Origin of the sequence: Pseudomonas sp. NKUCC02_KPG, assembly GCF_019345465.1 — a bacterium.
Classification (GTDB): Bacteria; Pseudomonadota; Gammaproteobacteria; order Pseudomonadales; family Pseudomonadaceae; genus Aquipseudomonas.
Map to the genome: position 1 here is coordinate 1 of NZ_JAHKRC010000011.1, position 211,811 is coordinate 211,811.

The 211,811-nt window shown below is 58.2% G+C and carries 170 protein-coding genes, 2 tRNA genes, 1 other RNA gene and 4 pseudogenes; 100 read left to right on the plus strand and 77 right to left on the minus strand.

The features are described 5' to 3' along the window. The first annotated feature begins 247 nt into the window (after positions 1-247). From recC to KO536_RS15585, 6 genes are all read left to right on the plus strand, one after another. Positions 248-3,697, plus strand: coding sequence for an exodeoxyribonuclease V subunit gamma (gene recC, locus KO536_RS15560; protein WP_219262355.1), 3,450 nt, complete (start codon positions 248-250; stop codon positions 3,695-3,697). Then, positions 3,697-7,386 carry an exodeoxyribonuclease V subunit beta gene (gene recB / locus KO536_RS15565; RefSeq protein WP_219262356.1) on the plus strand — a complete coding sequence of 1,230 codons (3,690 nt, stop codon included), beginning with the start codon at positions 3,697-3,699 and terminating at the stop codon, positions 7,384-7,386. Before recC ends, recB begins: the two co-directional genes overlap by 1 nt. Beyond that, positions 7,383-9,467 carry an exodeoxyribonuclease V subunit alpha gene (recD, locus tag KO536_RS15570; protein ID WP_219262357.1) on the plus strand — a complete coding sequence of 695 codons (2,085 nt, stop codon included), beginning with the start codon at positions 7,383-7,385 and terminating at the stop codon, positions 9,465-9,467. The genes recB and recD overlap by 4 nt, the downstream gene beginning before the upstream one ends. A gap of 121 nt (positions 9,468-9,588) precedes the next feature. Beyond that, the gene (locus KO536_RS15575) at positions 9,589-10,164 is read left to right on the plus strand and encodes a YfiR family protein (RefSeq protein ID WP_133078804.1); all 576 of its coding nucleotides are present in this window, start codon (positions 9,589-9,591) and stop codon (positions 10,162-10,164) included. Continuing rightward, positions 10,161-11,432 carry a diguanylate cyclase domain-containing protein gene (locus KO536_RS15580; RefSeq protein WP_133078805.1) on the plus strand — a complete coding sequence of 424 codons (1,272 nt, stop codon included), beginning with the start codon at positions 10,161-10,163 and terminating at the stop codon, positions 11,430-11,432. Before KO536_RS15575 ends, KO536_RS15580 begins: the two co-directional genes overlap by 4 nt. Positions 11,433-11,439: 7 nt before the next feature. Further along, positions 11,440-11,943 carry an OmpA family protein gene (locus KO536_RS15585; RefSeq protein ID WP_219262358.1) on the plus strand — a complete coding sequence of 168 codons (504 nt, stop codon included), beginning with the start codon at positions 11,440-11,442 and terminating at the stop codon, positions 11,941-11,943. 118 nt (positions 11,944-12,061) lie between these two features. Here KO536_RS15585 and KO536_RS15590 read toward each other — a convergent pair whose 3' ends face one another. After that, positions 12,062-13,009 (minus strand): LysR family transcriptional regulator, encoded by a 948-nt coding sequence (locus KO536_RS15590; RefSeq protein WP_219262359.1) that lies wholly within the window; start codon positions 13,007-13,009, stop codon positions 12,062-12,064. Positions 13,010-13,123: 114 nt separating this feature from the next. On the opposite strand from KO536_RS15590, the gene KO536_RS15595 reads away from it, so the two are divergent. Both KO536_RS15595 and mmsB read left to right on the plus strand, forming a co-directional pair. Next, the gene (locus tag KO536_RS15595) at positions 13,124-14,638 is read left to right on the plus strand and encodes a CoA-acylating methylmalonate-semialdehyde dehydrogenase (RefSeq protein ID WP_219262360.1); all 1,515 of its coding nucleotides are present in this window, start codon (positions 13,124-13,126) and stop codon (positions 14,636-14,638) included. An 11-nt stretch (positions 14,639-14,649) separates the two neighbouring features. Continuing rightward, positions 14,650-15,537 (plus strand): 3-hydroxyisobutyrate dehydrogenase, encoded by an 888-nt coding sequence (gene mmsB / locus KO536_RS15600; RefSeq protein ID WP_219262361.1) that lies wholly within the window; start codon positions 14,650-14,652, stop codon positions 15,535-15,537. 55 nt (positions 15,538-15,592) lie between these two features. On the opposite strand, the gene KO536_RS15605 is transcribed toward mmsB, so the two are convergent. From KO536_RS15605 to KO536_RS15615, 3 genes are all read right to left on the minus strand, one after another. Beyond that, on the minus strand, positions 15,593-15,937 hold the full coding sequence (locus KO536_RS15605; RefSeq protein WP_016783536.1) for a cupin domain-containing protein: 345 nt from the start codon (positions 15,935-15,937) through the stop codon (positions 15,593-15,595). 137 nt (positions 15,938-16,074) lie between these two features. Further along, positions 16,075-17,478, minus strand: coding sequence for an amino acid permease (locus KO536_RS15610; RefSeq protein ID WP_133078814.1), 1,404 nt, complete (start codon positions 17,476-17,478; stop codon positions 16,075-16,077). A gap of 138 nt (positions 17,479-17,616) precedes the next feature. Continuing rightward, complete coding sequence (locus tag KO536_RS15615) at positions 17,617-18,498, minus strand: LysR family transcriptional regulator (protein ID WP_133078815.1); 882 nt, start codon at positions 18,496-18,498, stop codon at positions 17,617-17,619. A gap of 107 nt (positions 18,499-18,605) precedes the next feature. On the opposite strand from KO536_RS15615, the gene KO536_RS15620 reads away from it, so the two are divergent. The 6 genes from KO536_RS15620 (at position 18,606) to KO536_RS15645 (ending at position 25,281) form a co-directional block, all read left to right on the plus strand. Then, entirely contained in the window at positions 18,606-19,370 is a 765-nt protein-coding gene (locus tag KO536_RS15620) for a sulfite exporter TauE/SafE family protein (RefSeq protein WP_219262362.1), read from the plus strand. Between the two features lie 143 nt (positions 19,371-19,513). Further along, complete coding sequence (locus KO536_RS15625; RefSeq protein WP_219262363.1) at positions 19,514-20,104, plus strand: NAD(P)H-dependent oxidoreductase; 591 nt, start codon at positions 19,514-19,516, stop codon at positions 20,102-20,104. A gap of 115 nt (positions 20,105-20,219) precedes the next feature. Continuing rightward, positions 20,220-21,140, plus strand: a complete 921-nt coding sequence (locus KO536_RS15630) for a LysR substrate-binding domain-containing protein (protein WP_219262364.1) — start codon at positions 20,220-20,222, stop codon at positions 21,138-21,140. Between the two features lie 330 nt (positions 21,141-21,470). Then, a complete protein-coding gene (locus tag KO536_RS15635) occupies positions 21,471-21,722 on the plus strand; it encodes a DUF3077 domain-containing protein (protein ID WP_133078819.1) in 252 nt (83 codons plus the stop codon). A gap of 246 nt (positions 21,723-21,968) precedes the next feature. Beyond that, positions 21,969-23,636, plus strand: coding sequence for a gamma-glutamyltransferase (gene ggt / locus KO536_RS15640; protein ID WP_219262365.1), 1,668 nt, complete (start codon positions 21,969-21,971; stop codon positions 23,634-23,636). A gap of 199 nt (positions 23,637-23,835) precedes the next feature. Next, on the plus strand, positions 23,836-25,281 hold the full coding sequence (locus KO536_RS15645) for a SulP family inorganic anion transporter (RefSeq protein WP_219262366.1): 1,446 nt from the start codon (positions 23,836-23,838) through the stop codon (positions 25,279-25,281). 133 nt (positions 25,282-25,414) lie between these two features. Here KO536_RS15645 and KO536_RS15650 read toward each other — a convergent pair whose 3' ends face one another. The 3 genes and pseudogenes from KO536_RS15650 to KO536_RS24565 form a co-directional block, all read right to left on the minus strand. After that, positions 25,415-25,858 (minus strand): hypothetical protein, encoded by a 444-nt coding sequence (locus KO536_RS15650; protein WP_219262367.1) that lies wholly within the window; start codon positions 25,856-25,858, stop codon positions 25,415-25,417. A gap of 249 nt (positions 25,859-26,107) precedes the next feature. After that, entirely contained in the window at positions 26,108-26,971 is an 864-nt protein-coding gene (locus KO536_RS24560) for a methyl-accepting chemotaxis protein (protein ID WP_374105713.1), read from the minus strand. A gap of 39 nt (positions 26,972-27,010) precedes the next feature. Then, a pseudogene (locus tag KO536_RS24565) lies at positions 27,011-28,057 on the minus strand (methyl-accepting chemotaxis protein); the annotation flags it as partial. Positions 28,058-28,399: 342 nt separating this feature from the next. Here KO536_RS24565 and KO536_RS15660 point away from each other — a divergent pair. Next, positions 28,400-29,122: a histidine phosphatase family protein gene (locus KO536_RS15660; RefSeq protein ID WP_219262369.1), complete on the plus strand. Its 723-nt coding sequence runs from the start codon at positions 28,400-28,402 to the stop codon at positions 29,120-29,122. Positions 29,123-29,173: 51 nt separating this feature from the next. On the opposite strand, the gene KO536_RS15665 is transcribed toward KO536_RS15660, so the two are convergent. From KO536_RS15665 to KO536_RS15675, 3 genes are all read right to left on the minus strand, one after another. Further along, entirely contained in the window at positions 29,174-29,680 is a 507-nt protein-coding gene (locus KO536_RS15665; protein ID WP_133078825.1) for a hypothetical protein, read from the minus strand. A gap of 92 nt (positions 29,681-29,772) precedes the next feature. Continuing rightward, positions 29,773-31,233 (minus strand): glycosyltransferase family 39 protein, encoded by a 1,461-nt coding sequence (locus KO536_RS15670; RefSeq protein WP_219262370.1) that lies wholly within the window; start codon positions 31,231-31,233, stop codon positions 29,773-29,775. Between the two features lie 198 nt (positions 31,234-31,431). Next, entirely contained in the window at positions 31,432-32,727 is a 1,296-nt protein-coding gene (locus KO536_RS15675) for a carbohydrate porin (RefSeq protein ID WP_219262371.1), read from the minus strand. Positions 32,728-32,904: 177 nt separating this feature from the next. Between KO536_RS15675 and KO536_RS15680 the strand changes: the two genes are divergently transcribed. The 12 genes from KO536_RS15680 to KO536_RS15735 all read left to right on the plus strand — a co-directional run bounded on the left by KO536_RS15680 (position 32,905) and on the right by KO536_RS15735 (position 43,270). Next, positions 32,905-33,918 (plus strand): ATP-grasp domain-containing protein, encoded by a 1,014-nt coding sequence (locus KO536_RS15680; RefSeq protein WP_219262372.1) that lies wholly within the window; start codon positions 32,905-32,907, stop codon positions 33,916-33,918. 94 nt (positions 33,919-34,012) lie between these two features. Then, positions 34,013-35,149 (plus strand): phosphoribosyltransferase domain-containing protein, encoded by a 1,137-nt coding sequence (locus tag KO536_RS15685; protein WP_219262373.1) that lies wholly within the window; start codon positions 34,013-34,015, stop codon positions 35,147-35,149. Next, positions 35,139-35,897 carry a trehalose phosphatase gene (locus KO536_RS15690; protein WP_219262374.1) on the plus strand — a complete coding sequence of 253 codons (759 nt, stop codon included), beginning with the start codon at positions 35,139-35,141 and terminating at the stop codon, positions 35,895-35,897. The genes KO536_RS15685 and KO536_RS15690 overlap by 11 nt, the downstream gene beginning before the upstream one ends. Further along, entirely contained in the window at positions 35,890-36,984 is a 1,095-nt protein-coding gene (locus KO536_RS15695) for a cysteine protease StiP family protein (RefSeq protein ID WP_219262375.1), read from the plus strand. The genes KO536_RS15690 and KO536_RS15695 overlap by 8 nt, the downstream gene beginning before the upstream one ends. Continuing rightward, positions 36,984-37,943, plus strand: coding sequence for an HpcH/HpaI aldolase/citrate lyase family protein (locus KO536_RS15700; protein ID WP_133078832.1), 960 nt, complete (start codon positions 36,984-36,986; stop codon positions 37,941-37,943). Before KO536_RS15695 ends, KO536_RS15700 begins: the two co-directional genes overlap by 1 nt. After that, positions 37,940-38,614 carry an HAD-IB family hydrolase gene (locus KO536_RS15705; protein WP_133078833.1) on the plus strand — a complete coding sequence of 225 codons (675 nt, stop codon included), beginning with the start codon at positions 37,940-37,942 and terminating at the stop codon, positions 38,612-38,614. The genes KO536_RS15700 and KO536_RS15705 overlap by 4 nt, the downstream gene beginning before the upstream one ends. Before the next feature lie 73 nt (positions 38,615-38,687). Next, positions 38,688-39,278: a TerD family protein gene (locus tag KO536_RS15710; protein WP_219262376.1), complete on the plus strand. Its 591-nt coding sequence runs from the start codon at positions 38,688-38,690 to the stop codon at positions 39,276-39,278. Then, on the plus strand, positions 39,275-40,480 hold the full coding sequence (locus KO536_RS15715) for a TerD family protein (RefSeq protein ID WP_133078835.1): 1,206 nt from the start codon (positions 39,275-39,277) through the stop codon (positions 40,478-40,480). Before KO536_RS15710 ends, KO536_RS15715 begins: the two co-directional genes overlap by 4 nt. Before the next feature lie 66 nt (positions 40,481-40,546). Next, positions 40,547-40,996 (plus strand): tellurite resistance TerB family protein, encoded by a 450-nt coding sequence (locus KO536_RS15720; protein ID WP_133078836.1) that lies wholly within the window; start codon positions 40,547-40,549, stop codon positions 40,994-40,996. Between the two features lie 7 nt (positions 40,997-41,003). Then, positions 41,004-42,050: a TerC/Alx family metal homeostasis membrane protein gene (locus KO536_RS15725; RefSeq protein WP_133078837.1), complete on the plus strand. Its 1,047-nt coding sequence runs from the start codon at positions 41,004-41,006 to the stop codon at positions 42,048-42,050. Between the two features lie 26 nt (positions 42,051-42,076). Then, complete coding sequence (locus KO536_RS15730) at positions 42,077-42,652, plus strand: TerD family protein (protein WP_133078838.1); 576 nt, start codon at positions 42,077-42,079, stop codon at positions 42,650-42,652. A gap of 39 nt (positions 42,653-42,691) precedes the next feature. Next, entirely contained in the window at positions 42,692-43,270 is a 579-nt protein-coding gene (locus tag KO536_RS15735; protein WP_133078839.1) for a TerD family protein, read from the plus strand. A gap of 82 nt (positions 43,271-43,352) precedes the next feature. On the opposite strand, the gene KO536_RS15740 is transcribed toward KO536_RS15735, so the two are convergent. Further along, on the minus strand, positions 43,353-46,322 hold the full coding sequence (locus KO536_RS15740) for an autotransporter domain-containing protein (protein ID WP_219262377.1): 2,970 nt from the start codon (positions 46,320-46,322) through the stop codon (positions 43,353-43,355). A gap of 183 nt (positions 46,323-46,505) precedes the next feature. On the opposite strand from KO536_RS15740, the gene KO536_RS15745 reads away from it, so the two are divergent. From KO536_RS15745 to garD, 5 genes are all read left to right on the plus strand, one after another. Then, entirely contained in the window at positions 46,506-51,218 is a 4,713-nt protein-coding gene (locus tag KO536_RS15745) for an AAA domain-containing protein (protein WP_219262378.1), read from the plus strand. A 204-nt stretch (positions 51,219-51,422) separates the two neighbouring features. Beyond that, positions 51,423-52,172 carry a FadR/GntR family transcriptional regulator gene (locus tag KO536_RS15750; protein ID WP_219262379.1) on the plus strand — a complete coding sequence of 250 codons (750 nt, stop codon included), beginning with the start codon at positions 51,423-51,425 and terminating at the stop codon, positions 52,170-52,172. Positions 52,173-52,575: 403 nt separating this feature from the next. Beyond that, positions 52,576-53,487, plus strand: a complete 912-nt coding sequence (gene kdgD, locus KO536_RS15755; RefSeq protein WP_133078843.1) for a 5-dehydro-4-deoxyglucarate dehydratase — start codon at positions 52,576-52,578, stop codon at positions 53,485-53,487. Between the two features lie 151 nt (positions 53,488-53,638). After that, positions 53,639-54,994 (plus strand): MFS transporter, encoded by a 1,356-nt coding sequence (locus KO536_RS15760; RefSeq protein WP_133078844.1) that lies wholly within the window; start codon positions 53,639-53,641, stop codon positions 54,992-54,994. An 11-nt stretch (positions 54,995-55,005) separates the two neighbouring features. Beyond that, positions 55,006-56,559 (plus strand): galactarate dehydratase, encoded by a 1,554-nt coding sequence (garD, locus tag KO536_RS15765; RefSeq protein WP_219262380.1) that lies wholly within the window; start codon positions 55,006-55,008, stop codon positions 56,557-56,559. 179 nt (positions 56,560-56,738) lie between these two features. Here garD and KO536_RS15770 read toward each other — a convergent pair whose 3' ends face one another. From KO536_RS15770 to KO536_RS15810, 9 genes and pseudogenes are all read right to left on the minus strand, one after another. After that, a complete protein-coding gene (locus tag KO536_RS15770) occupies positions 56,739-58,139 on the minus strand; it encodes a metallophosphoesterase family protein (protein ID WP_219262381.1) in 1,401 nt (466 codons plus the stop codon). 83 nt (positions 58,140-58,222) lie between these two features. Continuing rightward, a complete protein-coding gene (gene cobA, locus KO536_RS15775; RefSeq protein ID WP_257622963.1) occupies positions 58,223-59,026 on the minus strand; it encodes a uroporphyrinogen-III C-methyltransferase in 804 nt (267 codons plus the stop codon). A gap of 10 nt (positions 59,027-59,036) precedes the next feature. After that, a complete protein-coding gene (locus KO536_RS15780) occupies positions 59,037-61,754 on the minus strand; it encodes a nitrate reductase (RefSeq protein WP_219262382.1) in 2,718 nt (905 codons plus the stop codon). Positions 61,755-61,759: 5 nt separating this feature from the next. After that, a pseudogene (locus tag KO536_RS15785) lies at positions 61,760-62,983 on the minus strand (NAD(P)/FAD-dependent oxidoreductase); the annotation flags it as partial. 371 nt (positions 62,984-63,354) lie between these two features. Next, positions 63,355-65,025, minus strand: a complete 1,671-nt coding sequence (locus KO536_RS15790) for a bifunctional protein-serine/threonine kinase/phosphatase (protein ID WP_219262384.1) — start codon at positions 65,023-65,025, stop codon at positions 63,355-63,357. A 7-nt stretch (positions 65,026-65,032) separates the two neighbouring features. Further along, positions 65,033-66,244, minus strand: coding sequence for a NarK/NasA family nitrate transporter (locus KO536_RS15795; protein ID WP_219262385.1), 1,212 nt, complete (start codon positions 66,242-66,244; stop codon positions 65,033-65,035). 187 nt (positions 66,245-66,431) lie between these two features. Next, positions 66,432-67,007, minus strand: coding sequence for an ANTAR domain-containing response regulator (locus KO536_RS15800; RefSeq protein WP_019827366.1), 576 nt, complete (start codon positions 67,005-67,007; stop codon positions 66,432-66,434). A gap of 13 nt (positions 67,008-67,020) precedes the next feature. Further along, on the minus strand, positions 67,021-68,232 hold the full coding sequence (locus KO536_RS15805) for a CmpA/NrtA family ABC transporter substrate-binding protein (RefSeq protein ID WP_219262386.1): 1,212 nt from the start codon (positions 68,230-68,232) through the stop codon (positions 67,021-67,023). Between the two features lie 113 nt (positions 68,233-68,345). After that, positions 68,346-68,585, minus strand: a complete 240-nt coding sequence (locus KO536_RS15810) for a type II toxin-antitoxin system RelB/DinJ family antitoxin (RefSeq protein ID WP_219262387.1) — start codon at positions 68,583-68,585, stop codon at positions 68,346-68,348. Between the two features lie 376 nt (positions 68,586-68,961). Here KO536_RS15810 and KO536_RS15815 point away from each other — a divergent pair. The 11 genes and pseudogenes from KO536_RS15815 (at position 68,962) to KO536_RS15865 (ending at position 79,509) form a co-directional block, all read left to right on the plus strand. Then, positions 68,962-69,651 (plus strand): annotated as a pseudogene (locus tag KO536_RS15815) (NYN domain-containing protein). A gap of 202 nt (positions 69,652-69,853) precedes the next feature. Continuing rightward, a complete protein-coding gene (locus KO536_RS15820) occupies positions 69,854-70,765 on the plus strand; it encodes a TauD/TfdA family dioxygenase (protein ID WP_133078854.1) in 912 nt (303 codons plus the stop codon). A gap of 36 nt (positions 70,766-70,801) precedes the next feature. After that, entirely contained in the window at positions 70,802-71,896 is a 1,095-nt protein-coding gene (locus KO536_RS15825) for an ABC transporter substrate-binding protein (protein WP_133078855.1), read from the plus strand. A 148-nt stretch (positions 71,897-72,044) separates the two neighbouring features. Next, complete coding sequence (locus KO536_RS15830) at positions 72,045-72,947, plus strand: ABC transporter permease (RefSeq protein WP_219262388.1); 903 nt, start codon at positions 72,045-72,047, stop codon at positions 72,945-72,947. Further along, complete coding sequence (locus KO536_RS15835; RefSeq protein ID WP_219262389.1) at positions 72,944-73,738, plus strand: ABC transporter permease; 795 nt, start codon at positions 72,944-72,946, stop codon at positions 73,736-73,738. The genes KO536_RS15830 and KO536_RS15835 overlap by 4 nt, the downstream gene beginning before the upstream one ends. 25 nt (positions 73,739-73,763) lie before the next feature. Then, positions 73,764-74,528 carry an ABC transporter ATP-binding protein gene (locus KO536_RS15840; protein ID WP_095029759.1) on the plus strand — a complete coding sequence of 255 codons (765 nt, stop codon included), beginning with the start codon at positions 73,764-73,766 and terminating at the stop codon, positions 74,526-74,528. Positions 74,529-74,561: 33 nt separating this feature from the next. After that, on the plus strand, positions 74,562-75,893 hold the full coding sequence (locus tag KO536_RS15845; protein ID WP_219262390.1) for an LLM class flavin-dependent oxidoreductase: 1,332 nt from the start codon (positions 74,562-74,564) through the stop codon (positions 75,891-75,893). 125 nt (positions 75,894-76,018) lie between these two features. Continuing rightward, positions 76,019-77,053 (plus strand): ABC transporter substrate-binding protein, encoded by a 1,035-nt coding sequence (locus KO536_RS15850; protein ID WP_219262391.1) that lies wholly within the window; start codon positions 76,019-76,021, stop codon positions 77,051-77,053. Beyond that, positions 77,053-77,919: an ABC transporter ATP-binding protein gene (locus KO536_RS15855; protein ID WP_219262392.1), complete on the plus strand. Its 867-nt coding sequence runs from the start codon at positions 77,053-77,055 to the stop codon at positions 77,917-77,919. Before KO536_RS15850 ends, KO536_RS15855 begins: the two co-directional genes overlap by 1 nt. Before the next feature lie 2 nt (positions 77,920-77,921). Continuing rightward, positions 77,922-78,701: an ABC transporter permease gene (locus KO536_RS15860; RefSeq protein ID WP_048352525.1), complete on the plus strand. Its 780-nt coding sequence runs from the start codon at positions 77,922-77,924 to the stop codon at positions 78,699-78,701. Positions 78,702-78,717: 16 nt separating this feature from the next. Continuing rightward, entirely contained in the window at positions 78,718-79,509 is a 792-nt protein-coding gene (locus tag KO536_RS15865) for an ABC transporter substrate-binding protein (RefSeq protein ID WP_374105712.1), read from the plus strand. Positions 79,510-80,019: 510 nt separating this feature from the next. On the opposite strand, the gene KO536_RS15870 is transcribed toward KO536_RS15865, so the two are convergent. Genes KO536_RS15870 through KO536_RS15900 form a run of 7 tightly spaced genes read right to left on the minus strand, consistent with a single transcriptional unit; the run spans position 80,020 to position 88,238 of the window. Continuing rightward, positions 80,020-81,243 carry an acyl-CoA dehydrogenase family protein gene (locus tag KO536_RS15870; protein WP_219262393.1) on the minus strand — a complete coding sequence of 408 codons (1,224 nt, stop codon included), beginning with the start codon at positions 81,241-81,243 and terminating at the stop codon, positions 80,020-80,022. 16 nt (positions 81,244-81,259) lie between these two features. Beyond that, complete coding sequence (locus KO536_RS15875) at positions 81,260-82,966, minus strand: ABC transporter ATP-binding protein (RefSeq protein ID WP_219262394.1); 1,707 nt, start codon at positions 82,964-82,966, stop codon at positions 81,260-81,262. Then, entirely contained in the window at positions 82,963-83,841 is an 879-nt protein-coding gene (locus KO536_RS15880) for an ABC transporter permease (protein ID WP_219262395.1), read from the minus strand. Before KO536_RS15880 ends, KO536_RS15875 begins: the two co-directional genes overlap by 4 nt. Before the next feature lie 14 nt (positions 83,842-83,855). Continuing rightward, entirely contained in the window at positions 83,856-84,842 is a 987-nt protein-coding gene (locus KO536_RS15885) for an ABC transporter permease (RefSeq protein ID WP_219262396.1), read from the minus strand. Beyond that, positions 84,835-86,463 carry an ABC transporter substrate-binding protein gene (locus KO536_RS15890; RefSeq protein WP_219262397.1) on the minus strand — a complete coding sequence of 543 codons (1,629 nt, stop codon included), beginning with the start codon at positions 86,461-86,463 and terminating at the stop codon, positions 84,835-84,837. Before KO536_RS15890 ends, KO536_RS15885 begins: the two co-directional genes overlap by 8 nt. Positions 86,464-86,483: 20 nt before the next feature. Next, a complete protein-coding gene (locus tag KO536_RS15895; RefSeq protein ID WP_219262398.1) occupies positions 86,484-87,623 on the minus strand; it encodes an LLM class flavin-dependent oxidoreductase in 1,140 nt (379 codons plus the stop codon). Between the two features lie 36 nt (positions 87,624-87,659). Continuing rightward, on the minus strand, positions 87,660-88,238 hold the full coding sequence (locus KO536_RS15900; protein WP_219262399.1) for a helix-turn-helix domain-containing protein: 579 nt from the start codon (positions 88,236-88,238) through the stop codon (positions 87,660-87,662). A 281-nt stretch (positions 88,239-88,519) separates the two neighbouring features. Between KO536_RS15900 and KO536_RS15905 the strand changes: the two genes are divergently transcribed. Further along, positions 88,520-89,542: an aldo/keto reductase gene (locus KO536_RS15905; RefSeq protein ID WP_219262400.1), complete on the plus strand. Its 1,023-nt coding sequence runs from the start codon at positions 88,520-88,522 to the stop codon at positions 89,540-89,542. Between the two features lie 141 nt (positions 89,543-89,683). Here the strand turns inward: KO536_RS15905 and KO536_RS15910 are convergent, their stop codons facing one another. The 4 genes from KO536_RS15910 to KO536_RS15925 form a co-directional block, all read right to left on the minus strand. Then, positions 89,684-90,232: a cupin domain-containing protein gene (locus KO536_RS15910; protein ID WP_046810696.1), complete on the minus strand. Its 549-nt coding sequence runs from the start codon at positions 90,230-90,232 to the stop codon at positions 89,684-89,686. Positions 90,233-90,440: 208 nt separating this feature from the next. After that, complete coding sequence (locus KO536_RS15915) at positions 90,441-91,724, minus strand: FAD-binding oxidoreductase (RefSeq protein ID WP_219262401.1); 1,284 nt, start codon at positions 91,722-91,724, stop codon at positions 90,441-90,443. Positions 91,725-91,776: 52 nt separating this feature from the next. Then, positions 91,777-93,267, minus strand: coding sequence for an aldehyde dehydrogenase (locus KO536_RS15920; RefSeq protein ID WP_219262402.1), 1,491 nt, complete (start codon positions 93,265-93,267; stop codon positions 91,777-91,779). A gap of 181 nt (positions 93,268-93,448) precedes the next feature. After that, positions 93,449-94,825, minus strand: a complete 1,377-nt coding sequence (locus KO536_RS15925) for a glutamine synthetase family protein (protein ID WP_019827394.1) — start codon at positions 94,823-94,825, stop codon at positions 93,449-93,451. A 278-nt stretch (positions 94,826-95,103) separates the two neighbouring features. Here KO536_RS15925 and KO536_RS15930 point away from each other — a divergent pair, with 278 nt between their 5' ends. The 4 genes from KO536_RS15930 (at position 95,104) to KO536_RS15945 (ending at position 99,027) form a co-directional block, all read left to right on the plus strand. Further along, positions 95,104-95,865 carry a gamma-glutamyl-gamma-aminobutyrate hydrolase family protein gene (locus tag KO536_RS15930; protein WP_133078327.1) on the plus strand — a complete coding sequence of 254 codons (762 nt, stop codon included), beginning with the start codon at positions 95,104-95,106 and terminating at the stop codon, positions 95,863-95,865. Between the two features lie 215 nt (positions 95,866-96,080). Beyond that, entirely contained in the window at positions 96,081-97,223 is a 1,143-nt protein-coding gene (locus KO536_RS15935; protein ID WP_133078326.1) for an ABC transporter ATP-binding protein, read from the plus strand. Further along, the gene (locus KO536_RS15940; protein ID WP_133078325.1) at positions 97,220-98,140 is read left to right on the plus strand and encodes an ABC transporter permease subunit; all 921 of its coding nucleotides are present in this window, start codon (positions 97,220-97,222) and stop codon (positions 98,138-98,140) included. Before KO536_RS15935 ends, KO536_RS15940 begins: the two co-directional genes overlap by 4 nt. Continuing rightward, complete coding sequence (locus tag KO536_RS15945) at positions 98,137-99,027, plus strand: ABC transporter permease subunit (protein ID WP_219262403.1); 891 nt, start codon at positions 98,137-98,139, stop codon at positions 99,025-99,027. Before KO536_RS15940 ends, KO536_RS15945 begins: the two co-directional genes overlap by 4 nt. Positions 99,028-99,105: 78 nt before the next feature. Here the strand turns inward: KO536_RS15945 and KO536_RS15950 are convergent, their stop codons facing one another. After that, a complete protein-coding gene (locus KO536_RS15950; protein WP_219262404.1) occupies positions 99,106-99,888 on the minus strand; it encodes a helix-turn-helix domain-containing protein in 783 nt (260 codons plus the stop codon). Between the two features lie 119 nt (positions 99,889-100,007). Between KO536_RS15950 and KO536_RS15955 the strand changes: the two genes are divergently transcribed. After that, positions 100,008-100,943 carry an EamA family transporter gene (locus KO536_RS15955; protein WP_219262405.1) on the plus strand — a complete coding sequence of 312 codons (936 nt, stop codon included), beginning with the start codon at positions 100,008-100,010 and terminating at the stop codon, positions 100,941-100,943. Here KO536_RS15955 and KO536_RS15960 read toward each other — a convergent pair. Further along, the gene (locus tag KO536_RS15960; RefSeq protein ID WP_133078321.1) at positions 100,864-101,427 is read right to left on the minus strand and encodes an Rrf2 family transcriptional regulator; all 564 of its coding nucleotides are present in this window, start codon (positions 101,425-101,427) and stop codon (positions 100,864-100,866) included. The genes KO536_RS15955 and KO536_RS15960 overlap by 80 nt on opposite strands. Before the next feature lie 202 nt (positions 101,428-101,629). Between KO536_RS15960 and KO536_RS15965 the strand changes: the two genes are divergently transcribed. The 3 genes from KO536_RS15965 to KO536_RS15975 all read left to right on the plus strand — a co-directional run bounded on the left by KO536_RS15965 (position 101,630) and on the right by KO536_RS15975 (position 104,983). After that, on the plus strand, positions 101,630-102,832 hold the full coding sequence (locus tag KO536_RS15965) for an NAD(P)/FAD-dependent oxidoreductase (protein WP_219262406.1): 1,203 nt from the start codon (positions 101,630-101,632) through the stop codon (positions 102,830-102,832). A 522-nt stretch (positions 102,833-103,354) separates the two neighbouring features. Next, on the plus strand, positions 103,355-104,338 hold the full coding sequence (locus tag KO536_RS15970) for an ImmA/IrrE family metallo-endopeptidase (RefSeq protein ID WP_219262407.1): 984 nt from the start codon (positions 103,355-103,357) through the stop codon (positions 104,336-104,338). After that, positions 104,339-104,983, plus strand: coding sequence for a hypothetical protein (locus tag KO536_RS15975; protein ID WP_219262408.1), 645 nt, complete (start codon positions 104,339-104,341; stop codon positions 104,981-104,983). Positions 104,984-105,057: 74 nt separating this feature from the next. On the opposite strand, the gene KO536_RS15980 is transcribed toward KO536_RS15975, so the two are convergent. The 11 genes from KO536_RS15980 to KO536_RS24340 all read right to left on the minus strand — a co-directional run bounded on the left by KO536_RS15980 (position 105,058) and on the right by KO536_RS24340 (position 118,236). Continuing rightward, the gene (locus tag KO536_RS15980) at positions 105,058-105,318 is read right to left on the minus strand and encodes a hypothetical protein (protein ID WP_219262409.1); all 261 of its coding nucleotides are present in this window, start codon (positions 105,316-105,318) and stop codon (positions 105,058-105,060) included. Beyond that, the gene (locus KO536_RS15985; protein WP_219262410.1) at positions 105,315-106,295 is read right to left on the minus strand and encodes an integrase domain-containing protein; all 981 of its coding nucleotides are present in this window, start codon (positions 106,293-106,295) and stop codon (positions 105,315-105,317) included. Before KO536_RS15985 ends, KO536_RS15980 begins: the two co-directional genes overlap by 4 nt. Then, positions 106,282-106,434, minus strand: coding sequence for a hypothetical protein (locus KO536_RS15990; RefSeq protein ID WP_219262454.1), 153 nt, complete (start codon positions 106,432-106,434; stop codon positions 106,282-106,284). Before KO536_RS15990 ends, KO536_RS15985 begins: the two co-directional genes overlap by 14 nt. Positions 106,435-107,806: 1,372 nt before the next feature. After that, complete coding sequence (locus tag KO536_RS15995; RefSeq protein WP_219262411.1) at positions 107,807-108,655, minus strand: CmcI family methyltransferase; 849 nt, start codon at positions 108,653-108,655, stop codon at positions 107,807-107,809. Beyond that, on the minus strand, positions 108,652-109,407 hold the full coding sequence (locus tag KO536_RS16000; RefSeq protein ID WP_219262412.1) for a trans-aconitate 2-methyltransferase: 756 nt from the start codon (positions 109,405-109,407) through the stop codon (positions 108,652-108,654). Before KO536_RS16000 ends, KO536_RS15995 begins: the two co-directional genes overlap by 4 nt. A 3-nt stretch (positions 109,408-109,410) precedes the next feature. Further along, entirely contained in the window at positions 109,411-113,643 is a 4,233-nt protein-coding gene (locus tag KO536_RS16005) for an ATP-binding cassette domain-containing protein (RefSeq protein WP_219262413.1), read from the minus strand. Beyond that, on the minus strand, positions 113,631-114,509 hold the full coding sequence (locus KO536_RS16010; protein WP_219262414.1) for a TauD/TfdA family dioxygenase: 879 nt from the start codon (positions 114,507-114,509) through the stop codon (positions 113,631-113,633). Before KO536_RS16010 ends, KO536_RS16005 begins: the two co-directional genes overlap by 13 nt. After that, the gene (locus tag KO536_RS16015) at positions 114,506-115,204 is read right to left on the minus strand and encodes a class I SAM-dependent methyltransferase (RefSeq protein WP_219262415.1); all 699 of its coding nucleotides are present in this window, start codon (positions 115,202-115,204) and stop codon (positions 114,506-114,508) included. The genes KO536_RS16010 and KO536_RS16015 overlap by 4 nt, the downstream gene beginning before the upstream one ends. Continuing rightward, positions 115,205-115,690, minus strand: coding sequence for a hypothetical protein (locus tag KO536_RS16020; RefSeq protein WP_219262416.1), 486 nt, complete (start codon positions 115,688-115,690; stop codon positions 115,205-115,207). Between the two features lie 381 nt (positions 115,691-116,071). After that, entirely contained in the window at positions 116,072-117,328 is a 1,257-nt protein-coding gene (locus tag KO536_RS16025; RefSeq protein WP_219262417.1) for an integrase domain-containing protein, read from the minus strand. A gap of 521 nt (positions 117,329-117,849) precedes the next feature. After that, positions 117,850-118,236 (minus strand): hypothetical protein, encoded by a 387-nt coding sequence (locus KO536_RS24340; RefSeq protein WP_257622964.1) that lies wholly within the window; start codon positions 118,234-118,236, stop codon positions 117,850-117,852. Positions 118,237-118,519: 283 nt separating this feature from the next. On the opposite strand from KO536_RS24340, the gene KO536_RS16035 reads away from it, so the two are divergent. From KO536_RS16035 to KO536_RS16045, 3 genes are all read left to right on the plus strand, one after another. Next, positions 118,520-120,349 carry an SUMF1/EgtB/PvdO family nonheme iron enzyme gene (locus KO536_RS16035; protein WP_219262419.1) on the plus strand — a complete coding sequence of 610 codons (1,830 nt, stop codon included), beginning with the start codon at positions 118,520-118,522 and terminating at the stop codon, positions 120,347-120,349. A gap of 20 nt (positions 120,350-120,369) precedes the next feature. Beyond that, positions 120,370-121,308, plus strand: coding sequence for a viperin family antiviral radical SAM protein (locus tag KO536_RS16040; RefSeq protein ID WP_219262420.1), 939 nt, complete (start codon positions 120,370-120,372; stop codon positions 121,306-121,308). 443 nt (positions 121,309-121,751) lie between these two features. After that, positions 121,752-122,141, plus strand: coding sequence for a hypothetical protein (locus tag KO536_RS16045; protein WP_219262421.1), 390 nt, complete (start codon positions 121,752-121,754; stop codon positions 122,139-122,141). 245 nt (positions 122,142-122,386) lie between these two features. Here the strand turns inward: KO536_RS16045 and KO536_RS16050 are convergent, their stop codons facing one another. From KO536_RS16050 to KO536_RS16060, 3 genes are all read right to left on the minus strand, one after another. Next, the gene (locus KO536_RS16050) at positions 122,387-123,088 is read right to left on the minus strand and encodes a hypothetical protein (protein ID WP_219262422.1); all 702 of its coding nucleotides are present in this window, start codon (positions 123,086-123,088) and stop codon (positions 122,387-122,389) included. A 433-nt stretch (positions 123,089-123,521) separates the two neighbouring features. Next, positions 123,522-124,163, minus strand: a complete 642-nt coding sequence (locus tag KO536_RS16055) for a helix-turn-helix domain-containing protein (protein WP_219262423.1) — start codon at positions 124,161-124,163, stop codon at positions 123,522-123,524. 1 nt (position 124,164) lies between these two features. Further along, positions 124,165-124,821 carry a recombinase family protein gene (locus tag KO536_RS16060; protein ID WP_219262424.1) on the minus strand — a complete coding sequence of 219 codons (657 nt, stop codon included), beginning with the start codon at positions 124,819-124,821 and terminating at the stop codon, positions 124,165-124,167. A 405-nt stretch (positions 124,822-125,226) separates the two neighbouring features. On the opposite strand from KO536_RS16060, the gene KO536_RS16065 reads away from it, so the two are divergent. The 3 genes from KO536_RS16065 to KO536_RS16075 all read left to right on the plus strand — a co-directional run bounded on the left by KO536_RS16065 (position 125,227) and on the right by KO536_RS16075 (position 130,169). After that, entirely contained in the window at positions 125,227-126,141 is a 915-nt protein-coding gene (locus tag KO536_RS16065) for a hypothetical protein (RefSeq protein ID WP_257622965.1), read from the plus strand. A 376-nt stretch (positions 126,142-126,517) separates the two neighbouring features. Further along, a complete protein-coding gene (locus KO536_RS16070; protein WP_219262425.1) occupies positions 126,518-128,290 on the plus strand; it encodes an ATP-dependent endonuclease in 1,773 nt (590 codons plus the stop codon). After that, positions 128,283-130,169, plus strand: coding sequence for an ATP-dependent helicase (locus KO536_RS16075; protein ID WP_219262426.1), 1,887 nt, complete (start codon positions 128,283-128,285; stop codon positions 130,167-130,169). The genes KO536_RS16070 and KO536_RS16075 overlap by 8 nt, the downstream gene beginning before the upstream one ends. A 67-nt stretch (positions 130,170-130,236) precedes the next feature. Here the strand turns inward: KO536_RS16075 and KO536_RS16080 are convergent, their stop codons facing one another. From KO536_RS16080 to KO536_RS16115, 9 genes and pseudogenes are all read right to left on the minus strand, one after another. Then, positions 130,237-131,460 carry a site-specific integrase gene (locus tag KO536_RS16080; protein ID WP_257622966.1) on the minus strand — a complete coding sequence of 408 codons (1,224 nt, stop codon included), beginning with the start codon at positions 131,458-131,460 and terminating at the stop codon, positions 130,237-130,239. Between the two features lie 450 nt (positions 131,461-131,910). Next, a pseudogene (locus KO536_RS24460) lies at positions 131,911-132,045 on the minus strand (DUF6538 domain-containing protein); the annotation flags it as partial. Between the two features lie 113 nt (positions 132,046-132,158). Beyond that, positions 132,159-132,550, minus strand: a transfer-messenger RNA (tmRNA) gene (ssrA, locus tag KO536_RS16085). A gap of 71 nt (positions 132,551-132,621) precedes the next feature. Beyond that, positions 132,622-132,903 (minus strand): hypothetical protein, encoded by a 282-nt coding sequence (locus KO536_RS16090; protein ID WP_133078319.1) that lies wholly within the window; start codon positions 132,901-132,903, stop codon positions 132,622-132,624. A 256-nt stretch (positions 132,904-133,159) separates the two neighbouring features. After that, complete coding sequence (locus tag KO536_RS16095) at positions 133,160-135,967, minus strand: FAD-binding and (Fe-S)-binding domain-containing protein (RefSeq protein WP_219262428.1); 2,808 nt, start codon at positions 135,965-135,967, stop codon at positions 133,160-133,162. Continuing rightward, positions 135,964-136,635, minus strand: coding sequence for a lactate utilization protein (locus KO536_RS16100; RefSeq protein WP_219262429.1), 672 nt, complete (start codon positions 136,633-136,635; stop codon positions 135,964-135,966). The genes KO536_RS16095 and KO536_RS16100 overlap by 4 nt, the downstream gene beginning before the upstream one ends. Beyond that, positions 136,635-138,092, minus strand: coding sequence for a LutB/LldF family L-lactate oxidation iron-sulfur protein (locus tag KO536_RS16105; RefSeq protein ID WP_219262430.1), 1,458 nt, complete (start codon positions 138,090-138,092; stop codon positions 136,635-136,637). The genes KO536_RS16100 and KO536_RS16105 overlap by 1 nt, the downstream gene beginning before the upstream one ends. Further along, positions 138,089-138,913, minus strand: a complete 825-nt coding sequence (locus KO536_RS16110; protein WP_219262431.1) for a (Fe-S)-binding protein — start codon at positions 138,911-138,913, stop codon at positions 138,089-138,091. The genes KO536_RS16105 and KO536_RS16110 overlap by 4 nt, the downstream gene beginning before the upstream one ends. Before the next feature lie 113 nt (positions 138,914-139,026). Continuing rightward, positions 139,027-140,721 (minus strand): lactate permease LctP family transporter, encoded by a 1,695-nt coding sequence (locus KO536_RS16115; protein WP_219262432.1) that lies wholly within the window; start codon positions 140,719-140,721, stop codon positions 139,027-139,029. A 260-nt stretch (positions 140,722-140,981) separates the two neighbouring features. On the opposite strand from KO536_RS16115, the gene KO536_RS16120 reads away from it, so the two are divergent. After that, the gene (locus KO536_RS16120; protein ID WP_133078313.1) at positions 140,982-141,749 is read left to right on the plus strand and encodes a GntR family transcriptional regulator; all 768 of its coding nucleotides are present in this window, start codon (positions 140,982-140,984) and stop codon (positions 141,747-141,749) included. A gap of 121 nt (positions 141,750-141,870) precedes the next feature. Here the strand turns inward: KO536_RS16120 and smpB are convergent, their stop codons facing one another. Beyond that, the gene (gene smpB / locus KO536_RS16125; RefSeq protein ID WP_048362119.1) at positions 141,871-142,353 is read right to left on the minus strand and encodes an SsrA-binding protein SmpB; all 483 of its coding nucleotides are present in this window, start codon (positions 142,351-142,353) and stop codon (positions 141,871-141,873) included. Positions 142,354-142,470: 117 nt separating this feature from the next. On the opposite strand from smpB, the gene KO536_RS16130 reads away from it, so the two are divergent. From KO536_RS16130 to KO536_RS16140, 3 genes are read left to right on the plus strand one after another with little or no spacing between them, the layout of a single operon-like run. Beyond that, the gene (locus KO536_RS16130) at positions 142,471-143,874 is read left to right on the plus strand and encodes a sodium-dependent transporter (RefSeq protein WP_219262433.1); all 1,404 of its coding nucleotides are present in this window, start codon (positions 142,471-142,473) and stop codon (positions 143,872-143,874) included. A gap of 7 nt (positions 143,875-143,881) precedes the next feature. Next, positions 143,882-144,316: a type II toxin-antitoxin system RatA family toxin gene (locus KO536_RS16135; protein WP_019825884.1), complete on the plus strand. Its 435-nt coding sequence runs from the start codon at positions 143,882-143,884 to the stop codon at positions 144,314-144,316. Further along, positions 144,309-144,626 carry an RnfH family protein gene (locus KO536_RS16140; protein ID WP_219262434.1) on the plus strand — a complete coding sequence of 106 codons (318 nt, stop codon included), beginning with the start codon at positions 144,309-144,311 and terminating at the stop codon, positions 144,624-144,626. The genes KO536_RS16135 and KO536_RS16140 overlap by 8 nt, the downstream gene beginning before the upstream one ends. A gap of 72 nt (positions 144,627-144,698) precedes the next feature. Here KO536_RS16140 and KO536_RS16145 read toward each other — a convergent pair whose 3' ends face one another. Beyond that, on the minus strand, positions 144,699-145,226 hold the full coding sequence (locus KO536_RS16145) for an outer membrane protein assembly factor BamE (protein WP_048352541.1): 528 nt from the start codon (positions 145,224-145,226) through the stop codon (positions 144,699-144,701). Between the two features lie 98 nt (positions 145,227-145,324). Between KO536_RS16145 and fur the strand changes: the two genes are divergently transcribed. Then, a complete protein-coding gene (fur, locus tag KO536_RS16150) occupies positions 145,325-145,738 on the plus strand; it encodes a ferric iron uptake transcriptional regulator (RefSeq protein WP_019825889.1) in 414 nt (137 codons plus the stop codon). A 96-nt stretch (positions 145,739-145,834) separates the two neighbouring features. Here fur and recN read toward each other — a convergent pair whose 3' ends face one another. Beyond that, on the minus strand, positions 145,835-147,517 hold the full coding sequence (recN, locus tag KO536_RS16155; protein WP_219262435.1) for a DNA repair protein RecN: 1,683 nt from the start codon (positions 147,515-147,517) through the stop codon (positions 145,835-145,837). 252 nt (positions 147,518-147,769) lie between these two features. Between recN and grpE the strand changes: the two genes are divergently transcribed. From grpE to greA, 7 genes are all read left to right on the plus strand, one after another. Beyond that, complete coding sequence (gene grpE / locus KO536_RS16160; protein WP_133078309.1) at positions 147,770-148,336, plus strand: nucleotide exchange factor GrpE; 567 nt, start codon at positions 147,770-147,772, stop codon at positions 148,334-148,336. 100 nt (positions 148,337-148,436) lie between these two features. Next, positions 148,437-150,353 carry a molecular chaperone DnaK gene (gene dnaK / locus KO536_RS16165; RefSeq protein ID WP_019825894.1) on the plus strand — a complete coding sequence of 639 codons (1,917 nt, stop codon included), beginning with the start codon at positions 148,437-148,439 and terminating at the stop codon, positions 150,351-150,353. Between the two features lie 320 nt (positions 150,354-150,673). After that, positions 150,674-151,798 (plus strand): molecular chaperone DnaJ, encoded by a 1,125-nt coding sequence (gene dnaJ / locus KO536_RS16170; protein ID WP_019825896.1) that lies wholly within the window; start codon positions 150,674-150,676, stop codon positions 151,796-151,798. Positions 151,799-151,808: 10 nt separating this feature from the next. Beyond that, the gene (gene dapB / locus KO536_RS16175; RefSeq protein ID WP_219262436.1) at positions 151,809-152,615 is read left to right on the plus strand and encodes a 4-hydroxy-tetrahydrodipicolinate reductase; all 807 of its coding nucleotides are present in this window, start codon (positions 151,809-151,811) and stop codon (positions 152,613-152,615) included. Positions 152,616-152,874: 259 nt separating this feature from the next. After that, positions 152,875-154,011 carry a glutamine-hydrolyzing carbamoyl-phosphate synthase small subunit gene (carA, locus tag KO536_RS16180; protein WP_219262437.1) on the plus strand — a complete coding sequence of 379 codons (1,137 nt, stop codon included), beginning with the start codon at positions 152,875-152,877 and terminating at the stop codon, positions 154,009-154,011. A gap of 114 nt (positions 154,012-154,125) precedes the next feature. After that, complete coding sequence (carB, locus tag KO536_RS16185; protein ID WP_019825902.1) at positions 154,126-157,347, plus strand: carbamoyl-phosphate synthase large subunit; 3,222 nt, start codon at positions 154,126-154,128, stop codon at positions 157,345-157,347. Continuing rightward, a complete protein-coding gene (greA, locus tag KO536_RS16190) occupies positions 157,344-157,820 on the plus strand; it encodes a transcription elongation factor GreA (RefSeq protein ID WP_019825904.1) in 477 nt (158 codons plus the stop codon). Before carB ends, greA begins: the two co-directional genes overlap by 4 nt. A gap of 278 nt (positions 157,821-158,098) precedes the next feature. Here the strand turns inward: greA and yhbY are convergent, their stop codons facing one another. Beyond that, positions 158,099-158,407, minus strand: a complete 309-nt coding sequence (gene yhbY / locus KO536_RS16195; protein ID WP_019825905.1) for a ribosome assembly RNA-binding protein YhbY — start codon at positions 158,405-158,407, stop codon at positions 158,099-158,101. A 107-nt stretch (positions 158,408-158,514) separates the two neighbouring features. On the opposite strand from yhbY, the gene rlmE reads away from it, so the two are divergent. The 16 genes from rlmE to KO536_RS16275 all read left to right on the plus strand — a co-directional run bounded on the left by rlmE (position 158,515) and on the right by KO536_RS16275 (position 174,517). Then, on the plus strand, positions 158,515-159,165 hold the full coding sequence (gene rlmE / locus KO536_RS16200) for a 23S rRNA (uridine(2552)-2'-O)-methyltransferase RlmE (protein ID WP_019825907.1): 651 nt from the start codon (positions 158,515-158,517) through the stop codon (positions 159,163-159,165). A 191-nt stretch (positions 159,166-159,356) separates the two neighbouring features. Then, positions 159,357-161,264 carry an ATP-dependent zinc metalloprotease FtsH gene (ftsH, locus tag KO536_RS16205; RefSeq protein ID WP_133078305.1) on the plus strand — a complete coding sequence of 636 codons (1,908 nt, stop codon included), beginning with the start codon at positions 159,357-159,359 and terminating at the stop codon, positions 161,262-161,264. An 8-nt stretch (positions 161,265-161,272) separates the two neighbouring features. Continuing rightward, complete coding sequence (gene folP, locus KO536_RS16210; protein ID WP_219262438.1) at positions 161,273-162,124, plus strand: dihydropteroate synthase; 852 nt, start codon at positions 161,273-161,275, stop codon at positions 162,122-162,124. Positions 162,125-162,140: 16 nt separating this feature from the next. Beyond that, positions 162,141-163,478: a phosphoglucosamine mutase gene (glmM, locus tag KO536_RS16215; protein WP_219262439.1), complete on the plus strand. Its 1,338-nt coding sequence runs from the start codon at positions 162,141-162,143 to the stop codon at positions 163,476-163,478. 66 nt (positions 163,479-163,544) lie between these two features. Further along, positions 163,545-164,300, plus strand: a complete 756-nt coding sequence (tpiA, locus tag KO536_RS16220) for a triose-phosphate isomerase (RefSeq protein WP_133078302.1) — start codon at positions 163,545-163,547, stop codon at positions 164,298-164,300. Positions 164,301-164,302: 2 nt separating this feature from the next. Further along, entirely contained in the window at positions 164,303-164,686 is a 384-nt protein-coding gene (secG, locus tag KO536_RS16225; protein ID WP_219262440.1) for a preprotein translocase subunit SecG, read from the plus strand. Positions 164,687-164,714: 28 nt separating this feature from the next. Then, a tRNA-Leu gene (locus KO536_RS16230) sits at positions 164,715-164,800 on the plus strand. A gap of 96 nt (positions 164,801-164,896) precedes the next feature. Next, positions 164,897-164,973: transfer RNA gene (locus KO536_RS16235), tRNA-Met, on the plus strand. A gap of 141 nt (positions 164,974-165,114) precedes the next feature. Beyond that, positions 165,115-165,573 carry a ribosome maturation factor RimP gene (rimP, locus tag KO536_RS16240; RefSeq protein WP_019825918.1) on the plus strand — a complete coding sequence of 153 codons (459 nt, stop codon included), beginning with the start codon at positions 165,115-165,117 and terminating at the stop codon, positions 165,571-165,573. Positions 165,574-165,620: 47 nt separating this feature from the next. Then, a complete protein-coding gene (gene nusA / locus KO536_RS16245) occupies positions 165,621-167,102 on the plus strand; it encodes a transcription termination factor NusA (RefSeq protein ID WP_019825920.1) in 1,482 nt (493 codons plus the stop codon). A gap of 27 nt (positions 167,103-167,129) precedes the next feature. After that, positions 167,130-169,631: a translation initiation factor IF-2 gene (gene infB, locus KO536_RS16250; protein WP_133078301.1), complete on the plus strand. Its 2,502-nt coding sequence runs from the start codon at positions 167,130-167,132 to the stop codon at positions 169,629-169,631. Between the two features lie 158 nt (positions 169,632-169,789). Beyond that, positions 169,790-170,191, plus strand: coding sequence for a 30S ribosome-binding factor RbfA (rbfA, locus tag KO536_RS16255; protein WP_019825923.1), 402 nt, complete (start codon positions 169,790-169,792; stop codon positions 170,189-170,191). Positions 170,192-170,194: 3 nt separating this feature from the next. Beyond that, positions 170,195-171,112: a tRNA pseudouridine(55) synthase TruB gene (truB, locus tag KO536_RS16260; RefSeq protein WP_133078300.1), complete on the plus strand. Its 918-nt coding sequence runs from the start codon at positions 170,195-170,197 to the stop codon at positions 171,110-171,112. Positions 171,113-171,274: 162 nt separating this feature from the next. Next, positions 171,275-171,544, plus strand: coding sequence for a 30S ribosomal protein S15 (gene rpsO / locus KO536_RS16265; RefSeq protein WP_019825926.1), 270 nt, complete (start codon positions 171,275-171,277; stop codon positions 171,542-171,544). Positions 171,545-171,768: 224 nt separating this feature from the next. Further along, a complete protein-coding gene (pnp, locus tag KO536_RS16270) occupies positions 171,769-173,874 on the plus strand; it encodes a polyribonucleotide nucleotidyltransferase (RefSeq protein ID WP_133078299.1) in 2,106 nt (701 codons plus the stop codon). 289 nt (positions 173,875-174,163) lie between these two features. Then, positions 174,164-174,517, plus strand: coding sequence for a BON domain-containing protein (locus tag KO536_RS16275; protein WP_219262441.1), 354 nt, complete (start codon positions 174,164-174,166; stop codon positions 174,515-174,517). 277 nt (positions 174,518-174,794) lie between these two features. Here the strand turns inward: KO536_RS16275 and KO536_RS16280 are convergent, their stop codons facing one another. The 14 genes from KO536_RS16280 to dksA form a co-directional block, all read right to left on the minus strand. Beyond that, on the minus strand, positions 174,795-177,707 hold the full coding sequence (locus KO536_RS16280; protein WP_219262442.1) for a DUF748 domain-containing protein: 2,913 nt from the start codon (positions 177,705-177,707) through the stop codon (positions 174,795-174,797). An 87-nt stretch (positions 177,708-177,794) separates the two neighbouring features. Next, a complete protein-coding gene (locus tag KO536_RS16285) occupies positions 177,795-178,808 on the minus strand; it encodes a class I SAM-dependent rRNA methyltransferase (RefSeq protein ID WP_133078297.1) in 1,014 nt (337 codons plus the stop codon). Positions 178,809-178,970: 162 nt separating this feature from the next. Beyond that, entirely contained in the window at positions 178,971-180,152 is a 1,182-nt protein-coding gene (locus KO536_RS16290; RefSeq protein ID WP_219262443.1) for an acetyl-CoA C-acetyltransferase, read from the minus strand. A gap of 167 nt (positions 180,153-180,319) precedes the next feature. Further along, positions 180,320-181,201, minus strand: coding sequence for an oxygenase MpaB family protein (locus KO536_RS16295; RefSeq protein WP_219262444.1), 882 nt, complete (start codon positions 181,199-181,201; stop codon positions 180,320-180,322). 52 nt (positions 181,202-181,253) lie between these two features. Continuing rightward, positions 181,254-182,918, minus strand: coding sequence for a glucose-6-phosphate isomerase (gene pgi, locus KO536_RS16300; RefSeq protein WP_133078294.1), 1,665 nt, complete (start codon positions 182,916-182,918; stop codon positions 181,254-181,256). A gap of 262 nt (positions 182,919-183,180) precedes the next feature. Beyond that, positions 183,181-184,041 (minus strand): pantoate--beta-alanine ligase, encoded by an 861-nt coding sequence (gene panC, locus KO536_RS16305; protein WP_133078293.1) that lies wholly within the window; start codon positions 184,039-184,041, stop codon positions 183,181-183,183. After that, on the minus strand, positions 184,038-184,838 hold the full coding sequence (panB, locus tag KO536_RS16310; protein ID WP_133078292.1) for a 3-methyl-2-oxobutanoate hydroxymethyltransferase: 801 nt from the start codon (positions 184,836-184,838) through the stop codon (positions 184,038-184,040). Before panB ends, panC begins: the two co-directional genes overlap by 4 nt. A 222-nt stretch (positions 184,839-185,060) precedes the next feature. Continuing rightward, a complete protein-coding gene (gene folK, locus KO536_RS16315) occupies positions 185,061-185,543 on the minus strand; it encodes a 2-amino-4-hydroxy-6-hydroxymethyldihydropteridine diphosphokinase (protein ID WP_133078291.1) in 483 nt (160 codons plus the stop codon). A gap of 3 nt (positions 185,544-185,546) precedes the next feature. Next, positions 185,547-186,941, minus strand: a complete 1,395-nt coding sequence (locus tag KO536_RS16320; protein ID WP_133078290.1) for a polynucleotide adenylyltransferase PcnB — start codon at positions 186,939-186,941, stop codon at positions 185,547-185,549. Positions 186,942-187,675: 734 nt separating this feature from the next. Continuing rightward, positions 187,676-189,109 (minus strand): sigma-54 dependent transcriptional regulator, encoded by a 1,434-nt coding sequence (locus KO536_RS16325; RefSeq protein ID WP_133078288.1) that lies wholly within the window; start codon positions 189,107-189,109, stop codon positions 187,676-187,678. A 22-nt stretch (positions 189,110-189,131) separates the two neighbouring features. Further along, positions 189,132-192,086: a sensor histidine kinase gene (locus KO536_RS16330; RefSeq protein WP_219262445.1), complete on the minus strand. Its 2,955-nt coding sequence runs from the start codon at positions 192,084-192,086 to the stop codon at positions 189,132-189,134. Beyond that, a complete protein-coding gene (locus KO536_RS16335) occupies positions 192,070-192,246 on the minus strand; it encodes a hypothetical protein (protein WP_003176118.1) in 177 nt (58 codons plus the stop codon). Before KO536_RS16335 ends, KO536_RS16330 begins: the two co-directional genes overlap by 17 nt. A gap of 78 nt (positions 192,247-192,324) precedes the next feature. Further along, a complete protein-coding gene (gene gluQRS / locus KO536_RS16340) occupies positions 192,325-193,212 on the minus strand; it encodes a tRNA glutamyl-Q(34) synthetase GluQRS (protein WP_219262446.1) in 888 nt (295 codons plus the stop codon). 169 nt (positions 193,213-193,381) lie between these two features. Further along, on the minus strand, positions 193,382-193,822 hold the full coding sequence (dksA, locus tag KO536_RS16345; RefSeq protein WP_133078285.1) for an RNA polymerase-binding protein DksA: 441 nt from the start codon (positions 193,820-193,822) through the stop codon (positions 193,382-193,384). Positions 193,823-194,144: 322 nt separating this feature from the next. Here dksA and KO536_RS16350 point away from each other — a divergent pair, with 322 nt between their 5' ends. Further along, positions 194,145-195,317, plus strand: a complete 1,173-nt coding sequence (locus tag KO536_RS16350; RefSeq protein WP_133078284.1) for a pyridoxal phosphate-dependent aminotransferase — start codon at positions 194,145-194,147, stop codon at positions 195,315-195,317. Continuing rightward, the gene (gene sfsA / locus KO536_RS16355) at positions 195,317-196,024 is read left to right on the plus strand and encodes a DNA/RNA nuclease SfsA (RefSeq protein WP_133078283.1); all 708 of its coding nucleotides are present in this window, start codon (positions 195,317-195,319) and stop codon (positions 196,022-196,024) included. Before KO536_RS16350 ends, sfsA begins: the two co-directional genes overlap by 1 nt. On the opposite strand, the gene KO536_RS16360 is transcribed toward sfsA, so the two are convergent. After that, positions 196,007-196,345: a Rieske (2Fe-2S) protein gene (locus tag KO536_RS16360; protein WP_133078282.1), complete on the minus strand. Its 339-nt coding sequence runs from the start codon at positions 196,343-196,345 to the stop codon at positions 196,007-196,009. The genes sfsA and KO536_RS16360 overlap by 18 nt on opposite strands. Positions 196,346-196,522: 177 nt before the next feature. Between KO536_RS16360 and KO536_RS16365 the strand changes: the two genes are divergently transcribed. From KO536_RS16365 to KO536_RS16375, 3 genes are read left to right on the plus strand one after another with little or no spacing between them, the layout of a single operon-like run. Then, positions 196,523-197,398, plus strand: coding sequence for a hemin ABC transporter substrate-binding protein (locus KO536_RS16365; protein WP_133078281.1), 876 nt, complete (start codon positions 196,523-196,525; stop codon positions 197,396-197,398). Positions 197,399-197,448: 50 nt separating this feature from the next. Continuing rightward, positions 197,449-198,432 carry an iron ABC transporter permease gene (locus KO536_RS16370; RefSeq protein WP_219262452.1) on the plus strand — a complete coding sequence of 328 codons (984 nt, stop codon included), beginning with the start codon at positions 197,449-197,451 and terminating at the stop codon, positions 198,430-198,432. Next, entirely contained in the window at positions 198,432-199,199 is a 768-nt protein-coding gene (locus KO536_RS16375; RefSeq protein ID WP_133078279.1) for a heme ABC transporter ATP-binding protein, read from the plus strand. The genes KO536_RS16370 and KO536_RS16375 overlap by 1 nt, the downstream gene beginning before the upstream one ends. 234 nt (positions 199,200-199,433) lie before the next feature. Here KO536_RS16375 and KO536_RS16380 read toward each other — a convergent pair whose 3' ends face one another. Together KO536_RS16380 and KO536_RS16385 are read right to left on the minus strand one after the other, a co-directional pair. Beyond that, complete coding sequence (locus KO536_RS16380) at positions 199,434-199,706, minus strand: TfoX/Sxy family protein (RefSeq protein ID WP_133078278.1); 273 nt, start codon at positions 199,704-199,706, stop codon at positions 199,434-199,436. Between the two features lie 339 nt (positions 199,707-200,045). Further along, positions 200,046-201,602: an AAA family ATPase gene (locus KO536_RS16385; protein ID WP_219262447.1), complete on the minus strand. Its 1,557-nt coding sequence runs from the start codon at positions 201,600-201,602 to the stop codon at positions 200,046-200,048. A 116-nt stretch (positions 201,603-201,718) separates the two neighbouring features. Between KO536_RS16385 and mrcB the strand changes: the two genes are divergently transcribed. The 9 genes from mrcB to msrQ all read left to right on the plus strand — a co-directional run bounded on the left by mrcB (position 201,719) and on the right by msrQ (position 211,539). After that, positions 201,719-204,043, plus strand: coding sequence for a penicillin-binding protein 1B (gene mrcB, locus KO536_RS16390; RefSeq protein ID WP_219262448.1), 2,325 nt, complete (start codon positions 201,719-201,721; stop codon positions 204,041-204,043). A gap of 16 nt (positions 204,044-204,059) precedes the next feature. Then, positions 204,060-204,800 (plus strand): M48 family metallopeptidase, encoded by a 741-nt coding sequence (locus KO536_RS16395; protein ID WP_133078275.1) that lies wholly within the window; start codon positions 204,060-204,062, stop codon positions 204,798-204,800. A gap of 5 nt (positions 204,801-204,805) precedes the next feature. Further along, positions 204,806-205,135: a YqcC family protein gene (locus tag KO536_RS16400; RefSeq protein ID WP_219262453.1), complete on the plus strand. Its 330-nt coding sequence runs from the start codon at positions 204,806-204,808 to the stop codon at positions 205,133-205,135. Positions 205,136-205,544: 409 nt separating this feature from the next. After that, positions 205,545-207,269 (plus strand): acetolactate synthase 3 large subunit, encoded by a 1,725-nt coding sequence (locus KO536_RS16405; RefSeq protein ID WP_133078274.1) that lies wholly within the window; start codon positions 205,545-205,547, stop codon positions 207,267-207,269. Positions 207,270-207,271: 2 nt separating this feature from the next. After that, on the plus strand, positions 207,272-207,763 hold the full coding sequence (gene ilvN, locus KO536_RS16410; protein WP_016783407.1) for an acetolactate synthase small subunit: 492 nt from the start codon (positions 207,272-207,274) through the stop codon (positions 207,761-207,763). Positions 207,764-207,812: 49 nt separating this feature from the next. Next, complete coding sequence (gene ilvC / locus KO536_RS16415; protein ID WP_133078273.1) at positions 207,813-208,829, plus strand: ketol-acid reductoisomerase; 1,017 nt, start codon at positions 207,813-207,815, stop codon at positions 208,827-208,829. A gap of 143 nt (positions 208,830-208,972) precedes the next feature. Further along, positions 208,973-209,830, plus strand: coding sequence for a CDP-diacylglycerol--serine O-phosphatidyltransferase (gene pssA / locus KO536_RS16420; RefSeq protein WP_019825985.1), 858 nt, complete (start codon positions 208,973-208,975; stop codon positions 209,828-209,830). A gap of 63 nt (positions 209,831-209,893) precedes the next feature. Continuing rightward, complete coding sequence (msrP, locus tag KO536_RS16425; protein WP_219262449.1) at positions 209,894-210,907, plus strand: protein-methionine-sulfoxide reductase catalytic subunit MsrP; 1,014 nt, start codon at positions 209,894-209,896, stop codon at positions 210,905-210,907. After that, positions 210,907-211,539 (plus strand): protein-methionine-sulfoxide reductase heme-binding subunit MsrQ, encoded by a 633-nt coding sequence (gene msrQ, locus KO536_RS16430; protein WP_133078271.1) that lies wholly within the window; start codon positions 210,907-210,909, stop codon positions 211,537-211,539. The genes msrP and msrQ overlap by 1 nt, the downstream gene beginning before the upstream one ends. Positions 211,540-211,811: the final 272 nt, after the last annotated feature.

The following is a 211,811-nucleotide window of genomic DNA, read 5'->3' on the forward strand; positions in this document are numbered from 1 at the left end:
CGATGGTAGTGTGGGGTTTCCCCATGTGAGAGTAGGTCATCGTCAAGATTAAATTCCAAACCCCCTGTCTGCTAACGCAGACAGGGGGTTTGTTTTTGGGCCGAGAAAAGTTTCGGTAAGCACACTTCCAATAAATCGCTCGATACTGCCCAGCCCCACGCCCTGTCTTTGAGCTTGCGCTCCACCAATCTTGCCGAGCAATGTTAAGGTTCGCCTTTGGATTTTGCCTTCTCCTAAGGATGCCGTCATGCCGGTTGCTACGTCCCTCAATGCGGGTTTTATGGTGGTTCACGGTAACCGCCTTGATGAGTTACGTAGCCTGGTGGTCAGTTGGATGCGTCGCTACCCCCTGGCTCCTCTGGAAAACGAAATCGCGTTGGTGCAGAGCAACGGCATCGCCCAATGGCTGAAGCTGGCCCTGGCCGAAGACGCTCAGGACGATGACCTCGGCGGCTGCGGAATTGCGGCAGCGGTGGATGTGCAGTTGCCCGGCAGTTTTTTGTGGCAACTCTATCGACTTGTATTAGGCAGCGAAGAAATCCCCGCCAAGTCCCTGCTCGACAAAGGCCCGCTGACCTGGCGCCTGATGCGCCTGCTTCCTGCTCTCATTGATCAACCACACTTCGAGCCGCTGCAGCGCTTCCTGACTCACGACACCGATTTGCGAAAACGCTATCAATTGTCAGAGCGACTCGCTGACCTGTTCGACCAATATCAGGTCTATCGTGCCGACTGGCTCGAAGATTGGGCCGCTGGCCGTCATCAACTGCGCAACGCCCGAGGTGAAAGCCCGGCCCTGAGCCCGGCCAACTGCTGGCAAGCCGAGCTGTGGCGTGCGCTACTGCTCGATGTGGGCGAGGAAGGCATGTCCCAGAGCCGGGCCGGTGTTCACCAGCGCTTCATGGACAAGATCAGCAGCCTTGAGCAAGCGCCGTCCGGCTTGCCTGCCCGAGTCATCGTCTTCGGTATCTCATCATTGCCTGCCCAAGCGCTCGAAGCCCTGGCTGGGCTCGCTCGTTTCAGCCAGGTATTGCTGTGCGTGCATAACCCCTGCCGCCATCATTGGTCTGACATCGTTGCCGACAAGGATCTGCTACGCCATCAGTACAAACGCCAGGCCCGCAAAAGCGGAATGCCTACAGCACTTGATCTCGACACCTTGCATCAACATGCCCATCCACTACTGGCCGCCTGGGGTAAACAAGGTCGCGACTACATCAACCTGCTCGACAGCTACGACGATCCCAACAGCTACCGTGCGGCTTTTCGTGATGGCCGTATTGATCTGTTCAGCGAAGTAGAACCGCTTAACCTGCTCAACCAGTTGCAGGATGACATTCTTGAACTGCGCCCCCTGAACGAAACCCGCGAGTTGTGGCCCGCTATCGACCTGGAAGCGGATCATTCAATCCGTTTTCATATTGCCCACAGTGCTCAGCGAGAAGTCGAGATTCTCCACGACCAGCTACTTGCACGATTTAGCGAAAATCCTCAGTTGCAACCCCGTGATGTGATTGTGATGGTGCCGGATGTCGACAGCTACGCACCTCACATCCGCGCCGTATTCGGTCAGATTGAACGGGATGATCGCCGCTTTATTCCTTACACCTTGGCCGACCAGGGGCAGCGGGGCCGCGATCCGTTACTGATCGCCCTCGAGCATCTGCTCAAGTTGCCTGACAGCCGCTTCCCCGTCAGTGAAATCCTCGACTTGCTCGACGTCCCTTCGCTGCGCGCTCGCTTCAACGTCCAGGAACGCGACTTGCCAACCCTGCATCGCTGGATCGAAGGTGCGGGCATTCGCTGGGGGTTGAACGCCGAACAACGCGCGGGCCTGGGCTTGCCCCCGCAACTGGAGCAAAACAGTTGGCGCTTTGGCCTGCGTCGCATGCTGCTTGGCTATGCGGTGGGCAGTGGCGAAGCGTGCGATGGCATCGAGCCTTACGATGAAATTGGCGGCCTTGACGCCGTACTCATCGGCCCGCTTGTGGCCCTGCTCGATGCGCTTGAAATCGCCCATCAAGAACTCTCGAAACCGGCGCTGCCACAGCAATGGGGCGAGCGACTGCAAGCGCTGGTGCAGCTGTTTTTCCAGGCAGAAACCGAGCATGACGACTACCTGCTGGCCCAGCTTGAAGAGTTGCGCGAAACCTGGCTCGAAACCTGTGAGCTGGTTGGCTTGCAAGATGAGTTACCGCTGACCGTAGTACGCGAAGCCTGGCTCACCGGACTTGACCAAGGAAAACTGTCACAGCGCTTTCTTGCCGGTGCGGTCAATTTCTGCACCCTGATGCCGATGCGTGCGATCCCCTTCAAGCTGGTGTGTCTGCTGGGCATGAATGACGGCGACTACCCGCGGGCACAACCGCCGCTGGATTTCGATTTGATGGGCAGTGACTATCGCCCGGGAGACCGTTCCCGCCGTGAGGATGACCGCTATCTGCTACTCGAAGCGCTGCTTTCTGCCCGCGACCAGCTCTATATCAGCTGGGTAGGGCGCAGTATTCGCGACAACAGCGAGCGCCCCGCCTGTGTCCTGATTGGCCAACTGCGTGATCACCTTGCCAATGGCTGGCATCTGCAAGGGGGCGGTGACCTGCTCGAGGCCATGACTCAAGAGCATCCGCTGCAACCCTTCAGCACCCGTTACTTTCACGAGGGTAACCCCAACCTGTTCAGTTATGCCCGCGAATGGCAGCGATTACATGCGCCACAACCGCAACCGGTTCAGCCCGCTGCGTTAGGAGCACACGAGCAGGAAGAACCACTAAATCTGACGCAGTTACAGGATTTTTTGCGTAACCCTGTGCGTCACTTCTTTAGTCAGCGCTTGAAAGTATTCTTCGAAGCCGCCGAAGTGCCTTTGGCCGATGAAGAGCCGTTCGTGCTCGATGCACTGCAACGCTACACCTTGAGCGACAGTTTGCTTGAAGCGGCACTGGCACAGCCCGACCAGCTTGAAAACGCGTTGCACAACCGCGCCCTGCGTTTGCAAGGTAGCGGCCTGCTGCCCATGGCCGGGTTTGGCGAATGCCTGCAACAGGAGCTGATCGAACCATTACCGGATGTATTGCAACGCTATCAGCAACTGCTGGCCCTTTGGCCCACGCCGCTTGCCAGCGCGCTGCCCGTCAGTTTTGAGGACCAGGGGCTGATCCTGGAAGGCTGGCTCAGCAATCTGCATCAGCGCAGTGATAAAGGCCTACTGTCCATCACCACCATTCCTAACAGTATTGGCGCAATTAAAACCCGCAAATGGCACCGATTGACCCGGCCGTGGGTCAATCATCTGGCGGCGTGTGCCAGTGGCCTGGAGATGTCTACCGCTCTGGTGGCCAGCGATGACACTTTGCTGCTCGACCCTCTGGATGCCAAACAGGCCCGCGATATTCTGGGCAACCTGCTGGTGGCCTGGAAAGTCGGCATGAGTCATCCGCTGCCCATTGCCGTGAAAACCGCCTTTGCCTGGCTGGCACAAACTGACCCGGTAAAGGCCGATGCGGCCGCGCAGAAAGCCTACGAAGGTGATGGCCAAACCAGCGACGGCGAACGCCGCGAAAGCGCTGCTCTGGCCCGACAGTTTCCTGATTACGCTGCCCTGATGGCTGCTGAAGAATTCGAAGAGTGGTGCGATGCCCTCTATCGACCCCTTTTTGATGCGCCTTGGCGCTCATTGAACAGCGAGGCATCCCGCTAATGAGCGAGCAAACATTACCGCTGGCCTTGGCCTTCCCCCTACGTGGTAGCCAACTGATCGAGGCCAGCGCCGGTACCGGCAAAACCTTCACCATCTCGGCGCTCTACCTGCGGCTGATTCTGGGTCATGGCGGCGAAGAGTCTGGCTTTGGGCGTGAACTGTTACCGCCGCAGATTCTCGTCGTGACCTTCACCGACGCGGCCACCAAAGAGCTGCGCGATCGTATCCGCACCCGTCTGGCAGAAGCGGCCCGGTTCTTCCGTGGCGAGATCGAAGCCCCGGATGCCCTGGTCGAGCAACTGCGTGAACAGTTTGCTGGCGAGCAGTGGGCCGCTTGCGCGGGACGTCTCGACATCGCCGCCCAATGGATGGACGAGGCTGCTGTGTCGACCATCCACAGTTGGTGCCAGCGCATGTTGCGCGAGCATGCTTTCGACAGCGGCAGCCTGTTCACCCAGACCTTGGAAACCGACCACAGCGACTTGCTGGGAGAAGTGCTGCGCGATTACTGGCGGCTGTTTTGCTACCCCATGCAGGGTGATGCGCTGAGTTGGGTGCGCGCCAACTGGAGCGGCCCCGCCGCCTTGTTGCCGCGTGTGCGGGCACTGTTTGGCAGCTCACGCCAGCCAGCCAACCCGGAGCAAACGCCGGCGCAAATGATCGAAGCCTGTCTGCAAGAGCGCCGCCAGGCCTTGTCCGGGCTTAAAACGCCGTGGCTGCAGTGGGCACAAGAACTACGGGATATCTGCCTGCAAGCCGTGGCGAGCAAAGCCGTCGACGGTCGCAAAATGCAAGCCCGCTATTTCGAGCCCTGGTTTGAAAAGCTCAGCGCCTGGGCTGCTGACGAAGCTCAGGAGCAGCTCGACCTCGGGACTGGCTTCACGCGTCTGACCCCCGACGGCATGGCCGAAGCCTGGAAGGGCGCGCCCCCGCAGCATCCGGGGCTCGACGCCATGCAGGGCCTCAAAGCTGCGCTCGATGCCTTGCCAACGCCCGACGCCGCGGTTCTGCAACATGCGGCGAACTGGGTCAGCGTGCGCTTTGAAGAGGAAAAACGCCGTCGCGCCGAGATGGGCTTTGACGACATGCTGCTGCGCCTCGACGCGGCATTGCAGGCCGAAGGCGGCGAGCGCCTGGCCACCCTGATTCGCGAACAGTTCCCGGTGGCCCTGATCGACGAGTTTCAGGACACCGATCCCGTTCAGTACCGCATTTTCGAGACCATTTACCGGATCGAAGACAACAGCCCCGACACCGGACTGTTCCTGATTGGCGACCCCAAGCAGGCGATATATGCCTTTCGCGGGGCCGATATTTACACCTACTTGCGCGCACGTCACGCCACCAGTGGGCGTTTACATACGCTGGACACCAACTTCCGGTCCAGCCACGCGATGGTCAAGGCGGTCAACCATGTCTTTGAGCGGGCGGAGCAGCGTGACACCGGGCGAGGCGCATTTTTGTTCCGTGAAGGGGCTGAGAATCCTGTGCCCTTTGTGTCAGTCAAATCCCAAGGGCGTAAAGAAATCCTGCAGTTCGATGGTCAGCCTGTCAGTGCGCTGACGCTCTGGCAATTGGCCTCCGAGCAGCCCGTGTCGGGCGCCATCTATCGTCAGAACCTGGCCGCGGCCTGTGCCAGCCAGATTGTCGAATTGCTCAATGGCGGTCAGCAAGGTCGCTGTGGTTTCGCCAAAGACGGCGAATTCATGCGCGGCGTGTTGCCTGCTGACATCGCAATCCTGGTTCGTGACGGTAAGGAAGCTCAGGCGGTTCGGCGAGAATTGTCGAATCGTGGTGTACGCAGCGTTTACTTGTCGGATAAGGATTCAGTCTACGCGGCGCAGGAAGCACACGATGTACTGGCCTGGCTCAAGGCTTGCGCCGAACCGGACGTAGAACGTCCGCTGCGTGCTGCGCTGGCCTGTATCACCCTGGACCTGCCGCTGATTGAACTGGAACGCCTGAACCAGGACGAGTTGGCCTGGGAAAAGCGCGTGATGCAGTTCCGTGGTTATCGCGAAACCTGGCGCAAGCAAGGGGTGCTCGCCATGTTGCGCCGCTTGCTGCATGACTTCGAGTTGCCCCAGGCCCTGATTGCCCGTCCAGATGGCGAGCGTGTGCTGACCAACGTGCTGCACCTGTCCGAACTGCTGCAACAGGCGGCTGCTGAACTGGATGGCGAACAGGCGTTGATCCGCCATCTGGCCGAGCATCTGGCATTGTCCGGGCAGGCGGGTGAAGAGCAGATCCTGCGCCTTGAAAGTGACGAGCAACTGGTCAAAGTCGTGACCATCCACAAGTCCAAGGGGCTGGAATACCCATTGGTATTCTTGCCGTTCATCTGCTCAACAAAACCCGTGGATGGCAGCCGTTTACCGCTCCATTACCACGACGCCGCCGGCAATGCCCACGTGAGCTTGACCCCGACGCCAGAGCTGATCGCCCAAGCGGATGACGAGCGACTGGCCGAAGACTTGCGCCTGCTTTATGTGGCCCTGACCCGCGCCCAGCATGCTTGCTGGCTGGGCGTTGCCGACCTCAAGCGCGGCAACAGCAATCGGTCGATCCTGCACCTTTGTGCCTTGGGTTATTTGCTGGGCGGCGGAGCCGTGCTGGCCGAGTCGGTCGGGTTGCAGAGCTGGCTGGCAGATGCCCGGCAAGACTGTGCCGCGATTCAGTGCGAACCGGTACCGCCCGCTGGCGAGGCGCATTTTTATCCACCGCTTAACGAAGCCACCCTGCTTGAGCCGCTGATCCCGAGCCGCCGTGCTGCGGAAAACTGGTGGATCGCGTCCTACAGCGCATTGCGCATCGGTGACAGCCTCAGCCCTGCCGAGGCGCCCGAAAGCGCACTGGCGCAAAAGCTCTCTGATGACGAGCGACTCGATCCTGATGCGCCGCGTGAAGTGTTACTCAGTGGCGGTGATATACACCGCTTCCCACGTGGGCCAAATCCGGGGACTTTTCTCCACGGCCTGCTTGAGTGGGCAGGCAGCGAAGGTTTCAAGGCAACCCCTGAAGCGATCAGCGACGCCGTGGCACGGCGCTGCAACCGGCGTGGCTGGCAAGGCTGGATCGAGACCTTGAGCGACTGGCTGCAGCATCTGCAGGACGAACCGTTGCGTCTGAATAATGGCCAGCCAGCGGTCGTACTGAGTGAGCTGAGCCAGTACCAGATCGAAATGGAGTTCTGGTTTGCCAGCCACAAAGTCGATGTTGTGCAACTGGACACGCTGGTACGTCAGCACACCCACGGCGGCGCGCCGCGTGCGGGAGCCGAGCCGAGCCTGCTCAACGGCATGTTCAAGGGCTTCATCGACCTGACTTTCGAGCACCAGGGCCGTTATTACGTGGCGGACTACAAATCCAACTGGCTGGGAGCCGACGATTCGGCCTACACCGAGCAAGCGATGACCGCCTCGATTCTGGATCACCGCTATGACCTGCAATACGTCTTGTACTTGCTGGCCTTGCACCGTCAGCTCAAGGCGCGATTGCCCGACTATGACTACGACCAGCACATGGGGGGGGCGCTGTATCTGTTTTTGCGCGGCACCCGCTCTCAAGGGCAGGGCGTGTATTTCACCCGGCCCCCCAGAATCTTGATCGAAAGCCTGGACCTGATGTTCCAGGGCAAACCTTTACCGAAAACAGCTGAGCCGGCCTGGGAACAGGGAGTGTTGTTATGAGTCGTTCGTTTGCCGAACTGTTGCCCACGCCGTTGACGGCCGAAAGCCTTGCCCTGCTGCAACCCTTGGGCCGTGCCGACGATCTGCTGCTGTTGCTGGAACGCTGGGTCGAGCGAGGCTGGCTGCGTGCGCTGGACAAAGCGTTCGTCGCGTTCCTGCATGAGCGCGATCCGCAAGGCGATCCTTTGGTGTTGCTGGCGGCCGCGTTGACCAGTCATCAGTTGGGCCACGGTCATGTGTGTCTTGATTTGTTCGAGACCCTCAAGGAACCCGACTTTGCACTGTCCTTGCCACCCGAGGGCGATGTGCAAACCGGCGCCATGCTGCTGCCCTCGCAGTTGCTTGAGGCGCTGGAGGGCGACGCGTGGTGCAAGGCCCTGCAAGCCAGCCCGTTGGTTGAGCACGCGGGCCAGCCATCGGCGGATGCGGCCAGCCGGCCATTGGTGCTGAGTGAGCGCCGTCTGTATTTACGCCGCTACTGGGCATATGAGCGACGAATCGATAGCGCCTTGCGCCAACGTCTGTCGCAGGTTGAAGCAACGCCCGATGATTTGCCTGCACGGCTGAACGGCTTGTTCGGCAGCCCGGCACAGCATGCGCTGATTGACTGGCAAAAGCTGGCCTGCGCCCTGGCCACTCGCGGTGCATTCAGCATTGTTACCGGGGGGCCAGGCACCGGCAAAACCACCACCGTGGTGCGTCTGTTGGCCTTGCTTCAAGCCCCTGCCGTCGAAGCGGGGGCGCCCTTGCGCATTCGCCTGGCCGCACCGACCGGTAAAGCCGCCGCGCGCCTGACCGAGTCCATCAGCCTTCAAGTCAAATCCCTGGAAGTGGACGACAAGGTTCGGCAAAAAATCCCCAGTGACGTGACCACCGTTCACCGTCTGCTCGGCAGTCGCCCCGGCACGCGCCACTTCCGTCATCACGCGGGCAATCGCCTGCCACTGGACGTACTGGTGGTCGACGAAGCGTCCATGATCGACCTGGAAATGATGGCCAACTTGCTCGATGCATTGCCCGCCCATGCGCGGCTGGTGCTGTTGGGCGACAAGGACCAATTGGCGTCGGTTGAAGCCGGCGCGGTGCTGGGTGATTTGTGCCGTGATGCCGAAGCGGGTTGGTACACTCCGCAGACCCGTGCCTGGCTTGAGCAGGTCAGCGGCGAAAACCTGAGCGCCAGTGACTTGCAACAAGATCTGGAGGGTACGCATCCACTGGCCCAGCAAGTGGTCATGCTGCGTCACTCGCGCCGTTTTGGCGAAGGCAGCGGTATCGGCCAGCTGTCGCGCCTGGTCAACCAGCAACTGTCCCGCGAAGCACGGGCCCTGCTGGCGGCAGGCACCCACGCCGACCTCTTTGCATTGCCCCTCAAGGGCGAGCAGGATCGTGGTTTTGAGCGTCTGGCACTGGAAGGACGCGGCGCTGAGGCCAAAGGCTATCGGCATTACCTTGAGGTGTTGCGCGAGCAGCGCCCTACTGGCGAGACCGGTCTGGAAGCCCCTTGTTGGGCGGCATGGGCGGGTAACGTGCTGCAAGCGTTCGAGGCCTTTCAAGTTCTCTGCGCCGTGCGCAAGGGCCCCTGGGGTGTCGAAGGCCTGAATGAGCGCATCACCCGCGCCCTGTTTGCCCGCAAGCTGATCGACAGTGACCAGCATTGGTACGAAGGCCGCCCGGTCTTGATGACTCGCAACGATTACGGCCTGGGCCTGATGAACGGCGATATCGGTATCGCCCTCAGGCTCCCCGAGCGTGATGGGCTGACCCAGCGTCATGTGCTGCGTGTGGCATTCGCCCGTAACGACGGGCAGGGCGGTATTCGGTTTGTCCTGCCCAGTCGGCTCAATGACGTTGAAACGGTCTATGCCATGACCGTACACAAATCCCAAGGCTCGGAGTTCTCCCACACCGCGTTGGTGCTCCCCGAGGCGCTCAATCCGGTGTTGACCAAGGAGCTGATCTACACCGGCATCACCCGGGCTAAAAACTGGTTCAGCCTGGTCGAGCCGCGTACCGGCGTCTTTGAAGAGGCCGTGCAGCGCAAGGTAAAACGCCTGAGCGGGTTGATGCTGGGGCTGGGGTAAGCCTGCTTCCACAGGGAAATGGAGTTCCCAATTGCAACAAATGTGACCTGTATCACGGTCGTTTTGCCGGCTGTGCTATCGTTACGACATTACTCTTACAAAGATTACAGAGAAATCCTGCATGGACGTGGCTGTCTCATCGACAGAACAGTACTTTGGATGGCGGCTTCGGCTGCTTGCATTTTGCTTGTTACTGCTGAGCGTACCTTGCCTGGCTCAAGCTGAAGCGCCAATCAACCTGGCTGATCAGCGTGCCAAGGCTGTGACTCAAGTGGTCCTTGGCATCCTGAGCTATGCACGCTGGCCCTCCGAGCCGGCGCAATTGCAGCTATGCATCATCGGCCCCACCGAATACACCGATGACCTGCTCAAGGGCGCGACGCAATCCAGTGGCAGACCGGTGCAGGTGCACCGCGTGCTGGCCAGTGACCCGGGCATTGCGAGCGACTGTAACGCTGTCTATCTGGGCAAGCTCAGCGTTGAGGAGCGCAGTGGTCTATTCACCCGGCTGAATACCAAAGCCGTTCTGAGCATCAGCGAAGACAGTGATCAATGCACCGTTGGCAGCCTTTTTTGCTTGCACGTACGCGATAAGCAAGTGTCGTTTGAGGTCAATCTCGACTCCGTGGCCCGCAGCGGCGTACGTATTCATCCCAGTGTGTTGCAGCTGTCACGCCGCCGGGCGGCAGAGCCATGAGTGCGTTCAAGCCCCGTAAAAAACCTCTGCGCTTGCGCTCGGTCTTGCGCCGTGGCCACCTGGGCGTGGCCTTGGTGGCCGTCACACTGGCCAGCGCTTCCATGACCCTGCTGGGTGTGCTTGCGCTCAAGGTTTACGCCGATCACAACCTGCACCTGATTGCCCGCGCCATCAACTACACCTCGGAAGCCGCCGTGGTGTTTGATGACCGCGCGGCGGCAACCGAAGCGCTGGCCATGATTGCGTCCACTGAAGCGGTCGCCGAGGCTCGGATCTACACAGACGATGGCGAACTGCTTGCGCACTGGCAACGCCCTGAAAACGGCCTGCTGTCGAAGGTCGAAATGCTGTTGGCCGATGGCTTGCTTGAGCAACCGATCAGCGTGCCGATTTTGCATCAGGGCCAGGAAATCGGCTTGGTGACAGTCCGGGGGCATGGTGCCAATTTGCTGCGATTTTTACTGAGCGGGCTGTTGGGTGTGCTTGTGTGCACGGCGCTCAGTGCCTGGAGTGCGTTGTATCTGTCGCGTCGACTCCTGGATGGCATCACGGGTCCCCTGCAACAACTGGCAGAAGTGGCCCACGCCGCTCGCCGTGAGCGTGCGTTCGATCGGCGCGTGCCGCCTGCGCATATTGCTGAACTGGACAGCCTGGGCAACGACTTCAATGCACTGCTCGATGAACTTGAGTCATGGCAGAGCCATCTGCAGAACGAAAACCAGACTCTGGCGCATCAGGCCAGTCACGACTCGCTGACCAACCTGCCCAACCGCGCCTACTTTGAAACGCGACTGACGCGCACCCTGCGCTCGCTGAACAACGCCCGAGGGAAGGCCGCCGTGCTGTTCCTCGATAGCGATCATTTCAAAGACATCAACGATTCCTTTGGCCATGCCACAGGTGATGCGGTGTTGGTGGCTATCGCAACGCGCATTCGCGCCCAGTTGCGTGAAGGCGATGTTGTGGCGCGTCTGGGTGGCGACGAGTTTGCAATATTGCTGACCCCGCTGCACAAGATCGAAGACGCCCAGCGCATTGCGGACAAGGTGATCGCCAGCATGCTTGAGCCGATTAAAGTGCCGGGGCAAATCGGCATCGTGTCCTCACTCAGTATCGGCATCGCCGTCTATCCCGAGCATGGTGCAACCGCCGAGGATCTGCTCAGCGCAGCGGATGCGGCGATGTACCAGGCAAAGCGCCTCTCCCGAGGCGGGCAACACCTTGCGGAGCTGGAGTGCCCCGCAAACACCGTCATTACCAGGAGCTAACCCCCACATGCGTGTTTTGATCCATCGTTACCTGACATTTTTTAGCGTTGCCCTGTTGCTGACCACGCTGTCGCTGACCGGTTGCCAGACGGCTGCGCCAAAAGGGCTGACGCCTGCCCAAGTTGCCGTTCTGAAAGAGCAGGGCTTTGAGCTGACTGAAGAGGGCTGGGCATTTGGCTTGTCGGGCAAAGTGTTGTTTGGCAGCGACCTTGAAGTGCTCAACGGGCAAAGCCAGGAAATCGTGGAGCGCATCGGCACCGCCTTGCTCGGTGCAGACATCCAGCGCGTGCGGGTCGACGGCCACACTGACTCCTCAGGCAAGGAGTCCTACAACGAACAACTGTCCGTTCGCCGCGCCAACAGCGTGGTCAAGGCTCTGCTCAAGGTCGGCATGCGCCCCGAGAATATCCAGATCCGTGGGTTGGGCAGCCGCGAGCCGGTGGCGTCGAACAACACCCGCGCCGGGCGTACGGAAAACCGCCGCGTGTCGATTGTGGTGATTGCTGACTAGAGATTCGTACTGACCCCTCTTTGTGGAAGCGGGCTTGCTCGCGATAGCATCACCGCGATCATTCAGGCAGACCGCGGTGTCTGAATCGCGAGCAAGCCCGCTCCCACAGGGGGTGAGGTCAGTCCACAAATTTCATCCCGCGCGTCTCGCCCAGCAGCAGCGGCGCATTCAGTTCCGTCACTTCGCGGATGTAATCCCATAGCAAGGTGATGCGTTTCAACTTCCTCAGATCTTCACGGCAGTACATCCAGAACTGTCGCGTGAGGTTGACCTCGTCAGGCAGCACCGGCAGCAAACGCGGGTCCTGAGCCGCCAGAAAGCACGGCAGAATCGCCAGCGAACGGCCTTGCTGCGCGGCCACGAATTGCGCAATCACGCTGGTGCTGCGCAAGTTGGCGCTGGCGCCCGGCAGCACATTGGCCAGGTAAAGCAGCTCCGAGCTGAACGCCAGATCGTCCACGTAACTGATAAACGTATGCTCCGACAAATCAGTCATCCGGCGGATCGGCGGGTGCTGGTCCAGATACTCCTGGGTCGCATACAGCTGCAAGCGGTAGTCGCACAGCTTGCAGCACACATAGGGCCCGTGTTCCGGGCGCTCCAGCGCGATAACAATATCGGCCTCGCGCTTGGACAAGCTGATGAAGTGTGGCAACGGCAGGATATCCACCGAGATCGCCGGGTAGGTATCCACAAAATGGCTGAGCTGGGGAGTGATGAAAAAACTGCCAAAACCCTCAGTGCAACCCATGCGCACATGCCCCGACAGCGCCACGCCAGACCCTGATACCTGCTCGCAGGCCATGTGCAGCGTGCTTTCTATCGACTCGGCATACCCCAGCAACCGCTGGCCTTCGTTGGTCAGGGTAAAGCCATTGGTGCGCGACTTTTCAAACAGCAAAGTCCCCAGAGCAGCTTCCAGCGAGCTGATCCGCCGCGACACGGTGGTGTAGTCAACCGCCAGCCGTTTGGCTGCGCTGCTGGCTTTTCGAGTGCGGGCCACCTCAAGAAAAAACTTCAGGTCGTCCCAGTTCAGGGCGCTTAACGATGTGATGTTTTTTTGCATGTTAGACCGGCTTTTATGTGCGTTCTTATTAGAAGAACGCACACCTATACTCCAAAAACAGTCCTGCGACCAATCTGGACGCCCGTACTCACAAGAATAATTCCGGAGACTTCCATGAGCGTTTCTAACACCCCGTATCAAAACGCACGCTTGCTGATCGACGGCGAATGGGTCGAGTCGCAGACCACCGAGTGGCACGACATCGTCAACCCGGCTACCCAGCAAGTGCTGGCCAAAGTGCCGTTCGCTACCGCCGATGAAGTCAATGCTGCCATCGCCGCCGCTCAACGCGCCTTCCAGACCTGGAAGCTGACGCCTATCGGTGCGCGCATGCGCATCATGCTCAAGCTGCAAGCGTTGATCCGCGAACACTCCAAACGTATTGCCACTGTCCTGAGTGCTGAACAAGGCAAAACCATTGCCGACGCCGAGGGCGATATTTTCCGTGGTCTGGAAGTGGTCGAGCACGCGTGCTCCATCGGCACTTTGCAAATGGGTGAATTCGCCGAAAACGTTGCAGGCGGGGTAGACACCTACACCTTGCGTCAACCTATCGGCGTCTGCGCGGGCATTACACCCTTCAACTTCCCGGCCATGATTCCTCTGTGGATGTTCCCGATGGCCATCGCCTGCGGTAACACCTTCGTACTCAAGCCGTCCGAGCAAGATCCGCTGTCGACCCTGATGCTGGTCGAGCTGGCCATCGAAGCCGGTGTTCCGCCGGGCGTGCTCAACGTCGTACACGGCGGCAAGGAGGTCGTGGACGCGCTCTGCACCCACACCGATATCAAAGCGGTATCGTTTGTCGGTTCGACCGCCGTCGGCACCCATGTCTATGACCTGGCGGGCCGTCACGGCAAACGCGTGCAATCGATGATGGGCGCCAAAAACCACGCCGTGGTGCTGCCCGACGCCAATCGTCAACAAACCCTCAACGCACTGGTTGGTGCAGGCTTTGGCGCTGCCGGCCAGCGTTGCATGGCCACCTCGGTGGTGGTGCTGGTGGGCGCCGCCAAACAATGGCTGCCAGACCTCAAGGCGCTGGCGCAGCAGCTCAAGGTCAACGCAGGCAGTGAGGCGGGCACCGATGTAGGTCCGGTGATCTCCAAGCGTGCGAAAGAGCGCGTACTGGGGCTGATTGAAAGCGGGATCAAAGAAGGCGCGGTGCTGGAACTGGACGGGCGCAACGTCAAGGTTCCGGGTTTCGAACAAGGCAACTTTATCGGCCCGACCCTGTTTTCGGGCGTCACCACCGACATGCAAATCTACACCCAGGAAATCTTTGGTCCGGTGTTGGTGGTAATTGAAGTCGACACCCTCGATCAGGCCATCGCACTGGTCAATGCCAACCCGTTTGGCAATGGCACCGGGCTGTTCACCCAAAGCGGCGCTGCGGCACGCAAGTTCCAGACTGAAATCGATGTCGGTCAGGTCGGTATCAACATCCCGATTCCAGTGCCGGTTCCGTTCTTCAGCTTCACCGGCTCCCGTGGCTCGAAACTCGGTGATCTGGGGCCGTACGGCAAGCAGGTTGTGCAGTTCTATACTCAAACCAAGACCGTCACCAGTCGCTGGTTCGACGATGAAAGCGTGAATGATGGCGTTAACACCACCATCCATCTTCGTTGAGGGCACACACCATGAACATCGCATTTATTGGCCTGGGCAACATGGGCGCACCGATGGCGCGCAACTTGCTCAAGGCCGGGCACTCGTTGAACCTGTTTGACCTGAACAAAGACATCCTGGCCGAACTGGCGGCCCTTGGCGGTCATGTCAGCGCCTCGCCACGGGAAGCCGCCCAAGGCACCGGGCTGGTGATTACCATGCTCCCGGCGGCCGCCCATGTACGCAGCGTATGGCTGGGTGAAGACGGGGTGTTGGCCGGGATCGGTGCCGGGGTGCCCGCAGTGGATTGCAGCACCATCGACCCGCAAACCGCCCGTGAAGTGGCCGCCGCTGCGGCCAGACAGGGCGTGCAAATGGCCGATGCACCGGTATCCGGCGGCACGGGCGGCGCGCAGGCGGGGACCCTGACCTTTATGGTCGGCGCCTCACCAGCATTGTTCGACACCTTGCACCCGGTACTCGCTCAAATGGGTCGCAACATCGTCCATTGCGGGGATGTGGGCACCGGCCAGGTGGCTAAAATCTGCAACAACCTGCTGCTCGGGATTTCCATGGTCGGCGTCAGCGAAGCCATGGCACTGGGTGCCGCGCTGGGCATCGACAGCGAAGTGCTTGCGGGTGTTATCAACAGCTCCACCGGGCGCTGCTGGAGTTCGGAGGTGTACAACCCGTGGCCGGGCATCGTTGAAACGGCCCCGGCATCGCGGGGCTATACCGGCGGCTTTGGCGCCGAGCTGATGCTCAAGGACCTGGGGCTGGCCACCGAGGCTGCACGCCAGGCCCATCAACCTGTGGTGATGGGGGCTGTGGCGCAACAGTTGTATCAGGCCATGAGTCTGCGCGGTGAAGGCGGCAAAGACTTTTCGGCCATCATCAATAGCTATCGCAAGCCCGAATAGGGCTTTTCCGGGAATCCGCGTCGGGCGGATTCCCGGTTTTTTTGCATGATTTCAATCACGCAAAAACGAAGTACTTGCGCACGGTTTCCACCACCTCCCACGTGCCTTTCATACCCGGCTCCACCACAAAGATATCCCCGGCCCGCAGATGGATCGGTTCTTTGCCTTCCGGGGTGATGATGCAATAGCCCTCACGGAAATCGCAGTATTCCCACTTCACATATTCCACGTACCACTTGCCGGGCGTGCAGATCCACGTCCCCATGATCTTGCTGCCGTCTTCGCTGGTGTAAGCGTTGAGGTTGACGGTATGCGGGTCGCCCTCGAGTTTTTCCCATTTGCAGGCATCGAGCACGGGCAGGGGATGGGTGTCGCGAAGCACGGTGATTGGCGCAGACATAAGACCTCCGGTGATGGGTTATCGAACCTCACCCTAACCGTGGTGGCGCACTGACAGATGCCTGATTCCGACACCCAGATACGCAAAAGCCCCGGCACTGAGTGAGTGCGCGGGGCTTTTGTGTAACGGCTGAAGGCTTAGCGGGTGTTCGCCAGCGCCTGGCCCTTGCTCAGGCGTAAACGGTAGAACCCGTAAATGATCAGCAGCCATACCGGGATTGCATACACCGAAGCGCGAACGTCGGGGATCATCCAGATGACGGAGACGATCACCGCCATAAACACTAGGCACAGGATGTTGCTGAACGGGAACCAGAACGCCTTGAACGAAGGCGTCACGCCCTCAACGGCCATCGCCTTGCGGAACTTGATATGGGTGAGGCTGATCAGCGCCCAGTTGATCATCAACGAGGCAACCACCAGCGCAAACAGCAGCTCCAGCGCTTTATGCGGGGCCACATAGTTGACCACCACGCACAGCAACGTCACCAGCGCCGACACGCCCAGCGCGCGCAAGGGCACGCCATTTTTGGTCAGTTTCATCAGTGCCTTGGGCGCGTCACCCTGCTCGGCCAGGCCGAACAGCATGCGGCTGTTGCAGTACACACCACTGTTGTAGACCGACAGCGCGGCGGTCAGCACCACAAAGTTGAGGATCTGCGCGGCGGTGTCGCTGCCGATCAAGGCAAAAATCTGCACAAACGGGCTGCTGCCGTAGGCATCCCCTCCGGCGCCGAGCGTGACCAGCAACTGGTCCCACGGGTACAACGCCAGCAGCACGGTCAGTGCGCCCACGTAGAAAATCAGGATCCGGTACACCACCTGGTTGATGGCCTTGGGGATCACTTTTTTCGGCTCGCTGGCTTCAGCCGCCGTGATGCCCACCAACTCCAGGCCGCCAAAGGAAAACATGATAAAGGCCATCGCCATGAGCAAGCCCATGCCGCCATTGGGGAAGAACCCGCCGTGGCTCCACAGGTTGCTGATCGACGCCTGCGGGCCGCCGGTGCCGCTGAACAGCAGGTAGCAACCCAGTACGATCATGCCGACAATCGCCACCACCTTGATGATGGCGAACCAGAACTCCATTTCGCCGAACACTTTGACGTTCAGCGTATTGATCAGGTTGACCAGCACAAAGAACACCACGGCGCTGACCCAGGTCGGCACCTCGGGCCACCAGAACTGGATGTACTTGCCCACCGCCGTCAACTCGGCCATGCCGACCAGCACGTACAGGACCCAATAGTTCCAGCCCGACAGAAACCCCGCGTAGCCGCCCCAATACTTGTGGGCAAAGTGGCTGAAGGAGCCGGCAACCGGTTCTTCGACGATCATTTCGCCCAGCTGGCGCATGATCAGGAACGCAATGAAACCGGCGATCGCATAGCCAAGAATCATCGACGGTCCGGCCGACTTGAGCACGCCCGCCGAACCCAGAAACAGGCCCGTGCCAATCGCGCCGCCCAGGGCAATCAGCTGGATATGGCGATTTTTCAAACCGCGTTTGAGTGTGACCGGGGGGGAGTTAGCGTCAGCCATCGGGTGCCCTGTGAGTTGTTATTCTCAAAAACTTGATAAAAATACCCGCGGCCAAAGGTGCCTAGGGTGTCGCAAGCCCCGGATATTACTCTTGGTAAAAACGAAGGCATACAGGAGAGCACCAAACAGCGACTCTTCCTACAGGCTCAACGCCTCCAGCAATGCCACTGCATAGGCAGGCAACTGCTCAAACGAGCGTGCGCAGAGCAGCAGTTTGCGATCCGCCCACGGCTCGCAGAGGTTCACCACCTTGAAGGTGCGCGGCGCCTGCCAGCGCTCAATCGTCGCCTTGGGTACGACACCCAGCCCGGCACCGCGGGCGACCATGCGCAACACCCCGTCGAAACCTTCGGCGCGAATCCGCACCTGCATGCGAACGCCCACGTGCAGCGCCTGCTCTTCCAGGTACACCGCCAACGCGCTGCTGGCCGACAACCCTACATAGTCATGGCTCAGGGTGTCGCTGAAGGAGAGATCAGGCCTGTTGGCCAGTGGATGGCCGAGGGGTACCACCAGTACCAGCGGGTCATCGCGAAAGGGGCGGGTTTGCAGGTCGCGGGTGTCGACGGCATTGGAGATGACGCCAATATCGGCTGCGTCCTGGCGCAATGCATGGGTGATGCGCAGGCTGGTGAGTTCTTGCTGGTCGACGCTGATGGTGGGGTGCTGGCGCACGAAATCGGCGAGCAGCTCGGGCAGGTATTCGGTGAGGGCTGAGGTGTTGCACAGCAGGCGTATCCGACCCTTGAAGCCCAGGGCGTACTCAGCCAGGTCATGGTTCATGCGCTCGACGTGCTGCAGTAACAGCCGTGCATGGTGCGCGAGCGCTTGCCCGGCCGGGGTCGGGCTGACCCCACGGCGAGAGCGGTGTAAAAACGCCACGCCCAACGACGCCTCCATCGCCCTGATCCGCGCACTGGCCGCGGGCAGAGACAAATGACTGAGGCTGGCGCCCGCCGTAATGTTGCCCGCCTGCACCACATTCAAGTACAGGCGCAGATCAACCAGATCGAAGTGCATGAAAGGTCCTTGCCCGCCCAGGTGTGTGTTCAGCCTATTGTTGTGCAATAGGCAGGCTTCATCTATGGCGAATGTTCAACGCCGTCGCCGTGGTCCAGCATACACCCATGAAAACACTGATCGAGTTCTACCAACACCTCGGCCTGGCCTTGTCACTGCTGGTGATGATGACCTTTTTGCTGGCGGGCACCGTCAAGGGCGTCATCGGTCTTGGCTTGCCAACGGTGGCGATGGGCATGCTCGGGCTGGCTATTGCTCCAGCGCAGGCTGCTGCGCTGCTGATCATTCCCTCCATTGTCACCAACGCCTGGCAACTGGCTGCAGGCGGGCAGTTGCGCATGCTGATAAAACGCCTGTGGCCCATGCAGCTGGGCATCTTTATCGGCACCGGGGTTGGCATGCTCTGGCTAAGTATCGACGGCGGCACGTGGGTGGTGCGGGCGCTGGGGGCGGCCTTGCTGCTCTACGCCCTCAGCGGGCTGTGGCTGCCCACCCTGCGCGTCGCCCCGCAGCGCGAGCGCTGGCTGGGCCCGATATGCGGCGTGATCACCGGGGTGATTACATCGGCCACAGGCGTGTTTGTGATTCCCGCCGTGCCCTATCTGCAGGCGCTGGGCTTAAGCAAAAACCAATTGGTTCAGGCCTTGGGATTGTCCTTCAGCGTCTCCACATTGGCCCTTGCCGCCGGGCTTTACTGGCGCGGCAATCTGGGCAGCGGTGAGCTCAATGCCTCATTGCTGGCGCTGGTGCCCGCCATGCTCGGCATGTGGCTGGGGCAGTGGTTGCGCCAGCGCATCAGCGCCGCACTGTTCAAACGGGTGTTCTTTATAGGCATGGCGCTATTGGGTGCGCACTTGCTGGTCAACAATTGAGTATTCATTCGTGCATTAACAGCAAAGGTGATTTGACCCACCACGGGTTTTTCTTGAGCAAGCGCATCGATATTCTGCCGACATGATTTTTAACCCCCCTGTCGCTCAACAGCGCTGAGGGTTTACCCCCCTGGAGGCTGATGATGAAAAAAATACTCTTGCTTAACGGCGCCAAAAAATTTGCCCACTCCGATGGTCGCTACAACCTGACCATGCACGACACCGCGCTGGCGTTTTTTGACCGCCAGGGCTTTGAAGTCAAAGTGACCCACATCGACGAAGGCTACGACATCGCTGAAGAGGTTGAAAAATACCTGTGGGCTGACGTGATCATCTATCAAATGCCGGGCTGGTGGATGGGTGCGCCCTGGATCGTCAAGAAGTACATCGATGAAGTGTTTACTCAAGGCCACGGCAAGCTCTACGCCAGTGACGGTCGTACCCGTTCCGACGCTTCTCAGCGTTACGGCAGCGGCGGCCTGATTCACGGCAAAAAATACATGTTGTCCCTGACCTGGAACGCCCCGCAGCAAGCGTTCGATGATCCGGCGGACTTTTTCGAAGGCAAAGGTGTGGACGCGGTGTACTTCCCGTTCCATAAAGCCAATGAATTCCTGGGCATGACCGGCCTGCCGACCTTCTTGTGTGTCGACGTGATGAAGCGTCCGCAACCCGAAATCGACGCCGCGCGTTATGAACAGCACCTGAGCGAGGTGTTCGCTCTCAAGGCATAACGACGCCAGGGTGGGAGCGGGCTTGCTCGCGATGCAGGCGACGCGGTTGTTCAGACCAACCGCGGTGATACCATCGCGAGCAAGCCCGCTCCCACACGTAGATAAGGTCGCCCGCGTGAAAGCCAGATCTGATGAGCTGCAAATTTTTGTCTCGGTCATCGAGTGCGGCTCGATTTCTGCCGCTGCCGAGCAAGCCGGGCAAACGCCGTCCGCCGTCAGCCGCACGCTTTCAAGGCTGGAAGCCAAGCTCGGCACCACGCTGATCAACCGCACCACGCGGCGCATGGACCTGACCGAGGAGGGCAAGTTTTTCTTCGAGCGGGCCAAGCTGATCCTTGAACAGATGGACGAGCTGGAAGAGCGCCTCATCTCGCACCAGCGCACGCCCTCGGGACGGTTGCGCATCAATGCAGCCGCGCCTTTTGTGCTGCACGCCATCGTGCCGTTTATCCCCGAATTCCGTGCGCTGTACCCCGAAATCCAGCTCGAACTCAACAGCAACGACCTGATCATCGACTTGCTGGAGCAAAGCACCGACATCGCCATTCGTATCGGCACCCTGGCCGACTCCACCTTGCACGCCCGTTCCCTGGGGTGCAGCCCGCTGAACATCCTGGCCAGCCCCGACTACCTTGCCCGTTACGGCGTCCCTACCCGCGTGGCAGACCTGGCCAACCACACCCTGATCGGCTTTACCCAAAACGATGGCCTCAATCAGTGGCCGCTACGTTATGCACAGGGTGATCGCTGGCCCATCCAGCCGGCCATCAGCGCCTCGAGCGGCGAAACCGTGCGCCATCTGGCGCTGCAAGGGCAGGGCATTGCGTGCCTGTCGCACTTCATGACCCATGAAGACATTACCCACGGGCGCTTGCACGTCGTGCTGGGCGAGTTCAACAGCGGCTACCGCCAACCGATCAACGCCGTGTACTACCGCAACTCACAACTGGCGCTGCGCATTCAGTGCTTTCTGGACTTTATCCAGGCCAAGCTCGCCAGCTACGCGATCTGCGACAAGCCCACAGGGCTTGAGTGAAGTTCCTACACATAAAGCAACGTCTGCACCTACTGCGTCGCTTTATATTGAGGGACGATTCCTAGAGAATCCTGACCGTCTTGTGGCGTTGCACATGGGTGGATAGTCTCGCCGGGTCGCTGATTTCAGTGACCGGTTTTGACAGACCGCCCAAATATAATTTCAGCGCTTTACATGTTTCTCAATGTTATGGCGGCTGTGTGCGGGGCACGTTCAAGTGCGCCGAGTTTTTGGGATTTCCTCGGTCTGTCAACCCGCATGCAGCTGCCACCCTTACCGATTGACAGCGGGACAGAGGCAGCTTTTTTCAGACTGCATTGGAATCCCTCCATGAAAAAAATTGTTCCCGACCCTCCGCTGTTCACCTGCGCCCACCAGGGCACTTCGCTGTTTGCCATCAACCCCGGCGTACCTGTTCAGGAAGCGCTCAAACATGCCTCGTTGCTGCTCAAAGGCGCAGAACTGACCGCCGACGACATCCGCTCCCACCTCAGTGGTTTTGAGGCCGAGCAGTTGTGGTGCGTGATTCACGGCGTCGAACTGGCCCGTGGTCTGGTGGATGCACTGATCACCGAAACCTGACACCCCTGTAGTCGCTGACGAGGAACGAAGGCTGCGATCGGCGTGATGCGGTACTGCGACGCAGTGGTCGCAAAATCAGGCCCTGGTGTTTGCCAATGATTGCTGCGCAACCGTACGCAGCCTCGCTACGCTCCTCAGCGGCTACAGAGGTCACACAACCCGCAATTTTGTTTTTTGTTGTTTGAAAATGTTGCCCAAATCAGACAAGGTTTGGCCACAGTTGATAACAATAAAAGGAAGTACCGAATGCGCATTGTGTGGTTCAAAACCCTGGCCTTGACGGCCGCCATCGCTGCCAGTTCCTCGGCTTATGCCGTTACCCTGGAGGGCGGGGCTGTCGCTGCACCGGACCAGTACGGTGCCGAAGTGGCCGCGCAGATTCTCAAAAAAGGCGGCAATGCGGTCGACGCTGCCGTGGCAACCGCCTTCACCCTGGCCGTGACGTACCCCGAAGCCGGTAACATCGGCGGCGGCGGTTTCATGACGATGTACATCGATGGCAAACCCTATTTCCTCGACTATCGCGAGACGGCGCCCAAAGCCGCCACCCGCGACATGTACCTCAACGACAAAGGCGAGATCATCGAGAACCTGAGCCTGGTCGGTTCCCGTGCCGCTGGCGTGCCGGGTACGGTGATGGGCTTGTGGGAAGCGCACCAGCGCTTCGGTAAATTGCCGTGGGCCGAACTGCTGACTCCGGCCGTGGGTTACGCGAAAAACGGTTTCAAGGTGGCCGACCAGCAATACCAGTACCGCGAAGATGCGCTGGCGCTGTTCAAGGGCACCACCAACTTCGGTGATTACTTTGGCAGCATGAAGCCCGGCGAAACCTTCAAGCAGCCTGAGCTGGCCGAGACCCTGGAACGCATCGCCGATCAGGGCGCCAAAGAGTTCTATCATGGCAAGACCGCTGACCTGCTGGTCGCGCAAATGCAGAAGGACAAAGGCCTGATCACCAAGGAAGACCTGAACGAATACAAGGTCAACTGGCGTGAACCGATGCGCGTCGATTTCCGCGGCAACACCCTGTACACCGCGCCGCTGCCAAGCTCGGGCGGTATCGCGCTGGCCCAACTGATCGGCATCAAAGAAGACCGTGCAGCGGACTTCAAAGGCGTTGAGCTGAACTCTGCGCCGTATATCCACCTGCTGGCCGAGATCGAAAAACGCGTGTTTGCCGACCGTGCCGACTACCTCGGCGATCCGGCATTCGGCAAGATGCCGGTGGCTGAACTGACCGACCCGGCCTACATCGCCAAGCGTGCGAAAGAAGTCAATCCGAAGGCTATTTCCGAGACTGCCAAGGTCAAGCCGGGCCTTGAACCGCACCAGACCACGCACTTCTCCATCGTCGACAAGCAGGGTAATGCGGTCAGCAATACCTACACCCTGAACTGGGACTACGGCAGCGGCGTTGTGGTCAAAGGCGCGGGCTTTTTGCTGAACGACGAAATGGATGACTTCAGCTCCAAGCCGGGCGTGGCCAACGCCTTTGGTGTGGTGGGCGGCAATGCCAATGCCATCGAGCCGGGCAAGCGCATGTTGTCTTCCATGAGCCCAAGCCTGGTGACACGCGATGGAGAAGTCACGCTGGTACTCGGCACACCGGGTGGTTCGCGGATCTTCACCTCGATTTTCCAGGTGCTGAACAACATTTACGACTACGACTTGCCACTGGAGAAAGCCGTGGCTGCACAGCGCGTGCATCACCAGTTGCTGCCCAAAGACACGATTTACTTCGACGCCTATGCACCGCTCACCGGCAAGGTGGCTGACGAGCTCAAGGCAATGGGTTACACCCTGGAGGATCAGGGCTGGAACATGGGCGATATCCAGGCGATCCGGGTTAACGGCACCCAGCTTGAAACCGCTTCCGACCCGCGTGGTCGTGGTGTGGGCATGGTTGTGAAGTAAACCCGCAACGCACATACACGCATCACACTTGTGGGAGCGGGCTTGCTCGCGATGCAGACACCTCGGTCATTCAGGTTCACCGAGGTGTGGCCATCGCGAGCAAGCCCGCTCCCACAATTTCTTTTTAGCCCCTGCAATTTGTTACCATCCTTTACTTATTATCCCTTCCGTTTTTCCCGTCCCGACTTTTAGGTAAGCCATGAAACTCTCACGTCTGCGCGCTGATGTCCTGGCCGGGCTCACGACGTCCTTCGCCTTGTTGCCCGAGTGCATCGCGTTCGCGCTGGTTGCCCACCTCAACCCGCTGATGGGCTTGTATGGCGCGTTTATCATCTGCACCCTCACCGCGCTGTTTGGCGGGCGACCTGGCATGGTGTCCGGTGCGGCCGGGTCGATGGCGGTGGTGATCGTCGCGCTGGTGGTGCAACACGGCGTGCAGTATCTGTTGGCCACAGTGCTGTTGAGCGGGCTGATCATGCTGGCGTTCGGTTTGTTCAAGCTCGGCAAGCTGGTGCGCATGGTGCCCCATCCGGTGATGCTGGGCTTCGTCAACGGCCTGGCGATCGTGATTGCCCTGGCGCAACTGGATCACTTCAAGGACGGCGGCACCTGGCTCAGTGGCATGGCGCTGTACATGATGATCGGACTGGTGGCCGCGACCATGGCCATTGTCTATCTGCTGCCACGCCTGACCCGCGCCGCGCCGCCTGCCCTGGTGGCCATTCTGGGTGTGGGCCTGGCGGTCTATTTTCTGGGCTTGCCGACCCGCACCCTGGGCGATATGGCGCACATTGCTGGCGGTTTGCCGAGCTTCAGCCTGCCGCAGATTCCCTGGACGCTTGAGACCCTGATCATCATCGCGCCCTACGCAATCGTGATGGCGGTGGTGGGTTTGCTGGAAACCCTGCTGACCCTCAACCTGACCGACGAAATCACCGAGAGCCGTGGCTACCCGGACCGCGAGTGCGTGGCGTTGGGCGCGGCAAACATGGTGTCGGGTGCGTTTGGTGGCATGGGCGGTTGCGCCATGATCGGCCAAACCGTGGTCAACCTCAGCTCCGGCGGCCGTGGTCGGTTGTCGGGTGTGACTGCCGGACTGATGATTTTGCTGTTTGTGTTGTTCCTGTCGCCGTTTATCGAGCGTATCCCGTTGGCGGCGCTGGTGGGCGTGATGTTTGTGGTCTCGCAGCAGACCTTTGCCTGGGCCTCGTTGCGGGTGCTGAACAAGGTGCCGCTCAACGATGTGCTGGTGATCATCGCCGTGACGGTGATTACCGTGTTTACCGACCTGGCGGTGGCGGTGCTGTGCGGGGTGATTATCGCCGCGCTCAATTTTGCCTGGCAGCAGGCGCGTCAGCTGTACGCCGACGCGGATCTGCAAAGCGACGGCAGCAAGCTTTACCGTGTTCATGGCACGTTGTTTTTTGCCTCGACCACGGCCTTTCTCAAGCAGTTCGACCCGGCCAACGATCCGGCTCAGGTGACGCTGGATTGTCGCCACCTGAACTTCATGGATTACTCGGCCATCGCGGCACTGGACACCTTGCGCGAGCGCTATCGCAAGGCGGGCAAGCATCTGCGGGTGCTGCACCTGTCCGAGCGCAGCAAAAAACTGCTCAAGCGGGCGCGTGTGCAGCACGAATGAGCGAAATGCGTACGACACGTTGATGCGTACCGTGCGCTTGTGAAGTGGGTTTCTGGCAATGAAGGTTGCCGGTGTATATAAGCGCGTGTGTTTAATAGCCGTGAACCAAGTTCGCGGCTATTAAAAGGTTTTGTTAGCCAGGTAGTAAGATTTTTACGCTGGCAGTGCAAGTGGGTTTGCTGTTTTGTGATCGATCAAATTCAAACTTTACGTATTGAGTCACTGAACTAGGTGTCCACAGGTAGGTTCGCATTTTCATCGCGTGCTTCAGGTTATCTTGCCTGAGGTTTTTGCTGTAACTTCTCCACGGTGTTGGTTTATTAAAATAGCCGTCAACTTCATAAACGCTGAGCTTGGCGGCATGAGTGTTCTGAAGCCCTGCAGGCGCTTTGATTTGATAGGCGGTATTGGTGACGTAGACCAGCGGACCTTCCCTTTCTGCATTTATATAGGCGGTGCCGGTGAACCCGGCAGTCGAGCAGCTGGCTGTGTAGTCTTGAGCGAACGAAGAGGACACCGCAAACAACGTTGCAATGGCAAGAGTAACTTTAAGTGCGGATTTTTTTTGAATTGACATGAGTCTGGGGCCTGTTATTAGTTCGGCCCGAGACTTTAGGTGAGGCGTTCATTGTTCGACTATGCGCACGTTTACATTTGTCGGTAAGGTTTTTCTTAGTTGTTTATAGCCGTAAGTAGTGCGGCACTTTGTCGTGAACCTATGTCCGGGGACGATGAGTAACGTCTCCCGGCAAGTCACTGTTGATGGCGGGCGCCGTTCTTTAAAAGGGGCCGCTGAAGCGGCCCCTCCGGTGTCACGAGTGGGTCATTACACCTTGAAGTGGCTGACCATCTCTTGTAACTGATTGCCCAGACGCGCCAGTTCAACGCTGGACTTGGCCGTCTCATCGCTGGCCGCTGCGGTTTGCTCGGAGACGTCGCGCACGTTGACGATGCTGCGGCTGATTTCTTCGGCGACCGCGCTCTGCTGTTCGGCAGCAGCGGCAATCTGCTGGTTCATCGACTGGATATTCGACACCGTACGGGTGATGCCTTGCAGTGAGGTGCCCGCCTGACGGGTCAGGGTCACGCTGCTGTCGGTCAGGGTGCGGCTGTTGTGCATGACGGTGGCCACGTGCTGCGTGCCACTTTGCAGGGCCGCCACCAGGGTTTGAATTTCTTCGGTGGATTTTTGCGTGCGCTGGGCCAGGCCCCTTACTTCGTCGGCAACCACGGCAAAACCGCGACCCGCATCACCGGCGCGGGCAGCCTCGATGGCGGCGTTGAGGGCCAGCAGATTGGTCTGCTCGGCCACGGCCTTGATCACGTCCATCACGCTGCCGATCTTGTCGCTTTCCTGTTGCAGTACAGCCATGGCTTCGGTCGAGCGACCCACTTCCACGGCCAGGCGCTCGATCTGGTCAATCGCCTGATTGACCACAGTGTCACCTTCGCGAGCTTCGTTGTCGGCGGCTGCGGCCGCTTGGGAGGCTTGCTCGGCATTGCGCGCCACTTCTTGCACAGTGGCGGTCATTTCATGCATGGCGGTGGCCACCTGATCGGTCTCGATCTTCTGGCTGTTGACCCCGGCGCTGGTTTGTTCGGTCACGGCAGACAGCTCTTCGGCCGCGCTGGCGATCTGGCTGACGCCGTCGCGGATACCGCTGATCAACTCGCGCAGGGTGGTGCCCATGCGTGCAATGCCTTGTTGCAGTACGCCCAGCTCATCGCGGCGGGTCACGCGCAGGTTGTGGCTCAGATCGCCACCGGCAATGCGGTCTACCACGGCCAGGGTTTCACGCAGAGGCACAGTGATCTGGCGCGTGATGATCACGGCGGCCGTGATGCCAAACAGCAAGACCAGCAAGGTGGTGATCAATTGCATGCTGTTGGCCGTGGCGCTTTCGATGTCGCGACGTTCCAGCTGAATCTTGTACAGCTCATCGCTGAGGCCAAGGACGCTGGCGCCGTATTCGGTCATGTCTTTGCGCATGGCGATGATGGTGTTGTCGGTGCTGGCATACAGCTCCAGCGCTTGCTGGTACTGCTCCATGGTTTTGCCCAGGGTGCGCAGGGTGTCGCCGGCATTTTCGCCAAAGTGCGAGCTCAGGCGTTCCAGGCTTGCGATGGCGGTGTCCAGTTGCTGGCGTGCGGCCTTTTCGGTCGTGGGGTTGGGTGCAGCAATGTAGGCCCGAACCTGGTAACGCGAGAGCAGGAACTGCTCACGTACTTCGGACACGTTCTGGAACATGGCAAAACGGCTTTCATCGCCGACGGGTATTTGCAGGGCGCGCTTGATCAGGGTTGCGATGGCGTCCTGTGCCAGTACGGCATTGCGGTCCATGTTGGCCCGCGACACGGCGGACTCAACGTAAGCCTTGCGCATCGTGACCAGCGCACGCTCGTAGCGGCCGATGATCTCTTGTTGCTCTTTGAGCAGCTTGAGGTTTTCCGGGCTCAGGAAGGTGCTGATCAGCTCTTTTTGCTGGGCCGAGAACGCATCAATGCTGGCTTGTACATTCTGCGCGGCGGTTTCGTCGCCATCGGTGAGCATGTACTGCAAGCGTGCCACCCGCAGGTTGGTAAACGCCGTGTTGAGCCGCGTGATGTCGCTCATCCAGTTACTGCGATCAATCATCTTGTCGAGGCTGATCCAGTTACAGACGGCCATCACGCAGGTAAGGGCCAGTACCAGGCCAAAGCCCAGGGACAGTTTCAGGTTGACGCTGATATCGCTCAGCCATCTATTCATAAGGTTCTCCAGGAACGCTGCACGCATGATCTAAGTTCGCTGGAGGGAATTATTTTTTTTGACCCAGCCGAGTGTTGTGTTGGAGAGGTATCGGCTGCATTCGTCAGAGCTGAAACGTTTTGTTTTGCACCAGTTCACATAACCTCATATCCATTTGAAGCGTGTGCCTGATCTTCGCTTTTACGCTTTTTTTCACATTCGTTTCACCTGCCTCTGACCTCCATTTTTTTAACCTACTGTTCAGCTAATAGATGCCTGAATTGTGCAAGTCTATTTCTTACAGCAGGGCCGCGATGCGACCCGTTGTCATATTCGAGCGATAGGGTAGGCCGGTGTCTTTCACTGACTGCCGCAGAGGGTATAAGTACCGTGACGTTGAGCCTTGATCTGACCGGGATTAACCGTACGCTGCTACGCCGTGGCCTGGTCCGTTATAAAAATGCGCTGGTGGTGATCGTCGCGAGCGTGATGGCTATTGCGTTGACGCTGACGCTGCTGGCACCTGCGGCCCCGCCTGATCTGGCACAGCCTAGCCATGCCGATCATGTGGTGTTGCTGACCGATAGCTGGGCCAAGGGTGATGTGATTGCGGTGGTCCGTCATGGCGAGCGTTGCGACCGTTCCTCGGCGCAGTGCCTGGGCCCGGCAGACGGTGTGACGGTGCGCGGTGAAGCTGCGGTTCAGGCGCTTGGCGCAGACTTCAATCAGTTGGGGCTCAAGAACGCTGACATTTACAGCAGCCTGTTGACCCGTGCGCGGCAAACTGCCAGCGCCATGTTTGTGCACCCGGTTGAGGCACAGGACTGGCTGTTCAACTGCCGGGGCACCATGTTGCGTGATGCCCTCAAGCACAAAGTAGCGGGCCAGAACCTGATTCTGGTGAGCCACAGCGAATGCATGGACCAACTGCTTTTGGACATGCACCTGTCAACGAACACCACGTTTGGCTACGGCTCCACCTTGTTCATCCGGGCCAGTGACGCCCACGGTGAGCCGCAGATGCTGGGCTATATCGAGCCCAAGGACTGGGCGAGCATAGTACCGGTAATGACCGCTAGCAGCCGCCACGGGTTTGAAGCCTCGCAATTCTGACCCCCCTTCAAGCAACACGCAAAGCCCGGACATGTGCCGGGCTTTTTCATGTCACGCGCGGTTCAGCAGGCGGTTCCAGTTTTGCTCGTCGGGTAATGGCAGGTCGCTGAGTTCCCGTGCCACCACCTGTTCAATATCGCTGGCGCTGAGCACTTTTTCATCGAGCCACGGCCAGGTCGCATCCGCATCCCTGAAGTTGAGCTGACTGTTCAATTGCTGGCAGGCGAGGGCGAGCAGATGCATCAGCCACCACTGGCTTGTGATGTAGGGCTTTTGCTGCGCGGGGATGCGACCCAGCAGGGCTGCCACGTCGGGCAGGTTGGGGCTGGGGGACTCGCTGCTGTGCAGGTTCCAGACAATCGAGCCGTTGTTAGACACATCCTGATTGGCCAGTGCCGGGTCGGTACTGACTTCAATGCTGACCTTCACATGTTGCTGCTCAAGCTGATCAATCAGGTAATTGGCCAGATCAGATGTGCGTAAAAATGCGGTGGCCGTGTTGAAGGCCAGGTGAGCGTCGTAGTCGCTCAGGGTTTTGCTGGAAATACCAATGGTCATGACAGGCTCCTTGACTGGGAATCGCCCAAGGAGCGTAGCCAATACACCGTGATCGGCCACGTCATATGCCGTTCTGTTGCCCGGGATCAAGTTTATGGGGCAGGAGCGGCCTGGCTGACAAAGTAGAAGTGGTGCCGCCCTACACTGACCTCGTCCAGGATGCTCAGGTTCATCCCCGGTACCTCGGGCTTTTCCACCAGGGCGATATGGTCGGGCGATGCACTGAGAAACGCCTGCAGTTCTGCTGTTGAGTTGAGCGTGTGTTGCAATTGCTGGCTGTAAAACACCACGGCACCCAGGCGCTCGTCGGGCCTGAGGAGCGCCACCTGTTTACCGCGGGCTTGCAGATCCATGACGTAGGCCGCCAGAGGCTGGAATGACTCTTCCTTATCGGCAAGGGGTGCCCGGTTCGCTGCCAGCAGGTAGGCGGCTACCAGGCCCGCCAGCAGTGCGGCAGCCAGTGGCCGGTGGTAGTCGCTGAGGAACCTGGCCGTGGCCGACACCGGACTTTTTTTGCGCAGCCAGTCCACAATCACCTGGGCGTATTGCGCGGCAATCACGGCGGCTGCGGGTGCCATCGACATCATGTACACCGCACGCTTGCTGGAGGCGAAGTTGAGCAGCGCAAATTGCGCCACCAGCCACACGCAGAAAAACAGCAGGAACGGATTGCTTCGCAGTTGTTTGCGAAAGTGCCACAGGCCCAGATAAGTCAGCAGGTTCCACGGTAAAAAGGCTTCGGGCAGTTTTCGCAGGTAGTAGTAAAACGGTTCGTAATGCCCGGCCTCGACAAACGACCCACTGAAGCGACCCACGCTGTTGGTCCACAACAGTTCGCTGACCGCCTGCATTCCGCCGCGCTGGTAGAGCACGCACAGCCAGATGAACAGCGGGATTAGCCCGAGCAGAGTCAGCAACCCCGGGCGTAGCCAATTGCGCAGGACGAAACGTTTCTCTATCAGGCTTTCACACACCAGATAGGTAAAAATCACGATCCCCGGCAGCGCCAGGCCCAACACGCCTTTACTCAGGGTGGCAATGGCAATCCCGGCGGCAAACAACAGCCAGGGGCCCCAGGCAAAACGCAGCTGGCGGCTGGCATAGAAAAACGCCAGCAAGGCCATGGTCACACCCAGAGTGAGCAGCGCATCTTCGCCTACTTGACGGGTGTTACCCCAGAAAATGCCCATCGTTGCCAGCATCGCTGCTGCTGTCCAGGCCAGTGCCGTGGGGCGTGCGAGTTTGCGCAGCATGACGTACAGCAACATCACACAAAACAATCCGGCAAAGGCCGATGCCAGTCGCACGGCGAATAGCTGGGCGCCGAACACGCGGAGGGCGCCAGCGTCCAGCCACAGGCTGAGCGGTGGTTTTTCCAGGAAGGGTTCGTTGAGCAGGTGGGGTGTCACCCAGTCGTCGCTCAAGTGCATCTGCATGGCGATACCCGCCACCCTGGACTCGGTCGACCCCTGCAATTGGTGATTGCCCAGTGCAAAGAAGAACAGCACGCAACCGAGCAGTAATAACAGTAGAGCGGGGCGAGTCAGGCGCATTGGGCTACCAGGCAGTCATCGAATGGAATACTGCGCTGGAGTATAGGAGGGGAGTTCTTAACAAATTGTGAAAGCTGGCAGGCCAACCACACATCCCTGTGGGAGCGGGCTTGCTCGCGATGGTATCGCCGCGGTCTGACTGCAAAACCGCAGTGATAGCATCGCGAGCAAGCCCGCTCCCACAATAAACCCAAGCCGTCAGAACGTCGCTTTGACCTGCAATCCCGCGACCAGGGCATTGCTGCGGCTGGCGCCATAGAACGCACCGGGTTCGATGATGTACTGCAGGTCGGGACGCAACAGCAGCCACGGCGTGACTTGTGCGCCATAGTTCAGTTCAAGCAACTGCTCGCCGCTGTCCAGGCTGGCAATCATGTCGGCTTGCTCAGGGCTGCTGGCAGCCGCTTCTTGTACATCCCGTGAGCGCGAGTTGAACACGGCGCGACCATAGGCGAAGGCGATGCTGTCTTTAGGACGGCTGGCAAATGGCTTTTGCTTGACCAGACCCACCGAGTACCAGTGGCTCATCGGCGAGGTCGCGGCATTGCTGCGGGCCGCCTGGCCAAAGGCGCGCAACACGCTTTCGGGGTCTTGCTCGTCACGCCAGATGGCCTGGTCGACCAGCACGTAAGCACCGGTACGGTTGTTGGCTTTTTGCGTGCTGCCAATTTTGCGGGTGTTGGAGGTGTCGTAGTACCAGCCCACTTTGTATTGGCCATTGAGCCAGGCGTCGTGGGTGAAAATCGCCTCCAGCGGCATGATCGCCCCCGTCGTGCCTTTGGTGGTCATGCTGAAGGCTTCCGAGGAGCGGCTGTTGTACTCGGGGTTGACCTGGAAGACAGCGGTTTGCAGGGTCAGTGCCGGGCTTACGGTGTAGCGCAATTCGCCACCCCAGTGACCGGTCGGGTAGTTGGTCCAGCCACTGCCGTTGGACTGGGTCAGCGGGTGTGCGCAAAAACCGGCGTTGACGAAGCTGGTCAGCAACGGCATGCCGCCAAAATCATTGCCCATCGGCATGAAGCCCAGCTTGGTGGTCAGGTCTTCGGAAAACAGGGTGCGCTGGTAGCTGAACTCAGACAGACGGGTGTAGTTGCCGCCAGCGTTTTCCTGGATCGGCAGGCGGTTGCCTACCAGATCTTCAGAGGCGCTGTGGCCGCGACGATCATTGACGGTGATTTGCACCAGGCCAGCATCGGCGGTGCCGAGCAGCTTGCTCAGGTCGAACTGGGCGCCGATACGCACTTGCTGCGAATAACGGGTGCCGTGCTTGATCCCGCCATGCAGGTTGGAAAAGGTTTCGGAGTTGTAGTCACCGGTCAGTTTGACGCCTTTATCCATCAACTTCTGGCGCTCGCCGCCCCAGTCGCCGGTCAGGGTCGAACGGTTCATCAGGTTGTCGGTGGTGTCGGCCAGTACGCAGGCAGGCGTCAGGGCCAGCAATGACAAGCCGCTGCACAAGCTGGTGTTCAGCAGGGCGCGGGAAGAGAAAAACATCTACAGAAGCTCCTTCGAATGAAGTGCCGGCGAACAGGGCGCGACACGATGCCGCACATTATGAACTAGTTGGTTAATAATTTTCATATTTGGTTACACGGGCTCCCCATAATGACTGAGGGCGTCGGTTACACCCTTGCGCTAGACTCCCGCGTTTATCCGTACCAAGGGATGTTCATGATCTGGTTTCTTGAAGGGCAGTCCAGCCAGCGCGACGTGATTGCAGGTGCCCGGGCGGCGCTGCCCGATGACGTGCGGATTTATGCCTCGCACCGACAAAATCGCCCTGAAATTACCGGGTTGGCGGATGTCGCCTGGAGCGAGCCGCAGGACAATCAAGAGCGCATCGACTGGGTGATCGAACAGGCACGGGCCCATCAGATCAAGGTCGTGCTGGCCGGGCGTATCGGGCAGGTTTATGAGGCTCACCGGGCCGCGTTCGAGTCTGCCGGACTGCAATTGGTGACCGGGGCTCTGGATCTGGACACCTTTGAACGGGTGGACGACAAGTCTGCGTTCACTCGCGAGGCCCTGGCAGCAGGGTTGGCGTGTATCCCGGCGATTACCGTGAGCACCCGCGCCGAGTTGCAAGAGGCATATGCCCAACTCGCCCGTGACGGTCAGGTGTGTGTAAAACCGACTCGCGGCATTTACGGTCAGGGCTTTTGGCGCCTGGCCGATGACGTGGATCCGTTTCGCAGCTTTGCCAACGCCGATGCCCATGAAGTCAACGCCCAGGTATTTGCCCAGGCCTACGGCCAATCAGCTGCCCCCAAGCCGTTGCTGGTCATGCCCTACATGCCCGGCAGCGAGTGTTCGGTGGACATGGTGTGCGAAGCTGGCGAGGTCGTGGCCCATGTCGCACGACGCAAACAGGGCCTGATGCAGACGTTCGAGCGCGAGGGTGCAGCGGTCGGGCTGGCGATCAAGGCGGCGCGGCACTTCAAGTGCGACGGCATCGTCAATGTGCAAACCCGCGATGATGCCGCAGGCCAGCCGCACTTGCTGGAGATCAATCTGCGTTACTCCGGTGGCATTGGCTATACCCGTGAAGCAGGTGTGAATCTGCCCGGGATTTTTGCCGCTCGCCGTCTTGGCATGCCCGTTCCGGGCAGCGTCTGGCGCGAAGATGTTCAGGTCAAGGCGATCACCGTCGTGGTTCCGGTTCGCGGGAATTCGCTGCTGGGTTGAGTTGACTTGTGCGGTAACCATTTTTCGCTTGTTTTAAGTGATCGACTCGCTGATCGTCCCCCACTTTTTAAGTATTTCCAGGTAGTAAATGTTGATGAATAGCGCTAACCCCGTGACCGATCCCAAGGTTTTGCATGCAAACCTCAAGCGCGGTCGTCTGGAGGTACAGGTCAATGCATCGACCTTTGATCCACAGGCACTTTTCGATTTCGCCGAGCGGCGCAATCCAAAACGGGCTTTTTTGTTTGTTTCCCGCGTGCTGGGTCGCCATATCCCGGCCCGTCCCTCACTGATGGCTGAAAGCTTCAATGCACTGGCCAGCAAGATCCCCGCTGACTTGCCCGGCCCGGTGCTGGTGATCGGCATGGCCGAAACGGCCGTCGGTCTGGGGGCAGGCGTACACCGTGCGTTGAGCCAGACACGCAATGACAGCGTGTACCTGTGCAGCAGTCGCCACCCCACGGGCAGCGAGCTGTTTGCCCGCTTTGAAGAAGAGCACAGCCACGCCAGCTCGCACCTGCTGCACCTGCCGCTAGATGCGCGCACCCGCGAAATGATGCTCAGTGCCCGCTCGCTGGTGCTGGTGGACGACGAAGCGTCGACCGGCAATACCTTTATCAACTTGTCCCGGGCGCTGGCTGAAGCGGGACTGGATTCCATCGAGCGGATTGTCACCGCGACCCTGACCGACTGGTCTCAGGATGCGGTGCGCAAGGCAATGGGCGATCACGTCACGAGCGTCTCTTTGCTCGACGGTCGCTACACATTCGCCGAAGATCCTGCCGCAGAACTGCCCGAAATGCCCGAAGTGGGCAGTGTGGCCCAAGGCGACTGGGCCCTCGATCCAGACCGCGACTGGGGCCGCATGGGTGTGCGTGAGCACCTCGATACGCTGGCGCCCGATGTGCAAGTGGCGCCCGGTGAGCGGGTGCTGGTGATTGGCACCAGTGAGTTTGTCTGGCGCCCGTTCCTGCTGGCCGAGCGACTTGAGCGGGCGGGGGCCGATGTGCGCTTCAGCTCCACCAGCCGTTCGCCAATTGCCTTGGGCCATTGCATCGACCATGCGTTGTCGTTCTCTGACAACTACGGCCTGGGCATCCCCAACTTTCTTTATAACGTCGCCCCCGGCCAGTTTGACCGGGTGCTGATTTGCAGCGAAACCCCGGCAGCTGCCGTCGACCCGGCGCTGGTCAGCGCATTGAATGCGCAGGTAATCGTTGATGAGCAGTAATCGCCCTCTGGTGTTCGTTGATCTGGACGACACCCTGTTTCAAACCGCCCGCAAAATGGGCGATGAGCCCCGTTTTGCGGCCACGCTGGACGTGGACGGCCAGCCCAACGGCTTCATGAGCGCCACCCAGAAGAGCTTTGTTGAATGGTTGCTGGCGACCAGCGACGTGGTCCCGGTGACCGCGCGCAGCATCGAAGCCTATCAGCGGGTGCAATTACCCTTCGTCCGCGGTGCGGTCTGTGCCCACGGCGGGGTCATCCTCAACCCGGATGGCTCGCTGGACCTGGATTGGCATGCACGGATGTGCGAGGCGCTGGCACTTGAGCAAACCCGTCTGCACCAGCTGAGCGAGCAAACCCTGGCCATTGGCGCAGAGCTGGGGTTCTCGTTGCGTGGCTGGGTAGTCGAAGAGCAGGGGCTGGCCAACTACGTCGTCACCAAGCACAACAACGAAACCGACGAAGCGCTGCTCATCGTGCTGGCCGAGGTCAGGGCGCGGGGCTTGCTCGACGGGCTGTATGTGCACGGCAATGGCAATAATCTGGCGTTCCTGCCCCAGGCCTTGCAAAAGCGTGAAGCGGTACGCGAGTGGATCCGCCGCGATCAGGCGATCAACGGCAAGCGCCCGTTGTTGGGCTTTGGCGACAGTGTGTCGGACCTGGGCTTTATGGCCGAATGCGACTGGTGGGGCACGCCCAAGCGTGGCCAGCTGGCCAGTCATGTGCTGGCGAGCGTTGACCATGAGTAATGCTTTTGCAGGTCTGGAGACTGTCGGCAGTGGCAGCTATGACGCTGATGACGTGCACTTTTTACTGCGTACCTTGCAGATCGAAGTTACCGACGTGCAGGAAAAAGAGCGGCTGATCCAGACCCGGCAGCGTCATTACTCCGAAATGATCAGCCAGGAACATGCGCCGTCAGACACCCATAAAAGCCTCTATCAGCTGGCCCTGGCACAGAACGGCGCCCGCATGGCGGCTGATGTGCAGGCGCTGGCGCTGGCGTTGAATGAACGCTACAGCGGCTCGACGATTGCGCTGGTGTCGTTTGTGCGGGCCGGTTTGCCGCTGGGTGTGTTGCTGCGCCGGGCGCTGCTCGATCTGGGCCGTGAGGCGGCGCATTACGGGGTCAGCATTATTCGTGACCGTGGAATCGACAACGTCGCACTCGAAGCTATCATCAAGACCCACGGTGCCGAGAACATCGTGTTTGTCGATGGCTGGACCGGCAAGGGCGCGATCAGCGGCCAGATCCGCGACAGCCTGGCCGGGGATTCGCGTTTTCCGCCAGATCCGCGACTGGTGGTCCTGGCCGATCCCTGTGGTCGCGCCTGGCTGGCGGCATCGGCTGAAGACTGGCTGATTCCGTCGGGCATTCTGGGCGCCACGGTGTCGGGGCTGGTTTCCCGTTCCATCTGGCCACAAGACCCGGGCCTGCATGGCTGCGTGGTGTATGACCATTTGGCGGAACACGACGTAACCATGAGTTTTATCCACAGCATCGAAGCCGAGCGTGCGCTGCTTGCCCCCCAGGCGAGTGCGCAACCCTGGACAGCGGAGCAGGCCGCAGCGTTGCAACACTCGGCTGTCGCTGCGGTCGAACGTATCTCGACCCGGTTTGCGGTGACCAACCCCAATCGGGTCAAACCGGGTATCGCCGAGGCAACCCGCGCCGTGATGCGCCGTGTGCCGGACCACGTACTGGTGCGCAACCGTGACGATCAGGACGTGCAATTGCTCCTGCACCTTACGCGCCAGGCCAACATCGAGGTCCAGGAGGTCGGTGATGAATTGGGGCCGTATCGCGCTGTGACCGTAATCAGGAGTGTTCGCTGATGATCAAGCATTCAGCCTATGCCTTGGGCGCCACACTTTATATGCCGGCTACCCGCCCCGACATTCTGGAGGTGGTGCTGGGCGAGAAGATCCAGGGTTTGCGCTCGCTGGTGGTGTGCCTGGAAGACGCTGTGGCCGAAACCGACGTGCAGCAGGGGCTGAACAACCTCAAAAACCTGCTGCTGGGGATCGAAGCGCGAGGCGGTCGTCCGTCCGTCGGTCCTATCCTGTTTGTACGGCCACGGGACGCGGCGATGGCAGCGGTCCTCAATGAATGGTCGCTGATGCGCCATGTTGACGGTTTTGTGGTGCCCAAGCTGAGCCTGGGCAATATCCGCGAGTGGCAGCAGGCGGTGACCCGCGACGACCTGATGCTCATGCCCACCCTGGAAACCCCGGAAGTCTTTGTTCCCGATGCGATGGTTGAGCTGCGCAGCGCCCTGCTGGAACAATTGCCGGGGCGTATTATTGCGTTACGCATTGGTGGTAACGACCTGATGGGCTGCCTGGGGTTGCGCCGTCACCCGGCCATGACCCTTTACAGCACGCCCATGAGCTATGTGATTCCCATGTTGTGCGGGATCATGGGCTCTGCAGGTTTTGCCCTGACCGCACCGGTGTTCGAGCAACTGAATACACCGCACTTGCTGGAGCAAGAGCTGGCGCTGGATATGGCCCACGGGCTTGTGGGTAAAACCGCTATCCACCCGTCGCAAATTGCAGTTATCCACAGGGCGCTGCAAGTCAGCCTTGAAGATCTCAACAGTGCACGCCAAATACTGAGTGAGGCGGCGCCTGCGGTGTTCAAGTTCAACGACGCCATGTGCGAGCCTGCGACCCATTACAAATGGGCGCAAAAAATTATTGAGCGAGCGCATTGGCAGGGGGTTCGCCCCGAAATTGCCAGCTCGTCAGACACTTTTGGAGGCAGCCTTAGATTGGCTGAATTAGTGGGTTGAACGACGTTTTGAATACACCGGTTAAAGGCAAGCAGGTTCTGTCAGCGTTCGATTTCGATGGCACGTTGACCTATCACGACACGTTTGTGCCGTTTTTGCGCTTTGCCTTTGGCAATCGGCTGTTCGCGATGCGCTTGTTCCGGATGATTCCGGCGACTGCGTGCTACCTGCTGGGTAGGATTTCGCGTAATGCGCTTAAAGAAAAGCTCATCGCGGTCTACCTGACAGGTGCCAAAGAGGCGTGGGTAAAAGAGCGCGCAGAAGCATTTTGTGACGTTTCGTGGCAGCGCCTAATGCGGCCTTTGGGCTTAACATCCGTCGCCAACCAGCTGGAGCAGGGCGCCAACGTCACCATTTGCTCGGCGTCCCCTGAATTGGTGCTCGCACCGTTTGCCAAAAAACTCGGTATTGGCCTGATCGGAACGCGGTTGGCGTCAGTCGATGGCGTGCTGACGGGGGATATCGACGGTATCAACTGTCGCTGTGAACAAAAAGTCATCCGGCTGGAGGCGCAATACGGGCCTTTGGACCAATACACATTACGTGCCTGGGGTGACACCGTGGGCGATGAACAGATGCTCGGGGCCGCTCAGGAGCCACATTGGCGCGAATTTCACGCGCTGTGGCGTCGCAAGCGGCCACTTGACGTGTGTTTGCGTGAAGGGCTGTAAGCCAGGCGTAAGCAAAGCGTGTCAATAATCAGCAATTACCTATCGTGCTTGAGTGCAGACAAGGAGACGCTTCATGGCCATTTCGCTGTCCAAGAATCAAACCATTTCTCTCGAGAAAGAAGCTGGAACCGGTCTCAAGAAAATCCGCATGGGCCTGGGCTGGGACCCGGTAAAACCGAGCGGTTTTTTTGCCAAACTGCTGAGCAGTGATGCTGCCATCGACCTGGACGCATCGTGCATCCTGCTCGACAGTGCCAAGCAAGCGCTGGACCTGGTGTGGTTCCGCCAGCTCAAGTCCAACGACGGCTCCATCGTTCACTCCGGCGATAACCGCACGGGTGAGGGCGATGGCGACGACGAATCGATCCTGGTCAACCTGGAACAGCTGCCGGCCGGGGTCAAGCACCTGGTGTTTACCGTGAACTCGTTCACCGGGCAAAACTTTGAAGCCGTAGAAAACGCCTACTGCCGCATTGTTGATGAGCTGACCGGCAAAGAGCTGGCGCGCTTCAACCTGTCGGACAAAGGTCGTCATACAGGCGTGGTCATGGCGTACATCAGCCGCACAGCTGCTGGCTGGGACCTGACCGCTATCGGCACCGTGGCCAATGGCCGTACCGCACAGGATCTGGCCAGCGATGCGGCCCAGGCGGTGCGTGCATGACGACGTTGACTCCTGGCGCCAATACCGCTGTCGCTGCCGGCAGCCTGAGCGTCACCATCAGCTACACGCCGGTGGCAGGCGCTGATCTGGACGTGTCTGCCTTCCTGCTCAATGAGTCGGGCAAGGTGCGCGGCGACAACGACATGTGCTTCTTCGGCCAGCAAAGCGTCAACAATGGCGCGGTCAAGCTGGTCGAGTCGGCGGCCGGTCGCAGTGTGTTCAGTGTCAATCTGGACGCCATTGATCAGGCCATCGAGAAAGTCGCCCTGACCGCGACCATCTACGAGAACAAGGCCCGGTTCGATGCCTTCCCGCAACTGACCGTATCGGTGAGCGGCGGCATTGAAGCACCGATCCCGACCCAGGGCATGCAAGAAACCGCATTGATCCTGGGCGAGTTCTATCGCCGTCAGGGCGCGTGGAAATTCCGCTGCGTGGCCCAGGGCTTTGCCGGTGGTCTGGCGCCTTTGGCTCAGCACTTCGGCGTTGATATTGCTGCTCCTGCTCCTGCTCCAGCACCGGCAGCCGCGCCCACGCCAGTGGCACCGCCACCGCCTGCTCCGGCACCGGCCGCCAAGATCAATCTGTCGAAGATCACGCTCGACAAGCAGCGTCCGTCCATCAGCCTTGAGAAAAAGGACGGTGACTTCGGCGAAATCAAAATCAACCTGAACTGGAACCGTACCAACCCCAATGCAGGTGGCGGTGGCGGCTTTTTCGCCTCGTTGCGCGGCAAGTCGGGTGGTATCGATCTGGACGTGGGTTGCCTGTACGAAATGGACAACGGCCGCAAAGGCGCGGTTCAGGCCCTGGGCAATGCCTTCGGTGATTTCCGTGACGAGCCGTTTATCCAGTTGATGGGCGACGACCGTACCGGCTCTGTGAGCGACGGCGAGTGGTTGCGTATCAACGGCAAGGAGTGGCGCAAGATGCGTCGCGTGCTGGTTTACGCGTTTATCTACGAAGGCGCCCCGAACTGGCAGGCCACAGACGGCGTTATCACCTTGTACATTCCGGGTGAGCCGCCGATCGAAGTGCGCCTGAGCGAAGAGGGTGGCACCAAGGGCATGTGCGCCATCGCCCTGCTGGAAAACGTCGGTGGCAGCGTGAAGGTCAACCGTCGGGTTGAGTTCTTCAAGGGCCATTCCGACATGGATAAAGCTTTCGGCTGGGGCATGCGCTGGGCTGCCGGTTCCAAATGAGCGCTCTGTAAGTGGCCGCCTGATGAAACAGGCGCCGTACCTGCAATTTCTGACAAGGTGACTCCAATGCTCGAATGGCTCAAAACCAACGCCACTGCCGCCCGTGACAAGCTCTCGGCGGAAGTCAGCAAGTTCAAGAACCGTGAGTTCATGGAAGCCGTGGTTTCCGGGTGCGCACTGGTGGCGGCTGCCGATGGCAACATCAGCAGCGACGAAAAACAGAAGATGGTCGGGTTTATTCAAAACTCGAATGAGCTGAAGGCTTTTGACGTTAAAGACGTGATCAAGGCTTTCAACGCCGTCTGCGAAAAATTTGAGTTTGATCAGCAGATCGGTCGCGCCGAGGCGCTGAAGTCGATTGGTCAACTGCGTAAAAAAGAAGATGCCGCCCGCCTGCTGGTGCGTGTTTGCTGCGCAATCGGTAGCGCCGACGGCAACTTCGATGAAAGTGAGCGGGCTGCTTGCCGCATTATCTGCAATGAGCTGGGGTTGAACCCTGGCGATTTTGATCTCTGAGGACATCATGGAAAACACGGCAATTGGCTTTCCGCCAACTACCATCGCTGTATTTGTGGCTCTGGCGGTCATTGCTCTGGCAATCGACCTGTTTACCCACAAAAGCGATAAACCGGTCTCGCTGACCAACGCCGCCGTCTGGTCGGTGTTCTGGGTGCTGATCTCCCTCGCCTTTGCGGGCTACCTGTATTACGCCCACGGCCCAAGCGTGGCCAGCCTGTTCGTGACCGGTTACGCGCTGGAAAAAGTCCTCAGCGTCGACAACCTGTTCGTGTTCATGGCGATCTTTGCCTGGTTCAAGATCCCGGACGCGCTGCGTCACCGTGTTCTGTACTGGGGCATCATCGGCGCCATCGTCTTCCGCCTGATTTTCGTGGCGATCGGTACCGGTCTGCTGGCGTTTGGCCCTTGGGTCGAAGTGCTGTTTGCGGTGGTCGTGGCCTGGACGGCGATCATGATGCTGCGCAGCAAGGAAGAAGATGAGGAGGAGGATTACTCCAAGCACATTGCCTACCGTTTTGCGAAAAAACTGTTCCCGGTTTGGCCAAAGCTGCACGGACATAATTTCTTTGTTTCGCGCACAGAGCTTGAAAAAGAGATCACGAAGCCGCAGAACAAGGGAATGACCCTTGTAGGCAAGGGCGCTCTTTTTGCGACACCACTGTTTTTGTGTGTGGTCGTGGTTGAAGTTTCAGACATTCTGTTTGCCTTCGACTCCGTACCGGCAGTGATTGCCGTGAGCCGTGAACCCCTGATCGTGTACTCGGCCATGATGTTCGCCATTCTGGGCCTGCGGACCATGTACTTCGTTCTCGAAGCGCTGAAACGCTACCTGGTACACCTGGAAAAATCGGTTATCGCGCTGTTGTTCTTTATCGCCGGCAAGCTGGCCCTGAACGCAACCGATCACCTGTTTGGCCACGGCATCAGCATTGATCCAAACACCAGCCTGATAGTGGTGTTGGTGGTATTGGCCATCGGTATTGTGGCCAGCATCATCTTTCCAGGTAAGGAAGAAGAGCAATCCGACGTTAAAAACGACACGAACGCTTGATCGCACATTATTAAGGAGAATTACACATGGCACTTTCCCTTTCCAAAGGCGGCAACCTGTCCCTCTCCAAAGAAGCTCCGGGGATGACTAAAGTCCTCGTGGGTCTGGGCTGGGATGCTCGTTCCACCGATGGTCAAGACTTCGACCTGGATGCGAGCGCTTTCTTGCTCAAGGCTGACGGTAAAGTCCGCGCTGACTCCGATTTCATTTTTTACAACCAGCTCAAAAGCGTTGACGGCTCGGTTGAGCACACGGGCGACAACCGTACCGGTGAAGGCGACGGCGATGACGAGGCGATCAAGGTCGACCTGTCCAAAGTACCTGCTGACATCGACCGTATCGCGTTCACCGTGACCATTCACGAAGCCGATGCACGCAGGCAGAACTTCGGTCAGGTGCGCAATGCGTTCATCCGCATTGTGAACCAGGACAACAACAACGAAGTGGCGCGTTATGACCTGGCTGAAGACGCCAGCACCGAAACCGCGATGATCTTTGCCGAGCTGTATCGCAATGGCGCCGAGTGGAAATTCCGCGCTGTGGGTCAAGGTTTTGCCGGCGGCCTCAAGCCATTGGCTGAAAGCTACGGTCTGAAATTCTAATCTGCACCCCATCAACTTTTCATATAAGGGTTCACGAACATGGCAGTAAGTCTGAGTAAAGGCGGCAACGTTTCCCTGACCAAAGAAGCTCCGGGCCTGACCGAAGTGATTGTGGGCCTGGGTTGGGATCCGCGTGTGACTGATGGCCAGGAGTTCGACCTGGACGCCTCGGTGTTCATCGTTGGCGAGAGCGGCAAAGTGCTGAACGACGGCAGCTTTGTGTTCTACAACAACAAGACTTCGCCGGACGGCAACGTTGTGCACCAGGGCGACAACCGCTCGGGCGCTGGCGATGGCGACGACGAACAAGTGAACGTCAACCTGGCGGGTCTGTCGCAAGAAGCCAAGAAACTGGCTTTCGCGGTCACCATCCACGACGCTGATGGCCGTAAACAAAGCTTTGGCCAGGTTTCGAACGCTTACATCCGCGTTCTGAACAAGGCAGACGGCAAAGAGCTGGCACGCTTTGACCTGAGCGAAGACGCTTCGACCGAAACCGCGATGGTATTCGGCGAGCTGTATCGCAATGGCGAAGAGTGGAAGTTCAAGGCTATCGGCCAGGGTTTTGCGGGTGGCCTGGCGCCATTGGCTTCGAACTTTGGTGTTAACCTGGGCTAAACCCCGGCGTTAAACAAAAGGCCCTCCCCGGTTTCGGGGAGGGCCTTTTTTTGTGCATCTGTCCATCACCTGTGGGAGCGGGTCAAAAACTCATTTGCCATTGCCCGATCAACCCGTGGGTGCGGCTGTTGCTACCCATGTCGCCGGTGTAGCCCACGCCCAGTGTCTGGCGGGCCGACACGCCAATATCCAGCCCGGCTTCCAGCACCAGGCTGTTGCGATCCAGCGCGCTGCCTTCGACATTGAACGCAGAACCGCCGAGCACAAAGCGCTGATTTGTTGAGCTGCTGACATCACCATACGTGTGCTTCCAGCCTGCGCTCAGGCGGGGCGTGATGCTCATGCCGTTTTCCAGTTGGCTCAAATGGGCCAGGCGCACGCCCAGGGTACTGCTGAAGTTGTCCTGGGTCTGCTTGTCGACGCTCAACGCGGCCGCACCGCCTTTTTCGGTGTAGTGGTCACGCTGGTAGCGTTGATAACCCAGGTTGGCAAACGGCTCGGCACTCAAGCGACCGCTGCCCAGGGCGTAGCCCAGCTCGGCAAAAGCCTGCTGGCTGCTGGCGTGGTAATCGCCCTTGGGCTGGTCGATAAAACCGTTAAACGCCACGCTGCGTTTGCTGTCCCCGTTATGGCCACTGTAGGCCGCGCCCAGACGCACTGCCAGCGCACCGCTCTGGCGTATCCCGTAGACACCCGCATGCCAGCTGTTGACCGTGCCCTCCATAGCACTGCTATCCACATTGGTTTTTGAGTAGCCGCCCAGCATGCCCATGCGCCAGTCCGGTGTCAGGGCCCAGTCGGCGCCCAGCACGCCGCCTTTGGTGCGTTGGGTCAGGTCGCTGTTGCCGTGTGTCCCGTCCAGTCGGCCATAGCTGCCCAGCCCCTGGAGCCAGAGTCGGCCCTGGGCATTCGGGTCATTGAGGTTGCGCACGCCGGGCGGCAGGCCGGTGGCGGCCAGGGCAGGGGTGTCCTGAGCGGCACTGGCGACCCGCAAACCGGCGCCTGAGCCCACGGACTGCATGGCTGCCAACATGCTGCTGCCCACCTGGGACGTGGCGCCCAGAGTGGCGCTGCTCAGGCTGGCGTTGCTGCTGCCGGCCAGTTGCTCAATGGCCGCCCCCGCCGCTTGTGTGCTGGTGTTGAGCAGGGCGTCATGCAACGCGTTGCCCGCCTTGAGCTGGCTCAAACCGATGGCGGCGCTGTGGCCGTTGGCGCTGCTGGCGTACTCGGCAAAGGTCACGTCATTGCGGGCATAGGTCAGCTCGACGCTGGTGGGGGTGTAGTTGAGCGTCGGGGTGAGGAAGGCATAGTCACTGGTGACGTTGCCAAACGTGCCGTCGAGGGTGCCAGCGCTCAGCACGCGGTACTGGCTGAGCCACGGGTAGGTGCCGCTGCCAGCATTGATGGCCAGCGTTGCACCGTTGAGGTGGGCGGTGCCGCCGACCTGCACCGGCGCGCTGCTGCCATCGGCATTGACCCCGTAGGCCAGGGTCGCGCCGCTGCCCAGGGTCAGGTCATGGGTGATGGTCGCGGTGCCCAATTGCGGGCTGGTTTGCAGCGTGCCGTTGACCAGCAGGTTGCCGACACTGCCGCTCCCGGCGTAAATGCCACCTTCGTCCACGGTGAGGGAACCACTGATGGCACCCTGATTGACCAAGCGGGCGCCGCTGAAAATCTCGCCCCCGTCACTGAAATCGTTCTGGCTGGTGAGTGTCCAGCTGCCGGATTTGACGTCCAGCCATTCGAAGTTCCGGCTGTTGCCCAAGCGGCCACCGGCCGGGTCATCCAGAGACACCCGGTCGTAACCGCTGCCGCCGTCCACCAGGCCGTCGAAGCGGCTGGCACTGCCCAGCGTGAGGCGGTCATTGCCACCGCCAAGGTCCAGCGCCTGGCCATTGCTGCCACTGATCAGGCCATTGTTGAAGACCACGTCCTCGAACTCGCCCACGAACTTCACGCCAAAACCGTCCTGGCCCTGGATCGTGCCGTTGTTGATCAACGTGGTGGCGGCCAGCCCTGATCCATCGCTGCCGTCATCCACCAGCACCGCATTGTTGGCGCCGCTGACCCGTGCGCCCAGGGCGTTGTAGATAAAACCACCGCCCAGGGCGATCCCTTCGCTGCCATTGGCAAACCCGTTCTTGTCGACGCCACCGGCGCCGGTGCCCTGAATCACGCCGTAGTTCTCAATATGGGCGATCAGGTCGATATCCACGCCATCGCCGTCACCATTGGGCTTGAGCCCGGAGTAGGCGCCGGTGATGGTGCCGTGGTTGATCACGGTGCCATCCCCGTCCGAGCCGAAGCCCGAACCGTTGCGCCCGGTGACGTCGCCATAGTTGATCAGTGTTGCGCCCAGGTCGGTGGTGATGCCGTGGCGCCCGCCCGAGAGGGTGCCGTAGTTGGTCACCGTCACGCCGGTTGCCGAGTCGATGTCGACGCCGTCGAACTTGTTGTCGTCGTTCAGGGCGTCGCCTGTGGAAATCTCACCGTAGTTGAGAATCGTGGCGTTGGAGCCGGTCTTCATGCCGTCGCTGAACTCACCGCGAATCAGCCCGCCTTCGCGGTTGATCAGGGTGGTTTTGACGTCATGGCTGCGCACCGCGTCGAGGTCGATGGCCTGGCCGCTATCGGTGGAGCGAATAGTGCCGCTGTTGTCGATCAGTACACTGCCACTGCTGAACGGGGTGTCGATGCGCAGGGCATCGTTGCTGCCCTGAATCGTCGCGCCGCTGCGGTTGAAAATACTGTAGTTGCGCTCGCCGCTTGCACTGCCACTGCTGTCGATGGCTCGCCCGCCCGTCGAGATCAGGCTGCCTGCGTTGTCGATTATCACGCCCGGGCCGCTGGTGCTGCCCTTGAGCGTGACGGCCACCTTGGCAGTGGTCAGGCTTGCGGCCGGGGTCACTGTCAACGTATCGCTGGCGCTCAGGTTGAGTGCGCTGGTGCCGGGTGAGTCCAGGAGGGTGTCACTGGCAAGTGCCAGCGGAGCAACGGTGCTTGAGCTCAATAGCGCGATGGCGAGCGCAAGGCGTTGGGGGGAGGCAGGCATGACGGGCGACCTTATCGGGAATAACCGGGCCGTCTTTTATAGCGAGTGGTTTTTACAAAATGATGTATCTGAATACCACTTGAACCTCTGTATTGTGTCGGGCATTGCAGGAATTTTCGCTTTCTCCAGGCGCTTTCACATTTTTTCGATGCGCCCCCCTTATCAAAGTGGTTCAGCTCACACATGGATACAGTACGCGCACGTCTCGCCGGTCTGATTGAATTTGTAAAACAGACGGCACTCATGCAAAAGCGGCCAGCGTTGACCGTCAACCAACACAACGCATTCAGTGCCAGCGAAGAAAAGCTGCGGGCACTGCCGGGTGTCAGCCTGGATGTGCTGGAGGGTGACGAAGATGAAGTCTGGTTGCGGCTTGAGCGTTTGCACGAGACCCGCCCGCCCGCGCCCTTGAGCCCGTTGCTGGCGCTGTGGATCGAACTCAAGGGCACGCCGCAAACCGAACCTGCGCTAAAACTTCGGGTGACACGTGAGGCGCTGATCAACAGTGGCCTGTTGTCCGAGCCGCAGCTTACGCGGTTGACCGCGGTCGGCATTGAGCTCAGCGAAGACGCCCCGGTGGATGAGTGGGTGAATCTTGAGGATTGCCTGGACGCTGGCGAGATCAGGGCGCAGTTCAAGTCCTATAGCCAAACTGCCTGGCGACTGTGGGCCGCAGAGGAAAAACTGCGGCGTAAAAGCATCGAACTCTATGCCGAACTGTTTTTGCTGGTGCAGCAGATGCAGGGCAATCTGGGGGATGCGCAACTGGAACTGGTCTGGGGATTGGGCGTTTCGACGTGGGAACATCCCGCGGTTGGCGTCATCCACTACCCGTTGATCAGCCAGTTGGTCGAGATAGCCATCAACCCGGACTCAATGGCCATCGAAGTCCGCCCACGCGCCGCTGAGCCCCGGCTGGAAGTCGACGCCTACGTGGCCGCCGATATTCCGGGGGTAGGGGCATTGGCGACCCTGGCCAAGGATTTCTTCAAGAAAGAGCAGGCCGCAATCAGCCCGTTCAATCCTTCCAGTCATGAACCGGTGATTCGCTCTGCCTCTTCATTGCTCGATGCTCAGGGGCAGTTTTTGCCGGTGACGGTTGCCGAGGGCGATCGCTCGGTGCCCAAGGCCGCCGAGCATCTATGCGTGACAGACACCTGGATCCTGTTTGCCCGCACCCGCGACAGCAATATGTTTATTGAAGACCTGGGCCGCTTTGAAGGCGAGATCGAGGCAATCGGTGAATTACCACCGGCCTTGCAGGCGATCTTGACCGAACCTTCCAGCGTGCTTGAGGACGTAGTCCTGCCCCCGTTCCGGGGTTTGTCCTACGTCAGTGGCTCCCAAGGTGGCGATGCGCCTGGGACCAAGGTTCATGAACTGTACTTTCCCAAGCCTTACAACGACGAACAGGTGCAAATCATCCAGTTGCTGGAGATGCACGACGGGGTTGTGGTGCAGGGCCCGCCAGGCACCGGCAAGACTCACACCATTGCCAACGTCATCAGCCATTACCTGGCCAATGGCAAGCGGGTGCTGGTGACGTCGATGAAAGACCCGGCACTGGCCGTGCTGCAGGAAAAGCTCCCCGAGGACATTCGCCCGCTGGCAATCAGCCTGCTGAGCAGCGAAGCGGACGGCATGAAGCAGTTCGAATTCGCCATTCAGAAAATCTCAGCTGAGGTCCAGCGGATTGATCGGTCGCTGTACAAGCGCGAAATCGGCCAGATTGACGACGAAATCAATACCCTCCACGGTCAGATGACCAGTGTCGACCGTGAGATTACCCACTGGGCCGAACGCAACCTGTCAGACCTGGAAATCGACGGCGAACGCCTGAGCCCGACCCATGCCGCGTTGCAGGTCGCTGCGGCGCAAGACGAGATCAACGGCTTTGCCGATCAGATCGGGGTGGGGGACGAACATCGCCCGCGTTTCAGCCTGCAAGACATCATCGCCTTGCGTGAAGCGCGGCTTGAACTCAAGGATTCGCTGGCTTATCTGGGCCACAAAGTCCCGCAACTGGCCGACTTCCCGGATGCGCAAACGCTGATTCAGGTCCATCAGGATCTGGCCCGGGAAAGCCAGTTGCAGCACAAGGAGAGCACGGGCGAGGTGCCGCGTTTGCTGGACGCCAGCACGCAGACCCTGGAGCAGGCACAGGCTCTGGTGGATCACCTGGAGCAGTTGCAGGCACTGCGAGTGCAGCTCAAAAGCGCAGAGCACCCGTGGGTGCCGGCCATGCAGGCCTACTTGTCGCGCAACCCCAATGCCGATGTGCTGGGGCTTTTTGACAGCCTCAAGGGCGAGATCGAAGCGGCGCTGACAGGTCGCAAGGCATTTGTAGCCCGGCCGGTGAGCTTGTCATTCGAGCTCCAGGCGCAGCCCGAAGTGGTGGCCGCCATCGATAACCTGGCCCAGGGAAGACGCCCGTTCGGGTTGTCCGGCCTGATCGGCAAGGGCAGCCAGAAACAGTTGCTGGACGCCATTCTGGTGCTGGGCAGCAAGCCGCAGAACGATCAGGACTGGGTGCACGTGCAGGCATTTGTGCGCTTCCAGCAACTGGGACGAACGTTGCTGTTGCGCTGGAATGCACTGGCTGGCGAGATGCCGCTGCCGACCCTTGAAACCGATGCCGAGCAACTGCTGGCGGCGGCCCGGGTGATCGAACAGTACGGCGATATTGTCCGCGCCGAGAAGGGCGAAATCCGTGCGCAAACCGAGCTCAGGCACCTGCTCGTGGACTGGGCCGACGTCAGTCAGTTGCGCAGTGACGAGGCGGTACTGGGCAAGGGCGAAGGCTTTTTGCGCCATCACCTGATGCGTCACCGACTGGCGGCTACCTGGGCCATCAAGCACACCTTCAACACGGCACTGGCCGGTTGTGGCGGTGCAGTGAGCGAGCGCCTGCAAGGGTTTCTGGACACCAGTCTGGGTCAGCCGCAGGTGACGACCGCCGAACTTCAGGTGCAGTGGTCCGAACTGATGGACGAGCTGCGCCGGGTGTTGGCTTTGACGGGTGCGCTCGGCACGGTGCAACAGGTGACGGACCTCATCGCACACAGCGGCGGCCTGATCTGGGCCGCCCGTTTGCGCGACGAACCGAGCCTGGAGCCGGTGGATGACCTGCTCCCGGACAACTGCCTGGAGGTGTGGCGCCTGAGCCGTCTGGCGCGTTACCTCGACAGTATCGACGGGCGCGAAGACCTCAAGCGCCTGTTCACATTACGCGGTGAACTGGAGCTGAACCTGTCGCGCCTGTATCAGGATGCGGTGGTCAAGCGCACCTGGCTGCGGTTGTCGGAGAACGCCACGCCGAGTGTCAGGGCCGCCCTGGAGTTGTACCGCACCGCGATCCGCAAAATCGGCAAGGGGACGGGCGTTCGTGCCGGGCGTTACCGGCAGGACGCACGATTGGCCGCCGATGTGGCGATCTCGGCGATCCCGTGCTGGATCATGCCCCATTACCGCATTTGCGAAAGTTTGCCGGCCCAGTACGGTGCCTTTGATCTGGTGATCATCGATGAGGCGTCCCAGTCTGACCTGACGGCACTGCCAGCGTTGTTGCGGGCGAAAAAAGTGCTGGTGGTGGGCGATGACAAACAAGTCTCGCCGGACGGTATCGGCATGGAAGAAGAGCGTGTGCAGAACATGATGGCGCGCTTCTTGGGCAATCAGGTCGGGCTCTACCGGCCATTGATGTCCCCCGAGCGTTCGCTGTACGACCTGTTCAAAGTGGTGTTTGCCAAGAGCGGCACCATGCTGCGCGAGCATTTCCGCTGCGTGGCGCCGATCATCGAATACTCCAAGCGTGAGTTCTACAACCACGAACTCAAGCCACTGCGCCTGCCGATGATGACCGAGCGCCTGGACCCGCCGCTGGTGGATTTGCGGGTAATGGACGGGGAGAAAAAGGGCAAGTTCAACCTCGGCGAAGCCAATGTGATTGTCGAGGAAATCCGCCGCCTGATTGCCATGCCGCAGATCGCGGGGCGCAGCATTGGCGTGGTCTCGTTGCTGGGGGCCGAGCAGGCGCAAAAAGTCATGCAGATGCTGACCAAGGAGCTGGGTGAAGAAGTGATCACCCAGTTCCAGATCAGCTGTGGCGATGCGCGCACTTTCCAGGGCAAGGAGCGGGACATCATGTTCCTGTCGATGGTGGCCAGCCCCGGCGACTGTTTTGCCAACAGCCGCGACTCGATTGCCCAGCGCTTCAATGTGGCCGCGTCGCGGGCGCGGGACCGAATGTATCTGGTGCGCAGCGTCGAGCTCACCGACCTGAGTGCGGTCGATGGTTTGCGCCGAGGCCTGATTGAACACTTTGAGACCCCGTTTACGCAGGATGCCGCGCAGGTCAGCGATCTGCGCGAGTTGTGCGAATCGGGTTTCGAGCGCGATATGTACGATGAACTGACGCAGCGCGGTTATCGGGTTATCCCGCAGGTTGGCGTCGGGGCTTATCGGATCGACATGGTGGTGGAGGGGGACAACGACAGCCGCCTGGCGATCGAGTGTGATGGCGACCGCTTTCACGGGCCGGACCGCTGGGACAGCGACATGCGCCGCCAGCGCATTCTGGAGCGTGCGGGCTGGCGCTTCTGGCGCTGCTTCGCGTCGGCGTTCACGTTGAATCGCCAGATGATCATTGAAGATTTGCTGGCCACCTTGAAGGCCATGAACATCGAGCCTGCCAGTGGGGAAGGGGCGGCTCCGAGCATTCATGTCGAGCGGCGCCAGGTGTATGGCTTTCGTCGTGCCGGTGCATCAGCGCAGGAGGAGGGGAGTCGGCCTTATGACAACCGGCCGGCCAAGGACCCGTTTTTGTTCTGGATCCCGGACGACCCGTTTGTCGTGAGTGAGCGTCAAGCGGATGAGTCCTCGCCGCAGACGGCCTGATAAGCCCGCGGGCAGCATCGCAGGCAAGACGGCGGCGGCAGGTTTTGCGTTCACCTGTGTCAGCGGGTGATCGTACAACCGGCTTGAGCTATGATGCATCCATGCGGGAGCACAGCAGCACGGACGTCCGGTGTGTCAGGGCGATTTTTCAGCTGCTTTCATGAAGTGCCCCTGACCCCTTTGATTTCGAGAAAAATGTTCAACATGGATAACCAGATCGACGTACCCCGCCTCCCTCGCAAGCGCCGTAGCCTGGCGCAAGAGTTGGTGACGGTGCTGTCCGAGCAGATCCGCGACGGTAAGCTCAAGCGTGGCGACAAGTTGCCTACCGAGTCAGCGATCATGGAGGCGCACGGCGTCAGCCGCACGGTGGTGCGCGAAGCGATTTCTCGTTTGCAGGCGGCAGGGCAGGTCGAGACCCGCCACGGTATCGGCACCTTTGTGCTGGATACGCCGAGCCCGAGCGGTTTTCGGATCGACCCGGCGACTGTCGTCACATTGCGCGATGTGCTGGCGATTCTTGAACTGCGTATCAGCCTTGAAGTGGAGTCTGCCGGGTTGGCTGCCCAGCGTCGCAATGAGGAACAATTGGCAGCGATGCGTGCAGCGCTGGATGCCCTGAATGAAAACGCGGCACGCAATGGCGATGCCGTGGCGTCGGACTTTCAGTTCCACCTGCAGATTGCGCTGTCGACGGGCAACCGCTACTTCACCGACATCATGACTCACCTGGGCACCAGCATCATTCCGCGTACCCGTCTCAATTCTGCGCGTCTGGCCCATGATGACCAGCAGCACTACATGACCCGGCTCAACCGCGAGCACGAAGAAATCTACCAGGCCATTGCCCGTCAGGATTCCGAAGCGGCCCGTGCGGCCATGCGCCTGCACCTGACCAACAGCCGCGAACGCCTGCGTCATGCCCATGAAGAAGCAGAAGCGCAACGCGGGTAGTCGTTTGTAATCGTTGTAGCCGCTGAGGAGCGAAGCGAGGCTGCGATCGGCGGCGAAGCCGTCGCAGGATCAGACTGCAAGACCGCAGCCTTAGGCTTTACGGGTGCTGCATCACGCCGGTCGCAGCCTCGCTTCGCTCCTCAGCGACTACAGGTCAGGCGCATGAAACGGTTGTTCTCAGACAACCTACCTCCTCTCTGAAATTAAATTTCAACCCTGCGCAACTCTCACAAAGCCCGTATTAGACGGGCTTTGTGATTTTCATCAGGCCAAATTCAGACGCCGCTGAACACGAATGCACGAAATGATATTGACGTTATCTTTTTAAGTTGTACGATGACGTACGACGTAGCGAAGTGCTTACGTATTTTTCATCACAACGTGCTCCCAGGGTGTTCGAATAATGAATCCACAAGAACTGAAGTCCATCCTCTCTTCCGGTCTGTTGTCCTTCCCGATAACCGACTTCAATGCTCAAGGTGATTTCCACCGCGAGGGCTACATCAAGCGCCTGGAATGGCTGGCCCCGTACGGCGCCTCGGCCCTGTTCGCAGCAGGCGGCACCGGTGAGTTCTTCTCCCTGGCAGCCAGCGAATATTCGCAAGTGATCAAAACTGCCGTTGATACCTGCGCCACCAGCGTACCGATCCTCGCCGGTGTAGGCGGTTCGACCCGTCAGGCCATCGAGTACGCTCAAGAAGCCGAGCGCCTGGGTGCCAAAGGCTTGCTGCTGCTGCCGCACTACCTGACTGAAGCCAGCCAGGACGGCGTTGCCGCCCACGTTGAGGCCGTGTGCAAGTCGGTGAAAATCGGCGTGATCGTCTACAACCGTAACGTCTGCCGCTTGACCGCGCCGCTGCTGGAGCGTCTGGCCGAGCGTTGCCCGAACCTGATCGGCTACAAGGATGGCCTGGGCGACATCGAGTTGATGGTGTCGATCCGTCGCCGCCTCGGCGATCGCTTCAGCTACCTGGGCGGTCTGCCGACCGCCGAAGTCTACGCTGCCGCCTACAAGGCGCTGGGTGTACCGGTTTACTCCTCGGCGGTGTTCAACTTCATCCCGAAAACCGCGATGGATTTCTACCACGCCGTGGCCCGTGAAGATCACGCCACCGTGGGCAAGATCATCGACGACTTCTTCCTGCCTTACCTGGACATTCGTAACCGCAAATCCGGTTACGCGGTCAGCATCGTCAAGGCTGGCGCCACTATTTCAGGTTACAGTGCAGGCCCGGTGCGTACGCCACTGACCGACTTGTTGCCAGAAGAGTACGAGGCACTGGCTGCCTTGATCGACAAGCAAGGTCCGCAGTAAGCAAAAGCCAAGGCCGCTGAGAAATCAGCGGCCTTTTGTGTGAAGGATTACGACCGTCGGCTAGCGCATTTATCTGTAGAAACTGTAAGTCAGCTACATCAAAAAAATAGATTCACCCGCGCATAAAAATAAACAGTGGGAGTAGTACAACATGCAAGCGACCAAGCCGACGCATGTCCGTTATATGATTTTGCTCATGCTTTTCCTGGTGACCACAATCAATTATGCAGACCGTGCAACTATCGCCATCGCAGGCTCCAGCCTGCAAAAAGACCTCGGCATCGATGCCGTAACCCTGGGTTATATCTTCTCCGCATTTGGCTGGGCCTACGTGGCCGGACAAATCCCCGGTGGCTGGCTCCTCGACCGTTTCGGTTCCAAAAAAGTTTACGCCCTGAGCATCTTCACCTGGTCTCTGTTCACCGTGCTGCAAGGCTTTATCGGTGAGTTCGGCATGTCCACAGCGGTCGTTGCGCTGTTTATGCTGCGCTTTCTGGTGGGTCTGGCCGAAGCACCCTCTTTTCCCGGAAACGCCCGAATCGTTGCGGCCTGGTTCCCTACGGCAGAACGTGGCACAGCGTCCGCGATCTTCAACTCGGCGCAATACTTCGCCACTGTGCTGTTCGCACCGTTGATGGGCTGGATCGTCTACTCCTTTGGTTGGGAGCATGTGTTCATCGTCATGGGCATCCTGGGTATCGTCTTCTCGGGCATCTGGCTCAAGGTGATCTACAGCCCGCGTGAACACCCTCGCATCAACGAGGCAGAGTTCAAGTACATCGCTGAAAACGGCGGCATGGTCGATATGGACCAGAAAGGCAAAAAGTCTGACGGACCCAAATGGGACTACATACGTCAACTGCTCACCAACCGCATGATGCTCGGTGTGTATCTGGGCCAGTACTGCATCAACGGTATTACCTACTTCTTCCTGACCTGGTTCCCCGTGTATCTGGTACAGGACCGCGGCATGACCATCCTCAAGGCGGGCTTCATTGCGTCATTGCCTGCAATCTGCGGATTTATCGGCGGGGTGTTGGGCGGGGTGATTTCCGATTACCTGCTGCGCAAAGGCCACTCGCTGACGTTCGCCCGCAAGGCGCCGATCATCGTCGGCCTGCTGGTATCGAGCAGCATCGTGGCCTGTAACTATGTGGACGTTGAATGGATGGTGGTTGGCTTCATGGCCCTGGCATTCTTCGGTAAAGGCGTAGGCGCACTGGGCTGGGCCGTGGTCTCCGACACCTCGCCCAAGCAGATCGCCGGTCTGAGCGGTGGCCTGTTCAATACCTTTGGCAACCTCGCTTCCATTACCACTCCCATCGTCATCGGTTACATCATCAGCACCACCGGCTCGTTCAAATGGGCGCTGGTGTTTGTCGGTTGCAACGCATTGATGGCAGTGTTCAGCTACCTGGTCATCGTCGGGCCGATCAAGCGTGTGGTGCTCAAAGAGCCACCGACCACTGACCCGAAAACCGCTGAACTTAAACCTGTGAATTCTTGAGGAGCGGCATCATGACGTTGATTGAACATTCTGATTCGCCGCGCTCGATCCGCTTGCACCCGCTGGATAACGTTGCGGTCGTGGTCAATGACCAGGGCGTACCGGCCGGTACTGTGTTTGCGGATGGCCTCGTGACGCTGGACTTTGTGCCCCAGAGCCACAAAGTCACTCTGGAAGACATCCCCCAGGGCGGCGAAGTGATTCGCTACGGCCAGATCATCGGCTACGCCCTGCAAGCCATTGCGCGGGGCAGCTGGGTCAACGAAGACCAGCTGCGCATGCCCACCGCCCCGCCCCTGGACAGCCTGCCGCTGTCCACGGATGTTCCGCCCGCGCAGGCACCCCTTGAGGGCTACACCTTCGAAGGGTATCGCAACGCCGACGGTACCGTGGGCACGCGCAATATTCTGGGCATCACCACCACCGTGCAGTGCGTGACCGGCGTGCTGGACCATGCGGTCAAGCGGATCAAGGAAGAACTGCTGCCCCTTTACCCCCATGTCGACGATGTCGTTGCGTTGACCCACAGCTACGGCTGCGGGGTGGCGATCAGCGCCACCGACGCCTATATCCCGATCCGCACGGTACGTAACCTGGCGCGCAACCCCAATCTGGGCGGTGAAGCGCTGGTCATCGGTCTGGGCTGCGAGAAATTGCAGGCCGGCCAGGTGATGCACGAAAACGACAGCTCGGTGGACCTGAGCGATCCGTGGCTGTACCGCCTGCAGGATTCCAGCCACGGCTTTACCGAGATGATCGAGCAGATCATGGCCCTGGCCGAAGTCCGCCTCAAGAAACTCGATCAGCGCCGTCGCGAAACCGTACCGGCGTCTGAGTTGATCCTGGGCATGCAATGCGGCGGCAGCGATGCGTTTTCCGGGATCACCGCCAATCCGGCGCTGGGTTATGCCTCGGACTTGTTGTTGCGTGCGGGGGCAACGGTGATGTTTTCCGAAGTCACCGAAGTGCGCGATGCCATCTACCTGCTGACTTCCCGTGCCGAGACCCAGGCCGTCGCCCAAGAGCTGGTGCGGGAAATGGACTGGTACGACCGCTACCTGGCCAAGGGCGAAGCAGACCGCAGCGCCAACACCACGCCGGGCAACAAGAAGGGCGGGTTGTCGAATATCGTCGAGAAATCCCTGGGGTCCATCGTCAAGTCCGGCAGCAGCGCGATCAATGGCGTGCTTGGCCCGGGCGAGCGTTTCACGCGCAAAGGGCTGATTTTTTGTGCGACGCCTGCCAGCGACTTTGTGTGCGGCACCTTGCAACTGGCTGCCGGGATGAACCTGCACGTGTTCACGACCGGGCGCGGCACACCGTATGGGCTGGCAATGGCCCCCGTGGTGAAAGTGTCGACCCGCACCGAACTGGCACAGCGCTGGCCGGACCTGATCGATATCGACGCCGGCCGCATCGCCACCGGGCGCGCGACCATCGAAGACCTGGGTTGGGAACTGTTCCATTACTACCTGGACGTCGCCAGCGGTAAAAAACACACCTGGGCCGAGCAGCACAAACTGCACAACGACATCACCCTGTTCAACCCGGCACCGATCACCTGAACAGTGATATGTAGCCGAAACTTGTAGTCGCTGCCGCAGGAACGAGGCTGCGTCCGATTGCGAAGCAATCGTAAAACCTGAGTCCATGATTTAACTGATACACCGCAGACTCTGATTTCACGACGACTTCGTCGCCGAACGCAGCCTCGTTCCTTCGGCAGCGACTACCGGTGAGCGACTTATTTGGCCCGTGAGCTGCAGACAAAACCATCGGGGCCTGCCGTTTGCGTGCAGGCGCGCTCAGCGGGCAGGGACTTCACCGGCTCGCGCAGATGGTTGCGGTTTCTGGCGTCGCGCTCCAGGTCAAACGCGTCATACAGCGTGCCCGCCGCGGTATAGCTGCGCACCTTCAGGCGGGAGTCCTGCACCTCGATGGTCTGGTACAGCTGGGTTTCTTCGGCGCTGCGGTCCGGCTGCTGTTGTGCCCGGTCATTGAGGCCATACATCTTGGAACCGGCCACCGACACCATATACACCGGACCCTGAATCTTGCCGCCCGCGCGGGCCGCCTTCGATGCCACACGCCCGGCTTCATCGGTGACACGGCTGTAGCAATGGTCATGGCCCTGCAACACCAGATCCACCGCGTACCGCTCGAACACAGGCTTCCAGGCGAGCTTCAACGGCTCGGTATCTTCAGGGCGGGCACAGGTAAAGACGGGCTGGTGACTGACCACGATATTCCAGCGGGCACGGCTGGTTTTCAGGCTTTGCTCAAGCCACCGGGTTTGCTGGGCCAGGGTGCCCATGTCCAGGGCCGAGGTGCCATCGAGCACGATAAAACGCACGCCCTGATAGTCGACAAAGTAGGTGGTGCTTTTCAGCCCTTCGACCCCGTTTTGCGCCAGGGCAAACTGGCGGCTCCAGTGCGGGCCAAGGGTACGGCTTTCGCTGCCGTCGGGGTTGAAGCTGTCCAGGTACTCGTGATTTCCGGCGGCCAGCACCTGGGGAATCATCCCGTAGTGAAAACCACCGGCCTGATTCCATTCTCCCCATTGATCGTCATGCACAAGGTCGTCGCGTTGCGACACCAGATCGCCCGCGTGAACGATCAGCGCCGGGTTGGCGACGCTTTGCAGCGCCTGGCGAACACTGCGCGAGGCCAGCGACAGAATGTCGTTTTGCATATCGCCCATGTAGATAAAACTGAACGGTTTGAACCCCTCGGCGGCGGTACGGAACTGCAGCCATTCGCTCCAGCCATCGGTGCCCTTGACCCGATACACGTAGGCGGTGTCCGGTTGCAAGTCGTGCAGGCGTACCTGGTGGAAAAGGGCGGCGCCGTTCTCGGTCTCCAGGCTCAGGGGGATGCCTTCGATCACGCGTGCGGCTTTATCCAGTTGCGGGCCGTCGAGTGCCACAGCCAACTGCAACTGGCTGGTGAGCTGGCAGGTGTCCGTGCGAAAGGTCACGGCCATTTCCCGAGCGGGATTGGCACCCGGCGTCAGCACAATACGGTCCGCCAGACTGCTGGCTGCATAAGGTGCGCCGGGGGAATGGGGCAGTGGCGGACCGGGTTCGGCGCAGGCGCTGTTGATCACGGATAAGAGCGCGAGTGCCAGTAACGTGGGGCGAATCATGGGGACTCCTCGAAGGCTGAATGCCCGTCAAGGAAACAAACCCCCGTGACACCGGGATGACGGCGGGGGTCGATTCGGCTCAGTCAAATGCTGTTTGCCGCTGGGTGGGGTGGGCTAACGGGGTAAACAGTAGGGGCGAGGGGGTCGTTTGAGATCACGCTCCCGCTGTTCAGGTCTGCCAATTGTTGAGCCACACGGCCAATTACCAGAATCGCCGGGCTTTTCAGTTGGAACATCTGGGCATCCTGCTCCATCGCGCCCAGATGGCTGCGGCATTCGCGCTGGTGGGGCAGGGAGGCATTTTCGATCATGGCCACTGGCATATCCGCCGCCATGCCGCCCGCCAGCAATTGCTCGCGGATTTCGCTCAATTTGGCCACGCCCATGTACACCACCAGAGTGGTACCGCTTTGTGCCAGCGCCTGCCAGTTCACCTGGCTCTCATCCTGGGTGTGGGCCGTCACCAGCGTCACGCCCCGGGCCACGCCGCGCAGGGTCAACGGGATCGCGCATTGCGTGGCGCCCGCCAGCCCGGCCGTAATGCCGTTGACCAGTTCCACCTCAACCCCGTGTTCGCGCAACCACTGGGCTTCTTCGCCCCCACGGCCGAAGATGCACGGATCACCGCCCTTGAGCCGCACCACGCATTTGCCGTGACGGGCATAACGCAGCATCAGGCGATGAATAAACGCCTGTGGCGTCGAACGACAGCCACCGCGCTTGCCCACCGAAATCACTCGGGCAGCCGGGCAATGCTCCAGCACCGCGTCATTGACCAGATCGTCAATCAGCACCACATCCGCTTCGCGCAGGGCGCGCACGGCCTTGAGCGTCAGCAGCTCCGGATCACCCGGGCCTGCACCTACCAGCCAGACTTTTGCACTCATTGTGATTTCCTCACGAGATAACGGCGATCAGCTGCGCCTGGGCAGCCAGCAAGCGTTTGATTTCCGGGACGCAGGAGCCGCATTGCGTTCCGCAGCCCAATGTATTTTTCAGCCCCTGCAAGTCCAGCCCCTGGTTAATGCCAGCGCCTATCGCGCCCTGGCTGACGTTCTTGCAGTTGCACACAATCTTGTTGCCCGCGGCCGGGGTATCGCCGTTGCCGGGTGGCGCGCTCAATGGCGCCAGCAGCCAGCGGCGCAGGTGTTCATCGGCGCGCCCTTCCTGCCACAGGTTTTGCAGCCAGTGCTGGGCCAGGGTTTCGCCAGCCAGACGAATGGCAGTAATGCGGCCATTGTCGATGCGTACCCGCTTGCCAATGCAACGGCGGGGGTCGTCGTAAGCCAGCACCGGCCCCTCGTCGAGCCCCAGGGCGTGGTCGATGTCGTGCAGCAGTTGCGGGTCTGGCGCGCTGGCGCTGGCCGCACGGATCAACAGCGCAGGGCGCTCGCGGCCCGTCAGGCTGAAACTCACATACGAAAAAGCTTCGCAGAGCGGGCGCAATGTCTCGAATTTCTGTTGAACATTGCCTTCTATCAGGGCGAAGAGCTGCCAGGGCAATTGCACCGGCTCAAGCCTGACGGCGCTGTGTTTGAGCTCCGGCTGTTTGGACAGCGGGTCGAACGCTGGCAGGGTCAGGGTGTTGACCCCGCCCTTGAGAAAGCGGTCGCCCCAGTGCATCGGCAAAAACGCCTGGCCCGGCCGCACGCTGTCATCGCTGCTGACCGGCATGATCACCGCCCCGCGTCGACTTTTGAGGCTGATCAAGTCACCGGGTTGCAGGCGATGGCGGCGCAGTTCATCCGGGTGCAGGCTCAACACCGCTTCGCTGACGTGACCGAACAACTGCGCGGCAGTGCCGGTGCGGCTCATGCCGTGCCATTGGTCGCGCAGGCGGCCGGTGATCAGGGTCAGCGGGAAGCCCGCATCGCGCTGCTCCTTGGCTGCCCGATACGGGTCGGCGACAAACTGTGCCCGCCCGGAGGCAGTAGGAAAGATCCCGTCCAGATACAACCGCGCAGTGCCTTCACGGGCGCCGACAGGGAAGGGCCATTGCTGCGGGCCGAGGGCGTCAAGCACGGCATGGCTGATGCCCGACAAATCCAGATCACGCCCTCGGGTCAGGTACTTGTACTCGTCGAACACCTGCGCAGCGTGGGTAAACGCAAACAGGCCGGGTTGCGCAGGGCGCAGATGTTTTTCCAGACGCTGTGCGAAATCAACAGTAATTGCCCAATCGGAACGGGCCTCCCCCGGTGCTGCGATGGCTTTGCGCACGTGGGAAATACGCCGCTCGGAGTTGGTCACCGTGCCGTCCTTTTCGCCCCAACTGGCGGCGGGCAGCAGCAGGTCGGCGAAGGCGGCGGTTTCGGTGGTATGAAACGCCTCTTGCAACACCACAAACGGGCAGGCCAGCAACGCCGCCCGCACGGCGGTCTGGTCCGGCATGGATTGCGCCGGGTTGGTGCAGGCAATCCACAGCGCCTTGATCTTGCCGCTGGCCATCTGCTCGAACAGCTCGATGGCGCTCAGGCCGGTGGTGTGCGGCAGTTGTTCAACGCCCCAGTAGGCAGCGACTTCGGCCCTGTGCTCGGGATTGGCGGTCTCGCGGTGGCCGGGCAACAGGTTGGACAGGCTTCCGGTTTCGCGCCCGCCCATTGCATTGGGCTGACCGGTCAGGGAGAACGGCCCTGCACCCGGACGGCCGATCTGCCCGGTGGCCAGATGCAGATTGATCAGCGCACTGTTTTTTGCACTGCCCGCGGTGGACTGGTTCAGGCCCATGCACCATAGCGACAGAAAACTCGGCGAAGTGCCGACCCACTCGGCGCATTGCTGCAAGTGCTCGACGCTGATGCCGCAGAGCTGCGACACCATCTGCGGGGTGTAATCGCGTACCAGGTTTTTAAGCTCGGGCAAGCCTTGGGTGTGGGCCTTGATAAAGTCGCGGTCGATCCAGTCTTCCCACAACAACAGGTGCAAAATCCCGTGAAACAAAGCGACATCGGAGCCCGGTTCAATGGCCAGATGCAGGTCGGCCAGATCGCAGGTGTCGGTCCGGCGCGGGTCGATTACGATGACTTTCATCTGCGGGCGCCGAGCTTTTGCCTCCTCCAGTCGGCGAAACAGTATCGGATGGGCGTAGGCCATATTGCTGCCGACGATCATCACGCAATCGCTCAGCTCAAGGTCTTCGTAGCTGCAAGGCGGAGCATCGGCGCCCAGGCTGCGCTTGTAGCCGACCACGGCCGAAGACATGCACAGCCGCGAATTGCTGTCGATATTGTTGGTGCCCACCAGCGCCCGCGCCAGTTTGTTGAAGGCGTAGTAGTCCTCGGTCAGCAACTGCCCGGAGATATAAAACGCCACACTGTCGGGGCCGTGTTCGGCGATGGTGGCGGCGAACACGCTGGCGGCGTGATCCAGGGCGCTGTCCCAGTCGGTGCGGCCACGGGCAAGGGCCTTGCCCAGGCGCAGTTGCGGGTACAGCGCGCGGGCGTTGAGGTCGCCGGTCAGGTGCAGCGTCGAGCCCTTGCTGCACAATTTGCCGAAATTGGCCGGATGGGCCGGATCGCCGCTGACGCCGAGAATGCGCTCGCCGTCATGCTCGATCAGCACGCCGCAGCCGACCCCGCAATAGCAGCAGGTGGAGGCGGTGATCTGGCGGTTCATCAGCGCACTTCCCCCAGGGCCAGAACCTCTTCACCGAACATCAGATGATCGCGGATCCCGTCAATGCTGTGGTGCTCACGGATCTGGCGCAAATACCAACTGCCGTCAGCGGTGTCGCCGTACAGGCAGGCCCCCACCAGCACGTCGTCCTTGATCACCAGCTTCTTGTAGACCCCGCCAATGGGATCACGCAGGGTGATGGTTTCGGTACCTTCACCGCCCATGAAATCCCCCGCAGAAAACAGGTCGATGCCCGTGACCTTCAGCTTGGTCGAGGTGACGGAGCCTTGGTAGCGGGCAAAGCCCAATTGCGCAAGGTGATTGGCGCAGACCTTGGCCTGTTCGAACAGGGGAGCCACCAGGCCATAGGCGATACCGCGATGGCTGGCGCATTCACCGATGGCGTAAATGCGCGGGTCGTAGGTTTGCAGGGTGTCGTTGACCAGAATCGCGCGGCTGCACGGGATGCCTGCACGCTCTGCCAGTTCGATGTTGGGGCGAATGCCTGCAGCCATCACCACCAGGTCGGCAGGGATGATCTGGCCGCTCTTGAACTCCACCGACCCGACCCGGCCATTGCCCGCGTCGTGCAGGGCGCTGGTCTGCTCGCACAACCGAAAATGCAGGCCGCTGGCTTCGAGGGCGTCTTGCAGCAGTTGGCCGCTGACCCGGTCCAGCTGGCGATCCAGCAGCCATTCGCCGTTGTGGATCACGGTCACATGCATGCCGCGCAGCATCAGGCCGTTGGCTGCTTCCAGGCCGAGCAGGCCGCCCCCGATGACCACCGCATGGGTGTGGGTTTTGGCGGTGTCGATCATGGCCTGGGTGTCGGCAATGTCGCGGTAGCCGATGACGCCGTCCAGGGTGTTGCCCGGGATCGGCAGAATGAACGGCGATGAGCCGGTGGCGATCAGCAGGCGATCGTATTCGGCCTCGGTGCCGTCGTCGGCAATGACCCGACGTTTTACCCGGTCGATCGTCACCACTCTGCGGTTGAGCAGCAGCGTGATGTTGTTGTCCAGATACCAGTCCAGATCGTTGAGCACGATCTCATCAAAGGTCTGTTCACCGGCCAGTACGGGGGACAGCAGGATGCGGTTGTAGTTGGCATGGGGTTCGGCGCCGAAGACCGTGATGTCATAGAGCTCGCTGCTCAGCTTGAGCAATTCTTCCAGGGTACGAACCCCGGCCATGCCGTTGCCGATCATCACCAGTTTTAGTTTTTTCATCAGGTTCTCCGCGGCCATGCTCGACAAATCGTACGCAAACAAAAAAGGTGTCCCGCCAGTTACCTGGCGAGGACACCTTTGTCCTTGTCCCGTTCTCTCGGGAAACCTGTTCTTCGTCGTTGAAGACCGGGTTTTATGATTGATGAAAGAGCTAATGCAGCGGTTGTGCCAAGTTGCCAGGGCCTGTGTTTAAAGGGCGATGAAATGTTGAGGTGAGGGTTTTATGCACCGAATGAAAGCGCCGCGCCCGATGTTGGAGCGTTACGCCTGTAGTCGCTGACGAGTAGAACGAGGCTGCGATCGATGTGCCGCATCACACCGATCGCAGCCTCGCACGGCTCGTCAGCGACTACAGGGTTTTCGAGCGGCTGTCAGGTGTGAAGCAGCAAAAACATCAGCACCAGATTGATCAACAACGACATCAACGCCACCGCCCGCCACACCATCAGCGGCTCTCGCTCCAGCAAGGGTCTGGGGCGTACGTTCAGGCTCTGGCGTTCGCCCTGCTCCAGTTGCAGCAACCACTCTTCGGCAGTTTCAAAACGCAGCTGCGGATCGGCTGCAACACCGCGTTCCAGGCTGTGGGCAATCCATTCCGGCAGGTCGGGGCGGTATCGGCTGGCGCTCACCGGCACGCCAAAGCGCGGGCGCTGGAAAGCTTCGATTTCACCGTAGGGATAATGCCCGGTCAGCAGGTAATACAGGGTCACGCCCACGGCATACAGGTCCTGTCGGGCGGCGGGTTTTTCGCCGCGAAAGGCTTCCGGAGCGATGTAGCTGGGAGTACCGGGCAGCGCCGATGGCAGATCCTCAGACAGGCCCGGGCAGTAGGCCAGCCCGAAGTCCAGCACGCGCAGCTCGCCGTCGTCACCCAGCAGCACATTGTGCGGCTTGATATCGCGGTGAAAAATCTGCCGCCGGTGCAGCAGCCCTACGGCCCGCAGCAGGCGCTCGGCCAGGTCCAGCCATTGCGCCAGGGGCAGTGGCCCATCCTTGGCAAAGAGTTTTTCCAGGGTAATGCCAGGGTATTCACGCATTACGTAGTACAGATGCTGACGCTGATTGGCCGGGTGTACTTCAGGAAAGTGCCGCCCGGCCACCCGCTTGAGAAACCATTCCTCCGACAGCAAGGCCTGCCCTGCCTGATGATCGTCGTGCAGGCGGGCCGGCAGGGTTTTCAGCAGCCAGGGCTGTTGTTGTGCGTCCCGTACCCGGTAGAGCAGTGATTGCTGACTCTGGCCCAGATGGCTTTCGACCTGCCAGCCCTCAAAGTGCTGCCCAGGCCTCAGGGCGGGGGGCAATGGCCATTGCTGCAATTGCATCAAGGCATCGCCGATGTCGCTCTCGCCCAGGGTGTCGACCCTTACCAGCAGGGCACTGGCGTTGTCCTGGCTGCCTGCCCGATGCGCGGCATTGACCAGGGTGCTGGCGGCGCTTTGCAGGTCGGGCAGGTCACGCACAATGGCGGCGATGGCGGTATCGCCCAATGTTGACCAGACGCCGTCACTGAGCAGCACAAAGGTCTCGTCCTGACGCAGCGGCCCATCAAGGAAATCCACCACCAGATGTTGATCAAGCCCCAGCGCCCGCTTGAGCACATGCTGCATGCCCGGCTGATCCCAGACGTGATCTTCGCTGATGCGCTGCAAGGTCTCGCCGTGCCAGCGGTACACCCGGCAATCGCCGACATGGGCCAGGGTAAACCGCCTGCCGCGCAGCACCAGGGCACTGACCGTGGTCAGCAGCGGTTGCCCGCCGCCATTGGCCTGTAGCCAGCGGTTTTGCGCGAGCAGCAAGCGCTCCAGTGCCTGGGCCACGCTCCAGGTTTCAGGCGTGGCGTAATAGTCCAGCGCCAGCGCCTGCAAGGTCGAACGGGCCGCCAGCCCGCCATCGGCGCATTGGCTGACACCATCGGCGATGGCGAACAAATAGCCTTTGCTCGCGGCCAGCAGCGGCACCGGCGTGACCTCGCGCAGCGCGTCCTGATTCTCGGCGCGCGGGCCGATGGCGCTGGCGTGGGCGAAGCTCAGTTGCAGGCTCATGACGGCTTTACACGCGGGCTGCGGTCACGGCAGCCGAGCCCCAGGTGGTTCTCCAGCGGCGCTTGACCCCATGCAGGCCAAACCAGGCCAGCACTCCCAGGCTGGCGAACAACCACAAGGCCAGCTGATAACTGCCGGTGCTTTGCTTGATTGCCCCCATGCCTGCGGCCAGGGCGAAACCGCCGATACCACCGGCCATCCCGATCAAACCGGTCATGACGCCGATTTCACGACGAAAACGCTGCGGCACTAATTGGAATACTGCACCGTTACCGGCACCCAGACCCAGCATGGTGCAGACGAAAAGTGCCAGTGCGGCGTAGGAGTTTGGCAGGTTGAAGCCCACTGCCGCGATGCTGATGGTCGCTACGGTGTACATGCCCAGCAGGGTGCGAATCCCGCCGAAACGGTCCGCCAGAGCGCCGCCCAAAGGTCGCATCAAACTGCCACCAAAGACGCAGGCTGCTGTGTAGTAACCGGCGGTGATCGGGCTCAGCCCGTATTGATCGTTGAAATAGCCGGGCAGGGCGCTGGCCAGGCCGATAAAGCCACCGAACGTCACACTGTAGAAAAACATGAACCACCAGCTGTCGCGGTCGCCCAGGGCCTTGAAATAATCACCCATGGACTTGGCTTTAGGCCGCTCGGGAGCGTTCCTGGCCAGCCCGGCAAATACGAATATGCACAGCACCAGCGGGATCAGGGCAAAACCGAACACATTGCTCCAGCCGTAGGCGGCGGCGAGCAGCGGGGCCAGCAGGGCGGCGAACACCGTGCCCGAGTTGCCTGCACCGGCAATGCCCATCGCCTTGCCCTGGTGCTGTGGCGGATACCACTGCGAGGCCAGCGGCAGCGCCACGGCGAACGAGGCGCCCGCCATGCCCAGGAACAGCCCCAGCAGCAGGGCTTGTTCGTAGCTGTGAATGCCGTGCTTCCAGGCGACGAACAGCGCACCGATCACGATGACCTGACCGATCAGCCCGGCGGTTTTCGGTGACAGGCGATCCGCCAGCAGGCCCATGACAAAGCGCAGCAAGGCCCCGGCCAGGATCGGCGTGGCCACCACCAGCCCGCGTTGTTGGGTGGTCAGGTGCAGGTCGGCGGCGATTTGCACCGCCAGCGGCCCGAGCAGGTACCAGACCATAAAGCTCAGGTCGAAATAGAGAAAGGCTGCGAACAGGGTCGGGGTATGGCCGGATTTCCAGAAGCTTGAATTCATCGCGCACCTCAACGGTTAATCGTTTCGAGAAGGAGTCATGAGCCAGCAGGGCCAAAACGAAAAAACGCCGCTACCTGATCCGCGATGGGCGAATGAGGTCAGCGACGTCTTTGTCTTGGGTGTGGCAACCGCCGTTGGTTACCGGTAGGGATTGCTTAGCGAGAAGTGTGCCAACCCAGAGGGGGTGTCAGCCCAGCAACTCGCTCATGGCAATGATCTGTTCCGCGACCTGAATCAGCTTTTGCTGACGGCTCATGGCCTGGCGGCGCATCAGGGTGTAGGCCTCTTCTTCGTTGCAGCTTTTCATTTTCATCAACAGGCCCTTGGCCAGTTCGATGCGCTTGCGCTCTGCCAACTGCTGGTCCCGGGCGTGCAGTTGGGCGCGCAGGGCCTGGTCGCTTTCAAAGCGGGCCATGGCCACATCGAGAATGGGCTGCAAACGTTGTGCGTGAATGCCTTCGACGATGTACGCACTGACCCCGGACTTGATTGCCTGGCGCATCACGCCGGGGTCGTGCTCGTCGGTGAACATTACAATTGGCCGTGGCTGGTCTCGAGAAACCAGCACCACTTGTTCCATCACATCGCGGCTGGGTGACTCGGTATCGATCAGAATCACATCCGGGCGCACCGTTTCGACGCGCGCGGGCAGGTCGATGGTCAGGCCTGATTCGTCGATCACCTCAAAGCCGGCTTCGCTCAGCGCAGCTTTGAGGCGGCCGACTTTTTTAGCCGTGTCGTTGATCAGCAAGATACGCAGCATGGGCAGGCTCCAGTCAACGACGGGCTAGAAGGGGAGCGCTGGCGCTCATGGCATGCAGCGCAAAGCTTCGTGCATAGCCTGCGGGGTCAGAGCCGTCCCACACCTTGCCGTCGATCAGTTGGCTGCTGCGCATGTCGGCTCCACTGGCGTTCACACCCACAGCGCTGGCGGCATCGCGGTACAGCGCCAGTTGCTGAACCTGACGGGCGACACCGAGGTAATCCGGGTCGTCGCGCAACAAGCCCCAGCGGCGGAACTGGGTCATGAACCACATGCCGTCGGACAAGTAGGGCAGGTTGACCTCACCGTCGCCATGAAAGCGCAACGGGTGGGGGTCTTGCCAGTGATTGCCCAGGCCATCGCTGTAATCGCCCAGCAAACGCGGCGCGATGCACTCGACGGGTGCATTCAGGTACTCGGGGGCGCTCAGCAACTGTGCGGTACTGCGACGGTTTTCGTCGCTTTGCTCGATAAAACGGCTGGCTTCGAGAATCGCCATGACCAGCGCCCGGGCGGTGTTGGGGTACTGCTCGACGAAGGCGCGGGTACAGCCCAGGACTTTTTCCGGATGATCGGGCCACAGGGCCTGAGTGGTGGTGAGGGTGAACCCCATATTGTGTTCCACCGCACTGGCGGCCCAGGGCTCGCCGACGCAAAACCCGTCAATCCGTCCGGCTTGCAAGTGCGCGACCATCTGTTGCGGCGGCACCACCACGCTGTCGACATCTTGCAAAGGGTGAATGCCCTGACTCGCCAGCCAGTAATACAGCCACATGGCATGAGTTCCCGTGGGAAAAGTCTGGGCGAAAGTCAGTTTTGCGCGACTTTGGTGCACGTGTTGTTGCAGTGCCTCAGGACGGATCACGCCTTGGGCCTGCAAGCCGTGGGAGAGGTTGAGGCTCTGGCCGTTTTGATTGAGCCCCATCAGCACGGCCATGTCGTTGGCTGCCACGCCGCCAATGCCCAGGTGCACGGCGTAGATCAGGCCGTACAGACTGTGGGCGGCGTCGAGCTGGCCGCTGACCAGATTGTCCCGCAGGCTGGCCCAGGACGACTGGCGCTTGAGGTTAAGGGTCAGGCCGAAGGGCTGGGCGAAGCCTTGAGTGGCGGCCACCACCACCGAGGCGCAATCAGTGAGGGCCATAAAACCCAGGTTGATTTCGGTTTTTTCCGGGGCATCGCTGCCGTTGACCCAGGCCAGAGGGCCGGCGAGTGATTCGTTCATGGGAGGCAGCACCTTGGCAAAAGCATACTGCGAGGGTGCAAGGCATATGCCAGAGGGGTTAACCCAGTTGAAATCCTGTTTTTACAGGGCTCTGGATTTGCCGTAACTCAAGATCAAAGGTCATCCAGTGTCACCTTGAGCCTTTGCGGCGCAGCCAGGCGTTCGCGCACGGTATTGATGAGGGCTTCGTCTTCTTCTGTCACCAGCATGGGGCGAAAGGGCAGTTGGCCGCGTTCGGCCACGTACTGGAATGCCTGGCGGACCAGTTCCGAGGGGGTGACACCCAGGCGCTCAAGTTCCTGGTAAGCGCGAGCTTTGAGTTCATCGTCGATGCGGATATTGATGGAGGCCATGGCTTTGACTCGTGTAATGACATTTGTCATTACACTTGCCTCTGCCCGTTTCTTTTGCAAGTGCCATTGGGCGGTTGAGTGGTCTGCGTTGTTCATATGTTCTGAAGACATTAAGCCGCCATAGGCACAAACCAGCCCCGGGCTTAACTTGACACGGATTGTGTTAAACGAAACCGCCCGCACACTGTTCGATTTTGCGACAGTAGCGCTCGCTTTACCCATGCATCTGATCACCCGAATTCATCTTGTGTTGCGCTCGGTGTTGCGCAATAATCGGCCCACTACTCAGCCCCGTACGCAGTGATTCAGTTCGCTGGCCGTTGGGGTGAAAAAACCGGCCCAGGGCCGGTTTTTTCGTTTCCAGGGATAGGAAATCTTGCGTACAGCGTGCTTTGTAGACGGCTACAACGTGTTTTACGGCCTGCTGGCCGGCACTCCGTACAAGTGGCTGGATCTTCCTGCCCTGCTGGCTCATATCATCCGTATCGAACACTGCGACAGCACGCTTGCTGCTGTGAGTTTTTTCACCTCCGGCGTCAAACCCTCATTGGCCAGCCGTGGCATTGCCTAAAAAGAGGCCCAGGACACCTACATTCGTGCGCTGATATCACGGGGTGTCGATGTGTATTACGGACGTCACCAGCTTGAATCAGGCAAGGCGCCGCGTTTTGTTGATAAGGCCACTGCGGCGTCCAGAGATGACCAGGTTGAGATCTGGAAGCTTGAAGAGAAAGAGACGGACGTTCATATCGCCATCAGTATGTACCGGCTTGCGGCCCGGCAGGCCGCGTTACCACTTGAACTGCGTGTAGAGCAGCTTGTCCTGGTATCTGCCGATACCGATATGACCCCGGCTTTAAGGGCGCTCAGGGAGGATTTCCCCGGACTGCAGCTAGGAGTGATCCTGCCTCACCGTGAGGGCATTCAGCGAACGGCTCCGGGTTCGTTGAAGCAGTACGTGAACTGGATGCGACAGGTGGTCACTAACGCCGAACTGGCCCGGTATCAGTTCCCTGCACGTATACCCACCCGCAAAAAACCAGCCGACAAACCAGCCTACTGGTGAGCCTTTAGCTTCTGGTTTCAGGTTCATTCACTTAATCAGTTATGACCTTACAACCAAAAAACTTATAACTATTTAAAGTCGTTAAAACGGGTTGAGTTCTATAAAAGTGCTCATCTATCTTTAGATTAAATAGTGATTAGTCAGCGCTGCTTTTATGCCTTTATGATCTGTCCACAACAACTCGTGAGGCAGGAGTGGCGCAATGACTATTCAAGTAAAACCTGTGGCAGGTCGGATTGGTGCACAACTTGAAGGCATAAAACTGGGCGGGGATATCAGTGCCGAATCATTCGAGTTTATTAATCAGGCACTGTTGAAATACAAAGTTCTGTTCTTTCGTGATCAGCATCTGGATGACGCCGAACATGAAGCCTTCTCTCGACGCTTCGGTGATCAGGTGCCCCATCCGACCGTGCGCTCTGCCGAGAAAAGCGCCGCCATCCTGCATCTGGATGCCAAGGAAACCCGCGCCAACTCCTGGCACACCGATGTGACCTTTGTTGCCAACTACCCAAAGATTTCCATCTTGCGCGGTGTGGTCATTCCGCCTTATGGCGGCGATACCGTGTGGGCTAATACCGCATCGGCCTATGCCGACTTGCCAGAGCCTTTAAAACAACTGGCCGACAGTTTGCGTGCCTTGCATACCAATGTGTATGACTATGCCGCGCCGCGCGATACCGATGAGTCGGGTCTTAAGCGTTATCGCGAACAGTTCACCGCCCAAGTGTATGAAACCGAACATCCCCTGGTTCGCGTTCACCCTGAGTCCGGCGAAAGAAGTTTGTTGTTGGGCCACTTTGTAAAAGAACTGCAGGGTGTTAGCAGCAATGACTCCAAACAACTGATCCGCCTGTTCCACGACCGCATTACCCATGTCGACAACACCGTGCGCTGGCGCTGGCAGGAAGGCGATGTGGTGATCTGGGACAACCGCGCCACGCAGCATATTGCGATCAACGACTACGGCGATGCCCAGCGCATCGTGCGCCGCACCACCATCGACGGCGACGTGCCGGTGGGTGTGGACGGTCGCCTGAGCCAGGCGCTCAAGCCGACGCCTGAGACGCGCTCGCCCAAAACCGAAGCCGACAAAAAACACCTCGCCGCCTGACCGGCCGAACCCCATCGCTCCCAGGAAAACCAGCCCATGGCCTCATTCAACGCTAAATCCCTGTTTCGCAAAGGTCGCATCGCCGCCGCGCTGGCAGCAGTCATGGCTGTGCCGCTGGCCCAGGCCGATGTTTTACGGATCGGTGTAGCCACCGCCGGTGGGGGTGATCCGGTGACGTTCAGTGGCTCGACCCTCGGGATCGTGCGCAACCAGCAACTGCTGGAAAAGGCTTTCGCCGGAAGCGGAACCGACGTGCAGTGGTTCTTCTTCAAAGGGGCTGGCCCCGCAGTCAACGAAGCCTTGTCCAACCAGCAACTGGACTTCGCCTATCAGGGCGATCTGCCTGCCGTGGTCGGACGCGCCAACGGCCTGGACACCAAGCTGCTGGCGGCCCTGGGTGTGAGGGCCAATCTGTATCTGGCCGTGCCCAAGGGCTCGGACATCAAAAGTATCGATGACCTCAAAGGCAAGAAAGTCGCGGTGTTTCGCGGTACCAACGGCCATCTGGTGTCGATCAACCTGTTGGCCGAGCACGGCCTGACCGAGCGCGATATCAAGGTCATCAACCTCGATACCGGCAGCACTCAGGCAGCGCTGGTTTCCAACGGCGTGGATGCCGCCTTTGGCGGTCGTGAACTGTTCAAGCTGCGCGACAAGGGCCTGATCGACATCATTTACGACAACCCCACCCAGGATGTGCGTTACACCCGCCAGACCGCATTGGTGGTTCGCGGGGCCTATGAAAAAGAGCATCCGGCCAATGTACAGAAGGTTGTCGACACCCTGGTGGACGCTGCGAAATGGACGTCCGAAGAAGACCACCGTGAGGCCGTTTTCGCCGAGTGGGCCAAGAGCAACGAACCGGTTGAGTCGCTGCGCGCCGACTCTGCCGGGGTCAGCATCCGCGACAAGGCTTCCCCGCTGATCGATCCCTTTTTGTTGAGCCGCTACAAGGCGGTGGCGGAGCAGGCCAAGGACGAAAAGTTGATCCGTCGTCCGGTCAGTATCGATGGCTGGTTTGAGCCTTCATACCTGCAGGCGGCCCTCAAAGCCAAAGGCCTTGAAACCTTCTGGACGGCCTATGGCCCGGATGGCAAGCAGCCTGAAGGCAATGCGGTAGCGGGCAAGTAACTGCATACCCCTGTGGGAGCGGGCTTGCTCGCGATTGAATCGACGCGGTTATCCAGACAGACCGTGTCGTCTGCATCGCGAGCAAGCCCGCTCCCACAAGGTCGCCAACAGGAACTCCGTTTTTTGTAGTAGCTAAGGAGCCACGCACATGGCCAGGGCACAGACCGTCACACCCCAGCAGTACGCACCGGCGCTACCCAAGGCCAACGTCAAGCGCTTGCCACCCGCACCGCCCCGGCCCGTACGCAAGGTCGAGGTGCCCCGCACATCGGCCTGGGCTTCAAGACTGGGTGACAAGGCGTTGCCGTGGCTGCTGCCGCTGACGTTGCTGGGCCTGTGGTACGTGGGGGTTGAACTGGGTCTGCTCTCAGAGCAGGTGCTGCCGCCGCCCGCCTATGTCTATGAAACCCTGTCGGACCTCTTCACGTCAGGCGACCTGTGGATAAATGCGGCCGCCAGCCTGCAACGGGTGGTGGTCGGCTTTGCCCTGGGCGCCGCTGTCGGTGTGGCGCTGGGGTTGGCCATGGGGCTGTCGAAAACCGTCGAGGATTATCTGCTTCCCACCTTCAATGCTCTGGTGCAGATACCGGTACTGGGCTGGCTGCCGTTTGCCTTGCTGCTGTTCGGCATCGGCGAGCCGCTCAAGTATGTGCTGATCGCCAAGGCCGCGATGGTGCCGATCACGCTGTGCACCTTGCAGGCTTTTCACCAGGCCCCCAAAGGGTTGCTGGAAGCGGGTCGGGCTTACGGCTTCAGCCGTTGGCAGAGCGTGGTGTTCATCGTGTTGCCTGCGGCCATTCCGACCCTGTTCACCGGTCTGCGCCTTGGCTTCACCAAAGCCTGGCTGTCACTGGTGGTGGTTGAGCTGGTGGCGTCGAGCGAAGGGCTGGGTTACCTGATTGTGTATGGTCGCCAACTGTTCCAGCTGGATCTGGTGATGGCGGCGGTGGTGGTGGTCGGTGCGATCGGACTGTTGATCGATCGCGGTTTTGATCACGCCGAGCGGCGCCTCAATCGTGGCCGCGCACCTGTAGCGGGGCGCCTGTCATGAGTAGCGCCCTGGCAATCAATCATGGCAGCAGCATCAGCCGTCGCTATCGCGGCTGGGTATTGCCGATCAGCGCCGTCGCCCTGTGGTGGCTGGCTTCACACATGGGCTGGAGCCAGTCCGGTCTGCTGGTCTCGCCGGAAAAGGTCGCGGCCACGGCCTGGGACCAGATAGCTTCAGGCAAGTTCTGGCGGGCGATCAGCGCCAGCCTGGCGCGCAACCTAAGCGGCTTTTTTATCGGCACCACCCTGGGTCTGGTGCTGGGCTGCCTGCTGGGCCTGTCGCACTACTTCGAGCGGTTGGTGGGCCCCAGCTTCAACACGTTCAAGCAGATTTCGCTGTTCGCCTGGATCCCGCTGATCTCGGTGTGGTTTGGCCTGGGTGATGTGGCCAAGGTGGTGTTCCTGTCACTGGCGGCGCTGGTGCCGGTGGTGGTGAACACCTGCGACGGCCTGCGCAATGTGCCGCCCAACCTGCTGGAAGTGGCGCGGGTCTACCGCTTCAGCCGCTGGCAAACCATCGTCGGGGTCATGTTACCCGCCGCCTTGCCGTCGATCTTCACCGGGCTGTATCTGGCGCTGGTGTATTCGTGGCTGGCGACCATCGGTGCCGAATACCTGCTGGTGTCGGGGGAGGGCATCGGCAACACGCTGATCGATGGCAGCGAGCATTTCATGATGGACCTGGTGCTGTTCGGCATGGTGGTCATCGGCCTGGTGGGCTGGAGCCTCAATGCACTGGCCCGGATTTTTGAGCGACGGATGCAGCGCCTGTACGGCATTGACCCGCGTTGATCGGCACTTTCAGAAGGATTGCAGCATGCTCAATAACAGCCTGACCCTGGAAAACATCAGCAAGCGCTTTGCTTCCCGACCGGGCAGCACCAGCCAACTGCAGGTACTGGACAATATCCAGCTCGACATCGCCCCCGGCGAATTCATCAGCATCGTCGGCGCCAGCGGTTGCGGCAAGTCCACCCTGCTGCGCCTGATTCTTGGCCTGGACGAAGAGTACGAGGGGCGCATCCTGCTCAATGGCCAACCCATCGACGGCACGGGTCTGGAGCGCGGCATCGTGTTTCAGGATCACCGTTTGTTCCCTTGGCTCAACGTCGAGCAGAACGTGGCGGTCGCGCTCAAGAACTCGCCCCTGAGCGCCAAGGAAAAACGCGACACCGTGCGCGAGCATATCGAGCTGGTGGGCCTGCAGGATTTTATCGACGCCTACCCGCATCAGATCTCCGGCGGCATGGCCCAGCGTGTGGCCATCGCCCGGGGGCTGGTCAATCGCCCCAGCGTGCTGCTGCTGGACGAACCCCTGGGCGCCCTCGATGCCCTGACCCGTGCGCGCCTGCAGGGGGAGCTGCAAAACATCTGGGCCAAGGAAAAAATCACCATGATCCTGGTCACTCACGATGTGGACGAGGCCGTGTTCCTGGGCGATCGCGTGGTGGTCATGCAGCCCAACCCCGGGCGTATCCGGCGCATTCTCGACATCGACCTGCCGCGCCCGCGCAACCGCAGCGACAGCCGTTTCATTGCCCTGCGCGACGACGTGCTGAGCGACTTCGCCGAACTGCATTGAACCCCTCCGTCACCTGAATTCAGAGAACAGAACATGTCCGAACGTCAGCTCAGCCTCAACCTGTTTATCTACCCCAACGGCCATCACGAAGCGGCCTGGCGTCACCCACAGTCGGTGCCGGAATCGTCGATGGACATTGGTTACTACCAGCAGCTGGCGCTGCGTGCCGAGCGGGAAAAACTCGATGCGATCTTTTTCGCCGACTCGCCGTCACTGGCCGAAAGCGGCCGTGAAGGCCTGCGCATCCGTTTTGAACCGGTCACCTGGCTTGCCGCCATTGCCGCAGTGACCCAGCGTATCGGCCTGATTGCCACGGCCAGTACCACCTACAGCGAACCCTACAACCTGGCTCGCTCGTTCAGCGCGCTGGACCACCTGAGCAAGGGCCGTGCGGGCTGGAATATCGTCACCACCTCAATGGCCGCCGCCGCGGCCAATTTCGGCCTGGATGAACACCCCTCGGCCCATGACCGCTACGCCCAGGCCGAAGAATTCGTCAACGTGGTCGGTAATCTGTGGGACAGCTGGGAAGACGACGCGCTGGTTTTGGACAAGACGGCCGGGGTGTTTGCCGACAGCACCAAGGTGCACTCGATCAACCACGTGGGCGCCTACTACAAGGTCAAGGGTCCGTTGAATTCGCCGCGCTCGCCACAGGGGCGGCCGGTGCAGGTGCAGGCCGGTTCTTCCGAAGATGGCCGTGACTTTGCCGCCAGGCATGCCGAAGCGATTTTCACCGCTCACCAGACCCTGAACAGCGCGACCGAATTCGCCAACGATATCCGTGCCCGGGCCAAGGCGGTGGGCCGCGACCCTGGCCAGTTGAAAATCCTTCCGGGCATCAGCCCGTACATCGCCAGCACCGAGGCCGAAGCACAGCGCAAGTTCGATGAACTCAACGATCTGGTACTGCCCCATGTGTCCCTGGGGCAACTGCGACGCATGCTGGGGGTGGATTTGAGCGGGCAGGACCTGGACGCGCCGTTCCCCCGTCACCTGATCAACTTCGAGGGTGTTGAAAGCCAGTCCAGCCGCTTCAAGTTGATTATCGACATTGTGGATCGCGAGCACGTCACCTTGCGCCAGTTGATCAACCGCCTGGCCGGTGCGCGGGGTCATTGGGTGCCGGTGGGGACGCCGGTGCAGATTGCCGACTTGATCGAGCAGTGGTTCCGCAGTGGCGCGGCCGATGGTTTTAACGTGATGCCGCCCGCGTTCCCCGATGGTTTTGAGGTGTTTCTGGATGAAGTGCTGCCGATTTTGCGCAAGCGCGGTTTGTTCCGCAGTGAGTACGCGGGCAGCACGTTGCGCGAGCACTACGGCCTGACGCGTCCGGATTCGCGTTACGCCCTGAAAACAGCCTGATTGTCTTGGGTGGGAGCGGGCTTGCTCGCGATGCAGGCGCTGCGGTCTGCCTGTCGAATCACGGTGATGCCGTCGCGAGCAAGCCCGCTCCCACAACAGCAGCACTCAATCCATAAGGAGCGGGCATGAACCCGATCAACAACAGAAGAGCTTTCCTCAGAAGTTGCGCCGTACTGGGCGCAGTCGGTGCTGCCGGCATCCTGCTGCCCGGCTGCGAAAAAAAGGACGCGGGCGCCGGTAAAAGCGCCGCCGTGATCAAGGGCCGCGCCGATCAGGTCGTGGACTTCAAGTACCCGGACAACCCGTCATTCGATCTGGTCTACGTCGCCGATTCCCTCGGCTATTTCGAGGGCACCCGCGCACGGCCCAAGTACATCGGGCGCATCGCCGCACCGCAGATCATTCCGTTGACCGGCACCGGCGAAATCGACTTCGGTGCGCGCATGGTGCCCCTGGTGATTTCAGCCATCGCCAGTGGCCTGGATCTCAAGGTGGTCGCCGCCGGTGGCAGGACGCTGCAGGAAGCCCCGCACATGAAGTACTTCGTGCGCGACAATTCGGGCATCTTCAAACCCAAGGACCTTGAAGGCAAAACCATCGGCTTCAACAGCTTTGGCGCCTGCGCCGAGTTCGTGACCAAAAAATACCTGCGCGAGCAGGGCGTCAACGTCGACAAGATCAACTGGGTGGTGGTGCCGGACAACCAGGGCGAACAAACCCTGGCCACCGGCAATATCGACGTTGCCATCATCCATCCGCCATCGTCCGGGGGGGCCGAGAACAACCCGGCGCTGCGCAAGCTGTGGAGCGACTACGACCTGGACGGCGGCCTGGGCGGCATGGCGCCGTACAGCGTGTTCGGCAAGTTCAGCCGCGAGAATCCGGAGGCCACCCGCGACGTGGTCAATGCCATTGCCCGTGCTGCCAACTGGGTCAATGCCAACCCCGACGACGCCCGCAAGATCACTTCCGAGCGCATCGGCATGAAGCTTGAACTGGTAGAGCGCTTTGCCTATATCGACGATCTGGTGGTGACCGAACCGCCGATTCAGTACTACATCGACATCCTCGAAAACGAAGGCAAGATCAAGAAAGGCTCGATAGGGGTCAAGGATGTCTACACCAACGAATTCAACCCATTTGCCCGGGGACACGCCTGATGGCGGCCCACAAGATCATCGCCCGTGACCTGAACATGGAGTTTCAGGCACGGGACGAAGCCGGGCGTGAGGAGCGGGTGCCCGTGCTGGAGGGGTTCGACTTGCAGGTGCGCGAGGGCGAGTTTCTGTCCATCCTCGGGCCGTCGGGCTGTGGCAAATCCACCTTTATGAACATCCTCGCCGGGCTTGCCCACAAGACCGGTGGCGACCTGCTGGTGGACGGTAAACCCCTGCAAGGCATCAACCGCAATCAGGGGGTGGTGTTCCAGGGGTATGCGCTGCTGCCCTGGCGCACGGTGCTCGACAACATCGCCGTGGGCCTGGAGATTCGCGGTGTGGGCAAGGCACAGCGACTGGAAACCGCCCGCGAATACCTGGAGCTGGTGGGGCTCAACGGTTTTGCCTCGCGCTACCCCCACGAGTTGTCCGGCGGCATGCGCCAGCGCGTGGCAATTGCCCGCTCACTGGCCTACGACCCGGACGTGCTGCTGATGGACGAGCCCTTTGCGGCCCTGGACGCGCAAACCCGCGAGACCTTGCAGAGCGAATTACTGCGCATCTGGGACACCCATAAAAAAACCATCGTGTTCATCACCCACAGCCTGGACGAGGCGATCTTCCTGTCGGATCGGGTGGCGGTGATGACTCAGCGTCCGGGGCGGATCAAAGAGATTTTCGATATCGACCTGGCCCGCCCCCGCCTTCCTGAACTGCGCAATACCCAAGCCTTTGTGCACTATCGCCAGCGCGCCTGGGAGGCCCTGCGCGATGAAGTGACCGACCTAACCCGTGAGCCAGCAGCAGCGGCGACGCATCAGAACTGGCAGAGCATTGCGACTCTGGGTGGTTATCGGATTGGAGTATGACCATGGGCTTTAAATTGACTTCACGCCGGGTGTTCGACAGCACCGTGGGCATTGTGGCGTTCCTGGCCCTTTGGGAGGCGTTGCCGCAATTGGGGATCGTCAATCCCGGCTACCTGAGCCCGCCGTCGGCGGTGTTGGGTGCGGTGCTGGACCTGGCCAGCAGCGGTGACTTGCTCAAGCACGTGCAGGCCAGCCTGTTTCGCTCTTTTGCCGGGTTGCTGCTGGCCATCGCCTCGGGTGTCAGCCTGGGGTTGATGATGGGCTGGTTTGCACGGGTCGAAAGTGTGCTCGATCCGTTGTTGCAGTTCTTCCGCCAGACCTCGGCGCTGGCGTTGTTCCCGGTGTTTATCCTGTTTTTGGGCATTGGTGAATTGTCCAAGATCGCGATCATTTTCTGGGCGTCGTTCTGGCCGATTCTGTTGAGTACCATCAGCGGCGTGAAGCAGGTCGATGGGTTGCTGATCAACTCGGCACTGTCGATGGGCGCGAACCGCTGGTTTCTGTTTACCAAAATCGTGCTGCCGGCGGCGTCGCCTTCGATCTTTACCGGGATTCGTCTGGCGGGTGCGTATTGCATCACGGCACTGGTGGCTGCCGAGATGATCGGGGCTCATTCCGGGTTGGGTTTTCTGACGCTCAATTCCCAGGAAGTGTTCCAGATTCCCAGCATGTACGCAGGCATTCTGCTGTTGGCGGTGGTGGGGTTGTTGCTGAACTTTTTGCTGGCCTTGCTGGAGCGGCGTTTTACCTATTGGCGCCGGGGCTTGCGCCACGGTGGTTAGGTGGTTGGCGGCAGTGGTGACTGGCGCAGTGGCGCTGGTCGCCTGGCAATGGCCTGTGGCACCGGGCGATATGCCCCGGGGGCCGTTGTTGCAGGCGGCCGAACAGCGCCAGGTGCTGCGCGTGGGCGTACGCAGTTATCCGCGCCCGACCCTGGGACAGGAAGCCCTGGTTGCCGAGCCGGATGAGCTGGACAGTCAACTGGCCGAAGCCCTGGGGTCTTACCTTGGCTTGAAGGTGCAACTGCAGGCGCTGCCCGATACGGCCGGGTTTAACGATGGCAGTGTCGATCTGGTGATAGCCGGGAGCTTGAAACTGCCTGTGGTGGCTGATCGGGTGGCGAGTCTGCGCAAGTTGCCGGTGCAGTACCGGGAGGGTGCGTTGATTGGCTTGCGCAATGCGCCCCGGCGCCCGATACAGGGGCAAAGCGTGTGCATTGCCGTTGGCAGTCCCTGGGCGCAAACCTTGACGCAACAGGGGGCCGAGTTGCGAACTTATGTATCGTCGATTCGTGCCGCGGTGGCGTTCATGGCGGGCGAGTGCAACCTGTTGGCTGAAGAGCGCAACAGCTTGCAGGCGCTTGCACAGGCGCCGGACTGGCGTTTCTACACGTTGTTGCCGCAGACATTGAAGGCGAGCAGTGATGTGCGGGTATACCTGAGCCGCACCGACAAACAGAGCCGTGCGCTGATCAATGCGGCGATGCATGACTGGCAGGCCCGTGGCGGCCAGACCCGTGCCTGGGATTTGCGCAGCAATGCGTTGCTGGTGGACAGCTTGAAGATTGGGGATGGGCTGGTGTGTCATTGAGCCCAATGGCCTGCCCCTGTAGTCGCTGCCGAAGGAACGAGGCTGCGAAGCAGTCGTAAAGTCGGCTTCCACGGTTAATCAGGCATACCGTGTGTACCGGATTTGCGACCGCTTCGCGCTCGATCGCAGCCTCGTTCTACTCGTCAGCGACTACACGCGGGTGGGTGGCGAATCTGTAGTCGCTGACGAGCCGTGCGAGGCTGCGTTCGGCTGCGCAGCAGTCGTAAAGTCAGCTTGCACGGTTAATCAGGCAAACCGCGTGTACCGGATTTGCGATCGCTACGCGCTCGATCGCAGCCTCGTTCTACTCGTCAGCGACTACACGCGGGTGGGTGGCGAATCTGTAGTCGCTGACGAGCCGTGCGAGGCTGCGTCCGGCTGCGCAGCAGTCGTAAAGTCAGCTTGCACGGTTTATCAGGCACGCCGCGTGTACCGGTCTTGCGACCGCTATGCGCTCGATCGCAGCCTCGTTCCTTCGGCAGCGACTACGGGTTTTTCGTGATTTTTATCCTACGCCACACCAATGCGCCATTGCGCAGGCGGCGGTGTGCCGTTGACCGCGAAGTCACCCACGATCCGGCTCTTGTAGATACGCGGATTGTGGGACGACAACGTCCGCGCATTACGCCAGAAACGGTCCAGCCCCAATGGCTTGAGGGTGGCCGACGCACTCAGCGCATCAAACAAATCGCCACTGGCCTTGATGATCAGGTCCGAGACGATGGTTTGTGATTGCGCCACTTCCAGTTCCGCGATGTTCACCGCCAGGGTCAACGCCTGTTCGTCGTCGCTCAAGCTCGCTTCATGGGCGCGTTGCAGGGCCTGCGCGTTCAGTGCCGTGATGGCTCCCGCGGTGTAAGCCGCGCTGCGCAGGTTGCCCACCACTTGCAGCACTTGCGGATCCTGTGCCACACGCGGGGCATTGCCGCTGCTGAAACTGCGGGTGCGCCTGGCCACGTGCCCGGCCGTCTCTGCGGCCAGCGCCCGGCCAATTCCGGCCAGGGTCGCGGTGTGCACGGTCTGGTAAAAAGCCGGTGAATAGCGAAAGCGGTTTTCAGCCAGGATGACGTTGATCGGATCGACCGGCACTTCGCGAAAATGGGTCGTGCCGCTGGCGGTCAGGGTCTGGCCGAAACCGTTCCAGTCATCAATGATTTCAACCCCGGGGTCGCTGGTGCGTACAGTCACCGAGACCCGCTGTTCATCAGGGTTGTTGGCGCTGACATCGACCCAGTCGGCATACAGCGCACCCGTGGTGTAGAACTTGCTGCCGCTCAGTTGCCAATGGCCGCCGTGCAGGCTCAGGCGGGTGCCGAATTCAAGCTGTTTGGCGTTGCCCACTTCGCCGGACGCCGGGCTGACGGTCTCGCCACGGCCCAGTCGCTCCAGCCAGATGCCCTGATATTCACGGTCGCGGCTGTTGAGCAGGTTTTCGCAAAAACCAAAGTGCCCGCGCAACGACTGCACCAGGTTCGAGTCGGCCTCGGCCAGTTCGATCAGCAGGTTGAACAGTTCGGGCAGGCTGGCGCCCGCGCCGCCGTATGCCTTGGGTACGCGAACCGTGGTGAAGCCTGCTTCCTTGAGCCATTGCAGTTCCTGGATCGGCAGGCGCCGCTCCAGTTCGCGATCCACTGCCCCCTCGCGAATCCGGGCGAACAGGGGGCGAAAACGTTGCGCCAGGTCTTCGTATCCGGCCGACGGGACGGCGCCCCAGGCTGAGTCTATGTGTGACATGTGATGCTCCTTGGAATTACCAGCCAACGGCAAAGCGCAGGCCGGATACAGGCAGGGGTGGGGGGCTCGGCGCCGCAGCGCCCGGTATCGCCGCCAACAGGCGACGGGTGTAAGGGTGCCGGGGTGAGTGCCAGAGGGTGTGCGGGGTGGCTTGCTCGACAATCTGCCCGTGTTCCATCACCAGGATCCGGTCGGCGAAATAGCGCACCACCGACAGGTCGTGGGAGATAAACAGGTAGGACAGGCCCAGCTCTTCGCGCAGTTCCACCAGCAGGTTGAGAATCTGGGCCTGGGTCGAGACATCCAGTGCCGACACCGGCTCGTCGCAGATCACCAGCCGGGGCTTGAGGATCAGCGCCCGGGCGATGCCGATGCGCTGGCGCTGGCCACCGGAGAACTGATGGGGCAGACGCGCCAGACTGCTGCGCGCAAGACCGACGGCGTCGAGCATTGTCAGGCGTGCCTGTTGGCGCTGCCCCGGGTCGTTCTGTCCGTGCAGGCGCTGCACACGATCGAGAATGGTCTCCACGCTGTGGCGCGGATTGAGCGCGGCATAGGGGTCCTGGAAAATCATTTGCACCTGGCGTCGCCAGCCTAGCAGCTCCTCACCGGCGAGGCTGGCGATGTCGCGCCCGTCGAACTCGACTGTGCCGCTGCGGGCAGGCAGCAAACGCAACAGGGTGCGGCTGAGGGTCGACTTGCCGCAGCCCGATTCGCCGACCAGTCCCACGCTCTCGCGCTCGCCCACTTCCAGGCTGATGCGGTTGAGCACAGTGCTGTCGCCGTAGCCGGTGGTCAGGTCGCTGACCTTGAGCAGCGCCGGGTTGCCGGCGGGTGCCCGTGGCTTGCGCCCCGGCCCGTAGTGGCTGCTGTTGACGCTGTAGCGCGTGGCCTGGCCGGGCTGGCGCTCGATGTTGATTTCGGCCAGGCGGTTGTTCAGGTAGTGCTGGTCATGTTCAGCTCCCAGCGAAGCCTGAAGCAGGCCGCGGCTGTAGGGGTGTTGCGGGCGATCGATCAGGGCACGGGTCGGCTGGCTCTCCAGCGCGTGACCGTCGTGCATCACGATCACCCGGTCGGCGTGCTGGCCAACCACTCCCAGGTCATGGGTGATCAACAGCAGCCCCATGCCCAGTTCGCCGCGCAAACGGGCGAGCAATTCGAGAATCTGCGCCTGCACGCTCACATCCAGCGCGGTGGTCGGCTCGTCGGCGATCAACAGGCGCGGCTGGCAGGCAATCGCCATGGCGATCACCACCCGCTGGCGCTGACCGCCAGACAAATGTTGCGGGTACTCGTGCAGGTGGGCTGCGGGGCGGGGCAGTTGCACCAGCGCGAACAGTTCTTCGGCGCGTTTCCAGGCCTGGCGACGGGTGAGGTCGGTGTGCGCCAGCAGGTTTTCGGCCACCTGTTCGCCCAGGGTCAATACCGGGTTGAGGCTGGACAGCGGGTCCTGGAAAATCATCCCCAGCGCGTTGCCTTGCAACTGGCGCATCTGCCGGGGCGCGATGCTCAGCAGGTCCTGGCCTTCAAACAAGACCTGGCCGCCCAGCCGGGCGTTGTCCGGCAGCAGGCCCATCAGCGCCAGGGCCGTGGTGGATTTGCCGCAGCCGGATTCACCCACCAGTGCCAGGGTCTCGCCTGCCTGCAACGTGAAGCTCAGGTCTTTTACCGCATCGGCGTTGTCGTAGCTCACGCGCAAACCGCGTACGTCCAGAAGGCTCATGGGATATACCGTCGCAGGCGAGGGTTGAGGGCGTCGTTGAGACCGTCGCCCAGAAGGTTGAGGGCCAGCACCACGAAGATGATTGCCAGCCCCGGCAGGGCGGTCAGGTACCAGCCGCTGGCGATCTGTTCACGACCGCTGCCGAGCATGGCGCCCCAACTGGCTTGATTCGGGTCGCTCATGCCCAGAAAGGCCAGTCCGGCTTCCACCAGAATCGCCTGGGCGATCAGGATCGAGGTGGTGACCACCAGTGGCGCAAGGGCGTTGGGCAGGATTTCGCGCAGGATGATCGAGCTGTTGCTGAAGCCCAGGCTGCGGGCGGCGGTGACGAAGTCGGCTTCGCGCAGGGTACGGAATTCGGCGCGCACCAGCCGTGCGACCGTTGGCCATGAGGAGATGCCGATCGCCAGCGCGATGATCCCAAGTGTCGGGTTGCCGATGGCCACGATGACGATCACCAGCAAAAACGACGGCACGGTCTGGAACACTTCGCAGATGCGCATCAGCACATCCCCCAGCTTGCCGCCGTGGTAGCCGGCCAAGGCACCGACCAGCCCGCCGATCAATACGCTGATGAGGGTGGCGCTGGCGGCAATCAATAAGGAGCCCCGGGCGCCGTGGGCGATGCCGGCAGCCACGTCGCGGCCCAGTGAGTCGCTGCCCAGAACGTAGCCCGGGTCGTCGCCGGGCCAGAGCATCGGCATGGCCACCATGTCCAGCGGATCACCGGGATAGAGCGTTCCGGCCAACAGCGCCAGGGTGAGTACCAGCGCCAGCATCGTCGCGCCGATCAGTGCCGAAGGGTTACGCAACAGGGCCGTCCAGACGCTTTCGCTGTAGCCGGTCGGGGCGCTTTGCAGCACGGCAGTGGTCATGGGGCAGCTCCTTTTCAGTCGGCCTGGATACGGGGGTCGAGCCAGGCTTGCAGCAGGTCAACGGCGATGTTGATCACCACGACCAGCATCGATGACAGCAGCAGGATGCCCAGCAGCAGGTTGTAGTCGCGGGACATCACCGCCTCCAGGGTGAGGCGGCCCAGGCCCGGCCAGCCGAACAGGGTTTCGGTGACGGCCGCGCCACCGAGCAGGGCGGCAAAATGCAGCCCGGCCAGGGTCGATAAGGGCAGCAGGGCATTGCGCAGCACGTGCCGCGACACCACTCGCCAGGGCGCGAGCCCCTTGGCGCGAGCGGTGCGCACATAGTCCTGGCGTTGCACTTCAAGCATCGCGGCGCGGGTCAGTCGGGCATACAGGGCGATATAAAACGTGGCCAGGGCCAGTACGGGCAGCACGGCGTGTTGCAGCCGGTCGAGCAGCCAGGCCGGGCCATTGAGGTTCAGGCCCAGGGTCTGGAAACCGTTGCTGGGCAGCCAGCCCAGTTTGACCGAGAACAGCAACACCGCCATGAGGCCGATCCAGAATCCCGGCGTGGAGTAGAGCAGCAACACCGCCAGTGACAACACGCGGTCAGGCCAGCGCCCGACCCAGGTCGCCATGACGGTTCCGGCAGCAATCCCGATGGCCAGTGCCAGCCCCAGTGCGCCGACCATCAGCAGCAGGGTGTTGGGCAGTCGGTCCAGCACCAGTTGGCTGACCGGCAGGTTGAAGCGTGGCGACAGGCCCAGGTCCAGATGGGCCAGTTGGCCGAGGTAGCGCTGCAGTTGGTCCACCAGGCTCAAGTCCAGGCCGAAATGGCTGCGCCACTGAATCAGCGTCTCGGCGCTGGCGCCCCCGGATTCACCGGCCAGCACGTCTACCGCGTCGCCGGGGATCAGCCGCAGCAGCAGAAAATTAAGTACCAGGATGCCGATCACGGTGGGGATGGCTTGCCACAAGGTGCGCCTCGACAGGCGCCACATTCTGCGCCGTTCAAGCATGCTCGCCACCTGCGGCGGCCAGGCTGATATTGGCCAGGCTGCTGTCCAGGCCGTTGGCGTCGTCTTCGAAGCCGCTGACCCGCGTGTTGTAGACCGAGACCTGTTGCTGCATCACCAGGGTGATGGAGGGCACTTCTTCGATCACGATTTTCTGGAATGCCTTGAACAGATCGCCGCGTTTTTGCTCGTCGGTCTCCACGGCGGCGCTTTCCAGCAGGCGGTCCACCTCGGGGTTGTTGTAGTGGGTGCCGTTGGAGAAGGGCACACCCTTGCGGAAGTTCTTCGACCAGTACAGGCGTTGAACACCGACGGTGGGGTCGTACAGGGTGCCCATGCCGACCACCGCGAAATCAAAGTCGCGGTCGGTGTAGATCCGCTTGATGTAGGTGGGGAAGTCCTGGGCGCGCAGCTTCACTTCGATGCCAATGCGTGCCAGTGCACTGCGCACATAGGTGGCGGTGCGGCTGTAGCTGTCGCCATAGGGCAGCGGGTCGAGGGTCAGGCTGAAACGCCAGGGGCCTTTTTTCTCTAGCCCCGCCTTGTCCAGTAGCGCGTTGGCAGCCTCTGTGTCGAAGGGGTACGGGTTGGGGCCTTCGTAGACGTAGTTGGCGAAGCTTTTGGGAATGGGCGAATAGCTGGCTTCGGCGTAGCCGTAGTACACCACTTTGCGGATGACTTCGCGGTCCAGGGCATGGGCAATCGCCTGGCGGACTTCGAGGCGTGACAGCAGCGGGTGGTCAAGGTTGAACTCAAGAATGGTCGGGGTAATGGTGTAGCGGTAGCCCCGGGTTGTGGCCTTCAATCGGCCGGATTTGGTCAGGCGGTCAAGCTCGCTGAGGGGCACCGGGCTTTGCCCGCCGGCATCCAGCGTGCCGTTTTCGAACGCGGCCATGCGGGCGGCGCCGTCCGGGATGACTTTGAGGATCAGGGTGTCGACCACGGTTGCCGCCGGATCCCAGTACTGCGGGTTGCGTTCGTATTCGATAAAGCTGCCACGTTCCCAGCGCTTGAAGCGGAAGGGGCCGGTGCCCACCGGGGCATTGTTGTGCAGGTTGCTCAATGGGTCGCCCGAGGCATACAGGTGCTTGGGCACGATGGGCGTTTCACCTCCGGCAAAGCCGCGAATCAGGTACGGCGCAGGCTTGCTCAAGTGGACGATGGCGGTGTGGTCGTCGGGGGTGTCGACTCGCTCAAGGTTGGCGAAGGTGCTGGAGCCTCGGGGGTGGAAGCGCTTGATCAGGTCCAGGGAGAAGGCCACGTCAGCCGAGGTGAAGGGCTCGCCGTCATGCCACTTGACCCCTTCGCGCAGGGTGAAGCGGTAGCTCAGGCCATCGGGTGCAGCCTCCCAGACGGTCGCCAGTGCAGGGCGGGCGTTGAGGTTTTCGTCATAGGTGAGCAAGCCCTCCAGCACCTTGCTGCTGGCCGTGACACTGGTGCCCGCTGTGGTATTGAACGAACTCAGCGACGGTGGTTCGGGGTTGATCAACAGGTTGAACACCCGCCGCCCGCTGACGGCTTCGCCCGTCGCGTCGGCCAGGGCTGAGGGCAGGAACGGAATGCTGGCGCCGAGTGCGGACAGGGCAGACAGGCCAACAACAAATTGACGACGGGTAAAGGGCATGGCGGTCATCCTGGGGTGGGTTAGCGGCGTAAGCCGGCCTGGCGCAAAAGCGGCAAAACGCGCTCGCCAAACTGTTCAAGGTCGGGGGCGAAATCGAAGAAACTCAGTTGCAGGCCGTCGATACCGGCCTCTTTCAGGCGGATGATGTCGCGCACCACGGTCTCGGGGCTGCCGACCAGCTGGATATTGCCGCCCACGTAACGCTCTGCCGGTTGGTGGCCGCGCCAGGCATGGGCATCGCTGGCTTCGCGGGCATGACCCTCCAGCGCACCGGGGTCGCCTGCGGCGGTGATGGCGGCGTGGACTTCCCAGGCTTCGGCATCGCTGTCGCGGCAAATCACCAGCGGGTTGATCAGGGTGCGCACCTGACGGCCATAGCCGTGGGCGGCGTGTTTGATCCGCTGCAAATGCTCGGGCAGCTTGTCCAGCGCGCTTTCGATTTCGGCACTGCCGGGGCTGGTGGTAAACACGATGTCGGAGTGACGGGCGGCAAAGTCGATGCCTGCGGGTGAACCGGTGGCGTTGACCAGCACCGGGCGGCCAAAGGACGGTTTGACGCTGACATAGGCCTCTTCGAGTGTGTAATGATCGCCGCTGAAATCGACGTTTTCCTGGCTGTGCCACAGCTCCTGCACCACGCGGATAAATTCGTCGGCCTGGCGGTAACGCTGATCATGCTCGATGGGCGCCTGCCCAAAGCGCCGGTGCTCGCGGTGGCGATGGCCAGTGACCAGGTTCAGGCCCCAGCGGCCTTTGCTGATGTGATCCAGGGTGGCGCCGAACTTGGCCAGATGCAGCGGATGCCACGGGCCGTAGAGCACGTGCAGGGTGGAAATCAGCAAGATCCGCTCTGTCACCGACGCCAGTGCCGCCTGGGTGATGAAGGCATCCAGGGATTCGTCATGGTAGCGGATATCGCCACCGTAGCCGCCCTTGCCCAGCCATTCGGCCAGAGCGAACACCAGATCGAAGCCCAGCGCTTCGGCGCGCAGGGTCAACTGGCGGTTGTAGTCGAAGGTCCAGGTGGTGCTGCGAGGCAGTGCCGATGGGCTCCAGCCGCCCGATTGCACAGGCAGGAACAGGCCCAGAAACAGCGGTTGCTCGAAGGCGCGGGACAGCGGGCTTTCAGGGAAATCCAGTGGGGATAGCTGACGTGACAAGGCGAAGGCTCCAGGCAGTGGGTAGGCAAAAGCGGTCTATTCCTGCACTTGCGCAGGGCTGGTCACCAGATAGGCGACGGCTTCGCTGTCTCTCGGGTTGTGGCAGGTGTGGGGCTGTTCGGTGCTGAACAGGATTGAGTCGCCAGTGTTCAGGACGATGAGTTCGTCATTGAGGGTCAGCTCCAAAGTGCCTTGGGCGACCACCAGGTTTTTTTGCCCGCTGTGGGGGTTGCCGGGCAGGGTTTTCCTGGCCTGGGGGCTCAGGCGCAGCTCATGGAACGCCACCGCCGGTTCACCGTGCTCGGGGGGCAAGGCGCGGCGGATAACGGTGCCGGGGTCGAGAAATTCGGCGATCGACACCTGAAGCGCGCCTGCCACCTTGCACAGCACTTTGACCGAGGGAAAACTGCTGCCTGCTTCTATCTGCGCAATCATTGCCCGCCTCACGCCGCTGGCATGGGCCAGCCCTTCCAGGGTCAGCTGGCGCTTGTCGCGCAGGCGCCGCAGGTTGAGGCTGATACGTTTGGCGATGGGGTCGTCGCCCTGTTGATCGCGCTCGGGCAGGCTGAAGGGAACACTGCCGCTGCTGTCGAGAAAACCGGTTGGGATATTCATGGGCGCGAACCTGCAGCGGCAGTGAGTGCAGGTGAATAGTCAGGGCCATGGGGGCGACGGCTCATGATGATTCCTTTTCATGCGGTCCGAAAAGTCATGAGATTACCGAGGGTTTTTTAGATCCATAAATAATTAATTCAGCCGTTTAAATGCCATTTATGTATAAGCGAAATCCTGGCAAAACGGCTCTATGGTTATGCTTCGTTGGGCGTTGACCGCTTCAGCCCCGCTGACTACTGTTTGCGCCACTTGATTTCACGATCACCACGCAGGGAGTCATCATGAGCGACATTCAGTACCGCAACCTGGGCCGCAACGGTGTGAAGGTTTCGCCCATCACCCTGGGCACCATGATGTTCGGCGGGCAGACCCCGGACGACGTCGCCCGGCGTATCACCGACCGCGCGTTTGAGCAGGGCATCAACTCCATCGACACCGCCAATGGCTACAACGGGGGGGCTTCGGAAGAGGTGGTCGGTCGTTTGATCGGCGAGCGCCGTCAGCAATGGGTGCTGGCGACCAAGTTCGTCAATCCCGACCCGGGCGGTAGCGGGCCGAACAACAGTGGCGCCTCGCGCCAGAACGTCATCGCCTCGGCCGAAGCCAGCCTCAAGCGCCTGAACACCGACTATATCGACCTGTTTTACCTGCACCGCGAAGACCATGACACGCCGGTGGACGAAACGCTTCGAGCCCTTGATGACTTGATCCGGGCGGGCAAGATTCGCGGTTACGGGCTGTCCAACCACCGGGGCTGGAAGCTGGCCGAATTCAGCCGCAGCGCTGACCTGCTGGGCATCCAGCGGCCGAGCGTGAGCCAGCCGCTGTACAACCTGGCCAACCGCCAGATCGAAGTCGAGCACCTGCCTGCGGCCGAGCATTACGGCATTGGCGTGATCTCTTACAGCCCGTTGGCCCGTGGCGTGCTGACGGGCAAATACGACCCTGATCAGGCGCCGGGCCAGGACACCCGCGCCGGGCGTAACGACCCGCGCCTGCAGCAGACCGAGTGGCGCCCCGAGTCTCTGAACCTGGCCCAGCGCATACGTGAATACGCCGAGGGGCAAGGCATCACTGCAGGCCAGTTCGCCCTTTCATGGGTGCTGAACAACGCCCTGATCACCTCGGCCATTGCCGGTCCGCGTACCGAACAGCAATGGGAAGACTACGTACCGGCGCTGAACTACAGGTTCACTGCGCAGGACGAAGCGTTTATCAATGATCTGGTGGTGACGGGGCACTCATCGACACCGGGCTACAACGACCCGAGCCATCCATTTTTTGGGCGCCGGTCGCGGGTGTAAATGAGCGACCGCGTCGCCTGCATCGCAGGCAAGCCAGCTCCTGCAGGTCCTGTGTTGAACACAAATGCTGGAGTTTCTGTGGGAGCGGGCTTGCTCGCGATGGAATCACCGCGAGTTACCTGGCAGACGGGGTCGTCAGGATCAGAAGTTGGCCGGTGTGTTGGCGCTGATGATCTCTGCCTCGTCCGCGCCAATGTTGCGAAAACGGTGGGGCAGGGTGGTCGGGAAGTAATAGCCGTCCCCGGCATTCAATATGCTGATTTGCCCGTCCACGGTGAGTTCTACCGTGCCGCGGGCAACCAGCCCGCATTCTTCCCCTTCAGCGTGCACGATCGGCTCTTCCCCGGAGCTTGCGCCCGGCGCGTATTGCTCGCGCAATAACCGCATTTGCCGACCCGGCACCGAAGCGCCTATCAGCAGCAAGCGCAAGCCATCACGCCCCAGGTCCGGCTGTTCATTGGCGCGGAAGACGTATTGGTGTTCGCGGGGGGGCTGGTCGAAGGTGAAAAAGTCGGCCAGAGACATGGGGATGCCTTCCAGCAACTTTTTAAGGGAGCTGACAGAAGGACTGACGCGATTCTGTTCGATCAGGGAAATGGTGGCATTGGTGACGCCGCTACGCCGGGCCAGCTCGCGCTGGGACATTTTGTAGCTTTCGCGTACTAATTTGAGTCGTGAGCCCGTGTCCATGACAGCCTTATGTGAGAACTACTTAAGGGTGATGGGGGAGATGGCGGTCGACGGATGCTGCAAATCGCACCGTACCCCTGTCCCAGAAACGTGAAAGGCGACTATTAAATCACGTTTGTTCGTGTTGCTCAGCAGGTTCGGTAAATAGCGCAGGCCAACCCTGATTGCCGGAGTGGGAGCGGGCAAGCCCGCTCCCACTGGGGCGCAGCTAGATCCCGAAACGGTCGCGCATTGCGTAGTACGCAGCGCCCATGGCAGTCAGCGGGACCTGGAAGGTCCGGCCACCGAGCATGGGCATGTGCGGCAACGAGGCAAACGCATCGAAACGCTCGGCGTCGCCGCGGATCATTTCAGAAATCAGTTTGCCCGCCAGGTGCGAGCAGGTGACGCCGTGACCGCTGTAGCCTTGCATGTAGTAGGCGTTTTTCTCGATACGCCCGAATTGCGGCATGCGTGACATGGTCAGCAGGAAGTTGCCGGTCCAGCGGTAATCGATCTTCACGTCCTTCAATTGCGGGAAGGTCTTGAGGATTTTCGGCCTGATCAGTTGCTCGATGTCGTCCGGCTCGCGGGCACCGTAGACCACACCGCCGCCGTACAACAGGCGGTTGTCGGCCGTCAGGCGGTAGTAGTCGAGCAGGTAGTTGCAGTCTTCAACACAGTAGTTGTGGGTGATCAGGCTACGGGCGACGTTTTCCGTCAGCGGCTCTGTCACGACAATTTGCGAACCGCAGGGCATGCTTTTGCTGGTCACGCGACTGTCCAGGTTCTGCGGCAGGTAGGCGTTGCCCGCGATCAGCAGGTACTTGGCCCGAACCACCCCTTTGGCGGTGCGCACGGTGATCGGCTCGCCGTAAGTGATTTCCACGGCAGCCGACTGCTCGAAGATCTTGCCGCCCAGGCCGATGATTGCCGACGCTTCGCCGAGTGCCAGGTTCAGCGGGTGGATGTGTCCGCCCTGCATGTCCAGCAGGCCGCCCACGTAGTTGTCGCAACCCACTTCACGCTTGATGTCGTGTGCATCGAGCAGTGTCAGGTTTTGGTTGCCGTAGCGTTCCCAGCTGTTTTTTTGCTCGGTCAGGCCTTTGAGTTGCTTTTTGTTCAGCGCCGCAAAGATCCCGCCGGGACGGTAATCACACTGGATGTCGTAGTGCTGGATGCGCTGACGGATGATGTCGGCGCCTTCAAAAATCATGCTGCCAAGCACTTCGGCAGTCTTGTCACCGTAGCGCGCTTCGATGACGTCCACGTCGCGGCTGTAGGAGTTGACCAGTTGACCGCCGTTGCGACCGCTGGCCCCGAAGCCGACTTTGGCGGCTTCGAGCACGGTGACGCTGTAGCCTGCCTCGGCGAGGAACAGGGCTGAAGACAGGCCGGTGTAGCCCGCGCCGATCACGCAGACATCGCATTCCACCCGCTCTTCAAGCGTCGGGAAGTCGCCCGTGTGGTTGCGGGTCGCGGCGTAGTAGCTGTTGATGTGTGTCTGTTTCATAAGTTTCTCCGATGGCTGTCGACACGTGCTGGCGACAGCCGTCGCAAAGGTGTCAGAGCTTGATCCAGGTGGCCTTGAGCTCGGTGTATTTGTCGAACGCATGCAGGGATTTGTCCCGACCGTTACCCGACTGCTTGAACCCGCCAAACGGCGCAGTCATGTCGCCGCCGTCGTACTGGTTGACCCATACGCTGCCGGCGCGCAAACCGCGAGCAAAGGTGTGGGCCTTGCTCAGGTTGCTGGTCCATACGCCTGCGGCCAGGCCGTAGATGCAGTCATTGGCTATCGCCAGCGCTTCTTGCTCGGTGTCGAAGGTGATAAGCGACAGCACCGAACCGAAGATCTCTTCACGGGCGATGGTCATGGCGTTGGTCACACCGTCGAAGATGGCCGGTTCCACGTACAGGCCCCCGGTGTCTTCGAGGGTACGATTGCCGCCTGTGAGCAGGCGTGCGCCCTGGTCCTTGCCGATCTGGATGTAACGCAGGACCGCTTCCATTTGGCGCTGATCGACGACGGCACCCACGGTGGTTGCCGGGTCCAGGGCATGGCCCGGTTTCCAGGCTTGCAATGCCTGAACCAGCAGGGGAATGAACTGCTCGCGAATCGAGCGCTCCACCAGCAGGCGCGAACCTGCGGTGCAGACTTCGCCCTGGTTAAAGGCAATGGCGCTGGCGGCTGCTTGCGCGGCGGCGGGCAAATCCGGCGCGTCGGCAAACACCACGTTAGGGCTCTTGCCGCCCGCCTCGAGCCACACCCGCTTCATGTTGCTCTGGCCCGCGTAGATCAGGAGTTGCTTGGCAATGGCTGTCGAGCCGGTGAAGGCCAGGACGTCGACGTCCATGTGCAACGCAAGCGCTTTACCGACGGTGTGCCCGAAGCCCGGCAGGACGTTGAACACCCCTTTCGGGATACCGGCGTCCAGTGCCAGTTGCGCGATGCGGATCGCCGTCAGTGGCGATTTCTCCGAAGGCTTGAGGATGAACGAGTTGCCTGCCGCCAAGGCCGGGGCGAACTTCCAGCTGGCCATGATCAGCGGGAAATTCCACGGCACAATGGCCGCCACAACACCAGCAGGTTCACGGGTGATGAGGCCCAGTTGATCGTGGGGGGTGGGCGCGACTTCGTCGTAGATTTTGTCGATGGCTTCGGCGTTCCAGCGAATCGCGTTGGCGGTTGCCGGGATATCGATGGTCATGGAGTCGCTGATGGGCTTGCCCATGTCCAGGGTTTCCAGCAGCGCCAGTTCTTCCTGGTTTGCCAGAATCAAATCGGAAAAACGAATCAGGATGCGCTTGCGCTCAGCCGGGGCGAGCCTGGCCCAGACGCCGGATTCAAACGCCTTGCGAGCAACGATCACCGCCGCATTGGCGTCGGCTTCGTCGGTGCTGGCGACGTTCGCCAGAAAGCGACCGTCCACCGGGCTCATGCATTCGAAGGTTTCGCCGCTGAGTGCCGGACGGTATTGACCATCAATGAATGCCCGGCCTTCTAGTGTCAAAGACTGAAAGCGTTGCTCCCAGTCACTGCGAGTGTTTGCCATTGGAGTGACTCGATGCAGGGGAAAAGGGGTCGCCGGACGTGCAGGCGACCCATTTACGAGTGGAGAAAACACAGGCGCCGGGGAGGGGGCTTGCCCGCGCAAGCGGTGTGTCAGGCGACATCCATGCTGGATGTGCCGACGACATCGCGGGCAGGCTCGGGTCCCACAGCGGATTGGTCCATCACACGGTGTGCAAGTACCAGTTGTACTCAAGGTCCGAGATGGAGTTCTCGAACTCGGCGAGTTCGCTTTCCTTGCAGGCGACGAATACGTCGATGTACAGCGGGTCGATGTACTTGGCCATAACTTCGCTGTCGTCCAGTTCGCGCAAAGCGTCACGCAGGTTGTTCGGCAGGCTCTGTTCGTTTTGCTCGTAGCTGTTGCCTTCTACCGGTGGGCCTGGCTCGATTTCGTTGGTCAGGCCGTGGTGAATACCGGCCAGTACAGAGGCCATCAACAGATACGGGTTGGCATCGGCGCCGGCGACGCGGTGTTCGATGCGCACGGAATCGGCAGAACCGGTTGGCACACGCACTGCCACGGTGCGGTTATCGATGCCCCAGCTTGGCGAGTTCGGTACATAGAACTGTGCACCGAAACGGCGGTATGAGTTGACGTTCGGGCAAAGGAAGGCCATCTGCGCGGGCAGGGTCTCCAGCACACCGCCGATCGCGTGACGCAATGGGGCGTTCTGCTCGGGATCCTCGCTGGCAAAGATGTTGTTGCCTTCTTTGTCGAGAATCGAAATGTGCACGTGCAGCCCGTTGCCCGCCTGGCCCGGATACGGCTTGGCCATGAAGGTGGTGTCCATCTCATGGTCGTAGGCGATGTTTTTCACCAGACGCTTGAGCAGTACCGCGTAGTCGCAGGCCTTGATGGGGTCGGACACGTGATGCAGGTTGACTTCGAACTGGGCCGGGGCACTTTCCTTGACGATGGCGTCAGCCGGAATGCCTTGCTCTTTCGCGCCTTCAAGAATGTCTTGCAGGCAGTCAACGTACTCGTCCAGGTCGTCGATCAAATACACCTGGGTCGACATTGGGCGCTTGCCCGACACCGGCGACCGTGGCGATTGCGGGCGGCCGTTCACGTTGTCCTGGTCGATCAGGTAGAACTCGAGTTCAAAGGCTGCACAAATCGTCAGGCCCATGTCATCGAATTTGGAGACGACCTGACGCAGCACTTCCCGCGGGTCAGCGAAGAACGGCTGGCCTTCCAGTTCGTGCATGGTCATTAACAGTTGTGCCGTCGGACGTTTCTGCCACGGCTCGATGCACAGGGTGTTGGGGATGGGGTAGCAGATCCGGTCCGAGTCACCGATATCCAGACCCAGGCCGGTGCTTTCCACCGTAGAGCCGTTGATATCGAGTGCAAATAAGGAGGCGGGCAGGTTGATGCCTTTCTCGTAAACCTTGTGAAGACTGGTGCGCTCGATGCGCTTGCCGCGCACCACGCCGTTCATATCCGCAATGAGAAGGTCGACGTACAAAACCTCAGGATATTTCTTAAGGAATGCGTTCGCTTCATTGAGCTGAACTGCGCGCAGGGGAACCGACATGATGCACCTATTATGTTAATTATTATGTTCACTGCCCTTTCACGAGCTCAGTCAATCCGAAAGGTTTAGTGAAGTCAATAGCGAACACCCTGTCTTAAATCGTTATTTTTTAGGTCGGATGAGGGCTTTTTGGTCTCTGATAAGCCATTTCGAGCCTGAGAAGGCCGATGGTTTGCCTTGAGGTGTTTTAGATTTTTTACATTGGAGTTGTTAATTAAAATCAACAAGACTAAGCTCCGGAAAAGCTCGTTCAAGTGTGAAACTTCGAGGTGATAAAAATGGCACTCAAGCCATTGATCGGCGTTACTGCATGCGTCAAACAGATTGGCCTGCACCCTTACCACGTCAGCGGCGACAAGTACTTGCGTGCTGTCAGCGTCGCGTCTCTTGGGTTGCCGGTGATCATTCCTTCCCTGGGGCAACTGACCGAAACAGATGAGCTGCTCGCCCATCTGGATGGTGTGTTGTTCACGGGTTCGCCTTCGAATGTGGAGCCATTCCACTATCAAGGTGCCCCCAGCACGCCGGGCACGGATCACGATCCGGCGCGTGACGCCACGACCCTTCCTCTGTTGCGTGCGGCCATTGCTGCGGGCGTTCCGGTGCTCGGCATTTGCCGGGGTTTCCAGGAAATGAACGTGGCATTCGGTGGCAGCCTGCACCAGAAAGTCCACGAGCTCCCCGGCTTTCTCGATCACCGCGAAGCGGATCATCCGGACCTGGCCGTGCAGTACGCACCGGCTCATGACGTCGAGGTGCAGCCGGGTGGTGTCTTCGACGCGCTGGGTTTGCCTCGCACGTTCCAGGTCAATTCGATTCACAGCCAGGGCATTGATCGCCTGGCCCCCGGCCTGCGTGCCGAAGCCGTTGCACCGGACGGTCTGATCGAGGCGGTTTCTGTCGAGTTCAGCCAGGCTTTTGCCGTGGGTGTGCAATGGCATCCGGAATGGCAGGTTCAGAACAACCCTGTCTACTTGAGTATTTTCCAGGCGTTTGGCGATGCATGCCGGCAACGAGCATCTCTTCGTGATTCACGCTGACTGACGGTTTTCATCTTCGCTTATGGATTGGGCTGTCTGCGTAAGCAGGTGGGCGTTTCTTTGCGTGTCAGTCCCTCACGGCAACACACCGCGATAACAACAAGTACAACCAGGCAACCGCAAATGCGGCGCCGAATGAGCCCGTTCGCTGCGGGTTATCCACTACTAAGTCGGGCCGCGTTGGCCTGGCGACTGAAACCTGTTGGGAGTTTCATATGGCAAACGCCTCCAGTACCTATAGGAAGGCTCTTGAAGGTCACCAGGCACCGAAGAAAGTGTTGGTAAAAGTCGACCGTGTTACCAAGAAGTTCGACGAAACCATCGCTGTTGACGATGTGTCCCTGGAGATCCATCAAGGTGAAATCTTCGCCCTGCTCGGAGGCTCCGGCTCCGGAAAGTCGACCCTCCTGCGCATGCTGGCAGGCTTTGAGCGCCCAACAGAGGGCCGTATTTTCCTCGACGGTGTAGACATCACTGACATGCCGCCCTACGAGCGGCCGATCAATATGATGTTTCAGTCATACGCGCTGTTCCCGCACATGACGGTGGCGCAGAACATCGCCTTTGGCTTGAAGCAGGACCGCTTGTCCGCCAGTGACATTGAGGCCCGCGTTGAGGAAATGCTGCGACTGGTGCACATGACCCAGTACGCCAAACGCAAGCCGCACCAATTGTCCGGTGGTCAGCGTCAGCGCGTGGCCCTGGCCCGTTCGCTGGCCAAGCGCCCGAAACTGCTGCTGCTCGATGAGCCGATGGGCGCGCTGGACAAAAAACTGCGCTCGCAGATGCAACTGGAACTGGTGGAGATCATCGAGCGGGTTGGCGTGACCTGTGTGATGGTGACCCATGACCAGGAAGAAGCCATGACCATGGCTGAGCGTATCGCCATCATGCACCTGGGCTGGATTGCTCAAATCGGTAGCCCGGTCGACATCTATGAAGCGCCTGTCAGTCGGATGGTGTGCGAATTCATCGGCAACGTGAACTCCTTTGACGGTTCGGTCATTGATGACGAGGAGGGCTACGCGATCATCCACAGCCCGGAACTGGATCAAAAGATCTACGTGGGCCACGGCGTGACGACGTCCCTGCAGGACAAGTCGATTACCTACGCCATCCGCCCGGAAAAAATGCTGGTCAGCACCCTCAAGCCCGAGTCGGCCTACAACTGGTCCCACGGCAAGGTGCATGACATCGCCTACCTGGGCGGTCACTCGGTGTTTTACGTGGAACTGCCCGGGGGCAAGATCGTCCAGTCGTTCATGGCCAACGCCGAACGCCGTGGCGCGCGCCCTACCTGGGACGACGCGGTCTACGTGTGGTGGGAAGACGACAGCGGCGTGGTACTGCGCTCATGAACATGCGAAAACTCAAGCGCCGACTGCAACGAATAACCCCTGGTGGCCGTCAGTTGGTCATCGGGATTCCATTCCTGTGGCTGTTTTTGTTCTTCATGCTGCCGTTCTTCATTGTTCTGAAGATCAGCTTTGCCGAAGCCGACGTCGCCATTCCGCCCTACACCGAAATCTACGGTTACGTTGACCAGAAAATCCAGCTGCTGCTGAACCTGAGCAACTATTCCATGCTGGGTGACGACGAGCTGTACATCGCCGCCTACCTGGGCTCGCTGAAGATGGCCTTTTTCAGCACCCTGTTGTGCCTGCTGATCGGTTATCCGATGGCCTATGCCATCGCCAATGCGCGCAAAGAGATGCAGACCGTGCTGGTGCTGCTGATCATGATGCCGACCTGGACCGCGATCCTGATCCGGGTGTATGCCTGGATGGGCATCCTCAGCAACAACGGCCTGCTCAATGGTTTCCTGATGTCGATGGGCTGGATCAGCGAACCGCTGCAGATCCTCAACACCAACATCGCGGTGTACATCGGCATTGTGTATTCGTACCTGCCGTTCATGATCCTGCCGCTGTACGCCAACCTTGTGAAACACGACACCAGCCTGCTGGAAGCCGCGTCTGACCTGGGTTCGAGCACGTTCAACAGCTTCTGGAAAATCACGGTCCCGTTATCGAAAAACGGCATCATCGCCGGCTGCATGCTGGTGTTTATCCCGGTGGTAGGCGAGTTCGTGATTCCGGAACTGCTCGGCGGCCCGGAAACCCTGATGATCGGTAAAGTGTTGTGGCAGGAATTCTTCAACAACCGTGACTGGCCCGTAGCGTCCGCGCTGGCTGTCGTCATGCTGGCGATCCTGATCGTGCCCATCATTCTGTTCAACCGCAGCCAGGCTAAAGAGCTGGAGGGCAAGATATGAATCGCATCCGTTTTTCTAGTTTTATGTTGGTCGCGGGGTTGGTGTTCATCTACCTGCCGATGCTGATCCTGGTGATCTACTCGTTCAACGCCTCCAAGCTGGTCACGGTATGGGGCGGCTGGTCGCTGAAGTGGTACGTGGGCCTGCTGGACAACACGCAACTGATGGGCTCGGTGATGCGCTCGCTGGAGATTGCCTGTTACACGGCGATTGCAGCCGTCGCGCTGGGCACCCTGGCGGCGTTCGTACTGACCCGAATCTCGCACTTCAAGGGCCGTACGCTGTTTGGCGGCCTGGTGACGGCGCCGCTGGTGATGCCTGAAGTGATCACCGGTCTGTCGCTGTTGCTGCTGTTCGTGGCCATGGCGCAGATGATCGGCTGGCCGCAGGAGCGTGGCCTGGTCACTATCTGGATCGCCCACACCACATTCTGTTCGGCCTATGTGGCGGTGGTGGTGTCGTCACGTCTGCGCGAGCTGGACATGTCGATCGAAGAGGCGGCGATGGACCTGGGTGCCAAGCCGTGGAAGGTGTTCTTTCTGATCACCATCCCGATGATCGCGCCGTCACTGGCTGCCGGGGGCATGATGTCTTTTGCCCTGTCGCTGGACGATCTGGTACTGGCCAGCTTCGTGTCGGGGCCGGGCTCCACGACCTTGCCGATGGAAGTGTTCTCGGCGGTGCGTCTGGGGGTCAAACCCGAGATCAACGCCGTGGCCAGCCTGATCCTGCTGGCGGTGTCGCTGATGACCTTCATGGTGTGGTTCTTCGGCCGTCGTGCTGAAGAGCATCGTAAAAAGGCTATCCAGCAAGCCATCGATGAGTCGGCGGCAGAGTCCTGGAAGCAGCCTGACGTGCGTGGCGGGCAGTCGACAAGCGCGGCTTGAGCTCGCGTCATAAACAACCTCGGCCCTTGTGAAGGGGCCGAGGTTTTTTTATGGGTATTAGCTTTGGCCGTGACCGGTTCAAGGCAGTCCTTTCGGAAAATACCGGCTGGGTGCCGCGCCCAGTACTCTGCGAAACACACTGGTAAAGGCGCTCGGGCTGCTATAGCCCAGGTCAGTCGCCACTCGCGTAATGGCTTCGCCGTTACCCAGGCGCACCACGGCTGCCAACAGGCATGCTTGCTGGCGCCATTCGACAAAGCTGATTCCGGTTTGCTGGCGAAATAGCCGGGTGAAGGTGCGGCGGCTCATGCCGACCTGGCGGGCCATCTCATCAATCCCGATATCCAGTGACGGCTGTTCCAGCAACGTACGACAGGTCTGTGCCAGCCTTGGCTCACCCGGCAACGGTGCATTGAGTGACAGGGGCGGCATGCCGGCTATTTCGTGAAGCAGCAACCCCATCACAAGACCCTCCCGACGGGTCTCGTCATACAGCGCCGGGATATCCACGGCCTGGATCAGCAGCTGGTGGAGCAGGGGCGAGATACCGAAGACCTGGCACTGTGCGGGCAGGCCAAGCCGGCTGCAGGCGGGACTGCGGATATAAGTGTTCAGCATGGTCACCGGCCCGGCCATGCTCATTTCATGAGGCACCCCCGCTGGAACCCAGATAGCCCTTTGCGGGGGCACGACCCAATTGCCCTGGTCGGTAAATACGGTGATGACACCGCTGGCGGCATAGGCAAATTGCCCGCGACGATGGGTGTGCAGCGCAAAGTGCTGGCCGTCTGCATAGTTATTGGCCGTGACCACTGCGTCACGGGGGATGTTCTCGTAGGTATCGATGTCAATTTCGCGCATGGCCCGAATTTAATGATCTATGACCTGATAGTGCAAGCGGGCCTTGGTAGCAAGTGTTCATAGTGACGCCTCGGTTGGTGCGCACGCTCGCCAGCCCTGCCTACTGGAAGCAGAACGCTATGCAAAAGAAACACGTGGCCCTGGCCGTCATGGTGACGGCCGTCTGGGGGTTTAATTTTCCCATTACCAAATTGGGCCTGGCTGCCATTGATCCGTTGTTGCTGACTGCGCTCAGATTTACCCTCGCGGCGTTGCCGTGGGTGTTTTTTATCAAGCGTCCCCCGATAGCCCTGCAGTGGCTGGCGGCTTATGGACTGATTTTTGGTGTTGCGATGTGGGCGCTGATCAACGTGGGCATCGAATTGGGAGTCCCGCCCGGAACTGCTGCCCTGTTGGTTCAGTTCAGTGCTTTTTTCACGCTGGGCTGGGGGGTGTTGCTGTTTCGCGAGCATCTGAGCCTGGGCCAGATGCTGGGGGTAGGGCTTGCGGTGCTGGGTCTGGTCAGCATTATTCTCGCCAGTCCCGGCCACGGCACGACCGTGGGCTATGGCTTGTTGCTGATCAGTGCATTCAGCTGGAGTGTGGGCAACGTCATCATCAAGCAGTCCAGGGTCCGGGAGATGTTCGCCTTTGTGGTCTGGGCCAGCGTGTTCCCGCCGATTCCCTTGCTGCTGCTCACCTGGCTGGCTCACGGATCTGCGCCGTTTACCGCATTGGTCGAACACGTTGAGTGGGTAGCGGTGTTCTCGCTTTTGTTTCAGGTCTACGCAGCGACGCATTTCTGCTACTGGGGCTGGAATTTATTGCTGCGCGAATACCCGGTGTCCAAGGTGGCGCCGCTGTCCTTGCTGATTCCGGTATTCGGGGTCGCAGGGTCGGTGCTGATGCTTGGACACTCGGTGGATTTCAGTGAGGGGGTATCGATTGTGCTGATTTTGTCGGCGCTTGCGGTGGGGTTTGTAAAAGGGCCGGGGCTTAGTCCGAGATGTCAGTTACCGGGATGGCCTGGTCGTCAGAAGGCTGCGCGGCGCTTTTCTTCTCTCGACGATCGTTGATCCATTTGCCGACCTGTGCCGGGAATTCGGCGGGGGATTTTCGGCCGACCTTTCGGGCAAGATCAAGAATGGTTTGTTGGGCCAGGGCCTCTTCCATGCGCTTTTGTGCCGTCATCATCGCCGCGTGAACCGAACAGTGGCCGTCCAGCGCCCAGGCAGGCGGCGAGCCTTCGAAGAGTGCGCAGCGGCCACGGATTTCCCGGCAATCGAAAATAAGCTTCTGGCCGTCGATAGCGTTGACGATATCGAGAATGCTGATTTCGTCAGCAGGCCTGGCCAGCTTGAATCCGCCGCGCACGCCTTCGGTGGCCACGACCAGTCTGGACTTGGCCAGCTTGGTGAAAATCTTTGCCAGGTAGTCCTGAGGTACGCCTTGCAACTCTGCAAGATCACGCACGCTCGCTTCACGGCTTTCGCCACCATCACCTACCAGAAAAAGCAGGCAGTGAATGCCGTACTCAACGCCCGCGCTGTAAAGAGACATCAGTATCTCCGACTGAATTAGTCGCATATTTTAGCAGCGATCAGTCAGGCGAGCAACGCTACTTGAGCGTGACAGCAGGGTCATGGGCCACAAATAAAGATTGCTCTCTGTAACTACGACTAATATAGTCGCCGTTATTGAGGTTCGGTGGTGATCGTCATTCGGGGTTGCTTTGCTCGGGCTTCTCATCAGGGGATAAAAAATGAAACAGCAGATTCTGATTATTGGCGCAGGCTTCGGTGGCATGTGGACCGCTTTGAGTGCAACGCGGTTGTTCGACATTCATGGCCACGACGAGGTTGAAGTGACCGTATTGGCCCCTCAGGCCGAGCTGCGCATACGCCCGCGTTTTTACGAGCCGGACGCGCACCAGCTGTTCGCACCGATTGGCGAATTGTTCGATGCAGTAGGTGTAACGTTCATCAAGGGTGCGGCAGAGACCATCGACGCCCAGCAAAAAACGGTCGGTTACATCGATGCCGCCGGTACGAAACAAGTACTCAGCTACGACAAACTTGTTCTGGCCACCGGCAGCCGGCTTGCGATCCCCGACACCCAAGGCGTGGCGCAATACGCTTTCGATGTGGACCAGATCGAGCAAGCCGTGCGCCTGGAAAATCACCTCAAGTCACTGGCAGACCTTCCAGAAAGCCGTGGCCGCAACACAGTGGTCGTGGCGGGTGGCGGTTTTACCGGCATTGAAACAGCGACCGAAATGCCAGCTCGTCTGCGGGCCATACTGGGTGATCACGCCGACGTTGAAGTGATCATCGTGGACCGTGGTGAAAAAGTCGGGGCGTCAATGGGGGCTGAAATCAGCCAGTCGATTGCACAAGCCAGCGATGAACTGGGAGTGACATGGCGCTTGAAATCGTCGGTGGTGGCCGTTGATGAACAGGGCGTGACCCTTGGAGATGGCCAGCGAATCGACGCGAAGACCGTGGTCTGGACCACGGGTGTGCGGGCTTGCTCGCTGACAGCGCAGATCCCGGGAGAGCGTGATTCCCTTGGGCGTCTGCATGTGGATGCCCACCTTAAAGTCATTGGCCAGAAAGACATCTTTGCCACCGGTGATGTTGCCTACGCCGCAACCGATGACCTGGGCAACCATGCACTGATGACATGTCAGCACGCCATTGTTTTGGGGCGTCATGCAGGCAACAACGTTGCGGCCCAGATCCTGGGCGTGGCACCGATTGCGTACAGCCAGCCCAAGTACGTCACGTGCCTGGACCTGGGAGGCTGGGGTGCGGTCTACACCGAAGGCTGGGATCGCCAGGTCAAGCTGACCCGGGAGGAAGGCAAATCGCTGAAGACCCAGATCAACACCGTGTGGATCTACCCGCCAGCCGCAAACCGTGACGCGGCGTGGGCGGCGGCGGATCCATTGATTCCGATTGCCTGAGGTGGCCTGGGTGTAGAGCCCGGGTTTTGCTGAATTTCAGGCACAAAAAAAGACGTCCTTGGACGTCTTTTTTTGTGGATTTGGTGGGCCGGGGTAAGTTGAATTGGTGTTGTATCTTATTGATATGATTGATTAATTTTATTTATTATTTTGGTTGGAATACCGATTGGAATGCCATTCAGCTGAAAAAGTGCATAACAGACTTCCCTGCTGATATATCGCTCACCCTATTAGACTCTCCATCGGACGATGGCCTGTGCTGGATTCTGCTGATTGGTGGTGGGCCAGGTTCGCCCCGGCAGGGTGTCGATTCGGCGTCAACGATAACTCTCAACGTGCACTAGCCGGGGGGCTTGGTCTGTTAAGGTACGTGTCTTTTTGCTATCGAATTGGCTAGTACCCCTGTGGATAACTGCAGGAAATGCTATCATTCCGTCGAGAATCGGTGACCTTCGTTGGCTTTTCCCGTCTAACTAGGTACCGATCTATCCCGCCAGTAGTCCGCTCATAGGAGGAGTGACCATGACCAATATTCAGAGTCTCTACTCCGCCTTAAGCGCTCACGGGCTATCGAAGCAGAAGATTGCGAGGATCCTTCCCGAGTGGTGGTCCGAGGAAGTCGAAGCCACTCCCGGTGGCGCTCAGCGTGCGAAAATCTATCTTGCGAAGGCCCTGAGCTTGCAGATACGCGCGTTCAGCGAGAGCCCTCCGCGCGTCGAATTTGATGTGCCCGGCGAGAAGCGATTTAAGCTTTCGGCTAAAACCTCAGAAGACGACGTGTCGTTAGCTGTTGCTTTGGCCCGGAGCGCGTCGCGGATCGCGATATCCGCCCTGAATAGGGAATATCAAGCGCCGCCAGCAAGTGCTTCTGCCATCAGAGACTATATTCTGAGCACTGGAGCTAAGTGGGTCGGCTTGTCCGAGATCATTGATGCATGCTGGTTGCATGGAATACCTGTGCTGCATCTGGCATCGCCATTGCTGGCTAAGAAAAAAATGGACGGTATTGCCATGTCTGTTAATAGCCGGCCTTCAATCGTCCTGTCAAATGTGCGGAAAAATGGTTTCCTGCTTTTTCACTTGGCACATGAGCTGGGGCATATCGCATTAGGCCATTTGAGTGAAAATAGCGCTATCGTAGATGACGATTTCGAGGATCAGGCTACCCGATCGAAATCTGCTGACGAGACGGCTGCGGACCGTTTCGCTTTGGAATTGTTAACTGGCAATCCCGATAGTAGGCTGACGCTGCAGCAAAAGATGAAAGCCCAGCCTTTGGCTGATCTTGCGCGAAGAACTGGTGAGCAGCGGAAAATTGACCCTACCCATTTGGTCATGAGCTGCGCCCATAACGACAAAAAGTATTATGGGCTTTACGTCGGTGCGGCGAATATCCTCGGTGGTGGAATTGAGGATCAGTCGGTGATTACTGGGAAGGTTTTTCACAATCTTTCTCCAGGCCTTGCACCCGATGCTGAGCACTTGCTGCGGAATCTTATCGCATAAATGATTCTGCTCGCCGACAACGACATTCTTATCATGCTCGCTCAGTGTGACCTCGTTGACGAGGCGCTATCCGTATTTCAGTGCGGACTCAATGAGTGTTTTGTCGTTGGTGCTGCACCGTATTCCCTCTATTTGAACGATCCTCAGAAATGCTACGACAAACGTCTGGGAAACCATACGGCCTTTGATCGTCTTGCCGGGTTGGTGGGTTCTTGTCAGAGGCTCGGCGCTTCAGAAGAGAACATTGATCTTCTTGAGGCGTTAACGCGTATTGACGGCGTGGACGACGGAGAGCTTGAGCTGTTCATGCACGCTGATAGCCTGCACCGCAATCATCAGCATTACACACTCACTACGGGTGATAAGCGTTCTCTAAAATCGCTGCTTGCATCTGAGTGTACGCTCGCGCTCCCCTCATTGTTTCAGCGAGTAGAGTGTTTAGAGTCGCTCCTGCTCAAGGCGATATCGCTGTATGGCCATGCTCATGTCACCAATAAAATTGGGCGCGGTCATGCTACTACTACCAGACAAGATAGGTTTGCTCAGGTGCTACGGGTCGCTTTTGGTAATGAGCGGAATGAGGCTGCTACACGTGAGGCACTCAACTATTACATGCAGGACGTCGCCTACTTTATTAGGCCCTGATCTGACTCAGTGGCTGGATTCACAATTGGCAAGCTCAAGTCATAGATGTCCATGTTCGACTCGTCCTTGTTTCCTTAGGTTTTTCCCGTCCGCTTCCAGATCAGTAGAGCAGTGAGCCGATAGTAATATCGGGTAGCCTCGGAACGGTCCCTCAGGTGCTGAGTGAGAAACCAGCGCACATGCTTGAGCTGCCAGGTCCAGGGATTATCGCGTTGCCATCGCTGTTGAATGGCCGCTTGCATGATTCGGGCTTGGCGTAGGTGGCGTTGCTGCGTGATCTTCGAGCCGGTCAGTACGCCGCTCAGGAACAAAGCCATATCAAACGGTTTGCTCATGATCGGCCACCAATGTAGGCCGACACCACATCGATCCGGTTATGCCCGAGTTCAAGGCTGATCTGTTGGCGCGCCTGTCGATCCAGTTCACGATCAATGCGATAGCAGTGGCCACCATTGACCGGTGCGGCGTGGCCAGTGAGCTGCTCGTAACGTTCGCAGGCGTAGGCCGCTCGCAGTTCATGGAAACCCTTCAGTCCGTGTTCATGCAGCGTTTCGCGAGCGGGGAGAACGGTCTGTTGCAGGAACACGGCGTAGCTTTCTTCTCGGGCCAGCAAGTTGCGGCTGCGGGGCGGCGATGCATGACGAGCAAACTGCAGCGCCGCTTTCACCGCTTCATTGGCCACGACCCAGCGCGGCGCTGATGCCCCTGAACGGCCGCCTTTGGTGCCGTCCTGGATGTTGATGCGGCCTAAATGTTCGGCTTCGCGGTGCAAGCGTGGCAGGTCAGCCAGGATTGCTTCGCGCAGGCGCATGCCGGTTGCTCGGGCCAACAGGACAATCGCGGCCACCCGCTCGTGGTGCTGTTCACCAAGCGCCTCGAGTACTCGCTGCACCTGTTGGTGGTCTTGGCCATCCGGCGCGCGGGTGCGTACGCTCGAGCGCTTCTGTCCTAACGCCTGACTCGGGCTGGCGATCCTCACGTCCTGATCACCGCGCAGCGCAGCGAGGGTGCGGTTGACGCTGCTCAGGCGGTTCTGCGCGGTGGCGATGCAGAGTTCACCTTGCTGGATCTGCTGGCGCAGATACGCGGCGTAGTCTTGTAGCGTCTGTCTATCGATCTGGCGCGCATCGTTGTAACCGGGGCCGTCCTCGGACCGACACCAACGCACGAACGCTTGCCAGCGATCGCTATGCGCTTTGACCGTGGCGAAGTGGCCGCCGGCAAACAAATCCTTTAGCGCTTGTGAGCCGGCATAGCTCAGCTGGCGACCATAGCCAAAGTTGCGACCATCACGCCGACTAATCAAGGTCATCGTCATCACCGATTTCGTTTGTTTGCAGAAAGAGCAGCAGGGCTTTCCAGTGAGGGCTGAGCTTGTCCGGGTACGGCAGTGGCGCCTGCTGGTATTCCAGCAATGGTTGTGGTGGCTCGAACGCTTCGCACAGTTGCATCGCTATTCTCCTGAAATTGTCGACTTCGTCCTCACTCATCCCGCCACGGTTGTTGAGTGTTGCCAGGGATCAAGGCCCCTGCGACCTGTGAGGTTTGTCCACTCACGCGGGACTGGCGGCTCCTTACGACCGAGAGCTTGGGCATCTCATGATCTGGCCTCCTGAACACCTCCGAAGAAGTGGGCGGGTGGAGGCTGCACTGGCTGACGAGACCAGCGCCGCGAGATCCTGAGTCAGGTGAAGGCAGTGAGGTGATGACCGGGGCATGCCTGACTGTCAGTCAGGTGCAGTCCATTCCTTGGGCTGCGGCACCGTCATCGGCATCGCTGTGGCGAGTGAGCATTCGGTGTTTGTCACGCCGATTGTCACGAGGGGGAAAGCCGCAAAGGCCCGTGCGAGCAGGGCTGCAGCAGTGTGATAGGCGCCCGTCTCTTTAGGAGGCAAAGAGACGGGCAACAGGTTGGCGCAAGAAATGGCCAAGCGGATAAGTTGCTGCAGAGCAGCCAGGAGAAGGCCTGAGTTGCCGCAGTGGGCAAAGTTGAGAAGTAGGCATCCATCACATCGCTGTGACCGTGCGAGCCGCCGGACGCTAATCGCACTTGGGGGTGAACCACCACAATGTGGCGTAGCCTCAAAGGTTCTGGCTACCTGGGTGCTGTCGAGGACAGCGCTGGTACGGTTCTGGTTTAGCGCTCGTTCTGCTCGCGGTCAACAGCATTTTTGGGGCGACTGTTGCGCCAATCGGTAGTGCTGGAAGACCTTGGAGTCCGGTGGTTTTCCATAGTCGGGTGGTCGTTCGTCGGGTTTTAATGTGAGCCTGCGTAATTGCATGGACTTGACCGCCCATTTGCATTGTCACTGACCAGTCAATTGCATTCGTGCTGTTCAACCGTTTGCAATCGGCTTGACCAGCACACGCTGTAGTGACGACCGCTGGAGAACGGCCGATTGTGTTGAAAAAGTCGACCCGGGTTGGCTAGCTATGCATTGAGTAGTGAAAACGCCTTTTTTGCATGCTGCTACGTCAAATCTGAGCCCTGGACCTTCTGCGCAAAACACAAATTTCAATCACAGATGCGTACTTTTCTGATGCCCAAGCCATGGCCGAATTTTTCAACACAATCGGCCAATAGCTGACAGTTACGCTGTGTTACCGAACTAACGACTTCAGCAGAGTATGGCGACTCCATGGACCGCAGTGTCTAGGAATTTGCGCAATGAGCGTGTTCCTCCGCTCGTTGATACCAATCAGCGATCCCATCCGTCGTCCATGGTTTCAACCATCGAGTCCACGCAACTTTGCTCCACAGCCATTGCTTGAGCGGGCGTTCGCCGAGGTGTGGATCGGCGTAAGGTAAGGCACACCGTCGCGTCAGGCTTTTCTCAACCCGATACCTTTCAACAGCGGATGCCGCAGGGCCAAAGGACATAATGAAAATTGCCGGTTATCCAGCAGGAAACGGTCAAGCTCGCGTATCGCGCCTATGTCATCGCTGCCCCACAGATCTTCGATCACTACAGTCCCGCCGTCGGCTAGCAGATCAGCCCAGAGCCGCAACGCACGCAAATTTCGTTGCGGGTCTCCACCCAAGTCGATGACGATCAACTCGAATGTAGAGCAAATTCCGCGCACCCGGTCGATGGTTTCTCGGTTCATTGCATCGCCAACGCAATCATGTTGTTCGACTTCAGTCCAGCGGGACCCATCGATGGCGGATGCTAAGGGATCAATGTCCAGCGACACCACTAGGCCCCGTCCCTGCATCTGCAGGATGCTAGAGAGAAACCAGGCACCACCGCCACGCCCCTTGCCGAGTTCGAGCACGCGTTGAACGTGCATGCCAGTGAGGAGCTCCTGGAGGTAGAACAGGTCGCTAGGCATCTTTAGTACGACTTCGCCGAACCAACGATAATCCCGCTCGCTTTCGATCTCGTGTCTCCAATACCAGCGGTGATAATCCGCCGCCAAGGCGGTTTCCGAGCCCGGGATAGCACCTTCCGGCAGAAGCGTGTCAGTGAATGGTGCGACCAGTACACCGCGCTCGACCCATTGCGCAACGGCAAGCGACGCGGAGCGAAACCTGGCATAGCCAAGCAGCTCTTCGTAGGTCGCACGATCAATACGGTACCGTGCCCCACGCGCCGCGTGCTGTACCTCGACGAAGTCGGCGTAGTCTACGAAGACGATGAATCGGCTCAGTCGCAGCATCGGGCCGATCATCGAGGCTTGCGTCGAGCAGTGACAAAGGGGCTGATGCCACGATCGAAGGGCTCGCCCCGCCAGCTGTCGAGTACCTCGACTTCGATGAAGTCGAGGTCGCTCAGAAGTGACGTGAACAGATGCACGTTTGCCACGTTCAGTTCATGGCGCTCCTCAAAGCGCTCTGCGGTAGAGAGGCACTCGAATCGGTAGTCGGCGAGCATCGTTTCGGCACCGTCCGACCAGAAGCAGTAGCTCAGTATTATATCGTCCGGCCCGCCAGGCCCCGGCTCTCGGTCGACGGTGAACGGCGGTTTCTCTGGTTGGGCGTTGGGGGCATGGGCGACTTGCAGGATCAAGCCGCCACCTGGGCGTAGCAAGTGATGGCAGCGCAGGAGAATATCCCGGAGTTCGGCAACGTCCTGGCTATAATTGAGCGACCAGGAAAGTGACACGATGCAATCGAAGCGCTGATCGAGGTCCAGCTCCTGCATACGCCTCAGTTGCGCGCGCTCCGTGCCGACGCGTGCTTGCGCCAGTTTCAGCATGTGCGGCGCCGAATCAATACCCACCGGATCCAGGTCGGCTTGCAGCGCTTTTTCGAGCAGTATGCCGGTCCCGCAGCCGAGGTCGAGCAGTCGTGCTTGTTCCTTCAGGCCACGCGCCCGCTTGATCACGAAGTCATGATCATCGGCGTAGTGGTGTGGTGGCGTATGGAGGTCGTAGCGATCCCCAAACTCCCCGTAGAGCTTGTAGGTCCGATCTTCGCTCATAGATCACTCCTTAGTGAGTACCGGCATGCTGGTAAAGGCTTGCGCGACAGCAGGCCATAGGAGGGTGTGGGGGCCTTCTGCCGCCAGGCTGCACAGCCTAGTGGCGCCGAAACGCTCGTTGTCGAGGGGGGTGAGGACCTCGAGTAGGCGAGCCTGCCGGTGTCTAATGCGTGCATTGGGGGAGGGCAGATGCTTCAAAGCCTGACAGAGCTCGGTAACGGTCCCTGTTTTCACCCAGTCCGCGTAGCTGCGACCGGCGAGTTTGAACAAGAGGACGTGCTGGCGCAAGCCTGATCCGTCACATTGGGGGCAGCGGATCATGAGCCGGGACGCCAATACGCTGTCGCGCCAGGGGCGGGAGCCGCGCGAAAGATTGTCACGCATATGCGCGAACAATCCGTCCCAGCGCAACCAGCTCGCGACTTCTTTCGGATTGCTTGTAGGGGTGCGCAGAAAGGTACCCGCCCCGGAGGGGACCCAGAAGCCATGGAGGAGCACGTTGCGCTCCTGGGCCGAAAGTCGCTCGATGGGGCGCTCGGCCGGCCATCGTTGCTCCTTGACCAGGCGTTTGAAGAAAGGCGCCAATGCATTACGGTGTACGCCTTTGAGCACATTCAGCGCCTCCGGATGCAGGAAGCCGTTCTGCTCCACGGCTTTCGTCTCGTCGTTGATCAACAAGCCCGGATCGTAACTGACGACCTGCCCGCGACCCAGGCAGCATGGACACTGCCCGCGCGCGGTGTGTCGATCGAAATCGTAGGCAGATATCACGCGGGGACCAATCAGGGAGTGATCGAGATCCATCGCTCGTTCGCTGCAGGTCGCTATCACTTCCTGGCCTCTGACCAGCTCGACGTAGCCACCACCGAGCAGCAGCGCCAGCTTCACCGCACGCGTTCGTGCACTGCGATCACTGGCAGCGTCGCAGGCAAGAGGGCCATCGAAAGCGCGGACGCGGGATGCAATGTCGTGCTCTGCCCATCGTAGCCCCTGCACTCGCAGCCGTCTACGCAGGTCCCTGACGACGCTCGCGGGAACCTGTGTGCCCCATGTGTGGATAGCCTGGAGCAGGGGGCAAATCGTCAGTTCGGCATCAGCAGCGGTTTCCCAGACATCCACCAGAGCGATGACATTGGCCTCCTGAGCGTTCTCGCCTTCGAGCATGAGCAGGGCCAGCTCATGGTCGAGCGCTCCAAACTCAAGCAGGCGAAGATCTTTCAGATTGTGCGCGTCTAGCACGACTGCCGGTTGCCCGCCTTCATGCTCGAGTTCCTGCTCCAGCGGCGGCAGGTCGTGACCGAGCAGCCTTCTCAACCAGCGCAGCGCACTGCTGGCCTCGGGTAGGCTGGAGGGAATGTGGTGTCGATAGCGTTCCAGGTGCTCGGTATTCTCGCCCGGTTTCGACGTTGCCCGGAGCATTCGACCGCTAGGGGTATCCTGTTCGCACACGTGGCTCGGAGGGCCTTCGGCGATCAGTTGGCCTCCCAGCGGACCACAGCCCGGGCCGAATTCGATGATCCAGTCGGTTGCCGCGACGAGTTCGAGATTGTGTTCGACCAGCAGGACGGTGTGGCCATGTCTGACCATTCGATCAAGCGTTCTGAGCAGGCGCGCGACGTCGTCACGATGTAGGCCCGCTGCGGGTTCATCGAGAATGAACATCAACCTTTGCGAGGCGTGCTCACTCAGCTCTCGGGCAATGCGAAGGCGCTGGAGCTCGCCGCCGCTGAGGGTATCGAGTCGTCTGCCTAGAGACAGATGCCCGACCCCCATTTCATCCAGGGTGTCCAGAAGCGGCAGTTGCTGGTCGAAAGCAGGGAAGGGCGCGCTGCTCAGCGAGGTGATCGAGCGATCGAGTACCTGCGCGATGTCGTGCCCTTCGTCGAGAACGGTCAGTACGGTCGATCCGTATCGGCTTCCAGCGCAGCTCGGGCAGACGACCCAATGGCCAGCTTCTTCTATTTCCCCGATGCCTAGGCACTGATCGCAGCGGCCTTGTCCAGCGTTGAGTCCGAAATCGCTGGCTTCGAGGCCGGCGGCGGCAGAGGCCGGTAGCCTGGCGAAGTGATTTCGCAGCTGTTCAGCGAGCCCCAGGAAGGTCGCGACAGTGCTTCGCCTGTTTGGTATTGGCGTTCGCTGGCCCAATGCAACGAACCCGTTGAGGTGTTCGGTACCCGACAGCGATGCCCAGCGTCCACGGCGAACATCCACTTCCAGGGCGTCGGGCGCGGTTTGGAACGCGCCTGCGAGCGCAGGTACGAGTGCTCCGAGCACGAAACTGGATTTCCCGGATCCCGAAACACCCACCACACTGACCAGGTGACCTAGTGGAATGGCCACATCGACGCCCGACACATTGTGAATGTGGATGTCCTTTAACCGAAGCCTTGGCGTCTGCGCCTGGACAGGAACTGTGCTGCGCTCAAGTCGGGCATCCGGCGACCACCAGCGTTCCGGGACCTTCCCTGAATAGGTGACACGACCACCTTCGGGGCCAGCGCCGGGACCGATCTCGACGAAGAAGCTGGCTGCGGCTGCCAATCGCCGACGATGATCGTTGATGATCAGACTGTGGGTTCCACGCAATTCGGCCAACGTTGCGGCCAACCGGTCGACGTCCTCATCGTGCAAACCACGCGCTGGCTCGTCCAGCAACAGGCAAAGGCCCGAATGGTGGCCGTCCAGGGCCGCTGCTAAGCGCAGGCGGCGTGATTCTCCCTCGCTGATTTCCAGCATCCCGCGGGCGCCGCTGAGGTGGCCAAGGCCTGCGCCGACAAAACTTCTGGTCAGCCGGTGCAGCTGTTTCAGATACGGCACTGCCTGCTCAGGCAGCTTTCTGGAAAAATCGGACCCTGGGCTGCAGAGCGAGGACAGTGCTTCGAACGGCAGTGCCAGAAGGTGATCGATCGAGTAACCAGCGAGGCGCAAGGCACGCGCCTGGACGGACCAGCGGCTACCAAGGCAGTCGGGGCACGCGCCATTGTTCACCAGGTGGGCCAGTCGTTCGGCTGATACGCCACGCTTGTTCACCCGTTCGATGATCGCCGATTGAAACCCATCGAAACGGCGTGGTGTACTTGTCTTGCGCCCGTTGCTCAAATCTCGGTCGGCAACCAGCGTTTCACCTGCTCCTTCGATGATCAGGCGGCGAGCCTGCGTGTCGAGCTCCGACCAGGAGCGATCGGGATCGAAGCCGCAGAGGCCTCGCAGCCCTTCGATCGTCTCATGTTGAATGTTGACGTACTTGTAGTTCTTCTCTGTCCAGAGCGAGAAGGCACCTTGGTGAAGGGAGCGGTCAGGATGCACTACCAGAGCGTCCAGATTTAGAACGGTACTTTCGCCGAGCCCGCGACAGGTTGGGCAGGCACCCGTGGCCTCGTGTTCCGGAGCGTTGAACGAGAGAAGGTGCTCGCTCGCGGGTCGGTAGCGGCAGGGGTCTTCTGGCGTAACCCAATGGTAGCGGGAGTCCAGCACAACGCCCATAGGAGAGTCGATCAGAACGCGCCCTTCGCCAGCTTCGAAGGCGAGTGCCAGTAGCTGCTCCAATTGTTGTGCCGTGGTCTTTCCTGAGTTGAGTTCTACACTTGCAACCTGGGTCTCCACAATGTGCCGGGTGCGCGCGGCAAGTGGTTTGAACCTATCCAGCTTGAGGGGGCGGCCTTTTTCCCACTCCTTGGGTGAGTCGGTCTCGCTGCGCACGATGACACTGGAAAAACCCAAGACGCGCAGACGCTCCGCCATGGCCATCCCGTCGCTGGCCTCGAATGAAATGGGGATTGCCCAGATATCGAACGGGCCTTGCTGATGCTGCAGCAACCACGCGGCATAGCTACCAATCCCAGGACGCGGAACGGAGACACCGCTACGTTCGGAAACGGGGCTGGACCATTTGATGAAGATGCGCCGAAGCAGGGGGAGGAGGCTGCTCGAGGTTCCAACCGTCGTGCGTGAGGAGGCTCGGAAGGCACGCTGGCCAATATGCAGGGTAGGCGGCATTCGGCCGACGAATGCCAGGCTCATGGGTGGGTCAAGGTGATCCTGGCTGACCCCCAAGAAGGACTTCAAACGCTTGCCCCCTTGGCGCGCGAGGATGTTCAGGAGCAGGGAGGTCTTCCCCGATCCTGAGACCCCTACGACCATCGATAGCTCCCCGACAGGGAAGCTGATGTCGAGATCACGTAGGTTGTTAGCGTCCGCACCTATGACATCGATGGTCTCTTTTTTCATTTTGGCCATGAAGGTTCATCGACCAAGTGAAGTACGTGTATCTGCCGAGCCTGGAAGTGCCGAGGGAAGTCCAGGTACTGAACTGTGCATTCGCCACGATAGTGGAGCGCACGGACGTTCGATACCAACAAGGTGTCTCCCATGCCAAGCTCAATGGGATGGGACACCGCCAGCGCCGCCTCATGGATCGTATCCAGTTGTTCTTCGAGTGGGTCAATAAAGCTCGCCCCTCGCCGTTGCGCCGCCTTCAAGGTTTCGGGGTGAAAGCGAATGGCCGACTCGCTGGCCATGGTACCTGACCAGGATCCTTGCGCTCGATCATCTACTATGGCGACGGAATCGCGCAGAAGAAATCTTAGGGCCTTGTCTGCACCGCGTCGGCGAAGTTCGGCAAGCAGGTCACGAATCCGGGCGACGCGCAGAACGCCATAGCCCGGGGTAGGGTCGGGAACTCGGCAATGGATCAAGGTGATGCGTGGAGGTTCGCTCGCAGTGTTCAGGTCGGTATGAAAGTGCCCGTCGCGCAGGGTTTGAGATAGTTCGGTGGTCCAGGGCGACATCTTGAAGTGCTTGACGATCTTGTTGCCGCGGTAGGGCTTGAACCCAGCATTCAGCGCCAGTGCTAGCAGCAGGGCGATGCGCTCGTCGCTCAAGGCGGGAGTGCCGCGTATCACTGCATGATCAAAGCGGTTCCAAGCGTGTGAAAGCTCGATAAGAAAGGCTTGCCATTCGGGGGATGACAGTTCTCCGGCGAGTAGACGTCGAAGTGACGGGTCGAGTGCGCGCGTTTCCAGCGATTCGAGCGTCTCACGCACGGTCACGGCCAACAGAGCGTCGTTCACGCTTGTGGACAGGGTCAGTTCTGGAAGGCTCATGCGCAGCACTCGAATCGAAAAAGCAACTTGTGGCGAAATTGGTGTTCAAGCAGCGCGCCGACCGAGGGATAGGAGAATGACCCCAAGACGCTGGGGTCGTGGTAGACCCAGCCTGTGTCCCTCAAAGGGCGTACTGATGGCGCCAGTCCGGCGCGTGCTCCCGCCGCCATTATTTCCAAAGGGGAGTGGTCATGCACACCGTGACCCAGTGCTTCCAGTTCATGCTTCCAAGTGGCCCATAGAGGGTTCTCCGTGTGACAGCCCAGGGCGAGGTACACGAAACCGCCAGGTCTGATGGCGCGGCGTATGTTGGCCATCAGTAGCGACAGGTCGCTGATGTACTGCAGTACTTCATGGCCCACGATCAGATCCACCCCGGCATCTGGAATGCTCGACCAACCCTCTGCGCCAAACAGCTGGGTATGCGCTGTAAATCGCGCCAGACGCCGCTCAGCTACCCGTCGTGCACTCACGAGCGGCTCAATGCCCAGAAGTCTTGCCGATCTAAACCGCTCGTGCAGCAACTCGAGAAGGCCGCCACGGTGACAGCCGATGTCGAGCACTGTGGCGTCAGACGGTATGCTTCGATCAGCCTGTACATGGCCGGCGAGCGCACGCCAGAAATGGATGTTGCGTGCTTCCAACTGCCGGTCTTCTTCATGATCGAAGAAGTGGGTGCGGATGACCTCCGACACTCAAGGGCACCGCTGCGGTTTGCAGCTTCGCGCCTCAGTATCGCCTGCGGTGGGATCCACGCCAAAGTGCAGCACGAACAGGTTCAGCGATTCTTCGAAAGCGGCTTCTAGATTTGCCCGGTCCTCTTTACCCCGCATGCCGAAGTACGGGAAGTGGTGAAGATATTCACCGAACAGGAACTCACAGTTCGCAAAGTAGGCATGTGTGTCGAGAATGTGCGCGTGCCAGAAGTCATCGATAGGGCCTGACGGGCAGATTTTCTTACCTGGGTAGCGCACATTGAGCGCCAGAAACTTGCGGTACAGGCCTTCGACGTCATCGCAGTATTCACGAGTCCAGCCGCGCTCCTCCATCAGCTTGCGCCCCAGCATGGAGAAATCCAGCTGGGCGACCTTGTCCAGCGCGGCCAGCATTTGTTCATCCGACTGGAGAAGTTGGTGCGACTCCTCGAACGTGAGGGGGCGGCAGATAGCGTTCTGTTGCATACAGGTTCCTGAATAGCCGTTGGCGGAAAATAGGATCCTAAGATTATAGTATCAAGTGGCTACTAGGGAAGCGGTGGGGCGTGCTCGCCGGCTGCGAGACGTGAACGTCCTGTGGGTAATGCAATTAGGTGGTCAAGTGAGATGCCATAACGCAGAGCCCATGCGAGTGGGAATGCGGAGCCTTCCCGCCCGCATGGACTTAGTCGAAAAGGCCCCAAGAGAGAGGCTTGCAACGGCGACAGTCGCCACTTCTGTCGCCATGCTGCAGGCCAGGTATTACGTGGGTTGTCGCCGGTGTCGCCGGTGTCGCCGCTGTCGCCAAATCAACCATCACTCCATCTGGGGAGTCATTCTCGGTTACCAGCGGCGTCCGGTGAGCGCTCACCGTATCGGCACGACGTTGTGGTCCCTGGTTTGATTGATCGCAGATGCCGACAGGTTGCCAGTGGCCGCTTTCTGGATGTGCTCACTCCACCAAGCCATCATCGGACGCCGGCGTTCGATGTAGTCCGCTCGGTTGTAAGCGCTTCGGACTTCGTCCTTGTCGACATGCGCCAGCGCGACTTCGATCAGCTCCGGACCCCACCCATGCTCGTTCAGGATGGTGCTGGCCATGGAGCGCATGCCGTGGCTGACCAAGCGGTCCTGGAAGCCCATGCGTTTCAACGCCATGTTGGCGGTCTGGCTATTGGCGTGGGTGCGCGGATTTCTATCTGCCGGGAACACGTATTCCCTGTGACCACTGTGGGGCTTGAGCGCCTCCAGTAACGCGAGTGCCTGTTCGGTCAGCGGGATGGTATGCGGACGCCGCTTTTTCATGCGCTCCGGCGGGATGGTCCAGATGCGTTTGTCGAAGTCGATGTCTGCCCATCGGGTGGTAGCCGCTTCGGCAGGACGGGTCATGGTGTGCAGTTGCCATTCGATCAGGCAGCGGGTGATCCGCTTGATGCTGGCGTTCGCGATTTCGATCATGAGCTCGGAAAGCTCGTCTGGTCGTAGCGCGGCCATGTTCTCTTTCTTGGGCTTCTTGAATACCGCTCGAATACCACTGAGGGGATTAGAGAAAATCAGCCCGGAGTTTACCCCGTAGGTCATGATCTCGTTAAGCCGTTGGCTCAGTCGCTTCACTGTCTCGAGACTGCCTTTGGCTTCGATTGGGCGAAGCAGTTCGATGACCATCGGTGCGGTAATTTTCGAGAGCGGCGTTGTTTTCAGGTCTGGAAATACGTGCAGGGTGAGCGATCGCCAAATGTCCTCGGCGTAGGCCGGAGTGACCGAGTCTTTCTTGAGCTCGAACCAGGCGGTGGCCACGTTCTCGAAAGTGTGTTCCGTTTCTGCGCGCTTGGCTTCATTCAGCGTATCGCGCTGCACCTTCGGATCGATGCCCTGGGCGAGCAGTTCGCGCGCTTCGACTGCCATCTTTCGGGCGTTCGCCAGTGACAGTTCGGGGTAGGTCCCGAAGCCGATGTTGATGCGCTTTTTGGTCACCGGTTCGCGGTAGTTGAAATTCCACAGCAACGAACCGTTGCTGCGTACACGGAGCTGCAAACCGTCTCCGTCGGTGAGGACGTAATCCTTGGACGCGGGTTTGACTCCCTTGAGCTGTCGATCAGAGAGGCGGAGGGTTTGAGCAGGCATGAGATTTTCCTCAAGCACTGATTTGGTATTCCAAAGATTAGCACCGGATGGGCTGGAATACCGTTTGGAATACCCAAACGGCTGGAACTCAAAAACCCTCTGCGGAGCCCAGTAGCCCTTAAACCCTTGATTTTGCTGGATTTAAGGCACAAAAAAAGACGTCCGTGGACGTCTTTAGATGATGAAGTGGTGGAGCCGGGGGGATAGGTACCCTTCCTCGTTACTCATGCTAACCAACTGATTTAAAAGATGATTAGCTGTTCACCATTATCCGCGATGTCACACCCAGGTGGAGCAAGTTTGCGTTTCTCCCCCAACCTTACACAGCGAGCCTGTAGAACAGCAAGCGTTTTGCTAAGTAGGGAGTTGAACCCGCGTCCAAATGGATGCCGCTATCGAATGATCCATGTGCTTTATTGCTGGCGTCGAATCAATGCCACCCTCAGCCCTTGCAATGCAAGTTTCATCACTCTCTAACTCATACCGCTGGTTTGTCTGCTGCCTCCAAAGTACGGTGGAAGTCAGAAGTTAGGTGGTTGCTTGGATGTAGGCAGGTTGAAACGGTGACCGCAGAGCAGGCAGAGCAGGCAGAGCAGGCAGAGCAGGCAGAGCAGGCAGAGGTGGTGAGACAGGACGTGGCGGTCGAGCGTATCGCCCAGCTGTGCGCCGAGCGCGCAGCCGCCAACACCGCCGGCCAGGCCGCTGAGGCTGGCACCTGACACAGAGCCATGCGCGATACCTGCAGGTCCAGCGAAAGCACCAACAGGCGCCCTGGCCCGACTACCTGCTAGGGCAGCGCTTATGCCGCGTGCAGCACCACCTGCGGTGCCAATGGCCGCGCCGATTGTCATGGTGTGATGGAAAGAAGCAACTTTTGGGGAATGACAGCGGGGACACTGTAATGACATGGGACGGACCTTCTTGGTGGTGATGTCATTGCAGTAATGTGAGGCGGAGATTTATTGGAATTGAATCGCCAGCAATCGAGGTCTTGTACTCAGGCCATATTCGATATTATGATCTTGCTATCGTTAAGTGCGTGTGGTGCCTGAGCAACCACGGCTGAGAAGTTGCCTCCTCAGTTGATCGGCTCAAAGGGGCTTCCCCTCTCTCTCCAAATCCCTTGCTGACCATAACCTGTTGCCTGAGGCAGCACGGTGATCTGTCGCCGTGGCTTTATTGGAGAGAGCTATGAATACTTCTGACCTGTTGCACGCATCGCGTGACGTCTATGTCCTGACTGAGAAGCCGAACACCGATGAAGGGGGTTCTGATCGCTTCTGGTCTATGCGACTCGAAGGTCTTCATCACGATCATATTTGTCGTGCCGTAGCCGAGCTGCGTAAACGCCGGTCTCGTCCTATCTCAAAGCAAGTCGAGCGCACTACGAAGTCAGTTGCGCTTCAGGACTCTCTGGCTCGTGCCCTAGGAGCCGAGTCTTACTGCGACTGGCGCGAGGTCGAGCAGCAGAAGATTGCCGACCTTCTGTCCGAGAACGGCATGTCGGTGCCGACCGATCTCATAAAGTGGTCGTATTCGCCAGGACTGGCTGGTGCTCTGACGGCGCGACAGGTTGCCGATCGCCTTTTCAATTCTGGTCTGCCGTTGCCCAAGCGGATTTTTACAGGTGTCGGCTCTTTATTGTTTGCTCCGAGTGGATACGGCCGTCTTGATCTCAATTATGTAGCAGGTCGTACGTTTTGGACGGATCAGGATCGATACGCTTTCTGTGAAGAGCATGCGGACGAGATTCTTTTGCGTGCCGAGCACATGAGGGGCGGTAATGGGCCTGCCTACCTCGATATGACTGGTCGAATGTTGATGCTCAGCGCGGTAAGCGAGTTTATCGGCGGCATGTACAACATGATGGGCAGTAACCTCATAGAGCCTGCAGTAGGTGACCCGGTGATGCGGAGTTACAACATGTCCGAGGAGGATCTGGCGTTTGAGCTGCAGCTGTTGCAGCTGTTCCGTAAAGAGATTGAAGGTTCTGATGATGGTTGGGTGGATGTGCTGCCTGTTCCTGGAAATTCCAATCTCATCTTCCTGAAGGGTGCTAACGGCACTTTTGACTGGGTCATTCGTGATCAGCGCGACAAGGAATTTTCCTCCAACCCGCTTTACCCGTTCTTCAAGAAGGACGAGGTGCCCAAGGCGATGGACCAAAGCAAGCTGGATGGGCATTTGTATTTCGCAACCGGCACATGGGGAGAAAAGCTGGAGCACGATGCAGAATCGCGTCATTACGCCGAAGGGGGGACGGCGGCCAATTGGCCTGGTTATGCGAAGCTGATTCAGCGCGAACTTATTGCGAGCCAGGGATACCGGTTTCCACGCACTGAAACCGGAGCCGCATCCGATGAATTTATCCCGCATCGGTTCGCTGAGAGCTGCTTGATGGTGTCACCCCTCGTATCGATTGCTGATTTTTTCGATTTCTGTACTCGGTCTAACTGGGGGCAGGCCAGGCAAGAGAAGGCGCTCAAAACAAGTTCGAAGGAAATCGACGATTTGGGCGCTATCAACATGGACTCCGCTGATCTTCCAGTCAGCGTAACGTGGCTGGATGCTGTCGCGTATTGCCGTGACTATGAGCGGCGGACAGGGCTTCCTGTTCGACTGATGACCATCGAGGAGTGGCGTGAAATTGCTCCACCCAAATGGGCATTTGTAAATGGTAAGTCGCTCACGGATCCTCTTGTCTGGGACAAGCTTGGGTGGCCAATCACTTATCCCTTGAAAGATTCAAATTCGATCTTTCGCTCTGATGGTTCTACTCCATTTGGTCCCAACCTTAAGTGGGTATCGAGTGACAGTGGGGCTAAGTTTCTCTCCGTGCCGGGCTTTAGTGAGTGGTTATCTGGGGCTCAAGGCGGGGTCGCGCCGACAGCTTGCGTAGCAACAGATAGCTCCGTGGCAGGTGGCACGATTGAGCGTGATTTGTGTCCGGTACGCATGACGATGAGCTACAAGGGTAAAGTCGGATTTCGGCTTTGCTACGTCGCGAATCTCGACGCCTAACCTCTCAAGGAGCTGAATAAATGACGCATCTCCAGCAAGGAGAGGGTGGCGTACGCCCTCACGTATCTGAATTGGTCATCAACTGGCACATTACGGAGGCCTGTAATTATAAGTGCCGCTATTGCTACGCAAAATGGGATGGTGCTGGCAGGGAGCTGCTGCATGACTCGGGCCGTGTCCGCAATTTGTTGGATGAGCTACAGGCCTTTTTTCATACAGAGAACGTTTCCAATCCACTCCGCCAGCACATGTCGTGGTCTGGCATCCGTTTGAACTTGGCCGGTGGAGAGCCGCTGCTGTATCAAGATGCCTCGCTTCGCGTGCTGGATTACGCGAGGAGCAGGGGGATGACGGCCTCCATTATTACTAATGGAAGCCGGCTCACTGACGATCTGATTGACCGACTCGCACCGCTCGTTTCCATGCTCGGATTGAGTCTGGATTCAGCGAATTCTACCAAGAACACCGGCATTGGCCGCGTCGACAGCCGTGGTTCTTTGCTGGACGTGGACTCGCTCCCGGAAATGCTGGTGCGCGCAAAGTCCCAGAATCCGGCTCTGCGATTGAAGGTCAATACAGTGGTCAATGCGCTGAACCACCAAGAGGACATGTCACCGATTATTCATGCGCTTGCACCACATCGGTGGAAGGTGCTGCGCATGTTGCAGGTGGTGACCCATGACCTGGCCGTTTCCTCCGAAGACTTTCTCGCCTTCGTCGCTCGCCATGACGCACTTCGAGAGGTGATGTGCGTCGAGGACAACGGCGACATGAGTGAGTCGTACATCATGATTGATCCGTTGGGGCGCTTCTTTCAGAACACAAGCGGCCAGCAGGGTTACCACTACAGCCGCTCTATTGATGCAATTGGGGCGGAGCGTGCGTTCAACGAGTGGCGCTTTTCAGTAGGCACATATGTTTCGAGGTATCGGAGCACAATGGTGGCAGAGCGACCATGAGGAAATACAGCTCATCCAAGGAAATAAATCTACTCATCAAAAATCTTTTTGCTGATGGCTGGTCATACCAGGCCGGACGTTGTCATGGTCGAATTCGCCCACCCTTTGGAAGTGGTTTTGTCAGCGTGCCCTGCACCCCCTAGCGATCGCCGTTCATTTGATAACTTCACACATGCGGTCAACCGTCTGGTTCGTTATGGCTGCACCGCGCCAGAAACCTAGTATTTGGCACGGTGACTTGCTAGTAGTTAGAGCACGTCGTGCTGAGGTGTCCCCTCTAGCCTCCACAAACTGCATCATGACAACGAAGGTTGTTGCCAGTTGATGGCAAAAAGTTACCAGCGTAAGCAGGGGTATTTTGCAACGCGATGCGTAAGCCCTAGTTCAAAGTGTCACTGCTCGTTACCCCAAGCCTCAAATGAGGCTGCACAAAAGGATATGCCATGAAAAGGTTTGTGTGTGCGGTGTTGTTGGTTCCGTTGATCGCGGCAGCAGGACCTTCTAAGAAGGACAAAGAAGAGGTATCGAATATTGTTGAGCGGTCAGGGCAAAATTTGGGAGGCCTGATCGAATGCGACCGGCACGATATGCGCGATGCATATATGGAAAGCCTTAAAGATGCGTTGAGTGTTTATCCCGGTACGGATCCAGTGAAAACTCGCGCTCTGCTCCGGCGTGTAGATGCACAGGGTGAGACCATCAGTCGGCTCGGTATCAAGGGAATACCTTCTCCCACAACTGAAGATTTGGACATGCAAAAAAGAGTTTGTGAAAGACAGATCTCCGACGCAAAAAGAGATATGAGAGCCTTGGACAGTTTCGTCCTGAAGTAGCTGATGAGGAACCGTTGGCTACCTGCCTGCGGAGATACCCCATGGGCGCCTGCAGTGAGTCGCAGGCGTTGGAGCGATTGATCCTCAGGTATTCGTCAGCAGAGTGTGCATCGATCCAGTTCGGTCTCCGCGACCGTTATCCACCTTGTTGAACGCATTGCCTCACTTGGCAAGCATCTCCTCACTAGCATCTGCGATTATCTCCGGGCTCTGAGCAACATCGAAAACTGCTGGGCCGATGTGGCTCAGGCGAGCTCGTAGAGCCCTGCTGGAGCCTCTTGAATGAGTCTAGGTAGCGTCAGTCCGTTGATTTTGCCGCGATACCATCGCTGTGCCTCACGCTTCAACACAGCGGAGATAAAGGTCTGCTTGCCGGGTGGTAGGTCATAAGCGCCAGCCAATGCTGGATTGATCTGTACTGACAAACCATTTTTGACAGCATAGAAGCACCAGCGCATGGCTGACGGCTTCGGATCTTGCTCAATTTTTGCTCCCGGTGTCTGAAACATCAGGTCGGAGTCCGCCTCTCCCTTGATGGCTCGCAAAGCTCTACGAAGAGATGTCTTACCTGAAGCGGAAAACCCAGCTGGCCCAATGATCAGACCATGCAGATGCCAACGTCTCCTGCTGGACTTATCAGCTAAGACATCCGGAGCTTTTTCGAGGCCATACAGAAACTCCGCGCCAGCACCTAACGCTTCCGGAATGAGACGTGTCAGTTGATCTCGAATGTATATCAGCGCAGTAGCATCGCCATCGTCAATCCGATTGCTGAGTCCTTTGCTGAGCATGAGAGTAAAGGTCTTTAGCTCCCAACCTCTTCTCGTTGCCATCCAGTACAGAGGGGTTGCCGCTGCGGCTAGCTTTGTAAACTCATCAGTGTCTCTCCATTGCTTCAGATTGGTCTCAGTAGGAAGCGGTTGATCAAGGAGAGTCTTAGCTCTCATCTTTGATCCGGGTACATGAGGAGTACTGTTAGATAAGATACTTCTCTTCTGCATAGCGAATTCCTTCGCATGTATCGCAGCTACTGTCGTTGAGGGCTTTTTGATAGGTCGCTTTCTTACGGTTTTTTGCTTTGTTTCGACGAGGGACATTACCTCGTTAGTAGGCTGATCTACGGGTGAGATACCCGTGACTCGATCGATTGATCCAAGTGGCAGTATCGGACCAGCTGAGAGCTCACCTGGTGTGCGATCAGGATACTCGGTAAAGGATGGTGCGATTTCACTCTTCGTGTCCATGGCGAGCTCTCAGTCCTCTTGCGAGGTCTATTTTCAAAATGGCGTTCTACTGGATGGCGCCATGGTGATCGATTGCTTACACAGGATCTAAGACTTTGACAACCACGACCCCGGTCAGCGTATGGTCAAGTACAGGTCAGAAGTATTCCGTGATGATGTCGTCGTTATCTAGCATCAGGGTTTTATTCTGCTGATCCTGTCTGTGTTCAAGCCAGTGCAGTGTTTCGATCTCGTCTTCCATCGCTTCACCATCACCATTAATCTCAGCCTCTTCTCTGCGTTGCTCGGCACGCATTTTTGCTACATCGTATTCGCTCATGATATGGATTTGGAGCTCAGGTAATTCCTCTATGTCCAAAGCCATGTTCAGCTTTTCAAGGGGCAGGGCGCGCCGTGTTACGTCCTGTGTGAGTTTCAATGTCGTTGCGCTGGCGGCGAGCGCTCTGAGGGCGCCGGAGTCAGCTGGATCAATCTGATCAACACACTCCGAGAGCTTGGCTCTGATCTGCTGACTGATCGCCAAATCGTCCAATACCAATGCCGCCGCAGTGCGCTGAACTTGCTCAAGTGCATAGGCGGCGTTGAGCATTTCTTCCCTTGCTTTCTCAACGAGGGCTTGTGTGGAAGCGCCAGCAACAGCCTTGTTGGTTTTTACGATGCGTTGCACGGTGCTGATGCTGAGTTCTAGTCGAGATGCGATCGCCGGCAGTGTATAGCCAGCTTCTCGGAGAATTACGGCTTGAGTGTTTTGATCTGGTGTCGCCTTTTTGCCGGACATATCACACCTCCTCTCTGTTGGAGGCGTGTGGCGCTGTCGGTTTCAGCGTGCGCTTGATCCGGTAGACGGTTGCAACACCGCAGTCAGCCAATTTGGCAATCTGATCAGCAGACATCGTTGGGTGTTTCTCCATCAGTGACTGCACCTCCGCCCACTTTGCAGCGTTCTTGCTTTTGCCCGATGGCTTCCACTCAGGATCGGCAGCTCTCTTGTTTTCCAGTCCTTGCCTGATACGTTCCACGCGCTTCTCCTGATCCAAGCGTGCCATGGTTGCCATCAAGTCGATCAGCATGTTGTTGATCACGTCCATGATCTGCCCGGTGATTCCTTTGGCCTCAACCAGCATGTGACTGGTAGGTAAATCAGCAACAACCAGTCGTAGTCCCTTGACCTTTATGGTCGCCTTGAGAGTGTCCCAGTCAGCCTGTGAGAGGCGACTGAGGCGGTCTACTGACTCGACCAACAGTACGTCACCCTTCTCGGCTGTTTCGAGCAGGGCGAGCAGCTGAGGTCGGTCGAGTTTGGTGCCACTGATGTTCTCGGCGTACACCTCAACGATGTTCAGGCCCTTGTCAGCGGCGAAAGCCTCCAGAGTTACCCGAGCACGGCTGGCATCCTGCTCTTTCGTTGACGCTCGTAGGTAGAGGTGGGCATTCATGGCTGGAAATCCTTTATCTATTCACTCTATAGATCAATGATAGTTTGATCATATGTCTATAATCAATAGATATTTGATAGCGAATGAGGCGTGGCTATCCAACTACCATTTACGTCTACTTCTTTGATAGTTGTATGAAAACCTTCTAGTGTTTCTTTACGCGCTCGATCGTGGAGGTTTGTGGTTCGTTGTTAGAGTGATCGATAGGTGTCGGTCTGCCCATCAGCACGGTATAGATTGGCCAGGGGGAGGGCTTCGGAGCTCTCCTCTGCAACCTCTATAGCCAGCCCTTCATCTCCCGTAAGCTCTTAGCCATAGGCAGGCGGTAACCAATCAGTTCGGTTAGTATCTGGTGGTTGCCGCGTTGCGCTACCTATCGATGAAACCTGGGGGCAATATTTTCATATGGCAATAAAACTCACGCCTTATCTCGTTCAGCTTGCCTATGAGGCTGCACTCAAATCTTTCTGGCGGAAGGAGTCGCTTCGCAAGTTTTTGCGCCAAACACATGTTGCAGAATCTCACTTGGCAACATGGTCGCCTGAAGAGAGCAAGCGTGATTTTTTGGATCGCACCTTCGCGGCGTTGCAGCGAACTGATAAGGGGAAGGCTGTTATTGGCAAAATGGCTGCTTTTCTAGCAGAGCAATCTACCTTTCCCGATCTTCGTGACTGGGAAGACTCAGCTGTTAAAATTCAGGATGCGACTAAGGCCGTTGTTGAGTTGAAAGCACTCATTGCCCGTCAAACCGAAGAGGTCCGCTCTGAACGAGAGCGCGAGGTAGTAAAAGCTCGAGCAAGGGAAGAGCGTGAGGTCACTCAACGGCAGCGAGCAAGCATCTCCGAGCTAATGCAGCGACTTGATGATCTGGCGCCCCAGATGGGCACAGCGCCAGGTGGCTACGCCTTTCAAGACTGGTTCTATGATTTCTTGGTTTTCTCTGAAGTTGAACATCGCCGCCCATACAACACGGGTGGTCGGCAAATTGACGGTTCGATCACGGTTGACGGAACCACCTATCTTGTCGAATTGAAGTTCACATCAGCTCAAGCTGGAGGGCCAGATATCGACATATTTCGTGGAAAAGTGGAGAGCAAAGCCGATAACACAATGGGTCTGTTCCTATGCATGGCTGGTTATTCCTCAGTGGCGGTAAAAGAAGCTTCAGGTAAGAAGAGCACCTTGTTGTTACTTGATGCGTCTCACATGTATCTAATCCTTACAGGTGGAATGCAATGCCTAGAAGTTGTTCGTAGAATTCGTCGCCACGCCTCTCAAACTGGAGAGGCGTATCTACCTGTTTCATCATTCGGCGGTTGAAAACCTTCGTAGCTCTCTGGATGCGCTGCCATTGCCTGTGCCAGCAGAATGGAGTAAGCAGTATCGAGAGACTCATTTTCTGGTGCCCACGCTTGTTAATTCTGTCCAATTGCGGGCATTAATCATGTGTATCAAAACCTATGTCAATGGGTGATTAGCTAGAATACCAATAGGTAATCACGCCCGAGCAGTCGCCCGCCCGGTGCGTAGACCAAACCTGATCGTCCTACTGTCGTTTTATGATCTGCGAAGGTGCCCAATGCAATAGGTTGTGATGGCCCCAAGCGGCTATGATCGTAGAGTAGGGGGCACGAGCAACGCTCGACGTCGATGCTTTCATTCATGCCTTCGAATTTTTATAGCCTAAAGGGACGTTATGATTCTCATCGATTCAATTCGAATATCTGGATTCCGGGGGATTAGCTCGTTAGAGCTTTCTCTTCGACCGATGACTGTATTACTCGGCACGAATAACGCCGGTAAGACCTCTATTTTGAAAGCGTTACAGCTCGCGGTGGGGGATTACTCTCGTTATCTTAGTGATGAGGACTTCTTTATCGGTCTGGATGGACAGAAGGCATCAGAGATTTTTGTCGATTTGAGAGTTGTGCCAGTAGATGGCTCTGGTGCTCGATCCATAGCGTTTTCTGAGAGCTGGGCAACAGAATTCGGAGACAAGATTAAATCTGAAGCCGATGGTAAGCAGTTTGTAGCCCTTCGAACAAGATCAAAGCAAAATCAGACTAAAGGTGGTTTTGATACAGTTCGCTACTCTATGGAACGTTGGGCGGAATTTGAAAATTGGACGAGTCAGAGAAATAAAGAGACGAGGCTGAACTCTCGATTATCATGCATTCCTGTCATACCTGTAGAAGCCCAGCGCGATATTCACTTTGAACTGCGAGAAAGATCTTCATTTGTAGGGAGAGTGCTGTCAGGGGTTACCTATGATGAGGAGGAGGTGCGAGCATTAGAAGAGCTTATTCGTGAAGTTAATGATCAGGCAGTTGGGAAAAGTGCAGAGCTAACGCTTTTGAAGCAGCATTTAAGTGGCCTTGCAATGTCTTTTTCTGGTGGTGGGAATGCAGAGTTAAATCCGTTGCCTAAAAAAGTTAGGGACTTGTCGAAAAACTTTTCAGTAAGTTTTGGCGATTCGGCAGAAAGTACGTTCTCGATGGAGTATCACGGAATGGGGACCAGGAGCTGGGCCTCTTTGCTAACTGTAAAAGCATTCGCTGAAATTGCCTGTAATAAGCACGAAAGAGAGGCAGAACCTTTTTTTCCAATAATTACGGCAGAGGAGCCAGAAGCGCATTTGCACCCAAATGCTCAGCGGACCTTATTCCGCCAGCTCTCGAGTACACCGGGTCAGGTAATCGTAAGCACTCACTCGCCATACTTGGCAGGTATGGCTGATATCATGAATATACGATCAGTCTCTCGAACTCTAGATGGTTGTAAGGTGAGTCAAATAGCCTACAAGATGACTCCTGATGAGAGGAATATGCTCTCGCGGGAAATAATAAATAAGCGTGCAGATATTTTATTTTCAAAGGCGTTGATTCTTTGTGAGGGAGTTACAGAGGAACAGGTCATTCCTTCGCTATTTGAAATCTATTCAGGTATTTCAATGTGCGAGTTAGGAGTGTCTTGTATTAGTGTTGGTGGGAAAAACTATCCTCCTTTTGTCAAGCTTGCTTGCAGCTTAGGTATTCCCGTATACATCATTAGTGATAATGATGGGAGTACTAGGGGTGAGATCGAAGCTCAATTAGAAAAAGTAAAAGCGGAAACCTCTCTAGAGTTGGGGGGCGATTTGTTCGGTGTCTCGTACCTTAGTGCAGGCAATGCTTTTGAAGCGGAGGTTCTTAATTCTCTAGGTCTTAAAGTTGAAGTTATTGAAGCCCTCGTTAAGTGTGAAACAAAGGGCTCTGATAATGCTCGGTGGATAGATGCGAAGCGAACAGAGATTTCTGCGCTGAGTGACATCGAACTCTTGGCTAAGATGGGTGCGATGAAAGCATCTTACTCAGGTTTTTTAGGAGACGTGTTGAAGATTAATGATGCTGATAGGACGGTGGAGCAACGTATACCTCGTGCAGTTCTAGATGCGTTCGATAATATAAAAGAGTGGCTAAGATATGATTAAGCTATCCGATAAGCAGGCTGAAGTTGTTTATGCACCGCTCAACCAGGGGATGCAAATTCTTGCTTCGGCGGGCTCAGGAAAGACTCGTGTTCTTACAGAACGCATACGCCACATTCTTGCGTCTACAAAAAAGGAAGGTGTCATTGGGCTGACTTTTACAAACAAAGCAGCCGATGAAATGAACTCCAGATTAGAGGATGTGCCTGAATATTTAGATCGGTGCTGGATATCCACAATTCACTCTGTGGCGCAGCGTATAGTTGATCAGTATGGTCATACAATTGGCCTGCCTTCAGAGCTCCATATTTATGAGCGAGACGAAGATAGGAAAGCTGTGTTCATCCAATCGTTGTTGGATGATGGTCTTGATGTGGATGAGTTTTTAGGCATTGGAAGCAACCCGTCATCAAGGGCTAAAGAGATTCAGCGCTACATGGAAGAGTTTTCTTTCGTTAAGAGGTCACTGTTGACCGAGAGCGAAATGATTTCCAGGTATTCTGAGACGCCAGCATTTCTGTCCATCTATCGAAGATATCAAGAGGCTCTCTTGGAAAGTGGTGGTATCGATTTCGATGATATTTTAGTCTTTGCGCATAAGATATTGATTGAGCAGGCGTGGTGTGGAGATATCTATCGCGCTAAATATAAGCATGTCTGTGTAGATGAAGCTCAAGATCTAAATAAGGCTCAGTATGAGTTTGTAAGAGCCCTAGCGGCCGGAAAAATCAAAAGCGTTATGCTTGTTGGTGACCCGGATCAAATGATCTTTGGTTTCAATGGGTCATCCAAAAAGTTTTTATGTGAGAATTTTATCGCGGATTTTTCACCTGTTCAATATAGGCTGGTTGAAAATTATCGCAGTTCAATGGCAGTGGTGGCTTGGGCAAATAAGCTAAGACCCGGTTCCCAGCTAGGGATGACAGCTGCTTTACAAGGGGTTTCCCATATTGAGGCATGCGAGGATGAAGAGGCAGAAGCTAGATGGGTTTGCCGCAAAGTTTCTGAGCTATTATCTTTTGGGGTTCATCCTGAAATAGAAGGGCCAATCACATTAGAGAACATGGTGGTGATTGGTCGAAATCGATTCGTTTTTAGAGCGCTTGAAGCTGAGCTTAAACGCTGTGGGATTGACTATTACATGAAGAGGGGTGAGCGGTTACAACTCCCGACCTCTGTCTTCGGTAAGATTCTCGATCTAGCAATTAGGTTGAAACTTAATCCGAAAGACTGGCTTGATGGTGGTAGGCTTTGTGATGCTCTAGGTATTGATAAAGACCAAGCCTGGGGCGAAATCGGAATATTGAGCGATTTAGCTATGCAGTTGAGAGCAAAGAATGATTTGTTTTCAAATCTGTATGCAGATCTTCTTCTTGCGATAAATGAGCTTGATGGAGAAACTCCAAACATACCTAAAATGTGTGTGGTCTTTGCTGGGGCGCTTTCGTCGCTCGTAACTAGTTCTGCAGTAGAAGAGGCTGAAGTCGAACGGTCGCTATCAGAGCTTGAGGAGTTCAGAGGTTGTTGGACCACGTATAAAAGGAAAGGGTTGGGCGAGTCTTTAAGTGCCTTCAGAAACTCAATGGCATTAGGTCAGCTCAGTGAGCCCTATCAAAAAACCGGTCTCACGATCAGCACCGTTCATACTATGAAGGGGTTGGAAAAGGACATCGTATTCGTATTGGGGTTGTGTGAAGGTGTCTTTCCTGATTATCGTGCCAATACACCTGAGGCAGTTGAGGAAGAAAGAAACAATGCGTTTGTTGCTATTACTAGGGCTCGACGTTGGGTATACGTAACCTATCCTGGCAAGCGACTAATGCCCTGGGGTGATATGAAATATCAAAGACGCTCAAGGTTTGTTGATGAGCTACTGCGTTAGTAAATTAAGTCGATTGCTATCCAGTGTCAGTGTAGGAGATTTTGTCTCCTACACTGACGGTTATAAGTCAGGCTTTTTTATTTCTGTGGCTAATAATGCTTTTGTTGAGTATGGAGCTGAATCTTTCTACGAAGTTTAACTTATAGCTCTGTATTTTGTTGATTGCTTCAGGTATCGGAAGTAGTACGAGTGCTCGAAGTTTATGCTCAGTTGTGGGGCCTCCATCGTAGTGCCTTCCAGCAATGGAATTTTGAGCATGGCCTGTGATAGCGTCAATAATAGTTTGGTCGACAGGTTTTCCATCTCTGCGAACATTACGCAGGTTTGTTTCTAGGGTATGGCGAAAGGAGTAGAGGCTTTTTCCGTCGTGTGGCACGTGAACGCCTATAGAGACTAAATATCCCTTCGGTTTCTCGTTGAAAAATTTCCCAGCGCTTTTAGCCCAGCCTTCTTTATTGTGATCAGTATCACGGTCCCGTGGTGGAAGGTAGGTGAGACCGTCTCCAAACAGCTTTTTTTGATTGTCATGGCGCTGATGGTCTACATATTCAAGAAAGCCCAATTCAATCAATCGTGGATGAATTGGAACCTGTCGGGCTTCATCTGTCTTGATCCGCTTTGCTTCAGGCGTTCTTGGATCGTCTGCGCAGAAGTTGATGCATGGGTGTCCATCAATTTCCTTAATGTCTGCTGTGTCGAGTTGTGCTATTTCATTGGTGCGGGCACCCGTAAAATAGCCTAATAGCGGCATCCAGAACCAAAAAGGGTACGCTTTGGTTCGATCAGAAGGAGGTTGGCCCTGGTAGATATATCCGGAGAAAATGGCTTCGACATCATCCGGGGAGAAGGGCACTCCATCGCGGCTGCGGTCACTCTCTCGTTTCTGCACTGGCTTGATGATTAAGTCATCCACTCTGACGGATGTTAGATCGATGTATCTGGCATGGTTCTGTATCTGTTTCATTGATGCGATTAGTGAGCTTACACGCTCATGCCCAGTCATCTGCTCAGGATCGTCAGTGAGCAGCTGTTGGAGAGGGGTTGGAGCTGGCGCTATAGATGCCAAGGCACCGCTCTTCATCTTTCGCGCAGCATCATAAGCTGCTTGCCAATCCTGTTTAGTAAGTTGAATTACTGGCTTGTGCTGTGTAAGAACGGTCATTACGCGGGCTCGACGCTCCCGCTCTTCCAGTGTTCCGCCGTGGTTAGCCTGCCCCCCTTTTGAGGAGGTGTCGGCTTTGTCACGAGCAAGCTGGTGCTCCCAGACCTGATATAGCGTCCAATTGCTCATTCTAGGGTCGCATCGCGGAGCTTCCTCTTGAGCGCTAGCCTTATGGTCAGGGGAGAGGTTTCGGAGCGCCAACTCATCTCTGAGGCGGGGCAAAATAGCGCGTAGCTCAGTTGGCTGGTAGGAGCTTGAGAGCTCGATCAACTTACGCGCCAGCGACTCTTGCTCGTTCGAGATTGTTCGATGGTATGCGCCTGTTAAAAGACGCTCAACTTCGCGCCTGCGTTGTTGGGCCTCAAGCTGTGAGTCTGATAGCGGGGGTTCTGGCGATGTTTTTGGCGCTTGGTGAGTGTCTGCCCATACTCCGGCCTCGGGGTTATTCAGTAGCTCCTCCAAAAGCTCCAACTCCTCCGCTGAGGGCTCGTATTCATCCTGTGCCGTCATTCTCAATACTCGGTCGAAAACTGATTCAAGGCGCACAGCATGCTGTCTTGCGAGCTTAAGGGCTAGCCTTCGGCTATCAGTTTTGAGCGAGCGTCGAATCTCACGTTTGCCGTTTACCTGTGATCGGAGTGCGATAGGTATGGCTATCCGGAAATAGAAGGTTCCGTGTCTGTTTAAGGTGAGATAGGTAGGGCTGGATTTCATAGTGGGCACCGGGTGATGCCCCACAAGAATGTCACACCTCAGTGGCACACCTACCAGATTTGGTAGGGCCAGAAAGCACAAAGCCCCGTAAAACGGGGCTTTGTGTAAGGACTTGGTGGAGCCGGGGGGATTTGAACCCCCGTCCGCCAGTACTCCGCTGTCGGTACTACATGCTTAGCCGTATCTATTAAGTTAACCCTCAGCGACCCGAAGGGCAGGGTGCTTTGGGCGAGTTGTGTAAGTTTTAGCCGATTCGTCCACAACGTACTGCACGGCGATCCTGTTCTATATGACAATCACTTCAGGTTTACAGGCATCCCCTAGTGATTGCTGGACCCGAAGGTACCAGGAGGATGGCTAAGGCAGCTTACGCTGCGAGAGCTTGACCCTCGTAGGTTTCGTCATTGGCAACTATAAGTAGTTGCAACAGTGGATTTACGAGTTCTGTTACCAACTCGGCATGCACCTAGAGTTTCGCAACCGGCGTCGAATCCTAAACGGCCCCGATGCTTGCTGTGTATCCAGCAAGCCTGCGGAGTCTACGCCTTTCTGGCGCAGAAGGCCAACCCAAAGGGGTTACTCACCACCTTTGTTGTTGTTGGAGATGTCCTGGAGCACTTGGGTAGTCAGTGAAATGCAGGCTTGAGTGCCTTCTTTCGTGCCTTTGGATTGTTCTTCCTTGGCCTGGGCTACGGTGCTGTCGATGTTGTCTTGTAAGTCGGAGCTGATTTCTCCAGAGCTGGCTACAGCATCATTGATCTTTTGCAGGTTGATCTGGCAAAGGTCATCTGCCGCAAACACCGGGGAAGCCAACATCACAGCGGAAATAAACAGACCAGCAAGAGCGGTACGCTTCATGGGGAAAACTCCTTGTGCACAGGGTAGGCCCGGTGTTTCCAGGCTCGGTTATATGCCCCAAAGATTGGGGCCTTAAGCCAATTGACTATAGCCACGCTCGGGAGTTCTGCCTGTATTTGGCGAGTTTTTTTGCGTTCGAAAACGGGCGCAGGTGTCGATTGTTTTTGGTGGGAGTGAGCTTGCTCGCGATGCAGATGGCGCGGTGATTCTGCCTGATCGCGCAGATGCTATCGCGAGCAAGCCCGCTCCCACATTTTCAGGCCTGGGCGCGGGTGACGCGGTCCACCAGATAAACCAGGCCGTGGTAATCAATCCCGCCATGCTGGCTCAGGCCAATTTCACAGGTGCGGCTGGTCGAAATCCCTTCGCTGCACTGCTGCACTGCGTCTTTCAAGGTGCGCAGCGAGTAAGCGTTCAGCTCCGGCGTGGTGAAGCCTTTGTCGCCAGCAAAGCCGCAGCAGTGAATGCCTTCCGGGATCACTACGTGGGTGCTGCACAGGCGTGCAATGTCGATCAGTGCCTGGCCTTCGCCCAGGTGCTGGGTGCTGCAGGTGACATGCACGGCTATCGGTGCGGTTTGCGGGGTGAAACTCAACTTATCCACAAGGTGGGTGCGAATAAATCGAACGGGGTCGTACAGGTCCAGGCGGGTTTCGCCCAGATCCTGCACCAGACGCAAGGTGCACGGGCTGGTGTCGCAGTAGATCGGATCAAGCCCGCCACGGCTGGCGTGCAGCAATGCCCCGATCAGTTCTTGACGCTTGTGCTCGGCTTGTTCGTTGTAACCCTTGGACGCAAACGGCTGGCCGCAGCACAGGCTGTCCATGTTGTCGGGGAATACCACCTGGTAGCCAGCCTTTTCCAGCAGGCCGCGGGTTTTGTCCAGCAGCGACATTTGTTCGCTGTCGCCTGCTGCCGGGCCCATGACCCGCGAGACGCAGGCGGCCAGATACACGACCCGTGGCCGCTCATCATTGACTGGCGGGCTAAAGCGGATTGCGCGCTCCGGCTGGGGCATGGCGTTGGTCCACAACGGCACGCGGCCCTTGCTGGCTTTGGTCAGTGCTGCCGAAATTTTCCCCAGGCGCGGCGCCCCCAGCATCATGCGTGCGCCATTGGCCACATGCAGGGTGAAGCGTGCGCCTTGCAACGTGGTTGCAAAATGATTGCCCAGCCAGTCGGCGGTTTTCACGCTATGGGCTGTGCGGGCACGCAGTTTTTTCACCAGTTCGCCGGTGTTGATGCCAACCGGGCAACGTTGCGCGCACAACCCTGTCGCTGCGCAGGTATCAATGCCCTGATAGGCGTAGGCTTTTTCCAGTTCGGTGGTGTCGATGCCTGCGCGCTTTTTAGCCTGGATGTCACGCCAGATGACAATTCGCTGGCGGGGGCTGAGGGTCAGTCCCTTGGACGGACACACCGGCTCGCAGAAACCGCATTCGATGCACTTATCCACAATCTCGTCTGCGGCGGGCATCGGCTTGAGGTGTTTGAGGTGGATGTGCGGGTCTTCGCTGAGCACCACGTCCGGGTTGAGAATGCCCTGCGGGTCGAGCAATCGCTTGAGTGCCCACATCAACTGGTAAGCGTCGCTGCCCCATTCCAGCTCGACAAAGGGTGCCATGTTGCGGCCCGTACCGTGTTCGGCCTTGAGCGAGCCGCCGAACTCCACGGCTACCAGTTGCGCCACGTCATCCATAAAGGCCTGGTAACGCGCCACTTCTTCAGGATTGTTGAAACCCTGGGTGAAGACGAAGTGCAGGTTGCCCTCAAGCGCGTGGCCGAAGAGGATCGCTTCGTCGTAGTGGTGCTTGTCGAACAGTTCGATCAGGCGGTTGACGCCGATCGCCAGTTGTTCGACCGGAAAGGTCACGTCTTCGATGATGACCGTGGTGCCGGTTTTACGCACCGCACCGACTGCCGGGAAGGTGTCCTTGCGGATGGCCCACAGCTTGGCGTTCTCGGCGGGGTCTTCGGTGAAGTCGATCTGTTTCTCGACCGGGAAGGTCGACAGCGAGGCCATGATTTGCCCCAGTTGCTCGTGCAGCAACGTCTGAGTTGCTGCGCGAGACTCGATCAGTAGGGCGCAGGCATTGGCCGACAGCTGTTGTACGAAAGCGGGCATGCCCGGCTTGTCCTGTACCGAGCGCAAGCTGCGGCGGTCCAGCAGTTCTACGGCGGAGACGGGCTGGCTCTTGAGCACGGTGACAGCGTTGCAGCAGGTTTCAACGTCCGGGAACACGATCAGCGCCGAAGCCTTGCTCGGGTGGTCGATCACGGTGTCGTAGGTCACTGCGCTGATAAAGCCCAGGGTGCCTTCGCTGCCCACCAGCAGGTGGCTGAGGATGTCCAGCGGGTCATCGAAATCTACCAGGGCGTTAAGCGACAGTCCTGTGGTGTTTTTCAGACGGTATTTATGCCGGATTTTGGCAGCCAGTTCAGTGTTGGCGCGGGTCTCGCGAGCTAAAGTCCCAAGTTGTTCGAGCAGGGGGGCGTGGCTTTGGCGAAAGGCGGCGATGTTGGTCGCATCTTCGGTGTCGACCCGGGTGCCGTCGGCCAATACCACGCGCAGGCCAGCCAGTGTGTGGTAGGTGTTTTGCGCGGTGCCGCAGCACATGCCGCTGGCGTTATTGGCGACGATGCCGCCAATTTTGCAGGCGTTGATCGAGGCCGGGTCGGGGCCGATCTTGCGTCCGAACGGGGCCAGCCAGGCGTTGGCCTGCGCGCCGATGACGCCGGGTTGCAGGCGGATTTGCATGCCCTGGTCGCGAATTTCCCTGGCGTTCCAGTTATCCCCCAGCACGATCAGCACCGAGTCGCTGATGGCCTGGCCTGACAAGCTGGTGCCCGCGGCGCGGAAGGTCACCGACACTTGATCGCGCCGGGCAAGATTCAGCAGTTCGACGACTTCGTCTTCGGACTCAACCCGAATCACCAGCTTGGGAATCAGCCGATAAAAGCTCGCGTCAGTGCCGAAAGCCAGGGTGGAGAGTGGATCGTTGAAGCGGCGGTCTTGCGGTATCAGCCGTTCGGCATCACGCACAAATGCGGCGGGCAGACTCATGCATCCTCCAGAATCAACACGATCAGGTCTTTCGGACCGTGGGCGCCGTAGGCGAGGATTTGTTCGATATCCGCGGTTTTCGACGGACCGGACACCAGCAATGCATTGGTCGGCATGCCCGCTGACCAGTTCATCTCGCGCTGCACCTGATAGAAGTTGTCACGGATTTCACTGGCCTTGAGCAATGCAAAGTGCACCGGTGGTACAAGGCTCATCAGCCGGGGTTCTTCACGGGTAGGCCACATGATCAGGCTGCCGGTGGCGGCAATCGCCCCCAGGGTGGTGGTGAAACTGGCCGGGGTGTCGTTGAACAGTTCGGCCTTCCACTCTTCCACCGGGCGATCGTAGGCCTTGAGCGTTGGCAACGCAGGGTTTTGTGCCCAGTGCGCGGTTACTTTCTGCCCGTGGGCTGTAGTCGGCGCAATCAGCAAGCTGGGCAATTGACGGTCGGTGACCAATTGCGCCAGCAGCGCTGGCCAGTCTTGCTCAGTGCTGAGGTGGATTTCGGTGTGTACGGCTTCCATCAATTTGCGCAGCTGTGGGATGCGTTGCTCCGGGGTATAGGTCCAGGGCTCTGTCACCAGCACTTCGTCGAAGTTGTCAGGCACCGGTGTGGTGCCAGTCAGACTTTTGCGCAGTTTGTTGAGGATATTCTGTTTAGCGCTCATCACTGGTCTCCCGACTTTTTCGCCAAATGTTCGCGGGCCATGTCGTGCAGTGAACGGGCAGCGGGTTTGGGGGCGCTGTGGTTTTGCGTCCACGGGCCGACATTGCTCGGCGTAAGCCCGCGCAGGCGGGTGGCGGCCTTGAGGAATACGCGGTACAGGGCGGGTGAGCTGTTGAGCTTGGCCCACATGTTCCAGATCAGACGTTCCTTGCGTGAATACTTGCTGCCCTGGCCGCGCATGATGCGGGGAGAGGTATCGGGCGCTTTGACGTTCTCTTCGCGCAGGCGTCGCAGCAATGCCGGGATCGGAATTTTTACCGGACACACTTCGCCACAGGCACCGCACAGCGACGATGCGCTCGGGTGGTCTGGAACTTTGGCCAGGCCAACCATATGCGGGGTGATGATTGCGCCTATAGGACCCGGGTAGACCTCACCGTAGGCATGGCCACCAATGCGGGTGTAAACCGGGCAGTGGTTCATGCAGGCACCGCAGCGAATGCAGTTCAGGGTCTGGCGCAGTTCACTGTCGGCAAACGCCTGGCTGCGGCCGTTGTCGAGCAGTACCAGGTGCACTTCTTCAGGGCCGTCCAGCTCGCCGGGTTTGCGCGGGCCGGAGATCATGTTGACGTAGGTGGTGATCGGCTGGCCCAGTGCAGAACGGGTCAGCAGCGACACCAGTGGTACAACGTCGCGCAGGTTTTCGACGACTTTCTCGATACCGGTGACTGCAATGTGCACGGGTGGCACGGTGGTCGACATTCGGCCGTTGCCTTCGTTTTCCACCAGCAGCAAGGTGCCGGTTTCGGCGACGGCGAAGTTGACCCCCGACACGCCGATATCAGCTTCGAAGAATTTTTGCCGCAGTACCCTTCGACCGATCTGGATCAGTTGGTCGACGTCTTTGGTGTATTCCACGCCAAGCTTTTCGTGAAACAGGTCGGCCACTTGCCCTGCGTTTTTGTGGATCGCGGGCATGATGATGTGGGACGGTTTTTCGTTGTCCAGTTGAACGATGTACTCACCCATGTCGGACTCAAGGCATTCAATCCCCTGGGCGCCGAGCACGTGGTTCATTTCCATCTCTTCGCTGACCATCGACTTGCCTTTGATCACCTGTTTGGCGTCGCGGCGGCGAGCGATGGACATGACGATTTCGTTAGCCTGCTCGACGGTTTCGGCCCAATGCACCTGCACCCCGTTTCGGGTCAGGTTGGCTTCCAGTCGTTCCAGCAGGTCGGGCAGTTTGGAGAGGGCACGGGCGCGGATGGCGTTGCCCAGTGCGCGCAAGTGTTCGCGCTCGTGGGCGTCGCTGAAGGCCACGGCGCGTTTTGTCATCAGGGAATCCATTGCACTGCGAAAGTTGTTTCGCAGTTGCTTGTCACCCAGGGCTTCGTGAGCGCGCTCGCGGAAGTCTTCTTCAACCGCGACGGTGGGAATCAGGGTGCTGGCGTTCATTGCTCACCTCCAGTGCGCTGCCACAGAAAACTGGCCAGATGCTGGCCGCGCAGGGCTTGTTTCTGTTTTTCCAGCGAGCCGTTGATGTTCATCAGGCAGCCGCAGTCGGCGGTGAGCACTTGATGCGCGCCGGTTTCAATCAGGGAGCGGGTCTTGTCGGCGACCATTGCGCCGGAAATATCCGGCATGCGTACGCTGAATGTCCCACCAAAACCGCAGCATTCACTTTCGTGGCTGTGGTCGATGCGTTCCACATTGCTCAGTTGCGCGAGCATTTCGCGGCCGTGCAGGTGGGTGTTCATTTCGCGGCGTGCGGAGCATGAGGTGTGCAGCGCGACCTTGATCGGGGCGCCGTGGTCCTGGAATTTGACCTTGCACACAAACAGCAAAAATTCAGTGAGCTCAAAGGTGCGATCAGCCAGTGCGTGAACCTTTTTCAAGGTTTCGGGCTCGTCTTTGAACAGGTCTTCGTAGTGCTCGCGCAGCATGCCGGCGCAGGAGCCGGACGGCACGACCACCGGGTAATCTTCAGCAAACAGGGCCAGCTGTGAACGTGCCACCTCCCGTGCCTGGTCGGTGTAGCCCGAGGTGTAGGCCGGTTGTCCGCAGCAGCTTTGACCTTGCGGGTAATCGACTTCGATACCTTCGCGCTCGATCAGATGGATGGCGTCCATCCCGGCTTCGGGGAAGAACAGATCGACTACGCAGGTGCCGAACAGATAGACCTTGCGCGGTTTATGCGCAGGGTATTGGCGAGGAGTTGGCAGGGGTGGGGCGACGCGGGTCGCATTCGGCACGGCATTGTAGAAAAGCTCGCTCATCAGGCGTCTCCGGGTGGTCCCGGTTATGTGTCCACCGAGGTGGACCGGGTAGTGAATTACTGACGCCGGGGCTGTGCCCCGGCGCCATTAATGTGCAGTAACCATAGCGTGTATTAGTGCACCAGCATGCCGGTGAGCCAGTACGCCTGGGCCAGCGTGATCAGGCCAACTATGGTGGCGAAGAACAGGCTGTGCTTGAGGGTGAAGCGGAACAGGTCAGACTCTTTACCCACCAGACCGGTCGCGGCACATGCCACTGCGATCGATTGCGGGGAAATCATTTTGCCGGTCACACCACCGCTGGTATTGGCGGCAACCATCAGGGTGTCGCTGACGCCGATCTGGTGCGCGGTAGTGGCTTGCAGCGAGCTGAACAGGGCGTTGGACGAGGTGTCGGAACCGGTCAGGAACACGCCCAGCCAGCCAAGGAATGGCGAGAAGAACGGGAATGCCGCGCCCGTACCTGCCAGCACCAGGGCCATAGTGGAAGACATGCCCGAGTAGTTGGTAACGAAGGCAAAGGCTAGCACCATACCGATGGACAGGATCGGCCAGCGGAGTTCGTAGAGGGTCTCTTTTAAAGTGGTAAGACCAGTCTTGATGTCGATTTTCAGGATCAGCATCGAGATCAGCGCGGAGAAGAAGATCGCGGTGCCAGTGGCTGAAATCGGGTCAAGTTTGAATACGGCTGCAATGGCTGTCGGTGCGTTGACGATCGGTGCCGTCTTGATCACCAGTTGATCAAGGTGCGGGATCGCGAAGTTGAATACCCAGCCGTACATCGAACCACCGGCGGAGAACATGGCCTTGAACGGTTTGAGGGTCCAGATGGTGACCAGCACGGTCAGGATCAGGAACGGCGACCACGCCTTGAGGATCTGTATCAGGCTGTAAGGCGAAGCCATCAGGTTGGTCGGCTTGCCGAAACCACCTGCACTGGCGGTGACGGTTACGTCCGACGAAACGCCAGCGATCTGAGCGCCAGCGGTGCGTTTTGGTTGCCACACTTTGAGGAACAGCGTCAGGCTGACCAGGCTGGCGAGGGCCGAGGTGATGTCCGGCAGTTCCGGGCCAATGTAGTTCGAGGTGTAGTACTGGGTGATGGCGAAGCTCAAGCCGGCCACCAGGGCTGCGGGCCAGGTTTCACGCACGCCGCGCAGGCCATCCATCATGAAGACCAGCCAGAACGGTACGAACAGCGACAGCAATGGCAACTGACGGCCAGCCATGGCGCCGATCTTGAAGGCGTCGATGCCGGTCACCTGACCTGCAACGATGATCGGGATGCCCAGAGCGCCAAAGGCCACCGGCGCGGTGTTGGCGATCAGGCACAGGCCTGCTGCGTACAGAGGGTTGAAACCCAGGCCTACGAGCAGTGCGGCAGTAATCGCTACCGGGGCACCGAAACCGGCTGCACCTTCAAGGAATGCACCGAAGCAGAAGCCGATCAGCAGCACTTGCAGGCGCTGATCGTCAGTGATCGACAGTACGGAACTGCGGATGATTTCAAACTGGCCGCTCTTGACGGTCAATTTGTAGAGGAACACCGCGGCAACGATGATCCAGGCAATCGGCCAAAGGCCATAGGCAAATCCATAGCCCGCTGCTGCGAAGGCCATGTCGACAGGCATCTGGAAGGCAAAGATGGCCACCAGAATCGACAGGCCCAGGGTAATGCTGCCTGCGACGTGACCTTTGAGGCGGAACACGGCCAGGGCCAGGAAGAAGAATACGATCGGGATAACGGCCGCGAGAGCGGACAGGCCGAGGCTGCCGAGCGGACTGTAGAGCTGTTGCCAGGTTTGCATATGGGGTGGCCCCTAATTGTTATTGGTTGATGCTACGATTGCATTTGGTATATTGGTATTACCAATTTACAGTCGCTGTTGGCTAGGTTAAAAGCCTTATGTGGCATGTGTCAATTTGCCGCCTCACAATCTTTAGTCGAGGTGCTCGTCGTCGGGGCATCTGCCCGGGGTTTCAGGCGGTGTTCTGGTGGGTGTGTGAGTGGCGCTAATCAGCGAGAATAGCGGCCCCCGGCGCGTGGTCGGGAGGGTGGAGAGCAGTTATGGGGTTTGATCAGATTCGTCAGCGCCGTTTGTCGGACGATATTGTCGAGCAGCTTGAGGGGATGATCCTTGAGGGCACGCTGAAGTCGGGTGAGCGTTTGCCCGCCGAACGTGCGCTGGCGGAACAGTTTGGCGTGTCGCGCCCGTCGTTGCGTGAGGCGATCCAGAAATTGTCGGCCAAGGGGCTGCTGGTCAGTCGCCAGGGGGGCGGCAATTATGTGGCGACATCGCTGGGCTCGACGTTCAGCGATCCCTTGCTGCAACTGCTCGAAAGCAACCCCGAAGCACAGCGCGATCTGCTTGAGTTTCGTCACACCCTTGAGGCTTCGTGCGCTTTTTACGCCGCATCCAGAGCCACCGAGATGGATCGCGAGCGACTACGGCTGGCGTTTGAACGATTGCAGGATTGCTATGCGCGGGTTGATGAGGTCAGTCGCTCGGAAGAGGGAGAGGCGGATGCGAGCTTCCATCTGGCTATCGCTGAGGCGAGCCATAACGCGGTGTTGTTGCACACGATTCGCGGGCTGTTCGATCTGCTCAAGCGCAACGTGGTGACTAACATTGGCGGGATGTACAAGCAGCGCAGCGAAACGCGCGACATGCTGATCAGTCAGCACCGCGAGTTGTACCTGGCGATTATCGAGGGCAGGGCGGAGGACGCCCGGGAAGTGGCGAGCCGCCATTTGGTGTACGTGCAGGAGGTACTGGAAGAAGTGCGTCAGGAAGTGCAGCGCATGGCGCGGGCCGAGCGGCGTAATGGGTTGTAAAGGTTAAGGCAAAACTTGTGGGAGCGGGCTTGCTCGCGATTGCATCGATGCGGTTCTACTGAAAGACCGTATCGCCTGCATCGCGAGCAAGCCCGCTCCCACAAGAGCAAGGGTGAAAGAGCTAGTCTTCCTTGCCCTTGTTGCGCACTGCGCGCTGCAACTCGCGGTCAGAATCACGCTCGCGCTCGGTATGACGCTTGTCGTATTCCTTCTTGCCTTTACCCAGGGCAATTTCGCACTTGATCAAGTGCTTGCTCCAGTAAAGCGAGAGGCAGACGCAGGCGTAACCCTTCTGCTGCACTGCGGCAAACAGCTTTTCCAGCTCGCGCTGGTTAAGCAGCAGTTTGCGGCTGCGCGTCGGGTCGGCGATGACGTGGGTGCTGGCAGTCGTCAGGGGTGAAATATGGCTGCCGAGCAACCATGCTTCACCATCCTTGAGCAGCACATAACTGTCGACCAGTTGTGCCTTGCCTGCACGCAGACTTTTTACTTCCCAGCCGGCCAGGACCAGACCAGCCTCGAACCGATGTTCGATGAAGTAATCGTGTCGCGCTTTTTTATTCTGCGCGATGGTCCCTGTAGGGTGTTTCTTCTGTTTAGCCATAGGGCCGGCATTATAGGCAGTTGCGAGCGTGTCGGCTACGGGCACCTGCGTGCTTGAGCACGTAGGTTGATTCCCGGACAATGCGCCCTCTTTTTTTAGTGGTTGGGCGTAGTAACGATGTCGACAGACAAGGTTTCTGTCCACGGCAGTTGGGCAAGCCGTTGGGTCTTTATTTTCGCTGCGACCGGTTCTGCCGTGGGTTTGGGCAGTATCTGGAAATTTCCCTATATGGTTGGCGTCTATGGCGGCGGCGCATTTGTATTGGTGTTTTTGGCCTGCATCGCGCTGATTGGTGTGCCGGTCATGTTGGCTGAAACCCTGATCGGGCGGCGTGCGCGGCTTAGTCCGGCGAATGCCTTGAAGGTGTTGGCGGTAGAGGCCGGGCACTCGGGGCGTTGGTCGTGGGGGGCTTTTGCCGGGATGATTACGGCGCTGCTGATTTTATCTTTCTATAGCGTGGTGGGCGGTTGGTCGCTGGATTACATCATTAATATGGGCAAGGGTGATTTTCAGGGCGCGACGGCCGCTCAGGTCGGTGAGTACTTTGGTGGCGTGATTTCCAACCCGTGGAGGCTCACTTTCTGGCACACCGCGTTTATGTTGTTGTCGGCGTATGTGATTGCCAAAGGCGTGGTGGCGGGGCTTGAGCGCAGCCTGAAGATCATGATGCCGTTGCTGTTTGTGCTGCTGCTGGTGTTGCTGGGTTACAGCATGACCACAGGGCACTTTATGCAGGGCGTGCATTTCATGTTCGACTTCAACCCTGATCGCGTGCTCGATGGTTTGCTGGCGGCGATGGGACATGCCTTCTTTTCGCTGAGTGTGGGCGTGGGCTCGATCATGATTTACGGCGCGTATATGCCGAAGAACGTATCGATTTCCGGAACTGTCGTGGGGGTCGCCCTGATCGACACGTTTGTCTCATTGCTCGCCGGGCTGGCATTGTTTCCAATTGTCTTCGCGTCGGGACTTAACCCTGGCGAAGGGCCGGGGTTGATGTTTGTGACCTTGCCTTTTGCCTTCGGCAATGTGGCGTTTGGTCAGTTGATGGGCGTGGTGTTTTTCGTTCTGGTGGCAGTGGCCGCCTGGAGCTCAGCCATTTCATTGCTTGAGCCGATGGTGGCTTATCTGGTGGAACGGACCAAGGTTCGACGCTTGTGGGTCACGTTCTGGCTGGCGTTCAGTTGCTGGTTTGTTGGGCTGGGCACGGTGTTTTCGTTCAATATCTGGAAACAGGCCAAGTTTTTCGTGAGTGAAGACTCGGGTTTTCACCTCTATCAATGGGGCGCTGCAAGCGGCCTGGACTTCTTTGGTGTCGTCGATTTCTTCACCTCGCGTATCATGTTGCCTTTGGGCGGGCTGTGCTTTGTGGTCTTTGCAGGCTGGATCATGGGGCGCGGTGCGGTTCGCGACGAGTTGTCGATGCGTAGCCCGGTGTTGTTCGCCCTGACTCTTTTTTTGATGCGCTATGTGGCGCCACTCGGCATTCTGATTGTGTTTGCCGCCCAGCTGTGGAAGTAACGCTGACATGACTACCCATATCCAACGCTCCGCTTTGTTGCCTTATCCAGCCCAGGCTCTTTATGACCTGGTGAATGATGTTGCGAGTTACCCGCAATTTTTGCCGTGGTGTTCGTCTGCCGAAATCCTGGAAAGCACTGAGGTGCTGATGCGCGCCAGCCTGGGTGTGGCGAAGGGCGGCCTGAGCCAGCACTTCGTGACCTGCAATACGCTGGTGCCGGGTCAATCCATTGAAATGAACCTGGAAGAAGGCCCGTTTACCAAGCTGCACGGCATGTGGGTGTTCAAACCGTTGGGTGAGAAGGCCTGCAAGATCAGCCTGGACATGACCTTCGATTACGCCGGGGCTATCGTCAAGGCGACCCTGGGGCCTTTGTTCAATCAGGCGGCCAACACGCTGGTGGATGCATTCTGTCAGCGTGCCAAGCAGTTGTATGGCTGAGCTCATGATTGACGTAGAGGTGGTGTATGCCGCTGTTGATCGTCAGTGCCTGCTGACTGTGGTTGTACCCCAGGGTACGACCTTGCGGGCTGCGGTTTTGGCGTCGGGCATGGGGCGTGAGTTTCCCGAACTCGATCTGGCGAATTGCCCGGTGGGGATATTCGGCAAGCAGGTCGCAGAGCCTGAAACCCGGGTGTTGCAGGCGGGCGATCGCATTGAGATGTATCGCCCGCTGCTGGCCGACCCTAAAGAAATTCGGCGTCAGCGTGCGGCTAAAGCTGCCGAGGCCAAGCGTCTGAGTCAGCAGTGAGCAGTGAGCAGTGAGCACTTTTATAGCAGGCAACAAAAAGCCCGGCATGCCGGGCTTTTTTGTGCCGAACGCTTATTGTTCGGTTGTGTCCAGAGGTTCTGGCGTAGGAACCGGTACGGTTTCAACACCGTCTACGTCCTTCTGGATTTGATCAAGCAACGAACCAGGCTTGGCTGGAACTTCGCTCTTCTCGACTGGAGCTTCAGTGGCCGGTTCGGTCACGTTTGTGCCGCCGGTTTTGCCGAGAATGGCTTCGTCGCGGCTTACACCAGGCTTGAAGTCGCCTGACAAGCTTACGAGCTGGTCATTTTGGTTGAAGAACACGCTGACGCGTTCCTGTTGGCGTTCACCGCCGCCGGGCTGCAGGCTATACAGGTAATCCCAGCGATCAGGGTGGAATGTATCGGTCAGCAGGGCGTTGCCCATGATAAACCGCACTTGCCGACGGGTCATTCCCGGGCGTAACTGGTTTATCATGTCCTGCGTGACGACATTGCCCTGTTGGATGTCGATTTTGTAAACCCCGGGGAATGAACAACCGGCGAGTGCGAGCAGTCCCACAAAGGTGAAACTGGTTAGCAAGAGCTTGGTGTTTTGCATCGGTGGGCGACTTCCACTATCTTGGCTGGGACAACGTAAACGCCGATCATACCCGTATTAAGAGAAGCTGCGAAGCCGCTTCCGCGAGAAAGCTAACCATGGTTGAAAATAGCGAACTACGTAAGGCCGGACTTAAGGTGACTCTGCCACGAGTCAAAATTCTACAGATGCTTGACTCTGCAGAGCAGCGTCACATGAGCGCCGAGGACGTTTACAAGGCACTTATGCAAGCAGGCGAGGACGTCGGTCTGGCCACGGTTTACCGTGTGCTGACCCAGTTCGAGTCAGCCGGGCTGGTGATTCGCCATAACTTTGATGGCGGTCATGCGGTCTTTGAATTGGCTGATGCTGACGGCGGCCACCACGACCATATGGTCAACGTGGACAGCGGTGAAGTGATCGAGTTTTTCGACGAAGACATCGAAAAACTGCAGCACGCCATTGCAGCCAAGCACGGTGTTGAGTTGGTGGATCACAACTTGGTGCTGTACGTGCGCAAGAAGTCCAAGTAAGCATGTCACGCGAGCTACGGTTCGCGAAACGATCGAAGGCGGCCCTAGGGCCGCCTTCGTGCTTTCTGATATCGGTCTTTTGATAACCGTTCGTCGTTAAGCCGCCAGATTCTTTGCAGTGACGACCATTTTTTTGGCGTGGGCCAAGGATTCTTTGGTCAGGTCGACACCGCCGAGCATGCGTGCAACCTCTTCTACGCGCTCTTTTTTGCTCAATTTGGCCACGGCAGTACGGGTGGTATCGCTCTCGCGGACCTTGTGTACAAAAAGGTGTTGATGACATTGGGCAGCCACTTGCGGCAAGTGAGTGACTGTCAGTACCTGGCCTCGCTCGCCAAGGCGGCGTAGCAGTTGCCCCACGATTTCGGCCGTCGGGCCGCCAATCCCGACATCCACTTCGTCGAATACCAGAGTGGGTACGCGGGATGTTTGAGCGGTAATTACCTGGATGGCCAGGCTGATACGTGACAGCTCACCGCCAGAGGCAACTTTGGCCAATGCCTTGAGTGGCTGGCCGGGGTTGGCACTTACGAGCAGTTCGACCTGCTCCAGGCCTTGAGGCATAGGGTCATTGCTGCTCTGTGGGCGCAGTTCAATCACGAAACGGCCACCGGGCATGCCAAGACGCTGTATTTCTTCTTCAACGGCACTGCTCAGGCGCGTTGCAGCCTGGCTGCGCAAGTTGCTGAGTTCGCGTGCGCACTCATGATAGTGGCGGGAATAGGACGTCAGCTCATTGGCCAGGCGTTCGATGTTCTCGTCGTTGGCGTTGAGGGTTTCGAGTTCATCCAGCAGTTTTTGCTGCAAGGCAGCCACTTCGGTGGGTTGCACGCGGTGTTTGCGCGCCAGTGTATAGATGGTGTCGAGCCTTTCTTCCAGGTACTGCAGTCGGCCTGGATCAGCATCAAAATGGTCGATAAAGCGATTGAGCTCGCCCACGGCTTCTTCGACTTGAATTTGTGCGCTGGCCAGCAGATCGGTGGCTTCGCCCAGTGAGCCCGAGTTGTTGTTGATGCTTGAAAGGCGATTGAGGCTCACCGTCAGGGCATTGAGCACGTTGCCTGAGTCGCTTTCGCTGCATTGCTCCACCACCTGGCGGCATATGGTCAGCAAGGTTTCGGCGTTGGTCAGGTTTTTGTGTTCCTGTTCCAGTTCTTCCAGTTCGTTCTCGCCCAGGGAAAGGGTTTCAAGTTCTTCGAGCTGGTAGCTGAGCAGTTGATGGCGCGAGCGCTGTTCATCGCCGGAGTTGGACAGGTGTTCAAGCTCTTGCCTGGTCTGGCGCCAGCGTTGCGCGGCCAATTGCACCTGGCGGGCAAGGTCGGTGGCGCCGGCGAACTCGTCGAGCAGGCGGCGGTGGGTATCGGGTTTGAGCAGCGACTGGTGCTCGTGCTGGCTGTGGATATCAATCAGCAGCTCGCCCAGGGCCTTGAGGTCGCCTTGGGGGCAGGGGGTGCCGTTGATGTAGCTGCGCGAGCGGCCTTCGGCAGTAATGACTCGGCGCAAGATGCACGGGCCTTCACCTTCCAGATCGCGCTCGGCAAGCCAGGCCCGGGCTTCTGATATGTCTTGCAGGTCGAACGTGGCCAGGATATCGGCCTTGTCGGCTCCCGGGCGGACAACACCGCTGTCTGCGCGGTCCCCTAGTGTGAGGCCCAGGGCGTCGAGCATGATCGATTTGCCGGCACCGGTCTCGCCAGTGATTACACTCATCCCGCGATCCAGTTCGAGATCGAGATGTTCAACGATGGCGTAGTTGTGTACGGACAGGTGCACCAGCATAGGAGCTGCTCCAAAACGTAATGTCTGGTTATTTATACAGTGTTTTGTTTCGTGCTGACAATGGCTGTGCTTAGTTCGATTTGCTTGTTTTTTTGGATTTTTTAGCTCGATTTTGTTTTTTTGCAGGTAACGCCAGGGGGCTCTAACATCTATTTTCTGGTTTTCAGGCTCTTGAACCTGAGAATTGCGACCCCATATACCTTGGCAGAAGCGCGAGTCGAGCTCGCGGACGAAGTTTGAAAGGAGAAATCTATGGCAGACGAACAGACTATGGATACGCAGAACCAGGACGCCAACCAGGCCGCCGATGTAGCAGGTGAAGATTTGGCAGCCCGTGTGCAGGTGCTTGAAGAGCAGCTGGCAGCCGCTAATGATCAGGCTCTGCGCGTAGCTGCCGATCTGCAGAACGTTCGCCGCCGCGCTGAGCAGGATGTTGAGAAGGCTCACAAGTTTGCGCTGGAGAAGTTCGCTGGCGACCTGTTGCCGGTGATCGACAGTCTGGAGCGCGGTCTTGAGCTGTCCAGCCCGGACGATGAAAACATTCGTCCGATGCGCGAAGGGATCGAACTGACCCTGAAAATGTTCCAGGACACCCTGAAGCGTTATCAGCTGGAAGCGATCGACCCGCACGGCGAGCCCTTCAATGCCGAGCATCATCAGGCGATGGCAATGCAGGAAAGTGCTGACCTGGAGCCAAACAGTGTGCTCAAGGTGTTTCAAAAGGGTTATCAGCTCAATGGTCGCTTGCTGCGCCCGGCTATGGTCGTAGTCAGCAAGGCGCCAGCGCCGGTTTCGCCATCGATTGACGAAAAGGCTTGAAATCGGCCGCAAGGCCCCCATTTAGAAGTCAAGCGTTAAGCAATGCCGCAGTTGGTCATTACTGCTGCGGCAACAAAATTCAAATTTAGGGAGAGTAAACATGGGCAGAATTATCGGTATTGACCTCGGGACCACCAACTCGTGTGTTTCGGTTCTGGAAAACGGTAAAGCAAAAGTTATCGAAAACGCAGAAGGCGCGCGCACTACGCCGTCGATCGTTGCGTACGCCAATGATGGCGAAATTCTGGTTGGCCAGTCGGCCAAGCGTCAGGCAGTGACCAATCCGCATAACACCCTGTACGCGGTGAAGCGTCTGATCGGTCGTCGCTTTGACGAAGAAGTCGTACAGAAAGACATTCAGATGGTTCCGTACAAGATCGCCAAGGCTGACAACGGCGACGCTTGGGTTGAAGTGAACGGCCAGAAAATGGCTCCGCCACAGATTTCGGCTGAAATTCTGAAGAAAATGAAGAAAACCGCCGAAGACTACCTCGGCGAGCCAGTGACTGAAGCGGTCATTACCGTTCCGGCCTACTTCAACGACAGCCAGCGTCAGGCAACCAAAGACGCCGGCCGTATCGCGGGTCTGGACGTTAAACGCATCATCAACGAACCAACCGCAGCTGCTCTGGCTTACGGTATGGACAAAGCGAAGGGCGACCACACTGTCATCGTTTATGACTTGGGTGGCGGTACTTTCGACGTGTCGGTCATTGAAATTGCCGAAGTTGATGGCGAGCACCAGTTTGAAGTGCTGGCAACCAACGGTGACACGTTCCTGGGTGGTGAAGACTTTGACATCCGTCTGATCGACTACCTGGTTGACGAGTTCAAGAAAGAAAGCGGCATGAACCTCAAAGGTGACCCGCTGGCGATGCAGCGTCTGAAAGAAGCTGCTGAAAAAGCCAAGATTGAACTGTCTTCGAGCCAGTCGACTGACGTGAATCTGCCTTACATCACTGCAGATGCCACCGGTCCTAAGCACTTGAACGTGAAGATTTCCCGCGCCAAGCTGGAATCGCTGGTTGAAGACCTGGTTCAGCGCACCATCGAGCCTTGCCGCATTGCTCTGAAAGACGCTGGTATCGACGTTGGCGCGATCAACGACGTGATCTTGGTCGGTGGTCAGACTCGTATGCCGCTGGTACAGAAGCTGGTAACCGAGTTCTTCGGCAAGGAAGCACGTAAAGACGTGAACCCGGACGAAGCTGTTGCAATGGGTGCTGCCATCCAGGGCGCGGTATTGGCCGGTGATGTTAAAGACGTTCTGTTGCTGGACGTGAGCCCGCTGACTCTGGGTATCGAAACCATGGGCGGTGTAATGACTGCTCTGATCGAGAAAAACACCACGATTCCTACCAAGAAATCGCAAGTGTTCTCGACTGCTGACGATAACCAGGGCGCTGTGACCATTCACGTACTGCAAGGTGAGCGTAAGCAAGCCGCACAGAACAAGTCGTTGGGCAAGTTCGACCTGGCCGACATTCCACCAGCTCCACGTGGCGTGCCTCAGATCGAAGTAACCTTCGACATCGATGCCAACGGCATCCTGCACGTAAGTGCAAAAGACAAGGCGACTGGCAAGTCTCAGTCCATCGTGATCAAGGCTAACTCGGGTCTGTCCGAGGAAGAAATCGCTCAGATGGTTCGTGATGCCGAGATCAATGCTGAGGAAGACCGCAAGTTCGAAGAGCTGGCAGCTGCACGTAACCAGGGCGACGCACTGGTTCACTCGACTCGCAAAATGATCGTCGATGCTGGCGACAAAGTAACCGAGGAAGAGAAAGCTGCAATCGAAGCTGCTGTAGTTGCACTTGAAGCTGCTGTTAAGGGCGACGACAAGGCTGCTATCGAAGCCAAGGTTGAAGAGCTGTCCAAGGTGTCTGCTCCGGTTGCACAGAAAATGTACGCCGAGCAAGCGAACCCGGCAGACGCAGCGGCCAAGCCAGCTGATTCGGCTGAAAAAGCGGACGACGTTGTCGACGCTGAGTTCGAAGAAGTAAAAGACAACAAGTAATCAGCTTGTTTGTCGGCCAGTTGACCGCGCTTTAGCGGTGACTGGTAGGATGTCGCCGCGCGGGAGCTTGCTCCCGCGTTGGCGTGTCTGGAGTAAAGGAATTTTTACAGCATGCGACAAGGTCGAATGCTGGCGGTTTGGTCTGGATCTTTCTTGTTTTCCGGCCAGAGGTAACCGCTCCTGTCGGCCAATGCATTGGCTGTTAAACAGAAACCAATATCGTTGAAAAGACGTGAGTCGGGTCTGATCCTTTTCGGGCTTGGCGGGTTTGGCGAGGCTCGGGAGGGTTTTGTCGAACGTCCTTGAGAGTGCAAAGAATTATGGCAAAGCGCGACTATTACGAAATATTGGGTGTTGAACGCACTACGACTGAGATCGAACTGAAAAAAGCTTATCGCCGACTGGCGATGAAGCATCACCCGGACCGCAATCCGGATGACAAGGCCTCGGAAGAACTGTTCAAGGAAGCTAACGAAGCTTACGAAGTTCTGTCGGACTCCAGCAAGCGTGCGGCCTACGATCAATACGGCCATGCCGGTGTTGATCCGCAAATGGGTGGCGGCGGTGCTGGTTTTGGCGGCCAGAACTTCTCCGATATTTTTGGCGATGTGTTCAGCGATTTCTTTGGTGGTGGCCGTGGCGGCTCCCGGGGCGGTGCTCAGCGTGGCAGTGATTTGCGCTACACGCTGGAGCTGGATCTGGAAGAGGCCGTGCGCGGTACCACGGTCAATATCCGCGTTCCGACGCTGGTCAACTGCAAGCCATGTGACGGCTCGGGCGCCAAGAAGGGCTCTTCGCCTGTGACCTGTACAACCTGTGGCGGTATTGGTCAGGTGCGCATGCAGCAGGGTTTCTTCGCTGTTCAGCAGACTTGCCCGCGTTGCCATGGTCAAGGCAAGGTCATCTCTGATCCGTGTGACAGCTGCCGTGGCGAAGGCCGTGTAGAAGAATACAAAACCCTTTCCGTGAAAGTCCCTGCGGGCGTTGATACCGGCGATCGCATTCGTCTGTCGGGCGAAGGCGAGGCGGGTGTACAGGGTGGGCCGACTGGCGATCTGTATGTAGTGATCGATGTGCGCGAGCACGCGATTTTCCAGCGCGACGGCAAGCATTTGTTCTGTGAAGTGCCGATCAGCGTGGCTGATGCCGCATTGGGCGCAGAGCTTGAAGTGCCAACGCTGGATGGTCGGGTCAAGTTGAAAGTCCCTGAAGGTACTCAGACTGGCAAGCAGTTCCGCTTGCGTGGCAAGGGCGTTGCTCCGGTGCGTGGCGGTGGTGCAGGCGATCTGATGTGCCGCGTTGTAGTTGAAACTCCAGTCAAGTTGAGTCGTCGTCAGCGTGAACTGATGGAAGAGTTCCGTACCACGCTGGAAGGCGATAGCTGCCATTCCCCAAACGCCACGGGCTGGTTTGAAGGCGTGAAGCGTTTTTTCGGCGACCTGTAAGGAGCGGTAGATGCGACGTATAGCTGTGATGGGCGCTGCCGGGCGCATGGGCAAGACATTGATCGATGCGGTGCAGCAGCGCTCGCCACTGTGCGGGCTGACGGCGGCAATCGTTCGTCCGGGCAGTTCCCTGGTGGGGGCTGATGCCGGCGAGCTGGCTTCTGTCGGGCGAATTGATGTGCCGTTGTCGGCCAGCCTGCAGGAGGTCGCTGCTGATTTTGATGTGCTCATCGATTTCACTTTGCCTGAAGTGATGCTGGGCAATCTGGCGGTGTGTCGCAAGCTGGGCAAGGCCATGGTGATTGGCACCACGGGCTTGAGTGCGGCGCAAAAACAGCTGTTGGTCGAAGCGGGTCAGGACATTGCGATTGTCTTTGCTTCCAACTTCAGTGTCGGGGTCAATCTGTCATTCAAGTTGCTGGATATGGCGGCGCGGGTGATGGGTGATGAGGCGGATATCGAAATCATCGAGGCGCACCATCGGCACAAGGTCGACGCTCCTTCGGGAACGGCGATGCGCATGGGTGAGGTGATTGCCGATGCGCTGGGCCGCGATCTGCAAAAGGTTGCGGTATATGGTCGTGAAGGCCATACCGGTGCTCGTGACCGTGAAACCATCGGTTTTGCCACTGTGCGCGGCGGTGATGTGGTGGGTGATCATACGGTGCTGTTTGCCACTGAAGGCGAGCGTCTCGAGATTACCCACAAGGCATCCAGTCGCATGACCTTTGCCAAGGGTGCCGTTCGTGCTGCCTTGTGGCTGGAAGGGCGAGAGCCCGGCGTGTATGACATGCAGGATGTGCTCGACCTGCGTTGAGTTATCTCTGTAAAATCGGGCTGTTGGCGCGCCAGCAGCCCGATTTTTAACCGCTAAGCGATTTCCTGTCGCATTCTCCTGTCTTTTAGACTCTTTAGCGGTAGACCAAAAAAGCCTTTTTCTGTAAGCTACAGCTTTAGTGTGTCCACTAAAAGCGCGCAGATAATTCGATGAAGAAGCGGGGTGACGTGTCCATACGTCACTCCGCTTTTTTACAACCTGCGATCGCCCTTTCAGGCTTTATTTACGGGAGGTCTTCTTGACTAAGCAAGCCATACTCGCCCTCGCTGATGGCAGCATTTTTCGCGGCGAAGCCATTGGGGCCGACGGTCAAACCGTTGGTGAGGTGGTGTTTAACACCGCAATGACTGGCTACCAGGAGATCCTGACGGATCCTTCCTACGCTCAGCAAATCGTGACCCTGACTTACCCGCATGTTGGCAATACCGGTACTACCCCGGAAGACGCCGAGTCTGATCGTGTCTGGTCCGCAGGTCTGGTAATCCGTGATCTGCCGCTGGTTGCAAGCAACTGGCGCAACACCATGTCGCTGGCCGACTACCTGAAAGCCAACAATGTTGTAGCCATCGCCGGTATCGACACTCGCCGCCTGACGCGCATCCTGCGTGAGAAAGGCGCGCAGAACGGTTGCATCATGGCGGGCGACAATATTTCTGACGAGGCTGCAATTGCAGCTGCTCGCGGCTTCCCGGGCCTGAAAGGCATGGATCTGGCGAAAGTCGTCAGCACCGAAAAAGCCTACGAGTGGCGCTCCAGCGTCTGGAACCTGGCCACTGACAGTCACCTGACTATCGAAGCCAGCGAGCTGCCTTACCACGTGGTCGCGTACGACTACGGCGTAAAATGGAACATCCTACGCATGCTGGTTGAGCGCGGCTGCCGCGTTACGGTGGTTCCTGCTCAGACCCCGGCCAGCGATGTACTGGCACTCAACCCTGATGGCGTGTTCCTGTCCAACGGTCCTGGCGATCCTGAGCCTTGCGACTACGCGATCACGGCCATCAAGGAAGTTCTGAATACCGAGATTCCGGTGTTTGGTATCTGCCTCGGTCACCAGCTGCTGGCTCTGGCCTCGGGCGCCAAGACCGTGAAAATGGGTCATGGCCACCACGGCGCTAACCACCCGGTCCAGGATCTGGACACAGGTGTTGTGATGATCACCAGCCAGAACCACGGTTTTGCGGTAGACGAAGCAACCTTGCCAGCCAACGTGCGCGCCATTCACAAGTCGCTGTTCGACGGCACGCTGCAAGGTATCGAGCTGACCGACAAGAGCGCTTTCAGCTTCCAGGGTCACCCTGAAGCAAGCCCTGGCCCGAACGACGTTGCGCCGCTGTTCGATCGCTTCATCAATGAGATGGCCAAGCGCCGCTGATCAGCTCCCTGCTGCAGCGCCCTGTGGCGGCCCCGACCTTCGGTGGCCCCCAGGGCGCTTCAGAAGCCTGATTGACAGCTTGCCGACTGACCTGCGGATTTGAGTGACAAACCCATGCCAAAACGTACAGACATAAAAAGCATCCTGATTCTCGGCGCTGGCCCGATTGTTATCGGCCAGGCCTGTGAATTCGACTACTCCGGCGCCCAGGCCTGTAAAGCCCTGCGCGAAGAGGGTTATCGCGTCATCCTGGTGAACTCCAACCCGGCCACCATCATGACCGACCCGGACATGGCCGACGCCACCTACATCGAGCCGATCAAATGGCAGACCGTTGCCAAGATCATCGAAAAAGAGCGTCCGGACGCACTGCTCCCAACCATGGGCGGCCAGACTGCTCTGAACTGCGCACTGGATCTGGAGCGCGAAGGCGTTCTGGAGAAGTTCGGCGTAGAGATGATCGGCGCCAATGCCGACACCATCGACAAGGCTGAAGACCGTTCGCGTTTCGACAAGGCGATGAAGTCCATCGGTCTTGACTGCCCGCGTTCCGGTATCGCTCACAGCATGGAAGAGGCTAATGCGGTTCTCGAAAAGCTGGGCTTCCCGTGCATCATCCGTCCGTCCTTCACCATGGGCGGCACCGGTGGCGGTATTGCTTACAACCGTGAAGAGTTCGAAGAAATCTGCGCTCGCGGCCTGGACCTGTCGCCAACCAAAGAGCTGCTGATCGACGAATCCCTGATCGGCTGGAAAGAGTACGAGATGGAGGTTGTCCGCGATAAGAAGGACAACTGCATCATCGTGTGCTCGATTGAAAACTTTGACCCGATGGGCGTGCACACCGGTGACTCGATCACCGTTGCTCCGGCACAAACCCTGACGGACAAGGAATACCAGATCATGCGTAACGCCTCCCTGGCGGTACTGCGTGAGATCGGCGTTGAAACCGGCGGTTCCAACGTTCAGTTCGGTATTTGCCCGGACACCGGCCGTATGGTTGTGATCGAGATGAACCCGCGTGTATCGCGTTCCTCGGCCCTGGCATCGAAAGCGACCGGTTTCCCGATTGCACGTATCGCTGCCAAGTTGGCGATCGGCTACACCCTGGACGAACTGCAAAACGAAATCACCGGCGGCGCTACTCCTGCGTCCTTCGAGCCGTCCATCGACTACGTTGTGACCAAGCTGCCGCGCTTTGCTTTCGAGAAGTTCGCCAAGGCTGACGCTCGTTTGACCACGCAGATGAAATCTGTGGGTGAAGTCATGGCTATCGGCCGGACTTTCCAGGAATCCCTGCAAAAGGCCCTTCGCGGTCTGGAAGTGGGTGTAAGCGGTCTTGATCCAAAGCTGGACCTGAGCAACCCGGAAAGCATGGCCGTGCTCAAGCGCGAACTGACCGTGCCGGGCGCCGAGCGTATCTGGTACGTGGCTGACGCGTTCCGCGCAGGCATGACCGTCGAAGATATCTTCGGCATGAACATGATTGACCCTTGGTTCCTGGTGCAGATCGAAGATCTGATCAAGGACGAAGAAAAGATCAAGACCATGGCGCTGTCCTCGATTGACCGTGATGCCATGTATCGCCTCAAGCGCAAGGGCTTCTCCGATGCGCGCCTGGCCGTACTGCTGGGTGTCACCGAGAAAAACCTGCGTCGTCACCGTCACAAGCTGGAAGTGTTCCCGGTCTACAAGCGCGTTGACACCTGCGCCGCCGAGTTCGCCACCGACACCGCTTACATGTACTCCACCTACGAGGAAGAGTGCGAAGCCAACCCTTCGGACCGTGACAAGATCATGATCCTGGGCGGTGGCCCGAACCGTATCGGCCAAGGTATCGAGTTCGACTATTGCTGCGTTCACGCCGCTCTGGCGCTGCGTGCAGACGGTTACGAGACCATCATGGTCAACTGCAATCCGGAAACCGTTTCCACCGACTACGACACTTCGGATCGTCTGTACTTTGAATCCGTAACCCTCGAAGACGTCCTGGAAATCGTGCGGGTCGAGAAGCCAAAAGGCGTGATCGTCCAGTACGGCGGTCAAACCCCGCTGAAACTGGCCCGCGCCCTGGAAGAAGCCGGCGTACCGATCATCGGTACCAGCCCTGACGCCATCGACCGTGCAGAAGACCGCGAGCGTTTCCAGCAGATGGTTGAGCGCCTGAACCTGCGTCAGCCGCCAAACGCCACTGTGCGCAGCGAAGACGAAGCGATTCGCGCCGCTGGCAAGATCGGTTACCCGCTGGTTGTTCGTCCGTCCTACGTTTTGGGCGGCCGTGCGATGGAAATCGTTTACGAAGAAGAAGAGCTCAAGCGCTACCTGCGCGACGCGGTGAAAGTGTCCAACGACAGCCCTGTGCTGCTGGACCACTTCCTCAACTGTGCCATCGAAATGGACGTGGATGCTGTCTGCGACGGTACTGATGTAGTGATCGGCGCGATCATGCAGCACATCGAGCAGGCGGGTGTTCACTCAGGTGACTCTGCATGTTCGCTGCCGCCGTACTCGCTGCCGCTGCACATCCAGGACGAGATGCGCGAGCAGGTCAAGAAGATGGCTCTGGAATTGGGCGTTGTCGGCCTGATGAACGTGCAGTTGGCTCTGCAGGGCGAAGATATCTACGTGATCGAAGTGAACCCGCGTGCTTCGCGTACCGTTCCTTTCGTGTCCAAGTGCATCGGTGTTTCCCTGGCGATGATCGCAGCTCGCGTGATGGCCGGTAAAACCCTGAAAGAAATCGGCTTCACCAAAGAAATCATTCCTAACTTCTACAGCGTGAAAGAGGCGGTCTTCCCGTTCGCCAAATTCCCTGGTGTTGACCCGATTCTCGGCCCTGAGATGAAGTCCACCGGTGAAGTGATGGGTGTGGGCGATACCTTCGGCGAAGCTTTTGCCAAGGCCCAGATGGGTGCAAGCGAAGTGCTGCCGACTGGCGGTACTGCCTTCATCAGCGTTCGTGACGACGACAAGCCCCTGGTGGCTGGCGTTGCTCGCGACCTGATCAGCCTGGGCTTCGAGATCGTTTCAACGGCGGGCACAGCCAAGTTCATCGAAGCTGCCGGCTTGAAAGTACGTCGCGTGAACAAGGTGACCGAAGGTCGTCCGCACGTTGTCGACATGATCAAGAATGACGAAGTTACCTTGATCATCAACACTACCGAGGGTCGTCAGTCGATTGCTGACTCCTACTCCATTCGCCGCAACGCGCTGCAGCACAAGATCTACTGCACCACGACCATTGCTGCTGGCGAAGCGATCTGCGAAGCGCTCAAGTTCGGTCCTGAAAAAACCGTGCGCCGCTTGCAGGATCTACACGCAGGATTGAAGTCATGATCAAGTATCCAATGACCGTCCAGGGCCACAAGGCCCTGGAGGAAGAGCTCGCACACCTGACCAAGGTTGTTCGGCCGAAGCTGAGCAAGGAAATTGGTACGGCGCGTGAGTTGGGCGATTTGAAAGAAAATGCTGAATACCATGCAGCTCGTGAGCTCCAGGGTATGTCTGAGGCTCGTATCCGTGACATCGAAGGCCGTCTGCAAAACGCAGTGGTTATTGATGTGGCAGCGATTCCTCACACCGGCAAGGTGATTTTCGGCACCACGGTTGAGATCGCGAACGTTGAAACTGACGAGCGCGTTGTCTATCAGATCGTTGGTGAAGATGAAGCTGACTTCAAACTCGGAAAAATCTCCGTGGGTTCGCCACTTGCTCGTGCCTTGATTGCCAAGGAAGAGGGTGACGTAGTCGCGGTGAAAACACCTGGCGGTGTTATTGAATACGAGATCATTGAGGTACGTCACATCTAGGAATGGCGCCCGCCTTGTGCGGGCGCACTTCTTTGGCGGCTGGCCCGGGTGTTCCGGGTCGGCAGCTTGTGGTTGTTGCACACAGAATTTTTAGCGGTGCTGGCCTGAACCCGGTTAGCAGCGTTGCAAGTTGAAAGGCGAGTAGCGGGTGCGGGAAGGGTTGCGTTGGGCGTCTCTGGCTGCCTGATGCGTTGCGCGGGCAGTTCTTGCATGACTCTCGGGTTTATCCCTGGAAGAGTTTCAGGGCGCGCCAGGCGCACCCTTGACCCTTGTCGACATCACTTGAAGCGATGGATGTTCGACAGTTGCTTGTTTACATTGACGTTCTTGCGGTACAGAAGCGCCATTTTGCCGATAACCTGTACCAGTTCCGCTTTGCCGGCCTTGCACATTTGTGCGACGGCTTCCAGGCGGGATTCACGATCCAGAATGTTGACTTTGATTTTAATCAGCTCGTGATCGCCCAATGCGCGTTCGAGTTCGGCTAAAACACCTTCAGTCAAACCATTATCAGCCACAGTCAAAACTGGTTTCAGATGGTGGCCAATGGATTTGTACTGTTTCTTCTGCTCTTGAGTGAGCGGCATAATCTGACCCCTGTGTCTGATCTTGTAAAAAGCGGCGGCCAGTTTACCCGAGCGAGTCCCAGACCGCCCAGTTAATCACGACCCGTTTAAAATTTTTGAGGTGGCCCGTGGCCCGTTCCAAGACTAGCCTTAACTGGCTGAAAGAGCATTTCAACGACCCGTACGTCAAAATGGCGCAAAAAGACGGGTATCGCTCGCGCGCCAGCTACAAATTGCTGGAGATTCAAGAGCGCGATCGACTCATTCGTCCCGGCATGACAGTGATTGACCTGGGTGCTGCCCCGGGTGGCTGGTCACAGGTGACCAGTCGTCTGATCGGTGGTCAGGGGCGTTTGATTGCTTCCGACATCCTGGACATGGACAGTATTCCTGATGTGACCTTCATCAAGGGCGACTTTACCGAGGACGCCGTACTGGCACAGATCCTCGAGGCAGTAGGAAATACGCAAGTAGACCTTGTGATTTCTGATATGGCCCCCAATATGAGTGGATTGGCCGCTGTGGATATGCCCCGGGCGATGTTCCTGTGCGAATTGGCACTGGACCTTGCTGGTCGCGTCCTACGTCCTGGTGGTGATTTTCTGATTAAAGTTTTCCAAGGCGAAGGCTTCGATCAGTACCACAAAGACATTCGCAAGCTGTTCGACAAGGTGCAGATGCGCAAGCCGTCGTCGTCTCGAGACAGGTCCCGCGAGCAGTATTTGCTGGGGCGCGGCTTCCGCGGTATCGATGGTTCCGCCAGTGATGAGCGTCTCTGACAAGGGCGATAGTTTTTTTTGAATCGCTTTACAGATCTGGCATAACGAATATTGTGTAGTCAAAGTTTCACAAAGGGTTACAGACGGAGCCTGCAAGGGTTGTAGGCAATGTAGTAAGTTATGCCGGTGAATATCATGCGAAGCACGCTTCAGTAGCGGGGCTTGCTTCAGAGGGTAGCTAATTGAACGATATGGCAAAGAATCTGATCCTGTGGTTGATCATCGCCGCTGTCCTGGTGACAGTGATGAACAACTTCTCCAGTCCAAACGAGCCACAAACCCTCAACTATTCCGACTTCATCCAGCAAGTTAAGGATGGCAAGGTCGAGCGCGTTGCCGTGGATGGCTACGTGATTACCGGCAAACGCAGTGATGGCGACTCCTTCAAAACCATCCGTCCGGCTATTCAGGACAACGGTTTGATCGGTGACCTGGTGGATAACCATGTGACCGTTGAGGGCAAACTGCCGGAGCAACAAAGCATCTGGACTCAGCTGCTGGTTGCAAGCTTCCCGATTCTGGTGATCATCGCTGTCTTCATGTTCATGATGCGCCAGATGCAGGGCGGTGCCGGCGGCAAAGGCGGCCCGATGAGCTTTGGCAAGAGCAAGGCGCGGCTGCTGTCGGAAGACCAGGTCAAAACGACTCTGGCTGACGTAGCGGGTTGTGATGAGGCGAAGGAAGAAGTCGGCGAACTGGTCGAATTCCTGCGAGATCCGGGCAAGTTCCAGCGCCTGGGTGGTCGTATTCCTCGTGGTGTGCTGATGGTTGGCCCACCGGGTACCGGTAAAACCCTGATTGCCAAGGCAATCGCGGGCGAAGCCAAGGTGCCGTTCTTCACGATTTCCGGTTCCGACTTTGTTGAAATGTTCGTGGGCGTCGGCGCAAGCCGTGTTCGTGACATGTTTGAACAAGCCAAGAAACACGCACCCTGCATCATCTTTATCGATGAAATCGATGCGGTCGGCCGTCACCGTGGTAACGGCATGGGCGGCGGTCATGATGAGCGCGAGCAGACGCTTAACCAGTTGCTGGTTGAGATGGACGGCTTTGAGATGAATGACGGCATCATTGTGATTGCTGCCACCAACCGTCCTGATGTGCTCGATCCTGCGCTGTTGCGTCCAGGTCGTTTTGACCGTCAGGTTGTGGTTGGCTTGCCGGACATTCGTGGTCGCGAGCAGATCCTCAAGGTGCACATGCGTAAAGTGCCGATGGGCGATGATGTCCAGCCGGGCGTGATTGCACGTGGTACTCCGGGCTTCTCGGGTGCCGATCTGGCAAACCTGGTGAACGAAGCTTCCCTGTTCGCAGCGCGCACCGGTAAGCGTGTTGTTGAAATGAAAGAGTTTGAGCTGGCTAAAGACAAGATCATGATGGGCGCCGAGCGCAAATCGATGGTCATGTCGGACAAAGAAAAGCGCAACACGGCTTATCACGAGGCGGGTCACGCTATCGTCGGTCGCGTAGTGCCTGAGCATGATCCGGTCTACAAGGTTTCGATCATCCCTCGTGGTCGCGCCTTGGGCGTAACCATGTTCCTGCCGGAAGAAGATCGTTACAGCCTGTCCAAGCGTGCGCTGATCAGCCAGATCTGCTCGCTTTATGGTGGCCGTATCGCTGAAGAGATGACCCTGGGTTTCGACGGTGTTACCACCGGCGCTTCCAACGACATCATGCGTGCCAGCCAGATTGCGCGGAACATGGTGACCAAGTGGGGCTTGTCCGAGAAGCTTGGCCCTCTGATGTATGCCGAGGACGAAGAGTCTTACCTGGGTCGTGGCGGTGGTCAGTCTGCAAGCGTGTCGGGCGAAACAGCCAAGCTGATCGACTCCGAAGTACGCAGCATCATTGATCAGTGCTACAACACGGCCAAGCAGATCCTGACCGAAAACCGTGACAAGCTCGATGCTATGGCTGACGCGTTGATGAAGTACGAAACGATCGATGCCGATCAGATCGACGACATCATGGCGGGTCGTCCGCCACGCGAGCCGCGTGACTGGGAAGACGGTAGTTCGGGTACCCCGACTGCTCCGACGCTGGATAAAACCGAGCGCCCGGAAACACCTATCGGCGGCCCTGCTGCTGATCAATAAGGCTTGAAATGACTTCTGTTCAGTCCTCAACCCGGTTGCCTTGCGGCAACCGGGTTCTTGATTTGGCCCATACGCATGTTATGGGCATTCTCAATGTCACCCCTGATTCCTTTTCCGACGGCGGCCGCTTTGCTGCTGTGGATGCGGCTCTGCGCCATGCGCAGGCGATGGTTGAGGCGGGTGCAACTCTGATTGATGTTGGCGGTGAGTCAACTCGCCCCGGAGCGCCTGCCGTTTCGTCTCAGGAAGAGCTCGATCGGGTTGCTCCTGTTGTCGAGCGTATAAGCCGGGAACTGGATGTCATTATTTCGGTCGATACCTCCGCGCCAATCGTCATGACTGAGGTTGCGCGTCTCGGGGCGGGGCTCATCAATGATGTGCGCTCGCTGCGTCGTGAGGGTGCCTTGCAGGCCGCTGCGGCCACCGGTTTGCCGGTGTGTCTGATGCATATGCTCGGTGAGCCCGGCGACATGCAGGACAATCCGCACTACGAAGATCTGGTGGGCGAGGTGTCGGCGTTTCTGGCTGACAGCATGGCGCGCTGTGCGGCGGCAGGTATCGGGCCTGAGCGCATCGTGCTGGACCCGGGTTTTGGTTTTGCCAAAACCTTGCAGCACAATTTGAGCCTGTTCAAGCATATGGAGGCCCTGCATGCGCTGGGTCGACCTTTGCTGGTGGGCGTGTCACGTAAAAGTATGGTCGGGCAAACACTGAACCGGCCGGTTGCAGAGAGGCTCTATGGCAGCCTGGCTCTTGCGGCATTGGCGATGACCAAGGGCGCGCGCATTCTGCGTGTCCATGACGTTGCCGAAACAGTTGATGTGGTACGGATGATCGCAGCGGTAGATTCCGCCGACTAAGAATGATGGAGCGCTTATGACAAAGAAGTATTTTGGCACCGACGGTATTCGTGGTCGGGTCGGCGTTTACCCGATTACCCCTGACTTTATGCTCAAGTTGGGTTGGGCGGCGGGCATGGCGTTTCGTAGCAAGGGTGCTTGCCGGATCCTGGTAGGCAAGGACACTCGCATATCGGGTTATATGTTCGAATCCGCGCTGGAGGCAGGCCTGTCAGCTGCCGGGGCTGATGTGATGCTGCTGGGCCCTATGCCCACGCCGGCTATTGCCTACCTGACGCGCACCTTCCATGCCGAAGCAGGCATCGTGATCAGCGCTTCGCACAATCCTCATGATGATAACGGCATCAAGTTCTTTTCCGGGGACGGCACCAAGCTCCCTGATGATGTTGAATTGATGATTGAAGAGTTGTTGGACGCACCCATGACGGTTGTCGAGTCTGACAAGCTGGGGAAAGTGTCGCGTATCAATGATGCTCCGGGTCGCTATATCGAGTTCTGCAAAAGCAGTGTGCCAAGCAGTACCAACTTCAGCGGCCTCAAGATTGTTCTCGATTGCGCCCACGGTGCCACCTACAAGGTTGCGCCTAGTGTTTTCAAAGAGCTGGGAGCCCAGGTCGTCGTGCTGTCGGCCCAGCCTGATGGACTGAACATCAACGAAAACTGCGGTTCGACCCATATGGGGCCGTTGCAGGCTGCCGTTGTGGCTGAAGGTGCGGACCTGGGCATCGCTTTTGATGGCGATGGTGATCGGGTTCTCATGGTCGATCATACGGGTGCCGTAGTTGATGGCGATGAATTGCTGTTCATCATCGCCCGTGATTTGCACGAGCGTGGCAAGTTGCAAGGTGGCGTCGTCGGCACGCTGATGAGCAACCTTGGGCTTGAACTGGCGCTGGCTGACCTGGGTATCCCGTTTGTGCGCGCCAATGTGGGTGACCGTTACGTCATCGCTGGCCTGCAAGAGCGCGATTGGCTGGTGGGTGGCGAGAACTCCGGGCACATCGTCTGCTTCCAGCACACCACGACGGGTGACGCGATCATCGCAGCGCTTCAGGTGTTGCTGTCATTGCGTCGTCGCGATGAAAGTCTTGCCCAGTCGCGTCAGGCTTTGCGCAAGTGCCCGCAGATTCTGGTGAACGTGCGTTTTGCTGGCGGCGTGAATCCTGTTGAGCACCCGGCGGTCAAGGAAGCGTGCGCGCGTGTGACTGAGGCCATGAAGGGTCGTGGTCGCGTGCTGCTGCGCAAGTCGGGAACAGAGCCTTTGGTGCGTGTAATGGTCGAAGGCGATGACGAAAACATGGTTCGCGGCTACGCCGACGAGCTGGCAAAGCTGGTAAGTGAAGTTTGTGCCTGAATTCGGCTTGCCAGCGCGGATTTGGTTGGGTAACATCTGCGCCCACTTTGACCGACGAGGTAAAGCATGCGTCGCACTATGGTAGCTGGTAACTGGAAGATGCACGGTACCCGCGCCAGCGTCGCTGAGCTGATCGACGGTCTGCGTGGTCTGGTCTTGCCAAACGATGTTGATGTTGCAGTATTCCCGCCTCAGCTGTTTATTGATCGAGTGATCAATGGCTTGCAAGGCGCACCGATTTCGGTTGGTGCACAGGATGCTGCGGTGGAGTCGGGGCAGGGCGCACTGACTGGCGAGATTTCATCGAGCCAGTTAGTGGACGCAGGTTGCAAGCTGGTGCTTGTGGGTCACTCGGAGCGCCGCCTGATTTTGGGTGAGCAGGACGAGACGCTCAATCGCAAGTTTGCGGCGGCTCAAGCCTCTGGTTTGACGCCTGTGTTGTGCATAGGGGAAACCCTGGAGCAGCGCGAAGCGGGGCAAACGCTTGAAGTGGTAGCGCGTCAGCTGAATGTCGTGATTGACGAGTTTGGTATTGATGCATTTGTAAATGCTGTGATTGCATACGAGCCAGTTTGGGCCATTGGCACCGGACTGACCGCATCACCGCAGCAGGCGCAAGATGTGCATGCGGCCATTCGCGCACAGCTGGCGCAAAAGAATTCTGAAGTGGCACAAGGTGTGCGGCTTCTATACGGCGGCAGCGTGAAGGCGGCCAATGCGGTCGAACTGTTCAGCATGCCGGATATCGATGGGGGACTCATTGGCGGGGCTTCCCTGAATGCAGATGAGTTCGGTGCGATCATTCGTGCCGCAGGAAACTGAAAATGCTGGATAACGTCGTAACTGTGTTTCATCTGCTGACAGCATTGGGTGTAATTGCCCTGGTTTTGCTGCAACAGGGTAAGGGAGCGGATGCTGGAGCATCTTTTGGCGCAGGTGCATCAAATACTGTGTTCGGAAGCCAAGGTTCCTCTACCTTTCTTAGTAAGTTTACTGCTATACTTGCCGCAGGTTTTTTCATAACCAGCTTAGGGTTAGGTTACTTTGCTAAAGAGAAAGCTGAACAGCTGACTCAAGTAGGTTTGCCAAATCCAGCGGTGTTGGAAGTTCCAGTGCAAAAGCCGGCTTCAGATGATGTTCCGGTGCTTCAAGAGCAAAAGTCGGCAACTTCTGCGACTGACGTACCTCCAGCTCAAGAGCAAAAGTAAAACGGGTTTCATGATGTAACGTAGTATTGCCGAGGTGGTGGAATTGGTAGACACGCAACCTTGAGGTGGTTGTGCCCATAGGGTGTAGGGGTTCGAGTCCCCTTCTCGGTACCAATTATCAAGAATGCCCGCAGTAGCGGGCTTTCTTGTATGTGGAAGGTTAGATTGACCCTGAAAAGGATCAACCGTATACTTCCGCTCCAGCTTTGTCGCGGGATGGAGCAGTCTGGTAGCTCGTCGGGCTCATAACCCGAAGGTCGTCGGTTCAAATCCGGCTCCCGCAACCAGTTTTAGCGGAGCCCCTTATTAGGGGCTTTTTGTTAACTGGACACTTTATAGCGTCGGTATTCAACGACGTTTCAGAGATGGGCGCTTCGCCCATTTTTTCATTTTGCACAGCATGCACAAACATGCACTAGGGGGTTCAGGTGTCGAGCAAGCTAGAACAGTTGCAGGACTTGTTGGCCCCGGTGATCGTGGCCCTTGGCTATGAATGCTGGGGTATTGAATTTTCGGCTCAAGGCCGCCATTCAATGTTGCGTGTGTATATCGACAAGGAAGGCGGCGTACTGGTGGATGACTGCGCAATCGTGAGTCGTCAGATCAGCGGCGTTTTGGATGTCGAAGATCCTATCGCTGTTGAATACACCCTTGAAGTTTCTTCTCCTGGCATGGAACGCCCACTGTTCACCATTGAGCAGTTTGCGAAATTTGCCGGTGAGCAAGTGAGGATCAAGCTGCGCTCGCCTTTCGAAGGGCGACGTAACTTTCAGGGCCTTCTGCGCGGCGTAGAAGAGCAGGACATTGTGGTGCAAGTTGAAGACCATGAATTCCTGTTGCCGATCGATATGATCGACAAGGCCAACATTATTCCCAGTTTTGACTGAGACGCGGATCCCGCGGATCCAATGGCTTGCGAAAGGCGAGGCGTACGATGAGCAAAGAAGTACTGCTGGTTGTTGAGTCGGTGTCCAATGAAAAGGGCGTACCGGCAAACGTTATTTTTGAAGCGCTGGAGCTGGCTCTGGCCACCGCGACCAAAAAGCGTTTTGAGGACGAAGTCGAACTGCGTGTGGAAATCAATCGCCACACCGGTAACTACGAGACTTTCCGTCGCTGGACTGTGGTCGAAGACGAAGATCTGGATGATCCAGCATACGAGTTGGCGGTTGACCAGGCCCAGGCGAAACAGCCAGGCGCTGTAGCCGGCGATATTATCGAAGAGAAAATCGATTCTATCGAATTCGGTCGGATTGCTGCACAAACGGCCAAACAGGTCATCGTGCAAAAAGTCCGCGAAGCCGAGCGTGCTCAAGTAGTCGATGCTTATCGCGAGCGTCTGGGCGAGATCATTTCGGGTACCGTTAAAAAAGTGACACGTGACAACGTGATCGTTGATCTGGGCAATAACGCTGAAGCGTTGCTGGCCCGTGAAGACATCATTTCCCGTGAAACTTTCCGTGTTGGCGTACGCCTTCGCGCGCTGCTCAAGGAAATCCGCACAGAGAACCGCGGCCCTCAGCTGATCCTGTCGCGTACCGCGCCAGAGATGCTGATCGAGCTGTTCCGCATTGAAGTGCCAGAGATCTCCGAAGGCCTGATCGAAGTGATGGCGGCCTCCCGCGATCCTGGATCGCGCGCTAAAATAGCCGTTCGCTCCAAAGACAAACGCATTGATCCGCAAGGTGCCTGCATTGGTATGCGCGGTTCGCGTGTCCAGGCAGTGTCCGGCGAATTGGGCGGAGAGCGAGTGGATATCGTCCTTTGGGATGACAACCCGGCGCAGTTCGTGATCAACGCAATGTCGCCAGCAGAAGTGGCGGCAATTATCGTCGACGAAGATGCCCATGCAATGGACATCGCCGTTGGCGCAGACAATCTGGCCCAGGCGATTGGTCGCGGCGGTCAGAACGTACGTTTGGCCAGCCAGTTGACCGGCTGGACCTTGAACGTGATGACCGAATCGGACATCCAGGCTAAGCAGCAAGCAGAAACCGGCGATATCCTGCGCAACTTCATCGAAGAGCTGGAAGTCGATGAAGACCTGGCGCAGGTACTGGTTGATGAAGGCTTTACTAGCCTGGAAGAGATTGCCTACGTACCGGTGGAGGAAATGCTCAACATCGATGGCTTTGACGAAGATACCGTCAACGAGCTTCGCGCTCGGGCCAAGGATCGACTGTTGACTAAAGCCATCGCTACTGAGGAAAAGCTGGCAGACGCCCATCCGGCCGAAGACCTGCTCTCACTTGAGGGTATGGACAAGGATTTGGCGATGGAACTGGCGGTGCGCGGCGTAATTACCCGCGAAGACCTGGCCGAGCAGTCTATTGACGACCTGCTCGACATCGACGGCATTGACGATGATCGTGCCGGCAAGTTGATCATGGCCGCCCGAGCCCATTGGTTCGAGTAATTAGGCGCGGCCTGAGGAGAGAAATGCATGACGCAAGTCACGGTGAAACAACTGGCCGATGAGGTCAAAACACCGGTTGAGCGCCTGTTGCAGCAGATGCGTGAGGCAGGTCTGCCGCACAACGCCGCCGAGCAGAATGTGACCGACAGTGAGAAGCAAGCTCTGCTGACTCACCTGAAAAGCAGCCACAAGGCTAAAGTGGAAGAACCGCGCAAGATCACTTTGCAGCGTAAAACCACCAGTACCCTGCGTGTTGCTGGCAGCAAAAGCATTAGCGTTGAAGTACGCAAGAAGAAAGTCTTCGTACAGCAAAGCCCGGAAGAAATCGAAGCCGAGCGCAAACGTGAGATGGATGAACGTCGTGCAGTAGAAAGTGCCGCACGTCAGAAGGCTGAAGAAGAGTCCAAGCGTCGCGCCGAAGAAGAAGCGCGCCGTCAGCCTGCATCTACTCCTGCGCCAGCTCCAGCCGTAGCGGCACCTGCACCTGTGCAAACCGCACCGGCAGCAGCGCCTGCTCCGGCTGCTGATGCACGCAAGCGTGACGAACAGCGTCGCCCGGACAAACCACGTGCAGACGATAACAATCGTCGCGGTAGTGGTGACGGCGATCGTAAAAACGCTCCGCATCGTGCCTCGGTCAAAGAAAAAGCACCGACTCCACGTGTTGCTCCACGCACTTCCGACGAAGAAAGCGACAGCTTCCGTCGCGGTGGTCGTGGCAAGGGCAAGCTGAAGAAGCGTAACGCTCACGGTTTCCAGAGCCCAACAGGCCCTGTAGTTCGTGACGTGCAGATTGGCGAGACCATCACTGTCGGCGATTTGGCTGCACAGATGTCGGTCAAGGCTGCCGAAGTCATCAAGTTCATGTTCAAGCTGGGTACTCCAGCGACCATCAACCAGGTACTTGATCAGGAAACTGCTCAACTGGTAGCTGAAGAACTGGGCCACAAAGTGACTCTGGTAAGCGACAACGCCCTGGAAGATTCCCTGGCCGAGTCCCTGAAATTCGAAGGCGAGTCGTTCTCCCGTGCTCCGGTTGTGACCGTAATGGGCCACGTTGACCACGGTAAAACTTCCCTGCTCGACTATATCCGTCGTGCCAAGGTAGCTGCTGGCGAAGCCGGTGGTATTACTCAGCACATCGGTGCGTACCACGTTGAAACCGAACGCGGCATGGTCACTTTCCTCGATACCCCGGGTCACGCTGCGTTTACCGCAATGCGTGCACGTGGTGCCAAGGCGACTGACATCGTGATTCTGGTTGTTGCTGCAGACGACGGCGTAATGCCGCAAACCATCGAAGCTGTTCAGCATGCGAAAGCCGCTGGCGTGCCTCTGGTTGTTGCAGTGAACAAGATCGACAAGCCAGGTGCTGATCTCGATCGCATCCGCAGCGAATTGTCCGTTCACGGCGTGACCTCGGAAGAGTGGGGTGGTGACACTCCGTTTGTTTCGGTCTCGGCGAAAATGGGTACCGGCGTTGACGAATTGCTCGAAGCCGTATTGCTGCAAGCTGAAGTTCTGGAACTCAAGGCCACTCCATCGGCTCCTGGCCGTGGTGTAGTTGTTGAGTCCCGCCTGGACAAAGGCCGTGGCCCTGTTGCAACTGTTCTGGTTCAAGACGGTACCCTGCGCCAAGGCGACATGGTTCTGGTCGGCTCCAACTACGGTCGCATCCGTGCCATGCTCGATGAGAACGGCAAGCCTATCAAGGAAGCCGGTCCATCCATCCCTGTCGAGATCCTCGGCCTGGACGGAACGCCAGATGCTGGCGACGAGATGAGCGTAATGACTGACGAGAAGAAGGCGCGTGAAGTTGCCCTGTTCCGTCAAGGCAAGTTCCGCGAAGTGAAACTGGCGCGTGCTCACGCAGGCAAGCTGGAAAACATCTTCGAGAACATGGGCCAGGAAGAGAAGAAGACGCTTAACATCGTCCTCAAATCTGACGTCCGTGGTTCGTTGGAAGCTCTGCAGGGCGCGTTGAGCGGCCTGGGTAACGACGAAGTGCAAGTGCGCGTAGTTGGCGGCGGTGTTGGTGGTATCACCGAGAGCGACGCTAACCTGGCACTGGCCTCCAACGCTGTTCTGTTTGGCTTCAACGTGCGTGCCGATGCCGGCGCTCGCAAGATTGTCGAGCAGGAAGGTCTGGACATGCGTTACTACAACGTCATCTACGACATCATCGAAGACGTCAAGAAAGCCCTTACCGGCATGCTTGGCAGCGACGTTCGGGAGAACATCCTGGGTATCGCTGAAGTCCGTGACGTGTTCCGTTCGCCTAAGTTTGGCGCGGTTGCAGGTTGCATGGTGCTTGAAGGTGTTGTTCACCGTAACCGTCCAATCCGCGTACTGCGTGAAGACATCGTTATCTACGAAGGCGAGCTGGAATCCCTGCGCCGCTTTAAAGATGACATGTCCGAAGTGCGTGCCGGCATGGAATGCGGTATCGGCGTCAAGAGCTACAACGACGTTAAAGTCGGTGACAAGATCGAAGTGTTCGAGAAGGTCCAGGTTGCTCGCAGCCTCTAACTCGCGAGCCTCAAGAGCGAGGACGAGCCCGCGCATGCAAATGCGCAGTGCTCGGCCTGGACTCTAAACGCAACGCCCGGTCCGGCTTCTGTCGTGCCGGGCGTTTGCCGCTTTCAGACCGCATGGGTTTCCCATGGGTGAGTAACAGGTAACAATACATGGCAAAAGAATATAGCCGTACCCAACGTATTGGCGATCAGATGCAGCGCGAGCTGGCACAGCTGATCCGTCGTGAAGTCAAAGACCCGCGCGTGGGTCTGGTCACCATTACTGCTGTTGAAGTCAGCCGTGACGTCGGTCACGCGAAGATCTTCATCACCGTGATGGGCGAGGACAGCGCTGAAGAGATCGCTCAAAGCATCAAGGTGCTGAACTCGGCAGCGGGTTTCCTGCGCATGCAACTGGCGCGTGAAATGAAACTGCGCAGCGTTCCTCAGCTGCACTTCCACTACGATGAAAGTGTCGTGCGTGGCGCTCACCTGTCCGCTTTGATCGAGCGTGCAGTGGCTGAAGACAATCAGCACCCTGAAGCCACTGCTCCCGAAGACACCAAGGAGTAACCGGTGGCTCAGGTCAAGCGTATCCGTCGTAACGTCAGCGGCATCATCCTGCTCGACAAGCCGCTTGGATTCACTTCCAACGCGGCCCTGCAGAAAGTTCGCTGGCTGCTCAATGCCGAGAAGGCAGGGCACACCGGTAGCCTAGATCCATTGGCCAGCGGTGTCTTGCCGTTGTGCTTTGGCGAAGCCACCAAGTTTTCGCAATACCTGCTCGATTCCGACAAGGGTTATGAAACCCTGATGCAATTGGGCAAGACCACCACGACTGCAGATGCTGAAGGCGATGTTTTGCTGACACGTCCAGTGACCGTTGGTCGCGCCGATATCGAAGCTGTTTTGCCTAGTTTTCGTGGGAAAATCAGTCAGATACCGCCGATGTACTCTGCACTCAAGCGCGACGGACAGCCGCTTTACAAGTTGGCCCGTGCAGGCGAAGTGGTGGAGCGTGAACCACGTTCTGTTACTATTACCCGCCTCGAATTGCTGGCCAGCGAAGGTGACACTGCGCGCTTGGCCGTCGACTGCACCAAAGGCACCTATATCCGTACCCTCGTGGAAGATATCGGTGAGCAATTGGGTTGCGGTGCATACGTTGCAGAGCTGCGTCGTACACACGCAGGACCTTTCAGCCTGGCCCAAACGGTGACGCTGGAAGAGTTGGAAGCTGTGCATGCCGAAGGCGGCAACGAAGCGGTTGATCGCTTCCTTATGCCATCGGACAGTGGCTTGCTGGACTGGCCATTACTGCACTTCTCGGAACACAGTGCGTTCTATTGGCTCAATGGCCAACCGGTTCGTGCTCCTGATGCCCCGAAGTTCGGTATGGTACGAGTACAAGATCACAACGGTCGCTTTATCGGTATCGGTGAAGTGAGCGAAGACGGGCGCATCGCGCCGCGTCGACTGATTCGGTCGGAATGACCGAAACCAGGCTGCATCGGGATGTAATACTCTTGGGGCAGACTGGAATGAGGGTGGCTGTTATTAGGCACGGTCACATCTCACTTTTAAATACGAGGATTTGTCCTCGGCCTATTGGATCTGTCTTGTTCGCAAGCAGGCCCTAATTGAAAGGAAAGCCAAATGGCACTTACAGTTGAACACAAAGCAGAAATCGTAGCTGACTACCAGCAAGCTCCAGGTGATACAGGTTCTCCAGAAGTGCAGGTTGCACTGCTGACCTTTAACATCAACACGCTGCAAGGTCACTTCAAGGCAAACATCAAGGATCACCACTCCCGTCGTGGTCTGATCCGCATGGTAAACCAGCGTCGTAAGCTGCTGGACTACCTCAAAGGCAAAAACGTTGAGCGTTACAAAACGCTGATCGCTCGCCTGGGTCTGCGTCGCTAATAGCGATGTTGCTAGAGGCTGGTTGTCTGTCGTGCGTTTGCGGATTTTCCGCAGGCGTACGGCAGGCTTCCAGCCTCAAGTTTTATCTGGACTAGCCGGATTCTTACGAAAGCTTGCCGCGCGGGCTGTTTTCGTAAGCATCTTGAGTCGGGTCAATACCCGATGTTGCGCATGACTTTCGCAAGAAACCCGTTCCCCAAGAGCCACAAAGAAGGTAGGACACCGTGAACCCGGTTATCAAAAAATTTCAGTTCGGTCAGTCGACCGTTACTCTAGAGACTGGCCGTATCGCCCGTCAGGCCTCCGGCGCAGTATTGGTCACCGTTGACGACGACGTCAGCGTGTTGGTGACTGTTGTCGGCTCCAAGCAAGCTGATCCAGGCAAGGGCTTCTTCCCTCTGTCTGTTCACTACCAAGAAAAAACCTACGCCGCGGGTAAAATCCCAGGCGGTTTCTTCAAACGTGAAGGTCGCCCTTCCGAGAAAGAAACCCTGACGTCGCGTCTGATCGACCGTCCGATCCGTCCGCTGTTCCCAGAAGGTTTCATGAACGAAGTGCAGGTTGTCTGCACCGTTCTGTCCACCAGCAAGAAAACCGATCCGGACGTCGCTGCGATGATCGGTACTTCGGCAGCCCTGGCTATCTCCGGTATTCCTTTTGATGGTCCGATCGGCGCTGCCCGCGTTGCTTACCACGAAAGCACCGGCTACCTGCTGAACCCGACTTACGAGCAACTGGCTGCTTCGAGCCTGGACATGGTCGTTGCCGGTACTTCGGAAGCCGTATTGATGGTTGAATCGGAAGCCAAAGAGCTGACCGAAGACCAGATGCTGGGCGCAGTACTGTTTGCCCACGACGAATTCCAGGTAGTGATCCAGGCTGTCAAAGAGCTGGCTGCCGAAGCTGCAAAACCAACGTGGGACTGGGCTGCTGCCCCGGAAGCTACCGCACTGCTGGGCGCTATCCGTGCCGAGTTCGGCGAAGCGATCTCCCAGGCTTACACCATCACCGTCAAGGCAGACCGTTACGCACGTCTGGGCGAGTTGAAGGATCAGGTTGTAGCCAAGCTGTCCGGTGAAGAAGGCCAGCCTTCTGCCAGCGAAGTCAAAGCTGCTTTCGGCGAAATCGAATACCGCACCGTTCGCGAAAACATCGTAAACGGCAAGCCGCGTATCGATGGCCGTGACACCAAGACTGTTCGTCCTCTGAACATCGAAGTAGGTGTTCTGCCGAAGACCCACGGTTCTGCTCTGTTCACCCGTGGCGAAACTCAGGCTCTGGTTGTTGCAACGCTGGGTACTGCCCGTGACGCACAACTGCTGGACACCCTGGAAGGCGAGAAAAAAGACCCGTTCATGCTGCACTACAACTTCCCTCCGTTCTCGGTAGGTGAGTGTGGTCGTATGGGTGGCGCCGGTCGTCGCGAAATCGGTCACGGCCGTCTGGCCCGCCGTTCGGTTCAGGCCATGCTGCCTGCTGCCGACGTGTTCCCGTACACCATCCGTGTTGTATCGGAAATCACCGAATCCAACGGTTCCAGCTCGATGGCATCGGTGTGTGGTGCTTCCCTGGCACTGATGGACGCTGGTGTTCCGATGAAGGCACCGGTTGCCGGTATCGCCATGGGTCTGGTTAAAGAAGGCGAGAAATTCGCTGTCCTGACCGACATCCTGGGTGACGAAGATCACTTGGGCGACATGGACTTCAAAGTAGCCGGTACCGCCAAAGGTGTTACCGCGCTGCAGATGGACATCAAGATCAAGGGCATCACCGAAGAAATCATGGAGATCGCACTGGGCCAAGCCCTGGACGCTCGCCTGAACATCTTGGGTCAGATGAACCAGATCATTGCCGTATCGCGCAACGAACTGTCGGCCAACGCTCCGACCATGATTGCGATGAAGATCGACACCGACAAAATCCGTGATGTCATCGGTAAAGGCGGCGCGACCATCCGTGCAATCTGTGAAGAAACCAAAGCTTCGATCGATATCGAAGACGACGGTTCGATCAAGATCTTCGGCGAAACCAAAGAAGCTGCAGAAGCAGCGCGTCAGCGCGTTCTGGGCATCACCGCTGAAGCCGAGATCGGCAAGATCTACGTGGGCAAGGTTGAGCGTATCGTCGACTTCGGCGCATTCGTAAACATCCTGCCTGGCAAGGACGGTCTGGTTCACATCTCCATGTTGAGCGACGCTCGCGTTGAGAAAGTGACTGACATTCTTAAAGAAGGTCAGGAAGTTGAAGTGCTGGTACTGGACGTGGATAACCGCGGCCGTATCAAGCTGTCCATCAAGGACGTAGCTGCTGCCAAGGCATCGGAAGCGTAATAGCCCCCGATACCCGCGTTACAAAAAAGGATCCTTCGGGATCCTTTTTTTATGGGCGACGAAAAGTCAGCGCCAATGGGCGATAGGCCATGAGTGGAAACCCGCAACTTGCATGCAAATTTGCAGGACGTCATGCATTCTGCACGATCGCCATTGTGGAGATAAATCGTAAGTCATTGATTTATAAGGATTAATTTATCTTAAAAAGTTGGCACAGGCCCTGCAATAGTAGAGATAACCCTGCTGCCATAAGACGGCGCAGATTTTAAAGAAGACAGGAGTTACTCGTATGAAGAAGTTCGCTATCGCTGCTGCAACTGCCACCGCTCTGACCCTGACCATGGCCAACGCTGCATTTGCTGCTCAAGCGACTACACAGGCACCGATGGTCGTCGCTGCTGGCGAAGTAACTAAAGCCAAGGAAGCCACTTCTGACACCTGGATCACCACCAAAGTGAAAGCTGACCTGGTGACTGAAAAAGGCATTCCGGGCACCGATATCAAAGTTGAGACAAACAAAGGTGTTGTTTCCCTTTCTTCGATGGTCCCAGTGACCGAAGCTCAAAAAGACATCGCTGTTGCCATCACCAAAAAGATCAAAGGCGTTAAAGCTGTCTCGGCTGATGGCCTGAAAGCCGAATAAACACCCCTCATTTCGTAGAACCGGGGGAAACAAAGCCGCAGCGGGTAATTTGAGCAGTACGCCCGCAGGCTTTGAAACAAGGTTCATGCGACGGCCATATGGATGTGGCCATTACAGCCCTCGGCGCTTGCGTCGGGGGCTGTTCTATTTCTGCTGAATATGTAGTCGCTGACGAGGCACGAGGCTGCGATGGGGTGCGTAGCAGCCCCGACCTTGTGGTGGTGCCCTTAATCGCAGCCTCGTGCCTCGTCAGCGACTACAGGTTTTGCCGGCACGCTTACTCGCTATCCAGATGCAGAGGCGAAATCACCCGGCCATCACTCTCTGCTTCACCCAGCGTGGCATCGATAAAGTACACGCGCTCATCAGCCAACTGGCCTTTGTCCACCAGGAAGTCCTTGATGCTGCTTGCGCGGTCCTGGCCGAGTTGACGCAACAGCACTTCGCTTTTGCTCCAGAAGTCGATCAATGCATCGGTCATTTTGGCAGCGCGCTCGTCACGGCTCAGGTCTTTCCATTCTGCAGGCGGCTGCTGTTTGAGACGGGTGCGGTAGATGCCTTCGAGCAACGGTCCTTTCTCATCATCCGGCACGGTCAGCAAACCCGCCTTGGCCGGGACTTTGTCACCACGGCGCTGGAGGATCTTGTAGTAGTTGTACTGGAACTCGCGCTCAAGACGTTCTTTCGCAATGAAAGGGCCATCACTGCTCTGTGCTGCAGTCCCTTCGATCTCCAGGCGCAAGGCTGGGCGTTCTTTCAACGCCTGGGCCAGGGTGGTCAGCGCTTTTTGCGCCTCCGGGCTCAGCTCGCTTGATCCTGGCGCGAATGAAACCGTGCCCAGGTCTTCGGCACCACCACCATTGATCAGGCCGCCAATGAACTTGAAGGGGGCTTGGGCGGCACGCAGCACCAGATTGCGCACGGTCTGCCAGATAATGGGCATCACACTGAATTGCGGGTTGTTAAGGTCGCCGCTGATCGGCAGTTCGATGGAGATCTTGCCGTCCGTGTCTTTGAGCAAAGCAATTGCTAGTTTGATCGGCAGATCAACCGCATCGGGGCTGTCGACTTTCTCCCCGAGCTGCAATTGCTCGACCACCAGTTTGTTCTCGGCCTTGAGCTGACCCTTGGTGATCATGTAGTGCAGATCAAGGTTCAGCCGACCCTTGCGGATACGGTAGCCGGCAAATTTGCCGGAGTAGGGCGTCAATGTCGTCAATTCGACACGCTTGAAGCTGGTGGCGATATCCAGGCTTGCCATCGGGTCAAACGGGTTGACGCTGCCCTTGATGGTCACCGGGGCATAACGGTCGACCTTACCCGCTATATTCACCGGGGCGGGCTTGGCATTGCGGCTATCGATGGTGCCGATCTGTCCGTTGAGCTGTTGAACGGCTGTCTGGAAGTTGGGTGTCAGGCTGAAGTCGGCGAAGTTGGCCGAGCCGTCGTTGATCGCAATCGCGCCTATGTGAATGCCCAGCGGCTTGTCCTTGCTGGCGGTGCTCTTGGCGGTGCTGCCTGCCGGTTGGGGGATCAGCAGGTCATCGATATTGGTGGTGCGGTCGTCGTTGATCATGAAGCGCACGTACGGCTTCTCGAAGTTGACCCTGGTCACCGACAAGCTATCGCCGTGCTGGTATTTCACGTCCTCCAGCACCAGTTTTTGCCACTTGAGGAAGTCGCGGTCTTTGAGTGTGTCCAGCGTGTGCAGTTGATCGACCTGTGCACGGCCCTCTACGGTAAAGGCCAGTGGCTCGGTGCTTTTGAGATTAACCGCCAGGTCGCTGCCGAGCATGCCGCTGCGCAGTTCAAGTCGTATGAACGGGTCGATGTAGGCCTGGGCGATACGCAGGTCGATGTCCTTGGTTGTAACCTTGAGCCTGGCACTCACCGGGCTCAGGTTGACGTCGCCACTGGCGTCAAGCTTGCCTTGCTTGCCCACACCGGTATCCAGTTTGAGGGTGAAGGGCGAGCGGTTCAGGCTGTCGAAGTTCTGCAGATTCAAGTTAAGCGGACCGATATCCAGCGCTACCGGGGTTTTGGGCTCTTTATCGGCGAGGTGTACGCGATAGTCGCGTAATTCAACATTCTTAAGCAGCACTTCCCAGGGCTTGCCCGGTGCTACGGGTGCTGATTTTGGTGCTTCAACCGTGACGACTTGTTCTTTTTTGGACGGTGCCTTTGTGGCTGGAGTGGTAAACAGTTTTTGCCAATCAAGCTGGCCATCCTTCTCGCGGGTGGCCCAGGTTTCGAGGTTGCGGCTGTTGATCTTGCCGACGACGACTTGCTGCTTGGCCAGATCCACGCGGGTGTCACTGACATCCAGGCGCTCCAGTCGTACCAGGGGGCGCCCGTCTGGAGCGTTGATCTTGAACGGAGCGATGCTGGCCGAGGCATTGGTCAGCACCATCTCGGTTTCTTTGGACAGGTTCAGGCTGTAATCGGTGCTGAAATTCAGCACGCCATCTTCCAGTACCAGTGGCAGGGCATCGCGTACATAAGGCCACCAGACCTTCATCTGGCCATCGGTAACTTTCAGTTTGCCGGTGGAGGCTATCGGCACCAGGCTTAACGTGCCGCTCCAGTCAATACGCCCGCCCGCCGGGCCGACAGCTACCAGGGTCATGTCGGCGTTGTCATCGGGCAGGGTGCTGAGGTTTTTCAGCTCCAGGTCCATTGAGTCGTACAAAAAATCAATGGGTTCGCTGGGACGCATATCGGTGAAGTGCAGGTAGCCGTCAGCCAGCTTGATGCTGTCGAGGCGCACAGGGAACGGTTTGCTGTCGGGTTCGCTCGGGGCAGGTTCGCTGGCCGGCAACTTGAACAGTTGGGTCAGATTGAGTGAGCCATCCTTGTTGAACAGCACCTCGGTCTTGGGCTTTTCCAGTTGGACTTCAGCCAGGTGCAACGCTTTTGTCCACAGGCTGTCGAGCTGAAGATTGACGTACAGCCGTTCAAAACCGATCTGTTCCTTGCCTGGTTCGCCGGTCCTGAACCCCCACAGTGTCAGCTCCAGGCTGAAAGGGTTGAATTCCAGCCGGTCGAGTTTGGCGGGCACCGTGGCGTAGTTGGCAAGCTGCTGGTTGATGATGCGCAGGCCAATGCCCGGCAGAATCAGGAAGCCAAGCACGCTGTACAGCGCGATAGCAATCAGCACGGCGCCGATGGCGCGGATCAATCCTTTGAGCATGTAGGGCGTCGTCTATAGCAGTCGGAGTGCCTTTGAGTATGGCACGCGTTTCTGGTTCCGAGACGAACGCTGTACTCAGAGGATGTTTTAAAACTGAAGGATCAAGGTTTTCAACGGTGGCTGCTGATCCTGGGACGGGAAGTCACTGGCCGGGGTCAATACTTGCCAGTCGCGAACCGGGCGGCCTGCCTTCTCGGCACAGCGCAAAACCTGTTCGCGCCAGTCGTCCATGCTGACCTTCGCCAGGTTGTTGCAACAAATCAGCACGCCGTCCGGGGCGGTAGTCAACACCGCAGGCTTGAGCAGGCTTTGGTAATCGCGCAGCAGATCGACTGTGCCGAATGCGCTTTTGGCCCATGCAGGGGGGTCAAGCAACACCAGATCATATTCACGTTGATCCAGTCGCGGGTAGGCGGGCAGCTTGTGGCGGCGTTGAATAATCGGCAAGCCGGCCAGTTGGCGGATGGCTGCAAAATAGTCGGACTGCACGAACTTCATCTTGGGCAATTGAGGGTTCAGCAGGCCGTTTTCCCGGCCCACCGCGAGGTTACCCTCGGCGAAATCGAGATTGCAGACTTCACGGGCGCCACCCGCAGCCGCACTCAGGCCCACGCCGCAAGTGTAGGAGAAGAGGTTGAGTACGCTTTTGCCGGCACTGTGTTGTTTGACCCAGCCGCGAGCGTTGCGCAGATCGAGAAACAACAGAGGGTCTTGCCCGGCATGGCGCCCGCGCACGCGGTACTTCAGCCCCCATTCGTGGCCGACGGTGTCTTCGAGTGCGGCATCTTCAGCGCGGTACACGGTATCTTCGCGATCAATGCGTGAATTGCCCTGGGAGCGGTCGTTGTAAACCAGCAACAGGTCGAGGCCCAAGTGACGATTGATCGCGTCATGCAGTTGCAGCAAATCATCGCGCTCAAGACGCTGATGAAAGCTTTGCACCAGCAGTTGCGGGCCGTAGCGGTCGATGGTCAGTCCGCCAGCGCCTTCCTGGCTGCCGTGGAACAGGCGATAGCAGTCAGTGCCCTGAGCATGCAGCTCGGCCAACAGGTCGTGACGGTTATCGAGGGCGGCGCGCAGCGCCTGATTCAAGGAAGACATGCCATGCGCCTTGGGGGATAGATAAGGCGCGGCAGTTTAGCAGAATAGGGTGTACGAAACTTCAGTGTGGAAGCGGGCTTGCTCACGATCGTATCCGCGCGGCTTGACCGACAGACCGAGTAGTCTGCATCGCGAGCAAGCCCGCTCCCACAGGGTGTGCGGTTACTCCCGCTCGATCGCCAGTGCCACGCCCTGGCCACCGCCAATGCACAGGGTTGCCAGGCCTTTTTTCCCGTCGCGCTTGATCATTTCGTGGAGCAGGGTGACGAGGATACGGCAGCCCGACGCTCCAATCGGGTGGCCAATGGCAATAGCCCCTCCGTTGACGTTGACCTTGCTCGCGTCCCAGTTCAACTCTTTGCCCACTGCCAGCGCTTGTGCCGCGAACGCTTCGTTGGCTTCGATCAGGTCCAGTTGCTCAAGGCTCCAGCCTGCCTTGCTCAGGCAGCGCTGAGTGGCGCTCACAGGACCGATACCCATGATGGCCGGGTCTACGCCAGCGTTGGCGTAGGCGGCAATCCTGGCCAGCACCGGCAAGCCAAGGGCTTTGGCCTTGGTGGCACTCATCAGCATCACTGCGGCTGCGCCGTCATTGAGTGAGGATGCATTACCCGCGGTCACGGAGCCGTCCTTCTTGAAGGCTGGACGAAGCTTGGCCAACGACTCGGCAGTGGTGCCTGCGCGAGGCTGTTCGTCGGTGGCGAAAGCGATCGGATCGCCTTTGCGCTGCGGGATCAGGATGGGGGTGATCTCATCGACAAAGCGCCCGGCTTCAATAGCTGCCGTGGCTTTTTGTTGCGAGGCGGCGGCAAAGGCGTCTTGCGCTTCACGGCTGATGTCGTACTTATCCACAAGGTTCTCTGCAGTGATACCCATGTGGTAGTCGTTGAACGCATCCCACAGGCCATCGCTGATCATGGTGTCGACGATCTGGCCGTGGCCCATGCGCAGGCCGGTGCGGGCACCGGGCATGATGTAGTTGGACAGGCTCATGTTTTCCTGTCCGCCGGCAATGATCACCTCTGCATCGCCGCAACGAATCGCCTGGGCGGCCAGGTGCAGGGCCTTGAGGCCCGAGCCGCAGACTTTGTTGAGGGTCAAGGCAGGAACCGCGAAGGGTAGCCCGGCCTTGATTGCAGCCTGGCGAGCAGGGTTTTGCCCGGCCCCGGCGGTCAGTACCTGGCCCATGATAACTTCGTCGACCTGAGTGCCATCCAGCCCGGTTTGCACCAGTAACTGGCGGATGACCGCAGCGCCCAGTTCCACGGCGGGTACATGGGCCAGGGAGCCTTGAAAACTGCCAACGGCAGTGCGGGTAGCGGCAACGATTACGACATCTTGCATTGCTAGAGTCCTCTTTATTCTTGGAGTGTTGTGCTCGGAGTCAGGCGGGCATGGTGGCATGAAATTCACCCATGGGTGTAGTCGCTGCCGCAGGCTGCGATTGCATCGGTACAGTCCGTCAGATTGGTCGTTGCAGTTGTATCGCAGCCTGCGTTCCTCGGCAGCGACTACAGGCTTTTGTTGCTCAACCCCATGCGCCGCCGTGCTCGTTGCACGGAGCCATTGCGCACGGCCCAGCGAAGGATCGGCGCCGTACTGTTCACTTCGGCCCGCACCAGCTTGCGAATCAGAGGACGCTGGTGCAGTCCCAGTTGATCGCTGGCCCAGTCAGGCAGCAAATCAATCCCGGCCTTCATCATCAGCGCGCCAAAGGGTTTGGCCAGCAGGCTGGGGGAGGGAGCATTGAGCAGCAAGCGAATCACCTCGTGGCTACGCTCATCACACAGCAATTGTGGACGGATTGCCTCGAGGTAGTCGGTCACTTGCTGGCGTGAGCGCGGAACGTTTGTAGCGCCCAGGCGTTCAGCGATCATGGCTATTTCGTCGTAGTAACGATCCTGATCTGCACCGGATAAATGGGGGTTGCGATAGCGCAAGTGAGCGGCGAGGAAATTGCTGACCTCTGCCACATGCACCCAGGTCAACAATTCGGGGTCGCTGGCGGCATAGGGGCGACCATCGAGGCCGGTGCCGGTGACTTGCAGGTGGATGGTACGCACCTTGTCGATCAGCCAGTTGGCATCACCGGTGGCACCGAAAGTGGTTCCAGAAATGAACTGCCCGGTGCGGCGTAACCGACCCAGCATGTCCTGACGAAAATTGGAGTGGTCCCACACCCCGGCCAGGGCCAGTGGGTGCAAGGCTTGCAGCATCAAGGCGCTGATGCCGCCAATCAGCATGCTGGTGAAATCACCATGTACCTGCCAACTGATGGAGTCCGGGCCAAACAGGCCGGGATCGCCCTTGGGGTTTTCGAGGTCGAGCTGGCCGAGGGAGAGCCCGGTCAGGCTCATGATCTGGCGTTCGATGGGGCGGCGGATAAGTTCCATGATGCCTTTCTCGATGGTGCCAGCCAGTCGGTGAAGACTGGCTGGCTATCAATCAACCGCGATGGCGACCGCGGAAGTAGTTGATCAGACCTTGGGTCGAAGCATCGTCGGCCGGCTCTTCCTGGCTGCCGACCAGGCGGTTGTAAACGCCCTTGCCCAGTTCCTTGCCCAGCTCGACACCCCATTGGTCGAAGGCGTTGATGCCCCAGATCACGCTTTGCACAAAGACCTTGTGCTCGTACAGCGCAACCAGCGCGCCCAGACGACGCGGGCTGATGCGTTCAACCACCAGGGTATTGCTCGGACGGTTGCCTGGAATCACCTTGTGCGGTGCGAGTTTTTGCACCTCTTCTTCGGCCATGCCTTTGTCGCGCAATTCAGTTTCGGCTTCTTCGCGGGTTTTACCCAGCATCAGAGCCTGGCTTTGCGACAGGCAGTTGGCATACAGCCACTGATGGTGATCGGCCACAGGGTTGAAACTGACGATCGGCACGATGAAATCGGCCGGGATCAGCTGGGTGCCCTGATGCAGTAACTGGTGATACGCATGCTGACCGTTGCAGCCTACGCCGCCCCAGATGACAGGACCCGTGTCGGTGGACACCGGAGTGCCGTCCTGGCGCACGCTTTTGCCGTTGGACTCCATGTCCAGCTGTTGCAAGTGTTTGGTGATGTTGCGCAGGTAGTGGTCGTACGGCAGGATCGCGTGGCTTTGTGCGCCCCAGAAATTGCCATACCAGACACCCAGTGCGGCCATCAGCACAGGCATGTTCTGTTCAAACGGAGCGGTCTGGAAGTGCTGGTCCATGGTGTAGGCACCGGACAGAAGCTCCTTGAAGTTGGACATGCCGATTGCCAGGGCAATTGGCAAGCCGATGGCCGACCACAGCGAGTAACGCCCGCCGACCCAGTCCCACATCGGGAAGATGTTCTCTTCGCGAATACCGAAGGCCACAGCGGCCGCGTTGTTGCTCGATACGGCGATAAAGTGGCGATGCAGCTCTGCTTCCGAACCGCCCTGGGCCAGGTACCAGGCCCGGGCAGCCTGAGCGTTTTTCAGGGTTTCGAGGGTGTTGAAGGATTTGGACGAAACGATAAACAGCGTGGTTTCGGCGCGCAATTTGGCGGTCAGTTCATGGAATTCACTGCCGTCGATATTTGCCAGGTAGTGGCAACGCACCCCTTTTTGGGCGTAGGACAACAGCGCTTCAGAGACCAGCTCGGGGCCCAGGAAAGAGCCACCAATGCCAATGTTGACGATATCGGTGATCGGTTTTTCGGTGTAACCACGCCACAGACCGTCGTGAATCCTGCCGACCAGCTCGGTCATCTGGTTCAGGACTTTATGCACCTCGGGCATGATGTTCACGCCGTTCACCGACAGTTTGTCGGCAACCGGGCGGCGCAGCGCGGTGTGCAAGGCTGGACGGCCTTCAGAGGCGTTGACGATTTCGCCACCAAACAGCGACTTGATCGCGCCTTTGAGATCGACCTCGTTGGCGAGATTGACCAACAGGTCGCGGGTCTCGTTGGTGATCAGGTTTTTCGAGTAGTCCAGAAACAGCCCGCAGCTGCTCAGGGTGAATTCTTCAAAACGTTTGGGGTTGCTGTTAAACGCGTCGCGCATGCTGAAATTTTGCATGTCAGCGCGGTGGAGTTTCAACGCTTGCCAAGCGGGCAGAGCGGTAACGTCATGAGGGGTGCGGTAGTACGCCATCGCTGCGGATATCCTTTTTGCTTGAACTGCCTTTGGACACTGAAAACGCCTGCACCTTTTTATTATCGAGGTGCCCGGTCGGTCTGATTCTGCACGTCAGCTAGAAGCAGGGCGATTACAGTACCTCTCTCGCCTGCTTCTGTCTTGGCTTTGTCTGACAACAAACGGTAACTTTTGTCACCGCTGTGTCACACGAGCTGAATCGTTTCAGTGTTTCTTTATGGAGTGCGGGTCATTCCGCGGGTCCGCGCAGTCGGCTCTGTCAGAGCGCGCTGTCGAGGTTTAAGTGCACGTTGTCGATTAAACGGGTGGCGCCCATAAAAGCCGCGACCAAAATCACCAGGTCACGATCAGTGGCCGTGGCCGGGAGCAAAGTCTGGCCGTGACGCACTTCCAGGTAGTCGGGGCGAAAGCCGATGGCTTCGATCTGCGCCAGATGCTGGCTGACCAATGCCGGGTAATCGCGCTCACCAGCTTCAATGGCGTGAGCCATCTCGCTCAAATGACGGTACAGCGCAGGTGCCAGGGCACGCTGCTCTTCGCTCAGGTAACCATTTCGCGAAGACAGGGCCAGGCCATCTTCGGCGCGTACGGTCGGTTCACTGATGATCTGGATCGGAAAGTTGAGGTCGTTGACCATTGCACGAATGACTGCCAGCTGCTGGTAGTCCTTTTGGCCAAAGATCGCCAGATCAGGCTGAACCATATTGAACAGTTTGCTGACCACCGTGGTCACGCCATCGAAATGCCCCGGGCGACGGCTGCCGCACAGTTCATTGCTCAACTTGGCGGCAGTAACACGGGTCAGGCCCTCCATGCCGTTGGGGTACATTTCCTCGACGGTTGGGGCAAACAGCAAATGGCAACCTGCCTGCAGGAGTCTTTCCTGATCGGCCGCCAGAGTGCGCGGATAGGTGGCGAGGTCTTCGTTGGCACCAAACTGCAGCGGGTTTACAAAAATGCTGGCCACTACAAAGTCAGCCTGTTGCGCGGCGGTGGTGACCAGTGCGCCATGACCGCTGTGCAGATTGCCCATGGTCGGAACCAGGGCTATTTGTTTGCCTTCGCGGCGTGCACGGGCGATAACGGCGCGCAATTCGCGAACGGTTTTAACTGTGTTCATGCAGAGAATCCGTGTTCGGTAGCAGGAAAGCTGACGGCTTTGACTTCAGTGACGTAGGCACTCAGGGCGGACTGGATGTCAGGCTGGCCGGTCATGAAGTTCTTCACAAACTTGGGCACGCGCCCCGTCAGCGACAGGCCGAGCATGTCGTGCAGCACCAGAACCTGTCCGTCTGTGTCACTGCCGGCACCAATGCCGATAACCGGGATTTTCACTGCGTGGGTGATTTCTGCCGCCAGTTCGCTCGGTACGCACTCAAGCAGCAGCATGGCTGCGCCTGCTTGCTCCAGGGCAATGGCGTCGGCACGCATCTGGCGCGCCTGGTTTTCGTTGCGTCCCTGAACTTTGTAACCGCCCAGTACGTTCACCGTCTGCGGGGTCAGACCCATGTGCGCGCACACAGGGATACCTCGTTCGGTCATGGCGCGAATCGATTCGGCGAGCCACACGGCGCCTTCGACTTTGACCATGTGCGCGCCGGCTTTCATCAGCAGCGCGCTGTTGTTCAGGCTTTGTTCCAGGGTCGCATTCGCCATGAAGGCCATGTCTGCGAGAATCAGGGCGTCCTGGTTACCGCGTTTGACGCAAGCCACGTGGTAAGCCATGTCGGCGGTCGTCACAGGCAATGTGCTGTCATGCCCTTGTAGAACCATGCCCAGGGAGTCGCCTACCAGTAACACTTCAACACCGGCCTGATTGCAGGCATGGGCAAAGGTGGCGTCATAGCACGTCAGCATGGTGATTTTTTCACCTTTTTGCTTAAGGCTTTGCAGGGTGGTCAGGGTAATAGCTGGCATGAAAAGGATCCTCGTCAGGCAGTGTGATAACCACTGCGAGTAACGCGTGTGATTCATCGTTATGAACAGGCACACCTTTATAGAGGGCGCTTATAAAGCCTGCTTTTCACATTGCGCCATCCAGCGGATGGCAGCGGGATGCCTATAGTCGTGACGAGCTCACAGGAAGTCAATTCCGGGTGTTACCGCAAAGGTGTTACCCGGTTATTGATTCGTTTCAGCTTAAGCGGTGATGCGCTCAAGCCCGATGAATGGGCAGTCGGCCAGCAATTGCGACAGGCTACGGCCATCGGCGAGTTTCAGGGATGCTGGCGCCACTTCAGCCAGGGGGTAGAGCACAAAAGGTCGGGCGTGCATGTGGTAGTGGGGGACTTTGAGGCGGGGTTCGTCGATCAGGCGATCGCCAAACAGCAAAATGTCGAGATCCAGGGTGCGTGGGCCCCAGCGTTCGTGGCGTTCGCGACCTTGATCTAGCTCGATGGCTTGCAGTGCGTCGAGCAGGTCCAGAGGTGGCAGCGTGCTGTCGATGGCGGCCACGGCATTGGTGTAGCGCGGCTGACCGGGTAGCAATGAATCGCTTTGATAGAACGCCGACACCCCGACGAGTCGGGAGTCAGGCAATTGCGCCAGTGCCTGGACGGCACTGCGCAATTGCTCTTCAGGGGCGGCCAAGTTGCTGCCCATTCCAATGTAGACGCGCTCCATCGCTTACTCGTCCGCTGCGGCGCTGCGTTTGCGCTTGGCACCGCTGGTGCGGCGACGTTTACGCGGTGCAGGCCCGGTGCCGTCATCCTTGGCGTTGCTCAGGTCACGAATCATGTCGCGGCGACCGCTGTCATTGGCGTCCTGATAGTCCGTCCACCACTCGCCCAGGCCATTGGTCTGCTCGCCTGCGCTTTCACGCAGCAGCAAGAAGTCGTAGCCGGCACGGAAGCGCGGGTTGTCGAGCAACATGTCGGCACGTTTGCCGCTGCGCCGTGGCAGGCGCTCCTGCATGTCCCAGATCTCGCGAATCGGCATGGTGAAACGCTTGGGAATGGCAATGCGCTGGCACTGTTCGGCGATCAGTTCGTGCGCGGCTTCCTGCATGGCAGGAATGGGCGGCATGCCTTGATCTTGCAGACGCAGTACACGGGCCGGCAGGGCAGGCCAGAGCAGGGCAGCAAACAGGAAGGCCGGAGTTACCGGTTTGCCCTGTTTGATCCGCAGATCGGTGTTGCGCAAGGCTTCGCTGATCAGGGTGTGGGTGTATGTCGGATTGTGTTCCAGTGCTTCGGCGCTGGCCGGGAACAGTGGGTCGAACAACTCGAGGTCAACCAGCATTTCGAAGGTGTCTGAAGCGTTACCCGAGAGGAACAGCTTGAGGACTTCTTCGAACAACCGTGCCGAGGGGATTTCGCGCAGCATGGGGGCCAGTTCGCGAATCGGCTCGGCGGTGTGTTTTTCGATGCCAAAGTTGAGCTTGGCGGCAAAACGCACTGCGCGCAGCATGCGCACCGGATCTTCCTGGTAGCGCTGTTGCGGGTCACCAATCAGGCGCAGCAAGCGGTTACGTATGTCGTGTACGCCATTGGCGTAGTCGAGGATGCGTTCGCTGACCGGGTCGTAGTACAGGGCGTTGATCGTGAAGTCACGACGCTGGGCGTCTTCTTCAAGGGTGCCGTAAACGTTGTCGCGCAAGATGCGCCCGCTCTCGTTACGTGAGGACTGGTTGCTGTCTTCCTCTTCGTCGTTTTGCGGGTGATTGGCACGGAAGGTTGCGACTTCAATGATTTCGCGACCAAAGTGGATATGCACCAGTTTGAAACGTCGACCGATGATTCGCGCATTGCGAAACTCGGCGCGCACTTGTTCAGGCGTGGCGCTGGTAGCGACGTCAAAGTCTTTTGGCGTGATGTTGAGCAGCATGTCGCGTACGCAACCGCCTACCAGATAGGCCTGGTAACCGGCGTTCTGCAGGCGCTCGACGATGTTGACCGCGTAGCGGCTGAACTGGGCACGTTGCAGCGAGTGTTGGCTGCTGTTGAGCACTTCAGGGGTGCTGCGCAGTTGTTGCGTACGACGCTTGGGGGAACGGAATGACTGGAACAGCTTCTTCAGCATGGGATGCACTGTTTGAAGGAATGTTCGGCCAAAACGAAGAATGACCGCATGATGGGCGGGGATTCTAGCATTTAGTCAGGGGATGGTGTAGGACGCTGAGTCGCTCTTGTGAGCGAAGCTGCAGGTAACAGGCAAAAATAGCTGCGAGAACGTTGAGGTAGAGGCGTGGGAGTTTTTTCTGAATCGCAGCAAGCACAAGGGGAGCCAAAGCTCCCCCAGAATGAATTGCATGCTCTATTTTTATTATTGATTGCGGGCTTTTTGTTTTTGTTAATCGCCCTGGTTACAGAGGTCTTGCCTGAGTAACCCTCCCAATCGGGAGATAAGAGCAAACGGATTGCTTTGGTCGCTGTGTTGATGTGATCCATGATCCAACTAGTTCAGGCTCTGCTTTAAGTGCAGTTTTTGTTGTTCTCTGCCTAGTCGTGGGGCAAGCCCCATTTACAACGCCTCTCCAAAACAATCAGTTAGCTGCGCCTCCGCCGTGTTGTTCTTGTTATGCGTGAGCCGATACGTCTTATTTTTATTGTGTGTTGCTGTGATTCTTATTGTTCTTGTACGAATACATATAGCAGGGGTCGTGCCAACTTTTGCACGGGCCAGCAAAATAAGGGTTTTTTAGTGTTTTTGCTTTTTTCAGGGCAAAAAAAAGCCGGGTCATCGTTACCTTAAGACCCGGCTTTTGTTACGTGATTTGACTGAGGTAACAGTTTTTTTACATTTAAACGTGTTACCTAGCCCTCGCTTGGCACGCCGGTTTTGCGCCGAGGAATGCCCAGGCGTTGGCGCCGCTCCCACAAGCACTTGCGGCTGACCCCCAGTTTGCGGGCCAGTTCTGTCTCGGTCATGTGGTCCTGATGCTCAAGCACGAAGTGCTGGAAGTAGTCTTCCAGTGACAGATCTTCGGTCGGATCAAGGCTGGTGTTACCGTTGACGATACTCTGCTGCGGGGCCAGGCCGATAAAATCATCGTCTTGCAGATCGCTCAGCTCAATATCGATACCCAGCAGTTCAGCCGAAATTTCCGGGCTTTCACACAGGATCACCGCTCGCTCTACTGCGTTTTCCAGTTCACGCACGTTACCCGGCCAGGAGTAATGACTGATTGCCCGCTCGGCATCGGGGGCGAATTTCAGGTCAGTGCGGCCAATGCGGGCACTTTGGCGTGCAAGAAAAGCGTTGGCGATTTCGTTCACGTCAGCGCCACGCTCGCGCAATGCGGGCAGCTTGAGTGCGATGACGTGCAGGCGGTAGTACAAGTCTTCGCGGAACTGACCGACCTTGGCCAGGCTTTTCAGGTCGCGGTGCGTCGCGGCAATCAGACGTACATCGACCTTTTGCGACTGCACGGAACCTACGCGGCGAATCTCGCCCTCTTGCAGCACGCGAAGCAGACGGGCTTGGGCCTCAAGCGGCAGTTCGCCGATTTCATCAAGGAACAGTGTTCCGCCGTCGGCCGCTTCAACCAGGCCTGCACGGCCAGCGCTGGCGCCGGTAAACGCGCCTTTTTCGTGGCCGAACAGTTCGGACTCGATCAGAGATTCAGGAATGGCTGCGCAGTTCACCGAAATCATCGGTGCCTTGGCTCGCCGGGAAAGATTGTGCAGGGCGCGTGCAACCAGCTCTTTGCCGGTACCGGATTCACCCTGGATCAAGACATTGGAATCGGTTGGCGCGACTTTGCGGATCTTGCTGTACATGTCCAGCATGGGTGGGCAGGAGCCGATGATGCCGATTTCACCGTTGCTGTTATCCACAGCACTTTTGTCGCTGACACCCGGTTTGGCAGGGCGCTCGACAGGTGCGCTCTGGACGTTTTGCCGGTCACGCAGAATACGCGCCACCGCTTGCAGCATTTCATCGTGATCAAAGGGTTTGGCGATGTAGTCGACAGCGCCCATTTTCATCGAGTCAACAGCCGAGCGCAGGCTGGCATAGCTGGTCATGATCAGCACCGGCTTGCCTTGGCCGAGCTTGATCAGCTCGGTGCCCGGAGCGCCTGGCAGGCGCAGGTCGCTGACAATCAAGTCGAACGAGGGGATGCTGAAACGCTCCTGTGCTTCTTGCACCGAGCCGGCCTCGCTGACCTGGTACTGGTTACGCTCCAGTAAACGGCGTAACGCGGAGCGGATGATGGTTTCATCTTCGACGATCAAAATATGCGGCATTGATTCGGTTCTCTCGACGGTCTCAGTTCACAGCGGACGTCGCTTCGACATGACGCGGTAGTGTCACCCGGATACGGGTTCCGCGTTGGCTGTGAATGTCAGCCGGGCTGTCGATGGTGATTTGTCCATAATGCTCTTCAACGATGGAATAGACCAGTGCAAGGCCCAGACCGGTGCCTTCGCCAGGGTCCTTGGTGGTGAAAAACGGTTCGAACAATCGATCCATGATGTTCTTGGGGATGCCTGTGCCTTCGTCTTCCACGATGAGGTCGACGGTGTGCTCGCTGGCTTCGCTCTTGACCCTCACTGCACTCCCGGCCGGTGAGGCGTCACGGGCGTTGGAGAGCAGGTTGATCAATACTTGGGCGAGTCGTTGCGGGTCTCCGTCGACCCAATGATCAGGGTCGCAGAGGTTATAGAACTGCACCTCGAAATTGCGTCGGTTCAGGGCCAGCAGGCCAATGGCATCCTGTGCCACTTCGGCCAGACAGACGGGCTCGTCATTGTGCTGGTGGCTGCCGGCATGGGCGAAGCTCATCAAGGACTGGACGATGCGCGAGATACGTTTGGTCTGTTCAAGAATCTGGCTGCTGATTTCAGTCAGCTCGCTGTCGTCTTCGCGTTCCTCGCGCAGGTTTTGCGCCAGGCAGGCGATCCCGGTGACAGGGTTGCCGATTTCGTGAGCGACACCCGCCGCCAGGCGTCCGATGCTGGCCAGTCGCTCGGAATGCACCAGCTTGTCTTCGAGCATCTGGGTTTCTGTAAGGTCTTCGACCAGTAACACCAGGCCGCTGTTTCCTGGGGCCAGAGGTTCATCGATCGCGGCTTTGTGCAGGTTGAGCCAGCGAGTCTGGCCATCCAGGGCCAGGTGCTGCTTGTGCAAGTGTTCGTCAGGCAGGTCGATAAAGCCTTGCAACAACTCTCGCCACGGATCTCCCAGGGTGCTAAGGCGCGAACCCACCACACGCTGGGCCGGGATACCGGTCAACTCTTCCATGGCCTTGTTCCACATCAGGATCTCTTGATCCTTGGCCAGCGAACAAACGCCCATGGGCAGCTCTTGCAAGGTTTGGCGGTGATAACGGCGCAAGGCGTCGAGTTCGGCTGCCAGCCCCGTCAGGCGTGAGTGGTAGTCCTCAAGCCGGCTTTCAATGAAGTGGATGTCTTCGGTGACGTAGTTTTCGCCGCCCGACTTGTAGGGCAAAAAGGTTTCGACCATGTCCTGGGCAACGCTGGGGCCCATCAAGCCTGAAAGGTTGGCTTCGATACGGTCGCGCAAACGGCGCAAGGCGTAGGGGCGGCGCTCGTCGAACGGTAAGAACAGGTCACGCAGTGCTTGCTCGACTTCTTTTTGTGCCGCCTTGGCGCCCAACGGTTTGGCCAGCTGGGTGGCGAATTCTTGCGGTGAGGCGGCGTGCAGCTCGCGCCGTTGTGGACGGCGTACATTGTCGACGGCGCAAGCTTCGGCGGCACTGGCCTCTTCGGGGCTGGCGTTGGTGAACAGCGAAATCAGGGTGAACATCAGGACGTTGGCTGCCAGTGAGGCGATTGCCGCCATGTGCCAGCTGGTGTCGTCCAGCACATAGATCATGTTCAGCCACGGGATGTAGAACCCCTGGAAGTTGCCGATCAGCGGGAACAGCATGCTCGCCATCCACACCAGAATCCCTGCCAGCAATCCGGCAATAAAGCCGCGGCGGTTGGCGGTCGGCCAGTACAGCACCGAGAGCACGCCCGGCAGGAACTGCAAGGTCGCGACGAATGCGACGATACCGAGGTTGGCCAGATCCTGTTCGGCGCCCAGCAGCAGGTAAAAGCCATAGCCAGCCATGATGATGGCTACGATCAGTGCCCGGCGGGTCCACTTCAGCCAGCGGTAGATGTTGCCTTCGGCGGGTGGCTGATAAAGCGGCAGCACCAGATGGTTCAGGGCCATGCCGGACAGTGCCAGGGTGGTGACGATGATCAGCCCGCTAGAGGCAGACAATCCGCCGACATAGGCCAGCAACGCAAGGGGTTTGCTGTTGGCGGCGATGCCGATACCGAGGGTGAAGTACTCGGGATTGGTGGTGGCGCCCAGCTTGAGGCCAGCCCATAGAATCAGCGGCACGGCCAGGCTCATCAGCAGCAGGAACAGCGGCAGGCCCCAGCTGGCGCTGACCAGTCCGCGCGGGTTGAGGTTCTCGGTGAAGGTCATGTGATACATGTGCGGCATCACGATGGCCGAGGCGAAAAACACCAGCAGCAAGGTACGCCACGGGCCTTCTTGCAATGGCGTGTGCAGAGCGGCGAGGGCGGTCTGGTTTTGCAGCAGCCAGACTTCAAGCTGTTGCGGGCCGTCGAACACACCATAAAGCGCGTAGAGGCCCACCCCGCCAATGGCGATCAGTTTGATTACCGACTCAAAGGCGATCGCGAAGACCAAACCTTCGTGTTTTTCACGGGTGGCGATGTGCCGCGAGCCGAAGAAGATCGTAAACAGGGTAATCAGCGCACAGAAGCTCAGGGCGACGCGGTGTTGCACGGGTTCGCGTGTGAGGATGCTGATGGAGTCGGCCACGGCCTGGATCTGCAGGGCCAGCAGCGGTAACACGCCTATGAGCATGAAAATCGTGGTCAGCGCACCGGCCCATGTGCTGCGAAAACGGAAAGCGAACAAGTCAGCCAGGGATGAAAGCTGATAAGTGCGGGTAATTTTCAGGATGGGGTAGAGCAGCACGGGCGCCAGCAAAAAGGCCCCGGAAACCCCCAGGTAGCTGGATAGAAATCCATAGCCGTATTCGTAGGCCAGGCCCACCGTGCCGTAAAACGCCCAGGCACTGGCATAGACGCCCAGCGACAGTGTGTAGGTCAGCGGGTGGCGAATGATTGCGCGCGGGATCATGCCGCGTTCACTGATCCAGGCCACACCAAACAGTACCCCCAGGTAGGCGGCGCTGATCAGGATCATCTGGGTCAGGCTAAAGCTCATCGGCATCTTTTTGGCTCTGAAGAATAAAGGTCACAACGATCAGAATCAGCCAGAGCAGATAGGGCCTGTACCAGGCACCTGTCGCATCGATCCACCAATCCATGATGGCGGGAGAAAACAGGTAGATCCCGACAACCAACAACAGGACCAATCGATAGATATACATCCCGCCCTCACTTTTACAGGCCGCATGCCCAAAAACGTGCGGCGATGGTAACGGATGGCTGGCAACCTGCAAGGGTTGTCAGCGTAATTGCGCTTCGGGGAGGGTCAGTGTGCGCGGGATTTTGGCTGCGCTCCAGTGAGCGATGCCCCAATCCAGGACTTCACGCGGGGTGGCGTCGTTCAAGCATTCGTCAGGCGTCTGACCCAGGGCGCGCAAGGCGCGAAGCAGCAATGGTGTTGCCTGCTCGGGTGTCAGGGGCGGCGAGCGGTACGATTTGCCGAGCTTGTGGCCATCGGGCTGCACGATCAGCGGCACATGCAGGTAGCGCGGTTGTGACAAGCCCAGCAGCTCCTGCAGGTAGAGCTGGCGCGGTGTGGAGTCCAGCAGGTCGGCGCCACGCACGATATCCGTCACACCCTGGGCGGCGTCATCGAGCACCACGGCCAGTTGGTAGGCATACAGGCCGTCCCGGCGCCTGATCACAAAGTCCCCCACATCCCGTCCCAGATGCTGACCAAACAAGCCCTGAGCCCGATCCTCAAAACGGTATTCGAGCTCGGGGACGCGTATGCGGATAGCGGCGTTTTCCATCGAGTGGCCCGCATTGCGGCACAGCCCCGGGTAAATGCCGTTATAGCCTTCAAGCTGTTTGCGCGAACAGGTGCAGGCGTAAGCCAGGCCCATGCTGAACAGTCGGTTCAGCACTTGGGCGTATGCCTCGTGACGGTCGCTTTGGCGAACCAGTTCGCCGTCCCATTCAAAACCGTAGCGTTCAAGGGCATCCAGAATGGCGGCTTGTGCACCGGGCATTTCGCGGGGAGGGTCGAGGTCTTCCATGCGCAGCAGCCAGCGGCCACCCACAGAGCGGGCATCCAGATAAGAAGCGAGGGCGGCGACCAGCGAGCCAAAGTGCAGGTGGCCACTGGGCGTTGGGGCGAAGCGCCCGATGTAGGAGGGAGCAGTCATGGACGTGGGCCGGTTTTGTGTGGGAGCGGGCGTGCTCGCGATGGGGCTACCCGGTTTAGAGCGATTGGCGCGGTGATGCTATCGCGAGCAAGCCCGCTCCCACGCAGGACACAGAAAGTCCAAAAACAAAAATGGGGCGTTCGCACGCCCCATTCAGTCAAGCCAGCGATTACTTGCCGACTTGTTTTTCCTTGATTTCAGCCAAGGTCTTGCAGTCTACGCACATGTCGGCAGTAGGACGGGCCTCGAGTCGACGAATACCGATCTCGACACCACAGGATTCGCACCAGCCGTATTCCTCGTCTTCGATCAGTTGGAGAGTCTTGTCGATTTTCTTGATCAGCTTGCGCTCGCGATCGCGGGCGCGCAGTTCCAGGCTGAACTCTTCTTCCTGGCTAGCGCGGTCGGATGGGTCAGGAAAGTTTGCCGCTTCGTCTTTCATGTGATCAACGGTGCGGTCGACTTCCTGCATCAAGTCCTGTTTCCACTTTTGCAGAATCTTGGTGAAGTGCTTGCGCATGGGCTCGCCCATGTACTCTTCGCCCTTCTTTTCAACGTAGGGTTCGAAGCCGCTAAGTTGAGTATTCTGTTGCTTGGTTTGTGTGGGCATGAAATGGACCGCCTCTCATTCTTCTAATCCATTGCGCAGGATTGCAACATCACCGACACCTGCCGGCCCTGCGGCTGCAAGCGGGCGAACTTACCAGATCAAATCGGGCTGCGCTACTCCCGCATGTCTAGCCCGTTGTCAGTGGTTGTGTACAGAGCCTGTGGTGCTTGAGATTAGTACCTGAATATTAATTTTAGTCGAGCTATGACCAAAGGCTGGGTTGTTTGGTTCTATAGGCCGCTTGCCTAAGACAGTAATTAGCTCTCCCTTGTGGCACTGCTTGGGTAGAATCAGGCTTTTGCTTACCCAGGAAGGCAGGCTCATGGCTCAGTCTTACAGTGCGCGCAGCCGCGCAATCGAACCGTTCCACGTGATGGCGTTGTTGGCGCGTGCCAACGAGCTTCAGGCTGCGGGGCACGATGTGATTCACCTGGAAATCGGGGAGCCGGATTTCACCACGGCTGAGCCGATCATTGCCGCGGGGCAGGCCGCCCTGGCTGCCGGAAAAACCCGCTACACCGCAGCACGTGGTCTGCCGGAGCTGCGCGAGGCGATCTCCGGGTTCTATCAGCAGCGTTATGGATTGAACATCGATCCTTCACGGATACTTGTCACTCCAGGTGGTTCTGGCGCCTTGTTGCTTGCATCCAGCCTGCTGGTCGATCCCGGAAAACACTGGCTGCTTGCAGATCCTGGCTACCCCTGTAATCGACATTTCCTACGTCTGGTAGAGGGAGCCGCGCAATTGGTGCCGGTTGGCCCGGAGGTGCGCTACCAACTGACGGCGGATCTGGTCGAGCGCTACTGGAATCAAGACAGTGTAGGTGCGCTGGTGGCATCCCCGGCCAACCCTACCGGTACGATCTTGAACCGTGATGAGCTGGCGGCACTGTCTACGGCGATCAAGGCCCGCAACGGGCATCTGGTGGTGGATGAGATTTACCATGGCCTGACCTATGGCTGCGATGCGACGAGCGTGCTTGAAGTCGATGACAGCGCGTTTGTGCTCAATAGCTTTTCCAAGTATTTCGGCATGACCGGGTGGCGTTTGGGCTGGCTGGTGGCACCGCCTGAAGCCGTGGCTGATCTGGAGAAGCTCGCGCAGAACCTCTATATCAGCGCGCCAAGCATGGCTCAATACGCAGCCCTGGCCTGTTTTGAACCGCAGACACTGGCCATTCTGGAAGAGCGTCGGGCCGAATTCGGGCGGCGTCGTGACTTTCTGTTGCCGGCCTTGCGTGAGCTTGGCTTTGGTATTGCGGTAGAGCCAGAGGGTGCGTTTTACCTGTACGCCGATATCAGCGCGTTTGGCGGCGATGCGTTTGCATTTTGCCAGCACTTTCTTGAAACCCAGCACATAGCCTTTACGCCGGGCCTGGATTTTGGGCGCTTCAAGTCAGGGCACCACGTACGGTTTGCCTACACTCAAAGTTTGCCGCGCCTGCAGGAGGCCGTTGAGCGGATCGCCCTTGGTCTCAAGAGCTGGAAAGGCTGATGCGTTTTTCACCTGAACTGGAAGAAGGGCGGCTGATCAAGCGCTACAAGCGTTTCCTGGCGGATATCGAAACCACCACTGGCGAGTTGATGACCATCCACTGCCCGAATACGGGCTCCATGCTCAATTGCATGGTCGAAGGTGGTCAGGTCTGGTTCAGCCGCTCCAATGATCCCAAGCGCAAATTGCCGGGCACTTGGGAAATCAGCCAAACCCCGCAAGGGCGGTTGGCGTGCGTGAATACCGCGCGAGCCAATCACTTGATCGAGGAGGCGTTGTTGGCAGGGGTGATTACTGAGCTTGATGGCTTCACTGCACTCAAGCGTGAAGTCCCTTACGGCCAGGAAAAAAGCCGGATTGATTTCCGTCTGGAATACCCCCAAGGCTTTGCCTTTGTAGAGGTCAAGAGTGTGACCCTGGGTTTTGACGACTCTCGTGTCGCTGCATTTCCGGATGCTGTTACGCAGCGTGGTGCCAAGCATCTGCGCGAGCTTGCCACCCTGGCGCGTGAAGGGGTGCGTGCCGTTCAGCTGTATTGCGTCAACCTTACGGGTATCGACGCGGTGCGTCCGGCCCAGGAGATCGACCCCGGTTACGCGGCAGCGTTGCGCGAGGCGGTCGCTGCCGGGGTGCAAGTGCTGGCGTATGGCGTAAGCCTGACGCCTGATGGAGTGGTGGTTGATCGCCGACTAGACGTCATCCTCTGACACTTGTGGCGTAATCCAGATCCCTTGACTGTCTTCACGGCAGTCAAGGGCTGTCAGAAACTGCCCGGCGCAAGGCCCGGCAACGCATTCACCGCTTTCGATCAGAAACAGTGCCGAGTGAGTCGCGCACTGGATCAGGCTGGCGCTTGAGTCGAGAAACTGATCCGGTTGCCATTCCAGTGTTACCCCGCGATGGGGGCAGCGGTTTTTGTAGGCATATACCTGGCCTTCACGACGAATGACGAGCAGGCTCAGCTCATCCAGCTCGAAGCCACGGCTGGCGCCTTCGCTTAGTGCCTGTGAGGGGCATAAAAACTTCATGGCAATCCTTAATAGCAGCCAAACGGCTGTGTGGTTGACGTGTTTCAGCGTGGGTTAAGAGGTTGACGTGCAAATGCAAACAATTATCAAATGGCGGCTTGCTCTGCGATGTGCTGTTTTCACGGCGTGACAATCCCCTTGTCCCGTTGAGCCCTCTTTTTCAAGGAATGCCCCTGTATGCGCCTGAGTACCCGCCTGATTTCGCTCTGTGCAGGCCTTATGATCAGTCATGCCAGCCTGGCTGGCGAGTTGCCACAACGCTGGGTCAGCGCGGGTGGAGCGCTTTCGGAGTGGGTAAGCGCGTTGGGCGCGGAGTCTAAATTGGTTGGGGTCGATACCACCAGCCAACATCCTGAATCACTCAAGTCGCTGCCCAGCATCGGTTATCAGCGCCAGCTTTCGGCAGAAGGGATCCTGAGCCTGAAACCGGATGTCCTGATCGGCACTGACGAGATGGGACCGCCGCCGGTTTTGGCACAGATTCGCGGTGCAGGTGTCCCGGTAGAGATGTTTTCGGCCAAGGCCGATCTTGCAAGCCTTGAAGCCACCTTGAAGCATTTGGGGCGACTGCTGGGTAACGAGGCGCAAGCGGGGCAACTGTTCAATGACTACCAGCAACAACTTGTTCGTCATCAGCAGCAGGTAAAGGCGGCACAAGCCGATCACAAGAAGCCTGGGGTGCTGTTGTTATTGGGGCACGCGGGGGGCAAGCCGCTGATTGCCGGCAAGGATACGGCGGCAGACTGGCTGCTGACTCAAGCTGGCGGACATAACCTGGCCACCCACACCGGCTACAAGCCGTTTTCTGTGGAGGCGCTGGCAGGGCTCAATCCTGAAGTTTTGGTGTTTGCGGATCGCAGTTTGACAGGTGAGGCGGCTCGCACGGCACTGTTCAAGGAAAACCCGGTATTGGCGTCTATCCGTGCGGCTAAAAATGGCCGCGTGTACGAGCTGGACCCAACACTGCTGGTGGGTGGACTGGGGCCACGATTGCCAGCCAGCTTGAAGCAACTGACAGCAGACTTTTATCCCGCGGCCCCGGCTAACCCATGAGGACCCTGGTTAAACCCCGATCATTGTTTATTGGCCTGAGTGCCCTGTGCCTGTTGGCGACGTGGTTGTCGCTGGCGCTGGGGCCTGTGAGCTTGCCGTTGTTTGACACCCTGCGCGCGGCTCTGAGGTTGCTGGGCATACCGATACCGGGCGAAGGTCTGGAGCAGGCCGAGCTGATCCTGGGGCAGATTCGTTTGCCTCGGACATTGCTGGGGTTGGCAGTTGGCGGTGTGCTGGCGTTGTCAGGTGTAGCCATGCAGGGGTTGTTCCGTAACCCGTTGGCCGACCCCGGGTTGGTCGGTGTGTCCAGCGGCGCAGCCTTGGGTGCGGCGATTGCGATTGTGGGCGGATCTGCGTTTGGCGGGCTGCCAGAGTTTATCGGACCCTATTTGCTGTCGCTGTGCGCGTTTCTCGGGGGGTTGGGTGTAACGGCACTGGTGTATCGGCTGGGGCGGCGCAACGGTCAGACCAATGTCGCCGTCATGTTGCTTGCGGGGATCGCGCTGACAGCTTTGGCCGGTTCGGCGGTCGGATTGTTTACCTATCTGGCAGATGACGCGACATTGCGTACCCTGACTTTCTGGAATCTGGGCAGTCTTAATGGCGCCAGTTACGCGCGGTTGTGGCCCTTGTTGATTGTTACTGTGGGTGTTGCCTTGTGGTTGCCTCGGCGAGCAAGTGCGCTCAATGCGCTGTTGTTGGGAGAGTCGGAGGCCAATCATCTGGGGATCGACGTCGAAGGCCTTAAGCGCGAGCTGGTGTTTTGCACGGCCTTGGGTGTGGGCGCTGCTGTGGCGGCGGCAGGGATGATTGGTTTTATCGGGCTGGTGGTGCCGCATCTGGTACGGCTGCTGGCAGGGCCTGATCACCGCGTGCTGTTACCTGCTTCCGTGCTGGCAGGTGCAGCGTTACTGCTGTTTGCCGACTTGATTGCACGACTGGCCCTGGCACCTGCAGAGCTGCCCATCGGGATTGTTACCGCATTCCTTGGGGCGCCGTTCTTCCTCTACTTACTGTTGCGAGGTCGCCACTGATGCTGCGTGCGGAGAATCTGCAGATCCGTCGTGACCGGAAAATCGTGTTGGCGGATGTCACTCTTGATGTACGTCCGGGTGAAGTGCTGGGCGTGCTGGGCCCCAATGGCGCGGGTAAAAGCACACTGCTGGCCGCGTTGTGCGGGGACTTGGCTCCGAGTGGGGGGCAGGTCTGGCTGGACCAGCAAGTCCTGGGCAACTTCAAGGGCGCGCAACGGGCCCAGCGTCTTGCGGTCTTGCCGCAGACCTCTACCCTGGATTTCGCCTTTCGTGTTGAAGAAGTAGTGGGTATGGGGCGACTGCCACATCAGACAGGTCGGACCCGCGATTCAGAAATCATTCACGCCGCGTTGCAGGCGGCTGACGTTGAGCACTTGGCGGGGCGCAGCTATCTGGCGTTGTCGGGTGGTGAGCGGCAACGGGTGCATCTGGCGAGGGTGCTGGCGCAATTATGGCCAGGGCAAAGCGGGCAAACCCTGTTGCTTGATGAGCCGACCTCCATGCTCGACCCATTGCATCAGCACACGACGCTCAAGGCCATTCGTGCGTTCGCGGACCGCGGAGCGGCGGTACTGATCATCCTCCATGACCTGAATCTTGCCGCGCGTTACTGCGATCGTCTGTTGTTGCTTGAGGAGGGACGTCCCCGAGCCCTGGATTGTCCGCAAAAGGTGCTGCAGCCGGACGCGCTAAAAGCCGTTTTTGGTCTGGACGTTTTAGTGCAGCCTCACCCGGAGCTGGGCTGCCCGATGGTGATTGCCCGCTGAGCAGGTAGCGTGAGTCATTTGGCTGGCGCTTTTCGGCAGGCAAAAAAAGACCCGGCAAGAGCCGGGTCAAATAACCGTGATTAGCCTGATGAGGAGATTTTCTGAGAGTCCGAACCAAGGGCCTTTCAGAAGATCGACTGATCTCGCGACCAGATGGCGTAATCATAACAATTCTCATTACCATGTCAACAACTGTTTTTTACCGTTCATCGTGCGTGTTTGAAATGAGTCACTTCAGGCTTTTTTCAACGTGGCCAGGTGATCCACCTGCTGGTTCAGCTCTTCTTTGCGCTGCGCGGGGATATCGTTCCAGTGAACATCCAGCAAGGCTCCTTCAATCGCATACAGCAATACTTTAGAAGCCCTGAAGCCCCGGGCCTTTACTGCTCGATATGCATCAACAGCCCCCAGACGTCTCAAGTCCGAGGCGCTGTGAATACCAACAGCGTGAAGCCATTGCGCTGAGGTCTTCCCAAGATTTTTCAAATGCTGGAGTTCATCATTCATCAGCTCTCCTTGCGACGGCGTGAGCTCAGCGTTTATGGGGCATTTTGATTCTACGAAGTGTAGCGCTCAGTAGGAAAACCGCAGTCCGTTAGTCGGTTTTGGAACAAAGGATTGGCTCTGAACAACAAGGATTTTGTCAGAAGATGGCGGGGGCGTAGGGGATAGAGCGTCTGAGGCGGTGCAACCCTGCATGATCCATTGCACTGCATGTGTGCTGGATCGGGTGTCGTAATTGTATTACCGGCAGTGCTGGCGAGTACGAACACTAAAGGCCGCTCAATTTCACCGGTGCTCAATTGAGCCGTGAAACCATTGCGGTTTCACGGCTAGCGCGAATCCTTACAGGCCTGGCAAGCGCTGGCGAATATCAGCGATCAGGGTGTCGAGGCTTTTGCTGTTGTGGGTTTCAACACATTTGCTGCGCAGGATTTCATCGGCGCCCAGGGCTTCGCGACTGGCTTGCTGTGCCTTGACTACTTCCAGAGTGGCGTCAGAAGGGTCGGTGCCAATGGACTTGCGATGGGCCAGCCAGCCTTCGATCACGGCGTCTGGCGCTGTGCAGTCAAGGATCAGGCAAGGCACGCCGGTGGCTTCTGCTACTTGAGCGGCGGCATCGCGCTGTTCACGCTTGAGGTAGGTAGCGTCGATCACCACGGGGAAACCCGCACGCAGCACGATGCCAGCCAGTTCATGCAGCTTGTTGTAGGTAGCAGTGCTGGCGTCGGCATTGTAAATGCCATCGCCTACCGCGTTTTCAGTGGTCTGCTGTCCGAACAACTGCTTGCGGATAACGTCTGAGCGCAGACGAATCGCCCCCAGTGCCTCGACAAGGCGCATGGCGACTGAGCTTTTGCCTACAGCCGAAACACCGTGGGTGATCGTCAGGAAGCGTGAAGGGATAGTGCTGTAGCTTTCCGCCAGATTGGCGTAATTGCGGTATTGGCGCAGTGTGGCCGCGCGCTGAACAGGGCTGGCTTCTGCAGGCATGCTGAACAGGCTGATTTTGGCGCGAACCAGTGCACGGTAGGCTTTGTAGAAGTTCAGCAGCTCCAGGCCCTGATAATCGCCTGTCAGCTCCAGGTACTGGCTGACAAACCGTCGAGCCAGCGACTTAAGGCCACGGTCTTCAAGGTCCATCGCCAGAAAAGCGGTGTCGGCATACACATCGGTAAAGCGGAAAGGCTCGTTGAATTCAATGCAGTCGAAAATCACTACCTTGCCATCAATGATGGTGGCGTTGCCCAAGTGAATGTCACCGTGGCATTCGCGGATGAATCCCTGTGCCTTGCGCTGCTCGAACAACGGCTTGAGGCGGGTAAAGCTTGCTTCTGCCCAGGCCTGGAGCGCGTCCAGTTGCAGCAGGTCAGCTTTGTCCGAAAGAAATGGGCGAATCTGATCGAAGTTCTGACGGACAGGATCCATCACGGCTTCTGGAGTACCTTGGTAGTGTTCAGCAGGAACGTGGGGCGCCTGAGTGTGGAACAGGGCGATCTGCTGGGCCATTTCGTCGACATGGGCGGCGTTGAGTTCGCCATTGGCTTGCAAGGTGCTCAGCAGCTGGCTTTGCGGGAACTGACGCATTTTCAGCACATATTCGATGGCCGGGCCTTCGCCGCCCAGTGCTGGCGCTTCGGCAGTACCGGTGATCGGCAAGACCTCGAGGTACAGCCCTTCGGTCAGGCGCTGGTTCAGGCGCAGCTCTTCATTGCAGAAGTGCTCGCGACCGCTGAGCTCGGTGAAGTCCAGAAAGCCAAAGTTGACGGGCTTCTTAAGTTTGTAGGCGTACGGCCCCGTAAGGATGACCCAGGAGATGTGCGTCTCGATAACCTGAAACCCATCGACTTCATGGGGGTAGAGGTCCGGGTTTTGCAGGGCGGCAATCAGGTTCTGGCTCACGGTTGATCCTTCAAGGTCTGGAAAATTCGATGCGCCATTATGGCGGCTGACAGCGGGAGTGCAAACCGCCGGGCTGCGCATGATGAACATGAATAAAGTGCGTATAATCTCGCGCCATGACTCGTACCCGATCTCCTCGTTCTCGTTCCAAACGTCCTTCTGGCGGCCTTCGGCCCTGGCTGGGCTGGGCAATCAAGCTCAGTCTGGTCGGTCTGGTGGTGCTGGCAGGTTTTGCCGTCTATCTGGATGCCATCGTGCAGGAGAAGTTCTCCGGCAAGCGCTGGACCATCCCGGCCAAGGTTTATGCCCGGCCGCTGGAGCTGTTCGTCGGCCAGAAGCTGAGCAAGAACGACTTCCTCACGGAGCTCGATGCGCTGGGCTACCGCCGTGAAAGCGTGGCCAATGGCCCTGGTGCCGCAGCAGTCAATGGCAACACGGTCGACCTCAATACCCGTGGCTTCCAGTTTTATGAAGGTGCTGAACAGGCACAGCCGGTACGTGTACGTTTTTCTGGTGACTATGTAGCAGAGCTGTCATCGACCAATGGTTCCAAGCTGCCTGTGGTGCGCCTTGAGCCGTTGCTGATCGGTGGCCTCTATCCGAAAAACCTCGAAGACCGGATCCTGATCAATATCGATCAAGTGCCGCCGTTTCTGCTTGAAACGCTGGTAACGGTAGAGGATCGCGATTTTTATCATCACTTTGGCGTGTCGCCAAAGTCGATCGCACGTGCCATGTGGGTCAATACCTCGGCCGGGCAAATGCGTCAGGGCGGCAGTACATTGACCCAGCAGTTGGTCAAGAACTTCTACCTGACCAACGAGCGCAGTCTGAGCCGTAAGTTGACCGAGGCCATGATGGCCTTGTTGCTTGAGATGCATTACGACAAGCGCGAAATCCTTGAGGCGTATCTCAACGAAGTGTTTGTAGGTCAAGACGGTCAACGGGCTGTTCACGGCTTTGGCCTGGCCAGTCAGTTCTTCTTCAGCCAGCCGCTGGCCGAGCTCAAGTTGCATCAAGTGGCGCTGCTGGTAGGCATGGTCAAAGGGCCATCGGCCTACAATCCGCGACGCTACCCTGAGCGAGCGCTTGTTCGCCGTAATCTGGTACTCGACTTGCTGGAGCAGCAAGGTGTTGCAACGCCTGAGCAAGTGGCTGCTGCCAAGAAAATGCCACTGGGCGTGACCACGCGTGGCAGTCTGGCAGACAGCTCGTTCCCGGGTTTTCTGGATCTGGTAAAGCGTCAGTTACGTGAAGATTATCGAGATGAAGACTTGACCGAAGAGGGGTTGAGGATTTTTACCAGCTTCGACCCGATCCTGCAGATGAAGTCTGAAGCCGCAATGGGTGAGACCTTCAAGCGTCTGACCGGGCGTAAGGGTTCGGATGAAGTGGAAGCCGCAATGGTGGTCACGAATCCTGAAACCGGAGAGGTTCAGGCCCTGATCGGCAGCCGTGCACCGCGCTTTGCAGGTTTTAACCGTGCCCTGGATGCGGTACGGCCCATCGGTTCGTTGATCAAGCCTGCGGTGTATCTCACGGCGCTTGAGCGGCCGAGTCAGTACACGCTGACCAGTTGGCTGTCAGATGATCCGTTGTCGATCAAAGGCGCGGACGGTCAGGTCTGGAAGCCTCAGAACTATGACCGGCGTTCTCATGGCACGGTTTTCCTCTACCAGTCGATGATGAACTCCTACAACCTGGGTACTGTAAGACTGGGGCAGGAAGTCGGCGTGCCTAATGTGCTCAAGACCTTGGCGCGACTGGGGGTTGAGCGTCAGTTCCCGGCGTTCCCGTCCATGTTGCTGGGTGCCGGTGCATTGAGCCCGATGGAAGTGGCGACCATGTATCAGACCTTGGCCAACGGCGGCTTTAATACGCCGATGCGCGGGATTCGCAGTGTACTGACAGCAGAAGGCGAGCCACTCAAGCGCTATCCGTTCCAGATCCAGCAACGCTTCGATCCGGGTTCTATCTTCCTGATCCAGAATGCGATGCAGCATGTAATGCGCGAAGGTACGGGGCGTTCGGTTTATAACGTACTGCCCAGGAATCTTGCGTTGGCAGGCAAGACCGGTACCAGTAACGATTCGCGTGACAGCTGGTTCGCAGGTTTTAGTCAGGACTTGCTGGCAGTGGTCTGGCTGGGTCGCGACGACAACGGCAAAACGCCGTTTACCGGCGCAACCGGTGCTCTGCAAGTGTGGACCAGCTTTATGAAGAAAGCTGACCCGCTGCCGCTCGATATGCCTCAGCCCGATAACATTGTTCAGGCCTGGATTGATCCGCATACGGGTCAAGGATCTGACGCCAGCTGCCCTGGCGCGGTACAGATGCCGTATATTCGCGGCAGTGAGCCGCCAGCGGGGACCAGTTGTGGCGGGCAGGCGCCTGCTTCAGGTGAGGCCGTGATGGATTGGGTCAAGGGCTGGTTGAATTAAGCAAAGAGGGTTTTACGTGAATAAGTTGTGGATTGCGGCTGTTTCAGCCCTGGCTTTGCTCAATGGTTGTGCCAGCGTGCCTCAGGGTTCGATCCCTGTGGTCGATTCTGGTGTGGCGGTGTCGAATAACGAACGAGTTTCGGCCCAGCGTACGACTGGAAACTACCCACAGGCCACTGCGCCGCGTGCTACTCAGGCGCGCACGATTACCGAGGACTCGGGCGTTGTCGTGATGATCCCGGGTGGCGCTGCAAGCGTATCTACGCCGATCAGCACCCAGCCGTTCACGCCCGGACCGATTACGCCTGGCCCGGCGGCAGCGCCCATCAGCACGGGCAGCTATACACCGGGTAATACGTACAGCGCTCCGGCGCCGATTACGCCAAGCGGAATTCCATCGAGCAGTAGCGGCGTTCTGGCTGCCGACGAGCAGCTGGATGGTCCAGTGCTGGCGTTGCTTACCACTGCTCAGCAGCAACAGTCGAGCGGTGACTTGAATGGCGCTTCGTCGAGTCTTGAGCGTGCTCAGCGCGTGGCGCCTCGGGAGCCGCAAGTACTCTATCGCTTGGCGCAAGTGCGGATGGCACAAGGTGACGCCGCTCAGGCGGAGCAGTTTGCCCGTCGCGGTTTGACGTTCGCCAATGGTCGTCCGGACCTGCAGGCCAGCCTGTGGGGCTTGATTGCCCAGGCGCGTGAGAAACAGGGCGATGCTGCAGGCGCTGCACTGGCCCGTCAAAAAGCCAAGGTCAGCCTCTGATGGTCATGGATTCCCGTACTCCTGAAGTCGCCGGGTTCTTGTTGCTCATCGAGCAGGAAATGCGCACGCAGGGGTTGTGGAGCGACAAGGTGCCTACGGAGTACGACTTGTCCAGCCAGGAGCCGTTCAGCGTCGACCGGCTCGATTTTGAACTGTGGGTGCAGTGGATCTTCCTGCCGAAGATGAAAGTCATTGTTGAGCAGGGCCTGCCACTGCCAAATGTTTCAGGTATTCGGCATATGGCTGATCAGGTTTTTGCTCAGCGTCGCGGAAACTGGAAGCCACTGCTCAAGCACTTCGAAGGTTTTGATCTGCTGATTAGCCCCTCCGCCTGAGGTCATGGCTGCCAGTTTTTACTGTCAGCCATCCATTTTCTTGTCAGTTTCTGGCGTTTCACGCGTTTTTTTGTGCGTTCCTGTCAATTTATGAAAATAAATCTCATAGATGGCTTGACTTGGGCAGGCCTAATGACAAGAATCGAAGTCCCGCTGTAGAGGGACTGCCAGAAGCAGACCCTCTCAGCAGATCATGAGGCGCACACCCGCGCCGACCTGCTACACCCGCAACGCGTTACCTCGCGCTGGGTGGGAAACCCCCGCAACACTTGGGGAGCTCCCAATACTTGCTCAGTCAGTGCTGACGTAGTCGGCGACCACCGTCGCTCATGCTCTGCTGAAAAGTAAACCTATTAAGACCCGTTCGTATTTTTGTGAACGGTATTCTGGCGTTTTAGAGGTGAACAACGTGGAGCTTTTATCTGGCGGTGAGATGCTCGTGCGCTTTTTGCGCGACGAAGGTGTCAAATATATCTACGGGTACCCTGGTGGTGCTCTGCTGCATGTCTACGACGCTTTGTTCAAAGAACCGGAAGTTACCCACATCCTGGTTCGCCACGAACAAGCGGCTACCCACATGGCTGACGGCTATGCCCGTGCAACGGGTAAGGCCGGTGTAGTTCTGGTCACTTCCGGACCGGGAGCAACCAATGCCATTACCGGGATTGCCACTGCCTACATGGACTCCATTCCGATGGTGATCATTTCTGGTCAGGTGCCTAGCACCATGGTCGGGACTGATGCTTTCCAGGAAACCGACATGATCGGTATCTCCCGGCCCATCGTGAAGCACAGCTTTATGATCAAGCATGCTTCGGAAATCCCGGAGGTCATGAAAAAGGCGTTCTACCTCGCTCAATCCGGCCGTCCTGGTCCGGTTGTGGTCGATATCCCGAAAGACATGACCAACCCGGCCGAGAAGTTCGAATACGTTTTCCCGAAAAAAGCCAAGCTGCGTTCTTACAGCCCGGCCTTGCGTGGTCACTCAGGCCAGATTCGCAAGGCGGCAGAGATGCTTCTGGCAGCCAAGCGCCCTGTGCTTTATGCAGGCGGCGGCGTAATTTTGGGCGGCGGTTCGGCTCCGCTGACCGAGCTGGCAAAAATGCTCAACGTGCCTGTAACCAATACGCTGATGGGCTTGGGTGCCTACCCTGGCACAGACCGTCAGTTCGTCGGCATGCTCGGCATGCACGGCAGCTTCACTGCCAACATGACCATGCACAATGCTGATGTGATTCTGGCTGTAGGCGCACGCTTTGATGACCGCGTAATCAACGGTCCGTCCAAGTTCTGCCCGAACGCCAAGATCATCCATATCGATATCGACCCGGCGTCCATTTCCAAAACCATCAAGGCCGATGTACCGATCGTGGGTCCGGTGGAGAGTGTGCTCACCGAGATGGTCGCAATCCTCAAGGACATTGGCGAGAAGCCAAATCCAGAGGCAGTTTCCAGTTGGTGGAAGCAGATCGACGAATGGCGTGGCGATCGCGGCCTGTTCCCTTATGACAAGGGTGACGGCAGCAAGATCAAGCCTCAGGCTGTTATCGAGATGCTTTGCGAAGTGACCAAGGGTGATGCGTACGTAACATCCGATGTGGGTCAGCATCAAATGTTTGCGGCCCAGTATTACCGCTTCAACAAGCCTAATCGCTGGATCAACTCTGGCGGCCTGGGCACGATGGGGTTCGGCTTCCCGGCGGCGATGGGCGTAAAACTGAGTTTTCCTGAGGCTGACGTTGCCTGTGTAACAGGCGAGGGCAGTATTCAGATGAACATTCAGGAACTGTCGACATGTTTGCAGTATGGCTTGCCAGTAAAAATCATCAGCCTCAACAACGGCGTGCTGGGAATGGTGCGTCAGTGGCAGGACATGAACTACGGCAGTCGTCATTCGCATTCGTACATGGAGTCGCTGCCTGATTTCGTCAAGCTGGCTGAGGCTTATGGGCATGTAGGTATCCGGATCACTGATCTGAAAGACCTGAAGCCAAAGATGGAAGAAGCTTTTGCCATGAAGGATCGCCTGGTGTTCCTGGATATTCAGGTTGATACCAGTGAGCACGTTTATCCGATGCAGATCAAAGATGGCTCCATGCGCGACATGTGGCTGAGCAAGACGGAGCGCACTTAATCATGCGGCACATTATTTCCTTGCTTCTTGAAAACGAACCGGGCGCCTTGTCTCGCGTTGTTGGGCTTTTCTCGCAACGTAACTACAACATCGAAAGCCTGACTGTAGCGCCAACCGAAGACCCGACTTTGTCGCGTCTGACGCTGACCACGGTGGGCCATGATGAAGTGATCGAGCAGATCACTAAAAACCTGAACAAGCTGATCGAAGTGGTCAAGCTGGTTGACCTGTCGGAAAGTGCTCATATCGAGCGTGAACTGATGTTGGTCAAGGTCAAGGCAACGGGTGCACAGCGCGCAGAAATCAAACGCACCACGGACATATTTCGTGGGCAGATCGTTGATGTCAGCGCCAGTGTGTACACCGTGCAGTTGACAGGAACCAGTGAGAAGCTCGACAGTTTCATTCAGTCGATTGGTACCGCCTCGATCCTGGAAACAGTTCGCAGTGGCGTCACCGGGATTGCCCGTGGCGACAAAGTACTCAGCATCTAAAACTAACAAATGCTAATTGGCCTGAATGGCCTGGATATAAGGGAAAATCATGAAAGTTTATTACGACAAAGACTGCGACCTTTCGATCATCCAGGGCAAAAAAGTAGCCATTATCGGTTACGGCTCCCAGGGTCACGCCCAAGCCTGCAACCTGAAAGACTCCGGCGTTGACGTTACTGTTGGTCTGCGCAAAGGTTCGGCCACTGTCGCCAAGGCTGAGGCTCACGGCCTGAAAGTGACTGACGTTGCCAGCGCTGTTGCCGCTGCAGATCTGGTCATGATTCTGACCCCGGACGAATTCCAGTCGGCGCTGTACAAGGACGAAATCGAGCCGAACATCAAGAAGGGAGCCACACTGGCTTTCTCCCACGGCTTCGCTATCCACTACAACCAGGTTGTACCGCGCGCCGACCTTGACGTGATCATGATCGCGCCAAAAGCACCGGGTCACACCGTGCGCTCCGAGTTCGTAAAAGGCGGTGGCATTCCTGACCTGATCGCGATCTATCAGGATGCGTCGGGCAACGCCAAAAACGTAGCCTTGTCATACGCGGCTGGCGTTGGTGGCGGTCGTACCGGCATCATCGAAACCACGTTCAAGGACGAAACCGAAACCGACCTGTTCGGCGAACAGGCTGTTCTGTGTGGCGGTACTGTCGAGCTGGTTAAAGCCGGTTTCGAGACCCTGGTTGAAGCAGGTTATGCGCCAGAAATGGCTTACTTCGAGTGCTTGCACGAGTTGAAGTTGATCGTTGACCTCATGTATGAAGGCGGTATCGCCAACATGAACTACTCGATCTCCAACAACGCCGAGTACGGTGAGTATGTAACCGGTCCGGAAGTGATCAACGCAGAGTCCCGTCAGGCAATGCGTAATGCTCTGAAGCGCATTCAGGATGGTGAATACGCGAAGATGTTCATCACCGAAGGTGCTACTGGCTACCCATCGATGACCGCCAAGCGTCGTAACAACGCCGCTCACGGTATCGAAGTCATCGGCGGGCAACTGCGCTCGATGATGCCTTGGATCGGCGCGAATAAAATCGTCGATCAAACAAAGAACTAAATTTTAGCCTGTAGAGAAAACGCGGCCTAGGCCGCGTTTTTTCGTTTAAGCGACAGCTTCTGGTATAAAGCAGGATCGTTTGCGGGTGTGTGCTGGCCCCAAGCTTCCACCGAAACTTTCCATATCGTTGCAAGGTAATGTCCATGAGCGAACGTCCCGAAGAGCCAAAAGCGGCTTCAGACGCCGATAGCCTGCTGCCTATCGATGAGCATGTCGAAGAAGGGCATGACGCCGAAGGCCGTAAAGTCCGGCATCGTGGTATCTATCTGCTGCCGAACCTGTTCACCACCGCGAACCTGTTCGCCGGTTTTTATTCGATCATCAGCTCCATGAGTGCGCAAAGCGCGATGAGTGCGGGTGATGCTGCAGGAGCAAGCAAGTATTTTGCGTTTGCTGCTATCGCGATCTTTGTCGCAATGGTGCTGGACGGTCTCGATGGCCGCGTAGCCCGTATGACCAATACTGAAAGTGCTTTTGGCGCCGAGTACGATTCCTTGTCGGACATGGTTGCCTTTGGCGTTGCACCTGCATTGCTGGCCTTTGGCTGGGCCCTGGGTGATATGGGCAAGGTGGGCTGGATGGTGGCTTTCATCTATGTCGCGGGGGCTGCATTGCGTCTGGCGCGTTTTAACACCCAGGTAGGTAAAGCGGATAAGCGTTACTTCATAGGTCTGGCCAGTCCGGCTGCTGCTGGTGTAGTGGCGGGTATCGTTTGGGCGTTCAGTGATTACGGAATCCAGGGTTCGAAAATGTCGTTCCTGGTTGCGCTGCTGGTGGCTGCAGCCGGTATGCTGATGGTCAGCAATATCAAGTACAACAGCTTTAAAGAGCTGGATTTGAAAGGGCGCGTTCCTTTCGTGGCCATCCTGGCGGTAGTGTTGGTGTTTGCTGTTGTGTTCAGCGACCCGCCGCGCATCCTGTTGTTGGCATTCCTGGCGTATGCGGCATCGGGACCTATCCAGTACTTGTTGCGTTTGCGCCGTAACAAAAACGCCGAGTGATGTAATTTCTCCCATACTCCGTAGTCTATTGGTGCATCAGTCCTCCAATACTGCGGAGTTGTCATGCTTATCAAGCTTCCTAAGGCGTCCGACTGCAAAGAGTCGGACGTTACGCCTGAATCCTTCTATTTATCCCGTCGTGCATTACTTGGCAGCTCGCTTGCCGGATTGGCTGTGGGTGCGCTACCGCGTTGGGCCAGCGCCGAAGATGCGGTGCGTTACGCGGATGTCGAGCCGGGCAGGGCGCCGGCATGGTTTGCCGATAAGCTCCCGCAGACCAAATGGCAGGCTGTCACGGTTAGCGGGGAGGCGATCACGCCTTTCAAGGACGCAACGCACTACAACAACTTCTATGAGTTCGGGGCCGACAAGGGGGATCCGGCGCAGAATGCTGGTGCCTTGAAAACCGAGCCTTGGACGGTGGTCGTGGATGGGGAAGTGGGCAAGCCGGGTCGCTATGCCCTTGAAGACTTCATGAAGCCTTATCAGTTGGAGGAGCGGATCTATCGTTTGCGTTGCGTAGAGGCCTGGTCAATGGTTATTCCATGGATGGGCTTTCCCATATCGGCATTGCTCAAGCAGGTGGAGCCGACGTCGAAAGCCAAATACATACGCTTTGAAACCTTACAGGATCCGAAGGTCATGCCGGGGCAGCGCTCGGGTTTCGCCTTGATTGACTGGCCTTATGTTGAGGGGTTGCGTTTGGATGAAGCGATGAACCCGCTGGCGATTTTGGCAGTGGGCATGTATGGGCGCGAATTGCCGAATCAGAATGGAGCGCCGCTACGTTTGGTCGTGCCTTGGAAGTACGGGTTTAAAAGTGTGAAATCCATTGTGAGAATCAGCCTGGTAGAGGAGCAGCCGAAAACCACTTGGCAGAGCATCGCTGCGGATGAGTACGGCTTCTACGCAAATGTGAATCCGCAGGTCGATCATCCGCGATGGACGCAGGCGCGTGAGCGGCGTCTGCCGAGCGGCCTGTTCAGTCCTAATGTGCGTGATACCCAGATGTTTAACGGGTACGCGGATGAAGTGGCTTCTTTATATGCGGGTCTCGATTTACGGAAGAACTACTGATGAAGTTCCTTTCTTGGCGTATTGGGGTCTTTGCAGCAGCGGCTGTGTGGCCTTTGTACTGGCTTTATGAGGCCTGGATCTTTGCCTTGGGCCCGGATCCGGGAAAGGTGCTGGTTGATAGGCTGGGGTTGGGGGCGCTTATTCTGCTGCTGGTAACACTGAGTATGACGCCGATGCAAAAGCTTACGGGGTGGCCTGGATGGATTGCAGTGCGTCGCCAGATAGGCTTGTGGTGTTTTGCATATGTGGTGCTGCATGTGTGTTCATACCTGACTTTCGTGCTGGGGTTTGACTGGTCGCAGCTGGGTGTGGAGTTGCGCAAGCGGCCCTACATTATTGTAGGTGCTCTGGGTTTTCTGTGTTTGCTGGCCTTGGCAGTGACTTCAAATCGATACAGTCAGCGGCGGCTGGGTGCGCGCTGGAAGAAACTCCATCGTCTGGTGTATGTGGTTGTAGGATTGGGGTTGCTGCATATGCTTTGGATTGTGCGGGCGGACCTCAAGGAATGGTCGGTTTATGCCTTTATAGGTGTGTGCCTGCTGATGCTGCGAATACCCGTGGTCATGAGTCGAATTCCGCGTCTATATAAGAAGAAACCGATATCGGTATCAAGAGTGAAAATTAACCCTTGACTCAGATCTGTAACGGCCTATAATTCGCCCACTTCCGGCGCAGTCGAAACGGAAAACTCCTTGAGTTTCAATGAGTTGGATTGGTTTTTGGCGGTGTCAGCTTCAAGTCATCGAAGCAGGAAATGAGGTGTTGACAGCAGCGTGCAACGCTGTAGAATTCACCTCCCGCTAACGAGAGATCGAAAGCGCAAGTGGTTGATGTTACAGAGGAAACTTTGAAAACATCTTAAAATAACCGCTTGACAGTAACAGAGGCTGCTGTAGAATGCGCG

Excerpts from the sequence above, each read along its gene's own strand:
- KO536_RS15720 (WP_133078836.1), top strand. The coding sequence starts at position 40,547 with ATGCTCGAATGGCTCAAAACCAACGCCACTGCCGCCCGTGACAAGCTC.
- KO536_RS15595 (WP_219262360.1), top strand. The coding sequence starts at position 13,124 with ATGAGCGTTTCTAACACCCCGTATCAAAACGCACGCTTGCTGATCGAC.
- KO536_RS15985 (WP_219262410.1), bottom strand. The coding sequence starts at position 106,295 with ATGACCTTGATTAGTCGGCGTGATGGTCGCAACTTTGGCTATGGTCGC.
- KO536_RS15730 (WP_133078838.1), top strand. The coding sequence starts at position 42,077 with ATGGCACTTTCCCTTTCCAAAGGCGGCAACCTGTCCCTCTCCAAAGAA.
- KO536_RS15965 (WP_219262406.1), top strand. The coding sequence starts at position 101,630 with ATGAAACAGCAGATTCTGATTATTGGCGCAGGCTTCGGTGGCATGTGG.
- KO536_RS15880 (WP_219262395.1), bottom strand. The coding sequence starts at position 83,841 with ATGACCACTGCCGTGCTGCAAAGCGCCCCGACCGGCTACAGCGAAAGC.
- KO536_RS15740 (WP_219262377.1), bottom strand. The coding sequence starts at position 46,322 with ATGCCTGCCTCCCCCCAACGCCTTGCGCTCGCCATCGCGCTATTGAGC.
- cobA (WP_257622963.1), bottom strand. The coding sequence starts at position 59,026 with ATGAGTGCAAAAGTCTGGCTGGTAGGTGCAGGCCCGGGTGATCCGGAG.
- KO536_RS15925 (WP_019827394.1), bottom strand. The coding sequence starts at position 94,825 with ATGTCGGTTCCCCTGCGCGCAGTTCAGCTCAATGAAGCGAACGCATTC.
- KO536_RS15910 (WP_046810696.1), bottom strand. The coding sequence starts at position 90,232 with ATGGACACGGGCTCACGACTCAAATTAGTACGCGAAAGCTACAAAATG.
- dnaJ (WP_019825896.1), top strand. The coding sequence starts at position 150,674 with ATGGCAAAGCGCGACTATTACGAAATATTGGGTGTTGAACGCACTACG.
- KO536_RS15635 (WP_133078819.1), top strand. The coding sequence starts at position 21,471 with ATGAAAAAAATTGTTCCCGACCCTCCGCTGTTCACCTGCGCCCACCAG.
- KO536_RS15930 (WP_133078327.1), top strand. The coding sequence starts at position 95,104 with ATGGCACTCAAGCCATTGATCGGCGTTACTGCATGCGTCAAACAGATT.
- KO536_RS15620 (WP_219262362.1), top strand. The coding sequence starts at position 18,606 with ATGAAAACACTGATCGAGTTCTACCAACACCTCGGCCTGGCCTTGTCA.
- KO536_RS15945 (WP_219262403.1), top strand. The coding sequence starts at position 98,137 with ATGAATCGCATCCGTTTTTCTAGTTTTATGTTGGTCGCGGGGTTGGTG.
- KO536_RS16135 (WP_019825884.1), top strand. The coding sequence starts at position 143,882 with ATGACTACCCATATCCAACGCTCCGCTTTGTTGCCTTATCCAGCCCAG.
- KO536_RS15860 (WP_048352525.1), top strand. The coding sequence starts at position 77,922 with ATGGGCTTTAAATTGACTTCACGCCGGGTGTTCGACAGCACCGTGGGC.
- dnaK (WP_019825894.1), top strand. The coding sequence starts at position 148,437 with ATGGGCAGAATTATCGGTATTGACCTCGGGACCACCAACTCGTGTGTT.
- KO536_RS16320 (WP_133078290.1), bottom strand. The coding sequence starts at position 186,941 with ATGCTGAAGAAGCTGTTCCAGTCATTCCGTTCCCCCAAGCGTCGTACG.
- KO536_RS16115 (WP_219262432.1), bottom strand. The coding sequence starts at position 140,721 with ATGCAAACCTGGCAACAGCTCTACAGTCCGCTCGGCAGCCTCGGCCTG.
- KO536_RS15955 (WP_219262405.1), top strand. The coding sequence starts at position 100,008 with ATGCAAAAGAAACACGTGGCCCTGGCCGTCATGGTGACGGCCGTCTGG.
- dapB (WP_219262436.1), top strand. The coding sequence starts at position 151,809 with ATGCGACGTATAGCTGTGATGGGCGCTGCCGGGCGCATGGGCAAGACA.
- gluQRS (WP_219262446.1), bottom strand. The coding sequence starts at position 193,212 with ATGACTGCTCCCTCCTACATCGGGCGCTTCGCCCCAACGCCCAGTGGC.
- KO536_RS16280 (WP_219262442.1), bottom strand. The coding sequence starts at position 177,707 with ATGCTCAAAGGATTGATCCGCGCCATCGGCGCCGTGCTGATTGCTATC.
- KO536_RS15590 (WP_219262359.1), bottom strand. The coding sequence starts at position 13,009 with ATGCAAAAAAACATCACATCGTTAAGCGCCCTGAACTGGGACGACCTG.
- KO536_RS15940 (WP_133078325.1), top strand. The coding sequence starts at position 97,220 with ATGAACATGCGAAAACTCAAGCGCCGACTGCAACGAATAACCCCTGGT.
- tpiA (WP_133078302.1), top strand. The coding sequence starts at position 163,545 with ATGCGTCGCACTATGGTAGCTGGTAACTGGAAGATGCACGGTACCCGC.
- KO536_RS16350 (WP_133078284.1), top strand. The coding sequence starts at position 194,145 with ATGGCTCAGTCTTACAGTGCGCGCAGCCGCGCAATCGAACCGTTCCAC.
- KO536_RS16050 (WP_219262422.1), bottom strand. The coding sequence starts at position 123,088 with ATGAGAGCTAAGACTCTCCTTGATCAACCGCTTCCTACTGAGACCAAT.
- kdgD (WP_133078843.1), top strand. The coding sequence starts at position 52,576 with ATGAATCCACAAGAACTGAAGTCCATCCTCTCTTCCGGTCTGTTGTCC.
- KO536_RS15760 (WP_133078844.1), top strand. The coding sequence starts at position 53,639 with ATGCAAGCGACCAAGCCGACGCATGTCCGTTATATGATTTTGCTCATG.
- KO536_RS16065 (WP_257622965.1), top strand. The coding sequence starts at position 125,227 with ATGGCAATAAAACTCACGCCTTATCTCGTTCAGCTTGCCTATGAGGCT.
- fur (WP_019825889.1), top strand. The coding sequence starts at position 145,325 with ATGGTTGAAAATAGCGAACTACGTAAGGCCGGACTTAAGGTGACTCTG.
- KO536_RS16025 (WP_219262417.1), bottom strand. The coding sequence starts at position 117,328 with ATGCCTGCTCAAACCCTCCGCCTCTCTGATCGACAGCTCAAGGGAGTC.
- KO536_RS16145 (WP_048352541.1), bottom strand. The coding sequence starts at position 145,226 with ATGCAAAACACCAAGCTCTTGCTAACCAGTTTCACCTTTGTGGGACTG.
- KO536_RS15970 (WP_219262407.1), top strand. The coding sequence starts at position 103,355 with ATGACCAATATTCAGAGTCTCTACTCCGCCTTAAGCGCTCACGGGCTA.
- KO536_RS15695 (WP_219262375.1), top strand. The coding sequence starts at position 35,890 with ATGAGTAATGCTTTTGCAGGTCTGGAGACTGTCGGCAGTGGCAGCTAT.
- KO536_RS15710 (WP_219262376.1), top strand. The coding sequence starts at position 38,688 with ATGGCCATTTCGCTGTCCAAGAATCAAACCATTTCTCTCGAGAAAGAA.
- greA (WP_019825904.1), top strand. The coding sequence starts at position 157,344 with ATGATCAAGTATCCAATGACCGTCCAGGGCCACAAGGCCCTGGAGGAA.
- KO536_RS15670 (WP_219262370.1), bottom strand. The coding sequence starts at position 31,233 with ATGCGCCTGACTCGCCCCGCTCTACTGTTATTACTGCTCGGTTGCGTG.
- KO536_RS24340 (WP_257622964.1), bottom strand. The coding sequence starts at position 118,236 with ATGTCATTACAGTGTCCCCGCTGTCATTCCCCAAAAGTTGCTTCTTTC.
- KO536_RS16110 (WP_219262431.1), bottom strand. The coding sequence starts at position 138,913 with ATGAGCGAGCTTTTCTACAATGCCGTGCCGAATGCGACCCGCGTCGCC.
- KO536_RS15825 (WP_133078855.1), top strand. The coding sequence starts at position 70,802 with ATGGCCTCATTCAACGCTAAATCCCTGTTTCGCAAAGGTCGCATCGCC.
- KO536_RS15915 (WP_219262401.1), bottom strand. The coding sequence starts at position 91,724 with ATGAAACAGACACACATCAACAGCTACTACGCCGCGACCCGCAACCAC.
- KO536_RS15770 (WP_219262381.1), bottom strand. The coding sequence starts at position 58,139 with ATGATTCGCCCCACGTTACTGGCACTCGCGCTCTTATCCGTGATCAAC.
- pgi (WP_133078294.1), bottom strand. The coding sequence starts at position 182,918 with ATGGCGTACTACCGCACCCCTCATGACGTTACCGCTCTGCCCGCTTGG.
- KO536_RS16295 (WP_219262444.1), bottom strand. The coding sequence starts at position 181,201 with ATGGAACTTATCCGCCGCCCCATCGAACGCCAGATCATGAGCCTGACC.
- KO536_RS15800 (WP_019827366.1), bottom strand. The coding sequence starts at position 67,007 with ATGCTGCGTATCTTGCTGATCAACGACACGGCTAAAAAAGTCGGCCGC.
- infB (WP_133078301.1), top strand. The coding sequence starts at position 167,130 with ATGACGCAAGTCACGGTGAAACAACTGGCCGATGAGGTCAAAACACCG.
- KO536_RS15890 (WP_219262397.1), bottom strand. The coding sequence starts at position 86,463 with ATGCCCTTTACCCGTCGTCAATTTGTTGTTGGCCTGTCTGCCCTGTCC.
- folP (WP_219262438.1), top strand. The coding sequence starts at position 161,273 with ATGACTTCTGTTCAGTCCTCAACCCGGTTGCCTTGCGGCAACCGGGTT.
- KO536_RS15780 (WP_219262382.1), bottom strand. The coding sequence starts at position 61,754 with ATGAACCGCCAGATCACCGCCTCCACCTGCTGCTATTGCGGGGTCGGC.
- ggt (WP_219262365.1), top strand. The coding sequence starts at position 21,969 with ATGCGCATTGTGTGGTTCAAAACCCTGGCCTTGACGGCCGCCATCGCT.
- KO536_RS15870 (WP_219262393.1), bottom strand. The coding sequence starts at position 81,243 with ATGTCACACATAGACTCAGCCTGGGGCGCCGTCCCGTCGGCCGGATAC.
- pssA (WP_019825985.1), top strand. The coding sequence starts at position 208,973 with ATGAGCGAACGTCCCGAAGAGCCAAAAGCGGCTTCAGACGCCGATAGC.
- KO536_RS15650 (WP_219262367.1), bottom strand. The coding sequence starts at position 25,858 with ATGTCAATTCAAAAAAAATCCGCACTTAAAGTTACTCTTGCCATTGCA.
- yhbY (WP_019825905.1), bottom strand. The coding sequence starts at position 158,407 with ATGCCGCTCACTCAAGAGCAGAAGAAACAGTACAAATCCATTGGCCAC.
- KO536_RS15625 (WP_219262363.1), top strand. The coding sequence starts at position 19,514 with ATGAAAAAAATACTCTTGCTTAACGGCGCCAAAAAATTTGCCCACTCC.
- KO536_RS15700 (WP_133078832.1), top strand. The coding sequence starts at position 36,984 with ATGATCAAGCATTCAGCCTATGCCTTGGGCGCCACACTTTATATGCCG.
- KO536_RS16335 (WP_003176118.1), bottom strand. The coding sequence starts at position 192,246 with ATGTATATCTATCGATTGGTCCTGTTGTTGGTTGTCGGGATCTACCTG.
- KO536_RS15855 (WP_219262392.1), top strand. The coding sequence starts at position 77,053 with ATGGCGGCCCACAAGATCATCGCCCGTGACCTGAACATGGAGTTTCAG.
- KO536_RS16285 (WP_133078297.1), bottom strand. The coding sequence starts at position 178,808 with ATGTCTTCCTTGAATCAGGCGCTGCGCGCCGCCCTCGATAACCGTCAC.
- rpsO (WP_019825926.1), top strand. The coding sequence starts at position 171,275 with ATGGCACTTACAGTTGAACACAAAGCAGAAATCGTAGCTGACTACCAG.
- panB (WP_133078292.1), bottom strand. The coding sequence starts at position 184,838 with ATGCCAGCTATTACCCTGACCACCCTGCAAAGCCTTAAGCAAAAAGGT.
- KO536_RS16375 (WP_133078279.1), top strand. The coding sequence starts at position 198,432 with ATGCTGCGTGCGGAGAATCTGCAGATCCGTCGTGACCGGAAAATCGTG.
- mrcB (WP_219262448.1), top strand. The coding sequence starts at position 201,719 with ATGACTCGTACCCGATCTCCTCGTTCTCGTTCCAAACGTCCTTCTGGC.
- KO536_RS16070 (WP_219262425.1), top strand. The coding sequence starts at position 126,518 with ATGATTCTCATCGATTCAATTCGAATATCTGGATTCCGGGGGATTAGC.
- KO536_RS15875 (WP_219262394.1), bottom strand. The coding sequence starts at position 82,966 with ATGAGCCTTCTGGACGTACGCGGTTTGCGCGTGAGCTACGACAACGCC.
- msrQ (WP_133078271.1), top strand. The coding sequence starts at position 210,907 with ATGAAGTTCCTTTCTTGGCGTATTGGGGTCTTTGCAGCAGCGGCTGTG.
- KO536_RS16325 (WP_133078288.1), bottom strand. The coding sequence starts at position 189,109 with ATGCCGCATATTTTGATCGTCGAAGATGAAACCATCATCCGCTCCGCG.
- KO536_RS15835 (WP_219262389.1), top strand. The coding sequence starts at position 72,944 with ATGAGTAGCGCCCTGGCAATCAATCATGGCAGCAGCATCAGCCGTCGC.
- KO536_RS15980 (WP_219262409.1), bottom strand. The coding sequence starts at position 105,318 with ATGAGCAAACCGTTTGATATGGCTTTGTTCCTGAGCGGCGTACTGACC.
- KO536_RS16020 (WP_219262416.1), bottom strand. The coding sequence starts at position 115,690 with ATGCAACAGAACGCTATCTGCCGCCCCCTCACGTTCGAGGAGTCGCAC.
- KO536_RS15790 (WP_219262384.1), bottom strand. The coding sequence starts at position 65,025 with ATGAGCCTGCAACTGAGCTTCGCCCACGCCAGCGCCATCGGCCCGCGC.
- recB (WP_219262356.1), top strand. The coding sequence starts at position 3,697 with ATGAGCGAGCAAACATTACCGCTGGCCTTGGCCTTCCCCCTACGTGGT.
- KO536_RS16100 (WP_219262429.1), bottom strand. The coding sequence starts at position 136,635 with ATGAGCGCTAAACAGAATATCCTCAACAAACTGCGCAAAAGTCTGACT.
- dksA (WP_133078285.1), bottom strand. The coding sequence starts at position 193,822 with ATGCCCACACAAACCAAGCAACAGAATACTCAACTTAGCGGCTTCGAA.
- KO536_RS16140 (WP_219262434.1), top strand. The coding sequence starts at position 144,309 with ATGGCTGAGCTCATGATTGACGTAGAGGTGGTGTATGCCGCTGTTGAT.
- mmsB (WP_219262361.1), top strand. The coding sequence starts at position 14,650 with ATGAACATCGCATTTATTGGCCTGGGCAACATGGGCGCACCGATGGCG.
- KO536_RS15805 (WP_219262386.1), bottom strand. The coding sequence starts at position 68,232 with ATGAACGAATCACTCGCCGGCCCTCTGGCCTGGGTCAACGGCAGCGAT.
- KO536_RS15745 (WP_219262378.1), top strand. The coding sequence starts at position 46,506 with ATGGATACAGTACGCGCACGTCTCGCCGGTCTGATTGAATTTGTAAAA.
- KO536_RS16090 (WP_133078319.1), bottom strand. The coding sequence starts at position 132,903 with ATGAAGCGTACCGCTCTTGCTGGTCTGTTTATTTCCGCTGTGATGTTG.
- KO536_RS15960 (WP_133078321.1), bottom strand. The coding sequence starts at position 101,427 with ATGTCTCTTTACAGCGCGGGCGTTGAGTACGGCATTCACTGCCTGCTT.
- KO536_RS15810 (WP_219262387.1), bottom strand. The coding sequence starts at position 68,585 with ATGGCCTCCATCAATATCCGCATCGACGATGAACTCAAAGCTCGCGCT.
- ftsH (WP_133078305.1), top strand. The coding sequence starts at position 159,357 with ATGGCAAAGAATCTGATCCTGTGGTTGATCATCGCCGCTGTCCTGGTG.
- KO536_RS16095 (WP_219262428.1), bottom strand. The coding sequence starts at position 135,967 with ATGAGTCTGCCCGCCGCATTTGTGCGTGATGCCGAACGGCTGATACCG.
- KO536_RS15675 (WP_219262371.1), bottom strand. The coding sequence starts at position 32,727 with ATGTTTTTCTCTTCCCGCGCCCTGCTGAACACCAGCTTGTGCAGCGGC.
- KO536_RS16365 (WP_133078281.1), top strand. The coding sequence starts at position 196,523 with ATGCGCCTGAGTACCCGCCTGATTTCGCTCTGTGCAGGCCTTATGATC.
- ilvN (WP_016783407.1), top strand. The coding sequence starts at position 207,272 with ATGCGGCACATTATTTCCTTGCTTCTTGAAAACGAACCGGGCGCCTTG.
- KO536_RS16040 (WP_219262420.1), top strand. The coding sequence starts at position 120,370 with ATGACGCATCTCCAGCAAGGAGAGGGTGGCGTACGCCCTCACGTATCT.
- KO536_RS15680 (WP_219262372.1), top strand. The coding sequence starts at position 32,905 with ATGATCTGGTTTCTTGAAGGGCAGTCCAGCCAGCGCGACGTGATTGCA.
- KO536_RS16045 (WP_219262421.1), top strand. The coding sequence starts at position 121,752 with ATGAAAAGGTTTGTGTGTGCGGTGTTGTTGGTTCCGTTGATCGCGGCA.
- KO536_RS16275 (WP_219262441.1), top strand. The coding sequence starts at position 174,164 with ATGAAGAAGTTCGCTATCGCTGCTGCAACTGCCACCGCTCTGACCCTG.
- KO536_RS15935 (WP_133078326.1), top strand. The coding sequence starts at position 96,081 with ATGGCAAACGCCTCCAGTACCTATAGGAAGGCTCTTGAAGGTCACCAG.
- recN (WP_219262435.1), bottom strand. The coding sequence starts at position 147,517 with ATGCTGGTGCACCTGTCCGTACACAACTACGCCATCGTTGAACATCTC.
- KO536_RS15820 (WP_133078854.1), top strand. The coding sequence starts at position 69,854 with ATGACTATTCAAGTAAAACCTGTGGCAGGTCGGATTGGTGCACAACTT.
- KO536_RS15585 (WP_219262358.1), top strand. The coding sequence starts at position 11,440 with ATGCGTGTTTTGATCCATCGTTACCTGACATTTTTTAGCGTTGCCCTG.
- KO536_RS16400 (WP_219262453.1), top strand. The coding sequence starts at position 204,806 with ATGGATTCCCGTACTCCTGAAGTCGCCGGGTTCTTGTTGCTCATCGAG.
- KO536_RS16000 (WP_219262412.1), bottom strand. The coding sequence starts at position 109,407 with ATGAGCGAAGATCGGACCTACAAGCTCTACGGGGAGTTTGGGGATCGC.
- KO536_RS15920 (WP_219262402.1), bottom strand. The coding sequence starts at position 93,267 with ATGGCAAACACTCGCAGTGACTGGGAGCAACGCTTTCAGTCTTTGACA.
- KO536_RS15795 (WP_219262385.1), bottom strand. The coding sequence starts at position 66,244 with ATGAATTCAAGCTTCTGGAAATCCGGCCATACCCCGACCCTGTTCGCA.
- KO536_RS15995 (WP_219262411.1), bottom strand. The coding sequence starts at position 108,655 with ATGATCGGCCCGATGCTGCGACTGAGCCGATTCATCGTCTTCGTAGAC.
- msrP (WP_219262449.1), top strand. The coding sequence starts at position 209,894 with ATGCTTATCAAGCTTCCTAAGGCGTCCGACTGCAAAGAGTCGGACGTT.
- grpE (WP_133078309.1), top strand. The coding sequence starts at position 147,770 with ATGGCAGACGAACAGACTATGGATACGCAGAACCAGGACGCCAACCAG.
- KO536_RS16120 (WP_133078313.1), top strand. The coding sequence starts at position 140,982 with ATGGGGTTTGATCAGATTCGTCAGCGCCGTTTGTCGGACGATATTGTC.
- KO536_RS15905 (WP_219262400.1), top strand. The coding sequence starts at position 88,520 with ATGAGCGACATTCAGTACCGCAACCTGGGCCGCAACGGTGTGAAGGTT.
- KO536_RS15990 (WP_219262454.1), bottom strand. The coding sequence starts at position 106,434 with ATGCAACTGTGCGAAGCGTTCGAGCCACCACAACCATTGCTGGAATAC.
- KO536_RS15885 (WP_219262396.1), bottom strand. The coding sequence starts at position 84,842 with ATGCTTGAACGGCGCAGAATGTGGCGCCTGTCGAGGCGCACCTTGTGG.
- carB (WP_019825902.1), top strand. The coding sequence starts at position 154,126 with ATGCCAAAACGTACAGACATAAAAAGCATCCTGATTCTCGGCGCTGGC.
- panC (WP_133078293.1), bottom strand. The coding sequence starts at position 184,041 with ATGAACACAGTTAAAACCGTTCGCGAATTGCGCGCCGTTATCGCCCGT.
- KO536_RS15840 (WP_095029759.1), top strand. The coding sequence starts at position 73,764 with ATGCTCAATAACAGCCTGACCCTGGAAAACATCAGCAAGCGCTTTGCT.
- KO536_RS16130 (WP_219262433.1), top strand. The coding sequence starts at position 142,471 with ATGTCGACAGACAAGGTTTCTGTCCACGGCAGTTGGGCAAGCCGTTGG.
- KO536_RS16080 (WP_257622966.1), bottom strand. The coding sequence starts at position 131,460 with ATGAGCAATTGGACGCTATATCAGGTCTGGGAGCACCAGCTTGCTCGT.
- KO536_RS15645 (WP_219262366.1), top strand. The coding sequence starts at position 23,836 with ATGAAACTCTCACGTCTGCGCGCTGATGTCCTGGCCGGGCTCACGACG.
- KO536_RS15610 (WP_133078814.1), bottom strand. The coding sequence starts at position 17,478 with ATGGCTGACGCTAACTCCCCCCCGGTCACACTCAAACGCGGTTTGAAA.
- KO536_RS15605 (WP_016783536.1), bottom strand. The coding sequence starts at position 15,937 with ATGTCTGCGCCAATCACCGTGCTTCGCGACACCCATCCCCTGCCCGTG.
- KO536_RS15950 (WP_219262404.1), bottom strand. The coding sequence starts at position 99,888 with ATGCGCGAAATTGACATCGATACCTACGAGAACATCCCCCGTGACGCA.
- recD (WP_219262357.1), top strand. The coding sequence starts at position 7,383 with ATGAGTCGTTCGTTTGCCGAACTGTTGCCCACGCCGTTGACGGCCGAA.
- KO536_RS15735 (WP_133078839.1), top strand. The coding sequence starts at position 42,692 with ATGGCAGTAAGTCTGAGTAAAGGCGGCAACGTTTCCCTGACCAAAGAA.
- rbfA (WP_019825923.1), top strand. The coding sequence starts at position 169,790 with ATGGCAAAAGAATATAGCCGTACCCAACGTATTGGCGATCAGATGCAG.
- ilvC (WP_133078273.1), top strand. The coding sequence starts at position 207,813 with ATGAAAGTTTATTACGACAAAGACTGCGACCTTTCGATCATCCAGGGC.
- KO536_RS15575 (WP_133078804.1), top strand. The coding sequence starts at position 9,589 with ATGGACGTGGCTGTCTCATCGACAGAACAGTACTTTGGATGGCGGCTT.
- KO536_RS15850 (WP_219262391.1), top strand. The coding sequence starts at position 76,019 with ATGAACCCGATCAACAACAGAAGAGCTTTCCTCAGAAGTTGCGCCGTA.
- KO536_RS16360 (WP_133078282.1), bottom strand. The coding sequence starts at position 196,345 with ATGAAGTTTTTATGCCCCTCACAGGCACTAAGCGAAGGCGCCAGCCGT.
- KO536_RS15725 (WP_133078837.1), top strand. The coding sequence starts at position 41,004 with ATGGAAAACACGGCAATTGGCTTTCCGCCAACTACCATCGCTGTATTT.
- garD (WP_219262380.1), top strand. The coding sequence starts at position 55,006 with ATGACGTTGATTGAACATTCTGATTCGCCGCGCTCGATCCGCTTGCAC.
- KO536_RS15665 (WP_133078825.1), bottom strand. The coding sequence starts at position 29,680 with ATGACCATTGGTATTTCCAGCAAAACCCTGAGCGACTACGACGCTCAC.
- KO536_RS16075 (WP_219262426.1), top strand. The coding sequence starts at position 128,283 with ATGATTAAGCTATCCGATAAGCAGGCTGAAGTTGTTTATGCACCGCTC.
- secG (WP_219262440.1), top strand. The coding sequence starts at position 164,303 with ATGCTGGATAACGTCGTAACTGTGTTTCATCTGCTGACAGCATTGGGT.
- KO536_RS15975 (WP_219262408.1), top strand. The coding sequence starts at position 104,339 with ATGATTCTGCTCGCCGACAACGACATTCTTATCATGCTCGCTCAGTGT.
- recC (WP_219262355.1), top strand. The coding sequence starts at position 248 with ATGCCGGTTGCTACGTCCCTCAATGCGGGTTTTATGGTGGTTCACGGT.
- KO536_RS16060 (WP_219262424.1), bottom strand. The coding sequence starts at position 124,821 with ATGAATGCCCACCTCTACCTACGAGCGTCAACGAAAGAGCAGGATGCC.
- KO536_RS16105 (WP_219262430.1), bottom strand. The coding sequence starts at position 138,092 with ATGAACGCCAGCACCCTGATTCCCACCGTCGCGGTTGAAGAAGACTTC.
- glmM (WP_219262439.1), top strand. The coding sequence starts at position 162,141 with ATGACAAAGAAGTATTTTGGCACCGACGGTATTCGTGGTCGGGTCGGC.
- KO536_RS15685 (WP_219262373.1), top strand. The coding sequence starts at position 34,013 with ATGAATAGCGCTAACCCCGTGACCGATCCCAAGGTTTTGCATGCAAAC.
- KO536_RS16290 (WP_219262443.1), bottom strand. The coding sequence starts at position 180,152 with ATGCAAGATGTCGTAATCGTTGCCGCTACCCGCACTGCCGTTGGCAGT.
- KO536_RS15580 (WP_133078805.1), top strand. The coding sequence starts at position 10,161 with ATGAGTGCGTTCAAGCCCCGTAAAAAACCTCTGCGCTTGCGCTCGGTC.
- KO536_RS15715 (WP_133078835.1), top strand. The coding sequence starts at position 39,275 with ATGACGACGTTGACTCCTGGCGCCAATACCGCTGTCGCTGCCGGCAGC.
- KO536_RS16035 (WP_219262419.1), top strand. The coding sequence starts at position 118,520 with ATGAATACTTCTGACCTGTTGCACGCATCGCGTGACGTCTATGTCCTG.
- KO536_RS16330 (WP_219262445.1), bottom strand. The coding sequence starts at position 192,086 with ATGCCGATGAGCTTTAGCCTGACCCAGATGATCCTGATCAGCGCCGCC.
- KO536_RS16380 (WP_133078278.1), bottom strand. The coding sequence starts at position 199,706 with ATGAATGATGAACTCCAGCATTTGAAAAATCTTGGGAAGACCTCAGCG.
- smpB (WP_048362119.1), bottom strand. The coding sequence starts at position 142,353 with ATGGCTAAACAGAAGAAACACCCTACAGGGACCATCGCGCAGAATAAA.
- nusA (WP_019825920.1), top strand. The coding sequence starts at position 165,621 with ATGAGCAAAGAAGTACTGCTGGTTGTTGAGTCGGTGTCCAATGAAAAG.
- KO536_RS16055 (WP_219262423.1), bottom strand. The coding sequence starts at position 124,163 with ATGTCCGGCAAAAAGGCGACACCAGATCAAAACACTCAAGCCGTAATT.
- KO536_RS15845 (WP_219262390.1), top strand. The coding sequence starts at position 74,562 with ATGTCCGAACGTCAGCTCAGCCTCAACCTGTTTATCTACCCCAACGGC.
- KO536_RS15900 (WP_219262399.1), bottom strand. The coding sequence starts at position 88,238 with ATGAATATCCCAACCGGTTTTCTCGACAGCAGCGGCAGTGTTCCCTTC.
- KO536_RS15830 (WP_219262388.1), top strand. The coding sequence starts at position 72,045 with ATGGCCAGGGCACAGACCGTCACACCCCAGCAGTACGCACCGGCGCTA.
- KO536_RS24560 (WP_374105713.1), bottom strand. The coding sequence starts at position 26,971 with ATGGGCACCACCCTGCGCGAGTTGATCAGCGGTATCCGCGACGGCGTC.
- KO536_RS15750 (WP_219262379.1), top strand. The coding sequence starts at position 51,423 with ATGGATAACCAGATCGACGTACCCCGCCTCCCTCGCAAGCGCCGTAGC.
- folK (WP_133078291.1), bottom strand. The coding sequence starts at position 185,543 with ATGGAGCGCGTCTACATTGGAATGGGCAGCAACTTGGCCGCCCCTGAA.
- sfsA (WP_133078283.1), top strand. The coding sequence starts at position 195,317 with ATGCGTTTTTCACCTGAACTGGAAGAAGGGCGGCTGATCAAGCGCTAC.
- KO536_RS15690 (WP_219262374.1), top strand. The coding sequence starts at position 35,139 with ATGAGCAGTAATCGCCCTCTGGTGTTCGTTGATCTGGACGACACCCTG.
- KO536_RS15615 (WP_133078815.1), bottom strand. The coding sequence starts at position 18,498 with ATGCACTTCGATCTGGTTGATCTGCGCCTGTACTTGAATGTGGTGCAG.
- KO536_RS16010 (WP_219262414.1), bottom strand. The coding sequence starts at position 114,509 with ATGAGCCTTCCAGAACTGACCCTGTCCACAAGCGTGAACGACGCTCTG.
- KO536_RS16005 (WP_219262413.1), bottom strand. The coding sequence starts at position 113,643 with ATGGCCAAAATGAAAAAAGAGACCATCGATGTCATAGGTGCGGACGCT.